Source organism: Candidatus Nitronereus thalassa, assembly GCF_032191465.1.
Lineage (GTDB): Bacteria > Nitrospirota > Nitrospiria > Nitrospirales > UBA8639 > Nitronereus > Nitronereus thalassa.
Window position 1 is genome coordinate 1,318,390 of sequence record NZ_JAQOUE010000001.1, and the last position, 230,686, is coordinate 1,549,075.

Annotated in this window: 195 protein-coding genes, 1 tRNA gene and 1 riboswitch (2 of these 197 running past the window's edge); of the genes, 50 read left to right on the top strand and 146 right to left on the bottom strand. The window is 48.5% G+C overall.

Going from position 1 to position 230,686, the window contains the following annotated elements; genetic code table 11:
* The 35 genes from PPG34_RS05985 to PPG34_RS06155 all read right to left on the bottom strand — a co-directional run.
* Positions 1-1,156, bottom strand: partial view of a methyl-accepting chemotaxis protein gene (locus tag PPG34_RS05985; RefSeq protein ID WP_313832239.1) — the 5' portion only. Its footprint begins 1,076 nt before the window's first position; only the first 1,156 of its 2,232 coding nucleotides appear in the window; it begins with the start codon at positions 1,154-1,156; its stop codon lies off the left edge, out of view.
* Between the two features lie 83 nt (positions 1,157-1,239).
* Positions 1,240-1,755, bottom strand: a complete 516-nt coding sequence (locus PPG34_RS05990; RefSeq protein WP_313832240.1) for a chemotaxis protein CheW — start codon at positions 1,753-1,755, stop codon at positions 1,240-1,242.
* A 128-nt stretch (positions 1,756-1,883) separates the two neighbouring features.
* Positions 1,884-3,992 carry a chemotaxis protein CheA gene (locus PPG34_RS05995; protein WP_313832241.1) on the bottom strand — a complete coding sequence of 703 codons (2,109 nt, stop codon included), beginning with the start codon at positions 3,990-3,992 and terminating at the stop codon, positions 1,884-1,886.
* 75 nt (positions 3,993-4,067) lie between these two features.
* Positions 4,068-4,439: a response regulator gene (locus PPG34_RS06000; protein ID WP_313832242.1), complete on the bottom strand. Its 372-nt coding sequence runs from the start codon at positions 4,437-4,439 to the stop codon at positions 4,068-4,070.
* A gap of 70 nt (positions 4,440-4,509) precedes the next feature.
* Positions 4,510-5,640 carry a methyl-accepting chemotaxis protein gene (locus tag PPG34_RS06005; protein ID WP_313832243.1) on the bottom strand — a complete coding sequence of 377 codons (1,131 nt, stop codon included), beginning with the start codon at positions 5,638-5,640 and terminating at the stop codon, positions 4,510-4,512.
* 31 nt (positions 5,641-5,671) lie between these two features.
* Entirely contained in the window at positions 5,672-5,974 is a 303-nt protein-coding gene (locus PPG34_RS06010) for an STAS domain-containing protein (protein WP_313832244.1), read from the bottom strand.
* Positions 5,975-6,705: 731 nt separating this feature from the next.
* Positions 6,706-7,932 carry a PP2C family protein-serine/threonine phosphatase gene (locus PPG34_RS06015; protein WP_313832245.1) on the bottom strand — a complete coding sequence of 409 codons (1,227 nt, stop codon included), beginning with the start codon at positions 7,930-7,932 and terminating at the stop codon, positions 6,706-6,708.
* Between the two features lie 427 nt (positions 7,933-8,359).
* Entirely contained in the window at positions 8,360-9,157 is a 798-nt protein-coding gene (locus tag PPG34_RS06020) for a FliA/WhiG family RNA polymerase sigma factor (RefSeq protein ID WP_313832246.1), read from the bottom strand.
* A 6-nt stretch (positions 9,158-9,163) separates the two neighbouring features.
* Positions 9,164-10,045: a MinD/ParA family protein gene (locus tag PPG34_RS06025; RefSeq protein ID WP_313832247.1), complete on the bottom strand. Its 882-nt coding sequence runs from the start codon at positions 10,043-10,045 to the stop codon at positions 9,164-9,166.
* Positions 10,046-10,195: 150 nt separating this feature from the next.
* Entirely contained in the window at positions 10,196-11,554 is a 1,359-nt protein-coding gene (gene flhF, locus PPG34_RS06030; protein WP_313832248.1) for a flagellar biosynthesis GTPase FlhF, read from the bottom strand.
* Positions 11,544-13,643 (bottom strand): flagellar biosynthesis protein FlhA, encoded by a 2,100-nt coding sequence (flhA, locus tag PPG34_RS06035; RefSeq protein WP_313832249.1) that lies wholly within the window; start codon positions 13,641-13,643, stop codon positions 11,544-11,546. The genes flhF and flhA overlap by 11 nt, the downstream gene beginning before the upstream one ends.
* 6 nt (positions 13,644-13,649) lie before the next feature.
* Positions 13,650-14,732, bottom strand: coding sequence for a flagellar biosynthesis protein FlhB (gene flhB / locus PPG34_RS06040; RefSeq protein ID WP_313832250.1), 1,083 nt, complete (start codon positions 14,730-14,732; stop codon positions 13,650-13,652).
* Complete coding sequence (gene fliR, locus PPG34_RS06045; protein ID WP_313832251.1) at positions 14,725-15,510, bottom strand: flagellar biosynthetic protein FliR; 786 nt, start codon at positions 15,508-15,510, stop codon at positions 14,725-14,727. The genes flhB and fliR overlap by 8 nt, the downstream gene beginning before the upstream one ends.
* Positions 15,511-15,516: 6 nt before the next feature.
* Entirely contained in the window at positions 15,517-15,786 is a 270-nt protein-coding gene (gene fliQ / locus PPG34_RS06050; protein ID WP_313832252.1) for a flagellar biosynthesis protein FliQ, read from the bottom strand.
* A 130-nt stretch (positions 15,787-15,916) separates the two neighbouring features.
* A complete protein-coding gene (gene fliP, locus PPG34_RS06055) occupies positions 15,917-16,675 on the bottom strand; it encodes a flagellar type III secretion system pore protein FliP (RefSeq protein WP_313832253.1) in 759 nt (252 codons plus the stop codon).
* Between the two features lie 34 nt (positions 16,676-16,709).
* A complete protein-coding gene (fliO, locus tag PPG34_RS06060; RefSeq protein WP_313832254.1) occupies positions 16,710-17,081 on the bottom strand; it encodes a flagellar biosynthetic protein FliO in 372 nt (123 codons plus the stop codon).
* A 56-nt stretch (positions 17,082-17,137) separates the two neighbouring features.
* Positions 17,138-17,560, bottom strand: coding sequence for a flagellar motor switch protein FliN (fliN, locus tag PPG34_RS06065; RefSeq protein WP_313832255.1), 423 nt, complete (start codon positions 17,558-17,560; stop codon positions 17,138-17,140).
* 92 nt (positions 17,561-17,652) lie between these two features.
* Positions 17,653-18,633, bottom strand: a complete 981-nt coding sequence (gene fliM, locus PPG34_RS06070; protein ID WP_313832256.1) for a flagellar motor switch protein FliM — start codon at positions 18,631-18,633, stop codon at positions 17,653-17,655.
* A 108-nt stretch (positions 18,634-18,741) separates the two neighbouring features.
* Positions 18,742-19,251, bottom strand: a complete 510-nt coding sequence (locus PPG34_RS06075) for a flagellar basal body-associated FliL family protein (RefSeq protein WP_313832257.1) — start codon at positions 19,249-19,251, stop codon at positions 18,742-18,744.
* A 405-nt stretch (positions 19,252-19,656) separates the two neighbouring features.
* Entirely contained in the window at positions 19,657-20,994 is a 1,338-nt protein-coding gene (locus PPG34_RS06080) for a flagellar hook protein FlgE (RefSeq protein WP_313832258.1), read from the bottom strand.
* A gap of 39 nt (positions 20,995-21,033) precedes the next feature.
* Positions 21,034-21,699 (bottom strand): flagellar hook assembly protein FlgD, encoded by a 666-nt coding sequence (locus PPG34_RS06085; protein ID WP_313832259.1) that lies wholly within the window; start codon positions 21,697-21,699, stop codon positions 21,034-21,036.
* 64 nt (positions 21,700-21,763) lie between these two features.
* Positions 21,764-23,233 carry a hypothetical protein gene (locus PPG34_RS06090; protein WP_313832260.1) on the bottom strand — a complete coding sequence of 490 codons (1,470 nt, stop codon included), beginning with the start codon at positions 23,231-23,233 and terminating at the stop codon, positions 21,764-21,766.
* Between the two features lie 42 nt (positions 23,234-23,275).
* A complete protein-coding gene (locus PPG34_RS06095) occupies positions 23,276-23,902 on the bottom strand; it encodes a MotE family protein (RefSeq protein WP_313832261.1) in 627 nt (208 codons plus the stop codon).
* A gap of 3 nt (positions 23,903-23,905) precedes the next feature.
* Entirely contained in the window at positions 23,906-24,346 is a 441-nt protein-coding gene (locus PPG34_RS06100) for a flagellar export protein FliJ (RefSeq protein WP_313832262.1), read from the bottom strand.
* Between the two features lie 151 nt (positions 24,347-24,497).
* The gene (locus tag PPG34_RS06105) at positions 24,498-25,829 is read right to left on the bottom strand and encodes a FliI/YscN family ATPase (RefSeq protein WP_313832263.1); all 1,332 of its coding nucleotides are present in this window, start codon (positions 25,827-25,829) and stop codon (positions 24,498-24,500) included.
* The gene (locus PPG34_RS06110; protein WP_313832264.1) at positions 25,798-26,463 is read right to left on the bottom strand and encodes a FliH/SctL family protein; all 666 of its coding nucleotides are present in this window, start codon (positions 26,461-26,463) and stop codon (positions 25,798-25,800) included. Before PPG34_RS06110 ends, PPG34_RS06105 begins: the two co-directional genes overlap by 32 nt.
* The gene (gene fliG, locus PPG34_RS06115) at positions 26,444-27,439 is read right to left on the bottom strand and encodes a flagellar motor switch protein FliG (RefSeq protein WP_313832265.1); all 996 of its coding nucleotides are present in this window, start codon (positions 27,437-27,439) and stop codon (positions 26,444-26,446) included. Before fliG ends, PPG34_RS06110 begins: the two co-directional genes overlap by 20 nt.
* Positions 27,439-29,079 (bottom strand): flagellar basal-body MS-ring/collar protein FliF, encoded by a 1,641-nt coding sequence (gene fliF, locus PPG34_RS06120; protein WP_313832266.1) that lies wholly within the window; start codon positions 29,077-29,079, stop codon positions 27,439-27,441. Before fliF ends, fliG begins: the two co-directional genes overlap by 1 nt.
* A gap of 119 nt (positions 29,080-29,198) precedes the next feature.
* On the bottom strand, positions 29,199-29,504 hold the full coding sequence (fliE, locus tag PPG34_RS06125; RefSeq protein ID WP_313832267.1) for a flagellar hook-basal body complex protein FliE: 306 nt from the start codon (positions 29,502-29,504) through the stop codon (positions 29,199-29,201).
* A 106-nt stretch (positions 29,505-29,610) separates the two neighbouring features.
* Entirely contained in the window at positions 29,611-30,054 is a 444-nt protein-coding gene (flgC, locus tag PPG34_RS06130; RefSeq protein WP_313832268.1) for a flagellar basal body rod protein FlgC, read from the bottom strand.
* Between the two features lie 96 nt (positions 30,055-30,150).
* Entirely contained in the window at positions 30,151-30,558 is a 408-nt protein-coding gene (gene flgB / locus PPG34_RS06135; RefSeq protein ID WP_313832269.1) for a flagellar basal body rod protein FlgB, read from the bottom strand.
* A 175-nt stretch (positions 30,559-30,733) separates the two neighbouring features.
* The gene (locus PPG34_RS06140; protein WP_313832270.1) at positions 30,734-32,098 is read right to left on the bottom strand and encodes a sigma-54-dependent transcriptional regulator; all 1,365 of its coding nucleotides are present in this window, start codon (positions 32,096-32,098) and stop codon (positions 30,734-30,736) included.
* Positions 32,095-33,306, bottom strand: coding sequence for a two-component system sensor histidine kinase NtrB (locus PPG34_RS06145; RefSeq protein ID WP_313832271.1), 1,212 nt, complete (start codon positions 33,304-33,306; stop codon positions 32,095-32,097). The genes PPG34_RS06140 and PPG34_RS06145 overlap by 4 nt, the downstream gene beginning before the upstream one ends.
* The gene (locus PPG34_RS06150; RefSeq protein WP_313832272.1) at positions 33,287-35,359 is read right to left on the bottom strand and encodes a tetratricopeptide repeat protein; all 2,073 of its coding nucleotides are present in this window, start codon (positions 35,357-35,359) and stop codon (positions 33,287-33,289) included. Before PPG34_RS06150 ends, PPG34_RS06145 begins: the two co-directional genes overlap by 20 nt.
* A 202-nt stretch (positions 35,360-35,561) precedes the next feature.
* Positions 35,562-37,016, bottom strand: a complete 1,455-nt coding sequence (locus PPG34_RS06155) for a sigma-54-dependent transcriptional regulator (RefSeq protein WP_313832273.1) — start codon at positions 37,014-37,016, stop codon at positions 35,562-35,564.
* A 212-nt stretch (positions 37,017-37,228) separates the two neighbouring features.
* Between PPG34_RS06155 and PPG34_RS06160 the strand changes: the two genes are divergently transcribed.
* A complete protein-coding gene (locus PPG34_RS06160) occupies positions 37,229-37,444 on the top strand; it encodes a hypothetical protein (RefSeq protein WP_313832274.1) in 216 nt (71 codons plus the stop codon).
* An 87-nt stretch (positions 37,445-37,531) separates the two neighbouring features.
* Here PPG34_RS06160 and PPG34_RS06165 read toward each other — a convergent pair whose 3' ends face one another.
* From PPG34_RS06165 to moaC, 6 genes are all read right to left on the bottom strand, one after another.
* Positions 37,532-39,739, bottom strand: a complete 2,208-nt coding sequence (locus PPG34_RS06165) for an LPS-assembly protein LptD (RefSeq protein WP_313834272.1) — start codon at positions 39,737-39,739, stop codon at positions 37,532-37,534.
* Between the two features lie 70 nt (positions 39,740-39,809).
* Positions 39,810-41,111, bottom strand: a complete 1,302-nt coding sequence (locus PPG34_RS06170; protein ID WP_313832275.1) for a bifunctional folylpolyglutamate synthase/dihydrofolate synthase — start codon at positions 41,109-41,111, stop codon at positions 39,810-39,812.
* Between the two features lie 112 nt (positions 41,112-41,223).
* A complete protein-coding gene (gene accD / locus PPG34_RS06175) occupies positions 41,224-42,069 on the bottom strand; it encodes an acetyl-CoA carboxylase, carboxyltransferase subunit beta (protein WP_313832276.1) in 846 nt (281 codons plus the stop codon).
* A gap of 252 nt (positions 42,070-42,321) precedes the next feature.
* Complete coding sequence (gene moaA, locus PPG34_RS06180; RefSeq protein ID WP_313832277.1) at positions 42,322-43,380, bottom strand: GTP 3',8-cyclase MoaA; 1,059 nt, start codon at positions 43,378-43,380, stop codon at positions 42,322-42,324.
* Positions 43,377-44,099, bottom strand: coding sequence for a molybdenum cofactor biosynthesis protein (locus PPG34_RS06185; protein ID WP_313832278.1), 723 nt, complete (start codon positions 44,097-44,099; stop codon positions 43,377-43,379). Before PPG34_RS06185 ends, moaA begins: the two co-directional genes overlap by 4 nt.
* Positions 44,096-44,626, bottom strand: coding sequence for a cyclic pyranopterin monophosphate synthase MoaC (gene moaC / locus PPG34_RS06190; RefSeq protein ID WP_313832279.1), 531 nt, complete (start codon positions 44,624-44,626; stop codon positions 44,096-44,098). The genes PPG34_RS06185 and moaC overlap by 4 nt, the downstream gene beginning before the upstream one ends.
* 150 nt (positions 44,627-44,776) lie before the next feature.
* On the opposite strand from moaC, the gene folB reads away from it, so the two are divergent.
* A complete protein-coding gene (gene folB / locus PPG34_RS06195) occupies positions 44,777-45,703 on the top strand; it encodes a dihydroneopterin aldolase (RefSeq protein WP_313832280.1) in 927 nt (308 codons plus the stop codon).
* Positions 45,704-45,719: 16 nt separating this feature from the next.
* Positions 45,720-46,565, top strand: coding sequence for a PHP domain-containing protein (locus PPG34_RS06200; RefSeq protein WP_313832281.1), 846 nt, complete (start codon positions 45,720-45,722; stop codon positions 46,563-46,565).
* 46 nt (positions 46,566-46,611) lie between these two features.
* Here PPG34_RS06200 and PPG34_RS06205 read toward each other — a convergent pair whose 3' ends face one another.
* Positions 46,612-47,625, bottom strand: coding sequence for a hypothetical protein (locus PPG34_RS06205; protein ID WP_313832282.1), 1,014 nt, complete (start codon positions 47,623-47,625; stop codon positions 46,612-46,614).
* Between the two features lie 98 nt (positions 47,626-47,723).
* Positions 47,724-48,137 (bottom strand): secondary thiamine-phosphate synthase enzyme YjbQ, encoded by a 414-nt coding sequence (locus PPG34_RS06210; RefSeq protein ID WP_313832283.1) that lies wholly within the window; start codon positions 48,135-48,137, stop codon positions 47,724-47,726.
* 449 nt (positions 48,138-48,586) lie between these two features.
* On the opposite strand from PPG34_RS06210, the gene PPG34_RS06215 reads away from it, so the two are divergent.
* The 4 genes from PPG34_RS06215 to PPG34_RS06230 all read left to right on the top strand — a co-directional run bounded on the left by PPG34_RS06215 (position 48,587) and on the right by PPG34_RS06230 (position 52,188).
* On the top strand, positions 48,587-49,156 hold the full coding sequence (locus PPG34_RS06215) for a hypothetical protein (protein ID WP_313832284.1): 570 nt from the start codon (positions 48,587-48,589) through the stop codon (positions 49,154-49,156).
* A gap of 173 nt (positions 49,157-49,329) precedes the next feature.
* Positions 49,330-50,223, top strand: coding sequence for a presqualene diphosphate synthase HpnD (gene hpnD, locus PPG34_RS06220; protein ID WP_313832285.1), 894 nt, complete (start codon positions 49,330-49,332; stop codon positions 50,221-50,223).
* A complete protein-coding gene (locus tag PPG34_RS06225; protein WP_313832286.1) occupies positions 50,220-51,542 on the top strand; it encodes an FAD-dependent oxidoreductase in 1,323 nt (440 codons plus the stop codon). Before hpnD ends, PPG34_RS06225 begins: the two co-directional genes overlap by 4 nt.
* A gap of 34 nt (positions 51,543-51,576) precedes the next feature.
* A complete protein-coding gene (locus PPG34_RS06230; RefSeq protein WP_313832287.1) occupies positions 51,577-52,188 on the top strand; it encodes a uracil-DNA glycosylase in 612 nt (203 codons plus the stop codon).
* A gap of 19 nt (positions 52,189-52,207) precedes the next feature.
* Here PPG34_RS06230 and PPG34_RS06235 read toward each other — a convergent pair whose 3' ends face one another.
* The 5 genes from PPG34_RS06235 to tldD form a co-directional block, all read right to left on the bottom strand.
* Positions 52,208-52,840, bottom strand: coding sequence for a lysophospholipid acyltransferase family protein (locus PPG34_RS06235; protein WP_313832288.1), 633 nt, complete (start codon positions 52,838-52,840; stop codon positions 52,208-52,210).
* 170 nt (positions 52,841-53,010) lie between these two features.
* Complete coding sequence (locus PPG34_RS06240) at positions 53,011-53,493, bottom strand: hypothetical protein (protein WP_313832289.1); 483 nt, start codon at positions 53,491-53,493, stop codon at positions 53,011-53,013.
* Positions 53,494-53,517: 24 nt separating this feature from the next.
* Complete coding sequence (locus PPG34_RS06245; protein ID WP_313832290.1) at positions 53,518-53,787, bottom strand: hypothetical protein; 270 nt, start codon at positions 53,785-53,787, stop codon at positions 53,518-53,520.
* A 79-nt stretch (positions 53,788-53,866) separates the two neighbouring features.
* Positions 53,867-55,228 carry a TldD/PmbA family protein gene (locus PPG34_RS06250; RefSeq protein ID WP_313832291.1) on the bottom strand — a complete coding sequence of 454 codons (1,362 nt, stop codon included), beginning with the start codon at positions 55,226-55,228 and terminating at the stop codon, positions 53,867-53,869.
* Positions 55,229-55,314: 86 nt separating this feature from the next.
* Entirely contained in the window at positions 55,315-56,748 is a 1,434-nt protein-coding gene (gene tldD / locus PPG34_RS06255; protein ID WP_313832292.1) for a metalloprotease TldD, read from the bottom strand.
* A 472-nt stretch (positions 56,749-57,220) separates the two neighbouring features.
* Here tldD and uppS point away from each other — a divergent pair, with 472 nt between their 5' ends.
* The 19 genes from uppS (at position 57,221) to PPG34_RS06350 (ending at position 85,819) form a co-directional block, all read left to right on the top strand.
* Positions 57,221-58,018: a polyprenyl diphosphate synthase gene (uppS, locus tag PPG34_RS06260; protein WP_313832293.1), complete on the top strand. Its 798-nt coding sequence runs from the start codon at positions 57,221-57,223 to the stop codon at positions 58,016-58,018.
* A gap of 8 nt (positions 58,019-58,026) precedes the next feature.
* Complete coding sequence (locus PPG34_RS06265; protein WP_313832294.1) at positions 58,027-58,902, top strand: phosphatidate cytidylyltransferase; 876 nt, start codon at positions 58,027-58,029, stop codon at positions 58,900-58,902.
* A gap of 17 nt (positions 58,903-58,919) precedes the next feature.
* The gene (locus PPG34_RS06270) at positions 58,920-60,080 is read left to right on the top strand and encodes a 1-deoxy-D-xylulose-5-phosphate reductoisomerase (RefSeq protein WP_313832295.1); all 1,161 of its coding nucleotides are present in this window, start codon (positions 58,920-58,922) and stop codon (positions 60,078-60,080) included.
* A gap of 34 nt (positions 60,081-60,114) precedes the next feature.
* Complete coding sequence (gene rseP / locus PPG34_RS06275; RefSeq protein WP_313832296.1) at positions 60,115-61,479, top strand: RIP metalloprotease RseP; 1,365 nt, start codon at positions 60,115-60,117, stop codon at positions 61,477-61,479.
* Positions 61,480-61,598: 119 nt separating this feature from the next.
* Positions 61,599-63,320: a proline--tRNA ligase gene (locus PPG34_RS06280; RefSeq protein ID WP_313832297.1), complete on the top strand. Its 1,722-nt coding sequence runs from the start codon at positions 61,599-61,601 to the stop codon at positions 63,318-63,320.
* Positions 63,321-63,487: 167 nt separating this feature from the next.
* Positions 63,488-63,943 carry a bifunctional nuclease family protein gene (locus PPG34_RS06285; RefSeq protein WP_313832298.1) on the top strand — a complete coding sequence of 152 codons (456 nt, stop codon included), beginning with the start codon at positions 63,488-63,490 and terminating at the stop codon, positions 63,941-63,943.
* A complete protein-coding gene (locus PPG34_RS06290; RefSeq protein WP_313832299.1) occupies positions 63,943-64,419 on the top strand; it encodes a bifunctional nuclease family protein in 477 nt (158 codons plus the stop codon). Before PPG34_RS06285 ends, PPG34_RS06290 begins: the two co-directional genes overlap by 1 nt.
* Before the next feature lie 35 nt (positions 64,420-64,454).
* Positions 64,455-64,880 (top strand): 50S ribosomal protein L13, encoded by a 426-nt coding sequence (gene rplM, locus PPG34_RS06295; protein ID WP_313832300.1) that lies wholly within the window; start codon positions 64,455-64,457, stop codon positions 64,878-64,880.
* A 56-nt stretch (positions 64,881-64,936) separates the two neighbouring features.
* On the top strand, positions 64,937-65,329 hold the full coding sequence (gene rpsI, locus PPG34_RS06300) for a 30S ribosomal protein S9 (RefSeq protein WP_313832301.1): 393 nt from the start codon (positions 64,937-64,939) through the stop codon (positions 65,327-65,329).
* Between the two features lie 95 nt (positions 65,330-65,424).
* The gene (gene argC / locus PPG34_RS06305) at positions 65,425-66,507 is read left to right on the top strand and encodes an N-acetyl-gamma-glutamyl-phosphate reductase (protein WP_313832302.1); all 1,083 of its coding nucleotides are present in this window, start codon (positions 65,425-65,427) and stop codon (positions 66,505-66,507) included.
* A 48-nt stretch (positions 66,508-66,555) separates the two neighbouring features.
* A complete protein-coding gene (gene argJ / locus PPG34_RS06310) occupies positions 66,556-67,779 on the top strand; it encodes a bifunctional glutamate N-acetyltransferase/amino-acid acetyltransferase ArgJ (protein ID WP_313832303.1) in 1,224 nt (407 codons plus the stop codon).
* A 209-nt stretch (positions 67,780-67,988) separates the two neighbouring features.
* Positions 67,989-69,497 (top strand): sensor histidine kinase, encoded by a 1,509-nt coding sequence (locus PPG34_RS06315; protein WP_313832305.1) that lies wholly within the window; start codon positions 67,989-67,991, stop codon positions 69,495-69,497.
* A complete protein-coding gene (locus PPG34_RS06320) occupies positions 69,487-70,281 on the top strand; it encodes a hypothetical protein (RefSeq protein ID WP_313832306.1) in 795 nt (264 codons plus the stop codon). The genes PPG34_RS06315 and PPG34_RS06320 overlap by 11 nt, the downstream gene beginning before the upstream one ends.
* A complete protein-coding gene (locus PPG34_RS06325) occupies positions 70,268-71,650 on the top strand; it encodes a sigma-54-dependent transcriptional regulator (protein ID WP_313832307.1) in 1,383 nt (460 codons plus the stop codon). The genes PPG34_RS06320 and PPG34_RS06325 overlap by 14 nt, the downstream gene beginning before the upstream one ends.
* 368 nt (positions 71,651-72,018) lie before the next feature.
* Positions 72,019-72,909 carry an exosortase A gene (xrtA, locus tag PPG34_RS06330; protein ID WP_313832308.1) on the top strand — a complete coding sequence of 297 codons (891 nt, stop codon included), beginning with the start codon at positions 72,019-72,021 and terminating at the stop codon, positions 72,907-72,909.
* Between the two features lie 82 nt (positions 72,910-72,991).
* On the top strand, positions 72,992-73,666 hold the full coding sequence (locus PPG34_RS06335) for an exosortase C-terminal domain/associated protein EpsI (protein ID WP_313832309.1): 675 nt from the start codon (positions 72,992-72,994) through the stop codon (positions 73,664-73,666).
* A gap of 10 nt (positions 73,667-73,676) precedes the next feature.
* Positions 73,677-75,746, top strand: a complete 2,070-nt coding sequence (gene prsK, locus PPG34_RS06340; RefSeq protein ID WP_313832311.1) for an XrtA/PEP-CTERM system histidine kinase PrsK — start codon at positions 73,677-73,679, stop codon at positions 75,744-75,746.
* A gap of 36 nt (positions 75,747-75,782) precedes the next feature.
* Positions 75,783-77,201 carry a PEP-CTERM-box response regulator transcription factor gene (gene prsR / locus PPG34_RS06345; RefSeq protein WP_313832312.1) on the top strand — a complete coding sequence of 473 codons (1,419 nt, stop codon included), beginning with the start codon at positions 75,783-75,785 and terminating at the stop codon, positions 77,199-77,201.
* 533 nt (positions 77,202-77,734) lie between these two features.
* A riboswitch (cyclic di-GMP riboswitch) is annotated at positions 77,735-77,816 on the top strand.
* A gap of 62 nt (positions 77,817-77,878) precedes the next feature.
* Positions 77,879-85,819, top strand: coding sequence for a fibronectin type III domain-containing protein (locus PPG34_RS06350; RefSeq protein WP_313832313.1), 7,941 nt, complete (start codon positions 77,879-77,881; stop codon positions 85,817-85,819).
* 600 nt (positions 85,820-86,419) lie between these two features.
* Here the strand turns inward: PPG34_RS06350 and PPG34_RS06355 are convergent.
* The 5 genes from PPG34_RS06355 to PPG34_RS06375 form a co-directional block, all read right to left on the bottom strand.
* On the bottom strand, positions 86,420-87,859 hold the full coding sequence (locus PPG34_RS06355; RefSeq protein ID WP_313832314.1) for a hypothetical protein: 1,440 nt from the start codon (positions 87,857-87,859) through the stop codon (positions 86,420-86,422).
* 618 nt (positions 87,860-88,477) lie between these two features.
* Positions 88,478-89,731: a hypothetical protein gene (locus tag PPG34_RS06360; protein WP_313832315.1), complete on the bottom strand. Its 1,254-nt coding sequence runs from the start codon at positions 89,729-89,731 to the stop codon at positions 88,478-88,480.
* A 998-nt stretch (positions 89,732-90,729) separates the two neighbouring features.
* The gene (locus PPG34_RS06365) at positions 90,730-91,392 is read right to left on the bottom strand and encodes a class I SAM-dependent methyltransferase (RefSeq protein ID WP_313832317.1); all 663 of its coding nucleotides are present in this window, start codon (positions 91,390-91,392) and stop codon (positions 90,730-90,732) included.
* A gap of 266 nt (positions 91,393-91,658) precedes the next feature.
* Complete coding sequence (locus PPG34_RS06370; RefSeq protein ID WP_313832318.1) at positions 91,659-92,444, bottom strand: glycosyltransferase family 4 protein; 786 nt, start codon at positions 92,442-92,444, stop codon at positions 91,659-91,661.
* A gap of 484 nt (positions 92,445-92,928) precedes the next feature.
* Positions 92,929-93,969 carry a UbiA prenyltransferase family protein gene (locus tag PPG34_RS06375; RefSeq protein ID WP_313832319.1) on the bottom strand — a complete coding sequence of 347 codons (1,041 nt, stop codon included), beginning with the start codon at positions 93,967-93,969 and terminating at the stop codon, positions 92,929-92,931.
* A gap of 289 nt (positions 93,970-94,258) precedes the next feature.
* Between PPG34_RS06375 and PPG34_RS06380 the strand changes: the two genes are divergently transcribed.
* A complete protein-coding gene (locus PPG34_RS06380; RefSeq protein ID WP_313832320.1) occupies positions 94,259-95,731 on the top strand; it encodes an oligosaccharide flippase family protein in 1,473 nt (490 codons plus the stop codon).
* Positions 95,732-95,847: 116 nt separating this feature from the next.
* On the opposite strand, the gene PPG34_RS06385 is transcribed toward PPG34_RS06380, so the two are convergent.
* The 14 genes from PPG34_RS06385 to carA all read right to left on the bottom strand — a co-directional run bounded on the left by PPG34_RS06385 (position 95,848) and on the right by carA (position 116,734).
* Positions 95,848-96,672 (bottom strand): glycosyltransferase family 2 protein, encoded by an 825-nt coding sequence (locus tag PPG34_RS06385; protein WP_313832322.1) that lies wholly within the window; start codon positions 96,670-96,672, stop codon positions 95,848-95,850.
* Between the two features lie 91 nt (positions 96,673-96,763).
* Positions 96,764-97,477 carry an HAD family hydrolase gene (locus PPG34_RS06390; protein WP_313832323.1) on the bottom strand — a complete coding sequence of 238 codons (714 nt, stop codon included), beginning with the start codon at positions 97,475-97,477 and terminating at the stop codon, positions 96,764-96,766.
* Between the two features lie 89 nt (positions 97,478-97,566).
* A complete protein-coding gene (locus PPG34_RS06395; RefSeq protein ID WP_313832324.1) occupies positions 97,567-98,718 on the bottom strand; it encodes a glycosyltransferase in 1,152 nt (383 codons plus the stop codon).
* A gap of 113 nt (positions 98,719-98,831) precedes the next feature.
* Positions 98,832-99,938 carry a FemAB family XrtA/PEP-CTERM system-associated protein gene (locus tag PPG34_RS06400; protein ID WP_313832325.1) on the bottom strand — a complete coding sequence of 369 codons (1,107 nt, stop codon included), beginning with the start codon at positions 99,936-99,938 and terminating at the stop codon, positions 98,832-98,834.
* Positions 99,928-100,989, bottom strand: a complete 1,062-nt coding sequence (locus PPG34_RS06405) for a glycosyltransferase family 2 protein (protein WP_313832326.1) — start codon at positions 100,987-100,989, stop codon at positions 99,928-99,930. The genes PPG34_RS06400 and PPG34_RS06405 overlap by 11 nt, the downstream gene beginning before the upstream one ends.
* A gap of 314 nt (positions 100,990-101,303) precedes the next feature.
* Complete coding sequence (locus PPG34_RS06410; protein ID WP_313832327.1) at positions 101,304-102,623, bottom strand: O-antigen ligase family protein; 1,320 nt, start codon at positions 102,621-102,623, stop codon at positions 101,304-101,306.
* Between the two features lie 222 nt (positions 102,624-102,845).
* Positions 102,846-104,750, bottom strand: a complete 1,905-nt coding sequence (asnB, locus tag PPG34_RS06415; RefSeq protein WP_313832328.1) for an asparagine synthase (glutamine-hydrolyzing) — start codon at positions 104,748-104,750, stop codon at positions 102,846-102,848.
* A gap of 63 nt (positions 104,751-104,813) precedes the next feature.
* Entirely contained in the window at positions 104,814-106,013 is a 1,200-nt protein-coding gene (pelF, locus tag PPG34_RS06420; RefSeq protein ID WP_313832329.1) for a GT4 family glycosyltransferase PelF, read from the bottom strand.
* A gap of 16 nt (positions 106,014-106,029) precedes the next feature.
* Entirely contained in the window at positions 106,030-108,666 is a 2,637-nt protein-coding gene (locus tag PPG34_RS06425) for an RIFT barrel domain-containing protein (RefSeq protein ID WP_313832330.1), read from the bottom strand.
* 126 nt (positions 108,667-108,792) lie between these two features.
* Positions 108,793-109,965: a glycosyltransferase family 4 protein gene (locus tag PPG34_RS06430; RefSeq protein ID WP_313832331.1), complete on the bottom strand. Its 1,173-nt coding sequence runs from the start codon at positions 109,963-109,965 to the stop codon at positions 108,793-108,795.
* Entirely contained in the window at positions 109,962-110,546 is a 585-nt protein-coding gene (locus PPG34_RS06435; protein ID WP_313832333.1) for a serine O-acetyltransferase, read from the bottom strand. The genes PPG34_RS06430 and PPG34_RS06435 overlap by 4 nt, the downstream gene beginning before the upstream one ends.
* A gap of 264 nt (positions 110,547-110,810) precedes the next feature.
* The gene (locus PPG34_RS06440) at positions 110,811-112,151 is read right to left on the bottom strand and encodes a hypothetical protein (protein ID WP_313832334.1); all 1,341 of its coding nucleotides are present in this window, start codon (positions 112,149-112,151) and stop codon (positions 110,811-110,813) included.
* Positions 112,152-112,397: 246 nt separating this feature from the next.
* Positions 112,398-115,595, bottom strand: a complete 3,198-nt coding sequence (gene carB, locus PPG34_RS06445; protein WP_313832336.1) for a carbamoyl-phosphate synthase (glutamine-hydrolyzing) large subunit — start codon at positions 115,593-115,595, stop codon at positions 112,398-112,400.
* A gap of 68 nt (positions 115,596-115,663) precedes the next feature.
* Positions 115,664-116,734, bottom strand: a complete 1,071-nt coding sequence (gene carA / locus PPG34_RS06450) for a glutamine-hydrolyzing carbamoyl-phosphate synthase small subunit (protein WP_313832337.1) — start codon at positions 116,732-116,734, stop codon at positions 115,664-115,666.
* A 266-nt stretch (positions 116,735-117,000) separates the two neighbouring features.
* On the opposite strand from carA, the gene PPG34_RS06455 reads away from it, so the two are divergent.
* A complete protein-coding gene (locus tag PPG34_RS06455) occupies positions 117,001-117,966 on the top strand; it encodes a UDP-glucuronic acid decarboxylase family protein (protein WP_313832338.1) in 966 nt (321 codons plus the stop codon).
* A gap of 466 nt (positions 117,967-118,432) precedes the next feature.
* Here PPG34_RS06455 and nusG read toward each other — a convergent pair whose 3' ends face one another.
* The 6 genes from nusG to PPG34_RS06485 form a co-directional block, all read right to left on the bottom strand.
* Positions 118,433-119,005, bottom strand: a complete 573-nt coding sequence (nusG, locus tag PPG34_RS06460) for a transcription termination/antitermination protein NusG (protein WP_313832339.1) — start codon at positions 119,003-119,005, stop codon at positions 118,433-118,435.
* Between the two features lie 25 nt (positions 119,006-119,030).
* Positions 119,031-119,948: an XrtA system polysaccharide deacetylase gene (locus PPG34_RS06465; protein WP_313832340.1), complete on the bottom strand. Its 918-nt coding sequence runs from the start codon at positions 119,946-119,948 to the stop codon at positions 119,031-119,033.
* A 2-nt stretch (positions 119,949-119,950) separates the two neighbouring features.
* A complete protein-coding gene (locus PPG34_RS06470; RefSeq protein WP_313832342.1) occupies positions 119,951-121,009 on the bottom strand; it encodes a sugar transferase in 1,059 nt (352 codons plus the stop codon).
* The gene (locus tag PPG34_RS06475) at positions 121,006-123,351 is read right to left on the bottom strand and encodes a GumC family protein (protein WP_313832343.1); all 2,346 of its coding nucleotides are present in this window, start codon (positions 123,349-123,351) and stop codon (positions 121,006-121,008) included. Before PPG34_RS06475 ends, PPG34_RS06470 begins: the two co-directional genes overlap by 4 nt.
* Before the next feature lie 180 nt (positions 123,352-123,531).
* Positions 123,532-124,146: a polysaccharide biosynthesis/export family protein gene (locus PPG34_RS06480; protein WP_313832344.1), complete on the bottom strand. Its 615-nt coding sequence runs from the start codon at positions 124,144-124,146 to the stop codon at positions 123,532-123,534.
* A gap of 36 nt (positions 124,147-124,182) precedes the next feature.
* A complete protein-coding gene (locus PPG34_RS06485; RefSeq protein ID WP_313832345.1) occupies positions 124,183-124,809 on the bottom strand; it encodes a polysaccharide biosynthesis/export family protein in 627 nt (208 codons plus the stop codon).
* A gap of 902 nt (positions 124,810-125,711) precedes the next feature.
* Between PPG34_RS06485 and PPG34_RS06490 the strand changes: the two genes are divergently transcribed.
* Complete coding sequence (locus tag PPG34_RS06490; RefSeq protein ID WP_313832347.1) at positions 125,712-126,248, top strand: bactofilin family protein; 537 nt, start codon at positions 125,712-125,714, stop codon at positions 126,246-126,248.
* A gap of 84 nt (positions 126,249-126,332) precedes the next feature.
* Positions 126,333-126,827 carry a bactofilin family protein gene (locus PPG34_RS06495; protein WP_313832348.1) on the top strand — a complete coding sequence of 165 codons (495 nt, stop codon included), beginning with the start codon at positions 126,333-126,335 and terminating at the stop codon, positions 126,825-126,827.
* A gap of 126 nt (positions 126,828-126,953) precedes the next feature.
* Here PPG34_RS06495 and PPG34_RS06500 read toward each other — a convergent pair whose 3' ends face one another.
* Both PPG34_RS06500 and PPG34_RS06505 read right to left on the bottom strand, forming a co-directional pair.
* On the bottom strand, positions 126,954-127,727 hold the full coding sequence (locus tag PPG34_RS06500; RefSeq protein ID WP_313832349.1) for an ElyC/SanA/YdcF family protein: 774 nt from the start codon (positions 127,725-127,727) through the stop codon (positions 126,954-126,956).
* A gap of 288 nt (positions 127,728-128,015) precedes the next feature.
* Positions 128,016-128,651: an FMN-dependent NADH-azoreductase gene (locus tag PPG34_RS06505; protein ID WP_313832350.1), complete on the bottom strand. Its 636-nt coding sequence runs from the start codon at positions 128,649-128,651 to the stop codon at positions 128,016-128,018.
* A 246-nt stretch (positions 128,652-128,897) separates the two neighbouring features.
* On the opposite strand from PPG34_RS06505, the gene PPG34_RS06510 reads away from it, so the two are divergent.
* A complete protein-coding gene (locus tag PPG34_RS06510; protein ID WP_313832351.1) occupies positions 128,898-129,605 on the top strand; it encodes a hypothetical protein in 708 nt (235 codons plus the stop codon).
* 94 nt (positions 129,606-129,699) lie between these two features.
* Here the strand turns inward: PPG34_RS06510 and PPG34_RS06515 are convergent, their stop codons facing one another.
* From PPG34_RS06515 to PPG34_RS06530, 4 genes are all read right to left on the bottom strand, one after another.
* Complete coding sequence (locus tag PPG34_RS06515) at positions 129,700-130,011, bottom strand: hypothetical protein (RefSeq protein WP_313832352.1); 312 nt, start codon at positions 130,009-130,011, stop codon at positions 129,700-129,702.
* 114 nt (positions 130,012-130,125) lie between these two features.
* Positions 130,126-131,919, bottom strand: coding sequence for an aminopeptidase P family protein (locus tag PPG34_RS06520; protein ID WP_313832353.1), 1,794 nt, complete (start codon positions 131,917-131,919; stop codon positions 130,126-130,128).
* Between the two features lie 249 nt (positions 131,920-132,168).
* Complete coding sequence (locus tag PPG34_RS06525; RefSeq protein ID WP_313832354.1) at positions 132,169-132,807, bottom strand: hypothetical protein; 639 nt, start codon at positions 132,805-132,807, stop codon at positions 132,169-132,171.
* A gap of 315 nt (positions 132,808-133,122) precedes the next feature.
* Entirely contained in the window at positions 133,123-133,464 is a 342-nt protein-coding gene (locus PPG34_RS06530; protein ID WP_313832355.1) for an STAS domain-containing protein, read from the bottom strand.
* A gap of 360 nt (positions 133,465-133,824) precedes the next feature.
* Between PPG34_RS06530 and recQ the strand changes: the two genes are divergently transcribed.
* From recQ to PPG34_RS06545, 3 genes are all read left to right on the top strand, one after another.
* Positions 133,825-136,035: a DNA helicase RecQ gene (gene recQ, locus PPG34_RS06535; RefSeq protein WP_313832356.1), complete on the top strand. Its 2,211-nt coding sequence runs from the start codon at positions 133,825-133,827 to the stop codon at positions 136,033-136,035.
* Positions 136,036-136,194: 159 nt separating this feature from the next.
* On the top strand, positions 136,195-137,949 hold the full coding sequence (locus PPG34_RS06540) for a DEAD/DEAH box helicase (RefSeq protein WP_313832358.1): 1,755 nt from the start codon (positions 136,195-136,197) through the stop codon (positions 137,947-137,949).
* Between the two features lie 472 nt (positions 137,950-138,421).
* Positions 138,422-140,446 carry an FAD-binding protein gene (locus PPG34_RS06545; protein ID WP_313832359.1) on the top strand — a complete coding sequence of 675 codons (2,025 nt, stop codon included), beginning with the start codon at positions 138,422-138,424 and terminating at the stop codon, positions 140,444-140,446.
* Here the strand turns inward: PPG34_RS06545 and PPG34_RS06550 are convergent.
* The 16 genes from PPG34_RS06550 to PPG34_RS06625 all read right to left on the bottom strand — a co-directional run bounded on the left by PPG34_RS06550 (position 140,421) and on the right by PPG34_RS06625 (position 157,067).
* Positions 140,421-140,603 carry a hypothetical protein gene (locus PPG34_RS06550; RefSeq protein WP_313832360.1) on the bottom strand — a complete coding sequence of 61 codons (183 nt, stop codon included), beginning with the start codon at positions 140,601-140,603 and terminating at the stop codon, positions 140,421-140,423. The two genes, PPG34_RS06545 and PPG34_RS06550, sit on opposite strands and share 26 nt — an antisense overlap.
* A 146-nt stretch (positions 140,604-140,749) precedes the next feature.
* Positions 140,750-141,625 carry a hypothetical protein gene (locus tag PPG34_RS06555; RefSeq protein ID WP_313832361.1) on the bottom strand — a complete coding sequence of 292 codons (876 nt, stop codon included), beginning with the start codon at positions 141,623-141,625 and terminating at the stop codon, positions 140,750-140,752.
* Positions 141,626-141,751: 126 nt separating this feature from the next.
* Positions 141,752-142,276: an ester cyclase gene (locus PPG34_RS06560; protein WP_313832362.1), complete on the bottom strand. Its 525-nt coding sequence runs from the start codon at positions 142,274-142,276 to the stop codon at positions 141,752-141,754.
* An 87-nt stretch (positions 142,277-142,363) separates the two neighbouring features.
* Positions 142,364-142,852: an FKBP-type peptidyl-prolyl cis-trans isomerase gene (locus tag PPG34_RS06565; RefSeq protein WP_313832363.1), complete on the bottom strand. Its 489-nt coding sequence runs from the start codon at positions 142,850-142,852 to the stop codon at positions 142,364-142,366.
* Positions 142,853-143,121: 269 nt separating this feature from the next.
* The gene (gene sucD / locus PPG34_RS06570; RefSeq protein WP_313832364.1) at positions 143,122-143,991 is read right to left on the bottom strand and encodes a succinate--CoA ligase subunit alpha; all 870 of its coding nucleotides are present in this window, start codon (positions 143,989-143,991) and stop codon (positions 143,122-143,124) included.
* 118 nt (positions 143,992-144,109) lie between these two features.
* Entirely contained in the window at positions 144,110-145,294 is a 1,185-nt protein-coding gene (sucC, locus tag PPG34_RS06575; RefSeq protein ID WP_313832365.1) for an ADP-forming succinate--CoA ligase subunit beta, read from the bottom strand.
* A 107-nt stretch (positions 145,295-145,401) separates the two neighbouring features.
* Positions 145,402-146,988: an FAD-dependent oxidoreductase gene (locus tag PPG34_RS06580; protein ID WP_313832366.1), complete on the bottom strand. Its 1,587-nt coding sequence runs from the start codon at positions 146,986-146,988 to the stop codon at positions 145,402-145,404.
* A gap of 20 nt (positions 146,989-147,008) precedes the next feature.
* The gene (locus tag PPG34_RS06585) at positions 147,009-147,752 is read right to left on the bottom strand and encodes a 4Fe-4S dicluster domain-containing protein (RefSeq protein ID WP_313832367.1); all 744 of its coding nucleotides are present in this window, start codon (positions 147,750-147,752) and stop codon (positions 147,009-147,011) included.
* A 13-nt stretch (positions 147,753-147,765) separates the two neighbouring features.
* On the bottom strand, positions 147,766-150,012 hold the full coding sequence (locus tag PPG34_RS06590; protein ID WP_313832368.1) for an aconitate hydratase: 2,247 nt from the start codon (positions 150,010-150,012) through the stop codon (positions 147,766-147,768).
* Between the two features lie 85 nt (positions 150,013-150,097).
* Positions 150,098-151,924 carry a citrate/2-methylcitrate synthase gene (locus PPG34_RS06595; protein WP_313832369.1) on the bottom strand — a complete coding sequence of 609 codons (1,827 nt, stop codon included), beginning with the start codon at positions 151,922-151,924 and terminating at the stop codon, positions 150,098-150,100.
* A 37-nt stretch (positions 151,925-151,961) separates the two neighbouring features.
* The gene (locus PPG34_RS06600; protein ID WP_313832370.1) at positions 151,962-153,155 is read right to left on the bottom strand and encodes an ATP citrate lyase citrate-binding domain-containing protein; all 1,194 of its coding nucleotides are present in this window, start codon (positions 153,153-153,155) and stop codon (positions 151,962-151,964) included.
* A gap of 213 nt (positions 153,156-153,368) precedes the next feature.
* A complete protein-coding gene (locus PPG34_RS06605; protein WP_313832371.1) occupies positions 153,369-154,709 on the bottom strand; it encodes a pilus assembly PilX family protein in 1,341 nt (446 codons plus the stop codon).
* A complete protein-coding gene (locus PPG34_RS06610; protein WP_313832372.1) occupies positions 154,706-155,320 on the bottom strand; it encodes a PilW family protein in 615 nt (204 codons plus the stop codon). The genes PPG34_RS06605 and PPG34_RS06610 overlap by 4 nt, the downstream gene beginning before the upstream one ends.
* Positions 155,321-155,322: 2 nt before the next feature.
* Positions 155,323-155,697, bottom strand: a complete 375-nt coding sequence (locus PPG34_RS06615; RefSeq protein WP_313832373.1) for a type IV pilus modification PilV family protein — start codon at positions 155,695-155,697, stop codon at positions 155,323-155,325.
* A gap of 47 nt (positions 155,698-155,744) precedes the next feature.
* The gene (locus PPG34_RS06620; RefSeq protein ID WP_313832374.1) at positions 155,745-156,227 is read right to left on the bottom strand and encodes a GspH/FimT family pseudopilin; all 483 of its coding nucleotides are present in this window, start codon (positions 156,225-156,227) and stop codon (positions 155,745-155,747) included.
* A gap of 63 nt (positions 156,228-156,290) precedes the next feature.
* On the bottom strand, positions 156,291-157,067 hold the full coding sequence (locus PPG34_RS06625; RefSeq protein ID WP_313832375.1) for a prepilin peptidase: 777 nt from the start codon (positions 157,065-157,067) through the stop codon (positions 156,291-156,293).
* Positions 157,068-157,198: 131 nt separating this feature from the next.
* On the opposite strand from PPG34_RS06625, the gene PPG34_RS06630 reads away from it, so the two are divergent.
* Complete coding sequence (locus PPG34_RS06630) at positions 157,199-157,459, top strand: LuxR C-terminal-related transcriptional regulator (RefSeq protein ID WP_313832376.1); 261 nt, start codon at positions 157,199-157,201, stop codon at positions 157,457-157,459.
* Here the strand turns inward: PPG34_RS06630 and rlmB are convergent.
* From rlmB to PPG34_RS06705, 15 genes are all read right to left on the bottom strand, one after another.
* Positions 157,443-158,312 (bottom strand): 23S rRNA (guanosine(2251)-2'-O)-methyltransferase RlmB, encoded by an 870-nt coding sequence (gene rlmB / locus PPG34_RS06635; protein WP_313832377.1) that lies wholly within the window; start codon positions 158,310-158,312, stop codon positions 157,443-157,445. The two genes, PPG34_RS06630 and rlmB, sit on opposite strands and share 17 nt — an antisense overlap.
* Positions 158,206-159,687, bottom strand: coding sequence for a cysteine--tRNA ligase (gene cysS, locus PPG34_RS06640; RefSeq protein WP_420888064.1), 1,482 nt, complete (start codon positions 159,685-159,687; stop codon positions 158,206-158,208). Before cysS ends, rlmB begins: the two co-directional genes overlap by 107 nt.
* An 11-nt stretch (positions 159,688-159,698) precedes the next feature.
* Positions 159,699-160,304 carry a YqaA family protein gene (locus PPG34_RS06645; protein WP_313832379.1) on the bottom strand — a complete coding sequence of 202 codons (606 nt, stop codon included), beginning with the start codon at positions 160,302-160,304 and terminating at the stop codon, positions 159,699-159,701.
* A 13-nt stretch (positions 160,305-160,317) separates the two neighbouring features.
* The gene (surE, locus tag PPG34_RS06650; protein ID WP_313832380.1) at positions 160,318-161,100 is read right to left on the bottom strand and encodes a 5'/3'-nucleotidase SurE; all 783 of its coding nucleotides are present in this window, start codon (positions 161,098-161,100) and stop codon (positions 160,318-160,320) included.
* Positions 161,101-161,340: 240 nt separating this feature from the next.
* Entirely contained in the window at positions 161,341-162,687 is a 1,347-nt protein-coding gene (locus PPG34_RS06655) for a transketolase C-terminal domain-containing protein (protein WP_313832381.1), read from the bottom strand.
* Between the two features lie 70 nt (positions 162,688-162,757).
* Positions 162,758-163,507 carry a carbon monoxide dehydrogenase beta subunit family protein gene (locus PPG34_RS06660; protein WP_313832382.1) on the bottom strand — a complete coding sequence of 250 codons (750 nt, stop codon included), beginning with the start codon at positions 163,505-163,507 and terminating at the stop codon, positions 162,758-162,760.
* Between the two features lie 54 nt (positions 163,508-163,561).
* On the bottom strand, positions 163,562-163,891 hold the full coding sequence (locus tag PPG34_RS06665) for a 4Fe-4S dicluster domain-containing protein (protein ID WP_313832383.1): 330 nt from the start codon (positions 163,889-163,891) through the stop codon (positions 163,562-163,564).
* A gap of 23 nt (positions 163,892-163,914) precedes the next feature.
* Entirely contained in the window at positions 163,915-164,619 is a 705-nt protein-coding gene (locus PPG34_RS06670) for a 2-oxoacid:acceptor oxidoreductase family protein (RefSeq protein ID WP_313832384.1), read from the bottom strand.
* Positions 164,620-164,677: 58 nt separating this feature from the next.
* Entirely contained in the window at positions 164,678-165,568 is an 891-nt protein-coding gene (locus tag PPG34_RS06675) for a thiamine pyrophosphate-dependent enzyme (protein WP_313832385.1), read from the bottom strand.
* A gap of 456 nt (positions 165,569-166,024) precedes the next feature.
* Positions 166,025-166,999, bottom strand: a complete 975-nt coding sequence (locus tag PPG34_RS06680) for a M23 family metallopeptidase (RefSeq protein ID WP_313832386.1) — start codon at positions 166,997-166,999, stop codon at positions 166,025-166,027.
* Positions 167,000-167,127: 128 nt separating this feature from the next.
* Positions 167,128-167,457: a divalent-cation tolerance protein CutA gene (gene cutA / locus PPG34_RS06685; RefSeq protein WP_313832387.1), complete on the bottom strand. Its 330-nt coding sequence runs from the start codon at positions 167,455-167,457 to the stop codon at positions 167,128-167,130.
* A 290-nt stretch (positions 167,458-167,747) separates the two neighbouring features.
* Positions 167,748-168,491: a hypothetical protein gene (locus PPG34_RS06690; protein ID WP_313832388.1), complete on the bottom strand. Its 744-nt coding sequence runs from the start codon at positions 168,489-168,491 to the stop codon at positions 167,748-167,750.
* Positions 168,492-168,736: 245 nt separating this feature from the next.
* Positions 168,737-169,360 carry a bifunctional phosphoserine phosphatase/homoserine phosphotransferase ThrH gene (gene thrH / locus PPG34_RS06695; protein WP_313832389.1) on the bottom strand — a complete coding sequence of 208 codons (624 nt, stop codon included), beginning with the start codon at positions 169,358-169,360 and terminating at the stop codon, positions 168,737-168,739.
* A 101-nt stretch (positions 169,361-169,461) separates the two neighbouring features.
* Positions 169,462-170,445, bottom strand: a complete 984-nt coding sequence (locus PPG34_RS06700; RefSeq protein WP_313832390.1) for a 2-hydroxyacid dehydrogenase — start codon at positions 170,443-170,445, stop codon at positions 169,462-169,464.
* 23 nt (positions 170,446-170,468) lie between these two features.
* Positions 170,469-171,473: a sodium:calcium antiporter gene (locus PPG34_RS06705; RefSeq protein WP_313832392.1), complete on the bottom strand. Its 1,005-nt coding sequence runs from the start codon at positions 171,471-171,473 to the stop codon at positions 170,469-170,471.
* 115 nt (positions 171,474-171,588) lie between these two features.
* Between PPG34_RS06705 and PPG34_RS06710 the strand changes: the two genes are divergently transcribed.
* On the top strand, positions 171,589-171,741 hold the full coding sequence (locus tag PPG34_RS06710) for a hypothetical protein (RefSeq protein WP_313832393.1): 153 nt from the start codon (positions 171,589-171,591) through the stop codon (positions 171,739-171,741).
* A gap of 114 nt (positions 171,742-171,855) precedes the next feature.
* Entirely contained in the window at positions 171,856-172,674 is an 819-nt protein-coding gene (locus tag PPG34_RS06715) for a tetratricopeptide repeat protein (protein ID WP_313832395.1), read from the top strand.
* Here PPG34_RS06715 and PPG34_RS06720 read toward each other — a convergent pair.
* A complete protein-coding gene (locus tag PPG34_RS06720) occupies positions 172,649-173,320 on the bottom strand; it encodes a SprT family zinc-dependent metalloprotease (RefSeq protein ID WP_313834273.1) in 672 nt (223 codons plus the stop codon). The two genes, PPG34_RS06715 and PPG34_RS06720, sit on opposite strands and share 26 nt — an antisense overlap.
* A 130-nt stretch (positions 173,321-173,450) precedes the next feature.
* Here PPG34_RS06720 and tadA point away from each other — a divergent pair, with 130 nt between their 5' ends.
* Positions 173,451-173,930: a tRNA adenosine(34) deaminase TadA gene (gene tadA, locus PPG34_RS06725; protein ID WP_313832396.1), complete on the top strand. Its 480-nt coding sequence runs from the start codon at positions 173,451-173,453 to the stop codon at positions 173,928-173,930.
* A 19-nt stretch (positions 173,931-173,949) separates the two neighbouring features.
* A tRNA-Ser gene (locus tag PPG34_RS06730) sits at positions 173,950-174,037 on the top strand.
* A 776-nt stretch (positions 174,038-174,813) separates the two neighbouring features.
* Here PPG34_RS06730 and coaBC read toward each other — a convergent pair.
* From coaBC to PPG34_RS06770, 8 genes are all read right to left on the bottom strand, one after another.
* The gene (gene coaBC / locus PPG34_RS06735; RefSeq protein WP_313832398.1) at positions 174,814-176,055 is read right to left on the bottom strand and encodes a bifunctional phosphopantothenoylcysteine decarboxylase/phosphopantothenate--cysteine ligase CoaBC; all 1,242 of its coding nucleotides are present in this window, start codon (positions 176,053-176,055) and stop codon (positions 174,814-174,816) included.
* Between the two features lie 23 nt (positions 176,056-176,078).
* The gene (gene rpoZ / locus PPG34_RS06740) at positions 176,079-176,471 is read right to left on the bottom strand and encodes a DNA-directed RNA polymerase subunit omega (protein ID WP_313832399.1); all 393 of its coding nucleotides are present in this window, start codon (positions 176,469-176,471) and stop codon (positions 176,079-176,081) included.
* A gap of 25 nt (positions 176,472-176,496) precedes the next feature.
* Complete coding sequence (gene gmk, locus PPG34_RS06745) at positions 176,497-177,144, bottom strand: guanylate kinase (protein WP_420888086.1); 648 nt, start codon at positions 177,142-177,144, stop codon at positions 176,497-176,499.
* 39 nt (positions 177,145-177,183) lie between these two features.
* Positions 177,184-178,062 carry a YicC/YloC family endoribonuclease gene (locus tag PPG34_RS06750; RefSeq protein ID WP_313832401.1) on the bottom strand — a complete coding sequence of 293 codons (879 nt, stop codon included), beginning with the start codon at positions 178,060-178,062 and terminating at the stop codon, positions 177,184-177,186.
* The gene (nth, locus tag PPG34_RS06755; protein ID WP_313832402.1) at positions 178,059-178,733 is read right to left on the bottom strand and encodes an endonuclease III; all 675 of its coding nucleotides are present in this window, start codon (positions 178,731-178,733) and stop codon (positions 178,059-178,061) included. The genes PPG34_RS06750 and nth overlap by 4 nt, the downstream gene beginning before the upstream one ends.
* A gap of 12 nt (positions 178,734-178,745) precedes the next feature.
* A complete protein-coding gene (gene hflX / locus PPG34_RS06760; protein WP_313832403.1) occupies positions 178,746-180,404 on the bottom strand; it encodes a GTPase HflX in 1,659 nt (552 codons plus the stop codon).
* Between the two features lie 63 nt (positions 180,405-180,467).
* A complete protein-coding gene (gene tsaD, locus PPG34_RS06765) occupies positions 180,468-181,541 on the bottom strand; it encodes a tRNA (adenosine(37)-N6)-threonylcarbamoyltransferase complex transferase subunit TsaD (RefSeq protein ID WP_313832405.1) in 1,074 nt (357 codons plus the stop codon).
* Between the two features lie 140 nt (positions 181,542-181,681).
* Positions 181,682-184,111, bottom strand: coding sequence for an ATP-dependent Clp protease ATP-binding subunit (locus PPG34_RS06770; RefSeq protein WP_313832406.1), 2,430 nt, complete (start codon positions 184,109-184,111; stop codon positions 181,682-181,684).
* Between the two features lie 303 nt (positions 184,112-184,414).
* Between PPG34_RS06770 and PPG34_RS06775 the strand changes: the two genes are divergently transcribed.
* A complete protein-coding gene (locus tag PPG34_RS06775; protein ID WP_313832407.1) occupies positions 184,415-185,266 on the top strand; it encodes an NAD(+)/NADH kinase in 852 nt (283 codons plus the stop codon).
* A 70-nt stretch (positions 185,267-185,336) separates the two neighbouring features.
* Here PPG34_RS06775 and PPG34_RS06780 read toward each other — a convergent pair whose 3' ends face one another.
* Positions 185,337-185,702: a hypothetical protein gene (locus PPG34_RS06780; RefSeq protein WP_313832408.1), complete on the bottom strand. Its 366-nt coding sequence runs from the start codon at positions 185,700-185,702 to the stop codon at positions 185,337-185,339.
* A 138-nt stretch (positions 185,703-185,840) separates the two neighbouring features.
* Between PPG34_RS06780 and PPG34_RS06785 the strand changes: the two genes are divergently transcribed.
* A complete protein-coding gene (locus PPG34_RS06785; protein ID WP_313832409.1) occupies positions 185,841-186,191 on the top strand; it encodes an arsenate reductase family protein in 351 nt (116 codons plus the stop codon).
* A 126-nt stretch (positions 186,192-186,317) separates the two neighbouring features.
* Here PPG34_RS06785 and PPG34_RS06790 read toward each other — a convergent pair whose 3' ends face one another.
* Positions 186,318-186,956: a DnaJ domain-containing protein gene (locus tag PPG34_RS06790; RefSeq protein WP_313832410.1), complete on the bottom strand. Its 639-nt coding sequence runs from the start codon at positions 186,954-186,956 to the stop codon at positions 186,318-186,320.
* Positions 186,957-187,179: 223 nt separating this feature from the next.
* Here PPG34_RS06790 and PPG34_RS06795 point away from each other — a divergent pair, with 223 nt between their 5' ends.
* The 4 genes from PPG34_RS06795 (at position 187,180) to PPG34_RS06810 (ending at position 192,608) form a co-directional block, all read left to right on the top strand.
* The gene (locus tag PPG34_RS06795) at positions 187,180-187,677 is read left to right on the top strand and encodes a c-type cytochrome (RefSeq protein ID WP_313832411.1); all 498 of its coding nucleotides are present in this window, start codon (positions 187,180-187,182) and stop codon (positions 187,675-187,677) included.
* Between the two features lie 269 nt (positions 187,678-187,946).
* Positions 187,947-191,429 carry a DNA polymerase III subunit alpha gene (gene dnaE, locus PPG34_RS06800; RefSeq protein ID WP_313832412.1) on the top strand — a complete coding sequence of 1,161 codons (3,483 nt, stop codon included), beginning with the start codon at positions 187,947-187,949 and terminating at the stop codon, positions 191,427-191,429.
* A 15-nt stretch (positions 191,430-191,444) separates the two neighbouring features.
* Positions 191,445-192,398, top strand: coding sequence for an acetyl-CoA carboxylase carboxyltransferase subunit alpha (locus tag PPG34_RS06805; RefSeq protein WP_313832413.1), 954 nt, complete (start codon positions 191,445-191,447; stop codon positions 192,396-192,398).
* 36 nt (positions 192,399-192,434) lie between these two features.
* On the top strand, positions 192,435-192,608 hold the full coding sequence (locus PPG34_RS06810) for a ribbon-helix-helix domain-containing protein (protein WP_313832414.1): 174 nt from the start codon (positions 192,435-192,437) through the stop codon (positions 192,606-192,608).
* Between the two features lie 346 nt (positions 192,609-192,954).
* On the opposite strand, the gene PPG34_RS06815 is transcribed toward PPG34_RS06810, so the two are convergent.
* The 8 genes from PPG34_RS06815 to PPG34_RS06850 all read right to left on the bottom strand — a co-directional run bounded on the left by PPG34_RS06815 (position 192,955) and on the right by PPG34_RS06850 (position 201,707).
* Complete coding sequence (locus PPG34_RS06815; protein WP_313832415.1) at positions 192,955-193,275, bottom strand: hypothetical protein; 321 nt, start codon at positions 193,273-193,275, stop codon at positions 192,955-192,957.
* A gap of 382 nt (positions 193,276-193,657) precedes the next feature.
* The gene (locus PPG34_RS06820) at positions 193,658-193,936 is read right to left on the bottom strand and encodes a MoaD/ThiS family protein (protein ID WP_313832416.1); all 279 of its coding nucleotides are present in this window, start codon (positions 193,934-193,936) and stop codon (positions 193,658-193,660) included.
* 174 nt (positions 193,937-194,110) lie between these two features.
* Positions 194,111-196,924, bottom strand: a complete 2,814-nt coding sequence (locus PPG34_RS06825) for an FAD-binding and (Fe-S)-binding domain-containing protein (RefSeq protein ID WP_313832417.1) — start codon at positions 196,922-196,924, stop codon at positions 194,111-194,113.
* A 153-nt stretch (positions 196,925-197,077) separates the two neighbouring features.
* Entirely contained in the window at positions 197,078-197,878 is an 801-nt protein-coding gene (gene scpB / locus PPG34_RS06830; RefSeq protein WP_313832418.1) for an SMC-Scp complex subunit ScpB, read from the bottom strand.
* Positions 197,865-198,686 carry a segregation and condensation protein A gene (locus PPG34_RS06835; RefSeq protein WP_313832419.1) on the bottom strand — a complete coding sequence of 274 codons (822 nt, stop codon included), beginning with the start codon at positions 198,684-198,686 and terminating at the stop codon, positions 197,865-197,867. Before PPG34_RS06835 ends, scpB begins: the two co-directional genes overlap by 14 nt.
* A 116-nt stretch (positions 198,687-198,802) precedes the next feature.
* Positions 198,803-199,783 (bottom strand): pentapeptide repeat-containing protein, encoded by a 981-nt coding sequence (locus tag PPG34_RS06840; RefSeq protein ID WP_313832420.1) that lies wholly within the window; start codon positions 199,781-199,783, stop codon positions 198,803-198,805.
* A 320-nt stretch (positions 199,784-200,103) separates the two neighbouring features.
* Complete coding sequence (locus PPG34_RS06845; RefSeq protein ID WP_313832421.1) at positions 200,104-200,757, bottom strand: peroxiredoxin; 654 nt, start codon at positions 200,755-200,757, stop codon at positions 200,104-200,106.
* Positions 200,758-200,918: 161 nt separating this feature from the next.
* The gene (locus PPG34_RS06850) at positions 200,919-201,707 is read right to left on the bottom strand and encodes a hypothetical protein (RefSeq protein WP_313832422.1); all 789 of its coding nucleotides are present in this window, start codon (positions 201,705-201,707) and stop codon (positions 200,919-200,921) included.
* A 146-nt stretch (positions 201,708-201,853) separates the two neighbouring features.
* Between PPG34_RS06850 and PPG34_RS06855 the strand changes: the two genes are divergently transcribed.
* Positions 201,854-203,188, top strand: coding sequence for an MFS transporter (locus tag PPG34_RS06855; protein WP_313832423.1), 1,335 nt, complete (start codon positions 201,854-201,856; stop codon positions 203,186-203,188).
* Between the two features lie 218 nt (positions 203,189-203,406).
* Complete coding sequence (locus PPG34_RS06860) at positions 203,407-203,937, top strand: peptidylprolyl isomerase (protein ID WP_313832424.1); 531 nt, start codon at positions 203,407-203,409, stop codon at positions 203,935-203,937.
* 85 nt (positions 203,938-204,022) lie between these two features.
* Here PPG34_RS06860 and amrB read toward each other — a convergent pair whose 3' ends face one another.
* The 7 genes from amrB to lipA all read right to left on the bottom strand — a co-directional run bounded on the left by amrB (position 204,023) and on the right by lipA (position 212,579).
* On the bottom strand, positions 204,023-205,273 hold the full coding sequence (amrB, locus tag PPG34_RS06865; protein WP_313832425.1) for an AmmeMemoRadiSam system protein B: 1,251 nt from the start codon (positions 205,271-205,273) through the stop codon (positions 204,023-204,025).
* 149 nt (positions 205,274-205,422) lie between these two features.
* Entirely contained in the window at positions 205,423-206,418 is a 996-nt protein-coding gene (locus PPG34_RS06870; protein ID WP_313834274.1) for an ABC transporter ATP-binding protein, read from the bottom strand.
* Complete coding sequence (locus tag PPG34_RS06875; RefSeq protein WP_313832426.1) at positions 206,418-207,416, bottom strand: ABC transporter ATP-binding protein; 999 nt, start codon at positions 207,414-207,416, stop codon at positions 206,418-206,420. Before PPG34_RS06875 ends, PPG34_RS06870 begins: the two co-directional genes overlap by 1 nt.
* Before the next feature lie 3 nt (positions 207,417-207,419).
* Complete coding sequence (locus tag PPG34_RS06880) at positions 207,420-208,394, bottom strand: ABC transporter permease (protein ID WP_420888087.1); 975 nt, start codon at positions 208,392-208,394, stop codon at positions 207,420-207,422.
* Between the two features lie 28 nt (positions 208,395-208,422).
* Positions 208,423-209,400: an ABC transporter permease gene (locus PPG34_RS06885; protein ID WP_313832429.1), complete on the bottom strand. Its 978-nt coding sequence runs from the start codon at positions 209,398-209,400 to the stop codon at positions 208,423-208,425.
* A gap of 36 nt (positions 209,401-209,436) precedes the next feature.
* Positions 209,437-211,569 (bottom strand): ABC transporter substrate-binding protein, encoded by a 2,133-nt coding sequence (locus PPG34_RS06890; RefSeq protein ID WP_313832430.1) that lies wholly within the window; start codon positions 211,567-211,569, stop codon positions 209,437-209,439.
* A 95-nt stretch (positions 211,570-211,664) separates the two neighbouring features.
* The gene (gene lipA, locus PPG34_RS06895; protein ID WP_313832431.1) at positions 211,665-212,579 is read right to left on the bottom strand and encodes a lipoyl synthase; all 915 of its coding nucleotides are present in this window, start codon (positions 212,577-212,579) and stop codon (positions 211,665-211,667) included.
* A 350-nt stretch (positions 212,580-212,929) separates the two neighbouring features.
* Between lipA and PPG34_RS06900 the strand changes: the two genes are divergently transcribed.
* Positions 212,930-213,382 carry a response regulator gene (locus PPG34_RS06900; protein ID WP_313832432.1) on the top strand — a complete coding sequence of 151 codons (453 nt, stop codon included), beginning with the start codon at positions 212,930-212,932 and terminating at the stop codon, positions 213,380-213,382.
* Positions 213,383-213,417: 35 nt separating this feature from the next.
* Complete coding sequence (locus tag PPG34_RS06905; RefSeq protein WP_313832433.1) at positions 213,418-215,376, top strand: hybrid sensor histidine kinase/response regulator; 1,959 nt, start codon at positions 213,418-213,420, stop codon at positions 215,374-215,376.
* Between the two features lie 105 nt (positions 215,377-215,481).
* On the opposite strand, the gene PPG34_RS06910 is transcribed toward PPG34_RS06905, so the two are convergent.
* The 7 genes from PPG34_RS06910 to PPG34_RS06940 all read right to left on the bottom strand — a co-directional run bounded on the left by PPG34_RS06910 (position 215,482) and on the right by PPG34_RS06940 (position 224,226).
* Complete coding sequence (locus tag PPG34_RS06910) at positions 215,482-215,787, bottom strand: Rieske (2Fe-2S) protein (RefSeq protein ID WP_313832434.1); 306 nt, start codon at positions 215,785-215,787, stop codon at positions 215,482-215,484.
* A 48-nt stretch (positions 215,788-215,835) separates the two neighbouring features.
* Positions 215,836-216,723 (bottom strand): Mrp/NBP35 family ATP-binding protein, encoded by an 888-nt coding sequence (locus tag PPG34_RS06915; RefSeq protein ID WP_313832435.1) that lies wholly within the window; start codon positions 216,721-216,723, stop codon positions 215,836-215,838.
* A 773-nt stretch (positions 216,724-217,496) separates the two neighbouring features.
* The gene (locus tag PPG34_RS06920; RefSeq protein ID WP_313832437.1) at positions 217,497-218,540 is read right to left on the bottom strand and encodes a hypothetical protein; all 1,044 of its coding nucleotides are present in this window, start codon (positions 218,538-218,540) and stop codon (positions 217,497-217,499) included.
* A 93-nt stretch (positions 218,541-218,633) separates the two neighbouring features.
* A complete protein-coding gene (locus PPG34_RS06925) occupies positions 218,634-218,933 on the bottom strand; it encodes a hypothetical protein (RefSeq protein WP_313832438.1) in 300 nt (99 codons plus the stop codon).
* Positions 218,934-219,602: 669 nt separating this feature from the next.
* Positions 219,603-219,860: a DUF2442 domain-containing protein gene (locus tag PPG34_RS06930; RefSeq protein ID WP_313832440.1), complete on the bottom strand. Its 258-nt coding sequence runs from the start codon at positions 219,858-219,860 to the stop codon at positions 219,603-219,605.
* Entirely contained in the window at positions 219,857-220,129 is a 273-nt protein-coding gene (locus tag PPG34_RS06935) for a DUF4160 domain-containing protein (protein WP_313832441.1), read from the bottom strand. Before PPG34_RS06935 ends, PPG34_RS06930 begins: the two co-directional genes overlap by 4 nt.
* Positions 220,130-220,677: 548 nt before the next feature.
* Positions 220,678-224,226, bottom strand: a complete 3,549-nt coding sequence (locus PPG34_RS06940) for a DEAD/DEAH box helicase (RefSeq protein WP_313832442.1) — start codon at positions 224,224-224,226, stop codon at positions 220,678-220,680.
* 335 nt (positions 224,227-224,561) lie between these two features.
* Here PPG34_RS06940 and lgt point away from each other — a divergent pair, with 335 nt between their 5' ends.
* Complete coding sequence (gene lgt / locus PPG34_RS06945; RefSeq protein WP_420888088.1) at positions 224,562-225,350, top strand: prolipoprotein diacylglyceryl transferase; 789 nt, start codon at positions 224,562-224,564, stop codon at positions 225,348-225,350.
* 6 nt (positions 225,351-225,356) lie between these two features.
* On the opposite strand, the gene PPG34_RS06950 is transcribed toward lgt, so the two are convergent.
* The 3 genes from PPG34_RS06950 to PPG34_RS06960 form a co-directional block, all read right to left on the bottom strand.
* Complete coding sequence (locus tag PPG34_RS06950) at positions 225,357-225,839, bottom strand: tetratricopeptide repeat protein (RefSeq protein ID WP_313832444.1); 483 nt, start codon at positions 225,837-225,839, stop codon at positions 225,357-225,359.
* A 114-nt stretch (positions 225,840-225,953) separates the two neighbouring features.
* Positions 225,954-229,424 (bottom strand): UvrD-helicase domain-containing protein, encoded by a 3,471-nt coding sequence (locus PPG34_RS06955; RefSeq protein WP_313832446.1) that lies wholly within the window; start codon positions 229,422-229,424, stop codon positions 225,954-225,956.
* On the bottom strand, positions 229,421-230,686 hold the final stretch of the coding sequence (locus tag PPG34_RS06960) for a PD-(D/E)XK nuclease family protein (protein ID WP_313832447.1). 2,154 nt of this gene lie beyond the right edge of the window; 1,266 of the gene's 3,420 nt are visible here — the last part of the coding sequence; the start codon falls outside the window, past its right edge; its stop codon occupies positions 229,421-229,423. Before PPG34_RS06960 ends, PPG34_RS06955 begins: the two co-directional genes overlap by 4 nt.

Here is a 230,686-nt window from a genome sequence, read left to right on the forward strand (position 1 = left end):
CGTTCACCCTTGTTAATCCTTGAGCCGCCTTACGACCAACGAACCACCCTATCGGGATAATAAAGGCTAAACATACCAGGGCCGTCATGAGAACTTTTTGCTGAATACCCAAGGCTTCAGCAATGGCTTCGGTTTCCGGGACTCTGACCAATACAGACCAATTCATTCCTGGGTAGCCTAACGCACCATCTAAATGTGTGAACCCCCCGGTCTGTGAAATCTGTTTCCGGGCATGTATCGCCGTAAGATACCCTGATTCTCCGGCAACCGCGCGTTGAGCAAACGGCACACCTTTGTCCGCCAAGTTCATGACGAAAAGTGTGTTGGCTAAATCGTGAGTAATTACTTCTTTTCCCTGCCGCACGGGATCAAAGTCGATTAACACTTGTCCCTTATCTCCAAGTAAGGTTAATTCTGCCCCCGGAAAACCAGCACCTTTCAACTCCTGATACGTTTTCTGGAATATTTCTTCCACAACAGAAAACTTGGCTCGGTTGGTCCAATATCCCACCAGCTGTCCATCTCCATCGTATACCCGAGCCGAAAATCCCATGGTCAACCCATCATTTCCTGGATAGGCAGCTTTCACCATCGGATCCACATGGACATCCTCAATAAAGGTTCCGGTGGATTGATCGTTTCCCGGAGCGGTAAACGGCATTTTGGTGGTATACTGATCCGCTTCTAGGGCTTTAAACCAGGGGGTCTCTTTAAAATTTTTTGTCCATAAAGAACTCACATCAATAGGATTTCCCAAGGCATCCTTATAGTTAACGGCAATCAACTGCCCATTAGTATCCACCATCATAGTCAAATAATAGATTCCATAGGCCGCCACATATTTATTCATCACCTTGCTAATGGCATTCGTATCACTTCGATCCCCCCAATTGGATAAGCGGGTCACCACGTCATTGTATGTAAACGCCTGCACATCCCCATATCGCTCAAACAGGTTCCGATCAATTTGTTCGGATACCGCCACGGCCAGGTCCTGAAAACGAAGACCGACTTTTTCTGTCATGCCCGTCGTCGCTTGAAAAGCAATCAATCCGATGGCAGCCATAGGAATAATCCCGAACACCGCGAACAGTGCGATCAACTTCCCCGTCACACTCCAATTTTTAAACGAAACCCATTTGGTCCACATATCCATGCCCCCTTTTTCCTTCTCCCTTTCCTAAAGAAAGGTCGTGATATCGAGAAATACCATTACTATTAATACAATCATTTTTCTATTTACTCGTTTTCCTTCGAGGCTACGGCTTCCACCTGTTCGATTTCCCGGTCTGACAGCACTCGATCAATATCCAGCAGCGTGACCAGTCGATCTCCAGTTGTCGCGATTCCATCGATGAAACTGGTATCTACTTTTACGCCCAAGGCTGGCGCTGGTTTCATGTCCTGCGCTTTCATCGTCAGAACATCGGACACCGAGTCGACAATCATACCCATTACACGACCCTGTACCACTACCACGACAATGACCGTGAAGCTGGTAAAGTCAATCTGCTCCATTCCAAATTTCATCCGCAAATTGATGATCGGCACAATGGTCCCACGAAGATTGAGGACACCCTTCATATAGGGAGGAGTATTGGGAATTCTTGTGACATCGGTATACCCTTTGATTTCTTGTACGGTGAGTATATTCACTCCATATTGTTCATCTCCCAGAACGAAGGTCAGATATTGCTTTTCCTCCTCGTCCCCGGTTATTCGTGATTCTTCACGCTCAACAACTGCCGTTGACATACCCTACCTCCTCCATCAGATTTGGAATGGCCCTTGATGAACAGGGTCACTACGTTTCATACAATTCGGCTCATCATGTTCCCAACACTTTCGCCAATGGAGCAGTTTGTTCGCACAACCCCTGACACCTACGCGGCCACACTTTGTCCATTGAGGGAATGACTGACTAACCCTTGCACATCAACAATCAACGCGACATGACCATCTCCCAGAATCGTCGCGCCGGCAATGCCACCCACTTTTTGATAATTTTGTTCCAGGCTTTTAATGACGACTTGTTGTTGCCCGACGAGTTCATCCACTAACACGGCCACCCGTTTTCCTTCTGACTCCACAATAACTAATAATGCCTGGCAAGGATCGGTGACTACCGGTGTTACCTGAAACGCTTCATACAAACGGAGAACCGGAAGCCATTCCCCGCGCAGACCGACTACCTCTCCACGTCCCGCCATGGTTTGTAATTCCGACCGCTTAGGTTGAATGGTCTCGGTGACAGACAATAGCGGAATAATGTATTGCTCCTCCCCAACGCGAACGGTCATTCCATCCATAATCGCTAAGGTGAGAGGAAGTTTGAGCATCAGTCGTGACCCCTTGCCTTCTTGAGTCTGGATGGTCACGGCTCCACCCAACGCTTCAATGTTTCGTTTCACGACATCCATACCCACTCCACGACCTGACACATCCGTAATTTTCTCTGCGGTGGAAAAACCCGGCCGGAAGATCAGTTGCCAGACTTGGTCATCGGGCAAGGTCTCCCCCTCGGAAATCACGCCATTGGCAACGGCTTTTTTCAGGATTTTTTCCCGATTCAAACCTCGCCCGTCATCTTCCACCGTAATGCAGATACTTCCACCTTCTTGATAGGCATTCAGCCGGATAGTGCCCAACTCACTTTTTCCCTCGGCCTTGCGATCTTCTGGTAACTCCAATCCATGGTCAGCAGAGTTACGCACTAAATGAGTCAAAGGATCTCCGATAGCCTCAATGACCGTCTTATCGAGTTCCGTTTCCTCACCTGACATGACAAGCTGAATTTGCTTGCCACTTTTTGACGCCAAATCTCTCACCAAACGTGGGAACCGTTGAAATGCTGTCCCGATGGGTAACATCCGGATAGACATCACCCGTTCTTGCAATTCTCGTGTATTCCGCTCCAATTGAAGGACTCGCTCTTGAAGAATGGGGAGTTGATCCAAAGTAAATCGTTCTCCTAAATCCGTAATCATGGATTGCGTAATAACTAACTCACCGACCAAATTAATGAGCTTGTCGATTTTTTCCGTATCCACACGAATCGAGGCCGCTTCACTCTTTTTGACACGAGAGACAGAGTCTTGCTGTTTTTGAAGCGCTTGCGCGACCTGTTGAGGAGCGACCACCTTGTCCTCGACCAAGATTTCCCCGATTCGCCTTTGTTTATTTAAACTCTCCTCGAGTTGCGCTTGAGTTAATGCGCCTTCGTCTACCAGGATTTCGCCCACACGTTTGGTTTCTTGGCTGACAAATGTGGAGACCGGCTGCTCCGTAATCACTAATTCACTTCCATCACGCACAAAATCAAACACAGCATCGAGTTCTCTCACCGACTTATCCGTCTCCATACGGATCTGCCAGGCCAAGTAGCAGACCTCGGGATCCATCACGGCTAAGGCAGGCACGCGATTAGTTTTTACTCCCACCTCTAACACTTCCCCGAGTTCGGCGAGATCTTTAATGATGCGAGAAGGATCCAAACCACGCTGAAACAATTCAGACAACGGCACCCAATCCACACAGAGATGCGTTGGACCGGAAGGTCGAGAAGGAGCGGACGACGTGGCTTGAGGCGAAGAATCCGCTTGTTCTCCCATTTGACAGGCCACAAGTTCGTCCTCGATGGGTTTTATTATCTCGGGGTCGAAACTGGCTCCACCTTGTGCCGCATCGAGTAATGACTTCAATGCATCCAAGCTTCGCAACAACACGTCGATCGTCCCCTGGGTAGCGACCATTTCTTGATTTCGAAGACGATCCAGCACATTCTCCATCTTGTGGGTCAGTTCTCCGATGGCCGTAAACCCAAACATACCCGCGTTCCCTTTAATGGAATGCGCAGCTCGAAATATTCGATTTAACAGGTCGAGATCATCGGCCCGCTGTTCTAAATCCAGCAAGCCGGTCTCCATGGTTTCGACATGCTCCGCAGACTCTACAAAAAAAGTTTCCTGAAATCTTGAAAAATCAATGCTCATAGCATGCCCTTTTCACCATCCCTGAAAATGTCATTGTAGTACCGTGGCTTTGCACCATCAGAGACTTCCCTTGACTCACCCTGGCAAAACCTTTTTGATGACTTGCAACATTTGATCGGGGTTAAAGGGCTTCACAATCCAGCCCGTGGCTCCGGCTGATTGGCCTTCTTTTTTCTTGTCATCCGCCGACTCAGTGGTCAACATGAGTACCGGGGTAAATTTGTGAGCCGCCATCCCTCGAATTTCCTTAATAAGAGAAATGCCATCCATATTCGGCATATTGAGATCGGTGATCACCAGGTTAGGTTTTGCACCGCCATTGAGTTTGGCAACGGCTTCTTTTCCATCTCCAGCTTCCACGACCTCGAACCCCGCCCCCTTGAGCGTAAACGTTACCATTTGTCGCATGGAGACCGAATCATCCACGACTAAAATTGTCTTGCTCATACACCTCCCCCTATACTTCCCAACACGTATTTGGCTTATTGGTTTTTGTGAACGTAAATCTGCTCACAGTTCAAAACAACGTTACGTTATCCTCCGATTCGTTCTTCGCCGACACCGTCGTGAGATCTGCGCCTTCTGCAATTGCGTTCATCACGGCTCGCTCAGACTCCATGGTATAACTCTCGCCCAGTCCACGAAAAATAGAAGCTGCTTCCAACGCGACTTCCTGCGAGTACCCCTCTTTCTCCATTTTTTTAATGGTCTCCCGAATGGTCTCAAGAGGCTCATATACATGCTCAATTTTTTGGCGAGTGATATCTTGAAATTGCAATGAGACGACAATGCCCGCGATATCTTGTGCCAACACGTTGGCTTGGTCTGCACCCCGCGTGACTTTTTCTTCTAATTCCCTGTTGGTTTCCAAAATTGTTTTCGTAAAACCTTTTACTCTTTCCTGGGATTCCAACGTCACCGTCATATCAACAGAGGCTAATTCTTCTAATCCATTCATGGCCCCCCGAGTGCATTCGGCAACGCCTTCACACATTTCCCGAATCTGGTTAGCCGCATGTCGTGATCGATTCGCTAACTTCGTGACCTCCTCAGCCACAACTGCAAACCCACGACCATGCTCACCAGCCCTTGCAGCCTCAATCGCGGCATTGAGTGCTAACAGCCGGGTTTGATCTGCAATGAATTCCACCTCTTCAACCATCTGAGAAATCGACGCGGTACTCGTCACGGCTCCCTCCATGACTTGAACCGCTTGCATGGTGATTTTTGAAGTTCGGAAGACATCTTGAACAAATCGATCCATGGTCTTGCTCGTTTCTTCCAATATATGTTTCACCGAGTGGATTTCACCAACCTCTTCAGATTCCTCTGTGTCAGCGACTAATAGCGAGTTCTCTTCCGCCTGTGTTCGTGCGCGTTGTGCAATATCCTGAAAACTCACGATCAATCCATCTGCCGCCCGACCCGTTTCCTCCACCACCATCTTGAGCTGAGCCACGAGGACCGGGGTCAATTCACTAAGACAAGCTGAAAAATCCTTCCAACTTTGTCGATACGCCTGATTCTCCTCACATTGTTGCTGACAACAAGCAAGTTGCTCCTCCAGCCAAGCTTGTTTTCTCTTGGCCACCACTCCCCAAGCCACTCCAAGCAGGCCAATAAATATTCCGATTATGAGAGGCATCATGTTTAGCCTTTTTCTGGAAGATTATTCATCTTCACGATTTCATTACTGAGGAGATCGCAGGACCCTCCAAAAATTTTCCACAGCCAATAACCTCAAACTGCTCTTTGACGGCGGAGGGGACATTGGTAACCTCTAGAATCATTTCCTGGCAGGCAGAGACAACCAATTGGACCCCTGATGAATCCATGCGTGAAACGTTGGCCAAATTCAGCTCCAAGTCTCCCGGCTTTTCACTCAAACCCAGGAGAGCCTGACGAAAATCCGCGGCTTCAAAAATCGTTAATTCACCCTCGGGCTGTAAAATTATGCGGCCGTTCTGTTCTTGAATCGTCATTTCTTTGTTCTCCAAGCCTAGACTTCCGAATTCACAACGTCACTAACCTGCGGACATTCGGCTCTTCTATCATGAGAAAAACTTTCCCATTCATCCTTTCACTAATATTGGGAAAGCGTCCTGGTTCATCAAAATTGACCCTTTTCTATCGGAGTTGACCTATTTCAGCTTAAGACTATTTCCAAAACGTTCGGCATCTAGATAAATATATTTCATTTCACGGTATATGAAACCCACGATCAGCATTCTGGTGTTCTTTCAGAATCAGGCCGAAACTCACGTACGGTACTGCCTCTTCAAGGCGCATCGCTCGCCTTCATGGCGACAGGCCACGACTTCGATAGATAGGAATTTGGTTTTCTAGAGAACTGGAGACAAGAGAGGAGTAGGGTCCATGCCAGGCATCAAACCGTGGGGGCCTAATATGCCGAGGACATGTCGCGCACCCAACATCCGAAATATTCCAGATTCGTTCAATCAACGGATTGGGACCTCCAACTTGCAGGCCGTATTCTCCTGCCCGTTTAGGTGTTTAGGGCTAGCAACAGAACGAGTTAACGTCTTTTATGTTGCCTCATATCTTCTTGAGATGTCTTCGGAGCAAGAAGTATTTACCTTTAGTAGATCATCGTTCAAATACTTGCCATACCAAACCTAGGTGCAGTGAATATTGATCACTCGTCTTTCCAACAAAAACATCTATATTGGTGTCATCGCCAGGCAGTCTCTACTCAGGAGAGTATTTCCAAACCCACTAACGCGACATCATCGAAAAAGGTGTCTTGATGTTGCCAATCTTTGGCTTGTTGGACGATCCATTGCAATCCTTGCTTTAATGGTGTGGTATGAACAGCCTGACACGCGTTCTCAAATCCGGTACGATCCCACAACTCTTCAGCAGGAGAAAAAACCTCATAGATCCCGTCACTAAATAAATACAATCGATCACCCGACTGCAAAGACACTTCCTCACTTTGGTAGACTTCTTCGATACCAAATCCTATCGGCCACGTTTTAGCGCCAATAGGTTGAAGGGGTTGGTCATTTCGCGTCAGAACGACTGCCGGATGGCCAGCGGTAGCGTACCGCAAACGACGGGTGGGCAAATGAAGGGCCCCAACCCAAATCGTAAAATATTCGCCCTCATCCGTCAGTGGATTTTCCTTATTGAGGCTGGCAATAATTTCTCCAGGATCATACGTTGGATGACTTTGGGCCATGTGGTCTGCCCGGAACTTTAATGCCAAGGACACGGCCCGCAAGGCAGGACCAATCCCATGCCCTGACATATCCAGAATGGCCAATCCAAGATATTCATCACTCCACCGAGTCACCTGAAATAGATCTCCTCCAAGGCCCAGCGACGGAATAAATTCCCAGTCTAATCGAATACCAGGGACAATTTCTCCCGCTTTCGGAAACAGTGAGGTCACAAAATTCGCAGCAGATTTTAGCTCGGCATCCATTTCACTTTGTTTTTGAGCTATGACTTCATACGATCGTTCCAGGTTGTCAATTAATCGTTGGGTTCGAAGGCCGGCATTCACTCGAGCGGTAACTTCCTGATCGGATGCGGACTTGGTTAAGAAATCATCTGCCCCACGCTGTAACCCCTCAGCAATTTGGGCTGGCTGATCCAATGCGGTCATCAAGATAATTGGTGTTGATCGAAGTTTTTCATGAGCCTTCACGGCTTCGCACAGGGTCGGACCATCCATTTCCGGCATCATCCAATCAGAAATGATGAGATCCGCACCGTGTTCCTCCAAGATGGCCATGGCCTGTTTCCCATCTTCAGCTTCAATAATTTTATGGCCTAAACGTTCCAGGCGTCGCCGGGTAACCATTCGAGCCAGCTTCTCATCATCAACCAACAAAATGGTAGAAGGCGAAGACGAACCGGAAATCGCCTTCTCAAAACCAGGTTCTTCTGTCATCAAATTTATGCGCTCAGTCATTGCAGCTCCTTCGGCAGCCTCGTGCTCCCGTATTAAGTGAAATCGAGGATGATCCACCCCCAATATCGCCATCCACAGAACCAGATAGAGATGAATAGTTTGACTGAACTTTCGGGATTTTATGAGTCGAACTTAATGAAGGGAAAATGAGGTTTGGCACCCAATGACGCGTAACAACTTTGAAACTCAAAGATTGAAAACTGAAATCACATTAATTGGCAACATTACACCATCAAAGACGCACAAATACTTTCCGATCTGACCTGGAACGTGAAGGTAGAAAACGTCAATACTCAAACGTTCACCTAAAACATGTGAACTTTGCCTATTCGATGGGTTTTCGAATGTTGGTAGGTATGTGATCGATAAATAGAAAAGCGGAGTCCTGAGGAAGGACAGGGCCTCGAAAACTAAAGATGAGCGATCTCTACCGCGACAGTTTAGTGCTGAGTTGCGCTTTTAACCGAACCATTGCCTGCGCATGTAATTGGCAAATCCTTGATTCCGTCACGCTCAGCAACGTCCCGATTTCTTTCATAGTGAGTTCTTCGAAATAATATAAGGTCAACACCAACCGTTGTCGTTCAGGCAATCGGTCGATCGCCTCGGCCAGCACTTTCCGAGTATCTTCGGATAATAAGGACTCCAAGGGATTCGGCTGTTCGGTATCAGCCAACACATCTAATATTGAATGGGCATCATCATCCGACGTTCCCAAATCATCGAGACTTAGGACCACCGTTCCTTTTGCCTGCAGGAGGGTTTCATCGACTTCTTGGGCATCGACTCCAAGTTCTGCGGCCAATTCCTGCTCGGAAGGCGTTCGACCTTTTCTCTTGGTAAATTCATTCGCGGCATGTTGAATGCGGCCAATCCGTTCACGTACGGATCGTGGCACCCAATCCATGGATCGCATTTCATCGAGCATGGCCCCGCGAATACGGAACTCGGCATAGGTGCGAAACTTCACTTCTCGCGAAGAATCGAATTTACTGAGGGCATCCAAAAGACCGACGGTGCCAGCACTCATGAGGTCTTCCACATTCAAACCCGCGGGAACACGCATGGCAAGCCGTAGCGCCATATATTTAATGACCGGCACAAATTCCTTGATCAATACTTCCCGTTCTTCTCCTCGTATCCCAACGGACTTCGCAGCCTCCGTCGTCTTAAACCGAGCTTGTACTTTCCGCTTGGCTTGGGCCTCTGAGAGGGTCGATTTCATAATACCTTACGCTCCTTCCTGTCCAGGTGCCCACAGAACCGAAGGGCCAAAGAGTTGCAGCCCGCCATCCATCGATTGTTCTGCTCGCCATTCATTGATCGTCGCGACCAGTTCGACCAAGGCCCGACTCGACGGAGCCTTAGGATAGGCTTCCACCACGGCCTTTTGCTGACAAACGGCCATAGACAGGTGGTCATCCAAGGGAACCCATCCAGCAAAATCCAGAGAGACGCTCAGAAATCGGTCCGACACCTTACTTAATTTCCGAAAGACGTCTTTGGCCTCTCGAACATGTTTCGCCATGTTGATTAAAATTCTAAAACGTTTTTGTCGGTAGCGAGTTGATAAAACCTTAATGAGCGCATAGGCATCCGTCAGTGAGGTCGGTTCCGGAGTCACCACCACCAGGACTTCGTTCGCGACCAAGCTAAAGTAGAGCACATTGGCCGCGATACCAGCCGCACAGTCGATCAAGAGTAATTCCGGGGGTTTCGTCAATTGTGAAAATTGTGATTGCAGATGAATTTGCTGGTCATGACTCAAGCTGGTGAGATCTTGCACGCCCGAGGTGGCTGGGAGAATTCGTACCCCCGATGGCCCGTCAATCACGACATCCTCTAACGATTGACGCCCAGCAATCACATCTTCCAAGGTATAGGTCGGATTGAGGCCTAACAGGACATCCAGGTTCCCCAGCGCCAAATCGGCATCCATAATCATGACGTGAGATCCCTGTTTCGCTCCAGCCACGGCTAAGTTCGCCACGATATTGGTTTTCCCCACTCCGCCTTTCCCTGAACTCACGGCAATCACTTGAACGGGGGAATGGGTTTGGCCGGCACTGGCTCTTGCTCGTAGTCCGCTCGCTTGATCAATCTGGGTGACCATAGGGTATTTCCTTATAAACCAAAAGTTGATATGACCATTGCTTCAACTCCGGCAAAAGCCGGCTTGCCAAAAGATACGGGACCTCGGCAAAACCATCCCGTTGTAGTGTGATGGTTGGCATTAACCATTATCGGCATCTCGTGTGACGCGTTACGCCACTTCCACCCCAGCATGTTGACTTGATACCTGTTCCCAGGCAGCAGCCAGGTCGATGCGATCCAAAATGGACTTCTTCGTCGCTTGCTCCAAATCTTCAGGTACGCGCTGCCCCATGGAAAGGTAGGAAAGCGGAAGCCCCGTTTGATGGATGAGGTTGAACAATCTTCCTAATTGAGGCATTTCATCCAATTTGGTCAGTAGTAGACGATGCACTGGAATACGGCTATACCGACGAACAATTTCTTCCTGGACGGTGAGGTCCGTCGGAGCCGACAACACCAAATGAGTTTCCAGTGCCAATTTTTGTTCGGCAATGGCTGCAAGCTCGCGTGCACCAGCTGGATCTTGTGGGCTACGCCCAGCGGTATCCACCAGCACCAAGCCCGCATCCGGATGCTTCGCAATACACATCGGCAATTCCGCTGGAGTGACCGCTACTTCAACAGGTACTTTGAGGATTCGCGCATAGACCCGAAGTTGCTCAACAGCCGCCACTCGATACGTATCAAGGGTCACGATCACGGTTTTAATCCGCGTGGGGCTTTGCATGAAATGACTGGCCAGTTTTGCGATGGTGGTGGTTTTCCCGACTCCCGTCGGTCCCACCAGCATCACAACTTTTTGCAGTCCTCCAGGAGTCACCAATGGTCCTGATGTGGAAACGACTTGCTCCATTTGGTCTCGCAATAACTCCGCGATAGTTTCGTCGCTGACCGTTCCCCCGGAGCCCACCGTTTCTCCCACCGTCCGAACAAGATTCGCCGCCAACGACGAATGAATGCCGGCAGCCACAAGGGCTTCATGATACATGGTCATATCTTTGGGAAGCGTCGCGAGCCGATGAGCCGATCGATCGGCCAATACCTCTCCCATCAGGGCGCGAAACGATTCGAGTTCCCGGCGAATCGGCCCAATGACGGTATCTGGATCGGATCCCCCACTTCGCAACTCTTTCATTTCTTCCCGAAGATCGGCGATCTGCTGATTCACGGGATCAAGCAAAGCGGCAACCTTGAGGTGTTCCCCGAACGAAGGATTGGCTAGCGGTTCCGCTTCGGTTGAACTTTCATACCAATGCCTCTCCGCGACAAATTCAGGTTCCGCTTTTGGCTTTACCGGCATCGATACTCGGCGATTTTGATCATCGACGGTTTTCTTAGATTCCTTGGGGCTTGCCCCTCGATCGACCGCCGCCGTCACTTCAATCATGGGCTGACTGAGCAACCCGAGAAATCGCCCGCCTTTATTAATACGCCGAGTCGACACGATGACGGCATCAGAACCGAGTTCCGCCTTGACCGCGCCTAAGGCTTCCTGAAGAGTTAATGCTTCAAATCGTTTAAGCTTCATCTGGCATCCTCACCACTTCAATGGCTTGAATTTTGGCTTTGACATCAATTTCATTTGGAGAAAGCACTGTCAACGCCTGCACACTGGGCGCCACCAGGCGATACACATGGGATCGGATCACATGCGAACACAGCAACACAGGCTGATAGCCTCGCGTAATGACTCGTTCAATGGATCGACGCACATTTTCCAAAAATGTGTTCACAAAGGTTGGGCTCATGGATTGCACTTCCCCTGTCGGACTTGGCCGCAGTGCGTCAACTAACCGTCGGTCCAGCCCAGGGTCTAAACTAATCACCGGCAGCAACCCATCAGGCGTGATGAATTGACTCGTAATCGTTCGACCCAAGCTTTGCCGCGCATAATCCGTTAACACGTCAGGATCTTTCACCTGTGTGGCATAGTCTGCCACGCTTTCAAGAATCGTTCGCAAATCGCGAATAGACACGCGTTCTTTCAGAAGATTTTTCAAAATTCTTACAACCGTTCCTAGGGGCAACAACGTGGGAATTAAGTCATCCACGACCTTCGGATGCGTTTTGGCAATATTCTCCAACAAACTCTGGACCTCTTGGCGACCAATCAGTTCATACCCATTCGCTCGAATGATCTCGGTCAGATGCGTTGCAATCACCGAGCCACAATCCACGACCGTGTATCCCTCAACTTGAGCCTTCTCTTTGGTTTGAGAAGAAATCCATACCGCCGGCAATCCAAAACATGGATCTTGCGCTGGTTTGCCCTCTAATTCTCCCGTGGCCTGACCTGGATTAATCGCCAATAAATGCCTCGGGACCACCTCTCCTTTGGCCACCTGTACGCCCTTTAACATGATGCTGTATTCATTGGGACGCAGTTGAAGATTATCCCGTATATGCACAGGCGGAACGACCAAACCTAGCTCCTGGCCAGTCTGTTTTCGAATGCCACGGATACGTTCCAGGAGCTCCCCCCCTTGCGCCACATCCACCAAGGGCACCAATCCATACCCAACGTGAAGCTCAAGTAAATCAGGAGGGGTTACGACATCGGGAGCATCTCCCTTGGCCCCTTCTTCACCCTTTTTTGGTGCAGCGGCCTTCTCTTTGACTGCCGCTGTTTTCTGGTGCTCTTTGAGAGCATAGGCCAATCCTGCCACCATGGCCCCCAACAACAGGAAGGCAAAATGTGGTAGGCCAGGAGTGAGCCCTAGTAGGAAAAGAATGCCGGCCACCATCCCAATCAAATCGGGATTAACAAATATTTGTTTGGTGATTTGTTCTCCCAAATTAGTGGAGGAGGCCGCCCGCGTAATGATGATACCGGCAGCGGTGGAAATAATGAGGGCCGGAATTTGAGCAACCAAGGCATCTCCCACCGTCAGTAGCGTAAAGGTATGTGCGGCTTCCACTAAAGGCATGCCATACTCCAGCACCCCGATGGCCAATCCACCGACAATATTTATGAGAATAATAATAATGGAAGCAATGGCATCCCCACGGACAAACTTACTGGCACCGTCCATGGACCCATAAAAATCAGCTTCTTCGGCAATGTCTTCACGACGACGACGCGCCGTCGCTTCATCGATCAAGCCAGCATTGAGATCCGCATCAATACTCATTTGCTTTCCCGGCATGGCGTCCAATGTGAACCGCGCCGCAACTTCCGCAATACGACCCGCGCCTTTGGTAATCACGACGAAGTTAATGATAACCAAGATGGAAAAAACCACGATCCCTACGGCAAAATTCCCACCCACAACGAAGGAACCGAATGATTTGATGACCTCGCCAGCCGCAGACATCCCTTCGCTGCCATTCAAAAGAATGACTCGCGTGGAGGCGATATTCAGAGCCAACCGAAAGAGCGTCACCAGAAGCAGAACGGAAGGAAATACGGAAAAATCAATTGGTCGTTTCGCATTCATGGTTACAAACAACACCAGAATGGCCAGCGTAATGCTAAAGGACAGAAACAGGTCGAGCAGCAACGGCGGCAACGGGACCAGCATCAACATCAATAAGCCAATGACGCCCATCGGCAACAGGAAATCGTTATACGACCCGAACATGGCACCCGGTTTTTCTATGGTCGAAGACACTGCCATCGTGTGTTACCCTGCCATCCCTTCAGGCCCCTGTTTTAATCGATAGACATAGGCCAAAATTTCTGCCACGGCTTTATATAAGTCCGCGGGAATCGTTCGTCCAACTTCCACAAGTTTATACAAGCCTTGCGCCACCGGTTTGTTTTCCACGATCGGAATGCCTGCCGATCGAGCTACCTGTTTAATTTGTTCGGCCACATACCCTGCGCCTTTCGCCAGTACCATCGGCGCATCCGATTGGTCGGGATTATATTTTAAGGCGACGGCAAGATGAGTCGGGTTGGTAATCACCACATCCGCATTGGGGACGGTTTGCATCATTCGTTGCCGCGCACGGTCCCGTTGCAAACTCATGCGACGGGAGCGAATCAAAGGATTCCCTTCTACGTCTTTCATTTCATCTTTGACTTCCTGTTTTGTCATGCGTTGGTCTTTGGTGAATTGCCACCGCTGATAGGCAAAATCGGCCACAGCCAACACCAATAAGACCAATCCAATCGACAGGGCCAATTGAAATAAGATTCGCCCGACCCGTTGAAAAATTTCTCCTACGGACAACCCAGGCAATTCGATAATTTCCTCAAAATGCGCCACAATAATGAAATAGGAAATCCCACACAGAATGGCCAACTTCATGAGCGATTTCACCAACTCAACTACGCCTCGAAGAGAAAGAATTCTCTTGAGACCCGCCACCGGATTGAGTTTGGAAATTTTTGGCTGAAGCCCATCCTCGATCCATAGCGGTCCAGTTTGAAGAAGCGTCGCCAACACTCCCAACGTCATCGATACCACCGCAAAGGGCAGAACAATAACCATCCCGTTTTCCACCATGTTGACAATTAGGGCATAAAAAGTATCCGTCGTGATGGCCCGGACACCAGCCGTAGCAAACCAATCCGTACTCGTCCGTTGAATATGCTGCCAAGCCAAGGGCGCCCACATCGCTATCATGCCCATGGCGCCAAAGAGCACGACAACAGGACTAAATTCTTTGGTCGAAGGCACCTGGCCTTTTTCACGTGCTTTTTCCAGCCGCCGCGAACTTGGCTGTTCAGATTTCTCCATCCCATCTTCATTCTCAGCCACGACCCATCTCCTGTAACAACCCCGTCAACACTCCTTGTAATTCTAAGATGGTGTGCTGAAACAAGGAGGAAAAGAGGGGCAACCCAAATCCCAACACGAGAAGCCCTACGCTGATGGTCAATGGAAATCCCAAAAACAGGACATTCATCTGAGGCATGATTCTCCCAAGAATACCCAGCACCAGGTAAATGAATAGGGTAACAGCGATCAATGGAATCGCCAGCTTGACCCCAAAATTAAAGGTCCGCTGCATGAGATCCACTGCATCCACCAATAACGGCGGATGAAACTGCGCCCCAAGGGGAGGAATCAAGGCAAAACTCGAACCCAACGCGAGCAGCAACAAATGGTGCCCATCCACCACAAAATAGAGAAGCGAGGCAATCATGACTAAAAAACTTCCCAGCACCGGAACTTCCACTTGCGTCACAGGATCTAATTGAACCGCCATACCAAATCCCAATTGAAACCCCATGATGCTCCCGGCCACTTCCACTGCGGCTAATAACAATCGTGTCGCAAATCCCAAGAACACCCCAATAAATAATTCCGACGCTAACCCCAAACTTAACTTCAAGGGTTCCAACCAATCAGGCTGCAACGTGGGGGCGACGAGAGGACCAAAGGCAAGGGTCACCGCCAACACCATGCCCGCCCGAACTCTCATGGGCACCATCTGGGAAGATATGATGGGAAACGCCGACAATATGCCCCCCGTTCGGACTAACACCAACACGAACCCCCAAAACTCTTGAAGACCAATTTCAAACTTTGCCACGGTACATTACCTAATATAGCTAGGGATATTTCCCCACAACCCTGTCATGAATCCCAGAAACACCTTCATAAACCATGGGAAGCCGATTAACAGGACGAGAAAGATCATGACAATTTTTGGAACAAACGTAAGGGTGGCTTCATTGATTTGCGTCATCGCCTGGAATGCACCTACGAACAGGCCGACGACTAAGCTTAAAATCAGCATAGGACCAGCCACCAACATGGTGGTCTCAATCGCTAATTGCGCCACATCTAAAACCGTTTCCGGTGTCAACGTTTAACCCCGTCAAGCGTGAGACGTGAGGCGTGAAGTGGTAAACGTGAAACACATCTCATCATGGCCTTTGGAGTGCCATCGCGGCTATTCATCTTCCCTACCTTCATGTATTTTCGCTTCACGATCTTCAGTTAAAACTCTCCATGAGCGAACCGACAATCAGAAACCATCCATCTGCCAAGACAAACAAAATCAATTTAAATGGCAAAGAAATCATGATCGGAGGCAACAACATCATGCCCATGGACATCAAAATGCTGGCGACGATCATATCGATCACCAAGAACGGAATATAAATCAGAAATCCAATTTGGAATGCCGTGCGTAATTCACTCGTGACAAATGCCGGGATAAGCACGCGCAGGGGTATTTGCTCTGGACCTTCGGGAACACTTACCCCTGACAAATTCACAAATAATTCCAAGTCTTTTTCGCGCACCTGCTTCAACATGAATGTCCGAATCGGATCCATGGCCTGGAGCAGAGCATCTTCTTGTGAAAGTTGGTCTTGCATGTACGGGTCTAAGGCACGAACCTGAATTTGCTCCCACACGGGAGTCATAATAAATAAGGTCAAAAATAGGGCCAGCCCCACCACCACCTGATTGGGAGGGGAATGCAACGTACCCATCGCCTGACGAACCAAGGCCAGCACGATCACAACGCGAGTGAACGACGTCATCATCATGATAAATGCCGGTGCCAAAGTCAGGGCAGTCAGCAGCAGCATGATTCTGATGCCGACTGTATATGACTGAGGCCCCTCCGGCCCTATCACATCGACATTAAAGGCCGTGCTCTGGGAACTTTGCGCCCATACCTCCACTCCCACCAACCCGAGAACCAGACACAGACTCGCACTAACAATGAATGGTGTTTTTGACATAGACAATTTTTTAAATAACAACCTCATAAATTGTTTAGGTTTCTGTCCTCTGCCCCACGACTCGAAATTTTTCTTTTGCAAACACTGCCGGCCATGATAACGATGGAAGTCCCAACCCCGTTCCTGGTCGAAGTTGTTCAATGCGGCGTGGATCGTCCACTCGAGTGAGAAGCGTCAGTTCTTTGGCCGTGCTCCCTAAAACCAACACTTCCCCGGCAAGCTCAACAAGGACAACTGATTTTCCCGGTCCTAATCGTAGCCCGCCCATCAAACGTAACGCCGGCCCTCCGCCTATGGCTCGTTGATCCCCGAGAAATCGTTTTACGACTAAGGCTGCTCCAGCCATGAGCAATAATACGGCTATCAGAGCCCCGGCCATTTTTATTGCCTCAGTCGCAAAATCCATACTCCCCCTTGTTCGCACCTCATGGTACGAAATTCAAAATACGCCTCACGTCTTTCCTACCGTAACTTTTGGACTCGCTCTGTTGGGCTCACCACATCCGTCAACCGAACGCCAAACTTGTCATTCACCATCACCACTTCTCCTCGCGCCACCAATTTATCATTCACCAATACTTCCAGGGGCTCACCGGCCAATTTATCTAACTCCACGACCGACCCTGGTCCCAGCTGAAGCAATTCCTTGACCAGCATTCGCGAAGAACCTAGTTGAGCGGACAACACCAAAGGAATATCTAGAATACGATCCATTTTTTCCGAATCCGCACTCGACAACTTCGATCCTCCTTTTCCGGTTTTCGTCGGTTTCGTCGTGGTGACCTTGGTGAGTTTTTCATCCTCACCATCATCGGCCTCTATCACGGCATTGGCTCCTGCTGCTTCGGTGGACCCTGTTTCCACTTCTTCGACATCATCACTCATAGCCATTCCTCACCAATCAGGATTGAGACAGTAATTAATTTCTTTTCGATTCTCCGGTTGTATATTCACCACCAACTTCATACTGGGATAACCTATTCGGGAGGCAGCAATATTTTTTCCACCCGAAATTGCTGAACGCCATTTTGTTTCACCCCAAATCCTAAAAATTTTGGAGTCCCTTCAATGCTCGCAAGTAATGGTTGGCTCGCGGCCTGTTCCAAGACCACCACGTCACCGGCGGAAAAATTCAACAAGTCTTCAATCGCGATTGTGGTTGAACCCAATTCAATATTCATGGTGACGGTGGCTTCTTGAACTCGTGAGCAAAACCGAGCAACCCATCCTTGATCCACTTCATACATATCGCTCTGGAAGCTGGTTTGCAGCTTTTCCCGAAGCGGCTCTAACATCGCATACGGAATACACAGATGCATGTCCCCTACGGCATCGCCTAACTCAATACCCACTGTGATGACGATTACGATTTCTGAGGGTATGACGATTGCAGCCAATTGCGGATTCATCTCAGAACGGACCGCCTTAATATCCACTTGATGCACCGGCTCCCAGGCTTTCGCCAGATTCCCCAGAGCCATCGCCGTCACCCGGGTCATCACTCGCTGTTCGATCAGAGTAAAATCCTGACCCTCAGGTTTCACATGCGTCTGCCCTGATCCTCCAAAAAAGTGATCAACCAACAAATAGACCGTTTGAGCATCCGTGGCCATGAGAGCAAATCCTCGAAGGGGCTCCATAGACAGAATGGTTAAAAACGCCGGCAAAGGCAGCCGTTTTATAAAATCACCAAACTTCATGACCGCCTGGTTGGTGACAGTGACTTCAACGGGTTTCCGTAGCGCATCACCCAACCCCATCCGAAACAACCGCGCGAACTGTTGGTGGATAATGTCCAGGGTTGGCATTCGCCCCCGAACAATCCATTCTTGGTTGCCAAGATCATACGGGACCGGACCATCGGTAGGTTCTTCCGGGTCGGGGGTCGTATCAACTTCTCCCCCGGTGACTCCTCGAAGTAGGGCATCAACTTCGTCTTGTGAAAGAATTTTTTCCATGGATGTCTAAAAATCCTGAGGTGTTATCCTTGAAGAATGATACGTGAAAGAAACCGCGTGACAGGTTATTCCAACACTTCACGCATAACGCGTTACCCGCCGCGCCACTTATTGAATTATGAAGTCTGTGAAGAAGACTTGCTTGACCTTTCCTTTTTTCATGATCGTATTTACCCGCCCTCCAATTTCATCACGCACCAACATCTTTCCATCCACGGTGCGTAAGGCTCTTGACTCCTTACTCGTCAGAAGCACAAGCAGGGCATCACGAATGGCAGGCTGTTTTGCCGTAAAATCCGTTTGTTCTTCTGGCCGATCCAATTGCACTTTAATGGAAACCTTGAGATACCGGAGCTGATCTCTATCGGCTAAATTCAACACAAACGGTTCTAAGTCTATCACCGGCCCAACAAAGCCAGGCTCCGAGTCCGCTGTCGCTTCAACCTCACCATCCTCATCATTATGGGCCTTGGCTGTTTTTTCCGGCTCTCCTCCAGACATAAAAAAGAACCCGGCTCCTCCCCCAACAACGAGCACACCCAATAAGATTAGTAGTAACAGCTTCTTGTTTATGCCACCGGAAACTGCCTCTTCACCTTTTTCTGCATCATCTGCCATAGCATGTCCTCACTCTTACACGTTCAATGGTCCCACTTAGCCTTACTTCAAATAGAGCAACCTTCATGCCAAAGACATTCTCAATTTCTTGACAGGGAGATACGTTCTCAATGCAGAAAACCCTTGGAAAAGTGCGTGAAAATCTCAAGGAACCGTACTGAAGTTTTTCAGGTAGTGGGGAATATGTGTCAGAATTCTCGTCACACGAGTGGAAACTCTGACACCTCAATACAGAGTTACCGAAACACGCCTTCTCTTGAAGATCATTCAGGCCCAATTCACCAACTTGAGAAACGATACCTGTGAGGTTGATGATTCCTGTTCGGCATTCAAAAATTGAAAAGGGGACTTTTCTTCTCACGAAGAAAAGTCCCCTTCATCAACTGATAGTATCTGCGAAAGGAGTTATCGAGAAAGATTTACGAGTTCTCCCAAGAGATCATTCGTGGTGGTAATGATTCGCGAATTGGCTTGAAACGATCGTTGCATTCGAATCATGTTGACGAGTTCGTCTCCTAAATCTACATTTGAGGACTCCAACGTATTCGCCACCACGTTTCCAAAAGCTCCTGACCCTGGCCCCCCGGTCAGAGGAGCCCCAGAATCGGCAGACTCAATGAATAAGTTTCCTCCAACCGCATCAAGCCCATTGGGATTGGTAAATCGGGCGAGCGCGACCTGTCCAAGGTTCCGAGTGGTCCCATTCGAAAATCGACCAACAATAATACCGGTATCACTGATGGACGTACCGGTGAGCGTTCCGCTGGTTTGCCCATCTTGGGACAAGGTAAGCAAACTGGATGTTGCTCCGAACTGAGTCGTACCATCTAAGCCTGCAGTCGACCCACCACTATCGGTTGTAATGCTCGTTCCAAAATCGAATGTGATGGTTTGATCTGCAGCCGCACCACCGGTAAAATCTATTCCCCCTGCAGATGCTGAAGAAGCATCATAATAGGCCACAGACGTTTCCGTATCCAATGCTCCGGATGTCGTGAAAGTTAAGGACCCTGTAAAAATCAAGGCATTCGTCCCGGATAACGCCGAGGCATCGACTGTCACCGAACTTGATGGCGCCACGACATTATAATTCCAGGTTAAATTGGCGGTCTTCGTAAAGTAAACGGTTAAATCATGGGCCGTTCCCAGCGAATCAAACACCGTAATTCCTGTACTAAATTGTGAGGTTCCTGTTGGGTTGGCAATAGAGAATGTTGTTGCAGTCGACGACGCGTCCAAATTGGCCCCAACATCAACCGTGGTGGTAGGGGAAGCCGGCTCTTGTGTGGTCGACAGGACTAGACTGCCCGTCGTTCCAAGAATAGTTCCACTCGAATCTGCCTGAAACCCCTGTAAGATAAATCCTTTGGAATTGACAATTTGTCCAGCCGTGTTAACACTAAACTGCCCGTCACGAGTATAGAAATTACTTCCGTTAGCATCCTGGACATGGAAAAATCCATCACCATCGACGGCCAAGTCCAAAGAGTTGGAAGTGCTTTCCAAGGAACCCTGAGAGAAAAGGGCATCGACCCCGATAACACTGACACCCCGTCCCTCTGTCACTGCGGTGGAGGTTCCACCACCACCAATCGTCGCCCCAAAGAGATCACCGAACGATACCCGTCTGGCTTTGTACCCCGAGGTTTCGGCGTTGGCGATATTATTGCCAATTTCGCCTAGCGCGCGACCCGTGGCACTAATTCCACTGATCGCGGTAAAAAATGCTGACTGGAGTCCCATGATTCACCTCTCTTTAAAAAGACTTTTACGCCTATTAGATTAAAATACTGATATCACATCATCCGTGGATAATGACCGCCCACTGGCCAAAACTAGTTCACTTTGTCCACCTACCCAGGTGGCACTCTTCACCGATTCCCTCAGAAAGGTTGTGACTCCAACACTTTTCCCGTCGGCATTGATCGAATTCACAATGTATTGATATACCCCGGGCGGAACCGGCTCCTCTTGATTGTTCAAACCATCCCATTTCACAGTTTGTTGGCCAGCGCCTTGGGCTTCAAGGTTTATTGTCCTGACTAAATTTCCTCCCAAGTCCATAATCGCGAGGGTTCCAGAGGCGCTCTCTCCCGTTAATTGATACACCACATTTCCTTCGCCATCACTATCAATTTCCACGGTATTCCCCGTCGCCAACACCTCATGGCCTATGAGACTGACGGATTCCAAACGCCCTCGCTCATTCCCTTGGGCAATTAGTTGTTCAAGAAGCGATGTGGTTTGGGTTGCCTGTTCCAGAGAACTAAATTGGGCCAACTGAGCCACAAATTCTTCATTCGCGGTAGGATCGAGGGGATCTTGATTTTCCAACTGAGTGATAAACAACCGCAGGAACGTATTTTGGTCAAGCTCCTGTGAAGCCGTGGTTGGTTCATTTAAATTGCGAGTGAGTCCCAGATTTTCAATGACACTATTGACTTCCATGTTGCCCTCGCCTGGTTATGTGTTTCTCATCAACCTTTCATGCACACCAATGGACAAAAAAGGATCACGCCACAAAATGCACACGGCCATCGGCCTCCACCCCTGCACCGACTGGGATATCTGAATTTGGCAATTCCTCAGCTTCGCTCCCTCCTCCGCCTGAAAACTCTGGGGAAGAGGAATCGGACAGGTGCTGCCCAAACAACCCATGTTCACTCACTTCGGCGCCAAACTGCTTGAGTTCCAGACCCGCAGATGCCAGTTGCGCATCTAATTGCGGTTCATGTTGAAGCGCCAGATTCCTGAGCATCAATTGATCCGTCACTAACTGGGCCGACACTTGGTGTTGCGTGACTGCCACATCCACTTGCACTTTGGTTTCATCCGCAAGCATCACTTCCATTTGCATGCGCTGAGGGGAAAGTACGTTCATCATACGGGAACGATCTACCATCGTATCAGTTCGGCCAGAAGATACCGATTCCCCGATACGAAAATCACTTCCCGACTCTGTCGCAATCGAAAAGCCACCGAAGATCTGCTTGGAAGCTTGGTGTTTATTGGCAAAAGCTCCTGCATTTTCCCGGTGATCTCCCGCACCAAATTCATTTTCAGCGGTCTCTCCCTCACCGAGCCCTCCGCCGGATAAATGAGAATTGGCAATGGCTTCCTGAACGGTCACTGGGGAAGTGGAAGACACGGGAGTGAACGAGCCTTGAAGAGGTTGTTGAATTGCCGGAGAAAACTGGCCCGTATTCACAGGGTCAATGATCGCCTGCCCCTGCTGAAATCCTCCATTCACAAATGATAGCGGGACATTGGGGATTGGAGCCCTGCTGCCTGATTGGAGAGGCAAGGACTGCTCTCGGGGAAAGACCAGTGACGGCTCTTCAGGCCCATTCGACCTTCCGGTAAATACCTCCGGTCGGATTTGCCCAGTTGAGGGCACTGTAGACTGCGTAGAATGTTGCGAGGAATTTGGAAGAACCTGGGAGGTAGGTTCTCCTCCCTTAATATTTTTCGCAGAAGGAAGGGAAGTTGACTGAAATTCTTGAGGCGTCGTCTCCACACTTTCAAGTCCACTCTCAAGCAAGGCAGAGGCTGTTGGAGCCGCTACTACCGATGAAGAATTTACGTCCGTCGAACTAATCTGAGAATTCAATGTTGTTGCGAGAGTTCCTGCATTCCCATTAAGCGGCAATTGCGGAATTCCTTTACCCTCACCAACGTGCTGATTAATGGGAACCAGAAGTGTCACCAGTGACCCCTCGCCCTCCCCATGTTGAGGATATGCCCTCCCGCCTTCTTCAGTTGTTTCTAGAGATGGCAATGTGGATTTTTCTGACTGGATTTTCCCATTAGGTAGGACCTTGGATGCTGGCGCCTGTTGATTTGCTTGGGCCAGGGCTGCTGGGAAAGAGGTTCCTGCGGACTGATCCACAGCCCCACTTTTCGTCAACAGCGCCCCTCCTCCCACTGGCTGAGAGTTCGCTACTGACACTTTTGGCACAACTGGTGTGGGAATGAGATTCATATCACGTTACGCGTATGCGACAAGTCCAAGTATTCTTTTTAATTATGGAGTCGTTGCTTCCCGCTTCCTCTTATGATAGTGCCGCAACCCTTGCGTTAACTTTGCAGCTTTCACGGGTTCAATACTCGCCAACATTCCAGCCGCCTTTTTATCTTTAATGCCCGCTAAAATATCTAACGCTAAAGGTTCATTCATCTCACTGATGCGAAGGGCGGCTTCTTCCGGATCCATGGCCTCATACACTTTAATCAAGTGCTTCAATGATTCTTGGGATTGATCAGTTTTCTCTGTAGATTTTTGCGATTCGCGAATCGCCATTGCCTCAGCGATGGCCTTTTCTTGCCGTGTTGCCAAGGCTTCTAAATCTCGACGCAGCGCCGCAAGCCGCTGCTCATCATCTTGAATACGTTCTTCCCGTTTTTCGATTTGCTGCAGCCGCGTTTGGAGTTTTTCAACTAAGGTCAACTCCGTTGACTTTTCATTCGAATCATTTTCCTCAGATGATTCTGAAGGAGGATCCGTGGCTTCGACTGCCGAGGAGCTCTTGGCTTCAGGATCAGTTGGCGAGGTCACTTCCTCGCTTCCTGTTCCGTATACCGGCACCACCACTGATACCAACAAGGCCAACCCCAATCCCATCCAAATTTTCATGATACGTGAAAGAGCCACGGGTTAAGCACCCTCCCGAACGGCAAGGACCCGCAAAGCTGCAAGGTCATCTTGTTCTTTTTGCTCGTGCCTCATGATTCGTTGTTGTCGGTCTGCATGTTTCTTGGTCATAATCATTTCAATAATCCGCCGTGAGTGATAGGCATCCTTCAACTTGTCTTGCAATTCCGAAATTTTTTTCTCTTGGACTCCAAGCACCAAGGCCTGCCGTTCTAAGCGTTGACTGGTTTCTTCTAACCATCGATACCGTTCCTCTGTAAACGAACCTGCAATGCCATGAGGCAAGTTTCGTTCCAATTCCGAAGAAATGGTTTCAAGATCTTCCCGAAGAATCTCTTGTTTCGTAATTTCTTGGCTTTTTTCCCATTCTGCCAAGGCTAATTCTTCTTTGATCATGTCTTCCACCTGCTTCCGAAATCGAACAATCGTGCCCCAATTCATCATTGACCTATGAATTTATTTCCTACTCGGAAAGAATTGACCTGCTGAAACTGCCCTGTGTCTTCGTTGCCAATTTTTACATAAACGATTCTGTGCGACGTGATGCATTCCGGGAAAAATGGTTTTCAGTACTTTTCACTTCACCCATGACTTTTCACGTTTTTTGTCCCACATGCTCCTGGGCCTGTGCTACTAATTGCTCTACTTCCTGCAAACTTGTTGCCAAATCGGCGTTTTCAGAGATGCCTTGCCGAAGAAATTGTGTAATGGGATCCATCATTGAAACCGCCAAGTCCAGACGAGGATTCGACCCACTTCGGTACGCGCCCAAGTTAATCAGATCTTCTGCATTGCGGTAGAGTGACATGAGTTCCATCAAGGCACGTGCCGAGGTGAGATGTGAAGACTCGGAGATATCAGGCATGACGCGACTCACGCTTTGTAGCACGTCAATAGCAGGGAAATGTCCTCGTGAGGCCAACTCACGGCTCAACACAATATGGCCATCAAGAATGGCTCGAACAAAGTCAGCGACAGGGTCGGACAAATCATCTCCCTCCACCAGCACCGTGTATAAACCCGTTAACGAACCCGTCATGGTCGGCCCCACCCGTTCCAATAAACGTGGAAGTACAGTAAAAACCGACGGTGGATAGCCTTTGGAGGTGGGCGGTTCACCCACGGCTAACCCCACTTCTCGTTGCGCATGTCCGACCCGGGTGAGGGAATCCATGAGCAACAGGACATCACGCCCCTGATCACGAAAATATTCGGCAATCGCCGTGGCAATAAAGGCTCCGCGCAATCGAACCAAGGGCGGTTGGTCTGAAGTCGCCGCGATCACGACGGTCCGCTTCAATCCTTCCTCTCCTAACTCCTTCTCAATGAATTCTTTGACTTCACGCCCGCGCTCACCGATTAGCGCCAATACCGTCACATCTGCGGCCGTTTGTCGGCACATCATGCCGAGGAGGACACTTTTTCCTACCCCGCTCCCTGCAAAAATGCCGACCTTTTGTCCACGACCACAGGTGAGTAGCCCATTGATGGCACGAACACCAAGATCTAAAGGTTGCGTAATACGAGCGCGGTCTAAAGGATTGAGGGAAGGAGAATAAAGAGGATAAGAGTCCGTCGTGGGCACCGGACCTTTGCCATCCAAGGGATTTCCTAAGCCATCAAGGACTCGCCCCAATAAACCTGATCCGACCCGGACCTGTGGATTGTCGGGTTGATACACGAGTCGACTGCCTGGGCCAATTCCGCGCACTTCCCCCAACGGCATAACCAGCACACGATCATCTCGGAACCCAACGACTTCGGCTTCCACGCAATGACCGGCAGGAGATACTATTTGGCAACATTGCCCCACAGAAGAGACCGGCCCTGTTCCTTCAATCGTGAGCCCAACCGCTCGGCAGACCCGACCATGAATTTTGATGGGACGGATATCTTCAAGTCGTTGAAGGAGAGTCGTTCTCGGCATCAGACACAAGCATTTCCTGCCAGATGGCTTCGAGTTGTGTTTCGATGGTAGCGTTGATGAAATATTGACTGGACTCAATGATACATCCGCCGGCTTGAATCGTTTCATCCGCTTCAATACTTAGTTGAGCGGGCTTTCCATCAGCGCCGGGCAATGAGTCACGAAAAGATAGGAGATGCTCCACTTCATTGGGATGTACCAAGACTCGAATCAATCCTTTCTCGGCAATACTGGAGATTATTTCTCGAACTTGGGTCACAAGGATATCCGGATCGAGACTAGTCTCACGATGAATGACCTTGCGGGCCATGGCCAAGGCAAGTTCCACGATATCGGCCTCGGCCTGTTTCGCTGACTGTACGCGCAAGTGCTCAACTTGGCTGATAAGGCTCAATGCCCTCGCCATTTCAGCCTCAGCAGGACCTTGGACCTCGGCTCGTCCTTGAGTACGCCCCGCTTCTACCCCGGATTCGTAGGCTTCCTGTTGCAGTTGCGAGCAATCATGGGGAGGTTCCTTCTCCTGTTCTGCCCGTTCTCGAGCCAGCCGTTCTTCGTCTAAATCCAGCGCTTCCCAACTTTCGATAGCCAAGGAGCCTTTAACTTCTTTAATGACTTTAGACCATCTGCTCGGCATCCTTACCTCCCAGCGCGATTCGTCCTTCAGCCGCAAGTTTTTGTGCGACTTTCAATATCGTCCGTTGGCTGGCTTCGACATCGCTCAACTTCGCCGGACCTTTGGCTTCCATATCATCTTTTAACGCATCGGCGGCCCGGCTCGACATATTCTTGAAGAATTTATCGCGTAAAACATCGTCTGCAGCCCGCAAGGCAATCATCAGGTCTTCTTTACTCACTTCGCGTAACAGTTCTTGCATGCCACGATCATCAACAAATTCCAGATCCTCGAAGACGAACATCTTGGCACGTATTTCTTCGGTCAGTTTTTCATTACGAGATTCCAGTGATGACAGGATCGTATCCTTGACTTCCTTTCCAACCGTATTCAACACTTCCGCCACCATACCGGCACCACCAACGGGGACTGCATTTCGCCCCACCCCCACACGCAATTCTTCTTCGATAACGGTGTTCAATTCCTCTAGCACACTGGGCAACACATCTTCTGTACATGCCATGCGGTACATCACTTCTTCACGTTTTTTCGCATTCAACAAACCAAGGACTTGTCCGGCCTGGTCTGCATCAAGATTGGCCATGATGAGAGCACCGGTTTGAGGATGTTCATGTGTCAGCATATTGGCAATCGATGCCGCATCAAGAACTTTGAGTGCTTCAAATCCTGCATTATCAGACGTACTTAATGAAGCCAAGATTCGTCGAGCCTTATCTCGACCCAACGCTTTATTCAACACCTTTGTAAGGAAGGTCTTCCCCTCAACCGATAGCCCTGAGGTCGCGGCTAATTTGGTGAATTCCGCCATCACCAGGGAATGATCTTCGCTGGCCACACTGGCGATCCCCCCAATTTCCTGTCCGACTTGTCGAATATCCTTGGGATCTAACATCTTCATGACTTCGATTGCAGCCTGTTCACCCATGGCTAAAAGTAAGATCGCTGCTTTTTCCGAACCTGTTAATTTCCCGGCCATTATTTCGCCTCGATTGCCGACATAGCCGTCTCGGTTTCGTCTTTGATCCATTCTCGAATCACGAATGCCGCGGCTTGTGGATTTTCTATGGCCATGGTTACGGCCTGTTGCTCCGGAGAGATCACTTTCGCTTTCACCTCTTCCTGAGCCTCTAACTCACCAACTGTAGCCGGCAACCCTTTTGGCAAGGGTTGGTCCGATAGAGCCATCGGCGGTGTCACCAAATTCTTGACGAGCGGCTTGACCACGAGTAGCAGCACCGATAGCCCCAACAACAAGAACACAAGCGGCTTCAGATATCCACCCCAAGTGATCAAGAAATCTTCTACGGCATGGATAGTTGTTTGGTCTTCCACATCAAGAGTGGCACTCTTGAATTGATGATTGACCACCTCGATTTGATCTCCACGTTTTTCAGAAAAACCCACGGCTTTTTTGATACTTTCCACCAACTTCGCCATGTCTTCTTCGCTTCGCGGCACATATTCCGACGTCGTCTCCCCAGATTCTTCATTCACCACGTCCTTATACGTGCCGTCCACCAAAACGGCGACGGAAAGGCGTTGAAGAGTGCCACTTGGCTCGATGACTTTGCTGACTTTTCGATTCACTTCGTAATTGACCGTCTCAGATTTGCGTTTCGCCTCTTTGCCACCGAGTCTGCCATCAGCCGGTTCTTCGTTTGGTACATTAGACCGCGTCCCAGGAACCCCGCTGGGGCCATCATCCCCAGTCACTTTTTCTTGGCTTCGCTGCTCACTGCGAACCACCTGCGTATCAGGATCGAACTGTTCCTCCGTCACTTCAACTTGCCGAAAGTCCAACATTGCCGACACGCGAACGACCGACATATCCGGTCCTAAGACCTGGTCCAACATGGTTTGCACGCGGCGTTCGAAATCTGTTTCGAGTGACCGCTGCATTTCCAATTGCGATCCGCTTAATTCAACTTGGCCGTCCTGTTCCGGCTGACTGAGCACTTGCCCACGGCTATCCACCACGGTGACTTGGGCAGGATCAAGACCCTCCACACTACTAGCCACTAAATGCACGACGCCCTGCACCTGGGATTCGTTTAGCGTCCCTCCACGTTTTGGTGTGATCACGACTGCCGCACGAGAGGGCTCACGGTCACTGGTAAAGAGTCGACGCTCGGGAATCACGAGATGCACACGAGCACGTTGGACACCGGGCATTTGACCTATCGTCCTCGATAATTCTCCTTGTAAGGCACGACGGAAATTGATTTTTTGCGCATATTCCCCGACTCCCAAGTTTGAGCGATCAAAAATCTCAAATCCCACGCCACTGGCCTCAGGAAGCCCTTCACCAGCCATTTGAATGCGCAGTTCATGAACACGATCATTGGGCACCATAATGGTATTCCCATTACCCACCATAGAATAGGGAACTTGTTGCGCTTCTAAACGGCCTGCGATCGCCTGAACATCTCCATCCTCTAAATTCGAGAATAAGACCGACATGTCGGGTTCACGCCCCATGAGCATCAACACGGGAATTGCCGCAATACCCAACGCCAATAACGCCAGCAACCCCATCCGTTGTATGGACGTTAATCGCTGGAAATTCTCCTTGGCGATATCCAGAATCGTTTTGGTCGTTTCTTCGATTTCAGCCATGTACGAAACTTACCTTGCGCCCCCTTTCACAGGAGCCGTTGTCCCACATCGTCGCGAAACTCTTCCCACGAGTCTCATCCTTTTTGGTATTCTGCCCTTGATGTTATGTTGCTCAGACGTTAGATCTGCATTCGTGATACTTCTTGATACGCGTCAAGCAATTTGTTTCGCACTTGCATCATTAACTGAAAGGACAATCCCGCCTTTTCACCAGCGATGACCGCCTGGTGAATATTCATATTTTCTCCGCGAGCCACGGCATCTTCCAATCTTCCGGCCTCATGCCCAATCCGGTTAACATTGTCAATCGCGCCTTTGAGCAATTCGACAAAGCCTTCGGATTCCACTTGCCGGCCAGGGGTCACGACCCCCCGTTCATTAATCTTTGCAAGCGATTCAAACCCTCGAATAGTCAGATCATCCATCAGAGCTCCTTATCCTTTTTGTCAAAGAATCGTGATGCATAATGGGTACAATATGGAATACGCCTTGTCCTCTGCTTCATGGATCACGTTTCACGTATGACGATGTTTACCGTGCCAAGTCCAGTACTCGTAGAGCCATACTTTTCCCAGCATCCAATACCGCAAGATTCGCTTCGTAGGCACGTGAGGTGGATAACAAATTCGTCATTTCTTCCACTGAATTCACATTCGGCAACGACACAAACCCTTTCGAGTCGGCATCAGGATGTTTGGGGTCGTACACTTGTCGGGGTGGACGTGGATCAGAAATTACCTGAGAGATCCGGACCCCGCTTGGCTCGGCCGCTCCACCAAACGCTGCTGAAAACACTTGCTTGAAGGGCGATCCTTGCTGCACCGATTGAAACACGACATCCCTTCGCGTATACGGGCCTCCGTCCGGAGAACGCGTCGAACCTGCATTTGCCAAATTCCCGGCAATAATATTCAGCCGCTGACGTTGTGCCCCGAGGGCTGACCCTACTACTGAAAATAATCGATCAATATTCATAATACCTCCTTGTTTCGTTGCCAGTTACTCGTCGCTTGTTGCTCGTATTTCATTTTTACGAGATATGACTCACCAACAACGAGCGACTATAAATGGTTATCGGCCTTCATTAATGGCACTCCGCCACCCATCGAATCGTCCTGCTAGGAACTGGGCCACGGCCATATACATAAGATTGTTTTCGGCCATCTGCGTGAGTTCTTCCTCAAGGTTGACGGTATTTTGATCAGGCCCACCTCCCTGAAGGGGAGTCGTCACGGATAAAAATTGACGCTCGCTCTCAGCAATGACCGGCAAATGATAGGGATGCGTTTTCATGGGTTGGAGCGGACCACCGCCATTCACGGCCGTTTGCAAGGCTTCTTTAAACGGCAGACGCATGGCGCGGTACCCAGGGGTCTCTTCATTTGCAATATTGGCCGCGACGGTTTCATGAATCGCCCCTCGCACATCGAGCGAGTTTTCATACAGTTTGGTTCCCCCATCCCAGGGTGTGATGACCATGTTCGTTTCCTCCTTCTGAGAAAATTAGCAACCTCAATGCCAGTTCGCGGCCCGACGTCTTTCTTGCCCACTTGGCTCCTTAAGGCGTCGTTGGTTGCCCTGTCACCTCGTTGACTGGGAACAATCGGCTAGATCGTTCTTGCCGATCTGCAATCCTTGCCTATTCACTGTTTCGCTACACCTCAATCCCCAATTGACGGTATTCCCGTAACTTATTTCGCATCGTCCGAATACTAATGCCTAACTCTTTGGCCGCATGCGTACGGTTTCCTCCATGACGCTCCAAGGTTCGCAAAATGAGATCCCGTTCCATTTCCCAAATGGAACCCGTGGGTTCCACTGTAGTCACGACCTGTGGGGAAGCCGCATCAAACGCAAAATGTTCGATCCGCAAAGGACCACTGTCAGCCAGCAAGACGGCACGTTCAATCGCATTTTCCAATTCGCGAACATTCCCCCGCCAAGAACGAGACTTCAAGCAGCCGAGAGCTTCGGGCGTAATCCCCACACCTGGACGATGATTTCTTTTAAATGATCGTTCCGCCAAATATTCTGCGAGCAATGGAATATCCTCTGGACGCTCGCGGAGAGGAGGAAGCGTGACCGGCATGACGCTTAATCGATAATAGAGATCTTCCCGAAAATTCCCAGCTTGTACTTCTTGCAACAAATTCCGATTCGTGGTGACTAAGACGCGGATATCCACGGAAATCGGCTGACGGGCACCAAGACGATCGACTTCACGTTCCTGAAGTACCCGAAGAAGTTTCGCCTGTAATCCGAGGCTCATTTCTCCAATTTCGTCCAATAATAGGGTGCCTTGATGAGCCAATTCGAATTTTCCACTACGTCGAGCCAGCGCCCCTGTAAAGGCACCCTTCTCATATCCGAATAATTCACTCTCCAATAACCCGTCAGGTAACGCTGCGCAATTGACCGCGACAAAGGGGCGATTGGTTCTTGGGCTAATACTATGAATGTAGCGGGCTAAGATCTCCTTCCCAGTTCCACTCTCTCCCTGAATCAATACCGTGGCATTGCTAGATGCCACGGCTTCCACCATCTTCAAAATTTGCCGGACTCGTTCATTGCCGGTGAGGAACCCCACGGAAGAATTTTCTTCTACTGGAGAGGATATTTCCTCATTTAACCCGCAAGATTCTTGATGGATTCGTGAGATCATGCTTTCTAATTGCTGAAGCGGAAACGGCTTTTGTAGATAATCCGCCGCTCCAAGTTTCAAAGCTTGGACGGCCGTGTCGACCGTACTGTAGGCTGTCATCAACACTACGGGAATCGGATTCCCCGCGGCCCTGATATCTCTCAACATCTCGATACCGCCTTTTCCGGGCATATTGACATCCGCAATCACCAACCACGTAGGCTGTTTTTCCAAATATTCCAACGCCTCATACCCGTCATGAGCCAGAACAACGGGATAGCCTTGTCCCCCGAGAGACTTGGATAAGGCCAATCGCATGTTCGAATCATCTTCGACCACAAGAATGACCGACTCTTCATATTCACACATTTCCTTCATGACCCCTCCCTTCCTTGGGGAACCCATAAGGCGATGGTCGTTCCTTCTCCCGGTGCACTCTCACATTCCACCCATCCTTGATGGACATCCATAATCTGACGCACAATGGCCAATCCCAATCCAGTACCTCCCCGACGTTTCGAGAAAAACGGTTCAAACATGCGTTCCTGATCTTCCTTTTGTATTCCACACCCATTATCTCGGACACTGATCACCATCGCTTCGCGAGCGTGATTCCCTGCCAAACCCTCTCTCGATGTATCAATTGATACCCATCGACTCGAAATCTCGATCACTCCATTTTCCGTGGACGATTGGATGGCATTGAGAAGGAGATTCAGCAACGCCTGTTTAAACAATGGTTCATCCACGCAGATCAATCTTGGAGAGTGCCGAAGATTTTCTGATACCGAGACCGATCGTTCCCGAATGGCGTGCATCCCCATCATGATGACATCATGCACAATCGTATCGAGAGGGACTGGATGAAAATTTGGTGCCACGTTCTTCGTCATGAGCAATAAATTCGACAACACGTGATCAAGACTTCGGACCACCCTGGCAATTTGCTTGGCCAACGTTTGTCGTTCGGCATCATCTTGAATCGAGGTACCCAGCAATGAGGCGAATAGCTCAATGCTCGCTAGTGGGTTGCGGATTTCATGGGCAATCGTCCCAATCATTTCCCCCATGACCGCCAACCGTTGCTGATTTGCCAGTTGGCCTTGAAGAGTGGTCAACATGGTGACATCTTTAAGGATTCGGATTCCTCCGTGCCCCCGAGGCCCGATCGCAGGCTGCATTTGATCGTAACCAGTCAGGAAACGGTCGCCATGCCGAATTGAAGAAAATGGCACTTCAGGCAATCCACATGCCTTCCAGACTTGGAAGAGTGAATGTCCCATCATGTGTTGGCGAGTAGTTCCTAACAATTTCTCCGCCATCGCATTGACGGATATCACGCGACCCGTCGAATTCGTGGCCACCACCCCCAGCTCAAGCGTGCCAAGCAAGGAATCATGCTGCTGCCTCAAGCTGGCAATTTCCTGAAGCTTAGAGTCCAGGGCCAACGTATGTGCCCGGAGTTCCGATTCCAATTGATGCGGGGCAAGATGAGAAAGTTCACGAGTCCCAGCATTGGCCGCAACAACATCACGGCTCAGACTAGGCACCGTCAATGATGACGTTCTACTTTTTGTTTTTCTCACGACGCTCCTCTGCTACGACCAATCGCAATTCCGTTTTCTGTGCAACCGCAGCGGCTCGGACGGCTGAAGCAAATTCGCCTGCAATATCATTTGACTTGGTTAATTTCGCTAGGATTTTTGTTGACTCATCGATTTTTCCAAGCTCCCGGTAGGTCACCGCCAATCGGTATTGCGCCCACACCTGAAGGTCGGAGGGTTCCAAAGCCTCAACCAACTGAGCATACTCCTGGTTCGCCTCTTGGATTTTTCCTCCGTCAAACAACACATCCGCATACATGAGGCGATCCTCATTCGTCGCCACTTTGTCGCGAATGAGAGCTTGATAGCCTTGAATCGCCTTTTCAATTTCTCCGGCCTGATGTTGGATACGAATAAGGCGTCGACGGATGTTGACCCGGTCTTCTTCTTCCGTCACATGAGCCAACACCGTGGAGTAATGGCTTTGAGCCGATGAAAAGTGTTTTTGTTCAAGTGCCAGCTCTCCCAATTTTGACGACACGTCGACAATCCATCGCCCTTCCGGAAAATCTTTGACATAACGCTGACCGGCCTCCTGAATCGCTGTATCATCGTGCAATTGCGCCCCTACCAGCACTTTCTGGGCCAACGCGTCCTCTCGAATGGATGCCGAGGGATGTTTGGTTAACAGGCGGTCATACCACTCGATGGCCTGTTCGGGAAGTTGTAAATGACGGTACGCTTCTCCCATGACAAACATTAATTGGGGACCAGGAGTTAAAACGGCAAACATTTTCGGGTACACGTCAAAAAATGATGCCAGGCGGACCCAATCCTGCTGCCCCGCATATTGCAAAAGAATATTTTTAATGGAGTCACTTGCTTTCGTTCCCCACGTGGTCTCGCTACTTGTCCCCAATAGGTGAATGTACCGTCTCATGGCCTCATCATGATTACCTTCGGCTTCGTAACTTTCCGCCATCCATAGCGACACTTCATTGGCAATATCCCCGCCGGCCACCATGGCCAATCGTGCAGCTCGTTCTCGAAATTCGTTCCAAGTAATGGGAAGAGGAATACCTAACTCCGCTAACCGTGGTCGCACCTCGCCATTAAATACTGCATCTGGCCCTTTCTTCAGATCAGCATGGACCCATCGAAGAATGGCGGCCTCGCCTGCATAGGCTTGCTCCTGACCAGGAAAACGTTTCATCGCTAAATGGGCAAACCACAAAGAGGGCACACTATCCCCTTGCGCCCCAAGCAATTCCGCCAACCGTGACATGGATCGCCCAGCATCTTTGTGATAGGGATGCAAATTGAATGCACTGAGAAATTGTTGAATGGCTTCCTCGGTGTGCCCTAAGGCCAATTCCGTTAAGCCTCGCCGATACAGAGAACCAGCCGAGGCTCGAAGCAATTCAGGTTTTTCTAACTCCACGGTTTCATACCAATACCGCGCTTGTTCCCAGGCCTGGGATGCAGCCGCTCCATCCGCTAAGCCCAGGGCAGCTTCAAGATGAAAGTCTTGCCATTCAGGATGATCAAGCACGCGTCGAAAAATTAAGGCTGCTTCAAGATTTTGTTCGTGGTTCAGGAAGTTAGTGGCTGCACCAATTAACACTCCCGGAGTTAAGGGATGGTCAGGATAGGCATCCAAAAATTGCTCAAACGAACCCTTTGCCTCAACGAACCATCCTCCCTGTACATAAAGATTTCCAATCTCACACAAGGCCCATGCACTGAATTTACTCTCTGGGTAGCGGCGTCGCACGGCTTGTAGATGACCAATCGTTTCCAAAAATTCTTCGTTAGGATCATTTTTTAAAGCTAAAACGGTCGCAAGTGCGAACCGTGCTTCAATACTTTTCTCCCCTTCAGGATGCTCACGAATAAATGTCTGCAGCGCGCGGGAGGCTTCTTTGTGAAATCCGTCTTCCATAGCCTTCCGTCCCTCCAAGAAGGCGGGTGGGAGTTCACCTGTATCTGACAGTTCGCTCCAGGGGAAGGTATGGCAAGACGATGCCTCACCAGTTTGTGAGAACCCAAGTGTCAGCATTAAGACCATTCCATAGATCGTCAGAAGACGGGTCACACCACTACATCCTTTTCTGTCCATACGAACATTCAGCAATTTTTGGACCATTTTTCCTTGGGACTCATCGGGACCATGACAACCGAGGAATAAAGGAAATTCCAGAAAATTGCAGATTAGGAGAAATGGACGGAAGGGAAAATGCTGTCAGTAGGTTGACACGAGAGTCAAAACACCGGGCACTGGGATAAGAACGCAGAGGTCAGGAAGGAGTGGAGGCTGTCCCTTGTCGTTGGGACACTGCAGAGGCCAATGATCGTTTTTTGAGTTTTTCAATGAGAGTGGTACGATTGATTTGGAGTAACTGTGCAGCGCGGCTCTTCACCCAATTGGTCCGCTCCAACGCTTCCAGTATTAATCTGTTCTCAAATTCTTCTACCACTTGGCTCAAATTGATACCGGCCCCCGGAATTGAAGTAGATGCCGAAAGCGCAGGCACCACACTTGGTTGTTTGATTTTTTCTGGAAGATCTGAGATCTCAATTTGACCTTTTCGTTTTAAAATTGCCACTCGCTCAATTAGATTTGCCAATTCCCGAACGTTGCCTGGCCATTGATAATCCGACAGTAAGGCCATGGCTTCTTCTGAGCAACCGGTCAGCTCGGCTTTTCGGCGTTGATTCAGTTGTTCCATAAAATGAGCTACCAAATGTGGAACATCCCCACTCCGTTGTCGAAGCGGGGGCACCATGATGGGCACGACATTGAGGCGATAATACAGGTCCTCGCGAAAACGTTTGGTATTGACCAATTCCTCAAGATCTTGATTAGTGGCGGCCACAACCCGAGCATCAGTTTTCAAGGTCCGCGTACCGCCCACCCGCTCAAATGTACGTTCCTGCAGAACACGTAAAATTTTCACCTGGAGTGGCGGACTCAGGTCTCCAATTTCATCTAAAAAAATAGTGCCGCCTTCAGCCAGCTCAAACCGGCCAACTTTCGTGGCCACGGCGCCAGTAAAGGCACCCTTTTCGTGACCGAATAACTCGCTTTCCAATAAGGACTCAGGGATAGCGCCGCAATTCACCGGAACCAGAGGCCCTTTTCGCCGAGAACTATTATAATGAATTGTTTGGGCAAGTAACTCTTTTCCTGTTCCGCTTTCTCCAAGAAGCAACACGGTACCTTCCGAGTCCGCCACACATTCAATGAGGCGGAACACTTCCTTCATGACATCGCTTTGGCTAACGAGTTTCCCTAACCCATATTGCCCCTGTACCGTTCGACGCAATTCAACATTTTCATCTCGCAGCCGTTTCATGCGAAGCGCACTGGCGACGGTGGCGAGCAAAATTTCTCCTCCGAAGGGTTTTTCCAAGAAATCATGAGCCCCGGCTTTCATGGCTTCGATACCCAAAGAGACAGAGCCATACCCGGTCATGACGATGGTTGCGGGAGCAGATGGCAAAGGGGCTATTCTTTTTAACAGTTCAATACCATTCAATCCTGGCATTTGAACATCCGTCAGCACGACATCAAAAGACTGTTGCGCTACTAATTCGAGCGCATCACTTCCCGATCTCGCCTCGACGACTTGATACCCTTCCATCAAAAGCTGAGCCTGCAAAGCATCGCGTACATCCCCTTCATCCTCAACAATCAAAATATGTGCGGAGGCAGTAGTCATGTCAGGGCCTTGTCCTTCCATGGAAGCCATCAGTCGCTCCTTTTCTCAAAGTGGGCATCGTTCATTGCGTGAAGAACCGTCACATTCATCAGACATTATGCTTGTTGATATCGAATGGTCTCCAGTTAAATCTAAAGATTTTTTCAAAGTCTCCGATCAATATAGTAATAGGCCGTTCACATGTCCACGAATGGTCAAAACCACATCTTTCAACATTTATGTTCCCAGTAAGGATCATCCCAATGCATCCTGAAAAATCCCCCATGCCCCTTTTTATTCTATTTGATAGCAAAACAGGCTATCTCTATGGGCACCTGATGGCTTCCGGGCCTGAAGATCCTTTTCTTAATGATATGCTGGAATGGTGGAGCTCCCATTGCTCTGCCGTCCCCATTGGATTGGACTATCCAGGATTGACTGGCACGGCGCAAGCACAAAATACACTATCCTCGAATTAGTCTTTCGTTACTCTTCTCAACACATTTTTCAATTTTCTAAGTCTTATCAAACTCCACTGACGCGAAAGTCATTTCAAGCCTTCGCCATTAGTTCGGTGACCAAGGCACTCCCACCTCGCCCCCCAACAAAGGACCTAAGATTGACTGGAGAAGGGCTGTACCATTTCCTTGTGTTGCCCCGATACCGCGAAGGGTTAAAACAAAATTAAATTGGTTTCTTTCGGGCAATCCATCGGCACCACCCAGTCGAATATAGTAAAGCCCCAGGGACCAACACCGACAGGGATTTTGGTACAGCCCCACCACATCCCATTCAGGCGTTTGTCCTTTGGCAAAATCATGATACACCTTTGACCCTGCGGTCCAGCCAAAAGGGGTCCGAACGGCTCCTCCTAATGTGAGAAAATTAATTTCCGATTGAGGAGCTAGGACTTCATTGAACGAAAGAGGATTCCAAATATCCCCACGCTGGGAAATAGTTCCCGCTCGTGTATGTCGATGTCCAACCTCTATATACGCAGTCTGAGAAGCTTGCAACAAAATATTGGTATTGAACTGGCTAAATTCAACGTCCCCGGGATTAAAAAACGCATCGAATGAGACTGACGCATTACTCAATGACGGAGGCAGTTGGTCCCTGGGCAGGCCTACGATAGCACGTCCCCACATATCTGAAAAGTTACTTGCTTGGCCCGGAGCCCCTCCTAAGTGGTAACTTTGGGCAAAAAATAGATCTAACAATGTCGTGGACCCACTGCCTGAACGCTCATCCTTCAGACGAGTATTCACAGAATAGGTCACCAAATTTTTCTTAATGAGATTATCTACAGCATCAATCTGCAATAAATCGGATTGCTTCGTGTCCGGCACAAATTCGTAAAAAAGTCTAGGCTCGACGGTATGACGGAGCCGATGCCCTTGGCCCAGAGGAAACCGCCGGGACAAGTTGGAAAAGGCTTCAAATCCCAACCAGAACGTTCCACGATCTCGCGAATCATCCTGCAGTGAAGTACGACCATGTGAATACACCACCTCACGTAATTTCATTTGCGGGCGAAGGCCCACGACATTTCCAAGATGCAGCCCTTGCGTTGATATTCCTGGCATCACATCTAAGCGGCTGACATGAAATCCCTGCTCCCGCCAAAAGTGAACAAAATTAGAATTCATATCCACCACCAGTATCTCATTGGCAAACGCAGGACTGGTATACCCATGCCCAATCTCCGGTAACCGTTGAAAAGTATTACGCCCACCAGAGTTCAAGGGTTGCAAATACTGGGCTTTTAAATAGGCGCTTCCTCCCGGCAAACGCTGGGTAACATTGAAAATGGATTCTTGGCTCGGCAAGGAACGGAACACGCCGGAACTGGTCAAATCCTGCAATAAGGTACGATCCGTGGCATAGTTCACGTTCATTTGAACAAAAAGGTCCTCATTCACCTGTTGTACATGGGCGCCGGTAATTTGCGCCCGGCCTTTATCCAAATCGGTATCGTAGAGCGAACTTAATAACCAATTGCCCTTTGAACGGCGATTGATAATATATCGATAGGCCAGATCTCCACCAAAACCGCGGTCAGTTAAAATTTGTGGCGTCACAAGTAGGTCTTGGCTCGGAGAAATTGCCCAAAAGAAGTCCTGTCGATATTGGAACCCCAAAACATTATCGAACCCGGCAGTGGGAAGAAGAAAACCGGTTTTGCGAGCCCCGGGCATGGGATATTTGATCATTGGCAAGGGCAGAATGCGTTGGTTTCTGATTTGAAACCACACATTTTTGGCAAAAAGGCTATCGCCTTGCTCAAGATCTATGTCGGCAAAGGCAAAACTCCAATCAGGAATTTGCCCATCGTCCGCATCACAATTCGTAAAGGTCCCGTCTTTGGCTCGAAAGTGTGTTTCGGAAAACCGTTGAAGCAAACGGCCGCGAACCCAGGTATTCGTTTCTTGTAACAAAATCTTTCCATTGGTAATCACTCCAGCTTCGGTATACACATTAATTTCCATCTCATCAGCCCAAACCTCAGTGACTTGATCGTTCAAATGCACCGCCCCCTTGGCTTGTAGGGCTCCAGAGAGTTTGTGAATCGTGGCCTCGTCTGCCGTTAATCGAAGTGGACCTTGAGTCACTATTACCGAACCCACGGCGCGAAAGACTTCTGTCACGCGATCAAATTCAACTCGTTCCGCGGTAACGTCCAAAGGAGGGCGGGAAGTGGAATCTGTGCTTTCGGCAACTGGCAACGTCGGCTGGGCAGATGCAGAGATTGGAGAACCCCATCCCAATATCATTAATAGCACGCATACAAGAGCTCCCGCCCAACGACACCAAGGGTAGGAAAGAAAAAACTTCTTCGGTGGATTACCCGACAAGGGGAGCATATGTGGATCCAGAGAACACACTTTTCACAGCACCGACGAGATATAAAGATCCCGTCACACAAACCAGGTCATGCGAGTTGGCTATTCGATGGGCCAAAGCCACGGCTTTCTCGGGTGTGGAGGCTTGATGTATAGGAACACTTCCCGTCAAAAGTCTGTCCTTCAATTCGTCCCCTGTCGCTAAACGAAAATGGTCAATCTGGGTACAAATAATGACATCGGCTAATGGCAGAAGTTCGGCAAAAAACGCCGCAATATTTTTATCCCGCATCATGGCCACAATCATAATAAGCTTTCGACTAGGAACGTTTTCGATCATACCCTGCAAATGATGCGCCAACTTCCTGGCCGCCGCGGGATTATGTGCCCCATCGCAGACCCAGGTCGGATTGGTCATCAGCGTTTCCAAACGACCTTCCCACGACACAGAACTCAACCCTCGTACAATAGCCTCTCGTGAAATCACTCGACTGGCCATGACACTCTTCTCTAGAAGGGCCACGGCGCAAGCCGCATTTACAAGTTGATGGGCCCCCTGAAGGGCACAGGAAAGCCCTGAAAAATGTTGCGTGGGTCCTTGATATTCAAAGACCCCTTCACCTTGAACATTGAGAGTAAAGTCCCTTCCATATTCACAGAGTGGAGCACCCTGCTCTTTGGCCTTTTGGGAAATCACGTCCCTAGCCGATTCATCCATTGTCCCTATAACTACGGGAACACCATTTTTGATGATCCCCGCTTTTTCAAAGGCAATGGCCTCAAGGGTATGTCCCAGATAGGCTTCATGGTCATATGAGACATTGGTAATCAAAACTCCACTGGGGTCACACACATTGGTCGCATCAAACCGCCCACCCATTCCGACCTCCAAGACCGCCACCTCCACCTCTTCCTCGGCAAAATACTGAAACGCCATCGCCGTCGCGGTCTCAAAAAAAGTAGGGGTGCAGCTCGAATGAGACCCCACGCGAAATCTTTGCACAAGATCCACCACCCGAGATTCTGGAATCTTGACGCCTTGGACTTGAATGCGTTCGCGAAAGTCGATGAGATGGGGAGACGTATAGAGCCCCACACGGATATTCGCCGCTTGGAGAATGGCGGCCGTCATCGCTGCCGATGACCCTTTTCCATTGGTTCCACCAATATGTAAAACCGAATACTTTCGCTCGGGATGATCGCATTGAGCTAACAACGTTCGGATGGTATCAAGCCCAAGTTTGATGCCATGTTTTTGAAGGCCATAAAGGTAGGTAAGGCTGGCGTGGTACGACTCAGACATTTCTTGCTTTGGCCATTTCCGCCAACTCTTGCCGATCTTTCCACAATATCAACGGTCGCCCGGGTGTTGACGAAAATGTGCGCAACACGGTTTTCCGTAAACAGCAAACCACTTAATGGGAATGCGAGAGATGTCTCAACACCACATGAACCGTGTCACGGAGATTGGGCCGGTTAACGATCGAATCGATCATCCCATGTTCTAAGAGAAATTCAGCACGCTGAAATCCATCCGGCAAGCGTTGCTTGATCGTCTGTTCAATCACCCGAGGCCCAGCAAACCCAATGAGCGCTTTAGGCTCAGCTAGAATGATATCACCCAACATGGCAATACTGGCCGTCACTCCCCCAAATGTCGGATCGGTTAATAAGGAGATAAAGGGCAGGCGTGCCTCATGAAGACGAGCCACAGCTGCAGCGGTTTTGGCCATCTGCATGAGGGACAAAGCCCCTTCTTGCATCCGAGCACCACCAGATGTCGCCACCAGTAAAAAAGGATGTTTCGATTTCAAGGCCCGATCAACAGCTCGACAGATTTTCTCTCCCACAACCGAGCCCATACTCCCGCCCATAAACCGAAAATCAAACAGCCCGATAACAAGAGGTTTCCCTTGAATCAATCCTCCTCCGATCACCATCCCGTCTTTTCTCCCAGTTTTTTCTTGATACGTTTTTAACCGATCCACATAGGGCTGAGTATCAACAAAACCTAACGGGTCGGCCGGGGCGAGATCGGCTTCCCATTCTTGAAAAGTGTCTGGGTCCAGAAGAAGGTCGATACGTTCGTTCACGGAAAGCGGGAAATGATATTCACATTTGGGACAGAGTTTGAAATTTTTCTCGACTTCCTTTTGATACACAATGGCTCGACAAAAGGGACACTTTACCCACATCCCTTCAACGATATTCAATTTCCCTTTTTCGGATTTATGTTTAGGGCCTTTTTTAAACCATGCCATTATTAAGGAATCTCCATTAAGCCAAAAACCTCAGGACACAGGAGAGAAAATGTAACACAGCATCTACCTTCCATCAAGAAAATGAAATGAGTAGAGATCTGGCGACTATTAAGCAAAGGGGGTTAACAATCGGGAAATTCTTCAGATTTGCAGTCAAGGCATTGAGGAACGCACTAGCAAATATATTCCGAGAAAAAATAACCTGGAGACGGGATAAGCCAAAAGAAGGATCACGCGAACTGGGGAAGAGACTCATCCTCCCCGAGCATGCATTTCGAGTCGAGGATCTTGCCGAAGCTTCTCAATTTCAATAAACCGGCCACGCATACTGGATTGTTCAAGATTCTTACGGTCTTCAGCGCCACGATCCGTTCGAGATCCCCAGCCAGATCGGATTCGGCTGCGAACCTCTTCAAGATCTTTCAGGCGAAGAGGCTCCCGCAAATCAATGCCTTGTTTGGCATATAAGCAGAGGTACCAAAACCCATCGGCGGTCAAACGGCTACGATCACAGGTCGCACAAAATGGCGTGGTGGTGGAAGGAATAATTCCAAACGTTGTCCCGTCAGAGAGCAGAAAACGTTGGGCTGGGGCTGAACTATTTTCGATCAGCGGCTCGATGGGGCCATAGGTTTGTCGAAGTTGCAGCAAGATTTCGGCACGAGAGAGGACCTTGGTCAGGGACCAATCATTCGCGCCCCCCACATCCATATACTCAATGAATCGAACTTCGGCATTGACGGATTTCCCATATTCAATAAGGGCCACGAGTTCATCATCGTTAAAACCCTTGATGGCTACCGTATCAATCTTAAGCCCAGTAAACCCAACTTTTTCAACAATGGCAATTCCTTCCAGGACACGATCAAAAGTTTCACGACGCGTTAATGTCTTGAATCGATCTGGCTTAAGAGTATCGAGACTCACGGTCACACGATGCAATCCGGCATCGAACAACGCCTGGGCCTGTTCATTCAAAAGTATGCCATTGGTGGTGAGCGCAATATCCTGAATGCGGGCATGTTGCCCGATCATGCGAATGAGGGTCGGCAGGTCGCGCCGAAGCAGGGGCTCGCCCCCAGTTAATCGGATCCGATCCACGCCGAACTCAGCGAAAATGCTGACAAGGACATTGATTTCTTCAAAGGTGAGCAGGGTATCCCGAGGCAACCAGGCATATTCTTCTTCGGGCATGCAATACTGGCAACGGAGATTACAGCGATCCGTGACCGACAACCGTAAGCTCCGCAAAGGACGATCAAACGTATCCAACAATTCAGAGGTCATGGGTTGTCCTGACGCAAGGCTCATGGATGTTGCTCCACCCAGACCTCCCCTTCCGGAGTCTGTTCCAACTTCCAAATAGGGGTAATTTGTTTGAGTTCATCGATACACCATTTACAGGCTTTGAAGGCATCGGCTCGATGCTCGGCACCGATCACAATCAACACGATATTTTCGCCAATATCGATGGCCCCATAACGATGAAGGATCAAGGCTTCGATAATGTCAAAGTCTTGGAGCGCCCGTTCGCGAATTTCCCGCAACTTTTTTTGCGCCATCCCTTCATAATGTTCAAAGGTAATACTACTCACATCTCGTCCCTGCGACCGGTCACGGGCCGTCCCCAGGAACGTAGCAATGCCCCCAATCCGTTTGGATCGCTGCTTCACTCGTTCAATTTCTTCATCGATGGAGAAATTTTCCCTTTGGACGCGAACCAACATGGCTTCTTCAGCATCAACCGTAGACATGGTTTCGCTCTCCCTATTAGTGGCCCCGCCAGCAAAGGGCGGCAGCAAGGCAATTTCATCGGTGGGCGTCAATACGGTCTCTCCATGAGCAATATCATGGTTCACCGACACCAAGACTTTTTTCTTGAGCAGCAACTCTCCCAACTCGGGATTCAGAGCCTGAATCTTTTCGATAAGATCACTTACCTGGCCCTCCGCTGAAAGCTCGACGGTCAAGTCGGCATCTTGCTTCAACAAAGTCTTCAACATCCCAAAAAGTTTGACGGTCAGAGTCATGACTGCACACCATTTCCTGAAGACAGGACTTCACACCCCGGACGCACGTAGGTGCCAGACTTCCCCCCCTCTTTAGAAACCAAAAACATGTCGCCAAAACTTATGCCTTTATCTACGGCCTTACACATATCATAAACGGTTAAGGCCGCGACCGATACTGCAGTCATGGCTTCCATCTCCACCCCAGTCTGCCCCGCCGTTTTTACGGCGGCTTGAATGGTCAACGAGCACAGTCCGACACTGTCGGGTTCGGTATTTTCTTGGAAATCAATGTTCACACTGGTCACCATAAGCGGGTGACACATTGGGATAAGGTTGGGTGTTTGTTTCGCACCCATGACCCCAGCCACCTGCGCCACGGCCAAGACATCGCCCTTGGCAATTTTTCCCTCTTGGATGCGGCGTAAGGTTTCTGGCTGCATGAACACCCGCGCTTGGGCCACAGCCATCCGTTCGGTCGAGGCCTTTGCCGAGACATCCACCATTCTCGCCCGTCCTGAGTCATTGAAATGCGTGAAATCAGCCATAAAAGTACGGTGTAGTCCTAAGATTCCTAAATACTTTTTTCCCACAGCAAGGCGTGTGACATTATAGGAGTCGAGTGAAAAGCAGGTCAAGCAAGCCGGGGCCTTTCCCTTCGCCTTGACACCCTCCCTCGGCTCTTTGACAATGCCGTTATGGATCAAGGGTTAATAATAGAAGGCATTAGTTTCCAGGGCCATTGTGGGGTCACCCCTGAGGAACGATCGAGCCCCCAGCCCTTGCTTGTTGACTTGGAATTTTCCTGCTCTTCGGAAGATGCCATACAAACTGACATGCTCGCCAAAACCATTGATTACGCCCAAGTTTCCGATCGAGTGGTGGACATTGGGCGGTCCGAAGAATGCGCGTTAATTGAAACATTAGCAGATCGAATAAGTCGAGTGCTCTTAGCAGAGTTCCCCATTGACACCCTGCGCATATGGGTGCGGAAAGCCAAGCCCCCCCTGACTCATGTCTTAGGATCTGTAGGAGTCAGGCTGACCTACCGCCGATCTCAATTATCTCAAATCGTGGAAATGGGAGGCTCACGTCCCTCCTCATTTCTTGTGAAATATGCCTCGCAAATCCCACCAGGCCGAGTGCTTGATCTTGCCTGTGGAACAGGGAGGCATGCTCTGTACTTGGCGAAGCAAGGATATGAAGTGGTTGGTCTTGATCGGAACACTGAGGCACTCGCAGCGCTTTCCAAAGCCGCGCAGGAACGACACCTTCCCAATGTGAAAGGGTGGGAACTTGATCTTGAGGTTGACTCAGAAAATCCTCCTTCTTTGGGGAACAATGAATTTTCAGGAGTACTCGTTTTCAATTATTTATATCGCCCGATTTTTTCGAGCCTTCTCAAGGCGCTGAAGCCGAAGGGGATTTTAATTTACGAAACATTTATTATCGACAACCATCACCAATACCAACATCCACGACGCAAAGAATTTTGCTTGGAACACAATGAACTGCTTCAACTAGCCACCGGAATGCGCGTGCTCCACTATGAAGAAGGACAGCATCCTGACCCGATAGGCACTTCTCCCCCTTACACAGCCAGACTCGTCGCCCAAAAAGTTTAGGAACCAAAGGATCTACATGCCACGCATAGATTTACATCTTCACACCACCTATTCGGATGGGAGTCATTCCCCCGCCGAGGTCATTCAATTCGCTCATGAGGCGGGGGTCACGGCTTTGGCCATCACGGATCATGACACTGTAGACGGTCTTCCCGAAGCGATAACCGCTGCATTGGACAAGGGAATCAAGGTGATTCCCGGAATCGAATTGAGTTCCCGATTCGAAGGACAAGATACGCATATCCTGGGATATTTCTTCGATTGGCAGGATGGCACATTTCAAACCCGCCTCACTGAACAGCAAGAAAATCGCGAACAACGAAACCCGCGTGTCGTCGACAAACTCAATCAACTTGGCTTGGAGCTGACGTATGAAGAAGTGAAAGCCATGGCAGGGACAGGCTCGATTGGTCGGCCTCACATCGCCAACGTCTTAGTCGCCAAAGGATATGTCAGTTCAACCAAGGAAGCCTTTGATCGCTACCTCGCCGATGGCGCGTCAGCGTATGTTGAACGTGAATCACCGGACACGCGCGAAGCCATAGCCTGGATTCGCGAAGCAGGAGGCGTGCCGGTGTTGGCCCATCCCCATTGGACGAAACGTAAAGGACCGGAACTGATCGAAATGTGTCGCACCCTCAAGGAAGCCGGGCTCATGGGCATCGAGGTGTTTTACAGCACCCACAGCAAGCGGCAAACCTCAGAATTTCTCGAACTGGCAAGAAAGCTAGACCTACTCATGACCGGAGGCAGTGATTTTCACGGCACCGCCAAACCAGGCATTTACGTTGGAAGAGGAAAAGGGGATTTAAAAGTTACTGAAAAATTATTGGAACCCCTGAGGAAGAAAGTCAGAACCTGAACTAAAAGGTTGCCATAGAAAAATCTTGGAATTTTTTGAAAATGAATTAATTGTCCGGCGCTTCGACGATGTGGTTTTCGAATCGGGTGCAGCCTTCAGCTAATAAGCGATTCGTCAGCATTTCACCGGGCCATTCAATGGGTAAGTCGGCGGTAAAGACCCAGACATCGGGCGATGTCCAGATAGGTCCATGGTCATCAGGAAGTTCGGGGTCGAACAAATCTGTCCACACCGGCATATACACCCCGTTTCCACATTGCGTATGCAAATGCACGATCGTCCGACTCCGAACCGGTGGGTCGAGATCGTGCCAGACGGCTGCGGTTTCATCGGCAAGGCGATGAAGACGTACGGCATTTTGTGCATCGAACATGGCATAGGCGGCATAGACCGGAACTTCCAGGGAATTGGGCGCTAAAGCGATTTCCGGACATTGAGCCACGAGACCTTGAATCAACGTTTCCCGATCGTCTTCTTCCATGGTTTCCGGCAACGAAGAATCTCCGGCGCCGATGAGTTCGAAAAATAAAAAGGCGGTGGACTCGACTGGCGGATGCAATCGGGCCGCCACGGGTTGACGGCGATGTGAACTCGCCATCGCAGACACATGATCGTGTATTTTTTGAAGAGTTAGAAAATCGAGCGTGGTGTCGGTTAACAATCGACGTTCAACCGTAATCACCGTTCCCGGCTGAATGTGCAGGCAATTCCGCAATAATTCCGCTGTGCGTTCGGGGTCCAATTTTAATTGCAGGGGATTAGGCAAATTCGCCTGAAGCGGCAACTCAATGGCCCCAAGTACGGCATAGGCCGGTTTATCCTCCGGATCCCCGTCAATCATCACCGAACACGACGCTTCGGCAAGGAGATCAAATAACCATTCCGCCATTTCCTCATCCAGAGCGGCAAGTACGGTCAACACATCATACTCACGGTCCTGCTCTAACAAGGCTTGCAGGACTTCAATCGCAAGTTCGGAGTCACCATGGTCATGACGCCGGGCGTTGATGAGATGAATCAGGTCGCGCGTTAACGGATCCGGGCGATACCAACTCGACATGCTATCTTCCTCGCAAGGGCTGGGGATTTTGTAACTGCATCAACTTAGACTGCAAGATTTCCTTCTTCTTCGGCATTTGGCACAAAAATCACAAGTGTTTACTCGCCAATCATTTTGATCAAAATACGTTTGCGACGACGCCCGTCAAACTCGCCGTAAAAAATTTGTTCCCAAGGTCCGAAATCTAACTGCCCATTGGTAATGGCCACGGTAACTTCTCGACCCATGATCTGCCGCTTGATATGGGCATCGCCATTATCCTCGCCAGTCTCGTTGTGTCGGTAAGAGGCCTCATGCGGAGCGAGTTTTTCCAGAAACTCGTCGTAATCTTTTAGGAGACCCGACTCATCATCATTGATATACACGCTGGCCGTGATATGCATGGCATTCACTAACACGAGGCCTTCTTGGATTCCACTCTTTCGGATGGCCGCCTCAACTTGAGGGGTAATGTTTATGTAGGCACGACGGCTCTTCGTTTCCACCCACAACTCTTCTCGGTACGACTTCATGATTTCTGCCACGATCACCGTGTGTAAAGTGCATTCTGCATAACGATACCAGGATATGCAAGCAATTTAGCCACAGGTTTTCCCGAGCGGATTTGTCACAGTGCTTGATCCTTTATGTGTCCGGGTTAGTAGGCCACACTTTTGTCATGCGAACACTGTCGTGTGTGATTGATTAAGAACAACGATCAAACTATTTTTACGGTATTCTCCATACACATCACAATTAACGTTACCGTCCATTATTCCTCACAAAAATTTCACATTACCCTCTCCCAAATATTACGCACCAATAACCATAGCCATTAATTGACATGCCCTAGGATGAGTGGTATGAATAGGTGGTACTGCTTAGGCTTTCATCTAATGATGACACAAGATAATATTCCCAAGAACGAAACAATTCATCCCCGCAACGGCTTCCCCTCAAACCAAGACGGAGGGTTCTACTCATGAATCCAGCCTTCACCTTGCCAGGATCTTCGGGCACCTTTCATCCGTGGGCATTACTTTTCGCCCAAAACGCAGAGAAAGACCTGGATTTTGATGATGGATTGGATGATATGGATGACCTCGATCCCAAGCCGCCAAGCCGACGTCCGCTCGTATTAATTCTCCTGCTTCTCATCATTGCGGGGGTCGGGTATTTCCTGATGGACCCTGGCGCCCTCTCATCCTTGACAAGCATGATCACGGCCCCAGCATCTAAAACCCAAGATCAGGCAGTCGACTCCAATACTCCAACTCGCAGTGAAGGGAAAGCCGCGTCAACTTCACACCCACCGACTCCCTCATACCGAGAGGGCCAGTTGGTCGCCGTAGTCACTCCGCATGACGGCCCAAGCACCATAAAACTGTCAGGAGATGCTGAGGGCAAACAACCAGGCCCCTTGGTTAAAACGGGAGAACTCCTCACCATCTTAGATGGAGCCATCGTAGAAAATACGTGGATTTATCTCGTCCATACTAAGTCAGGAGCCTCGGGGTGGGTCAGTGAGCACCAACTCAAAGCCCAGTCCTAGCATCCCTTTGTTCCACCCAAATCATCCCCTACCATTCAAGCATTTCATTCGGGGTTGTTGTAAAAACACGCAAACTCCGTCAAAACCTTTTTTCACCTAGAAACTTTCGTTACAATCCCTACACTGTTTGGTGAAAGAAATCTTTCCACCTCGTGTAATCATCGATAACATTCATGACACCCACCATGACCCCAGATGAAGCCCAGGCCTATTGCACGGCAAAAACCAAAGCCAGCGGAAGCAACTTCTATTATTCCTTTTTTTTCCTTCCACGCTTTCGCCGAGAGGCGATGTATACGGTGTACACTTTTTGTCATGAAGTGGATGATGCTGTCGATCACCCACCTACAGGTACCAACCCCCAGGAACAGCTTTCACAGTGGCGTCAGGAGATCAAAGCAATTTACCAAGGAACGCCGCGCCACCCTGTCACGATTAGTCTGGCTGAACACGTCAAGCGATTAGGCATTCCTGAAGAATACCTCCAAGAACTCGTCACCGGCATGGAGATGGATTTAACCCAAACACGATATACCACCTTTGAGAACCTTTATCCCTATTGTTACCGCGTCGCCTCCATAGTTGGATTAATCTGTCTCAAAGTGTTTGGCACACAAGACCCTCGGGCTCAAGAATATGCCATCAATCTTGGGGTCGCGTTTCAACTCACGAATATATTGCGGGACGTCGGCGCTGATTCCGACCGCCAGCGCATCTATTTACCCCAAGAAGACTTGGCCAGATTCAAATATTCCGAACAGGAGCTATTGACGAAAACACGCTCAGCCCAATTTCTCGAACTCATGAAATTCGAAGCGAATCGGGCGCACGAGTTTTACCAGAAGGCCCAAGCCGTCTATGACACACTCCCCAAAAGCGATCGCAAATCGCTCCTTCCTGCCGAAATTATGCGTGGCGTTTATTTCAAAATATTGACTCGTATACAATCTTCAAACTACGCGGTCTTTGAATCCCGAATCCGAATATCCCCCCCCTTGCGTATTCTTATCGCCCTCAAGAGTTGGCTGCAGACTTCCTTCAACAATGGTTTTAGCGTCAGACCATGAACCCCCGTGTACTCATCCTTGGCAATACCCTAGCAGGATTAGTTACGGCTTGGAGATTAGGTATGGCAGGATTTCAGGTCACCATTCTCTATGCCTCCGAAAGTGCCGAGGAAGAACAGGTTGCTCGGTCTATGCCATTTGTAGGGTACGGTCCACACAAACATACCGACTCGCTAAGACAGGAATTAGAAATTCCAACGAGTCATTCACGCTGGGATCCCTTAGGATTGGAATTCATGACGGCCACTACCCAAACTGCGAAATTCCCGAATCCCCCACTTCCAACTCCATGGCGCACTCTTTTGGGAATCGCAAAGTTTTCGGCTTTGCCCGTAAGTCGTCGATGGAATCTTCTGAATTACATTGAAAAGGTCTGGGAAAAGAAAGAGGCCTTACCCAATTCTTTGGACCTGCGAAGCGCTGAGTCTTGGCTAACCTCTATTGGGCAACCCCTCCCCGTTCAAAATGCCGTTTGGAATCCTTTGTGTCGATTTCTCTTGGGTGCCAGCCTGTCTCACACTCGCGCGGGAAGTTTCACCAACATTGTCACCCGAGTTTTTTTTCAATCCAGCTATGACAGGCCGCACATCCCTGAATATCCGGATTTCATTTCCTCCCTCACGCAAGCGCTCCATAAACAACTTGAGCAACTGGGGGTAACAAAGCATCCAGTTCCAGCCATCGAACATTTGCAGGTATCCTCCGAAAGGATCAGCGGCGTCTGTTTATCCGATGGCACCATCCGCACCGCAGACTGGTACGTGAGCGCACTACCTCCAAAGATGCTGACTTCCTTGCTTTCTGAACGACTGCTCGCCCGGTATGCAATGTTTCATCAGATGAGTCAGCAAACATTTGCTCCGATTATAGCCTTTAATGTTTTTGCAGACGGTAATATCAAGACACCCCGCTTTCTCCTGCATCCAGGCCCATTCGCCTGGACTTTGTGCCGCGGGACTTTTTTTGCGGGGGAACCGGCAACCTTGGTATCGTGCGTTTCCCTGGGTGCCCAAGACCTTTTCTCACAGACGGACGACCACCTGACGACCTTGGCATTACAACACCTCGACGGCATGGCGGCATATATTCCCCATTTACATGTCCCGAGTGTTCGAGGACATTCTTTGGTACGACAATCATTGGGATTTACCCCGCAGACTCCTGGGGTAAGCCCTTCTCGCCCCTCAAATCACACTCCGCTTTCCAATCTGTTTCTTACAGGAAGCTGGACGGATACGAATGCGACGAGTGAATTGGAAAGCGCAATTTGTAGTGGAGATTTGTGTGCACAAGCCGTGACTCAACTCGCGAGTCATTGACAATCAGGAATTCTGCTCCCTATGATTCGGCTCCATGAAACTCGCTGACCTCCATGACTCTTTACGAGATTGCCAAGCTTGCCGTCTGGCATCTTCTGGACGGACGCAAGTGGTCTTTGGCACAGGCAATCCTCATGCGTCCATCATGTTTGTCGGTGAAGCGCCAGGATTCCATGAAGACAAACAGGGGGTGCCATTTGTTGGCGCGGCAGGAAAACTCTTGACGGGATTATTAGAATCCGTTGGGCTCTCGCGGGAGGAAATTTACATTGCCAATGTGATTAAGTGTCGGCCTCCCAATAACCGCAATCCGCAACCCGACGAGATCGAAACTTGCAAGCCTTTTCTCCTCCAGCAAATTCAACTCATTAATCCCAAGCTCGTATGCTCGCTCGGGAACTTTGCCATGCAAACCTTGTTGGAAAAGAAAATTGGAATTACGAAAGTTCGCGGGCAAGTGTTTCGGCTACCGGAGTTTATCCTCTTTCCACTTCTCCACCCTGCCGCCGCTCTTCACCAGGGAAATCTCATGACCCCACTTCGAGAAGACTTTCAAAAGCTCAAGAAAGTTCTCGATGAAATGACCACAGCACCGGAAACATCTCCCCCTGCGCCAAACACACCTGTTCAAATGGATTTATTTTAATCTGCCTTGAATTTTGGTTTTATTCCACGTCCGCAGCCTCACCTAAACGCTTAATGTTTTGCATAATTTTTGCGGTCATTGCTTCTAGCTGATCGCGTTGAGGTGTAGGATTTCGAGCAAAACTGAGAGGTTCTCCATAGCGCACCACTACTGAACCTGGAGTGCAAATCGTTCCCCACATTGACTCGGGCCGCTTCTCCTTCCATCGGAGCGAGACTGGAATCACCGGCACGCCGGTTTTCGCCGACAGATACGCCACGCCGAGATGTCCGGATTCATCTCGAAAATTATCGATGCCCCCTTCCGGAAATAACGCCACCACGTGTCCACGATCAAGTACGCGCATCATGGCACGGATCGACCCAACGTCCCGCGCCCCACGGCGCACCGGAATTACCTGAAACGCTCGAAACACCCATCGAGTCCCCCACCGCTCATAAATTTCATGGGCCATGAGAAATTGCAGGGGCCGTCCGGCAGTCGCCAGCAATACCAATGGATCGCCCATAGTTGAATGGTCTGAGACTAAAATGGCTGGGCCATGGGAAGGGAGAGGGCTTGGAGATCTGGGCTTGACCCCGTACATGATTCGGCAAACAAGGGAATTCAGATGTTTGAGGAATGGATACACCCAGGTGGCTGAGATCATCATGACGCGACCTCTATGCTCATCTCGCGGTGCGTGGAATTGTTGAAAGGATGAAACTTGCCAGAAGGCCTTTCCCAACACACTACTTTAGCCTGAGGAAAATCACGGCCAAGTGTTCGGAGCAAGAGCCCTTCCCCCCACCGATGGTGAGGGAAAACGACTAACACTATAAATTACAAAGATTTCTTTGCTGACTCAGATGGCGCGGAATCTGCCGTCGCAGCCTCCGCCGCATCTTCGCCCTCTTCATTCGGGGGAGGTAATTCCTCCAGTTCCTCCTCAGAACCTTCAAACCATTTCACCAACATGTCTTCCCACCAGACTTGATCCACATCCGCCCCAGGATCAACCCCGAGAAAAGCCACTTGTTCTGTCGTGAAAGTTGGATCAATTTCATCGGGACGATGCTTGGCGCGATCAATAACTTCTTTGGTCGCATACCCACCAACGATCCATGAAGGTGCATCGGCACGTCGAGATTTATAGGCCTGCAACGCCCGTTTGAGATGCAGAAAGATTTTTCGCTGTATGTCATCCTCTATTCCACTCTGCGGCAAACTTAAAGTTTTTTCGATTTTCTTCCGCCATTCTCTGGCATCATAGCGCGAGGTAATTAATTGTAAGGCCTTAGCTCCATCTTCAGTATCAAGCGGCATTCGTCACTCCTCTAAAAATCGGTTTCAAGATTCCGGAATAATAGTATCGGTGAACCCCTGCGTCTGCAGACATTCCCGACTTCGTTGGGCATCACCTTCCCGTACATAAAAAAATACACCGGGATAGGTCCCCCCTAAGAACGACTGGTTTTGGTAAGTTTCAATATTCATGGCATAATCAATGTTCTGTTCACTCAATGCCGTTTCCGCGTGTTCGGCATCCACCACATTACCCGCGATATACACCAATTCCGGGTTTCGTTCTGAAAACTCTTCTAACGTAAATCGTGCCACGGGTGTCAATCAATGGTGGGATACTAGGCTACAGGAGGCTGCGGTTCCGCGCAATCTACTTTGTCGATCTTGACTTGACCTAATTGCCGGCCACTGTCATCTCGGCAATTTTTACGGTAGGGCTTGCCATGCGGCCACGAAATTCCAAATCATTACCGATCACTTCAATCTGTTCGAAAATCCGCTTCAAATTCCCTGCGATGGTCACCTCTTCCACCGGATAGGCAAGTTCGCCATTTTCAATCCAAAAACCCGAAGCTCCACGCGAGTAATCCCCGGTCACCATGTTCACGCCGAACCCGATTAATTCCGTCACATACAATCCCTGCTTTACAGACCCGATAATTTCTTTGGGAGTCGTCGTGCCCGGTTGTAAAAAGAAGTTCGTGGTGGAAACAGAAGGATTTTCCCCGATACTCCGTGCGGCATTGCCTGTGGAAGGCATTCCCAACTTTTTCCCGGAATAGGTATCCAAGAGATAGCTGGACAACACGCCACGATCCAACACCACATTTTTTCGAGTGGCCAACCCTTCGCCATCAAACGGTCTCGATCCCAATCCCCCAACCATCCGTCCGTCATCGATCACCGAAACAAACTCCGGGGCAATCCGTTGGCCCAATTGTCCTAAGAGAAAGGACGCGCCTTTATAGAGTGAATATCCGGAGACCGCCGTTGCTAAATGGCCTAACAAACTCTCAGCCATTTCTGGATCAAATATGACCGGTACCCGTTGGGTACTTACTTTTTTTGCGCCCAAGCGTCGGACGGTTCGCTGCGCGGCTATTTGCCCGATGGTCTCTGGTGAATCGAGCAATGAATACTTGCGCTGAACCGTGTACCATGAGTCCCGCTGCATTCCACCGCCATTTTTTTCATCCACCGCAATGGGCGTCACGGATAAGGAAAATCGTGAACTGCGATGGGAATCAAGAAATCCATGAGTATTGGCCAGCACGACTAACCCGTTCCCATACGCGCAATCCGCCCCTTCTGAATTGGTGATCCGAGCATCAGCAGCCATGGCCGCATCTTCCGCGCGTCTGGCCAACGAAATTTCTTCATCCATAGACAAGGTTGTTGGGTCAAATAAGTCCAATTCGGGATGATCGCTGGCCATCGCCGCCGCATCCGGCAGGCCCGAGGTCTCATCTTCGGCCACGGCCTTAGCAAGGGTGCAGGTATCGGCCACCAACTGATCCAAAGATTTCGGAGTGAAATCCGAGGTCGAGGAACTCGCCGACCGTTTGCCAAAAAAAACCCGAATGCCGAGACTTTTTTCCCTGGCCTTACTCAGCCGATCCACCGACGACAGCCGAACTTGAACCGACACGGAATCCCCTTCGGCCACCAGCACGTCGGCACTCGTCACCCCATGGGTTTTGGCTCTTTCAATTAAATCAGCAGCCACATGGCGAAGATGGTCTGAGGAATCTGTCATAATCGTAGGTCCTTGGTAAGAAAATAGGAGGTGAGGATGAACAAAAAATCTACATCTCGCATGGGGTTATTTTTAAACAACGGAAACTAAGCGGAAGTTCCCCCCACGGTTATTTCGTCAATCCGAATGGTTGGCAATCCTACACCTACAGGCACGGATTGGCCCTCTTTTCCGCAAGTGCCGATTCCAGAATCTAACTTCAGGTCATGGCCGACCATGGAAACCTGCTTCAGAATTTCCGGGCCGCTACCGATGAGAGTCGCGCCTTTCACAGGCTTCGTGACCTTTCCATCTTCGATCAAGTAGGCTTCGCTCGCGGAAAACACAAACTTCCCATTCGTAATATCCACTTGCCCGCCCCCAAATGATGTCGCGTACAGACCGTTCTTAACGGAACCAATAATTTCCTCTGGATCAGATTTTCCCGCGAGCATGAACGTATTCGTCATGCGAGGCAACACGATGCTGCGAAAATCTTCACGTCGGCCATTGCCTGTCAGGGGAATGCCCAAGAGCCGCGCATTGAGCCGATCCGTAATATAGCCACGCAAAATGCCATCTTCGATAAGCACCGTCCGCGTCGTGGGCGTTCCTTCGTCATCGATATTCAAGGACCCCCTGCGCGACGGCAAGGTCCCATCATCGACAATAGTGCACACATCAGAAGCTACCCGTTGCCTTAGAAGATTGCTAAACGCCGAGGTTTTCCTGCGATTAAAATCGGCTTCGAGTCCATGCCCAATGGCTTCATGCAATAAGATGCCTGGCCAGCCTCCCGCTAAAACGACAGGCATTACACCAGCAGGAGCATCTACCGCGCTCAAGTTTAAAATTGCTTGGCGGGCCGCTTCTCGCGCATAATCTCGAGCCCGATCTTCTTCGTGATAAAACGAAAACCCAATGCGCCCCCCGCCGCCATACGATCCCACCTGCCGATTGGAACCCTCTTCAGCAATACAGGTGACTTGCAATCTTGAAAGTGGTTGCACGTCACCCACCATGAGGCCATCGCTGGTAGCCACCATCATCACTTTTTGCTCAGAGTTAAAAGACGCCATGACCTTCGTGATCCGTGGATCATATTTCCGGGCCTCTGCATCAATCATATTCAAAAGATCCACCCGGTCTTTGGTGGCAATCTCGGTATTAGGCTTGTCGATAGGATACAGGTTTTGAGCAAGTTGGGGATTGTGTGTGACCGGCACTGGGGAATCACCCTGAGGGGAATTCGCGATATACCGAGCGGTATCGGCCGCGATTTCTAAATCGCGTTTCGATAGTTCATCGGAATAGGCAAATCCGGTTTTTTCACCGGCCGTGGCACGAACCCCCGCGCCTTGGGAAATGCTTTTCACAGCCCGCTTGACGATCCCCTCTTCCATGGAGACTGATTCGGCGATGGTCGATTCAATGTAGATATCCGCATAATCGACATCCTGGACCTTCATTCGGCCCAGCGCATGTTGAATTTCATTTTCCTGAAGCGAGAAATGGGCAAGGTCAACAACTTGTGGTTCCACGAGTGCTCCAAATAAGGTTTGGGGGAGTGTTTAGAACTTTGAAGGCTCAGGATGGAGTATAGCCGATGGGTTTTGGCTGCGCAATTTTCAAAAGGATTAATACTTTTATGGGGTTTCATCACCATTCGACGATGTCCTTTTGTTTCGCAAATGAAGGAAGTCGATTGCAGGGGCGAAGTCCTGTCAAATCATAATTCCTCCCCTCTACGAATAATCACCAAAAGAATTATAAAATCCTCACGATTTTGATCTGACGCGAGGAAGATAGATCCTTCGCAAAAACCTCCAGGATGACAAAACGAGACGAAGTGCTAGAGATCACAGCCCACACGCCTTAGATATTTTTAAAAGGACGAAAGAAAATGCCGATGCGAAACAATTGACAATACCCAACTTCACGATTAGACTATTTTTTTAGGCGACATCCTCCGCTTGAGGGGATCGTTTCTACGTAAGGTCTTTCCAGGACGGAATGGATATTACTTCTTCAGCCGACATCCAATCAGAACTCACCGAGCAAGAACTCCTGTTGGGGCTTGACGCTGATCAACTGCCCCGCCATGTGGCGATTATTATGGATGGGAATGGGCGCTGGGCTTCCGGTCGGGGACTTCCTCGCATTGCCGGACACCGTGAAGGGCTCGCGGCTCTCCGTGAAGTCATCAATGTGTTCGATGAGCTGCATATTCCCATGCTCACCATTTACGCGTTTTCCCACGAAAACTGGAACCGACCCAAAGCCGAAATTACGCTCTTGATGTCTCTCCTGGATCAATTTCTGCAGAAGGAACGACAAACGTTTCAAGATCGAAAAATGCGGTTTTTGCCAATCGGCCGTTTGCATTTGTTACCGGATGCGGTTCAAGCTCTCGTCCATGAAGTTGCCAACGAGACGGCCCATTATACGGATCGGATCCTTACCGTCGCTCTCAGTTACGGAGGCCGGTCGGAAATTCTTGATGCCGTCAATGACCTGCTAGATGACTCTAGGACCGGCAAGATTTCTGGGCCCATCACGGAAAGCCAATTTGAACACTATCTCACGACCGCAGACCTCCCTGATCCTGATCTTCTGATTCGCACCAGCGGCGAAGCTCGAATCAGCAACTTCCTACTCTGGCAAATTGCCTACACCGAATTGTATTTTACAAAAGTCCTCTGGCCAGACTTTCGTCGACGCGAGGTGCTCATTGCCCTCCTGGACTATCAAAAACGAGAGCGTCGGTTTGGGCGTGTCACCCAAGCCGTTTCCCCCCAAAGCACCTTGTGAAACCCGATGTGGGCTCCTCACCTATCACACCTGAGACTCCACCGCTAACGCCGAAAGCCCTACCACCTCGATTTGATCCCAAACGTATTTACTCCGCCCTGGTGTTTATTCCTTTGTTCTATGTCCTCACCCGACACCTTCCTCCCATCTTTTTCTTTTTTCTTATTGCCGCAGTGTCGTGTTTGGCGATGTGGGAATTTTTTGGGCTCACCTTGTCGCCTCAGGATCGCCAGCAAGCTTCGATCATTGGGTTGTTCGGTGGCGGCATCATGTTGCTCTCTCTACAATGGCCAAATCTTCTAGGATTTCACACCGCCTTGATTGCGATTCTTGCTGTGCTGATTGCCTTCCAAGTAGGGATCGCGCCATCACCTTCCTACGGCAATATCCCCATGCTCTTATTCGGGGTGTTTTATATCAGTTTCACGTTGGGTCATTTTCTGACGATTCGCACACTTTCGGACGGCCCATTTTTAATATTTTTTGTCTTACTGGTGACGTGGGGCGGAGATGCTGCAGCCTATTTTGTGGGAAAAAGTTTCGGGTCTCGCCCGTTGGCCCAAATTCTGAGCCCCAAAAAGACGATCGAAGGGTTGGTGGGTGGTGTGATTGGAGCGATCCTGATAGCATGGCTGGCGAGTCTTTGGTTTTTACCGATATTTACCCTAGCAGATGGTCTCATATTAGGCATAGTCTTGACCCTTCTTGGCACCGTTGGAGACCTTTCGGAATCCGCATTTAAACGCCAGGCCGGAGCCAAAGACTCGGGGAGCTTAATCCCCGGGCATGGTGGATTTTTAGACCGCATTGACAGCCTGCTTCTCACTGTGCCTACATTTTATTATTATATGGTTCTCGTGAAAGGCTCCGAAGCCTTCTCCTAATCCAAAAGGCATTATTCATGAAACAGATCATTATCCTGGGTTCTACCGGCTCCATTGGAGCCAGCACGTTGGACATTATTCAACGGTTTCCCGACCAGTTTTCGGTCTTGGGTTTGGTCGCCGGAAAAAGTGACGACAAACTCGAACAACAGATCCGCATGTTCAAGCCAAAAATCGTCGCTCTCTCTGATGCTCCCGCCGCGAAAAGATTACGTGACCGCCTGGATGATCCGACCGTTCAGGTCTTGGAGGGCCCGGAGGGCATCAAAGAAGTCGCCTGCCACCCGGAAAGTGATTTGGTAATATCCGCGATTGTGGGTGCTGCCGGTTTAGTCCCCACCCTCGCTGCCATTCAAGCCGGACGACGGGTGGCTCTGGCAAATAAGGAGCCCATGGTGATGGCCGGTCAGCTGATGCAGGAGGAGGCCCACCGGCAAGGGCAGCCCATTTTTCCCATCGACAGTGAGCACAGCGCGATTTTCCAATCCTTGGTAGGTCATCGCCGGGAAGATGTGCGGCGTATCATTCTGACAGCTTCGGGGGGCCCTTTTTGGGACTTCACCTACGAACAGATGAAGGACGCCACTCTGGAAAAGGCCCTCAAGCATCCCAACTGGGATATGGGTGCTAAAATCACCATTGATTCAGCCACACTCATGAATAAAGGGCTCGAAGTCATCGAAGCGCGTTGGCTTTTCGATTGCCCTCCTTCTCAACTTGATATTGTCGTGCACCGAGAAAGTATTATCCATTCTTTGGTAGAATATTGTGATGGGTCCGTGATGGCCCAACTTGGATTACCAGACATGCGCACTCCCATTTCCTATGCCATGAATTTTCCAGAAAGAGTGCTGTTAGATCCTCCGCCCTTAAACCTTTGGAACTATGGGAAATTGACGTTTTATCAACCAGACACGAAACGCTTTCCCTGCCTCCGTTTGGCGTACGAAGCCCTTGAAGGTGGAGGCACGCTACCAGCGGTTTTAAATGCGGCCAATGAGATCGCCGTCGATGCTTTTCTGAACAATGGCATCACGTTTATCGACATTGCCCATGTGATTGAAAAAACCTTGGATGCAGCAAACCCTCAGACCTTGACTTCTCTGGACGACGCCCTTGAAGCAGACCGATGGGCGCGAGAGAAGGCGGAATCGTGCATCCACAGCCTGGCTTCATGAAAGTCCTCGACTAACCGGATTTCCCTGTAACGCTATGTCCCCTGATTTTATCTACGTCATTGCACAAAAACTGTGGTGGTTTTTGGTCGTCCTCGGCGTCCTTGTAACCTTTCACGAATATGGACACTTCATTGTCGCCCGATGGGCCGGCGTCAAGGTGTTAAAGTTTTCACTGGGTTTTGGCCCAAAGTTACTAAGTCGTCAGATTGGTGATACAGAATATTTGGTTTCGCTCATTCCACTTGGCGGATACGTCAAAATGTTTGGAGAAGACCTTGGCGAATCCATCTCAGCTGAAGAGCAAGCACAATCGTTTGTCCACAAGCCATTATGGAAGCGTTCGCTCATTGTCGCAGCAGGGCCAGGATTTAATTTTTTGTTGAGCTATCTAATTTTTTGCGTCTGGTTGGCAACCGGGGCTCCCCTTCCCATCCCAACCTTCGAAGAGCTTTCTCCCACCATTGAGGCGATACGTGCCGAATCCCCGGCCAGTGTGGCCGGGCTCCAGGTCGGCGATAAAGTCACACTGATCAACGAGCAAGAAATCTCCACCAAACATGATGTTTTGGGTCTAATAGCTGACAGTCATGGACGTCCTCTCACAATGGAAGTGCTACGAAGTGGGCAACACAAAACATTTGTGGTCACACCCGAACCCCTAGACCCCAACCCTACGGATGAACCCATTTATGTGATCGGCATAGAAGAAGCCGAACCCGTGGTCACTTCGGTAATGCCAGATATGCCTGCCATGGTGGGGGGGTTATTAGAAAATGACCGCATCATCAAGATTGACGAGACTCCCATCCATACCTGGTCCCAAATGACCCAAATCGTTCGAGGAAGCCCAAATTTACCCTTGCTTTTTACTGTGGACCGAGATGGTGCCATTGTAACGGTCACGATTACTCCAGAGGCCCAACAGACCACCGAGGATGATCTGCCGGTGGAAGTTGGAAAAATTGGCATCACCGGACCAGGACGTTCTGTCGTTCGTGCGGAATCTCCCCTCACCGCTTTGTTCCAGGGGATTCGGGCCACATGGGGTTGGTCGGAACTCACAGTGGTGGGCATTTATAAAATGTTCACGGGAGAAATTTCTTCCAAACATTTGGGTGGCCCCATCATGATTGCGAGCGCCTCGGGAACGGCTGCGGAACACGGCATTGCCGATGTGGCGTTTCTGGTCGCGATCTTGAGCATTAATCTCGGGATCCTCAACCTTCTCCCAATTCCAATCTTGGATGGTGGTCACCTCTTTTTCTTTGCCTGCGAAGCCATTTTACGTCGCCCGCTGGGAGAACGTCAGCGTGAGTTTGCTCAGCAAGTGGGATTGGTGTTGCTGTTTAGCATTATGATTTTTGCCTTTTTCAATGATATCCAACGACTTCTTCAATAATCCCCTTCTATCTTTTCCCTGCTTGACAACAGCCCTCTCTTCTCACGATAACAGAAAAACTCACGACGCTGAGCACCATCTTTATTATCCACTTTCATTGACATAAGGTCCTCCTCATTATGCGCACCTCACAAGTCCTCATTCCGACACTTCGCGAAGACCCTGGTGAGGCCGAAGTTGTCAGCCATCGACTCATGCTCAGAGCAGGGATGATTCGAAAAGTCGCCGCAGGGATTTACACTTATTTACCCTTGGGGCTTCGTGTCCTTAAAAAAATTGAAAATATTATTCGGGAAGAAATGAACCGTGCCGGGGCTCAAGAAATTCTCATGCCAATTCTCTCTCCCGCAGAACTTTGGCGCGAAACCGGCCGATGGGAATTTTATGGAAAAGAATTGCTCCGCTGTCAGGATCGCCATGAACGAGACTTTTGTTTTGGCCCCACGCACGAAGAAGTCATCACCGACCTCTTTAGGCGAGAGGTCAACTCATATCGACAGTTGCCAATGAACTGCTACCAAATCCAAACCAAATTCCGTGACGAAATTCGTCCACGGTTTGGCCTCATGCGCGGACGGGAATTCATCATGAAAGATGCTTACAGCTTTGACCGCGATGAGGAGAGCGCCCGCGTGAGCTATCAAAAAATGTATGAGGCTTACGAACGAATTTTCACTCGATGCGGGCTTAACTTTCGCCCAGTCGAAGCAGACAATGGAATGATTGGCGGTACCATGTCGCATGAATTTATGGTTCTCGCAGAAACTGGTGAAGAAACAATTTTGTATGAGGAAGAGGGCACCTACGCTGCCAATGTGGAACGCGCGGAAGTCCTCCCGCCGGCCAGCCCTTCAACGGAGAACCCGTTACCACTCGAAACCAAACACACTCCTGAGATGAAAACCGTTTTGGATGTCTGCCAGTTTTTACAAGTGACTCCTGCCAAATTAGTCAAAACTCTTCTTTATCAGACGAGGGAAGGGGAGATCGTCGCCGTGTTGGTGCGAGGTGATCACGAAGGCAATGATATTAAAATCTCTCGTTTGTTGAACACGGCAGCGGTGACACTTGCCGATGCTGAAACCGTGACCAAAGCCACTTCCGCCCCCGTAGGATTTGCTGGTCCGGTAGGACTGAAGGGTGTAAAGATTGTGGCGGATCATGCCATTCGGGCAATGAAAAATTTTATCGTCGGTGGAAATGCACAAGATACTCACCTCCTGAATGCCAATTGGGATCGTGATTTTACCGTGGATACTTTCGCCGATCTACGACAGGCCCAAGCTGGCGACCCTTCCCCTCGAAGTCAGGCTCCTTTAGTGGCTGCAAAAGGCATTGAGGTTGGACATGTGTTCCTCCTCGGCACCAAATATAGCCAAGCCATGGACGCGACATTTCTGGACGACCAAGGAAAAGACACTCTAGCCATTATGGGATGCTATGGCATTGGCGTCAGTCGAACCGCAGCGGCCTCTATTGAACAAGGCCACGACGCCAAAGGGATGATCTGGCCCGTTCAAATTGCTCCGTTTCACGTACATTTACTTCCTGTTACTAATTCAGAAATGGTGCAGGAAACTACCAAATCTCTGTATCACTCCTTTACCGATGCCGGAATTGAGGTGTTATGGGATGATCGGGACGAACGGGCAGGAGTTAAATTTAATGATGCCGACTTGATCGGGGCTCCCTATCACGTCACTATTGGTGATAAGGGGTTAAAAAATGGTACGATTGAGATCAAACATCGGCGAACAGGAGAAGTCGTAAAAATCGAACCGTCCAGGGTTCTGGCCTACATGAATGAACAACTTGCCCAGTTTCAACTCCCGAGGGTGTAGCTATACGTCTGCGATCCAAGTCCCTTTGTTCTTTGATCGGGGTTGGGTCAAAAAAAATGACGCCAGTAATTCCTTTAGAATCTCGGACTTACGTTGACAAAAGAAATAATGGGATGCTAGCTTACGAAATTTAAAGGGAAAGTGTGTAAACCTATGGGCGACGTTGAATGATTACGCAAATGAATGTGCGGGGTCTATTATTTGACCCTTATAATAATGCCTACATCGTGATACTTCGTGATGAACAAAATTCTGATATGCTACCAATTTGGGTCGGAAAGTCAGAAGCCAGCGCCATTAGCTTTGCCCTAGAAAGCATCGCTCCCCCAAGACCAATGACTCATGACCTCATGAAAGCGATTCTCGACAACATCGACGCCAAGGTATTAAGCGCCGTCGTCACCGACTTAAAAGACAATACCTATTTTGCCAAAATCCATCTTTGGTACGGCGACTCTGAGTATTCCATCGATTCCCGTCCAAGTGATGCCATCGCCCTTGCCCTTCGTGCGGAAGCGCCAATTTTCACCACGGAAGAGGTCCTCCGGAAACAAAATTCCGAAGAACTTGAACGGTGGCTTGAAAATCTCAAACCCGAAGATTTTGGAAAATCCGAAACATAATGAGCGTTGAACAAAATACTGATCTTGTCCCGCTGAAGGTTCATGGGGTCTTGGTTGATCCCAACACTGATACTCAAATCGTGGTATTGCGCGATGAGACGAATGCCGATGTATTGCCGATTTGGGTGGGAACAGCAGAAGGAACGTCAATTCGATTGGCCCTGGAAGGGATTGTTCCGCCACGTCCCATGAGTCACGATCTTATCACCAGCCTGACAGATCATCTCGGAATGACCATAAGCCATATTGTGGTCACCGATGTGAAAAATAACACCTATTTTGCCACTGTACATTTGCTATCCAATGGGTTAGAAAGAACGGTAGACGCGAGGCCGAGTGATGCCATCGCTATTGCATTACGGGCCAAAAGTCCGATTTACGTCACCCAGGATGTATTAAAACGCCGGGGTGGAGACAATCTAGATGCCTGGCTTGCCAAACTAGACCCTCAACAATTTGGGCAGACTGAAGTTTAGATGATTTTTTCAAGCACTCGAATGGAGAAGCACTAATGCGTACCTTTCAAGCGAAGCCTCTCGAAGTCACTCGGCGGTGGCATATTCTGGATGCCAAAGGCGCCACCCTTGGACGATTGGCTACCCAGGCAGCCACGCTGCTCCGAGGCAAACACAAACCCACTTTCACTCCCAATGTTGATACGGGTGATCATGTGATAGTCGTCAATGCCAAGGAAGTCCGGTTAACTGGGAAAAAAATGAAAACCAAGACCTACTATAATCATTCAGGCTACCCGGGAGGACTAAAGTCCATTTCGGCTGAACGCCTCATGGTTAAAAAACCTACTGAAGTCGTTAATAAAGCCATTCGGGGGATGCTTCCTAAAACACCCTTAGGCAAGCAGATGGCCAGAAAACTCCGTATCTACGCTGGATCCGACCATCCCCATTCGGCACAAAACCCTGAGCCGTGGTCTTGATTCAGAACCCGCAAAACCTGCAAACCGAGATTCATCAACTTTAGAAAGGCAGATGCATGGCAAGTCAGCGTCAATATGCAACGGGAAAACGAAAGTATGCAATTGCTCGAGCTTGGCTAGAACCAGGTCAGGGCGGAATTACGGTCAATGGTCGAAGTCTGGAACATTACTTCACGCTTGGCCCCCATCGTGTTCGGGTTGAATCACCCCTAGAAAAAACCCATACGCTTGGGCAGTTTCAAATCCGTGCCTCGGTTCGTGGCGGTGGCGTTTCTGGACAAGCTGGAGCGTTGCGTCATGCTATTGCAAAAGCCCTCATTCAGGCCAACCCCGAATTTCGGACTCCCCTAAAGAAAGAGGGTATGCTGACTCGCGATCCTAGAGTCAAGGAGAGAAAGAAATACGGGCAAAAAGGCGCACGAGCCCTATTCCAATATTCCAAACGCTAAGTTTGCTCAGGCTGTACACTTTTCACAAAAAGGGAAGGCCATATGGTCTTCCCTTTTTTCATTCACCAGTTTCCCAGGGATAACGTTCCACGCTTATGGCAAAATCACGAATTAACATCGCCGTTCTCGGAGGTAGTGGGTATACCGGGGGGGAACTTCTTCGACTACTGGCGCAACATCCATACGTTAAGGTCAAAATTGTCACGGGAGACAAAGCCGTAGGGCTCCCCGTTTCTTCCCACTTTCCCAACCTTGAAACCTTTTGTTCACTCGTGTTTCAGCCTATGGATCTGCCAAAGGTTACACAATCCGCCGATCTCGTGTTCATGGCCTTACCTCACACGAAATCGATTGAACCCGTCGCGCATTGTATCAAGGCCAAAAAGCGAGTCATTGATTTAAGCGCAGATTATCGATTATGCGAGCAGAAAACGTATGAAAAATGGTACGGGGTCTCTCATTCTTCGCCCCATCTCTTGCGACAATCCGTCTATGGTATGCCAGAACTCCATCGCACCAAAATATCACGCACCAAGCTTGTGGCCGTTCCCGGATGCTACCCCACAGCAGCCATTCTTCAATTGGCACCTCTTCTGTCAAAACGAATCCTTAAACCGGATTCCATTGTCATCGATGCCAAATCAGGGATCTCGGGAGCTGGCCGGAGTCCAGCCCTACCTTATCATTTTCCGGAAGCCCACGATTCCATGACCGCTTATAAAATTGGGCAACATCGCCACACCCCGGAAATCGAACAAGAGCTCAATAATGTCTATGGAAAAACATCTGTTCGAGCCAAAGGGCGAGCCAAACCATTAACCGTTATGTTCACTCCCCACCTCACGCCTATGAATCGAGGAATCCTCAGCACCGCCTATGGAAAAATGACCAAACCCATCACCACCAAAGCACTCCAGGATTTGTATCGCCGATTCTATCGAAATGAACGATTTATTCGAATTCGAGAGGAATCCACCCAAGTCAGTCCAAACCAGGTGCGTGGATCAAACTTTTGCGACATCGCGATTTTGGCAGACTCCCGCACCGGCAATATTATTACCGTAGCGGCAATAGACAATCTCGTAAAAGGCGCTGCAGGCCAAGCGATTCAATCGATGAATCTTATGATGGGATATCCTGAAGACACCGGGTTGACTTCACCAGGGATTTTCCCGTAGCACATTCTCCCATTCCCCGAACATCAGACAATCAGGGCTTGTAAAAAAATGCAAAAAACCTTATCGATCAAAAACATTAAAGGCGGGGTCACCGCACCAAAGGGCTTTACCGCGGTAGGTATCCATGCAGGGATAAAACCACGTTCCGCCTTAGACCTTGCATTAGTTCTATCGGAACGAGCAGGCCCAATCGCAGGGGTGTTTACGAAAAATCAAATCTTGGCCGCTTCGGTTGTCGTCAACAAACAGCTTCTTAAAAAGCGTATGGGGCAGGCCATCGTCGTCAATAGCGGCAATGCAAACGCTTGTACAGGCACACAAGGAATGACCAATGCCAAAGAAGTTCAAACCTTAACGGCACGACATCTTGGGATCCCGAAATCAACAGTTTTTATTGGTTCAACCGGTGTGATTGGACGAGCACTTCCCATGCCAATATTACGCAACGCGATTCCCCATCTGGTAAAACAAGTCCGACGCTCCGGACATACGAAGGCGGCCAAAGCCATTATGACCACCGACACAAAATCCAAAGAATTTGCCTGCCAAGCAAAAATTGGCAAGCATGTAATTACCGTCGGCGGAATGGCGAAAGGGTCGGGGATGATTCATCCCAATATGGCCACCATGTTAGCCTACCTCACAACCGATGCCGCGATCACGCCGCAGGCCCTCCAGCGTGGACTCACCGAAGCCGTAGATCTTTCGTTTAATGCCATTTCTGTGGATGGCGATAGCAGCACCAATGATACCGTGCTTTGTCTCGCTAATGGCCTTGCCAACAACCCCGTGATTACCCATGGAACCTCCGAGTGGCACGCTTTCGCCAGCCTAATCCAGCGTGCCTGCGAATCCTTAGCCCTTCAAATTTGCCGGGATGGCGAAGGAGCCACGAAACTGGTCACCATTATTGTGGAAGGCACGCAATCCAACCCCCAAGCTAAACAAATTGCTCAGACCATTGCGACTTCCATGCTCGTCAAAACCGCATTGTTTGGCGAAGACCCGAATTGGGGCCGTATCATTGCGGCCATTGGTCGGGCCGGCGTCCCTCTGGACCCTAACAATATTACTCTAATGTTTGATGAAATCATTGTTGTTCAGGGAGGACAACGGGTCAGCGACCAAGCCGATGCACGTGCCCAAAAGGTCATGCGTAAAAAAGAATTGACACTTTGGGTCTCGATTGGAAAGGGAGCGGGCCGTCATCGCCTGTGGACCACCGACCTTTCCTACGAATATGTCAAAATTAACGCCTCTTACACTACTTAAGTATTTTTTCTCACCAAAGACTTTTCCCCTCAAAATTTCACCTGAGACCTGAGGATAAACGGGCCAGACCGATACGCCTACCTCGTACCCTATTTCTGCCACGCCTCGACCTGGAAAAATCTTAAAAAGTATGACTTGGATCACATCAATTTTGACAGTCTACGAATAGAATCGTGCACTTTCGCTGAAGTGCAATCCTTGGAAACATTATGTTGCGAGTGTGGAACCAGATTGCAAAACTCTCGATTTTTGTTCGTCTCACCCTGGGATACCTGACCATCATGACTTTGGTAATTGGAGTCAACTGGTTCATATTAAGCCAACTGCGCACATTATCGGAATTAGGCACGGAATTAGTCTCCTACCACTATCCAACGGTAGAGACAGCCAAACGCCTGATTACGAGTTTGCTCGTTCAACTGAAAAGCGACAAGCAATACCTCGTATTGCGAGATACGAGTCTTTTAAAAGAATTTCTACAGGAAGCCGGCCAATTTAAAAAAACCTTAATTTCCCTGGTCGAACAGGATCCTTCCAAAGAAGGCCAAGCCCTGCTTCAACAAATCCAACTGGCCCATGACCAATTCCAGACCTTATTTCTGAGCGAGGGAGTAGAGCGCGGGGGCCGATTCACTAAAAACTTGGCCCAATATGAAAGAAACCGAGACGCCCTCATCGATTCTATGACGGCTTCCACCCAATCCTACATCGCGCTACATGAACAGCAGATCAGCACAGTACTCAGCGACTCTCATAAACGAGCCAAGCAGGCAGAAAACATTACGCGTCAATTAATGGTCACCGGCGTGCTGTTTGGAATGGGCTTAGCGGGAATTGCCACCTTCAGTATTTTACGACCCTTACGACGAGTCCAAAGACAAATTCGCGAAATTGGACGAGGTGATTTTTCGGCCTCCGTTCAGGGAGAAGTCCCTCAAGAACTGAGAGAGTTAGTCGGTACAGTGAATTGGATGGGAACCCAATTGCAGGAACTTGATCAGATGAAAACGGAATTTCTGGCGAATATTTCTCATGAACTGCGTACTCCGCTCACGTCAATCAGAGAAGGAACTCAGCTTCTCTTGGACCAGGTCCCCGGCCCTTTGACTCCAGAACAGCATCAAACGCTCTCCATCCTGCTCGATAGCACTCAACGCCTAAACCAACTGATCGCCACGTTGCTGGATCTTTCTAAAATGGAAGCCAATATGATGGCATATTCATTTACCCCAACATTGTTGACCCAACTCGTTCAGCAAACCGTAGACAAAGTACAATTTCTCGCCGAGCGAAAACAAATTTCCCTCAGTATTGATAACCAGCTCCCTCCCAATCATAGCTTGTCACTCGACAGCATTCGGATTGAACAGGCGTTGGAAAACTTACTGTCTAATGCCTTGAAATTTAGCCCAAACGGATCACCTATACTGGTTACACTTCGGCATGAGTCTGCCTCACATCTCACCGCTATTAGCGTTCAAGACAAGGGACCCGGGATTCCTCCGGAAGATCTCCCTCATATTTTTGAACGGTTTTACCAAGGAAGAACCCCTGATGGAGGAGCCAGATTTGGAAGTGGAATTGGCCTCGCTTTGGCGAAAAAAGTCGTCGAAGCCCATCAGGGAGAAATTTGGATTGATAGTGCCCTAGGAAAAGGCACCATCGTGCAAATCACGCTTCCAGCTGAAACAGTGGAGGAAAAGGTTCATGCCTCATAAACTTTCCCCCATCCCTTTTACGATTCAAGAGGTCTTCCTGACCATTATAATCTTGATAGGAGGAACCGGGTGTCAAGAATTTCCACCCTATACGCTCAACACAGATTCTTTTGGCAACCAGGCATCTCTGTCTTCAGCCACCATGCTGACTCCAAACCCCCAAGATACTACATTCCTCCATGGGCTTGAGTCACGCGCGGATAAACAATTGTCCCAATGTCGAAAACCCGAAGATTGCAACCAAGCCCATTTTTTGAAAGCATTAACCACCCTGCATACGAATCAAGAAGCCGCCAGTTACCACTTTCAAAAAGTGGTGGAATCCTCGCCACAACATCGCCTCAGTCAGGCAAGTCGAGTTTGGCTTTGGCTATTAGATGAGATTCGTGCCGCTAAATCTCAGCCAACATCCGCACAAGAGATCAACCGAGAACTCATCCAAGCCTTACTCCAACGAGACCTTGGCCTCCTCGAAAGTCCCTCTCCAGACACATTGATGCCTCCAGACCTGAAAAGTCTCCTCATGGCGAATGATGCCAAAATACAATCCCTAAGTGAGCAAGTTCACGCACTCTCTCAAGAAGTGGCGACCCTTAAATCTGAATCTGCCTCGATACAATCGCTTCAAAAACAATTACAGCAACGCAATAAAAAAGTGACCGAGCTCACCAGCCAACTTGATGCTCTCCGACGGATCGATCAAGAACTCAAAGAAAAAGCACCTCCCACGACTCCATCTGAAACAATTTTGCCTCCAAAGGAGGAACCTCGTGACCACCCCTAAATCCACCTTGGAACGCATTCTTGTCGTAGATGATGATGAAGGTCTCTTGACATTGCTTCGCATGCGCTTGACCTCGTTTGGCTTCGATGTCACCACTTGTTCAAACGGCAAAGCCGCCATTACCCATTTTCAGGATGCACCCTTTGACTTTGCGATTCTAGATGTTCGAATGCCGGACATGAGTGGGCTCACCGTTATGGAAGAATTGCTGCAGCTCCACCCCGCCCTTCCTGTTTTGATCCTCACCGCCCACGGCTGCATTCCTGATGCTGTGGAAGCTATGAAAAAGGGAGCCTATTCATATCTGACCAAACCGTTCGATGATAAGGAACTCCATGCCTGTATTGATAAAGCTTTATCACAAAAGCGCATGACGCAAGAAATTCATCGATTAAAAATGCTGGTAAATGAACTGTATGGCATGGAAAATGTCGTAGCTCGGAGCCCACAAATGCAGGCCATTCTTCAACAAGTCAGCCGGGTTGCCGATACCAATGCCTCAGTCTGCATTGTCGGAGAAACCGGGACCGGCAAAGAAGTCATTGCTCGTGTCCTACACTGCAATAGTTCTCGCGCTTCCGGCCCCTTCGTGGGTGTCAATTGCGCTGCCATCCCGGACTCTTTATTTGAAAGTGAATTGTTTGGGCATACGAAAGGATCTTTTACCGGAGCGTATCAATCCAAGACCGGACTCTTCGAAACTGGACATCGTGGCACCTTATTCCTGGATGAGATTGGGGAAATGCCTCTCGCGCTTCAGGGAAAACTTCTTCGAGCCATTCAGGAACGGGAAGTATTACCCATTGGCGCCCGTCACCCCACGAAAATTGACGTCCGGTTAATTACAGCTACCAATCAAGATTTGAATGTGGCGGTTCAGGAAGGCCGGTTTCGAGAGGACTTATTTTACCGCATCCAGGTGGTCCCTATTGCCTTGCCTCCACTCCGCGAACGAAGGCAAGATATTCCTTCCTTAGCTCAACACTTTCTGAAAAAAAGTGCAGCCCGCGCAAATAAAGCCATTAGAGGATTCGTCCCCGATGCCTTGCAAAAATTAACGGTCTACTCCTGGCCGGGTAATATTCGAGAGCTAGAAAATGTTGTTGAACACGCGGTCATTATGGCCTCACAGGATATGATTACCCCAGACCTGCTACCCATTGTCCGCCATTCTGGTAAAGGGACGCTTGTGCCACTTACAGAAGCAAAGGAATCATTTGAACGAGACTACCTGAAATCATTACTGGAGATTACCGAGGGAAATATCTCACGCGCCTCTCAAATTGCTGGAAGATACCGTTCAGACTTTTACAAACTTTTAAAAAAGTATCACTTGTATCCTGCCAACCAATCTGATTCATCCTCATAATAACGTGAAATAAACAATTTCCTCCCTTGGCCCGTCGATCATTTTCCTGCCCCTAGTAGTACCACAAATAATTTAGCTATATCTCACCACTCCCTTTCTGGGCTTCTGTTGGGTCTCCCACAACTCAGCTTCGTCATTAACCTCTGAGAACCAAGTTCACACTTTACGAACAAGACCAAAAAAAGATAAATCTCTAAAATTAAAAAAAATCCTTACCCCTCTTCCGCAATGGCCGTTTGATACTGTAAAGAATTTCGTCACCCCATCCGACTAATTCCCTATAAAGTAGAAATATTCCGAATAAGACGCACTGCCATTGGGCCCTTGCCCCTAAAGAATTTTTTACCCCACAAAGGCTGTCAAAACATATGAACGTAGGAATTCATCACCAAAAAGGCGGGAAATTAGGGATATTATTAGGAACGGTCCTTTCCACAATTCTCCTCGGTTTGGTCACCGCTTTATATTATGAGATCTTTGTTGGCTTATGGTACGACTGGGACCATGACCCTAACTATTCACATGGGTTTATTGTTCCATTTATGTCCGTATATTTTGTTTATGAACGATGGGGACAACTGCAAAAACTTCCACATCAGCCTCATCTGCTAGGAATTCCCGTCCTGATATTGGGAGTCGCCATGTTAGTGATTGGATCTGTTGGGGCAGAATTATTTGCCCAGCGAGTCTCCTTCATTGTGGTTATTTCAGGGCTGGTCCTACTGATATTCGGAAAACGTATACTCCTGACCCTAAGCCTTCCCCTGGTGTTTCTCCTATTTATGATTCCGCTTCCTGCCATTGTCGTGAATACTATTGCTTTCCCCCTGCAAATTTTTGCCGCTCAAACAGCATCTTTTTGCTTGTTTAACCTGGGAATTCCGGTTCTCCGGGAAGGCAACCTCATTTCTTTAGCTGGGTCGACTCTAGAAGTCGCCGAGGCCTGCAGTGGTCTTCGATCTTTGGTTGCCTTACTCGCATTGGGAACGGTGTATGCCTATTTTTCACAACGACAAATGTGGAAACGTTGGACGCTGGTCTTGCTGTCAATCCCGATCGCAATTTTAGCCAATGCGTTTCGTGTCACGGGAACAGGGATTTTAGCCAATTATTGGGGAACGGAAGCTGCTGAAGGGTTTTATCATACGTTTGAAGGCTGGATCGTGTTTGTGGTGGCCTTCATTCTATTGTTGGCATGCGGTACGCTCATTGGGAAAATCGGCAAACACTCACGAAGACAGTCGACAATGTCGGTCTAACCAACAATTCCATAGAAGAAAGTGGTCTGGCCGAAGGACACTGAGAAAATAAGAACCACATGCTTTTTCAAACGGAGTAATTATGAAACCCTGGCCATTCGTCGTAGCCTCCTTAATATTGGTCGGAACTATTGGTCTCATCCAATCGCTTTCCCGAGGTGAGACCCCACTGACCAAGAAATCATTTTCCGAATTTCCCATGATCCTTGCTGATCGTTGGGAAGGGAAAGAACTCCCACTTGATCAAGAGATTCTGGATATCCTGAAGGTGAGCGAATATTTGATGAGAATTTATACCCCCAAACCATCCTTGGACTCGACTGATATCGCTCCGGTCCCAGTTTCACTTTACATCGGTTACTACGAGAGCCAACGCACAGGCGCCACCTATCATTCTCCGAAAAACTGCTTACCGGGCGCCGGCTGGAGTTTTGCGGAAACGAAAATGACTTGGGTTCCTATTGGCAATAGCGGACAATCAATACTTATCAACGAAGTCCTAATTCAAAAGGGTGTTGACAAACAACTGGTCCTATACTGGTACCATGATCGCGGGCGAGTTATCGCCAGCGAATACTGGGCAAAAGCCTATATGATTTGGGATTCCATGACCCAAAATCGCACGGATGGTTCATTGGTCAGAATCATTGTCCCGGTCTCCGGCACCACGAAAGAGGCATTCAAACTGGGGACGACCTTTCTCAATGATATGTGGCCATCTCTGTTATCTTATATGCCTTCTTCCTCCATGACGTGAGGTCTCAGTCATGGACCTTATCTGGCTCGTCCCACTATTTCTCAGTTCTCTCGCTTGCTTGTTTCTTATAGGGGGCATCCTTCTCAAACGGTCACGGGGGCCCGTGGAACAGGCTTTAGTAGCAGTCATTGCGACTACGGGGTGGATTCAAGCTAACACCGCTTTAGGTCTTCTAAACGGCGAGGGACGAATCCTATGGCAACAATTGGTTATGGCAGGAGAAATTGTGTTTCCCATCGCACTCTATAAAGTCGGCGCATCGTTTATTAGTGAACATTACGCAGAAAACATCTCCGAAACCACTTGGAGGTTTCGGGCCCTCTGCCTCTTGGGAATACTATGTACAGGGCTCCTCATTGCGCCAGCCTTCCTTTCTTCCATTGGACCTTTCGAACTTCACTCTATACAGGGCAAGGTCATTAGCTTGTATTTTTTAGTCGCATTGGTGGTGGGATTAGCCCAATTGGAACAAGTCCTTCGAGCCTCACGCGACCCCCTTCGCTATCAAATCAAATTCGTGATTATAGGTTTAGGAAGTTTGGCAGGATTTGCCATCATTCAATCAAGCCAATGGGACCTTTTTCTCCAGGAGAACCAGGGATTTGTTTTTGCAGATGGCCTTATTACCTTTTTCTCTCTTATTCTAATTGGCTTTGGTCTGGGTCGATGGCATTTTCACGATATGAGTCATGCCGTCTCCATATCTCCACAGGCCTTATACACCTCAATGACCCTCCTCATTGTGGGGGGATATTTCATTATCGTAGGAGGACTCGGAGAACTGATTAGACGATCGAATTGGGCCATGGCGGAATCGGTTGGAGTATTGGTGGTTTTTACCGCCTGTATCGCTCTCATCGTGGTGCTCTCATCGCGCCAAGTCAAAGCAGAACTTCGACTTCTCCTCGCCAGACATTTTCTAGGCTCAAAATATGATTATCGCCTTAAATGGATCGAGGTCACGGAATCATTCCGAGCATGTGATTCGGTCGACAGCATTTTAGATATTTGCCTGGATCTGCTAATTCGAACATTTGGGGCCCAACACGTCACAACTTGGTTGCTTTATGAAGCGGATGGACGGTTTCATCAGGTTCGATCTGCGAACATCGAGCCGCCGCCGCCGCCATTACCGATCCATCACCAGATGCACCAACTGATTCAGTCCCAGGAAGAAATTATCGATCTCTCTCGTCTTGAGATAGCACATTCTCCGGAATGGAAATCCTTTTTGCAATCGACCGACGCACACCTATGTATTCCTTTACGTTCCTCAGAGACGCTACACGGCTTCATTACCCTCAGCCGCCAATTTGGCGACCGTCACTATCGCCAAGACGATTTTGACTTAATGACATCTATCACTCATTACGTCTCCGTGCAATTAACGCAAGCGCGACTTTCCGAAGAGCGAACAGCCACCGCGAAATGGGAAGCTGTAAGCCGTTTTTCCGCCTTTTACCTTCACGACTTAAAAACTCTGATTGCTGGGCTCTCCATGGTAGCCCAAAACGCCAAGACACATGGCAACGATCCTGCCTTTCAAGAATCGGCTATGCGCACCGTCACGAATACGGTGACAAAACTTACCGGCCTCATCAATAAACTATCCGTCCAATCAAAATCCGTCACTGTTGAGCAGGCCGAATCCTTTCATACCGTCAACATCAATGACATTATTCTTGAAGCCATTCGTTCATTGTCTTCCAGCATGGAAGAACCCGCATTATCCATGACACCAACTTTACCACCGGTTTCTATCGTGCCTGACCAATTCAAACAATTATTTATGAATCTCATGATGAATGCGAAACAATCCGCAGGAGAAGCTGGAAAAGTTAGGGTATCGACTGTACCTAAGCCTGGAGCCGTTGCCATTACCATTGCCGACTCCGGACCAGGGATTCCCGAATCGCAATTACGAACCCTCTTCCAGCCATTCAAAACAACCAAGAAGGATGGATTCGGAATTGGGTTGTATCAATGTAAATCCATTGTCGAACAATCAAAGGGCTCCATACGAATTGAGAGTCAAGAAGGACAGGGAACGCACGTCCATATCGTCTTGCCAGCAGCATGAGCGCACTATCCCTATCACGGACGAAGGAGAGATACTATGAAACCATCAGCGACCAAGACGAAGACTGAAGTGGAAGAACAGGAATTAGAATCTTCCAAGAAAAAGAGGCCTCATCCCACACTCCTGCTTATCGAGGATGACGAAGACCTTCGACAACAAATGAAATGGGCCCTTAGCTCCAACTACGAACTCCGAGAAGCAGTTGATAGGGCCTCCGCGGTGGAGATCGTGCAAAACGAGCCGGTCCATTTTGCTATTTTAGATCTGGGGTTGCCGCCACATGCCAACGACGCAATTGAAGGCTTAGCTGCCCTCGAAGATATGTTGTCAGTCAACCGTGATTTAAAAATTATCATGGCCACTGGCAACACCGATCGACGACATGCGCTTAAAGCCATTGAACTTGGGGCCTACGATTTTTTGGAAAAACCAGTAGATCTGGAGGTGCTCAAAGTCGTCCTCCAACGAGCCGACTACATTCTTCGTCTTGAACGAGAAAACCGCTCTTTAAGGAAACAAGAAGATCAAACTGATTTTGAAGCCATTATCGGCACCAGCACACCGATGCAAAAAGTATTCGAAGTCGTCAGACGAGTTGCCAAATCCGACATTTCGGTACTTGTGATCGGAGAAAGCGGCACCGGGAAGGAACTCATTGCCCGGGCGCTCCATCATCAGAGTGACCGCGCCAGGGGTCCGTTCATCGCGATCAACTGCGGCGCCATCCCAGAGAATTTGCTGGAAAGCGAATTATTCGGTCACGAAAAAGGCGCCTTTACCGGTGCCCATGCCCGCCGCAAAGGCCGCATCGAATCCGCAGACAAAGGCACATTGTTTTTAGACGAAATTGGGGAACTGCCAACAGCCTTGCAAGTAAAACTCCTCCGGGTGCTACAAGAACGATGCATCGAGCGAGTGGGAGGTCGGGAATCTATCGAAATCGATTCAAGAATTGTCGCAGCCACCAATATTGACCTCGAAAAAGCCATGGCTCAAGGGCAATTTCGCGAAGACCTTTACTATCGGTTGAATACCGTAACGATTCCGATCCCTCCCTTAAAAGATCGAGGGGGGGATATTATCCTACTCGCGGAACGATTTCTCCAACGCATTGCCGATGGCGCAGGGAAAAAATTTGCAGGGTTTACCAAGGAAGCCAAGATCAGTATCGAACGATATCACTGGCCCGGAAATGTCCGAGAATTGGAAAATCGCATTAAACGGGCCGTAGCCATGGCCGATGGGAACCGGATTACTCCTGAAGACGTTCAGTTGGATTCACCAACGGTTGGATATTCAGGGTATACCCTCAAAAATGCTCGAGAAGCGGTTGAACGTGAACTCATTCAACGCACCCTGGAGAAAACCGGTGGCAATATCACACGTGCGGCTTCTGAGCTTGGTGTCAGTCGGCCAACACTACATGAATTAATTACTCGATATTCACTTCGATAGTTCAATTCACACTCTACGGCCAAAAAGGAAAGGCAACAAATAGTAATCTGCACTTATTCGAAAAGAATGAGATTACGAAACGGGACGATCATTCGTAAATCCTAATTTTTCGTTCATCCCAGTTATTATTAGATACTAGTTGAGGGTACCTTGTTATAAACAATAAGTGGATTTGAAATATTAGAAAAAACAACAATGCCTCACTAACAATCCATCGGTTTTGTCACTATCGGCCTTTTGTTATCATCAAAACTCATTCTCCTTCTTTCCCTCTTCCAGAATTTCTAACAATTTCTTCAGCTGACCAAATCTATTGATTTATTAGCGAAATTCCTTCTTCATTTTCCTTGAACTTGGCACAAAAGAAACAGCCTAAAAAAATAGTGCTTAAACAACCTACAAGTTCTTTCATTAAAGTCTTTACCTTTCCCTCCGATAAAGGATGGAGCAACAGTTAGAATGATTTAATCGAGAGACAATAAACCTATTCATGCCTATGAACGATTGTTGAAACACATAGTTTTTCGGCCCCTTCTCGATAACGGCAAACCCATTGTGAAATGGGGACGCAAAGCCACGGGTCAGTGAATAAACACTGATAGCCGGGTTACCGAAGGAAGGGAAGAGCATACGCTCTCCGAGAGGATGGGGCCATCCGACTTATAAGGAGGAGTCCCATGTCGCACCGGAGCGTCGTTTGTACGTTTTACGCCTTTATCATTTTTACTCTTCTCACCCTATTCCCCTTCCAAGTTTTTGGTGCGAATGATGGAGAAGTTAGCCTCACATGGAATTTAAATGGTGAGTCGGATATTTTTTCCTACAACCTCTACTTTGGAACTCAGTCGGGAAATTATAATGCCCCAGGCTCTCCCATCTCCATAACGCACCCGCAAAATTCTACCACTGTAACCAGACTTCAAACTGGACAAGAATACTTTTTCGCCCTAACGGCTATTGATCAAGCTGGACTTCAGAGTCCACCCAGTGATGAAATTAGTACCGTCGTACCCGGTAGCATTGCCGACACCACGCCCCCAAGCACCCCGGTCCTGCAATCGGCGGTAGCGAATTCTTCCACGCAAGCCACGCTGACCTGGGCGGCCGCTACTGATAATGTCGGGGTCACGGGCTATACCCTCTATCGCGACAATAATCCGATCACTACCACGTCGAACCTGACGTTTGTCGATACCACGCTCTCCCCCGACACCACCTATGACTACTTCGTGATGGCTCATGACGCGGCAAACAATTCGTCAGGCGCGTCTGCTCCCATGGCAGTAACTACCACCAGTGCTGGTGATAGCTCACCGGTCGTCGCGTGGAAAGCCCCTGATCAAAATCCGGGGGGCGCGTGGATAAACTCGGGCTGGGATAATCGTACCTTCCGCATCTTGCTCGATGGCGACTCCATCACCCGCTCGGGCTCCACGATCCAGCTTACCCTTCAAGGACGCTCCTCCGGCAGTTATACACTTCAACGCGTTTCGCTCGTACAACGAGATGGCAATACCCTCAATGGAGTGGATACGAGTTCCCGGCAGGTGACCTTTGGTGGGTCATGGAACTCCGGCGTCACGGTCCCCGCCGGCCAGACCGTCACCAGCGATCCTATTGCCTTTGATTTGGTCGCGGGCCAGGATGTGTTTCTCACCTTCTGGGCACCAGCGGGACAGCCTACAGCCTATTACACCATTTACACCACAGGCACGAACACCTCCGCATGGGTCATTCAGGGTGCGGACCAGAGCTCAGCGATTGATTGGGAAAGTTTCAACATCCCCTCTGGGCAGACAAGACCATATATCTATACGGCCGCAACCCTGGAAGTGCTCAGCTCTGGGGGAACTCCCGCGGATACCACGCCGCCGAGTGTGACATCGATTACGTCTGCGGTAGCGGACTCCGCCACGCAAGCCACCCTCACGTGGGCTCCAGCTACCGATAACGTGGGGGTCACCGGCTATACCCTCTATCGCAACAATAATCCCATCACCACCACGGCGAACTTGTCCTACGTGGATGCGCAACTTTCTCCCTCGACCACCTATGCCTATACCGTGGTGGCTCATGATGCTGAGGAGAATACCTCTGCCTCGTCGGCGGCGGCCTCCGTCACAACACCCGCACTGCCCGATACCACCCCACCGAGCACTCCGATCATGCAATCAGCGGTGGCTAACTCCTCAACGCAAGCCACACTTACGTGGTCGGCGGCCACGGATAACGTCGGCGTCACTGGCTATACCCTCTATCGCGACAACAACCCGGTCACCACCACGGCGAACTTATCCTACGTGGATTCTCAGCTTTCACCTTCGACCACCTATGCCTATACCGTGGTGGCTCACGATGCTGAAAACAACGATTCCGCTCCCTCGACTGCAGCCTCTGTAACTACTGCGGCTCCTGCCGACACCACGCCCCCAAGCACCCCGGTCCTGCAATCGGCGGTAGCGAATTCTTCCACGCAAGCCACGCTGACCTGGGCGGCCGCTACTGATAATGTCGGGGTCACGGGCTATACCCTCTATCGCGACAATAATCCGATCACTACCACGTCGAACCTGACGTTTGTCGATACCACGCTCTCCCCCGACACCACCTATGACTACTTCGTGATGGCTCATGACGCGGCAAACAATTCGTCAGGCGCGTCTGCTCCCATGGCAGTAACTACCACCAGTGCTGGTGATAGCTCACCGGTCGTCGCGTGGAAAGCCCCTGATCAAAATCCGGGGGGCGCGTGGATAAACTCGGGCTGGGATAATCGTACCTTCCGCATCTTGCTCGATGGCGACTCCATCACCCGCTCGGGCTCCACGATCCAGCTTACCCTTCAAGGACGCTCCTCCGGCAGTTATACACTTCAACGCGTTTCGCTCGTACAACGAGATGGCAATACCCTCAATGGAGTGGATACGAGTTCCCGGCAGGTGACCTTTGGTGGGTCATGGAACTCCGGCGTCACGGTCCCCGCCGGCCAGACCGTCACCAGCGATCCTATTGCCTTTGATTTGGTCGCGGGCCAGGATGTGTTTCTCACCTTCTGGGCACCAGCGGGACAGCCTACAGCCTATTACACCATTTACACCACAGGCACGAACACCTCCGCATGGGTCATTCAGGGTGCGGACCAGAGCTCAGCGATTGATTGGGAAAGTTTCAACATCCCCTCTGGGCAGACAAGACCATATATCTATACGGCCGCAACCCTGGAAGTGCTCAGCTCTGGGGGAACTCCCGCGGATACCACGCCGCCGAGTGTGACATCGATTACGTCTGCGGTAGCGGACTCCGCCACGCAAGCCACCCTCACGTGGGCTCCAGCTACCGATAACGTGGGGGTCACCGGCTATACCCTCTATCGCAACAATAATCCCATCACCACCACGGCGAACTTGTCCTACGTGGATGCGCAACTTTCTCCCTCGACCACCTATGCCTATACCGTGGTGGCTCATGATGCTGAGGAGAATACCTCTGCCTCGTCGGCGGCGGCCTCCGTCACAACACCCGCACTGCCCGATACCACCCCACCGAGCACTCCGATCATGCAATCAGCGGTGGCTAACTCCTCAACGCAAGCCACACTTACGTGGTCGGCGGCCACGGATAACGTCGGCGTCACTGGCTATACCCTCTATCGCGACAACAACCCGGTCACCACCACGGCGAACTTATCCTACGTGGATTCTCAGCTTTCACCTTCGACCACCTATGCCTATACCGTGGTGGCTCACGATGCTGAAAACAACGATTCCGCTCCCTCGACTGCAGCCTCTGTAACTACTGCGGCTCCTGCCGACACCACGCCCCCAAGCACCCCGGTCCTGCAATCGGCGGTAGCGAATTCTTCCACGCAAGCCACGCTGACCTGGGCGGCCGCTACTGATAATGTCGGGGTCACGGGCTATACCCTCTATCGCGACAATAATCCGATCACTACCACGTCGAACCTGACGTTTGTCGATACCACGCTCTCCCCCGACACCACCTATGACTACTTCGTGATGGCTCATGACGCGGCAAACAATTCGTCAGGCGCGTCTGCTCCCATGGCAGTAACTACCACCAGTGCTGGTGATAGCTCACCGGTCGTCGCGTGGAAAGCCCCTGATCAAAATCCGGGGGGCGCGTGGATAAACTCGGGCTGGGATAATCGTACCTTCCGCATCTTGCTCGATGGCGACTCCATCACCCGCTCGGGCTCCACGATCCAGCTTACCCTTCAAGGACGCTCCTCCGGCAGTTATACACTTCAACGCGTTTCGCTCGTACAACGAGATGGCAATACCCTCAATGGAGTGGATACGAGTTCCCGGCAGGTGACCTTTGGTGGGTCATGGAACTCCGGCGTCACGGTCCCCGCCGGCCAGACCGTCACCAGCGATCCTATTGCCTTTGATTTGGTCGCGGGCCAGGATGTGTTTCTCACCTTCTGGGCACCAGCGGGACAGCCTACAGCCTATTACACCATTTACACCACAGGCACGAACACCTCCGCATGGGTCATTCAGGGTGCGGACCAGAGCTCAGCGATTGATTGGGAAAGTTTCAACATCCCCTCTGGGCAGACAAGACCATATATCTATACGGCCGCAACCCTGGAAGTGCTCAGCTCTGGGGGAACTCCCGCGGATACCACGCCGCCGAGTGTGACATCGATTACGTCTGCGGTAGCGGACTCCGCCACGCAAGCCACCCTCACGTGGGCTCCAGCTACCGATAACGTGGGGGTCACCGGCTATACCCTCTATCGCAACAATAATCCCATCACCACCACGGCGAACTTGTCCTACGTGGATGCGCAACTTTCTCCCTCGACCACCTATGCCTATACCGTGGTGGCTCATGATGCTGAGGAGAATACCTCTGCCTCGTCGGCGGCGGCCTCCGTCACAACACCCGCACTGCCCGATACCACCCCACCGACGGTCAGCATCACCGCCCCAACTTCAGGGGCCACCGTGCAAGGCACGGTGACGGTGACGGCCACGGCCTCCGATAATGTTGGCGTCCTCGGCGTCCAGTTCCAACTAGATGGCCAGAACCTCGGGAATGAAGATACAACCAATACCTATAGTGCCGCGTGGGATACTTCGGCCACCTCGGCCGGCCCCCACACCCTCACAGCCATCGTCCGTGATGCCGCCGGCAATTCCACTACCTCGTCTCCTGTGATAATCACCATTGATAACGGAGGAAATTCCACAAACCCCGGTCCTTTGGCCATCACCAATCTCCAGGCACAAAGCGGAAAATCCTATCTTATTGGCCAGGCGCCAATCGCCAACAACCAAATTGTCTACATCGATCGTTGGTATACGTTCGACGTGATTCCCTCTGTCCTCACGGGTGCCACCTATATCCAAACCGCCAATGATGATAATGGTTCAACCACGGACACCTTCCTAAGCTTTGATGTCAATCAACCCGTCACCGTCTACGTCGCTCACGACGACCGAATGACCACCAAACCTGCCTGGCTGAACACCTACACAGAGACCGGACAATCTTTACAGTTGCCGTACACGACATTGCACATCTATAGGCGCACCTTCCCCGCTGGCACCGTCACGTTAGGCGGCAATAGAATCGGTCCAGGGGAATTCACCATGTACACCGTCGCCGTGAAACCCGAAACGGCACAGGTCCAAGACACCACGCCGCCCAGTGTGCCGTCAATTACTTCCGCCGTAGCCAACTCTGCCAACCAAGCCACCCTCTCCTGGGCGGCCGCCACGGATAACGTCGGCGTCACCGGGTATACGCTGTATCGCGACAACAATCCGATCACCACCACGTCAAATTTGTCCTATGTCGATAGCAACTTAGCTCCGGCCTCCACCTATGCCTATACGGTCAGTGCGCAGGATGCGCAGAATAATGTTTCGGCTAAAAGTCCAAGCCTTTCGGTCACAACACACCCAGATTCACCTTCAGAACCGCCAGGAGCCCCTATTATTCAAGCAGTCCAACCGAATTCTGATTCACAGATGACTATTACCTGGACGCCAGCTATAAATGAGGTTTTAGCGGGGGTTGAAGGTTCGGTTAACCTTGGATCGCAAGCCTATTGCCCGACTCTAGACCCACCGAACACAAGTCAACCTATTTTATCCATTGCCAGCGGTGATGTCAGTGACCTTCTCTCGAAAGTCTCATCAGCCCAACCTGGATCTACGATTCTACTTGCCGATGGAGTATATGCTCTACAGTCAAATCAATCCCTATCAATCAATACACCCGGCTTGACCATACGAAGCGCTTCAGGAAATCGTGAAGGGGTGAAAATTAGTGGGGGATACAACAACATTACAGTTAAGGTGGATGACATTACCATTGCGGATGTAACATTGGATCAACCCACCAACCACAATATTCAAGTTCAGGGAGAATTGGGAATCACGGGAACTAAGATTTACAATGTTCATATGCTGGATGCCGGCCAACAGTTTGTAAAAATAAGTGCGGGTGATGGCACTAACGGAAAGTTTGCAGACAACGGTCTTGTGGCCTGTTCATTGATCGAGTATTCGACCTTCTCCAAAGGGACAAGCATATCCCCTCCCAGTTACACGAACGGAGTCGATTTACTCGCAGGAAAAGGATGGGTAGTTCGAGACAATGAATTTCGTCGAATTCGAAGTGAAGCCGGCCCAGCCGGCCCAGCAATCCTCGTATGGAAGAACTCTATAGATACTATCATTCGGAGAAATTTAATTGTCGATAGTTGGAGGGGCATTGCTTTGGGATTAAGTGCTCCCAATTACCTATCCCGTGGTGGGGCCGGTGTCATCTACGATCACCAAAATGGGCTTGTGGAAAATAACGTGATACTAGCCCTGAATGAACCTGCGGATGCCGCCATTGAGAATAATTACGCCCTAAATTCTCAAGTTCGACATAACACAGTTTATTATAGTCCGGCTCTTTCTCATTCCGTGAGTTGGTCTATTGAATATCGTTTTGAGCCAACGACCGTGTCCCTGATTTCCAATTTAACCAACCTTCCTATTCTTGCTCGCAGTCCTCAACCTACCCAAGAAGGTATGTTGCAGGGAAATATCACCGATGCTCAAGCCAACTGGTTCATCGACATCGGAACTGAACAATATCATCTTGCTCAAAATTCTCAAGCAGCCGCAGCCGTGACCTTTACTCTATATCGCGATGGTATACCGGTGGGAAGCACCACCTCGTGGAGTTACCAAGATTCATACTTGTCACCCTCGACCCTCTATAACTATACAGTGACAGCCCTCAGCGCCGGAGGCGAAGAATCTTCTCCCTCTAGCCCGGTTTCTGGGACTACTCTCGCACCGCAGGATTCTACCTACCCGCAGGTGGCAATTACCTCACCAGGGGCAGGAGAAATAGTTTCGGGAATTGTCACGGTATCTGCCACCGCCTCAGACAACATTAGCGTCCTCGGCGTCCAATTCCAACTAGATGGCCAGAACCTCGGGAATGAAGATACAACCAATACCTATAGTGCCGCGTGGGATACTTCGGCCACCTCGGCCGGCCCCCACACCCTCACAGCCATCGTCCGTGATGCCGCCGGCAATTCCACTACCTCGTCTCCTGTGATAATCACCATTGATAACGGAGGAAATTCCACAAACCCCGGTCCTTTGGCCATCACCAATCTCCAGGCACAAAGCGGAAAATCCTATCTTATTGGCCAGGCGCCAATCGCCAACAACCAAATTGTCTACATCGATCGTTGGTATACGTTCGACGTGATTCCCTCTGTCCTCACGGGTGCCACCTATATCCAAACCGCCAATGATGATAATGGTTCAACCACGGACACCTTCCTAAGCTTTGATGTCAATCAACCCGTCACCGTCTACGTCGCTCACGACGACCGAATGACCACCAAACCTGCCTGGCTGAACACCTACACAGAGACCGGACAATCTTTACAGTTGCCGTACACGACATTGCACATCTATAGGCGCACCTTCCCCGCTGGCACCGTCACGTTAGGCGGCAATAGAATCGGTCCAGGGGAATTCACCATGTACACCGTCGCCGTAAAACCGGACGCGGCCCAGGTGCAAGACACCACGCCGCCGAGTGTCACCTCGATTAGCTCGCTGGTGGCCAATTCCGCCACCCAAGCCACCCTCTCCTGGGCCGCCGCCACTGATAATGTCGGTGTCGCAGGGTATAACATCTATCGCAATGGAATATTACTCTCTACCACACCGGCATTAAACTATGTCGATTCGGGGTTAAACCCCTCGACGACTTATGACTATTCAGTTCAAGCCCTGGATGCTGCGGGAAATATTGCCGCCTTGTCATCTCCTAGCTCGGTGACCACCCCCAACCAGGGTTCGACCGGTAATGGAGGAACCGCCACATTATCTTGGCAGAAAAACACTGAAAATGACTTGATGCTTTATATGGTGTATTACGGTACGGTTTCTCAGGTCTATGATCAATCCATTAATGTCGGCCTTACAACTACGCCCAATACCCCAAGTTATACAATTACGGGATTAGCAGCAGGAACTTATTACTTTACCGTGCGAGCTGTGGATACTGCTGGGAATGCCGGACCAGCGGCTGCAGAAGCTGTAAAGGTCATAATCAATTAAATTGGGAGAAGAGGCTAATCTCCAGCCCTTTTTCTCGACATACCAAGTCAGTATATGAATGGGAGTATTTGGGTAAGAGGATCTGGGCCACATGGCTAGCTTCGTAGTTGCTGTTTTGAAAGCGCTGGATTGTTGTAGCAATCCAGCGCCTTCAATTTCAGATCATATATTCTTCATTGGCGACACAACCGACCAAGTTTATGGCAAACCATTTTGACGGGACATTTTCAGCACACTGATAGCTGGTGCCTCCCTGAGCGCAGGATAGAAATTGGAATAGAATGACCACCACCCAACGAAGTTGGATTCAACGATAAATGACTAGCTCTTATGGATTTAGCAATAGACCCCTGTTTGGAATTCCAAAGCGGCATACAAGGAGAGTTAGTTGTTGCAAAATGAATTCCTAGAATTAATGAGCTCATCACATCTTGACCTTACTCCTTATCCTCCAAACTTTTCGATAATTTTAATGTTGACTAGGATGATTTTTTTCTCCTTCAAGTCTTCCCCCTAAATTTGACAAAAACCCATCCAACCAAAACAGGATACAAAGCTATTTTTAAGTCGCTGGTTGGACGACGAGGTCATTTCACACGATCAGACGGAAAAGCCTTGTGCTTTTACCAAAGGTTTGGGGTCGGCAAAACCAATGGCGAGCAATAGCAATCCAGAGACATAATGGTAGGGGTAAACAAAGGGATTAAAACCAATGAGGAGCAAGTACACCACACCGCAAAGCCGAAGGAAACGACCAGTGTCCATTGAACGATCCCGAATGATAAACCCAAAGAAAGCAAGCAATATCATTATTTGGATTGGTCTGGAAATTTCATAGAGTCCGAGATGATACAACAGCCCCGCAAAGGAAATTTGATTCAGGGGATTTCCCATCTCCTTAATATGGGCAAGGCCTTTTGACTCAAAACCAAGGTACGTTTCGGTCAGAAAGTCAGGAGAAAACGCCCAGAATGGTCCAATAATCCCTAAGAAAATAACTACAGCAATTGTGCCGAAGCGAAGACTTTCGGAGAATTTTATCCTTAAGAGAAGATACACCGCCACTGGTGCGGCAATAAAAAGGGCCATTTGGCGAGTCGCCAATAATAAACCAAGAAGAATTGCGGCACCTATGAGACGCCCCTTCAAGAACACAACGCCAAAAGCTGCGGTGGCAAGCCAAAACGGCCAAATGTGTCCATGGGCCACAAGGGGCACCACTACAGGAGAAAAAATAACGGGTAACAATGTGAGTCCAAGCACACGATGATCATACGTTCTGTGGAATCCTAAAAAGAGGAGGCCCACCAACCCACCAAGAGCCAACAAATTATACAATCGCATATCTAGGTCAAGCGCCACAGTGGGGAGATAACTAAGCCAAAGCCCTGGAAGATAATGAAACTCTAAGATAAACGTGCCAATGCTTTCACTTCTTTGCGCATAGGGGGTGGCCCCGTCCAAAAAGGATTCAATGCCCATGCGTACAAGGGGAAGCATATCAGCCTTTTCAATATTAATCGGCTCTACCACAACGATCGTTGTAAAATATAAGGCACCTACTAGGCCAAGAAATCTCCAAGCGCTATCCCAGGATTTCTTCAGGCCAACGGTACAGCCCCCACCAAGAACAAGTATAGCAAGTATTGTCCACGGCACCGGAGCTAGCCAATCCGAAAAAATATAGAAATCCATTAACAAAACAACAGCCATGACCCCAAAGACCCATTCGGACCGAAGAGAATCTTCATGATGGTCAATCTGCTCTTTTTCTTTCTGCCTTACATGGTCATATCGGAGGCATACGAACACTGATGCAATGAGAAGCAGCAGAAATAAGGATGAAATAATCCCAAAATATAAAAAGGACTCTTCAAACCGCCAAGACAACCGGTAGAAAAATCCAATGAACAAACCTAAAGCAGCAACCACAGAGGCCAGAATCTCTGTCTGAAATGAACGGACTCGTCTCCCGACACTAATTGCCTTTTCCAACATTGACTTTGAATGCGTCTTTTCTTCCAACGCGCTGTGCATCATAGGTAAGGCCTCTTTAGCACAAGTTTTTATCTACCTCAAAACCATATACTTTTCGCTAATTCTGAAAAGTCATCGCTCAAAGGCAACAATGCTTTTCCTTTCTATCGGTTGCCGATAATCCCAACTTCACTGACATTGTTCATCCCAGCAATGGTTTGATGCCACCAACTCCCTATCTACCTTTCAGGATTATCATTGGTAGAAGTGGGAGGCCCTTACCAACCAAGAAGTCTTCAGGTCGAGTTGTTTAAGGAAATTAATGTGGGAAATCTAAAAAAGGACGGTAAAAAAACCCACTGGGAGGTATGTCATGGAAAGCCACAAGAGAAACGGTGGTTCCCCAGATCGAAAAATGAAAGTGGTGAGTTTTGATTCACATCAAGGGCGCACCAAAACTCCGCAACCTACAAGCTGCATGTCAATAGGGATCAATTAGGATAGTGAAGAGGAAGGACTTTGGGTAGGGAGGGAGAATTAAAGAAAGGTAAAAGAGGCGGGACTCAGAACATTTCACCATTTTTAAAGTGGAAGTTCCCGCTCTCGCTAGAGAGGGAAATACAAGCATTCAGGATAAATACCTTTGTAGAGGAAGGATCGAACAAAATACCACAGAAAATATTAATTCACAGTTAAACCCTGAACAGCAACGGGTGGAGTAGTATCAGATAATCCTCCGCCATCATGAGTCAAAGTAAATACATGGACCATGAGGGGACTCCCCTCTCGATGTTCTGTCACAAAAACACGTTGTGTCGCAGGATCATAAGCACCCCCAATCTTTGATTTATATGTTGTGGGGGCAAAAGGAAGTAGCAGCCGCCAAATCTCGTAAGGAGTAACATCCCAAGGTTCCACTTCACCATTCTTTGCTTTAAGTAAGTCTAGTGCATCATAGGCCCAAATTTGCGTCACATAAGGATACGCATGATTCCCTTTATAATCCCCTATCGGATCATTGCATTCCGTAGGAGTTCCATAACAAAAAGGGCCAACCCCTTGCTGACCGAAAAATAATACCGTCCGGCTGTTGCGGGGAAATACCACTCCTTTAACTTCGGATGTTCCATTAAAAATTGTACTTTCTTCTCCCCACTCATCAAGAGGATGTGTAGCGGGATAATACACAAGCGGTGTAGCAGGGACAGGATCTTGTTGCCCGAGATCAGCAGGATTAAAAACAAATGCCGCAGGGCCATAAGAACTACGACTAATGATTGAAATGCAGCAATTCCCCGTGAGGGCAGGACCACCAAAAGCCATTTGCCATTCGAGGGGAATATGCCCCATATATCCTGAAACGGTTCCTGCCATTTCCACATCTAACTTATACATTCCTTGAGCGTCACCTTGCTCAGACATATTTAAAGAGGAGGAAAAATGAGAAAACACTTGACTCCTATCTGCATCATAGTAGTCATAGGCTGTGCCATAGAGCTTATTGTTTAATACTAGTAGTCCACCAACATTAATTTTTCCATCATCCACAGTATACATTTTCCCTTCAGATGGATCGACAAAAGGCTGTAGGACAGAAGCAATAGGAAGGTTACTTTCTTCCGTTGTGATCACAGGATTCGGAATGCTTACTTCTGCGACCATTTGATGGTGATCATGCCCAACAAGAAAAAGCGAATCATTTCCAGGGTTATATGTTGCCACAGTCATAGCATAGCCAAAATTTGATCCTCCAATCGGACCAGGTGGCATTCGGAAGGACCCTTCAAATTTAAGGTGTCCTTGGTTCAACAAAACAGCAGATTCCGGCACAGCAGCATATACTTTATTAATATTTAAATGCCCCCCCCATAGAGCCAAAGCAAGAAACCCCAGGATTCTCAAAGCCCTACCAAAGTTATATTTGGGTGTCATCATTATGGAACCTCCAAAATTTTCATCTTCCCTTTCCCAAAACACAATACGTCTGCTCCGCACAACTAAAATTCCATCTCACTGCCTAACCCATGACTCGAGAGTGATGTATCCAAACAAACCATTCTGACTTTTGACTACCTTTGCATTGGGTTTTGGTTCTGGCAATCAACAAACCGCGAACATAACATTGGGTGAGGTATACAGACTCAAAGGACGCCCTATTATCCTTAGTTTTTTGACTCTCAATTAACTTCTGTCAAAACTGAATAGACCTCAACGGCCTAAAGACCCTTCCTGAAATTCCTTCACACATTCAGCATTCGACTAGTTACATAATATCTTCGGCAAATTTTTGGGAAAAGCGAAGAGGGCAATGCCCCTCTCAAAACCAACCTGAATCAATAGAGCTTTACCCTCTCTGAACTCCGCCAAACTACAGAATTTTAAAGCAAGATCCTTGGGATGGCAGGCCTTTTTCTACTTCAGCGGTCATTATTTGGGGTCGGCTGGAACAAATTGCCCAAGTGTGAACCCTCTTCGTTTACAGTTAAAGACCTCTTTAGTATCCTACGATAGCCCAATTTTAGTCCTTTTTTAGTCCTTTTCAGTCGGCGAACACATAAAGGGTTTCACGAGGAGGATATGATTCTTCAGGTAGGCCTAAAAGGTATTGAAGATTGTTGGGTACTTTAGCCAGAATTGGGGGTTACCCTCTCAATCCTGCAAGACTTATTTGGAAGGATTAGCCCGTGGCGCTCCAAACTCTGGGTGTCCGAATAGCGTGAATGAACCCCAACATTAAGGACTAACTAAAGAGAGCACACAAAATAAGAATGCTGCTCATAATTTTCAGCAAAGCACTCAAACTTTTCAAAACACCAATTGTTACCAGCTTGAAACACGCTAAGGCTGCAATCAATGGTCAAAGGGATGATTGCCTGCGTTCTTCCCGTGACAACCATCCAGCCAGATAGGCAATAGATACCCTCACCAGAAAACTAAATATCAAAACAATTGCGATCCCGATAAAATATTGTAGAACGGTCCAACAAATTCCCTGTTGCCTTTAAACCTTCGAATTCAATAAATCGGAGTCCCTTTTGCTTAAGAAAAGCATACGCTTCTTCATATTCTTCTCGTTGTGAATCGTCAAGCAAAATCACTCCTCGTTCTGACAAATAGGGCACAGATTGCTTTACACAATTCACTCGATCAAAACCATCCACAATGATCACATCATATTTTTGATTGGACAAGGAAATAGCCCGGCAATACTCCCCATCAATATCTTGTTTTCGATAAATGAGTTTGGCGTTATTTGGCAGCTGACCTTCAACAACCTTAAACCAGGCCTCATCGTATTCAACAGACGTTACAGAATGAACCAACTTGGCATAGAAAGAAGTCGAGAACCCACTCCCATATTCAAAGAGGTGTATATCCGTTTTCAGTCGATCTTTTAAGAACTTGATAATAGGATAATTCATCCAAGGAACCGGGTCACCTACAACATCTTGTGGGGCCCAATCATGGAGGCTATCCATCCACCCTGAAGTATGAAGATAAGAATTCTTATCTCTTATCAGATAATTGTAGGCTCGAAGATTACGTGAGCCCGTCGGGAACGTTTTTTTAATGATTTCCTTAAGGGTTGGATTCATATTTTCCCTCCATTTTCTATGATTAGCCAGAGTCAAAGAGTCTAGACAGCGGAACACGACCACATGTCCAAGATTTTCACTAAATATTGTAATACTTCAATATTTTTTCTATAACGCCACTCCATTTAAGCAATGCCGGAACCTAACAAAAGCCTTGAATCGGAAAGCCATTTTTTTTTCAGGGCAGGTTCCATACTGGCAACCCTTGGACCGCCTATTTTATTAAGGAAAAAAGGCATTTAGGAGTCATCAGATTTCCCGTCTGACTAACACAAGATTTTTTGATAAATTTCTTTCATCTTTGCATTCCTTGCCGCCATTGAGAACTTCGTCCGTACCAACTCTAACGAATGCAGGCCAAACTTTTTTCGAAGAGAAATGCTTTCAATCAATTGTTTAGTGTACATATAAACCTGATCTGTCATGTATTCCATGAATTCCCGAGGGATCTCGTCGATCACATAGCTTTTCGCATCCCGAATGAAATCAAATTGTTCAGTTTCTATAAGAAATCCATTTTCTCCATGTTCAATCATCTCAGGAATAGCAAAATGATTGGTTGCCACGACCGGGATGCCATATGCCATGGCCTCCTCAATTGAGTATCCCCACGTTTCTTGGTATGTCGGGCACAAATAAATATCTGTATTAGGCATTACTTCGTTCATCAATGTTTCTCGTTCTACAAATCCGAATGTAATACGATCGCTATTGTGGATTTTTTCGAGATACTCGTTCTGCAAAGCCTGATTGCGAGTTTGGAATTTTTCGAACGAGCAAACTCTCAAATATATATGACTATATTCTTTTGCTAATTTTAGAAAGGCATCTACCGTGTTGGCACCCCCCTTGCGAAGAAACTCTCCGACAAAAAGGATGTTAATCTGGTGATCTTGAAACCGAATTTTTGATTTTTCAACTTCACGTACAGCTGGATATACCACGTCTGTCTTATTCCAAATTTCAGGATCTGTTATCCCACCGTAGGATTTCAGAGTCTCTTTCCCAACCTGACTTTTGAATAGAAGTTTTTTGAAGTTTTCTTGCAACATCAGACGATTGATTATTGCAAGCCGAATTGATCTTGGAGTAGGACATCCCAGCAAATTAAACCCCACCGCGGAGGCAAAATTACCCGGGGTATAAATCCAAGGTTGATTGGTGAGAATAGGGAAAAGTGGAGCCTCAAGAATATCATGCTCCTTGGAATCGAAATAACTGAGAACCCCCTTCGCGGCGCTTCTAAAAATTCGATCAGTAAATTTTGGTTGTGGATGGACGGGAGAATATTCCACACCTTCGGCAGGGAACATGGAATACTCATGGGCAATGCCATGCATTTCCGTAATGCCAACTTTAATCATTTCCGACGACCTCACAAGAACCACAAGCAATAGCTAATGCTCAAAGAATATCACAGTCCTATTCGGCAAAATGAAATAACCGCTTCAGCAGTGGAAACTACCAATGAACAGATGCACCTCTGACTCGCCGGCTTTCCCAAGCCACAAAACATATTCTAGGGAAATTAAGTATTTACTTGGTTAAAGGGAGTGAAGGGTGAAAGGTCTCATACAAAAAAGGAATATCAATGAACATTAAAATTGCCATTGTCAACGTACAGGTAATCACAGCAGTCATCAATGCAGGCTCTCGATATAAACCCTCTGGATTTTGAACAGCGCTATTTTCTTTAAAAGCTAAACTCAAGTAGGTTGCCATAACAAAGGCTAGGATGGGAAAGGCCAGAATGAGTTCAAATCGATAGCGAATCAAAAAGCTCCCAAAAAATAACATCGCCGCTGACCCATAAAACATTACCGATACTAAAAGACGAGGTTCGGTATAAAAGGAGAATGACTTTCGATAGGCGGCGGCCCGAACTGGATCGTCAATGTGGCGATATTCTGAAAATCGTTTCATGGCCATAAAATAACATCCAATCATCCAATAGCTAATGAGCAAAGACGCGGGGGGTAAAATATGAGCTCCGGCGATATACCAACCAGCCATCATCCTGAGAGGGTTATTTACCGCTTCAGAAAGGACATCTAAATAGGGAAGGTCCTTGCTTCGCACAGGGGGAATATTGTAGATGCACCCCATTATCCATAACACTAACATCGTCATTGCAAAGGGAAAAGATACCTGTAACGCAATTCCCAAGCCTACGACCATTAAGAAAATCCACTGGACATAAGCCAGTGGGATGCTAACCTTGCCAGATGGGACCGGTCGATTGCATTTTGTAGGATGTAGCCGGTCATTTGGAGCATCAAGGACCTCATTAACTACATAGTTACTTGATGCGACCAAGCATACAGCTAGCAAACCAAAGAACAGTTGAATCGGGAGTCCAGGAGTAGAAAGTAAAGAGGGGTCCAACCCAAGAGCCACCACTATGCCGGGAAACACAAACACATTTTTAAACCAATGGTCGATACGGGCAATCTGAACATGGCCCCAAAATGTAGGTCGTGAAGGCGGTAGCTTCCCACTTTTTTCACGTGTTCCATTTTCACCCTGAGGTTTTACTGGAATGGGCATTTCTGCATGGCTGGTTGGCGCAGAATTCATGATCTATTCTCCTTTGTTCAAAACAAAACCCATGTAGGTTGAGACCATTAGTCCAAAGATTGGATTAATAGGAAATAATTAAATCTCAAGTTTTCTTGGTGATAATTGAGAAGATCAAGCGAGACTTTCTCGTTTTTTAATCGCAGGAAGCAACACTTTACAAATGAAAGAGTATCGCTTAAGAGAAGTGAAGGATTGGTTCACGATGGGCAAAACCCTTCATGACTTCATGAATCGGAAGATTATCTTTTTTACTCATCATTAGTTGACTAGACAAGGAAGCAAGGCATTGACCACGCTTAGTCAAAAGGTCCTCACGAGTTCCTTATTACTATTGAGTGCTAGAATGATTCAACGTGGGCTCGGGCTCGTCAGCACACTTGTCCTCGCTCGGTTGCTAACACCAAATGATTTTGGAATTGTCGCGATTGTTGCACTCACCATTGCGTTATTTGAAATTTTATCCAATACGGGAAGCATTCTCTATCTCACACAAAAACAAGACGTTTCGGATATGGATCTCAACACGGCATGGACTATTGATCTTTTGCTTAAGTCGGCATTGTGGTTACTTTTAATCGGTGCAACACCCTACATCGCTGACTTCTATGACAATCCCACATTGATTGACGCCTTTTTTGTGGTGTCATTTGTCTTGATATTTAAGGCAGGAGCTAACCCTGGCATCATCCTTTATCGAAGAGCCCTGGAATATAAAAAATTATTTTTGCTCACTCTGATTGAAAAAGTAGTGTCGTTTTGTGTGGTGATGATTATTGTTTTTGTCACCCCATCATTCTGGGCGATTATTTGGGGCGATCTGGCGGCAGCCATATCCATGTTGATCGGCTCATATTTACTTCATCCCTTTAGGCCCAGACTCAACCTCAGCCGGTTTCAAGAGCAATGGAGCTTTTCGCAATGGATATTGTTTAAGGGGCTACTTGGGTTTTTCAGATCGCAAATCGATACGATACTAGTTTCGAAATTCTTTAACGCGGGCGATCTTGGAAGATACCACTTAGTAAGAGGCGTAGCCGTCTTGCCGAGTACGGATATTATTTTGCCAGCCGTTCAGCCATTACTTGCAGCATTTTCTCAATCAAAACATAATCTTGCCGCACTTGCATATAAAGTACGCCTAACTCTCCTCATGATTGTCGTCACCATCAGTCCAATTTGTTTTTTTATGTGGAACCATCCCGGCCCGATTGTCGATGTGTTATTGGGTAGTCAATGGCAAAATACTTATACCCTCATGATGTATTTTTCCATATTATTGTTTGCCTTTGTTTTCGAACAGCCTCTAAGCGATTGCTTTATTGCTCTGGGAAAGGTCAAACCACTGTTTTACTATGATTTAATTTCGGTAGTCGGCATCACTGGATTACTTGTGGTTTTTCCTGGGGATACCCTGGAAGAGTTTGCTCTACGTCGAGGTCTACTCGGTCTAGGCTTTACCTCATTATTCTTTATTTACACAGAAAGGATGGTTAATCTATCCTACATTTACACCTTTTCTCTCTTACTTCCTTTGCTTGGGTGCGCATATCTGGCCGAAATGGTGTTAAAACTGTTATCACTCCCGAGCATTGAAAATCCCTTAATATCGTTGTGTTCCCTGACATTACTTTATTTTGTCGCTTACGGCATGTTTTTATTAATATCGTATTACGCTTTTTATCAAAAAACGGAAGAAGGGCGACAAATTAAAGGCCTCATCTTTTCAAATATCAAGACTTTATCGGCCAAAATTCGTTAGGGGGGATTTTTAGATCATTGATTCTTGGCCACTCTCCTACATCATACAGATTCCCCCATTAAATCCACTAAAAAAATGATGACAAAATTCTAAAATTCTTACCAACCTCATTTTCCCTAGGACCCAACGGCACGGCCAATACGATGGTATAAGCCCTGCAATCCAAAGATATATCGATGCTTCAAGAACAGATAGAGCAAGCCCTTTAAGTGGCTAAGAGTAAACAAATTAATTTTTATACCTCTGGCCCGTGAAATTTCTTGGGCATCATGAATCACTGATACCTCTGGGAAGTACTTAATATAGTACCCTGCCTTCCAAATCCTGATAGAGAAATCTACATCTTCAGGAGAATAAAAAATGCGTTCATCCAATAATCCCACCTTCTCCAGAACATCGCGACGAAACATCCAAAAGGCCGAAATGGCATAATCCACCACACGACTTTCGCCAAGTCCTGGCCGTTGGTCCATTTGGTTTTCCATCCTCTTCAACATAAAGAATCGTTTTGCTTTATGTATTAAGGTTGGGAAAGAATCTACACTTATTTGAAAGCGCCCGTCAGGATACGTAAGAGCCGGCACAGCCATGCCACAATAAGGTTCTTGATCCAACCGCTTCATTAAAAATTGAATCGCTTCAACATTGACATACGTATCCGAATCAATAATCAATATGTACTTCCCTCCTGCTCTGGACAACGCAGCATTTCGGGAAACCGTGGTTCCCGTGTTGGTCTCAAAATAAATCCCTTTCACTACCTCGGGAAATTCGGCTTCCAGTTTCCTCAGAATGTCGGCGCTACCATCTGAAGAGCCATTATCGCAGACAAAAATTTCATGTGGCCCTTCACACTGGTCCAGTGCAGTGACAAGTTGACGGATGCAATGCTCTAGGTATCTTTGAGAATTAAATGACAAAATAACGGTTGACAGTTTCATAGATAAAAATTTCCCAAAAAGACACGGACACGAATTCATTAATTCCTAGGCTGTTCGGGTTTCCTAATTTTTCAGATTGAAGACACACTAATTAACTAGACAGTAATTGTTGCAGCCCACGAAATGAGGAAATATTTTCTTCAGAAACGGAGCCTTGGGACGGCCGCTGAAAGGTTCCACCAACCATCATGCATGGCATACCTGCGGCCAATGCACCTTTCCCATCAACCTCTGGACGATCTCCAACATACAACACCTCTTGGGGTGGCAGCCCCCAACATTCACATGCTCGAAGAAAACCCCGTGGGTGTGGCTTAAAGGCATTAATTTCTTTATCTGTGGCACATAACACCAGCTGCACAAATGATTCGAGCTCTAGGGCTTCAAGTTTCTCTTGTGCTGGATAATCAGAAAACACGCCAATTTTTATTCCCCTACGTTGGGCTTCTGTAAAAAATGAGATGGCGCCCATTCGTCGACACCATTTGAGATATTTTAAGGGGCGATGATACATCCATTCCTCAACGATACGCTTCACTTCCTCGGCCTTTACTCCAACCACCTTGGATGCTTGTTGGTATTGTATCTCCTTTAGACACTCCGACGGATTTCCAAGATGGCGAAGTTCTTCCCGAATAGTCCGAAACTGTTTAATGACTTCCAGGACAGAACGAGTTTTGGCCAAGGACCCCATGGTCAATGGCAAAGTGCTCAGCTCAAAGCCCATTAACATACGAAGTGGTGGCTGGTAATAGAGGGTACCGTCCAAATCAAAGAGAATGGCTCGTACTTTTGAAATATCCATGAAGGGTAACCTTCGCCTGCCTGGGCATTCCAGGGCTCAAATCCTAGAGAACTCGAATTTCATCCCGTCCATCTGCAAAAATCTTGGTTTTAAGCACATTCCGTCGAACAAATAAGTGGATCATGAAACACTCCCAACGTACGAAGAGTTTCATGGTACTCCTGAATCATCGCCTGCTGACGAAATCGTTGAACCACAAGACTCCTTCCTGCCTGGCCCATCTGCGATCGTACCTGTGGATCTCTAAGCTGTAACAATGCTTCGGCTAATTGTTTCGACGCGTGGTCAATCTCACTGACGAACCCAGCTTCCTGCCCTTGAAGAATAGCGGGAATCTCTCCCACCGCCGTAGCCACTATAGGGAGACCGACAGACATAGCCTCCAACATGCTCATGGGCATTTGTTCGCGCAAAGACGTGAGGATAAAGACATCCATGGCTCGGAGATAGGCCACAACATTTTCTTGCTGTCCTACGCAGAGAATTCGACCTCGGAACATTGGACGAGTACATGCCTGTTCGATAAGACCCCGATCGGGACCATCACCAATAAACAATAGTTTAAAATTCTGTTCCTGTTCAAGACTGTTCTCAAAAACTTTGAGAAGCAACGAAAGGTTTTTCACGGGATCCAGCCTTCCCACAAATCCGACAACAATATCCTGGGTGGATAAACCTAACATCTGCCTCATCTGTTCGCGCTCAAACCTATCCCCTGAGAAATACTCCGTATTGATCCCATTAGGGATAAAGAGCACTCGTGCAGACGCCAATCCCAATTGATCCTCCATCATCTTTTGAAGATCAGTGGAGACCACGACGAGCCTTGAAGCCAATCGGTAAACTACAAATCGAATGACATTCCGCTTCCAGAGGGTGGAGGTCGCCTCATCAACGTTAAACCCATGTTCACTATGAATGATATGAGGGATGCCCGCCAAGCGACCTAACCAGATAGCGTCAGTCGCACCCCAATTATAAGTCATGAGCACTGTCGGATGAGATTGCCGAAGTGCTTGAAACAGTGAGCGAAAAAATGGAAAATTTTCTTGAGGCTTCGTGAAGTTCACGAATCTGATATGCTTTCTACGAATCCATTTCTCCGCGCCTCGATCTTCTGTCAAGGACAAGATTTCCTGGTCGATATGATCAGGGAGTGAATTCATGACTGAGCAAAGCACCTTTTCCATCCCCCCCATTCCAAAGGATGGAACGACATGCAATATCTTCACACTCATCATCTTCTCTCAGTTATATCTCAAAGTAACGATCTATCTAGTGAGGCAAAGCGGCCCAATCAACAACTCTCCCCCCACAAGGACCGCAAGTAGTGAGAATTGTTCCGGTCATGGATTTAAGGTAGATGCCGAGCAATTGATGGCCCTACCCAGCGGGTCAAGGTAAGAGGTAAGTGTTGCCACATGGATATAGCCAGACGAAATTTCGGATTATCAGGGTTGAGTTGTGGCAATTCATTGTGGCCATCCAAATAATAATGCCAATAATGTGGTACGGGTTTGGAGCCCCATTGCTCTTTAAATTTGAAAGTTGATGCTCCAATAGTGGACCGCCCAAAATCAAAGACTCGGTAACCCTGATCGCAGGCATATCGCAAACAATTCCAATACAGGAACATATTGGATTGCAGATGATTGTACTCCCGCAAAGAAGATGCCCAAGGTATTTCGAGGCGATCTCGAAACCCCAGCAAAAATCCAGCAGCAATCGGTTTCGCTTGAGGATCACGGACTAGGATGATACGCGCCACTTTGGGGAATGCCTCAAGGACCAAACCAAAGATTTCTTTTCCATAGACTGGAGTTCCCAGAGCTCGCATATTGTGGGCAAACACAGAGTAAAAAGCATCGAGCAACTCCCCTCCACCATCTTGAACCGTCAATCCGTTCTTTTCCCCTTTCCGAACCTGTGAACGCAGTTTCGGCTTAAAACTGTTGAAAAGGTCCTCGGAAGTTTGTGGAAGAGAGAGCCACATCGACACTTTGTCCGTGCGAGCAGGCAATTCTGGAAAATAGTTTCTAAGGTGCCGCATTTCAATATGTTTCACGTTGAGTGCTTGACCGAGTTTTATAGCCGCATTCATAATCGGCTGGGCAAGAGATTCGTCCTCGATCAGCAGGCCACCATAATTCGCATAAGGCATGGAAACGAGAAAATTACCAAACAATGGACTTTTCATATGAATAAGCGGGATTCCTCCCAAGACTTTTCCTTGATGCTCAACGCCCACCAAATACCAGGGTTTCCCAAAGGCCCTATGCACAATATGACGCCAGCTCGAGAAATGGTACACACTAGCATCTGGATGCTCAGCAACATAGTGGTCCCAAGCCGGCAGAAGGCCATCACTTAACACACAAGCCTCAAAGCTTTGAGTAGCGTGCCCTACCGCCATGGCCACCCCGTGTTCCTCCTGAACTCCCATGAGACTTTCAATCTGCATCCATATCCCCTTTGACCGCGGTTTGGGGAGAACGTGACGATGGAAGCCCTTCCAACAACGTTTGAACGGCTGAATTGGCTCGTGCCAATCCATACACCAAATACAGGACAAACAATGGGAGAACCTTGCCCCCGTTGTTTGAGCACCAAGTCGTTCTCATTGCGAGCAGACCTGCGGGAAAAACTAACAATGCCAAGCAAATTGGACCGACCAACATCTGGCCCTGGACCAAGTCCCAAATACTCCCCACGGCCAGTGCCACGCAGAGACCAAGAATATACAGCGGATACCCTAAGCTTGGGAGCTCATCCCAACGGAATCCATGGGAACGAAGTCCACTGAAACTTCCTTTCCCTCGCCAAACTTCTTTCTTCCAAAATGTAGATAGATCGGGGGCTTCTCCCCAATGTATGGCTTCCATAGCCGGATTGCCCAAAATTGCTCCCTTGGCCCCTAGCCGATAGCACAAGTCCACGTCTTCTGCCGTCACAAGTCGCTCGTTAAACCCACCCACTGCCAGGAAGGCTTCCCGTCGAACGACGAGATTCATGGAAGGTAGCCACCTGACTGGGGCCAAAACGTTTTTCATCTCACGACCTTTTTGATGAATCTCCCATGCTCGTTGAACCCATGTGGAATCTAAGGGCACATGAGGAAAGCATCCCGCTCCCACAACACGAGGATCAGAAAGGGCGGCCAGACTTGGCCCTAGCCAAGAGGGTGACAACTCCACATCAGAATCAACAAAGGCTAAATATTCGCCTTGAGCTATGGCCGCGCCACGATTGCGCAAGGCGCTCACATGAACCTTCTCAATGATCTTGAATGCAAATCCCATGTCTTCCATAATCCTATGGGTATTATCTGTGGAACCATTATCCAGGATTATGACTTCGTACTGATGCTGAGAGAAGTCGAGATTGCGAATGGAACGAAGGCATCGAGCAATATTTTTTTCATCATTCCAGACGGGGATAATGAAAGAAATCGTTGGTTGTCCACTACCGCGGAACAATTCTTCTTGGACACATGTTGCTTCAAGATTAGACATTATTGCGTATCTATGCTTTTACTCAATATTCCTGCCTATTCGGCACTAGACAAAAAGGCCATCACTTCTTTTCCATGTGAAGAATAGAGCAATTGCGAAATGCTTATCCCGCCAAAGACACTGAGACATTGGCAGAGCTTCTCATTCTGGAGAAATAGCGTTTTGGCGAAATTTCGAATGAAGATGTGAGAAATTTTGGTGTTTTTCAATGATACGGAAAAGGCGAAATCGATATCGAGGGTTTCTCCAGGATGCGAGAAAGAAGCCTTTATGGGTTTCTCATCTAACAAACATTTCGCCTACGTAGTGCACACCTAATGGACATTTTGCATCGCAGAAACTGACTGGAAGCCAGCTGTCGCGGGGCTCAACCTAGCCTGCCGCTCCAAAGCCGGCGCCATATCGGCACTGTACGCCAGTTTGAGGGCCCCAGCACCAAGCAATATCACGTAATACGGGATTTCCAATCCCTCCACACTCACAAATTGCGCTGACACAATAAAACCAACACTGGATGATATCACCATTCGCCCTACATCCCGTACCCATGGATCTACTACATGCTCACTTCTGTGCCTCGCAAGGGGCCAGAGACGAATAATGGTCAGCCCATAAAACAGTGCCAAGAAACCCAAGCCTGGAAGCCCTAATTCAGCCCCTGTCTGCAACCATAAACTATGCCCTTCTTTTCCTGGCTCCCATCCGTATTGATGAGCAATCAACGGCCAATGATCTGGCCCTATGCCAAGCAAGGGATTCTTTGTCATCACATCGATGTTATCAACCCAAAGATCCAAGCGACTTTGGGCTGCTCCATCTCGCTCTTGTGGATCCACAAAAATTGTCATGAAACGATCCTGAACCTGAGGTCCTGCCAATCGAAACCCAAGAAGTACAATCATGACAAAAGCAAAAAGGTGTATAGGTTTCTTTGGAGGCAACAAGAGAAACCCAATCGCCATGCTGACGATAAGGGCCAACATTCCCCCGCGAGAAAAAGCGAGCATGACACTATGTCCCATCAAGACAGCACCACCCCAGGCGATGAAACGCTGCCACCATTTGGTCACGCCACTGCCAAGAAAAAATGCCAATCCGACTCCACACACCATAGCAATGGCCTGACTATTGTTATCCATGTTTGCAAAATCTTGTTCGTAGATTCGGTTGAACCCCTGGAAATAGCTCAAATTCATTTCGTAAGCCACAAAACTTTGACTAAGCATAATAACCCAAGCCAATTGTTTTAACTTCGACACAGAGTCTATGAGCGTAAGACCAATGAGAACGGGAATAAAAATTTTCGCAATTCGAGTGACATAGTACCAAGCAATATCATGATTAGCTGAATTCATGGTGGACAATAAGGCCCAGACAAAAAAACTGCTTAAAGCCAATATCACTCCGGTGGATTTGGAAAAATTCCATTTTCCAAATCCATGGATGGCCCACCCCACAAGCATCGCCACAGCAATAATTCGACTATAATGGTATTGCGGCACAGACCAAAACCACATTAAATCTGGCTGAATGATGGCAAAACACACATACGTTAGAACTCCAATGAACGGATTGAAAAGAGAACCCACGACTCCGAACGCCGTTGCACAATAAGTAAAAATTAATCCCAACATGAGAATGAGTTCCTCTCCGTCCTTTGGTGGGGTTCCCCAGAAAAATAGAGACCTGCAACCATGGAGAACATCCTATACAACCTTACCCTCAATAATATTGAAGGTTTAGAACCGATTCCGATTCTTGTGCCAGGTTACTCTTAAGGTTTCCTCACTCAATACTCGGACAATCCTGGCCCTAACATAAGTCAATACCGGGTCACGAGCGCTATCGCGTTGAAATTACGACAAGTGGTTTGGGAGGCCATCAATGAAAGTTTGGTGCCATAATTCCAGAACCAACAAGTCCCAGAGTTGCGCCCCATGGTCATCCCCTTCCGCACAATGTTTGTGCAATAAGCCTTCAACCCTATCCTGCTGGAAGTATCCACGTTGTTTCGCCCGTGATGACAAAAGAACATCGTGAACCATCTCGCGCAATTCAGTACGAAACCAGCCTTCCAAAGGGGCACAAAACCCCATTTTGGGACGATCGAGTAAAAGGTCTGGGACTTGGCCTCGAATGCTTTCTTTGAGAAGAAACTTTTTTGTGCCCCCAGACAATTTCATATGGGAAGGCAACGTCGCCACAAACTCCATCAAGACATGATCTAACAATGGGGAGCGTGTCTCCAAAGAATGTGCCATCGTGGCTCGATCCATTTTGACCAAAAGATCATCGGTCAGATACAAATTCACGTCGGCAGCTAAGGCTTCATCCGTACAATCCTTAGTGTCCGACTCTTCAAAGACTCGTTCAAATAATCCCTCCGGATCACTGTGAGTCACGGTACCCTGAAAATCCGACGTGTATAGCCACGTTCGATCTTCGGCCTGAAAATGGGCTCCCCATCGGGCATAACGACGCCCAGGCCGCTGTGCCAACACATGCACCCATCGCGCGAGTTTCCTGAAAGGTTGAGCTCGCTGCCAGGAATCGGGTAATGCATGAACCGCCTTGTCCGCGATACGTCGAATGCTCAGCGGAAGCACATCGAGGTTTCGCACGAACCGATCCGTCACATACCGGTCATATCCCGCGAAATTTTCATCTCCGCCATCCCCATTCAACACCACCGTCACATGCTCGCGGGTCAGTTGAGCAATGGCAAAGCTGGGAACTGCCGATGAATCCCCAAACGGTTCATCATAATGCCAAACCAGGCGAGGAAGAATATCATGGACTGGTGCTTTCACCAGCAGTTCTGTGTGTTCCAAGCCATAGCGTTGTGCGACGATTTTCGCGAATTCTCGCTCATCAAATGCACCATCATCAAAACCCGCACAAAACGTTTTGACAGCTGACGTAGCTTCTTTGGCCATGGCAATCACCACAGCCGTAGAATCCACCCCGCCACTCAGAAATGCGCCTAAGGGGACATCACTGATCATTCGCAACCTAACAGCTTCGGCCATCTGACTTTGCAGCTCTTCCAAGGCATCTGGAATGGATATCATCCGCTTAGGAACATATCGAAGCTTCCAATATTGCCCCATCTCAAGACGCCCGCGATGTAGTTCAAGCCAATGAGCAGCCGGCAGCTTGTATATGCCCCGAAAGGCCGTGAGGGGCGCAGGAATATATTGCAAGCCTAGAAAATGGTCGATTGCCACGGGGTCAGGCTCTCGAGGAATATCAGGATCAGCCAACAGGGCCTTAATTTCAGATCCGAACACAAACCGATCAGGACCGACATGATAATACAAAGGCTTTTTCCCGACTCGGTCTCTCGCCAGAAACAATTTTCGTTGGCGGCGATCCCAAATGGCAAACGCAAACATGCCTCGAAAGTGCTCAACGCAAGCTCGACCATATTCCTCATACGCATGGACAATGACTTCCGTGTCACTGGTCGTTCGAAAGCGATGGCCCTTTTGCTGAAGCACCTGCCGCAGTTCTTGAAAATTGTAGATCTCCCCATTAAACGTGACCCAAACTGATCCATCCTCATTACTCATAGGTTGATTGGCATGCTCGCGCAAATCGATGATCGCCAGGCGTCGATGCGCCAACCCGACGTTGTTATCGATCCAAACCCCACTCCCATCAGGACCACGATGGAACAAGGTATCGGACATCCTAATGAGGTCCTTCTCCCTCACCTGACGATGTTCATCGAAATAGACTGTTCCACAAATTCCACACACAGGAAATCCTCTTTTGGCTTGGAGAATGTCAGAGCGACAATCGTAGAAAGGTAATTCAGAGGCTCAGTTACGCCCACACAGCGCAACCGCTGGGATCGGAGAAGTCTTCTCTGGAAGCTTAACGCCTAAAATCTTCGCGTAAAGCTTTTCAATTCTGTCGAGACGCTTGGCAAACGAAAACTCTGTTTCAATACGATGCCGACTTGCCTGTTGCATCCGACGCAGAGTCTCAGGATTGTCCAAGAGCTCTAGCACTCGGTTAGCAAGTTGAACAGGAGATTGTTGAGGGACGACAAATCCCGCCTCACCATCCACCACCAACTCTTTTGCGCCAGCGACATCAGTCGTCACTACGGGAACGCCTAAGGCCATAGCCTCCAAGATACTATTCGGCAGACCTTCACGCAGCGAACTCAAAACGAAAATGTCAAAAGCGCCATAGACAGAAATTAAGTCTCGCCGATACCCCGGGAACAAGACATTTTCGGAGATTCCTACCGACTCGGCTAACTCTTGCAGCTTCGTAAGAAAGGTCCCATCTCTACCCTCACCCACTAGGACAAAACGAGCCTGAGGGTACTGCTTGGCCACCAAGGAAGCCGCCTGCAACCATGTTTCCAAATCTTTCTCTGGCATGATCCTCCCGACATATCCAATCAGTGGGGCATCCGCAGAAATGCCCAATTCTCTCCTAAAGTCAAAAGTCACTTGGTCTGAAGACCACACGTGAGGCTCTATCCCATTATGAATAACACTGATTTTTGATTCTGGAATTCCGACCGCGACCATTTCCTGTTTGGTGGATTCGGATACGGCAATGGTATGATCAAATCGCGACAGAATAAATTGATCAAGCCTTTGATACAGAGAACCCATCGCATCGGTCATGACCCAGGCATGTTGAGTCGAAAGGAATGTCAGGCCTCTTTTCCTAAGCCACCATTTGAGCAAGTAGCCAAAAAAATCAGTCTTGTAGTCATGAGCATGAATAAGGTTAATGTCATGTTCCACAATAATATCGCGAAGCTTCAAAAGAACTTTGAGATCGAATTTCCCGTTCTCCAAAATTTCGTAATACGTTAATCCTCGCTTTCTCGCCATATCAGTAATTTGAAACTCGTGATCGTTGACATCCCGAAGATATGCCACCACTACCGTCACTCTAGCAGGATCATGCTGTTGAGCCGACAGCAATATGGTTTTGTCTGGCCCTCCTCCCCACTTGTAGGTACTCCGCAACTCTAAGAGACGAATGTCAGCCATTGTTTTCCTACCTCCATTACACCTTTCCAAAAGGCATCAATCGTTTCACGTCCCCCACAACCGAGATGGCCCACTCTCTGAGTGTATAGAGCTCATGCAATTGGGGAGCAAAGGACCTCGGACGTCCATAGGTCACGGTTTTCGATGAAACTGGTGCGGATTCATCAGGGTTCGCTTGAAAATAGGCATGCAGATACCCGTTTACCAACAACAACACTAGAGGACGAGTTAACCGACATGTCTTAAACGAAAGAAGGTCAGACACTGAGGCCGAAAAGAAAAATTCTGATTTTTGAAGAAACATCGACCGTTTTGTGTTATCCGCATGCTTGGCTGCAAATTTGTACACGTTACTTTTTCGAATATCCTGGGCGGACCACGTTTCTGTCGGAATCTGAACTCGATCTAGCACTTGCTTATACGGAACCTCATGCTTCACCATCCACTCGGCATAGTGCAGAAGGCTGGCTTTCGCATATCCGTACATTTCATCAAGCGCATCACATTCGATTTTAAAATCAAGATAGGTTCCCAGAACCTGTAAAAACACCAGGTAGGACCATCGATATTCAATGTCAGTCAGATTCCGCTCTTCAATACGATCATGTGGATGAATGCATCGGCGAATCAGTTCTTCGGCTTTGCTAAGATACTTGATGTTTTGAGTCAATCGATAGCCATCAATTAAGGCATTAATCGAGTTGCCTCCTCCCCGACCAGGTCCATGGTAATCACGATGAGTGGAGGCACTTGCCAAGCCGCGAGGTCTCCGGTCAATGAACCCAAGAACACCCGAGCGTCGCTGGTCCATCTCAATAACCCAATCCGCCAAACCTTCAACCGTATCAGACGCCAGAGAGTCCCCGGTCAAAAAATAATACAGGAGCAGTCCGCTCGTATAGTTATGCTCATTCGAAGGTCCCCCACCATAGTCCTGTACTCCATCAGGATCTTTGTTCGCGCGAGAAAATGCACGATGGGTCCCCGTCGAAGCATCAAAGTAATGATCGGTATGCCAAAACATTCCTCCGTTATACGCTGGACGATCTTCTTTCGTATGGTAAATATCGATGTCAATTACATGGCGAGCGAGATCCTGGGCTAACTCATACCAACGATGTTCCCCGGTCCGTAAGAACTCAACTAACAGGCCATTGATCACATCATATTGATTGTTGTAGTGAGAGATGCGTGGAAATGGTCCCCGGTGGCCAACGGCTTCATGATCCGCATACACTTCGCCAAAATTTCTCCAACCATATTCGTCGATAATTTCCCGCCGATCAAAGAAGGTGTGCTCTCCAATAATGATGCAGTCAATCAGCCGCAAATACGCATCATTCTTATCGTGGTTTCGAGGGAGAAGATAATTGACAGCTTTTGATTTCGCATACCACTCGGGATCATTTCTGACCATCAAGGGGGCATGAATCCAACCTAAACTTTCCCTCTCTTGGGCAACGTGATCGAAACACAAATACAGCTTATGAGTTTTTTGCTCACCACCCTGAAGTTCGAATACGTCGTGATATTGATGCGGAAATAATCGAAGAGTGATCTGGTCACGATTACCCTCGAGAGCCTTCGGAAAGTTTTGCCAAAAGCCGTCAATCGTTGCCGACACGCACTGATGTTCATTTTCCCATTGAATGACAGGAGTTGCACGACTCCCCTCCTCTACCACAGAATCAGCAACCGTCACTCTATACCCTGGAAAGGTATTCATGACCTGTCCCAGACGGTTGACATGATTCGTGCTCTTCCAGTTCTCTCCTCCACTTGAATCCTGATACACTTGCACTCTTGAGCCTTCATGAAGTTGCGAAGACAAGGAAGGTCGGGCTTGGCATGTCACGCTGCTCCCATTCGTCGAAGAAAGGGCTAATTGAAGAGAAAGATCTCGAAAAAAAATCGACCCGTCATCCCCCAAATCCCACATACCTCCAGGATGACACGCCGCCCTTGGGTTTCGGAGGGTAAACGCCAGCGCCACCAGTCCACTGTCTCGGAAGAAGCTTAGCCTGGCAATAAAATCGGCCATTGCTGTCAAGTCCGTTGAAAACGAACCTTCCACCCGTAAAGTCACGCGAACCGGCCCGGAGGCTTCGACTTCGACCGTGGAAATTCTTGGGTCCCACACCTTGCCAGAGTCATCCGTGAGGACAAAAGCACTTTTCCCCTGATCAAGGAAAGAAAGGCCATTCATTACCACTTGTTCAAAAGGCTGAAACATTGTGGGATTGAGAGCAAAGCACACCTTCCCGGTATCCACTGTCAAGGCATCTCCTTCCCGATGGATCATCGAGAATTCCGATGGCGCCCCCCCGTGACTTTCATGACTACGCCCCACGGTATACTCCACGGTCTGATGTGGGCCTACTGTGGAAAAAAAATCAAACAATGCCCATTTCACACTCCCATCCGGCCACCGAGCAAGGACCTGCATTTGAAAAAGACAAGAGTGACCCTCCTGATCCAAAAGAACGAGCTGCGTCGAATCCACCACTATTCCTATGGGAAAAGGAAGGCCGATGGTGACCGGTTCGTGAATACGATCCACCCCCAATGTCTCTCGGAGTATAATGGGACAGACATTCTCCACGGAAGTCTTCACCAACGACAGTTTTCCCGATGGCGCAACACTAGTTTTCATACTTCACCCTCATGGAGCCACTTGATCAATAGAATCATGTTTCTAGGATATTCGATTTGTTAAACGAATGAAAAAGCGGAAGGATGAAAGACCCTGAAAATCGTTCTTGTAAGTTTCGAGAGGAAATTAACCACAACGATCCACCACCGATCGAGTCTTTTGAAAAATCTGCTCCCAAGTGAATTCCGTTAGAACACGTTGACGACCATTGTCACCCAAAGCTTTTGCCCTTGTTGGATCTGACAGCAACGTCCTCACGGCATCACAAATTGCTTCAATCTGAGTCCCATCAACTCGGAAACCCGTCACGCCTTCTACAATGGCATCCTCCGTCCCACCACTTGTCCCGCCGATGACAGGCTTTCCCATAGCCGACGCCTCAAGAAACACAATCCCAAAGCCCTCGATATCTTCTCCGATCTGACGATTGGGCATGACAAAGATATCGCCCGCAGCATAATAGCCGGAAAGTTCATCATCAGGAACTTCCCCAGCAAAGACGACATGATCAACCACCCCATACTCATACACGAGATTTTGAAGATACGCGCCATCACCACCAATCCCAACAATAAGGTATTTCACCGTTGGAAATTCATCCAGAATTTTTGGCAACGCTTTAATGACCATATCTTGTCCTTTTCGGCAATTCAATCGTCCGACGGTTAACAAGACGGGATCTTGGCGCAGCTTATGGCGCTCACGAATCGCCTCTCCAGAAGTGTTGGAATTATTGAATAACTCACCGCTCACCCCAGGGTTAATAATATGTATGTTATGAGCATGCGTCCCGATATTTTCCAATATGTGTTTGGTGTTTGTTGAATTGGCAATTACGGCTGCCGCTCCGTTGTAGATCTTTGGCATGAGCCACGAAAATTTTTTGGATGTGAGGTGCGTCTGTATTTCTTCGCCATGCGCATACAGGAGGTAGGGAACTCGAGTGACCCACCGCACGAATAAGGCAACGAGGCCTTCCGGCAATACCCTTGCCACATGAATTTGCTTGATCCCATACTGACGAGAAATCTTGCAGACGTTGATGACGGCATGGACGTAGCCACGCAACGCCCTAACATTAGTTGGATCCCAATCGGCAAAGTTCATGGAAATTCGCTCAACGGGAAATGAAAGAGTTTTGTCAACCTTAGCGCCTTGCTCACATTCCTCGGTCACAACAACAACTTCACCGGACTGATATCGTCCATACGTATTAAGCATCCACGTGATAGTGCCGCCTTTGGCCGGCAAGAAGTTTTGCGTCAGCACCAATGTAGGGATAAAGTGTTTTGTATTCATACAGCATCCAATTGAGTAATCGTTTTCCTGATTTTCACCACAGCTGGCACACCCACAGCTACGCATCCCGGTGGCACAGAGGCCAGGACGACCGCATTAGCTCCAATTTGGCAATCATCTCCAATTTCAATAGGGCCAATGAGTTTTGCTCCGGCCCCCATATATACCCGATTACCAATACTAGGCACGCCACCTCTTCCCCACCGATCACCGATAGTCACTCCCTGATACATTGTGCAATCCTCACCGATAACCGCATCGGGATGTATCATGATTCCCCCAAAATGATGGATCCGCATCCCTTTGCCGATGCAAGCCTGAGCAGGGATGGAAATACCCGTCGTTATTTCAATGAGCCTCTCCACAACAAATCGAAAAGGCTGGGTTGGGATACCCTGTTCGAAAAACCACCGAAAAACTCGATACCCGAAAAGGGCAATAAATCCTTGAGAAAGTAGCCCTCGAGTTAATGTCCAAAGACTCCCATCTTCCTCACGAAGCCGGCATATATCACCTTGGACTGTGGACCAAAATCCTAAGGCTTTTTCTTTTTGGCAATCACTGTCGTGGGAGAAGGCCATTGTTGTGAAAGAACCTTATTTTCGATAATTTTTTATTAGGGGGATCTCGAACCCAAGCAGAATATTGTCCGGGAGAGTTTAACCCTTAGAGGGCAAAGAGGTGAGACAAGCCACCTCCATGGTGATAATTGTGATCCTGTGAAACTAGCGGCACAGGAAAGAAAAAGCTGCTATTGGAAGAAAATAACAATGCCCACACCATCTGACCCTAAATTCGGTTTTAGAGATGTGTGGTAGAGGAAAACAGAAAACGATGAAAGGGAACTATTTAAAGAAGGTGAAGGTTTCTGGGATAGCGGTAAGCCCCAAAAAAATCTGATTGGTTTGGGCCGTCGCTCCAAATTGGCCCCCAGACTCTTGATTAACATACGAGTAGGTAATCCCTGCGTTGAGCCATCTCAACAGAGCTAAATTCAGCCCACTCCGTACCTGATAAGAATCCAAGTCAATGAGAGGACCGGCTAATGATCGATTCCGACTATACCCCAAATGGAGAAAACCACCCACTAGACGAGTAAAAGATTTTTGAAAAGTCAAAACCGCATTTTGATTGAGCGTGGAAGAAGCGGCCACCCCGCCACCGGCGGCAATTTGTTGATTGACACGAAGACCAATGCTTCCATCTGGAAAGTTTTTTGTAATTTCCGCATTGCCATCAAAATTTATCCGTGTCGTGTCCACCTCTGTATTTGTCACCGAGACACCAGCATTCGCAATAATTGGAATGGTTGGAGTCAACTGATAATTGGTTCCCATAAACACGCCATGGCTTGTAGCGGTTCCATTGGCCCCTGGGGCTGTTGTCGCCCCACCTGAACTAAATTCAATACTCTGAAAATTATAACCCCCACTAATTTTCAATTTTTCAGAAACTCTATAGGACAAAGTTATTGGAGATTCATGGGTGAGAGAATCTTGAAGGCCCCCTCGAAAAATATTGGTATATTGAACATTTGCATTCCAACGGGGAGCAAGAGCATAACCGACAAAAATTCTGGCTTGATTTTGAAATGTTGTCGTTGTCCGCTGAGTAAAGACCCCCTGATTATCCAAGGAATTACCAGCTAATCCTCCAATACCCCCAAGTCCACCGACACCAGCGCCACCGACCCCAGCCGCCCCGACACCAGCCACTCCCGCACCTCCCGCAGGTCCTGCTCCTCCAGCAATTTCAGTGGCACTCGAGAATATGTTACTATTTCCTGAAAACGCAGGTTGATCGGGTGCAAAATTAAAAGATTCGTTGACTCTCACCTCTAATTTTTTGGAAATTCTATTGAGAAAAGGAAGATCGATAATAAGATTCATCCCCTGGGAAACGGTATTGGCCTGAGAATTATTGACATAAAACTGGGCACTAGCGGTATACGTTCCACCTAACTTGACGTGTTTATTTTCAAAAATCAGCGTCAATCTAGGAGTGACAAACGTCCCAAAATCATCCTTCTTATTTGCAAAGGTGAAAAAGAGGTTATCTGTATATTGCTCAGATACCGAAAGGGAGGTATCTAAAGTCAACTTGGCATGAGAAGGGGAAATAAATAATCCAAGAAAAAGAATCCCAAAGAGAAGACTTAGTAATGTTTTCTCTTTACTTGGGATCATAACCTGCCCGTGGTACTCATAATGACATTATTGACTTAGATTGGCGTATTGTATGGGTGAATTAAAGAGTTGGGTTTGATGCAGTAAAGAATTAATCTACTGAAATACTAAATTTCCCCTTAAAAGTCAATGAGTTCCTTAAAATAATTTTTAAGGTTTTTTTAACCTATTCATCTAAATTTAGAAAAATATACGGAAAAAATTTTGTTTACAACACGGCTTTTGGCTACCTTTTCATCCCACTAATTAATATTCCGCCCAACTTTTAATGTATAAATCGTCAATCGTCTTCCGGCTGAGAGCTTCGATAAACCGCTCGGCTAATTGCAAATTGGTGATAAGCGGGATGTTCATATCCACCGCTTTACGGCGAATTTGATAATCATTGGTCAATTCGGCAGCCTGAAAATTTTTAGGGATATTAATGACCAAATCGATTTTTCCTTCGCTCATGTAGTCCAGGACATTGGGCGTTTCCCGCTCCATGGGCCAATGCAGTATTGTTACATCCATGTCATGCGATGCCAAGAATTCGGCTGTTCCCTGAGTGGCAAATAATCTCATGCCCATCTGAATCAAAAGACGAGACCATTGGAGGAACGCTGCCTTTGATTCGACCGGGCCTGTTGACAGGAGAACATTCTTTACTGGTATCCGATAGCCGACGGACAATAAGGCCTTTAAAAAAGCCTCCTCAAAATCATCCCCAAGACAACCCACTTCACCAGTAGAAGCCATTTCCACTCCTAGGGCAGGATCAGCCCCATCCAACCGCGTGAAAGAAAACTGCGGGGCTTTGACTCCAACCACTTCCAACTCCGAATGCCTCCCTTCGTGCAACGGAACGATTTCACCCATAATGACTCGCGTCGCGCAATCAATATAATTTACCTTGGAGACCTTTGACACAAATGGAAAACTTCTCGATGCACGGAGATTACATTCGATGACCATCACTTCATTATCTTTGGCCATAAATTGAATATTCACGGGGCCATTAATTTTCAGGGTTTCTATAATCTTTGCACTGACTTTTTTAATACGCCTGACAGTTTCCAAATACGTGCGTTGGGCCGGAAACACCAAGGTCGCATCCCCTGAATGCACGCCGGCATTTTCAACATGTTCTGAGATCGCCGACAACACAAGCTTGCCATGACAAGCCACCCCATCCATTTCCAATTCCTTAGCGTTTTCCACAAATTTGCTAAGGACAATGGGAAACTCTTTGGAAACTTTGGCAGACCGCGCAATAAATTTCTCGAGTTCTTCATGATTAGAGGCCACTCCCATTGCGGCCCCACTCAGGACATAAGAAGGCCGTATGAGCACAGGATAGCCAACCTTCGAGGCAAAGTTTTTTGCCTCCTCAACTCCAACCAACTCACCCCACGGCGGTTGTTTGATATGCAAATGGTCCAGCAGCTGAGAAAACTTGTGCCGATTCTCCGCCTGATCAATAGAGACGGGTGACGTCCCCAGCACCCGAACTCCGGCTTGATCCAACGCCATCACGAGATTATTTGGCGTTTGTCCGCCCATCGACACAATCACCCCAATTGGCGATTCCTTTCTGCAAATTTCCAACACCGCCTCTAAACTTATTTCCTCGAAATATAGGGCATCGCATTCGTTATAATCTGTACTCACCGTCTCTGGATTGTAATTCACCATGATTGTCCGGTAATTGAGCGCGCGTAGCGTGTTAACCGTATTCACACAACACCAATCAAACTCCACCGAACTCCCAATTCGATATGAGCCAGACCCCAACACAATCACGGAATCTCGCTTTTCGACCTGCAAATCATCTTCATCCCCATGATAGGTCAAATACAGGTAATTGGATTGGGCAGGATACTCTGCCGCCAAGGTATCGATTTGCTTCACACTGGGATGAATGCCATGACGTTCGCGGGCCTGTCGAACTTGAAATTCTTCGATGCCACAGAGCTGTCCGATTTGACGATCGCTAAATCCAGTTTGCTTCGCACCTCTAAGCAGTTGACTGGATTCCAGGGGATGCGAATTTTCTCCCAACTGCTTCGCGATCTGAACAATATGCTGAATTTTATAGAGGAACCACTTTTCAATATGCGTGAGTTCATGAATTCGATCGAGAGACATCCCCTGCTGCATTGCTTCCGCTACAATGAAAATTCGTTCCGGCGTGGGTTCGCTCAATTCCAGTTCAAGGCCAGATACCTTTGAACGTTCTTTATTCCCCACTAATCCCTGAACCCCAATTTCCAACATGCGAAGTGCTTTTTGCAGAGCCTCTTCAAAAGTCCGACCGATGGCCATCACTTCGCCCACTGATTTCATTCCGGAACCGAGTTTCTTTGACACCTGGTGAAATTTTTTCAAATCCCATCGAGGCATCTTGATAACAAGATAATCCAGTGCCGGCTCAAAACACGACTTGGTCACCCCCGTCATGGAATTGGGTAAATCGGCAAGGTTGTACCCCAGTCCTAATTTCGCCGCGACATAGGCCAGCGGATACCCCGTAGCCTTCGAAGCCAAGGCTGAACTTCGCGAGAGTCTCGCATTCATTTCAATCACGCGATAATCGCCTGAGGCTGGATCCATGGCAAACTGCACATTACATTCCCCAACAATCCCCACATGCCTCGCAATGCGAATCGAGACATTCCGCAACCGATGATACTCTTCATTATTAAGAGTTTGGCTTGGAGCCACCACAATACTTTCACCGGTGTGAATTCCCATGGGATCCAAGTTTTCCATGTTACACACCGTCACGCAGTTATCGTATTGGTCCCGAACCACCTCATATTCAACTTCTTTCCACCCTGTCAGATACTCTTCAATTAACACCTGACCCGTATAGGAAAAGGCCTTTACCGCTCGTTCTTTTAACTCCTCTTCCGTCTGGCATATACCGGATCCTAATCCACCCAAGGCAAACGCAATTCGCAACATGAGAGGATAGCCAATGTTCTGTCCAATTCGTAGGGCATCCTCAACCGACTCTGCGACAGCACTTTTGGGAACATGTACGTCGATCTCACCTAATCGCTTAACAAATAATCCGCGATCTTCAGTTTCACGAATGGTTTGTACCGTCGTTCCTAAGACTTCTACAGAAAATTCTTTCAAGACCCCCGTCTCCTCGAGGGCTAATCCACAATTCAACGCCGTTTGACCGCCAAACCCCAGCAAGATGCCATCGGGGTGTTCTTTGGCAATCACTTTTTTGACAAACTCTGGCTTCACCGGCAGAAAATAGACTTCATCAGCGAGATTTTCAGAAGTTTGAATAGTGGCAATATTGGGGTTTACCAACACCGTGGTGATCCCCTCATCCTTGAGTGCCTTAATCGCCTGGCTTCCCGAATAATCAAATTCTCCAGCTTCACCGATTTTGAGCGCACCACTTCCCAGAATAAGGACTTTTTTGGGTTTCCGAATTTCAGTCATGACAAGATTTCACTTTACCGAACTCATTAATCCATTGACTCATAACATTTTCGTTAAAGAAACATTCGCTACAGCATATCGATAAACCGATCGAACAAATACGAGGTATCCGTCGGCCCTGGTGCGGCTTCCGGATGAAATTGCACACTCATAAATGGTTTTGATTGATGGCGAATACCTTCATTCGAACCATCGTTGGCATTCACAAACCACGGCATCCAATCAGAAGTTAAGCCATTCGGCTTCACAGCAAATCCATGATTTTGCGAAGTAATATAACAGCGATCGGTCCCTAACTCTCTGCAGGGTTGATTTTGACTTCGGTGTCCAAATTTCATTTTATAGGTTTCGGCTCCAGCCGCCAGTGACAGAATTTGATGACCAAGGCAAATCCCAAACACTGGGCGATTGCCCTGGAGCAAGCGTCGGACTATCCCGATTGTGGCTTCGCACATTTGAGGATCACCCGGACCATTCGAGATCATTACCCCATCAAAATCCTCGTGCAAAAAATCATAGTCCCAAGGTACTCGCTTCACCTGTAAACCACGACCAACTAAGCTGCGAATGATATTGAATTTTCCCCCGCAGTCTATTAACACTACTGTCTTTTTCCCGTTTCCATACATTAATGGCTCTTTCACACTCACAAATTCTACTAAGTTGTCACGATTGGGATCATAGAACTCTTGCTCCTGGCCAGTCATGAAGATTTTTCCTAGCATGCTCCCTCGTTGACGCAATTTTTTCGTCAACTTTCGAGTATCAACACCATAAATTCCAATCACCCCATGTTCCTGCAACCATTTATCAAGGCTTTGCTGTGCATTCCAATGAGAATACTCAAACGAATAGTCTGTCATCACCAACCCTTGAATATGGACCTGATCAGACTCGAAGACATCATTAAGTCCGTCCACCATTTGGGCCTGAGGCACGCCATAATTCCCAATGAGTGGATACGTTAAGGCTAAAATTTGCCCTCGATAGGAAGGATCAGTCAACGTTTCTGGATAACCCACCATTCCGGTGTTAAAAACCACCTCCCCGGATATTGGTTCAGTACGACCAATTAATTTACCATCAAAGGAAGTTCCGTCCTCTAACATTAATATTCCGTTTTCTTGATTATCTCGCATCGGATTACCTTGCCTCATATGGGCATAATGAATGAAGTTATTACTCTCTCAACCACTGGGCCAAACTTGTAGATGAAGACTTCGTTGAAAGCAAGAGGCTAATACGGGCGTCTCAAAAACATTGGAAAAATCAAGAAAGGCAAAGGGCCAACACGGCACTACAATTGCTGAGCTCCATGGTGTTTGTTATAGTACTTCGGGCATTTTACTGGTCGCAATATCACTTTTCGTAACAATTATATCTTGAACACCCTTAATGTGATGCCATGAATCAATTCAAACGAAAACGAATTCTGGTGACAGGTGGCGCTGGATTTCTAGGCTCTCACTTGTGTCGAACTCTGCTCGATCAAGGAAATGAAGTTATCTGTGCTGATAATTTTTATACCGGCACCAAGGATAATATCATTCCTATGCTATACCATCCGCAATTTGAAGTCATCCGGCATGACATCACGATTCCCCTCTATGTGGAAGTCGATGAAATTTACAACCTGGCCTGCCCAGCCTCTCCCATCCACTACCAATTCGACCCGGTACAAACCACAAAAACAAGCGTGCACGGGGCCATAAATATGCTCGGCCTAACGAGGAGGCTTAAAGCGAAAATCTTTCAAGCCTCGACAAGTGAAGTGTACGGCGACCCCCACGTTCATCCCCAAACTGAAGAATATTGCGGAAACGTCAATCCCGTAGGCTTGCGCGCTTGCTATGACGAAGGAAAGCGTTGCGCAGAAACGTTATTCTTTGATTACTACCGGCAATTTCAACTTCCCATCAAGGTCGCCAGAATTTTTAATACCTATGGCCCACATATGCACCCTAATGATGGGCGAGTCATTTCCAACTTTATTATTCAAGCCCTCTTAAACCGCCCCATTACTATATTTGGTGATGGTTCACAAACTCGGTCGTTCTGCTACGTTGACGATCTTATTCGGGCATTCGTGGACTTCATGGCCAGCCCCAACGATTTTCCTGGCCCCGTAAACCTTGGAAATCCTGAAGAGTTCACTATTGCGGAATTAGCCCATCTTATCATTGAACTAACAGGAACAAAGTCAATGATAGAGTATCAACCCTTGCCTTCTGATGACCCTACGCAACGCTGTCCTGATATTCGTTTGGCAAAAGAAAAATTAGGATGGGAACCACAGGTCCCACTTCGAAGCGGATTACTCAAAACTATCGAATATTTTGAGGAGCGGATTCGTCATGCGGCTCTAACATAAGTAGCAGGAGCCATCGAATCTTTTACATCAAGGCCTAACTGTTTTTCAATTTAAGTATTGGCCAAAGACGTCATTGGGGGCAGCAATCACACAAAACGAAAAGTTTTCTTAGAGATTTGCGCAGGCTGCCGCCGTTCCGGTGCATGTCCGGCCAGAGTATGGCTTAAATTCTTCCAACCACTTCTGAGTGATACTTTTCCTCAGCGAAAGCCGGTCAAATCCTAAAACCCAAAACTGATTTGGCCCGGTCCTTGGAAAATACTACGAGATCCCTAGACTTACACCTTGTATCTTCGGGTTCCGTGTCGTCATTCTTAACAAGTTTGATTATCAGGTTTTCGGATAAGATCCCTGCCTCTGATTAAGTGCCCTCACCCATACAACAAACGGTAAAACGCCAAGACGCAACTCACCTTCCAGGCCTAACGCCCTCATCCAACAGACCTGATATCAAGTGGGGTTGTTGTTACAGATTGGTGATTTGATCAACCGGCATGACGACTCGAGCTTGATAAGCCACAGTCTTTAATAGCAGAGTCACTCGTTGGCGATCACTCATTTCACTCTCAAATACCGCCTCTAAACCCCGCAATGGCCCATCCTGAATTCGAACCTTTTGCCCTGGTTGGAAAGGAGTACAATTTGACATGTCTACCCACCCCTGGGTCATCCTGTCGCGCATTGCTTCAATAATCGATGAATCCACCCGCGCGAGGGTGTCTCCAAAGGTGACGACTCTGAGGACGCCAGTACAAAATTGCACTGCCCGGAATTGCACAGCAGGGTCAAATTTGACAAACAGATACCCTGGAAATAATGGCAGGATGACCTCTCGTCGAACACGTCGAATGATTTTTTCCTGTTTCCGATGGGGACAAAATGATTCAAGGCCCAACTGATCCAAGTTCTGACCTGATGCTTTTTCCGCTCGATTTTTCACATGCACAAGAAACCAGTGTGATCTCGGTACATCCGCCGACTTTCCTGTTTCGCTTGCAGAAAAAGATTGAGTTTCAAGAAGGGAAGTAGAAGCAATCATATGTATTGTGTAAGAACCTATTCGATCAAGCCAACGTTGGCAAAGTGCAAAACACACCGCTCGGGTCATGCGCCGGATGCTGATATAACCGTCCAATCATAGGAAGAGACTCTCGGATAGGAGCAAAAGAAAATTCTCCCAACAACCGACGGAATCGGTCTTCCGTTTTATTCAAATTGAAGTAATGGCGAAGTCGGGACCGAAAAGGCCCGGTCATGCGAGGCTGATCCTGATCAAATTCCCATGGATGCAAGTAAAACACGAGGGATTCCCCTTCCCGTTCAACTTTTCGCATCAAACTGACAAGAAGCCAAAATGGGAAAAATCGGAAATAACCACCACCAGCGACAGGAAGTCGAGTCCATCCCAGCTTACAGGTCGAAGGAGGGACCTCCCATAAGGTTCCCGAATGCGTGGAGAGCAAGTGGGGAGAAGGGTTGGCACCTGGGATCCCATATTGGTCGTGATAGACCGGAAAAACACTGGAATCATAGGCATACCCTTCTTCTAAGAGAATTGGAAGGGCCCATAGGGTTTCCTGAGTAATGGTAAACGTTGGTGCACGATAACCAAGCACTGGCATGCCAGTCACATCTTCTAACACCGCTTTGGCTCGTTTGATATCTTCTCGAAATTGCTCTTTTGTCAGAACCGTAATCAGATCGTGTCCATATCCATGGGAGGCTATTTCATGTCCGGCCTCAGCCATGCGTCGAACTAATTGTGGGCATTTTTCTGCCACCCACCCCAGGACAAACATAGTTGCTCGTACTTGATGCGCCTCTAAACATTCCAATATTTTTTCGGTATTACGCTCAACACGACTTTCCAGCAATGGCCACTGACGACGTCTTGCGGGACTATCAAAGGCCGCCACCTGAAAATGCTCCTCGATATCAAAACTCAAGCAATGCGTTCGGCGAAGACCCGTTGCATTTTCCATGGTCACCGTGCTCCGGACCCCATTAAAATGACTCGAATGGTTCGAAAGAGAATGGATAAATCGAACCACACAGATAAATGCTTAACGTAATAAAGATCATATTGGAGTTTCATATGCGAATCTTCGACGGATGCGGCATAGTTAAACCGAATTTGGGCCCATCCCGTGAGACCGGGACGAATGGTATGACGCAAATCGTAATAAGGAATCTGGCGTCGCAAGTTCTGGACAAAAACAGGACGTTCTGGTCGAGGGCCAACGAGGCTCATCTCCCCTTTGAGCACATTAAAAAACTGGGGCAATTCATCGATGCGAAGCAATCGAATCCAGCGACCAATCCTGGTGATTCGTTGATCACCCAATTGAGCCCATTGGGCGGTGTCACCTTCAGAATCTGGGCGCATGGATCGAAATTTCCACAGCACGTAGGGACACCCCCGCAATCCAACACGAGTTTGCTTATAAAGCGCCGGTCCTGACGAATCGAGCTTGATCAACAAGGCAACTAATCCCATCAGCGGTGCCAGGATCATTAATCCTAATGAAGCTCCGATAATGTCCTCGAGGCGCTTCATCAGCAACATACCCGGCCGACGCTGAAAGCCTGACGAGAAAATGAGAGCACTCGGCTTCAATTCATCGATGGAAAGCCGTCCGCACTCACTTTCATACAACTGATGACCATCGATGACTTCCAGCCCCATGGATTTCAAATCCAAGAGCGTATCCAAGGGCATACTTCCTCGCCGATCCGTCACGCAGATCGCAATCGTTTGGACTCGGAATCGTTCGACAATCTCAAACAGTTCGTCTACGGTCCCCAATATGGGTTTTCCATCACTAGACTGCCCCACACGGGCCGTTTCTGTGGTCAACACTCCGACCACGTCGTACCAATGTCGACGCTTGGAGGTTAGAACCCGAATCAAGTCTCCCATCAACTCGCTTTCCCCAAAAATCAGGACTCGTTTTCGAGTATCCAGGGAGCGGAGAACTTGATCAAAAATTGACGGTGCTGGTTGATTGTGAATCTTCGGGGCCAGCATAGACCCAGTACTCATACGGATTCTCTAGTAACCGCCGTATAAGGTGCTCCATATGTTTCTTGTGACATAAAATATGGCATGCCGTGGGAGGAGGCATCGGTCAATAGAATACGGGCTTGCACGGTGGGTCGAAGCATATCCATGGCTTTGACCACGATCTCTTGCGGAGTGACTCCCGCTCGTACCACTAAAATTAGCAAGTCCGCCAACCCGGCCAATACATTCATATCCGCCAACGGCAGAATGGGAGGAGCATCGACAAGAATATAATCGAAGCGAGATCGCAGATTTCCAATCAAAGCTGCCAGTTGTGGGAGGCGGGAAAGAGACACGGCATGATCTTCCACCGCGCCTGCGGGAAGGACCCACATGGGAACATCGTCCATACGATGAATACAATTTTCCAGTCCCACATCGCCATGGAAGTAATCCGCAAGCCCAGGTGCTGCGGGCATTCCAACAGCTTCATGTAAGCGTGGGGCCTTAAAATCGCACCCGATCAACAACACTTGCTTTTCTAAATCACGCGCCAGGGTATACCCGAGATTGACTACTGAGGATGTTTTTCCTTCACCCTTCATGGCACTGGTCGCAAGGACAACGGTATTGGCTTGTTCGGTATTCATCAATACCAATCGCGTCGCCGCAACTCGATATTGTTCAGCAACAATGGAAGAAGGCCTCCATCGGCTGACCAAAGAAGGATTTGGGGTCAAACCTCCGCGCCATTTACCTCCGTCTGATACATTGGCAACCAATTCTCTATTCCCATTGGCTGAAGCCTCATCCCCTGAGCCAAAAGTCCCACCACCAAGAAGGAGCCCATCCGAGGACTTTCCATAGGCTGACTGAAAGCTAGGGATCGTGGCCAAAATTGGAAATCCAAGAGAAATTTCCGCATCTTCAGAACGACGGAACGTGGGATTCCATTGTTCAATCACAAAGGCGACACCATACCCTAATACACACCCAAGGAGCAGACCGGCGAGTACAATAACCGCTCGAAGAGGACCATCAGGGGTCTTTGGCAAATTGGCTGGATCCAAAATTCTAAAGCGCTCACCTTTTTGACGCTTTTCAAGATTTTCTGAAATTCGCGCATTGAGCCGTTTCTCAAGAATATTTTGGTAATTTTCCTGCATGTTGGCGTAATCGCGCTCCAAGGCCAACATCTCCTGTTCCCGTGCAGCCGTCCGATCCACTTGGCCTTGTAATTTCTCCATGGACTCCGCCAATGTTGCGAGACGACTTTTTTGAGACTCTACTTGGAGTCTTAATTCGTTTCGATCCTTGAGCAATCCTTTTAAGTAAGGGTCAAATACTTTAATTGGCTCTTGCGTTGGAGGCTCTTCCTGCTCCACGACCGGCCTGCCTGCTATTTCATCTTTCAAGAGGGCAATTTGTTGCTTGAGTGAAATCACGTCGGGATATGCACTCTTATATTCGGCTTGAAGTTTGACAAGATCCTGCTCAAGCTTTTTCAATAAGGCCACCTGAGAATCAACAGGAGTTCGAGCTGAAGAGTCTTGCTGATTGTATCCAAATTGATTCAATTTAATTTTTGAATCTGTACTGATCGCTCCGGACGCCTCATATTCACGAATGGCCTGCTCCACCAACAGCAAACGGTTCGTCGACGCATTGAGTGATTCCTGAATAGAGTTTCGCTCATTTTCTTTACGATCAAGGGTACTGATATTAGATTCCAATTGGCTCGGCAATTCTCCCATATACCGATTCTTAAATTGGCTCAGGGCCCGCTCCTTTGTTTCTAATTCTTGCCGGGCCGCCCGAAGTTCTGTCTCGAGAAAGTCTGAAGCCCCTTCAACAAATTGTTCGCGAAGTTTCAAGTTTTCCTCAATGTACTGGGAAGCCAAACGAGACGTGACTTTCATCGCGGTGGTAGGATCTTCATGGGCGAATGAGATCGTAAAAGCTTCAATGCGGTTCCGCCCCTTTGTCTCCACTTGAATGTTTTTCCTCATGCTAAGAATGGCCATTTCATAGCCTTCTTCCTGAATGACGTCTTGAAACAATCCAAACTCTTCAATGACCTTGACCAAACTGGTTCGGCTGAGTACTTGTTGTGTAATGGTCGACACACGACTGGCCACATCATCAAGCACTGAGGTTACGTATTGTTCAGGAATAGTCTGCTGCTCTACCAGAATGACGGTGCTCGAACGATAGACGTCTTTTTTAAACCAGGCTAACGTGCCGGCCACTCCGACCGAAATCATGACGATCGAAAGAATGAGCCATTTCCGGCGGATCGCGATCTCAACATAGTCTTTCACCTTGCCCTGCAGGGAGGGAGAGGCACCGCGTCCCATATACTCAAGGCTTTTTCGTTCCATGTCATGCTGTTCCATAGGATTTCGCTCCATCGTTCGAAAAATTTTTTATCAACCCCAACCTGTTGTCATCCATTTTGGCCTATTTATCTGACACGCCATTTCTCAAATTTGTGTCACTGACATTTGAGTCCCCCTGATGGCCTGTCAGACCATCAGGGACCCAATCGCACTATGTACCCATCAAGGAACTACAATGGTATCGCCAGATCGCAAAATAAAATTATATTCAGCCCCTGACTCCGACAGGAGAGAATCGTAGTTCACTGGAATTCTAATTTCCTTGCTTTTGCCATCCTCTGTTTTCACACGCCGAACAACTTGAATTGAATTCTCTGAGGCAAACTCGGTAAAACCACCAGCTAACGAGATCGCCTGTAAGACCGTGGCATAAGATTGTAATGGATATTTTCCTGGAGTCTTCACTTCACCAAGCACATACACCTTATAACTATTGACAGCTTTCACACTGACCGACACGGCCGGGTTATCTTTGTATTCCCGATAACGCTCGGTGATATTCTTGGCTAATTGGTCCGCCGTGAGCCCATCAGCCTCCACGTCCCCAATCAACGGCAACGACACCTTGCCATCTGGCCGGATCACGATATCAGTCCGAGTTAGATCGGGATTACGCCACACGACGACATCGATCACGTCCTCGGCTCCCAAGCGAAAGCCTTCCTCGGGTGGACCTGGCGCCACCACGACTTGAGGGCTGTTATAGGCGCAACCAGACATTCCCAAACCTGCAGAAACCACCACGGACACTAATATTTGAGTGAAACGCGTTTTCATAAGCCACCTTCCATGCATTGCTTGACTCCCTTTCATTTACGGTAACAACACCATCGTTTCGGATGGCACCACAATAGTATCGCCGGGTTGAAGCTCAAAGTTTTCAGCGCCACGCAACACGATATCGTCATAATTCACCATAATCCGTTGTGGTTCACTGCCTTCGCCACTCATTCGAAATACAACCACCCGGCTTCGAACCGCATCGGGAGCCAGACCTCCAGCAAGCGTTAGCGCTTGAATCAAAGACGTTTTGGTCAGCAACGGGTAACGCCCCTGACTTCCGACAGCGCCTTGGACATAAATGAAATAACTATTCACCTGTTGAACCACAATCGCTACAGTGGGATTTTCTTTGTACTCTTTAAGTTTTTCCGTAATCGCATCTTTCAATTGTCCAGTAGTCCCACCCACGGCTTTGACATCCCCAATCAACGGCAATGAAATCCGACCATCGGGTCGGACCGTTACTTGACGTGAGAGATCAGGATTTCTCCACACGCTGATTTCCAACACATCTTGCGGCCCAATAATGTAATCATTGGTGACAATAAACTGGGAAACACCTGCGGCCCCCATCTGTCCAGAATTGGCCCAACTTGCCCCCACTCCCGAACATCCACAGATCGCCAACCCCACACACAGTACCTTCAGCATTTTCATAACAGCCCTCCTGTAACCAAAAGACAACCGATGAGTTGATAGATTAGATCTCCTGACCTTATGGAAATTCCAAACATTGGAGGCAGGGTCCATTCCTTGGTATTTGCTACCTAATTCGGAGAAATATCTTACGGACTTAACAGTCATATGTTTTTTTTTGAAATTAGAGAATGTCCCTTCTGCCCTATGTAGATTTCACGCTCTCCTTATTGGGCAATGGACACTGACCTTTGACACCAATCGGTCGCCTTTACCTCAGACTTAATGAGGATTCTCTTTTCACAAACAACTGCACATTTGACCTTCAATAGCACGCTCCTCAGAGAGGTCAATTTTCTTCTCTGAGCCTGCCAACATGCATGAATTGTTTTTCTTGAGAACCTATCCGGGGAGGACTATTTAAACTACCTCTTAACTATCCAGAAAAAGGTATGAAAAATACCGCAAAGAAAAATTCCTCTAATATTTTTATTCCACATCGAGACAAAGCCCCAAATACATATCCACCATTTTTCACGGCCAATATTATTAATGACTTTCCAAATCAGCAATGGAATCCACATTGAAAAGGTCTACCAGGCCACCAGAGGAGGATGACGAAAGACCAATACATCTTTAGGTCGGGGAATACAGTAGAATATTTCTTAATCTTCCAAGTGACCCTAAGGTGACAATTCAGGGGTCAGACTCGGCTTTCATTAGAGATAATGGCTGCTTTGCCTTCCTAAGGTCCGAGGGAAAATTTTGAGCGCTAACACCATGTAATGGAAAAAATGGTTAAGTTATCTTCAGCAACTTCCGAAAAGGGCTAGGGACAGGAGAAAACAACACCAGAAGGGAACAAGAATCATAAAATTTCTAAAATGTCACCTTGCTGAAATCCTAAAGGAGGGACGCATCGAATGAATTCGACAACTGATTTGGAAAAGGAATCCACAACATTCATGTCATCAATGAAACCAGATAACTTTTCCCGCCACAGCAACCAGGGAGGAACAGGAATGGACCAGACTAATGTCGCAGCATTTATAGGGCACGGGGTCGAATTTAAAGGAGTCATTCGATACGAAGGCAATGTTCGTATTGATGGACAACTGGATGGAGAAGTTCATGCTAATGGAACGCTCTACCTAGGAGAACAAGCCGTCTTAACAGCAAAGATTAGTGCTCAGGCCGTCATTAGCAAAGGTCAGATTACCGGTGATATTACCGCTCGAGAAAAAGTGCAATTGCTGGCACCCGCCGTCGTTGATGGATCCGTCTTGACTCCCTCTCTTCTCATGGAAGAAGGGGTCACTTTCAATGGGACATTAGAAATGATGTCTTCGACAGCTGAGTATAAAAAGCCCAAGATTTCATATCCCTCAACCACAGACCGGGAATCTTCCAATTCACAAAAGGACAACCGGACAGGCAAAGAGATGGCTCTTCAGGGATAAATATTCGGGCAATCACACCAGAAGACCTGCAAGCCCATTACTCAACAATAATGAGCTTCACAGCACGAGGAGAAGGAGCACTTCATGTGGGGTGAAAAAGTCAAAAAACGCGAAACGATTTTTGATGAACAGCATTATACTTTTCTTGGAAAAGGGGTGGACTTTAAAGGCACTGCTCAATTCGAAGGTACCGTCCGGGTCGATGGTCGTTTCGAAGGAGAAATGCATACCGATGACACCCTCATCATCGGTGAACATGCTGTGATTAAGGGAAATATTTCCGGCAACGTGGTGGTGAGTGGAGGGAAAGTTCAAGGGAATATCACTGCTCACCAACGAGTCCAGCTCTTTAACCCCGCCGTAGTCATTGGAGACATTCGCACACCCAATTTCTCCATGGAAGAAGGAGTCAGCTTTCAGGGCTTATGTGATATGGGACTCACAAACCTCGATCAATTTGACCTGAAGCGCCAAGAAACCATCAGTAACTCAAACGGAACAACTGGCAAAAAATATGAGAAAAATGGGAAAAATTCTGATGAAAAAGAGTGGGAAGCGAAGCATCTTGCCCATTTGTGATTCACACCCAACATCCAGCTAATACCATTAGAAATTTTACTAAGAATTTTTTGCGTCAATCACTCTAGGCAATCCTTGCCTATCACCCGCCGATGGGAATACTTTGAATGGACCTTTAATTTCTACCTATATCTGACCCCGCAAAGCTGCCCATCCCAAGCCCAAGTATTCATAGAACGCTCGCTCCGCGACTTTTAATGACTCCGCGCTAGGAACAAGATCCCACCACTGGAATTCAGTACTTTGACCAATCCTGTGGCCAACTGGAGCCGCAATTGGCGAAAGACCCTGCTTGCGAAACAAGGCCATTGACCGTGGCATATGTGAGGCTTCGGTCACCAATACCAGTGCTTCTTTTTCCACAATGTCGGCAATAAAACGTGACTGATCTTTGGTATCACGAGAATTAGATTCTACAACAACATCTTCTCTCGGCACACCAAAAGTCAGCACAAACTGATGCATCAAAACGGCTTCCCCCGTAGACCCTGAAATGAGCATTTTTACTCCTGGAAGCTTTTGATAAAGGGCAATCCCTTCAACAAGACGAAGTACCGTAGCACTCGAGAGTTGGCTCGCCAGAGGGTAACCAGGCCTTTCTGCTCCACCACCAGACAAGACAACAACCCATTTAACATGTCGTGTTTCCACAATGGATTCACCTGCATTTGGTGATTGTACCTTCAAAGGAAGGTATTGGGACTCCAAAGGTTCAAGCAGGGCATTGGATATGGGATGAAAACTCAATAGAGTGAAGATCACAACTCCACCGCTAAGAATCCATTTTCCCATCTGGCGCTGTGGGCGTAACCAAACCAGAATGAGCCCAACCCAAATCAATTCAAGACTCAGCGGAACAGGAAAAAACAACCGAGAGAAGATTTTTTTGAACAGATACATAGCCCCCTCATAGGCAATTATTACATTTAGTTTGCGTTATCAAAGGATTCAGTGAATCCAACTGCAATTGGTACACGAGTTTATAAAAAATGAAATCCTTGAGTAAGGCCTTGAATGCTTACGGAATGAGAGAAATAGCAGAAACTTGAAAAGAAAGCGATTCATTAATTCCCATCCAGCGGGAAGGACCGAATAAAAAGCGGACGGATTTACCCGTTAAATGTTTCGACTGACTGTTAAGTAGAAAAAGAGAGAGGCGTGAAAGGTTAAAGCAACCCCGAGTAAAAGCTAGAAACTTGTGGCCATTCGGATGGCAAGATCTTTGGCTCGAGAATTCTCAGGGTCAGAACATTGATGGGCGCCGGGCATGGGCTCAACAACCACAATAGAATGAATCTTCGTAAACCCAATGAGACTCAAAGCTTTTTCCATGAACCGCTTTTGTGATTTATAATTTTCAAATCCCGAACCATTTTGATATCCGTCAAACCGTGAATAAATCACCGCTGCGGGTTTCCCCGTAATCAGCCCTTGAGGATTTTCTCCAAGCAAAAATTGAAATGTCTGGCCAGGATGAAGCAACAAGTCCAGATAATGTTTGAGTCGGTAAGGGATTCCTAAATGCCACATCGGGACAGCAAATAAATACTTATCTGCTGACTTAAACTGACTGACCATTTTCACAATACTTTCCCACGCAGCCGCCTGCGCAGGCGTATGATTCATGCGATGAATGATGGCATAGCTAGCATCTAACGTAATCTCATCCAGAGGCTCTAGGTTGGCATCCCACACATTGATTTTTTCAAGTTGATCATTCAGGTGTGTTTCTTGATAGGCATCTAAAAACACTTTTCCCACATCCAACATCGGTGCTGAACGTTCTTTTCCAATCGAAGAATCAATGTAGAGTAATTTGGCCATAGGTCAGAAGCAGGATACCGACTAGGACTTTTTTGGAATCCACAACGATCGATAAGATCTGAATTAAATCCTCACTCCATATTGTTTTGTTGTCATTTCGCTAACGGCTTCATTAATTCTATCGCAGAATAGCGGGCATGAAATCTATACGCTATTCGACGTATTCGCCTATACCCCTCCAAGCATGTACCCTGGTGAGACCTGCTCACTTACAAACGATAGACAAAAATACCAATTAGGATCCTCGTGAAACCAACCACACCCATCCAATATTCCTCCAATTCTTTCGAATGGAAAACGCCACCCTACTTGAACAAAGGCCATGGCTGGATCTCTAGAAAAGTAACGAAATGGACTGGATTGAGTCTGTGTATATTTCTTCTCATTTCCACTACCGTTTTTGGCTCCATTCCCGATTTCTTGGAATGGAAATGGGGGCTTCAGCTTGCTGAATTTAGGCAACTAGAAATAGAAATAGCTGAAGAATGGCCAATTTGGAAACGAGCGACGGCAGTACGACTAGGCCAACGGGCACAAGAATTGGCCAATGCCGGCTCGTTAATATTAGTCTTCGATAATGAATTGGGGTTGGTGAAAACTCATTGGGCCAGCAAACCGATCGAACGGGATGCGAACGGCAACAAAGGCATGCAATTATTTAAGGAACTGAAAACAAAATTTACCAACCGGTATGGCACACCTCAAGAAACTCATGAAGAAGCCTCAGTGAAACTACAGGGATTTATTGGGGATCTCTACCAATGCTTGCAGGAAAAAACTTGTGGTCCGTGGGAGTCCATATGGGAGACACCTGAAGGCGGCGTCCTCGTCCTCGAACTTGTCGGGCTTGACGAAAGTGTCGGTTTTGTCCAAATGACCCATCAGGGCCCTAATCTTGGAGACGCCTTACAACAAGCTCACCCCGGCTTACATTTAAAGGAACAAGAAATATAGTTTTGGAACATCGGCACATTCTCAGAGAACCAAAGACTGAGAAAACTCCAATAGATACGATATAATAGGTAGCTCCACCCTGGAGCCAAGAGGCTCACAGGTCATACCGATAGGTAACATTATCGCCCCCCCATCGCTTGGTTTTGGCCTCGATCATCTTATCCTTTTCACAATACACGCAAGCAGTCACTTCATCTCTCCCCGTGAGGGACTTCATTTGCTGCATCAACCCCAACATTATTTTCCTGCCTCGCTCACGATCAATCGCTAGACGTTCGTAAAATTCTTTGGTGACATGTAATTGTAAAAGGTCGCCCTTCACAATAATGTCTTCCACCTGTGGATGGTTTCCAAGTTGAGCCCGAATTTTCTCGGAAATCTGGCATTCTTGTTCTTCCGTTTCCATTACAAACACGCCCCCAAAAGGTTAAGGTCAACAACACGGGATTTCACTGATAAGATTGTGTCATATCGGGAGGGGGGCAACGCAAGGAAGACAAAACGACTAGGCATTCAGGCCCTATAACAATCCCTTCGTGGCATCATCCAACCAAGTTTTTGTCCGGGACTGAACAAGGGGGGAAAGAGTGACTCGAACTCGGTCATGATAGGTGTTCACCCAATCTATTTCCTTGGAGGTAAGTAAGGAACAATTGATCAGAGTGCGATCAAACGGAACCACAGTCAGGGTCTCGAAAGCTAACCATTCGCGGTCCGATTGACCAAAAGAAGGGGTCGATACCGCCAGAACCAGATTTTCCAAGCGAATTCCAAATTCTCCAGCTTTATAATAACCCGGCTCATTGGAAACAATCATCCCCTTCTCTAGTGCCACTGTGCTGGGGGCTTTGGCAATTCTTTGGGGTCCTTCATGAACCCCCAGATAACTCCCGACCCCATGGCCAGTTCCGTGATCATAATCCAATCCGACTTCCCATAGGGGTTGTCGGGCTAAGGTATCAAGTTGAGTGCCGGTCGTACCTTTGGGAAAGACGGCAGTCGCTAGAGCTATATGGCCTTTCAAGACCCTTGTGTAGCAATCCCGCTGCTCCTGTGTCGGAGTTCCAATAGCCACGGTGCGGGTAATATCCGTTGTCCCATCCAAGTATTGCCCACCAGAGTCCACCAGATATAAGCAACCTGGTGCGAGCGCTCGATTAGAAGCCTCTGTAGCCCGATAATGCACAATGGCACCGTTGGACCCTGCCGCAGAAATAGTGGGAAAACTCTGATCTTTCCATAGCGCTTGCTGTTCACGACATGCGTCGAGATAATCTTGAACAGCCACCTCAGTCAATTTTCCCAGGGGAGCCTCCGCCGCCAGCCAAGCCAGAAAGTCACACACCGCGGCACCATCACGAATATGCGCCTCTCTGGAACCCTCTACTTCAACCGAATTTTTTCTGGCCTTTGGTAAAATACATGGATCTTTGCCCTCGACAATCTCGGCACCATATTTTTCTAGTTGATCAAAAATGAAACTGGCCGTTCGTTGTGGATCACACAACACTCGGCAGCGATCTCGTCCCAGATGTTCCAAAGTGTGTCTGAATTCTTCCCCAGGAACCACGTGAACGCCAGGCCCAAGATGATCTCGTAATTCTGCAGAGACCTTTTGACTGTCAAGAAACAGCATGGCCGATTCATCACTTCGCAAGCACGCAAAACTCAGTGGCAGGGGGGTGTGCGAGACATCCCCCCCTCGAATATTAAAAAGCCAAGCAATGGAATCCGGAGCGGTCAATACCGCCACATCAATCCGATCCTCCTTAAGTCCTTTGGCTAGATCCCTCCGTTTCTCCTCAGAGGACTGGCCTGCATAACGAATCGAATGGGGAATCACTCGAGCCCGGGGGCTCTCAGGCCGATCAGACCAGATGATATCAATCGGGTTGGGCTGGCAAGGGACCAGTTCAGCCTTGATGCGGGCACACCCTTCCCGGAGCGACTTAAGATCCTTCGGCGTGTGTAGCCAAGGATCATACCCAAGTTTGTCTCCACGCTTCAGGACGGAGTGCAACCATTCCTTGATGGAAATTTCTGAGATATGTTGAGGATCAAAAATCTCCAGGTCTATTTGATTTCGCACCTGTAAAACATAACGGCCATCCACAAACACTACGGCCTGGTCTACCAACACCACCGCCGTGCCTGCCGACCCGGTAAATCCCGTGAGCCAGGCTAACCGTTCAGCACATGCGGGAAGATATTCATTTTGATACTCATCCGCATGCGGAACGATGAATCCGGACAAGCCCTGCTTAGCCAATTCCGAACGTAATTTCTGAACACGAATCTTCGACTCAGTACTCATGGATCACCGTCAATTCCCACTCTTTTTCGCTCCACTTCCTTTTGTAATACAACCATCATAGCACGATCATCCCTGTGAGGGCAGTTCAGCTTCTTGTTTCTACCCGCTAAGCCATGCAGACCAATTTCGAATTTCATAGCGAAGCTCACCACCGAAGGCTACTGCAATCCGAAAGCCTCCAGCCATTAAGCATAATCCCTTGGCAGTTCTTATAATAAGTTAGGTAACATGGATAAAAAGATCCCGTTCCTATGAATTCTCGATTGGCCTCGAATTTAGGGCTTTGATTTCTGTTCGCTTTCCTTTCAACTGGACGTAGGTATTGGCATAAATATTCCAACTCATCAAGTCCTCCGGCGTTACTTCCGACGCATTCACTTTTTTGGGAACGACTCCTCCAGCCTTTAAGGCTCCCACAACCAATTCCGAGCAAAACAACTTTTCATAATCTTCTTGCGTTTTGGTTAAAGGACCTAGAAAATCCAGAGCACAGGGAATGAGCTGCCCCATATCATATTTTTTTCCTTCCTGTGCTTCTAACCAATCGAAATACTTGTCCAAATTGAGCTTTGCTCGAACCTTCTCATGTAAAGGAAGCCACCAAATTTCTCCAGTGTAATGCTGCAACGCACGCGACAACCGGGAAACGATGACCCCGCTTTTGTCTTCCTTTACGGTGGATTCAATAATTTGGTTGTAATACCCATCTTTTTTAGCTTCCGGTCGCTGCGTTTTCAACAAAATGGCCACATGGCTCACCGGAGACCCCGTAAACCATTTGATGACCTGGCTAAATTGTGTTTTGCCCCCAAACGCAATAATGTCTCCGGGTTGCATTTGGTCACGGAGCTTCGATGAGTAAGATTTCAAAGACAGGGACACAGGCATAACCCAACCTCCTTTTGGTGAAATGTCTGATGTAATTTCCGAATCATGGACGGCGAAAAAATCGCATACTAACCTTTGCGTACCATTGTGGCTAGAATTTTTTCTACTCGAACCACGTCATCACCCCTACCAATTATTTCAAATTAAACAGAAGATTCCCGCACGATCGAATGAACATACTCATATCATCGCGAGACGACATCGATGGTAATACACCTATAAACAAAATAAATGTTAGGGAAGTAAAAAACGGGAAATCATGAAGCGATAACTAGACCGAGGAGAATAACTGAGGAAAAGGACTAGGAAAGGAAATTAAGCGGAAACTGGAAGGCCTATGGCCTCGGCTTCGGTTTTATAGACAGGGATGAGTTTAGGAATATTCGCCACATCCAGGATCTTTTTCACTGCGGGTCGAGGTCCAACAAGGCTCATCACCATGCCCTGCAATGCCAATCGGGCTTGGGAAAGTGCTAATAACCCAATACCCACGCTATCGACGAAATCGACTTGGGAAAGATCAATGATCACATGATCCGTGGAACCACGTTCGGCGTTGCGCATCACAGCCTGGAACGTCTTACGGGAATAGAAATTCAAACGTCCCGAAACTTTCAGAATCCAAACACCATCATGAATATGTTCAGTAATGTGCATAAAGAAAACCCCTAACTCTTCTTCTTCGGCCGTTTGGCCAAGGATCTTGGGGATTTTTTACCAGATCTCTCCGCATCATTCCGATCAATTCCCATGAAGAGAGAAGAAAACAGCCATTTTCCCTAAAATATCTGTATTTTTTAAGGAAAAAATGAACGAATTTAGAGAGGAGGCGTCACGCTGATTGGGGATTCCCCTTCTGATTTAAATAGACTTCCCGCAACCCGCTATAGTTTAAAAAATCCATAAATTGTTGATGAGCGCCCTTCAGCTCATGCAAAATGGACTCGAACCAATGAATCTCCCTCACGCCTGAAGGCAAAACCCAACACACCCGGAAGTATTACCCAATTTCTCACCATGGAATCCAAAGACGCCAGTGCTTTAAATCAAACTCCTCTCCTCCGCCTCCTCAAGGAACATTTTGGCTTCCTATCGTTTCGCCCTCTTCAAGAAGAAATCATCCGCGATGCTCTCGCCGGACGAGATGTGGTTGCCTTATTACCAACAGGCGGAGGAAAGTCCCTCTGCTTCCAATTGCCGGCACTGGCCCGATCCGGGCTCACGGTGGTGGTTTCCCCGCTTATTGCTCTTATGAAAGATCAAGTTGATGCACTTCAAGCCAATGGCATTGCCGCCACCTGTTTGAATTCCTCACTGACCATGGAGGAGACACGAACTCGGCTGCAGGGTTTGCAACAGGGTACTTTCCAATTGCTCTACATCGCCCCGGAACGGCTCATGCTTCCAGGGTTTTTAAATGATCTACAGGGATGGAACGTGAATCTTCTCACCATTGATGAAGCTCATTGTATTAGTGAATGGGGGCATGACTTCCGACCGGAATATCGCAGGCTCGTAGAACTTCGTGAACGTTTCCCTTCGATCCCCATGATGGCACTCACTGCCACAGCCACGGAACGGGTTCACCAAGACATCTTGGCCCTTCTGAAACTTCGTGACTCAGCATCCTACGTAGCCAGCTTCAATCGACCAAACCTCACATATCGTGTCCTGGCCAAAATCAATCCCACAGAACAAGTTCTGTCCTTTCTCCGAACACAAGATCAGGAAAGCGGAATCATTTATTGTCAGAGCCGGAAAACTACGGAATTATTGGCGGAACGGTTACAGGCAAACAGCATCAAAGCCCAACCTTATCATGCAGGTTTGACGGCCAAGGAACGAACACGCCATCAAGAATTATTCCTTCGGGATGAAGTACAGGTCATTTGTGCCACCATTGCCTTCGGGATGGGAATCAACAAACCCAATGTGCGGTTTGTCATTCATTATGATCTGCCCAAAAACCTCGAAAGCTATTATCAAGAAACCGGCCGTGCGGGCCGCGATGGCTTACCCAGCGAATGCCTCCTACTCTTCAGTGCGGGGGATGCCGTCAAGCAGCAACATTTTATTAATGAAAAGCCGAGTCTTGAGGAACAACAGATTGCACGCACCCAACTCCAACAGATGGTACAGTATGCCGAAGGCACGACATGCCGACGAGCCCAACTATTATCGTACTTTGGGGAGAACTGGCCTCAAGAACATTGTGACAGCTGTGATAACTGCCTCTCGCCTAGGGAAACAGTTGACGGTACGGAAGATGCCTGCACCGTGCTGTCTTGCATCGCGCAGATACGGGGAAAAAGCGGTTTTGGTGTGGGACTCAATCATGTCATCGAAGTGCTCACAGGAGCGAACACCGAGAAAATTCGTCGATGGGGTCATGAACGACTCGCCGCATATGGGAGTGGGAAAAATATTCACAGCCGCCCTGAATGGGCCGCCATCTGCCGAGAACTCATCCGCCTGGGTTACCTTGAACAAACAACGGAGCCCTTTACGATTTTGGAGCTCTCTGCCCAAGGCCGAGGCTTTCTTCGTGAACGTCCGCAAATTATATTAACAAAACCTATGAGTGCGCCCGAGAGGAAAAAATCGTCCGTGGGAGACCTTGCCCATGACGAAACGCTCTTCAAGCACCTGCGCCAACTGCGAAAAAGGTTGGCCGATGAACGGGATGTTCCAGCCTATGTCGTCTTTTCTGATGTGGCGCTACGCCAGATGGCACGAGACTATCCAACCAGCGAACGAGATTTCCTTCAGATTAGCGGCGTAGGAAATAGGAAATTACAAGAATTTGGGAAAGAGTTTCTCACAACAATTACGGAATATGTGGCCAAGCACCCGCGCCAGGATTTTCCCAAAGAACCCCTTTCCTCTTCGGCGCCTCCACCTGTCTCATCGCGGAAGAAACCACTAGGGCTTACCGTTCAAGAAACTCTGAAACGGTTTCGGCTTGGAGATTCGGTTGAACACATTGCTCAACAGCGCGGACTGGTCCCGAGCACTATTTATGGGCATTTGGAACAAGCCCTCCAAGCCGGAGAATTGATAGAGGTTGATCGACTTCTCCCGCACGAGCTAAAGGCCCGAATGAGGGAAGCCTTTGCCCAAACCGGTTTCAGCAATCTCACGGGAGCCAAAGAAATCCTCGGCAACCTATGTGATTACGGCCAACTTCGCCTATTTCGGGCTATTCACGGAAAAACATCGCAGGGATAAAGATCGCTGTGATACACTAATCTGTCAAACGGTCAAACCAAATCATCATTGAAACACGTACGAATTTAACATCCCCGCCTTCAACTTCCTTTTCGGGTACATTTCCGATCAGACGAGTTTGTACCAAGGCCCAATCCAGAAAGGTTTTTGAGACTCTCAATGAATAAGCACGACATCACCCACCATCAAAGCACGCTATCCCCAAAGGACGCATCTCCTGGCTTCAGCACACTTGGACTCGAGTCCCCATTGTTAACCACACTGGGTACGTTAGGCTATGAAGAGCCCACGCCAATCCAACAAGAAGCAATTCCTCCCTTATTGGCCAAACGTGATCTTATCGGACGGGCCGCAACAGGAACCGGCAAGACGGCTGCCTTTACGCTACCACTGCTGCAACGCCTCGCACATTCGACACGGCAAAAAAATCCGTTTGCCCTCATTCTCGTACCAACCCGCGAACTGGCCATCCAAGTCAGCGAGGCTGTCCATCGTTATGGGAAGGCACAAGGAATTGGGATCCTTGCAATTTATGGTGGCCAGGCGATCCGCCCCCAACTCGTCGCACTGAAACGTGGCGTCGATGTCGTAGTGGCCACGCCAGGGCGTGCACTGGATCATATCCGCCGCAAGACCCTTCAGCTGAAGGATCTACAAATCGTGGTCCTCGACGAGGCGGATGAGATGCTCAATATGGGATTCGCGGAGGATCTGGATGCCATACTTCAGCAAACTCCCAAGACCAGGCAGACCGCCTTGTTTTCAGCGACCATGCCCCCACGGATTGCCTCCATCGCACGCCGACATTTGCAAGACCCGGTGGAAATCCAAATTATCAAAGAACCCATCAAAGCTGGAGTAGCGCCTCGCGTGAACCAAATAGGATACCTTGTGACCAGACCTCACAAAGTGGCGGCTCTGGCTCGTATCCTGGATATGGCCACCCCAAAATCGACACTCGTATTCTGTCGAACTCGCCTGGAAGTCGATGAGTTGACCTCTGCGCTCAACACCCGCGGTTACCGAAGTGAAGGCCTGCATGGCGGCCTCAACCAGGCCCAACGCGATCGCGTCATGGCCTCATTCCGGTCAGGCAAGACCGAATTATTGGTGGCCACGGACGTCGCCGCCCGAGGGCTGGATATCTCTCACGTCTCGCATGTCATGAATTACGATGTGCCATCGTCTCCTGAAGCTTACGTCCATCGTATTGGACGGACTGGCCGCGCCGGACGCACGGGTGAGGCCATCACGCTCGTCGAACCACGCGAACAATGGCTGCTGAAAAACATCGAACGACTCACGAAATCTAAAATCGAAATGGCCACGCTTCCCACCGTCGCCGATCTCCAAGCCAAGCGACTGACAGGCATAGGAACTTCTATTCAAGAAATCTTAACGGCCAACAAGTTTGAACAGTTTAGAAACGTCGTCAACACGCTTATTGAAAAATTTGACCCTGTCGATGTGGCAGCGGCTGCAATTCAACTCGCGTATGGATCGAAATCGGGAGAACGCAAGGAAGAAGAAATTCCTGTCATTCGGGGCCACGAAATGGAAAAGTCTCGGAGACCTCAAGGATCAAAACAGGCACCACAGGAAAGATCGCGCGGGGCAAAAATACGAGGTGAGACTGGCAGACCAGCTGGCCCTCGCGATCGTGGTGGACCTAGCATAAAAATGGCAACTCTAAGTTTCAGTGCTGGAAGAAATGCGGGCATCGGCCCAAGGGATCTCGTCGGTGCGATTGCGAATGAAGCCGGGCTGCCATCGAAAATGATCGGGCCTATTAAAATAGACGATCAATTCTCGCTTGTGAAAGTTCCGGCAGAACTAGCGAGAGACATTATGAAAGCGATTGGGAGGACGAGGTTGAAAGGGAAGAAGGTAAGTATTCGGCTGGAGAGGGACTAGGAAGGTGGGAATTAAGATATTTCGTGTCTAGTAGACGAGAAATCTGTCTGGACAATCTACCCATTGCCGACGCACAACCGTGTCATTCCCGACATCCTTAATCGGAAAACAAGATTTTTCTTTTCTTTGCCATCCTGAACGGAGTGAAGGATCTTTTTTTTATAACTAGAAGAACAACGCGAAAAATCTCAAACCGGCGATTAGTAAGGTTTAGAAAGGAATTCGTTCAATGGTACCTGTAAGTCCCTGGTTAAACTAACCCTGCCCGGGGACCTTCCCCGACCGCACCTACGGCTCTATTTTCCCCCCACATATTTTCACCTAGTGTTTTTTTTGGTTTTTTCGTCTATGATTCCGGGTCTTCTCGGGATCAACCAAACGACAACTCGGTCAAAACGCATGGCCTAGGAGAGGGTTCATTCGCCATAGGACTTATTAGGTTTTTATTTTTTTGTTTTAAAGGAGAGTAATCATGGGGCTTTTTAAGAAAAAATCCGCAGCTGAGAAACAACGTAAAGCAGAAATAAAAAAGGCCAAGAAAGATGCTCGCGCCGACAAAAAAGACGCTCGCCAAGATTCCAGGGAGGTAAAGAAAACCGCCCGCAAAGACGCAAAAGCAGAAAAAAAAGACCTACGCCAGGAAACCAAGGCCGTGAAGAAGGATGCGCGACAAGATAAACGTGAGGGGCTAAAGGATGTTCGCCAATCCGATCTAACCGGCAAGGCCAAGCGGGATGCGAAAAAAGATGTTCGCAAGGGAAAAAAGGATACGGTTAAAGTTGCGAAACAAGAGAAGAAAGATAAGAGGCATGATATTCGGAACGAGAAAAAGGATCGTGTGCAGGATGCCAAGGTGGAGAAGAAGGAGACAATTCAGCAGATCCGCGAGAGAAAGCGTGCGATCCTCAAAAACCTACGGGTACCGAAGGCATTGGATCGAAAATGGAATAGCTACCTGAAATTTCAGCATGTGGATGCCTTGGAAATTTACAAGCCGAATACCCTGAGTCATTTGCAAACCATCTGCCGAATTGCGACCGACAATGGGTTAAAAGTACGCGCCATCGGCTCCGGCCATTCTTTTTCTGAAATCGGCGTCACGGAGGATATTTTTGTGGAGACGAAAAATCTCAACAAAATGTTGCCGATGAACAATACCCGCAAAAATAAACTCAAAAACAATGTCCGGCGGCGGCGAATGGCAGAATTACAAGTTGGGCGCACGATCATTGAAATTTCCAAAGAGTTGGAGAAGTCCGGTGAGGCCTTGATAAATCAAGGCACCTACGATGGACAAACCTTTTGGGGCGCAGTGTCGACTTCTACGCATGGATCAGGCCTCAAGCGAGGGCCGTTCCCAGCCATGATACTCAGCCTAGTATTGGTAGGCGAGGGTGGACGGACGTACCGCATTGAACCTCGGGATGGGATTACCGAGGCGCGCAATTGGCGTGAAAACGGCATTGATGAGCTCATTCAAAATGATGATGTGTTCAATTCAGTCATTTGTTCGTTTGGCTGTATGGGAATTGTCTATTCCGCCGTCATCTCGACTCGTGAATTCTATTGGATGAATGAGTGGACCTATATTTCCACCTGGTCAGCCTTTAAAGAAAGTTTTTCTCGCTATTCTGACATGCGAGCCTTTGTTGAACGCTGGGACACCATTTCACTCTTGATTGGCCCGACCAAAGCCAAATCGGGCGGCAAAGATGGCGTAAGTTTCAAGGGTGAAAACCCCATGGCCATGAACCTGCGATTGGAAACCAACGAGACCCGCACCATTGGCGGAACATTCATGGATAGTTTGACCAAGTTTTTCGAGCGAATTGGGGTCATCGACTGGATCAAGGCTCCAGCAGAAGGCCGAGGCTTTACAGTGGCGGATATCTTTCCCGGTGATGCTTGGATTGCGAAGAAAGGCGTTCGTGCTTCCGGCAAGATCGGCTGGATGGGTGAAGAGATCAAGCCTAAAGAAACACCCATAAAGCGGCGCAATAAATGCTACAAGATTTTCCCCAAAGGCGGAAAATTGTTTGGGGGCTATGGGTTGGAGGTCGCCTTTCCCATTGAACGCACCATCGAAATCATGGATCGGATTATCGAGTTGGCCGAAGAGAATAAATCCAACAAGTTATTCCACACTGCGCCGGTGGCAGTCCGTTTCGTCGCACCGACGACGGCCTATGCCTCGCCCCAATATGCAGATCCGAACGACAATGTGTCAGCATTTGACCAAGGCACGGTCATGTTCGAAGTTCTGATGGCCAAAGGGACGGAAGGCGGCATGCAAGCCTTGCAATTGATTGAGGAAGCGATGCTAGATGAGCGCGATGTCCGTGTGCATTGGGGGCTTCATTTTGATCGAATCAACAGCCGCAATACGAATTTTGAGCGGATGTATCCCAAATGGCCCCAATTCCGCGCAACGTTCCAACGATTCAATCGCCAAGGCACGTTTAAGAATGTCTTTACCGATCGAATCGGCTTGCGCTGACAAACTGTTGTTCAGAGGAAAACTGTTCAGGACTTAATTGAATGAGGGCTTTCGCGCCCGCGCAACGAGGCCTCCTTCGACTCCGCTCAGGACAGGCTTTTGTTTCGGCAAAAGGACCCAAAACCATTTCCGCCCGAGCACGAAGGCGGGAAAGCACAATTAGGTTTCCATTCTGAAGAATTGGTGGGCAAATTGAACAATCACTCAATTCGCATGTCATCTCCCAATTCTCAGCCAAGTCAACCGAGTCTGACTCTTCTCATACATTTGGGAAATGTTCAGAAGATGTTTTGTTAAGCAGGATTAGGAGTGCAATGGGTACGCCTGCCACTTTGAATTGTCGTGACAGCAAATCGTCCAAATTTCATTTATATGTTTTAAGTATCCCAGGGGAAGTGGGTTTCGTGCCTTTGGATTGTGGATAATCATTGATCCAGCCAATAAGTCAAAGGCCAGTGAGAAAAATGAGCAGTCGGAATACAACACCGCTGAGATTAAACTATTCTCCCCAGATAAAAAAAACCTTGTATCAATTTCCTCCCCACTGGCTTTCGGAATACTCTCACAATACCTAATGCCCTCATTGGCATCAGAGGTACCAGGACCAAATATCACATAAGGGGCTCCCAAACCGTGAGTGGCTCTCATAATTGCCGGTGGACTTAAACAAGCTCTCGGACTAAGCTTCGATGAGCTAATAGCAATTACACAAATGTCGCTTCTCGATATAATTCCGCATTTGAGATATTCCTTATATTTTTTCTTTTTTTCATCGAGGGCACTACAAATACGTAAAACAATCTGATCGACCGGGACTCTCTCAGCTACCGAAGCGCCATACTTTATCGGCGAAACTGAATTGGGGTTACCTTCTTCTCCTGGTCCTGGACAAATAGCCTCTACAAATATCTTTTTACCATCTTTCTCCATGACAAAGTCTGGCCCATGTTCAGTGCTCGTTGGTTTATACTTTTCACTCTTCAAGATCTTCGCGACCATCATCTCCCATAGTCGTGCTAATGGATCTTGGTCAAGTTGGCTTTCAAAATGGGAATCTTCTAACCCGTCAAAACAACAAAAAAGATCAATTATTCTTTCACGAAGACAAAAAATGCCTGAATCCTCTGGAAGGGTTTTAAGAAATTTGCTCTTCGGATATTTTTCAAAAATGTTCATCATAAGCCTTAGAAAGGAAAGGTAGGATCAAGTCTTGCAATGCCACTCTGCTCTTCCCCACCCACGAAAAAGCAATACTCTCCCAGTAGCCTAATGAGTTACATTTTTTGGCGACGACGGGTCACAAGTTTACATTTCTCGTGCTGAGAGCTTTGGGTCGAGGAGCTTTTGTGCACTGTCGCTGCTGCTTACTGGTAGGCCGGATGGGTCTAGGAGGCCGAGTTGCACAAGTACGGAGGCTTGATCCCAATAGATATGTTCGTGGGCGACTTTGCCATTTTCAAATTTGACGATCACTACCACCGCGACTTCCACACGTCGGCCAGTGGGAGGGACTCCTGGAAGCATCCAATCGATTGGCATGGTGTGCGTAAACTTGATCACGTTTTCTTCCACCAGTTGCTCTTCCCCAATGGTAGTTGACACGTTGATGAATTCGACATCGGGCGGAAAGAATTTTCCAATCAGGTGGTTGGCATAAAATTGACGCACTCCTTCCCGGCCTACGCCACCCATCTTCACGGGTATGTTATGGAGATGAGGGGCGTCCGTCATCGTGGCCATAGTAGCTTCGAGATCGCCGTCCATTTCAGCATTCATATGTTGCTGAAAGACATCCACCATCACTTGCTGATTTGAGGATAGGTTACCCATCACACCTCCATTGAGCTCATGGTTCTTTATTACATGGGTACAACACACATAGCGTCAGTCAATTTCTGCCTTTCCCTAAGCAGTTCACTAATGCGCATGACCGCCTTCGTGAGTATGGCCGTGGTCGAGTTCTTCTTGAGTAGCTTCCCGGACATTGACAATTTGGATGTCAAAATTTAACGTCACGCCAGCTAAGGGATGGTTTAGATCGATGGTGACTTCGTCACCCTCGACTTTGGTTACGACAATGTGCTGGGCAGTCCCATCCGGAGCCTTGGCTTCGAATGCCATCCCTGCTTCCACGACATCGACACCTTCGAATGCTGCACGTTCGATGACCTTTATGCCATTGGGGTCAACCTCTCCATAGCCCTCTGCAGGCGCCACTTTCACGGTCAGAGAATCTCCGGCACTTTTCCCCACTAGGGCTTTTTCCAATCCTGAGACGATATTCCCCGCTCCGTGTAGATACGCCAACGGCTCCCCACCCTCTGAACTATCCAATACCTTTCCTGCTTCATCCATGAGCTTATAATGCATGCTAACGACCGATTTTTCGCCAATAAGTAACGCCATTGATTTTCCTTTCTGTGAGTCGAAAGTCCTTTCTTAACCAGAAGAAAGGCTTGCGAAATAATAGCGGGCTGCCACGAAGAAACTCGCAGATTTCTCTACCCGTTTTTGAGTCTAATGACCTTGCTTGTACGTTGCAAGGCCGGTGTGCTTGGTGGAAATTCTAGAACTGGGAAATGGCCTGGGAGATTTTATCACCAGGCCGAATAGAAGCTGATGAATAGCAATACATACAGAGGAGGTCTTGTCGCTTGATTAAAAAGCTAGAACCATCAACCCAAAGCTTCTTTGACTGTCTCGCCAATTTCCGCTGGATTTTTGACCACTCGAACCCCAGCAGATTCCAAGGCGGCCATTTTTTCTTTGGCAGTGCCTTTTCCGCCAGTGATGATGGCTCCAGCATGGCCCATGCGTCGCCCAGGAGGAGCCGTGATCCCCGCGATAAAACCGATAACCGGTTTGGTCATTTCTTTTTTGATAAAGGACGCGGCTTTTTCTTCAGCATCACCACCGATCTCGCCGATCATGACGACCGCTTCGGTCTCGTCGTCTTGCTCGAACATTTGAAGCAGATCAATGTATCCGGTTCCAATGATGGGATCGCCGCCAATGCCGACACACGTCGTTTCGCCAAGCCCCAAATTCGTGAGTTGGTTGACGGCTTCATAGGTAAGGGTACCGCTACGGGAGATCACCCCCACTTTGCCTTTTTTATGAATGAAGCCCGGCATGATACCGATTTTACATTCGTCTGCTGTAATGATCCCTGGACAATTGGGGCCGATGAACCGGGTCTGGGTGCTCTGGAGCGCACGTTTCACACGCACCATTTCATTGACCGGAATGCCTTCGGTGATACAGACCACTAACCAAATGCCCGCATCTGCAGCTTCGAGAATGGCATCTGCCGCGAAGGGAGGCGGTACAAAAATCAACGACGTGGTGGCTTCGGTCTTTTTAACAGCTTCGCGAACGGTGTTAAATACCGGAATGCCCTCAACTTCTTGCCCCGCTTTTCCAGGAGTCACCCCTGCCACAATCTGTGTTCCATAGGCCTTACACTGCGTGGCATGAAAGGAACCTTCTTTTCCAGTAATACCCTGGACCACGACTTTCGTTGATTTATTCACTAAGATACTCATTCTCCGTTCCTTCCTTTTTCTTCTTTCACTTTTTCGTGAGGAAGTTGAGTTCTCACTGCGGCCGTCGAGCGATCACCTTCTGAGGTGAGCGCTCCGGGAGCACAGGAATTTAACATCCTCACCCCTTTTTCTTTTTGCCTTTCATGGCCACAATCTTTTGCGCGGCTTCCCAGAGGTCGGTGGCCACATCTACCTTTAAGCCTGACTCGAGGAGAAGCTTTCGGCCTTCCTCGGCATTGGTTCCTTGGAGACGAACCACCACGGGCAATTTAATGCCGACCTCTTTTGATGCTTCGATCACGCCGTTGGCAATACGTTCGCATCTCACGATTCCACCAAAGATATTGATGAAAATGCCTTTGACTTTTTTGTCCTTGAGGAGAATGCGAAATCCGGCGGCTACGGTCTCTTTCGTCGCTCCGCCGCCAACATCTAAGAAATTCGCGGGTTCGGCACCGGCTAGCTTAATGACATCCATTGTCGCCATAGCGAGCCCTGCGCCATTCACCATACAGCCGATATCCCCGTCGAGTTTCACGTAGTTGAGATTATGCTTTCCTGCTTCAATTTCCATCGGCTCTTCCTCGTGCAAATCGCGGAGGGCCTGGATATCCGTATGTTTGAACAACGCGCAATCATCGAAAGAAACTTTGCCATCCAAGGCAATCAGCGTTTTTTCCGTGGTAATGACCAGCGGATTAATCTCCACCATGGACGCGTTCTTTTCCATAAACAAGCGATACAAATTCCCCAGCATTTGAATGAACGGATTGACCACCGCCTTTTCAATCGCAGGCAAGCCTAGGGCAAAGGCCAGATTGCGCCCGTTGTAGGCTTGAAACCCAACGGCCGGATCAATGGTTTCCCTGATGACTTTTTCCGGGGTCTTTTCCGCCACTTCTTCGATCTCCATTCCACCTTCGGTACTAGCAATGAAGACCGGACGCCCAGTATCCCGATCGACGAGTAAACTAAGGTAGAGTTCCTTGTCGATTCCTGCGCCTTCTTCAATGAGCAATCGGCGAACTTTTCTGCCCTTTGGACCCGTTTGATGCGTCACGAGGGTTTTTCCCATGAGCTCTTGCGCCAACCCCGGAACCTCGTCACGATTTTTTGTGATCTTCACGCCACCAGCTTTGCCTCGTCCTCCTGCATGGATTTGCGCTTTGACCACATACACTGGGGTGTCAAGCGCCGCCGCCCATTTTTCGGCAGCCCGGGCACTTTTAATTTCTTTGCCCTTGGGCACAGGCACTCCAAATTGAGCAAATAACTGTTTCGCTTGAAATTCGTGAATGTTCATACAGATCCCTTTTTTCGTTAAAATTGCTCTTGGGGCCAGCCCTGCTCGACCACTTGATTGTATGTTGTCATTCCTAGTTTGCCAAAGGGGAAATGACGAGATACGTCTTATGTATTCTGCGTTCGCGTATACGCGGGCAACACCATCGGGGAGATGACTTGACTGGTGACACCATGTTTCTTGCTTTCGGCCCGGAAGCGTTGCAAATGGGTTAACGTTAATTTCCCCTGAGAAGCGGTTTTCACTCTCGATGCTGCGGTGAGTCCCGAACGTTTTCCAAATACCATGAGATCTAACAGCGAGTTCCCCATTAACCGATTACGCCCATGCAACCCCCCAGAGGTTTCCCCAGCCACGAATAGATTCTTCACTGATGTTTCACTATTGGAATCGATCTTCACGCCACCGTTTTGATAATGCAGTGTCGGATAGATCAACACGGGGTCTTTTCGAATATCCACGCCATACCGTTCATATTGCCGAACCATGGCCGGGAAATGTTTATCCAACGTCCCCTCTCCTTGTTCAGCTTCGAGCAGCGGAGTATCCAACCAGACACCAACCCGACCTGTGGCGGTACGTATGCCGCGCCCTTCTTCACATTCTCGTATAATCGATGACGACACCACATCGCGTGTATCCAACTCATTCACAAACCGTTCACCTTTTGAATTGACCAAATGTCCGCCTTCTGACCGAATGCCCTCGGTCACGAGCTGGCCGACCAATTGTTCGGGATATACGCCACCCGACGGGTGATATTGGAAAGTATCGATTTGAACAAGTGGAGCGCCCATTCGATACGCCAGTGCGAGACCATCGCCCGTAGCCCCATAATGGTTACTCGTGGGAAATCCTTGAATGTGCAGACGTCCGATTCCACCCGTGGCCAAAATCACGGCTTTGGCCGCCACGACGACAAACCGCTTGTTATCCAAATCTTGGAGTACGGCCCCGGTGCATGTCCCCTGTTCATCACTCAACAATTCGATCGCAGCGGCGAATTCAAGCAGCTGAATCTTTTGGTTCAGGACTTCATCCTTCAGCACCCGCATGATTTCCAGCCCGGTATAATCGGAACAGGTCAACAAGCGTTCTTTTGTACTGCCACCCCCTTTTTTCACATGCAAGTTGCCATCGGGGTCTCGATCAAACAACACACCCAATTCTAATAACCACTTCGCAATCGAAGGACCCTCTTCCACCATAGTTTTCAGGAGGTCATGGTCATTTTTCATATGACCACCCTTGAGGGTATCCAGGAAATGCTGAACCGGGGAATCATTAGGAGCGACCGCGATTTGCATGCCACCTTGAGCCATGACGGAATTCGAATCGGCTAGGCGCAACTTGGTCGCCAGCAGGACTTTTGCTCCTTCGGCATGGGCATGCAGTGCTGCGGCACAACCAGCACCGCCGCCGCCAACCACCAACACATCAACTGTATAATCTGGGGTCAGGGTCAACTCTGTAGGAACGGGACTATCCCCTTCCAATACCGAAGCCAATTCTCGAACCGTCAGATCGCCCGCATTTGGACCGAAAGCCACGGGACGATACGCCGCCTCGCGATGATCGGGATGGTATTTTTTTATGAGCGTATCACGCTCGGCAGGACTCAGTTTGGGTAAGGCTTGAGCACGACGGGAATCGCGAGAATTGTGGACCACTTGATGAAGTGCATGAATATCCATAAATGAAAAAGTCACTCCCCCTATTTAATATTCGCGGAGGCTTGCTGCAATTCGTCATCGGACATTTTCAAGACGCGGTCCCAATCTTCTTTGTATTGTCCCTCTTCTATGGCCTTAATTCGATCAGCAAGGCCCGCGGGCTTTTCCATTTCTCGCACACCATAGGCTCGACTGGCATAGACGCCGACCAAGCTCGGCGCAATATCGGCAATACAGACCGGCGCGCACAGGCCGCACATCACACAATCCATAAACGTTTCCGACACCGCCTTAAAATCACCAAAAACGGCTTTCCACACGCCTTCTCTCACATCGATGCCTTGCGGACAAGCCTCTGTGCAGGCATTACAATTCCGGCATAAAGGCGCCTCGGGATACAACTCAAACAAATCTTGTTTAGGATTTTCGAGGGTATTGAGATCGTAAACGGCCTTCCGCGCGGGAAACGGCGGAGCAAACGAAAAAGACATGCCATCTTCCACGGCATGGGAACAGGCGAGGCAGGTTTTGACTTTCGGGTCATCCTTGGTTCGATAGTAAGTTCCACATGCGCCACAAAAACCACCTAGGCATCCTGCGCCACGAGTGACCTCATGGCCCGCATACCACAGCGCCTTCATCAGCGTAATCCCTGCGGGAACTTGATGGGCCTTCCCATCGATTTCCACAGTCACCATCTTCGGTTCTTGGGCATGCTCTTGATCGACCGTATTTTCGTTTTCAGTGGTCATAGGCAATTGGGTGACTTCCAAGTAGGAAGCCACCCATCCTTCTTGGTTAATTCAAGGCATTTAAAGCCGAACCCGCTTTAAACCAGGTTATTTGGGGCTCGGTCATGCTGTGATTGGCTTGTATGGTAATTTCCTTGCCATCCTTCTTATGAATCACCACGGACACGGGTTTTCCAGGAGCCAGAGAGGCCAGACCTGTGACACTGATCCGATCTTCTTGCTCAATCTGATCATAGTCCGAAGGATTGGCGAACGTCATGGGAAGAATGCCTTGCTTCTTCAAATTGGTTTCATGAATACGCGCAAAACTCTTCACCAACACGGCAAGGACACCAAGGAACCGTGGCGACATCGCGGCATGTTCACGGCTGCTGCCTTCGCCATAATTTTCATCACCAACGACGAACGACCCAATGCCCTTCGATTTATAATCACGGGCAACTTGCGCCGGCGTCAGTCCTGATTCCCCAGTTAACACATTGTTGGCTTTGCCAGCCTCGCTCGCAAAAGCATTGTTGGCGCCAAGGAACATGTTGTCGCTAATTTTATCCAAGTGCCCACGGAACTTGAGCCAAGGCCCGGCAGGAGAAATGTGATCAGTCGTCGTCTTCCCTTTGGTTTTAATCAACAATGGAAGTTTCACAAAGTCTTTGCCATCCCACTTTGGAAATGGTTGCAGCAATTGAAGCCGTTCACTGGTAGGAGGCAGATCCACTTCCAGACCCTCGCCATTTTCCGCTGGAGCGACAAAGCCTTCCTCGCCTTTGGCAAACCCTTTGGCTGGCAATTCTTCCCCCTGAGGAGGATCGAGCTTAATGTCCTTGCCATCCGCAGTTTTGATGGTGTCGTGAATGGGATCGAATCCTAAATTCCCAGTCAGCGCATAAGCAGCCACTAATTCCGGACTCGCCAAAAATGACAAGGTTTCAGCAATCCCGTCATTCCGACCAGGAAAATTCCGGTTAAACGTGCTGACAATGGAATCGGCTTTCCCCTTGACTCCATCCGCGCGCTTCCATTGACCGATACATGGGCCACAAGCATTCGCCAACACCGTAGCACCTAAATCTTCAAACGTCTTCATGAAACCATCGCGTTTCATAGTATGGAAAATACGTTCGGAACCTGGTGAAATTAAAAATGCAGTTTTGGCTTTCAAGCCCGCTTTCAAACCTTGCTGAGCAATATGGGCGGCCCGGCCAATATCTTCATAGGAAGAATTCGTACAGCTTCCGAGAAGCGTGGCTTTTAGCTCAACGGGATAGCCTTTTTCCTTCGCTTCGGCGGCTAATTTGGAAATGGGTCGCGCTAAATCCGGAGAATGCGGACCGACCACATGCGGCTCCAACGCCGACAGGTCAATTTCCACGATTTCGTCGAAATACTTTTCGGGATTTGCATAGACTTCAGGATCAGCCACTAACAATTCTTTATTGGCCTGAGCCAACTTCGCAATATCCTCACGCTCGGTAATCTTGAGATAGTCCACCATTTTTTGATCAAAGGGGAAGACCGACGTGGTCGCGCCCAACTCCGCGCCCATATTGGTAATCGTGCCTTTGCCGGTGGCGCTAATCGTTTCAGCGCCTGGACCGAAGTATTCGACGATTTTGTTTGTGCCACCTTTTACCGTGAGTTTTCCGCAGATATACAAAATCACATCCTTGGGAGATGCCCAACCACTGAGTTTACCCGTAAGTTTTACACCGATCAGTTTGGGATGCAGCACTTCCCAGGGAAGTCCGGCCATCACTTCGCCAGCGTCGGCTCCACCGACGCCAATGGCCAACATACCTAACCCACCGCCATTGGGTGTATGAGAGTCTGTTCCGATTATGAGCCCACCAGGGAATGCATAATTTTCCAGAACCACTTGATGAATAATGCCTGCGCCAGGTTTCCAAAAACCAATGCCATACTTTTTCGCGGCGGACGCCAGAAAGTTATAGACTTCCCGATTTTCTTGGTTGGCAATCATGAGATCTTTTTCAGAACCCATTTCCGCCCGAATGAGGTGATCGCAATGAATCGTACTCGGCACAGCGGCCTTCTTTTTGCCGGCTTGAATGAACTGCAACATAGCCATTTGGGCCGTAGCATCTTGCATGGCCACGCGATCAGGCCGAAGGGCCAACATGGCCTTGCCTCGGTCCCAGGCTTGAGTATTCAAATCATCAGCATGGGACACCAGGATTTTTTCAGCGAGCGTTAAACCTCGACCAAATTTTTTCCGAGCGGCGTCAATGGCCGCTGGCATTTTTGCGTATAAATTTTTGACTAAATCAATCGACATAATATTTTCTCCGCATTCATCCGAGGTGGCTTAGGCCGAAGGGGCTCAGGCCATCCATCGGAGTCTATTGTTAGAAACCACCTGACTATTTCAGTGGTGGCACTTCCCGACGACTAGGGGCTGCATAATTCACTAAATAATTAAACAATCGAATCAATCGGCTGCCTTGCCGCTTTTGATCCGTCCAATGGCCGATCAGTCCAATGGTTCTGGACAGAACAAAGAACCCGTTGAGACTATCCACCGGGAAGCCAATATCGACTAAGACTGCCGCCATGGTACCGTCGACGTTTAGGATTAGGTTATCTTTTTTGGCTGCCGTAATTTTTTCCACCTCTAGCGCAAAATCTAGATGCGGTGTGGGAATACCTAAACTTTTCACGTACCCGACAAGTTCTTTGACCCGCTTGTCCGGGTTTCGAAGGCTTTTCACCCTATGGCCAATTCCCGGAACTGGTCCGACATTTTGCTTCATGTAACCCAAGAATTCATTAACGGCCATCTTGTTATCGATGGCGTATTTGAAGTAGCGTCCGGCATCCGTAACGGCTCCACCAAAGCGTGGGCCAATCATGATCAGCCCAGCCGCGACTGCCTGAGACATTCCAATCCCCGCACAAGCTCCAATGATGGTCGTTAACGCACCACTGACACAAGGGCCATGGTCCGCGGAAAGAATAATGATCCGCCGCATAATTTCGGCTTCTTGCTTGGACACCAATCGGCCATCCCAGAGCAAGCCAATCACATGCGTAATGTCATACCCTTTATTAATAAGCTCAGAAGCGGGATACCCTTGATAATAAGGCTCATCCCCCCGATCATCACTGATGGTCGATTTAATAAGTGGAGTAACGAGAATATCGCCATCGGCCATGCCTTGCTCCACACTCCGAGGCAACGCAGGCTTCTCGGTTTCCGTCAACTCAGGAATGGCTTTAACCTGTCCCAATTTCAACAGCTCTTCATAAGTGGCTTTAATCGCAGGTCCCAACGCGCCAAAAGTATCAGGCACTGTCGCTCCAGATTTCTTCAAGGCTTCGGATTTCGCTCGGGCTGACCCTTCACCTTTCAGTCCTTCCTTGGCTCCCGCATGGCCAAACTTCATCCCTTTCGGTAGGCTTTCCTGGCAGAAACCGGAAACCACTGCGAGCAATTTAATCCGGCGTTTCTTCGCGCCATACCATTCAGCTGCACGTTCTTCCAAATCTCCACCCATTTCTCCAACGATCACAACGGCTTTGGTTTGGGGATCGTTTTCAAACATTTCCAAATAGCTGACATAATCCGTGCCCGGATACGCATCCCCCCCGATGCCAATGGCCGTAGTAATCCCATCAGCGAACTGCGAACAAATCCAAATAATTTCGTTAGACAGGCCACCCGACTTCGTGATGACCCCGAATGAACCTGGGCGATATAGTTTGCAAGCTACTAAATTATCAAACGCTCCGCCGATAACGCCCAGACGGCATTCGCCAGCAGACATCACGCCAATTGAGGAAGGCCCGTTAAACGTCTTTTTTAAACCCCGAGCATGTTTTCCCAAAAGCTTGGCGTCTTTTTCAGGAAGGCCCTCAGTAATCATAGACACTGTTTTGATGTGGGAATCATCCAAAGCTTCTTTGGCGCTAGCATAGGCACGATCGGCGCCGACATACACTAAGCTGGTATTGATCTCCGGGTGATTCGCCGTGGCTTCCGCAATGGTTTTGTAAATAGGAATCATCACTATTTGATTCCCGCAAATCACTTCATTGAATTTACCGGCATCAGGCGGATAGACAAAGGCGGATACATTCAATGGCTGTTTGATCATATATCGGAACTCGGCCATCCGTTTAGCCGCGTTCACGCCGGCCACACCGCCCTGAATTACTACGTGGGTATCTTTCGTTGCCAAAATACTCATCGAACTCTCTCCTCAGGTCGTAGTCTTAGTTAGAAAATTATTTAGACAAAGCCATATCCACAATATCAGTCAACGGCAGTGTGCGATCGAAGACTTCAATTTTGAAGCCTTCTTTTTGCAGCTCTTTCATTGCAGCCAATCCTTGCTTTTCATTCGGGCCGCCTCGACGCACCCAAATGCGAACATTGTCCATCTTGCCTTCGGCCTTAGCCTTTCGAAACGCATTGATGATTCCACCAAAGGTCTTTTTGACGTCAGTAAAATTCGCAATGGCGCCACCAACAATAATGTTAGTAATACCTGGCAGCGAACAAACCTTCTCCGTTAACACTTCCACCGCCCAATCCGGAGGATCACCAGAGTATTCGGCATAATTAGCCAATTTTCCTCCGCGGGCCACGACGGCATCGGAGTAATACACGCTCGCGCCTCCACCAGCGGGCAGCATGGCAATATTGCCTCCGGGAATCTCGATGAGCTTGACCGACCCTTTGACCTTGGCATCGACCGCCATGACTTCTTCTTCATTCTTGGTATAGGCACGACCAAATTCCGCAGCAAAAGGAAACGTCCAATCCTTGTGACGGAATTTGGCATCGCCATCGAGGAGGGTGACCGCATCGAGAGCAACCAAATCACCGGCGGAATTTTGCACCACCGGATTAATTTCTAAATATTGCGCATCTTCGTTATCAAAACAGATGAACAGCTTTTTGAGGAATTCCGCCACCTTTTTGGCCGTGTCACCAGAAAATCCAGCATCTTTTACCAGACCAGAAAGCGCCGCATCGGTCGGCTCTTCGCCAATATCCACTAAAATCCGTTTCACCTTCTCCCAATTGGATTCAACTTCGATCCCGCCACAATTCGCCACCATGATCTCGACACCTTCGCGCACCGATTTGGCAGCGGCATAATATTCGTCGGTGTGATCAATGGCTTCCGAAACAATCACTTCACGGATGGTCACTGATTCCACCTTTTTGCCTAACATCTCCTTGACTGCCGCTTTGGTGCCCTTGAGATCCAACCCAACTTTGACCAGGCCCAATTTAAATCGAGACCCCAACGCCTCATGGGCCTTGGCAACCAATTTACTCTTTTGTAGCCAGTCATTGGTTTGTGCAAGTTGGTCAAATTCCTCTGACGAACTCACGACCACGTAATTCGGGGTTTGCAGCCCCCACTTCTTCAACAAGCCCATTCCCGGGCCTTCAAGTACCTTAGCCATAACGAAACCTTTGTTAAGGTGGGTGATATATAGAAATTTCAGAACTCAGAACACCGAACGGTGGATTTTAATGAGATTTTTTTCTTGTCGCAACCAACCAGAAGACCCAGAACAAACGAGAGACGAAAGGCCCAGAAAATGATACCGTTTAACCACCATCTGCACATCTCATGAAGTTTTTCTTTTAAATTCAACAACTTGATGTTGGTGGTTTCAAAATCCTGAAGAAACTTCTTTCCACGTCCGCACTTTCACGGGTTGCGAGAGTAATGCGGATTTTATGAAGCAACTATTATATTGGACGCTAAGCTGGCCTCCCATTTGTTTGAGGGCACTCACCCATAGCCCACCCTGTAGGGTAATCGCGGCCCCATCCCCCTGGATAATGAGTTCGCCGTTGACAATGATCATGCCCTCCCAAGAGACTTCCCCCTCCAATATTGCCGACCCATTCACCAATAACATGCCTCGCCCCTGGAAGTTGCGTATCACAGTCGGACTCTGATTTGTCCCTTGAATAAAATAGGTTGCGGAATCAGGCGAAGATCCTGATTCTTGATTCGAGAGACCTGACTGAACAGAGATAGCACCTGACTTGAGTCCCGTCAGGGCTTGGGACAAATCTAGCTCTACTCCCCCTTGGTAAGGGGTCGTCGGACCCCCATCAAATTGCATCGCCTCACCTGAAGTCACCAGACTGCCTGAATACACCGGAGGAAGGCTAGGAGCCCCTCCACAAGCATCATGACCATAAATTGCCCCACCCTGTCCAGCAAAAGTCACAGCCCCCGCTGCATATACAGCCCCGAGATGATTGGGCCCAGGAGGGTGAAACAACTCAGCCTCAAGAAGTACTCCACTTGCACCGTTCCCTCCATGAACCGTGACCATTTTCACAGGTAACCAGGGGGTGGGGCCTTGAATGGTTAACGGTTGGGGAATGATCGAATCCTTATTCGAATAACCGTAAAAAATCACGTTTCCGACATTTGCCACCTGATGCTTTTTATTCGTGCCGTCCAAATCAAGGTAGTGGGGAGTTTCCGCCTTATGCCCCGTCTGCTCGGCATCATATTCAGTTTTGTGTCGAACCTTAATCCAGTAGGGAAGCAGCGATTGCATACTGTTCGGCTGAATCGCGCTACTTGTAGGATTTCCGGGTTGAGGAAAGTAATTTAACAACTGAGATGAAAAACTCTGGTCATCGTTGGGGGTCCACGAGGTTGAGGTCACAATATACGCAGACCATATGGGGTTGGCATTTTGCCCGAGATCAGCAATAAAAAATTGTTCAGTTCCTGGTCGGTTTCTCAACCGCGCTTTCGCTTCTGCCAACCCTGCCTCAGCAGCATAAAAATCTTGTACTGCCTGTCGCTGGTTTCCACTAATCTTGATTTCCGTCGAAGTCGTTTGGAGCACAGTGACCGCCACAATTCCCACCACAACCACTAATAATAGCGCAGAGACTAAGGCGAAACCTTGGCATTGTTTGGTTACAATCATTTGAGGAGTAATTGATTTTCCTACACGTCCAATTTCCACCCGTAATTTCATGGCAAGTTCCTGGGGACCACTCGAGAGCGTAGGGTAAAAGTTCGATGGCCATCGTTTTTTGGATAATTGGCATCAGGATGTTCGGTTTGCGCGGTAAGCATGAGTTCAACCATTCGAATCTGCGTAGCATCTCCAGTCACGTTCCCTTGTCCATCAAAATATCGAATGACTAAAGATTGAATGTGCCCCGCCACAGGTTGTCGCCCACCCCTTCCTACTTTTCGTTTCAGAGTCATCGTGGAGGCGTCATGAAGAAACACGATGGATTCATTGGAATCGGTGAGGACCCCATTTCCATTAAGGTCCGACCTGATGTGCAGCTCCTTTGGATGATAGTCGACTCCAAGAAAATCATTTGAGCTGTTTTTATCTCGATTTACTCCCATGGGATCGTAGCCAGCCATTCGAACTTCACGCGTCATCAGATCCATAGCGGCACGGGCATTTTGTTGCATCCCCATTACATCTTCTTGCACGACTCGTTGTTTCACCTGAATAAGGTGAATACTATATACCGCTGCCACCGTGGCTAAACCCATCACCAGGGCCACCATAAGTTCGGTTAATGTCACTCCCCGCTGATCAAAGATTTTTGTCGAGGAATGGGCCATATTTATTCAGCCACGATGGTAGACAAGGATACGGAATGCCGATCCTCTGCCCAAGATACGGTGACGGTGATGGTGTGCAAGCCTACGTTCGGAGTATTGGGACTAATCGCTATAACGCGTCTATAGAGGGGAAAATCAAGCAGGGATTCATATGGCTCATCGGTTACAATCTGACCGAGAATTGCAGGGTTGTATCCAATCAGTGTTAGCTGTTCGATTTTCTCTTGCGCTAAAAAGGTGGCAGTGGAGAGATGCTTGCCTGTGGCCGCCCCCTTCCATGACACCGTGGCCAGCCCAGAAAGAGCGAGGAGCGCCACAAACACCAATCCCATGGCAATGATGATTTCGACCAGGGTTAAGCCACGCCGATTGCCCATGGCTCCTCCTTCGACGAGACAGTTTACTGATGGCTTCAGCGGTATTTTTATTGAGGAGGTTTGACCTTGACCTGGCCGGTTATGCTCACAGTGACCAACATCTCTCCAGCCTGATTGGCGATCGTCACCGTTCCCAAACTCGAGGCCGTTCCTCTCGGATGAAATATGGGGTTGCGGTTAGAACGAATCGTGACCCCAGGATAGTCATCTTGAATCGATCGACTTTCAAGAAACTCTCCTACATCGGCCTTCCCGTTATTATTATCATCATCCAAGATGTCATACTGATGCGCCTCCGAGAAAAGGACTCTAAATTCATTGCCCTGACTCACGGCCTGCATTCTCGCCGCCAATAGATCCGCCCGAACCTGTCGAACTGCACCATTGAGATGATAATGAGGAATCTGCGTTGACAGCCAAGATCCACCGATGAGGGCTACCACGGACAATATGCCGAGCACTATCAGCAACTCGGTCAAGGTAAATCCCTGCTGACGAGTAAAAGGAGAGCGAGGGACATCGACCATCATTCTGCATACTCCCGTTCACAGCAAAATGGAGTGAAACTGTGTCACGGCCTCTTTCTTCCGCAACTACCACATGGTTCGAATATACCATTGCACTAGATCTGCCTTGAAAAAGAGCGACGCCAAGGCACCGAACACTAGAAACGGCCCAAATGGGATGTAATGTCCTCGCTCCATCACTTTACAGACCAGGAGCCCAATTCCCACCACAGCCCCCATCACCGAAGCCAGCATCAACGTTAGTAGCGCTGATTGCCACCCTAAAAAAGCCCCAATCATGGCGAGGAGTTTAATATCTCCCCCCCCCAAACCTTCCTTACCGAACATATAGGGGCTGAGAATGGCGAGCCCCCAAAGAATTCCCCCACCCAACACCACGCCTACAACTGCATTGAGGAACCCAATGGGCAGGATGGTGGCCGCCGCCAACAGGCCCAGGACAATCCCTGGCAAGGAGATCACATCAGGGATGATCAGATGATCCAGATCAATCCAGGCGACAACGAGGAGGGCCGAAAAAAATATGGCATACACGGCAGCTACCCAAGTCCAACCAAACGTCGCCACGATCCCAACATAGCCTAGGCCATTCATCAGCTCCATAATCGGATATCGTAACGAAATGGAGCCCTGGCAATTCCGACAACGACGCCCAAGACAAATGTAACTAATGAGGGGAATATTGTCGAACCAGGCGATGGGTTGTTGACAATGAGGACACCGCGAACGAGGTGAGACCACCGACTGGCCCTCGGGCAATCGAACTACACAGACATTCAGGAAACTCCCTACGACCAATCCGATCGGAAACACCCATAGATAGAGCCACCAAGGGTCTGTCATACCTGCATCTTGTGTTAGTCAGAAAATCCGCTCGTATGGCGTAAAATACGTAATTTATGCACTTTACTTTCAAACAAACAGACTGCTAGTATTCCCTACATAATTCATCTTGAGGAAAAGTTCGGTGATTCATGACCACGCAACTCAGAGCCAAAAAAAGAGAAATGATTCCCTTGAAACGAAAACGTCCTGAAGCCTTAACCGAGCGCGAGCAAGAAATTCTTCAGCTGATTTGGTCAGGACTGAAGAACAAAGAAATCGCGCAAAGACTTAAAATCAGTGTCAAAACCGTGGAGGCCCATCGGGCCAATATGATGAAAAAGGTCCGCGTGTCTAACGCAGCCCAACTCCTTAATGCCGCAATTCAAGAGGGCCTCATCCAGATTCGTTAAGGCCGACTTTCGCCGCCATTCTCTGCCTGACAACCTCATACACCACCACGGCCACACTCGCCGAAACATTGAGCGAATCCACTTTCCCCCGCATTGGAATTTTAGCTTGCCCAGCACATTTCTGGAGGACTCCTGGCCGAACCCCTTTCCCTTCCCCACCAAACACTAGAATAATAGGGCCATTCATATCCATTTCATGGTACGATTGTTTCGCATCTGGATGCAATGCAATCGACGAAATATCTTGCGCCTCAAATCGTTCGATCAGTTTTCCGATATTGGAGCACCGCGCTACAGCCATATACTCCAAAGCCCCAGCGGATGTACGAGCGACGGTTGAGGTGAGCCCAACTGAACGCCGGTCGGGAATGAATATTCCATTGACACCGGCCGCTTCCGCCGTTCTGATAATGGCCCCAAGATTTTGCGGGTCTTCAACTCCATCCAAGGCCAAGAATAAGGGAGCCTCCTGTTGACAAAGGGCCCTTTCTAGAATTTCGTCTTCGGTAGTATACGATTTGGCCGCCACAAACCCGACGACGCCTTGATGATGCTCTCCCCGAAGGACCAATCGATCCAGGTGATGACGCGGCTCCACCACAAGGGGAACCCCTTGGGCTTTTGCCATTTGAATGATCTTGTAAAATTGGCGATCCCGGTGAGTCAATGCGATCTTCACGAAACTTCGAGCCCCTGCCCGAAGGGCTTCGGTTACCGCATGGATACCACAGATTCGTTCGCCGAAATTATCGCTTCCATCTCGTGGAACCGTCGGGACGGTCTTCGAGGATAATGCCTTTGGAGGCCAGGTCTTTTCGGATTTGATCTGCTGTTTGAAAGTTTTTTTCCTCACGGGCCTTGCGTCGACTTTCGATTTGATGATTTATCCATTCATCTGTTGCCCCCTCTATAACGACTGGGGCGACACCAGAAATCCCCAATGCACCAGCAGGAGGTGTAATTACAATTGGACTAAATTGCCAGTCTTTAGGTTGAACCTGGAAAAGACCTATTGGAGTTCCCCATTTTCGGAAACTTTTTAGGATCTTGCGCTTTCCTTGATCTGAATATTTTCCTTCAAATTTATTCAAAATACCACGAAGTCTATGGAACTCGCCTAATACTTTTGGGGTATTAAAATCATCATCCATGGCCTTCTCAAAATTTTGTTCGGTTTCAACAAGTATACCTGCTAGTTCTATGTCAGAAAGCTCTTTGCTTTCTACCGCAGGTTCTTCTAGTCTTTGGAAAAGTCCGTAAAAATTGTCTAATGCAGATTTTGCCTCAGAAAGAGCCTGATCAGAAAAATTAATGTCACTTCGATAATGCGTTGACAGTAGAAGATACCTGAGAGATTCCGAAGTCACTGATTCTTTCCACTGTGATTTTTCAAATATTTCCCTAATAGTAAAAAAATTTCCCAGTGATTTAGACATCTTTTCTTCGTCAATTGTGACGAATCCGTTGTGCACCCAATACCGAGCGAACTCTTGTCCAGTCGCAGCACACGATTGTGCAATTTCGTTTTCATGATGGGGAAAAATAAGATCCTTGCCCCCACCATGGATATCGAATATGTCCCCAAGATGATGCACGGACATAGCCGAACACTCAATATGCCACCCAGGGCGCCCAGCGCCCCAAGGACTGTCCCAGGCCGGTTCTCCAGTCTTCGCGCCTTTCCACAATGCGAAATCCATGGGGTCTCGTTTGCGGGAATCGACCTCAACCCGCGCCCCTGCTTGCATATCCTCCAACTTCCTTCGTCCCAACCGTCCATAGGTCGCGAACGTAGAAACCTCGTAAAAAACATCATGGTCGACCTGATAGGCATGCCCTTTATCTACCAAGGCCTTGATCATCTCGATGATTTCAGTCATATGCTCTGTGGCTCTCGGCTCGATATTGGGGTTTAGGATTCCTAACCGATTCATGTCCCGGTAATAGGCGTGCACATATTTTTCGGTGACTTGATTCCAGGGTCTGGATTCTTCCACCGCCCGATTGAGAATTTTATCATCAATATCCGTGAAATTTTTTACGTAGTTGACCTCGTACCCTCGGTAGGTGAGATAACGTCGGATAAGGTCAAAGACGATGGCACTCCGGGCATGGCCTAGGTGACATTCATCGTACACCGTTACTCCACACACATACATGCCAACCTGATGTGGAATGCGCGACACGAATTCTTCTTTTTTACTGGTCAGGGAGTTGAATATCTTCACGGCGTACTGGCTTAATCACTTGGGGATGGTGAAGCCTTCATGGCTTTCTTGGCATGGTGTTTGACCACCCAAAATCCAATGGCAATGAGCGCCACAAGCAGAATCGTTAAGAGATTAAAGTATTGTTCAATCACTTCCTTCACCCATGGGCCAAAGAGTTGCAGTGTTCCGGCTACAAGAAAAAAACGAGCCCCACGGCTGAGGAGGGACGCAATCACGAAGACCCGAAAATTGACATAGAAGGCCCCCGCGCCGATGGTGAACACTTTATACGGAATTGGCGTCAGCCCTGCAATCAGAATGGCCCAACCTTCATACCGTTCAAAGGTTTGATGCACCATGGTCATTCGTTCAATTCCCATGAACCGCAGAAGCAACGGCCTACCGCCCCACCATCCTATGGCATAACCAAAAATTCCTCCCAACACTGACCCGACGGTCGTCACCGCAGCATAGTACATGCCCCATGATGGATTGCCTAAGGTCAGGGCCATCAGTAGCACGTCCGGAGGCAAAGGAAAAAATGAAGATTCGGCAAAAGACAGGATAAAGAGCGCCGGCACTGCATACGGCGATTCCGACCAAGATAACATCCAATCATAAAGCTCGTGAATCATAGAGCAGGACTAGTTAGGACGACTGATGAAGAGTACGGACTCGTTTATTTAATGTGGGCTCCCAAGCCCGCAACTTTGTCAACGCGCTATACTGTGTCATATCGAAGTGAAGAGGAGTCAATGAGACAAAACCATTGGTAATAGCATCCACATCTGAATGTTTTTTTCGATTCCATGACACCTGTTCCCCAGCAATCCAGTAATACTTTCCACCCCGTGGATCCATTTTTTCAACCACTGGATTATCATATCGACGCCGACTTAATGAAGTGAATTGCATTCCCTGAATTTTACTTGTAGGCAGATCCGGCACGTTCACGTTCAACAGGGTATCGGCTGGGAGGCCATGCTGCATGACCATTCTCGCAATTTCGAAAGCCACTTTGGCGCCCACAGAAAATCGAAATTGCTTTTGCCCATCCATAGACACCGCCACCGAGGGTATCTCACGAATGGCTCCTTCTAATGCAGCCGACACCGTACCAGAATTGGTGACATCATCACCAAGATTTAACCCCTTGTTTATTCCAGAAACCACAAGATCAAGTTTCTTTCCTTTCAGAAGCTGACCGACAGCCAAGGTAATACAATCGGAAGGCGTCCCATTAACGGAATACATTTGGCGCCCGACTTGTGTCAGCCTAAGAGGTTTGTGCAAGGTGATAGCACGTCCCATTGCATTTTGCACGCGGTCTGGGGCCACAACCCAAACATCCCCAAGGGCCGATAAGGCCTTGGCTAAAGCTCGAATGCCAGTGGAACCAATCCCATCATCATTGGCCACGAGGATGGTCATAAGAAAAAAAACCTATTCTTCTCCCCTGACTCAATCAATGAAATTTTCCTAGTCCAAGGTGAAACAGACGTTATGCTCTTCATACTGTGAATGAATGTCGGTAATTTTTTTGCTTAAGTTAGGGTAATATCCAGGACAATCAGGTCATCATATGGTTCTAACGAAAAAGAGCCCGCCTCAATGAATGAGGCGGGCTCTTTTTCATTTTTACTCTCAAATTATTCTTGCTTCAACAGCCCATCAAATATTTTGCATAAAATGAGCAACTTCATCTGGATCGACCGTACCCATAATGGCGGATGATGGAACGGTTGCAGATTTTTTACCGGTAAGTCCACATTCAATTTCTTCGTAAATCATTTCAACTGGCATGGACATACCACCATACACATGTGGACCCGCCACAATTTTGGCTTTGGAATACCCATAAACCGCCGTGGCCACATCTTTGGCTAACCACCCAACATAATTAAATTCAGGCACCACGATGAGTTTGGCCTTTGCGCAAAGTTTACGAAGTTCTTTTGTGGGAAATGGCCTCAATGACCTAATTTTTATCAGCCCAGCTTGTATGCCATTCTCTGTACACATACGAATGGCTTCACGACATTGGCCAGCCATACTACCTGAAGCAATCAAAATTACCTCGGCACCCTCAACATCTTGAGCTTCCAGCAGTCCATCCATGTATAAATCGATATATTTTCGTGATCGTTCAACCGCGGCCCACACCTCTTGCTGCCACACCGCATGAATGTTATAGGCCATGAAGTTTGATTTCTGGACCGGAGCATCACGAGACAATCGAGCTGGTGGATTTTCTGCATCCAACACCGGCACCGCCCCACGCCAGGCTTGACGGGCAGGTAATTTCAGACCTTTATCCTGCATGGCACAATACCCACGCGCATGAGTCACAAAAAATCCATCACAACACACCCCCACAGGAAGAGTTACATCATTCATTTCACTAATGATGAAACCTTTCATGATAAAATCAAACAAATCTTGTTGATTCTCCGCATGGAAGACGATCATTCCACAATTCAGCAGGTAGGCGATTTCAATATTGTCCGGTTGAATGGCTAAAGGCGCGTTGACGACGCGGCAGGTAAACATCGCCACAGCTGGCAATCGATGCCCTGGCCATGAAGCAATGGGCTCAATCCCGCGAAGCGTACCTGGGCCGGCAGTTGCGGTAAAGCAACGCACACCGGCGCGTGATCCACCGGCGATGGCAGACATCACGCCATATTCTTCCTCGCCACGGTAATACTCTTTCACATAGCCTTCTCCATACAATACCCCAATGAGCTGCATGGTTTCACTTTGGGGGGTAATGGGATAGGCAATAGAAAGATCCACGTTTGATCGGCGAACCGCTTCCTTGGCGGCCTCACTCCCGGTAATAAACTCTCGCTCCCGAGGAGCTTCGTTAAACATATATTGTGGAGTCACTTCTTTTTGTCTTTTTGCCTCGGCATGGGGATCTTTTCTCCCGCTCTGTGATGAAGGTGCCGGTGCGGCACTCGTAATTGGGTCGCCTTGTGGATTGGTTTTGACTTCTGGCTCTAATGTATCACTCATGGCTTAACCCCTTTATGGGTGGTGGCGAAGTCCCTTCAATTTGAAAGGACACCATTAATGTATGTTTTCTTTACCCTTCTCGTTGCATATCTTCCGGCTTATGGCCAAAGGCTGCAGCACTAGCCGCTCCTTCATTCCCGATTGGAATATCCAATGGGTTGGTATGACTTTTCCCTCCATGCACCAGAGATTGAAAGCCGGTATATCGAACATTTTCCCCATTCTCCGGCAACTTTAACCCCATCTCTTCACGCACTCGTTTGAAGACTTGGGCCGCCTTCCGAATTTTTGTGGCATCGGAATCTCTTACGGTATACATAGCGTCTTCATGGCCTTGCTCTGCACAAATCGCCGAAGTCCAGCAGTTCGTCCCGGCCCGAATCATTTTTAGGGTCAAATTGGCATAATGACAATGGACGCCAATGAAAATACAGACCTCAATTTTATTCCCCCAAATGGTTAAATTTGGATGATTAGGGTTAATCATTTCTTCAGGTTCAATTTTTGGATATTTGGGACGATAATCTGGCATGGGAATAATCAAGACATCAGGTATTTGTGCGGCAAGTTCCAAAACGGCCTTGGCTTTATCCGCTGCATGATCATTCCAATTCCACAAGACGAGGGGTCCTGGGAAAATTGTGGCATTTTTTCTAGTAAACATGGCCTTGGCCATTTCTTCCAATGCCTTTTCCTCAGCAACTTCATGCCCAAAAGTTAGCCCATTTCCTGGCTTTGGAGGAAGCACACCCAACTCGGCAGCAGATGGAGGATGAAACCCCGCCGGTCCCGGCTCAACAATTCTTTCTAACTCTGTCACTCCCACTTTCTGACTCCAATCATTGGGTTGTAAATGATACAAAAATGGTCGGTTTTACATTTGTCCACGAACCGGATTGGCTAACACCGCGCTACTATTTTTTTCCGCATAGGTGATATTTTCAGTGAGTGCCTGGTCACCAATCTGATCAATCATTTCCATTTTAATGGCATTATGTTTCGCCATATTGTCACAAACCCAGACACATTGGGCGCAGCCCTTACAACGATCCACGGCGACATAGGCGGCTCCATACTTCAGACCTTTTTCTTTGCCCGCGTCATTATTGTAATTAATGGTATTAGCTTCGGGACAATATTGGGTACATAATTTACAACTAGTGGCAGCACAAATTTCTGTATCAATATGAGCAACTAAATACATAGTATCCCCTCTTCAAAGATGAGCTAGGCCGTTGCCGCAGAAGTCGCGCCTTCTTTTACTTTAGCCCACCCATTATCAACGGCATAGTCCCAAGCAGCTTTTACAACAGCAAGATTTTTATCAATGAGCTCCTGCTTTTTCTTAAACTTTCTTTCTACCACGCTATCTAAAGCCGCTGTCCCCCCGGAAACCACGAAGCCTTTTCCAAGGAATCGATCCTTCACCGCTTGAGCCAAGGCATCCATATTCGTCAAACCGGTGATGGCCCCCATAGCACCAATCATCGCCATATTTGTGGCGAGGTCAATCCCAGCCACATCAAGCGACAACGTGGTCGCAGGCAAATAGAATAATCTGGCATTAATTTCTTTTAGCTCACGTTCCTGATCCGGCTCTAACCTCATGGGCCCATCATGGTTGATTAAGGCGACCCCTTCCTTTTTCAACCCGTAGTAAAAGGGGTTTGTGTAACTTTTTCCATGAGTAATGACCTGAGGATGAAAAATCATAATAATGTGAGGAAAGGTAATCTCGCCAATTTCATAAATTGGCTCATCGGAGACCCGAACATAACTTTCCACTGGCGCCATCCGTTTTTCAGAACCATAGAAAGGAACAATCGTGCTTTCTCCACCGGCATTAATTACTCCAGTGCTAAAAATATGAGAGCCCGTGACAACACCCTGTCCTCCTACTCCTGCCATACGAATATTAAAACGAATCGCCATGACCCAAACCCTCCTCTATCTTCAATACCTTCATGAACCTGACATCTGTAGATAACTCTTACTTCTGTTCGACAGCCTTCGCAGGTTTTGGCAAATATTCTTTATAACCGTATAACTGGGCCAAGCACTCCTTGGCTTCATCCGTAATATATTCAGAAAACTTATACCGATCGTTTTCAACATCCTTGGCATCTTCCATCACCTTATCCGTGGGAATGGCATATTCGATGTTGCAGGAGGTATAGGCCTGAATGTAGGTCGGGCCAATTTCACGAGCAACCAATACAGCCTTCTTTATCACGCTTTCCACACGTCTCGGGTTATTCGGAACGACGGTGGCCACATACGCGCAACCAGCCACTTTCGCCATTCCTAACATATCCATCTTTTCAAACTTTTTCCCTAACGGGGCCATCTTCAGAACTTGGTTTTTATTAGTCATCCCACTTTCCTGTCCACCGGTGTTTCCATACACCTCATTATCAAGCATGATGGTGGTAAACTTTTCTTTTCTAAACCATGAATGGAGTGTCTGAGCAAATCCGATATCTGCCATTCCACCGTCCCCTGCCATAACAACTACATCTTTTGGTTTATCCCCGAACCGGAGCCGTAGACCACGAACCAGCCCACTGGCAACCCCATTTTGATCACCATAGTTTCCATAGACAAAAGGAATCGCCGCTTGTGAAATAGCAAGACGACCACACCCTGCCGTTCCCACCGTGATCGTATCTTCGGGGTTAGGAAATGCAATCATTGCTAAACGAATAAACAAAGTCATGGCACATCCCGCACACATTGGATGCTCTTCCAAAATTTCTTTGAAAGTGCCAACTTGAGAAACAGAAGTTTTCTTCCCAAATGGACCAAAATCCACCATATCTCGATATTCTTTGGGCATGAACTTGCCAAATCCAGGCGTGAATTTCACGTAATCGAGGCTCATCGTAGACCCTCCTTTTTGTATGGTTTCCTAAAAGTTAAGACAGACTAAACAGCATGGTTTCTTAAAAACAAAAGACTACCCTGAACTAATTGACTCTTTAGGGTTAAGGTTAAGAAAAAAACCTTATTTCCAAAAAGAAAATACTAGGCCTATTACCGTAGCAAAGCATTGAAAATAATGTCAATCTAGAAACATTTCAATCATTCTTATAAATCTAGACGAGAACCTTGTTGACCTTTGGTAATCCTAAAGGTGAACCAACCAAGAAGGCAACACAAAAGAAGACCCAACACGAAAAAAAGAAGGCCTACCCCCTTCGGGTGCCTAGGGCTTTGGCCCCATACAGATCACTTTCTGAAGTTGTACGAACCACAGGAATTAGAAAAATGATGATGCAAAACTTAGCCAACAGAAGGAAAAGAGCTTCCGGAAGGGGAAAAAATCGAAAACAGAAAATTAATCTAAAATATACTGAACCGGGTTCACAACCTTATCATTGATCGCCACCTGGTAGTGAAGATGAGGCCCGGTAGAAAATTTCCCTGTACTGCCAACCAACCCAATCACATCACCACGCTGCACTTGATGCCCATATTTCACCAGCACTTTGGAAAGGTGCCCATAAGTTGTTTCAATGCCATACCCATGATTAATACGGATAAAGTTTCCCATCCTAGTATCATAGGCTGCCACGACAACTTTTCCAGAAGCAGGCGCTTTAACTTCTCTTCCCCTGGGTGACCCAATGTCCAATCCTGAATGAAAGGCTTTCTTCCCGGTGAAGGGGGAAATTCTTGGCCCAAACTTTGAGGTAATATGGCCTTTTACCGGCCAAATGGAGGGTGTTGCTGCCCAACGGCCCACCCGTTCTCCAGCGGTTTCTGATAAATTATCAAGGATTTGCTGCTCCCTGGAGGCCTGGCGGTCCAACCAAACTAATCCTTGCTCAATATTGACAACCAATGAGGCTTGGCTTGTGTCCTTGTTAGTCACGGCCTGATCTTCCAAATTTGAAGGATCGAGAGATTGCCCCGGCTCCCCATAGGCAGCATTTTCATAGGGAAATTCCTCTCCACCTTGACCGTTCACTTCTATGCCTTCAACACTGTCGGGCTCCAAACCGAACATAGTTTGAAGCTTCCGATTCAGTTCTTGCATCACGAGCATCCGCTGTTTCATATCATCGATCGTCGAGGAAAACGTTCTGGTCTGCCCTCGAGTTTCCACGATCTCGGTACGCAACGCATTCAATTCCGAAACCTGGCTGGTTTGGACAACATAGTGAGCCATTATTCCCAACTGCACTACGATAAGGACTGCTGCGGTCACTAAAGCCCGCTGCATGGTCACTTTGCGCAATCTCATCCGGAGAGGATTGGTCGTCGCTCCTCGAAAGATCATGATGGTATAGGCTTCATCAGAGGTTTTCATAGTCCGTCCTCTTAATGGCAACTTCTAAGTAGTTGATATACTGTACTGGAGTTGCTCCCTAAGGGTCAACGCCAAATTTTAAAGGCTTAATGGTCTTTTGATAAGAAACACGTTCTTCAATAATAAATTCACGAGTTATTGGATTTATTCGTCATATCCTGGATCCAGGACAAATAAGATTCGGAGCCTTGAACAATAGGCAGTGCAATAATTTCTGGAACATCATAACTATGTTGAGCCGTAATGGCTTTTTTCAATGTATTAAAGAGCGGCATCCTCGTTTTGAGAATCATCAGATACTCTTCTTCCTCGGATATTTTGCCTTCCCACTGAAAAAACGATTTCACCTTGGGAAGTACATTAACGCAAGCTACCAAATGCTGTGCGACAAGTAGCTTGGCTAAAGCCGCTGCTTCTTCTTCGGAAGAAGTTGTGACGAACACAACTATTGCATCCACGGTCAGCCATCCTGGCAAATCCCAATTCTCAAAAATGTCGATCCAAATCCTTAGGCAAAAAATAACTGGGTGTTACTTAAGGCTGGTTTCCACTTCCTAATCGCAGTAACCACACCTTTGTTAAATATTATCGGCAGTTCCTGCTCAAACTTAAAGACATAAAAAACAAATATAAATAAGATTTAACACCTAGATATTCCCACATAAAATATTGCATTCCCAATCACTGCTCATTTCTCCAGCCCACTCATTGTTTCTGGGGTTTAGATTAAAAAGCCCCTTTTAGTAGATTATTTTCCAGGGATTCGGGTTTTTGATTTTTCAGCTAGATCGATAATAGCTGGACGAAACGAATCCTGAAGTGCCACTGGATAACTCTGGACCGATTCCTCTAACCCATAATACACACCATCATTGACAGCCCCCTGAAATTTCATAGCAAAACTCCATAAGACTTGGGATGGGTCCCCGGTTGGCGTTAACCGAAGATCCATTTCCACCTCGGTCGTCGTTTCTCCCATAGGCAACCCAATCATCCAAAACACGGTGCCAAGCGGACCCAAGAGATAGGTGGTCAACCGACGTTCCCACTTGGTTGAATGGAGGCGTCCTCGCAAGACGTAATCACTGGAGGGAGGAGACTCCCCACCCGCAAAGGTCACTGAAGAAAAGATTTTAGCTTCTCGAATCTCATCAGCCAATGCTCTCGCAAAATCCTTTGAAGGATCAAAAAAGAGTTCATCAACTTCTTCAGGGTCAACCACGGTCTCGGGACGATCATACGAGGCTACCCCATGAGGCACCAAAGGAATCGCCACTTTCCAATACTCATCCTGGACCTTATTCCCTCGAAGATCTTCAAGAGGAAGTACGACAAGTCGTGCCGAAATAGGGTCCTGGGGTGGAACATCCAAATAGGTTTTGTCGGGAAGGGGTGGATACGTCCACTCTCTGTTCCCTAAACAGCCAGACACGCTCAAAGCCCCAATCATGAGAACACACAAAACTTTCCACACTGATGTCACCCGAACCATATCATGTCTCCTTGATAACAAACCCATTCAGCATAAAAAAGAGTGTAGCACATCTGACAGAAAATTTTCCGCTTTTCCTTGATCCCCAGGCCCAAAGGACTGAGGAGCCTCAGCACTCAATAATCACCTAGGAAAATGTAGAAGACAATCCAGGCTTCCCATCAAAATTAAGAGAGAACTGTCATCTCCCCAAGATAACGAAGGGGGGACCTCAAACACAAGAAGCAGACAATATCGAAAGTTTCCTAGGAATTGACAAGACCACCTAGTCGAGACAATGAACCCTGAAGTTCTTGATATGACCTGGCGACAGGAATTTGAGGAAATTCTGCTTTGATCGAATCCGGAGGACAAAAAAACACCCCCACATTGGCTTCTTTTAACATAGAAATATCGTTGTAGGAGTCACCAGCAGCCAGCACACGAAAATTTAAATTCTTCAGGGCGGCCACCGCATGACGTTTTTGATCAGCTTGACGAAGATGGTAGTTTCGAATAAATCCTTCTTCATCAATTTCCAAGGTGTGACAAAAAATTGAGGGGTACTGAAGCTGTTGCATGAGGGGCGCCACAAGATCGTAAAAAGTATCAGAAAGAATGATCACCTGGCATCGCGCACGTAACCAATCTAAGAACTCGGCGGCACCCTCAAGTGGCTTCAATGTAGCAACCACATTTCTTATATCCGCAATCCGCACCCGATGATCAGCCAAAATTTTAAGGCGAAGTCGCATTAATTCGTCATAGTCGGGTATATCACGAGTGGTCACTTTCAAATCCGCAATACCCGTTTTATCAGCGACCGCCAGCCAAATTTCTGGAGTCAACACTCCTTCCATATCAAGACAGGTCAATACTGGCTGTGTCATAAGATCTTCATCTTTCCTCTTTCTCTCACGAGGAATTGATCGGCCAAACCTAGAGCTTACGCATCTTACTAAGAAACAACCCCCAGGACAATCATTACGCTTTATTTCTTAAACACTTCAGGATTCACGCAATACGGTAAGTCTTCGCCCGCTAAACCTGCACGAAGATTTTCTGCAGCCATCAAAGCCATTTTTCTACGAGTAGCCACCGAGGCACTCGCAATATGCGGCACCACCAAGCAGTTGGGCAAGGTTAACAGAGGATCATCCACCGAGATCGGTTCGGGGTCAGTAACATCCAAGGCTGCATAGGCAATGTTTTGATTTCTGAGGGCATCATATAAGGCCTTCGAATCCACAACCCTACCCCGTGACGTATTAATCAGAATAGCCGTGCGCTTCATACGATTGAGAACCTTCTTATCAATCAATTGTTGGGTTTCAGATGTCAGGGGAACATGCAAACTGAGAAAGTCGGATTCTGCAATTACTCGATCAAATGAAACTTGTTCCACGTTAGCCTGGGCAAGTAGTTCGCTGGGAATGGGCCGCGAATGGTTGACTAATACCCGCATACCAAACCCATGCGCCCGCTTCGCCACAGCCTGACCAATTCGCCCAAATCCAATAATCCCTGCCGTCGCACCATTAACATCTTGACCGACAAACAGGGCGGGATCCCAAGCCCCCCAACGCCCGGCCTTCACAAATTCCGCTGCCTCACCAATTCGCCGACCAGCAGCCATGAGCAAGGCGAAGGCAAAATCTGCTGTAGTTTCGGTCAAAACCCCAGGGGTGTTCCCAACAGGAATTTTCCGTTTCGTGCAGGCCTGTATATCGATATGATCAAATCCAACAGCCATCGTACTGACCACACGAAGCCGTGGAGCCAGCGATAACAATGCTTCATCAATCGTATCTGTCAGTAAGCAATACAGGCCATCCACCTCTGAAACTTTTTCACACAACTCATTTCGCGGGATTGGCTCTTCTCCAGACCAGAGCTCAACATCGGCAAAGCTTTTAATCGCTTCTAAGCCTGCTTCGGGAATCCGTCGGGTTACCAGAACGCGAGTCTTTGCCATGAACAAGGGATTACCTTTTATCTCTATATGACCGTCACCAAGACCACGAAAGCCAGATAGCATAAACCATTTAGAATCACGTGGTGCGGTTGCAGGCTCTGACGCCTAGCCAACACCAACAGATAGGTCGTCGCCAAAAAGGTCAGCCCCATTCCTAGCAGAACTTCTTTCCGGGGAACCCAGGGCGTTAACATCACGCCAAGTGCCGGAAGGAGACTCCCTTGGAACACCATCGCACCGGTGATATTCCCGAATGCCAGAGTATCGCGGCCACGCCGTATCCACAAAATACTATTTACTTTCTCTGGCAACTCAGTCGCTACCGGCACGATTAACAACGACAAGGCTAATGTCGAAATTCCCAACCACGCGGCCAAATGCTCCACGCCAAAAACAAATCCCTTGGCTCCTCCTACAATAAGCGCGAGCCCCAACAATAGTTGGATTATAATCGTGACGAGATTTTCCGGCAGCTTGATTTTGCTAAGAAACAGGGGATGATCGGCCTCTGTCCCATGACCCTGTTCGACCAATCCACGTGACGCACGAATAGTCAGCATGAGATAAATCATATAACTGAGAGTTAAGCCAAACGCGATCGTCACCCGAGTGACCCGCCATTCCACGGGAATAAACACCGCAATGGTGGCTAACAAAAAGGCAAATAAAAACCAATGCAGATCCCGGAGTAACCCTGTCGGTTCTGGGCGAAAATAGCTGTTCCAGCCCCGACGATGCGCCGCAAACATTCCCATGAGAAACAAGGTCAAGGTTGAAAGCATTAGCGGTGCACCCAGGATCGCCCCGACTCCGACCTCATGGCGTGTTTCCAGACTGGCAGAACTCGCCACTACCGCCACGATTGGCACCATGGCCTCGGGTAATGCCGTGCCCACGGCTGCAAAAATCGACCCAGTCACCCCCTCGGATATACCTAACCGTTCGCCGAGATGCTCTAGGGCATTGGTAAAGACTTCGGCCCCGATCAATATTAAAAAAAGCGCCAGTAGTAGAATCCAAAGTTCCATTGTCGTCTCACTTTATCCATCGAACCTCATTTGTCAGCAGAAGCCAATACCCTCCGTCTTTTGCCGTATACCAAGCCTCTTGCTCCCCGAACAAAATATACAATAGACTATGCCTATGGACGATTGGATGTGGATTGCCGCGTTGACTGTTGGTGCCGTGATGGTCTATCGGTACGCCTTTCGTTGGTGGCGCATTCGACGGACTGGCAAACAGGCAGATGAATTGCTGGCCTCTATTGTCAAGGGCAAGGATTCATTTCGTCGTTAAAAACTTCATCCAGTTCTTCAGCCTAATTCAATCGGATTTTTCTGCAAATGTGACCCACATCTTTTCCCTTCCCCCCAGGCCAAACAATGCCTGGTCAACGCACTATTGTCGCCAATGACGACACATGCCGCACAACAAGCTCAGATCTACCTTCATCGAGGCAATCTCACGCAAGCGCAATATTGGTGTGCTCAAGCAGTAGATGAAGCCCGATCACAGGGCACCTGGGACACGCTGGCTTCAGCATTAGGCAACCTGGGCAATGTGTATGCCTTATTGGAAGATTTTCAACAAGCCGAGGCCTGTTATCAAGAAGTCCTTACCATCCAACGCAGCCAAGAAAACCCCAACACCATCGGGGAGACGCTGGCTAATATAGGAAACGTCAAGGCCGATGCAGGAGACTACACCAAAGCCCGCGCGTATTACTTGGAAGCCATCGACGTGTTGACCGCCACCGAGAACCACCGCGCCCTGGGAATCTTATATGGCAATTTGGCTCTGCAGGAAATTGCCACCAACCAGCTCGAAAACGCCATTGGCCATTTTACGTACGCGCTCGACTTTCATCGAATGGTTGGGGACGAAGTCAGCCTGGCCAATACCTATAGCCAACTGGGTCAAGTTTTTCTCACGCAGGGAAAGTTTCGTCAAGCAGAGGGTTGTCTTAATAACGCGAGTGAACACTTCATTAAACTGGGCAATGAACCCAGCGAAGCGGCAGTCTTACGAGTCTTAGCGGATTTGTACAATAAGAAGGGCGACACCATTTCAGCAGTGCGATGTCTAGAACGAACGATTCAGATCGATATTCGTTATCAACTTCCGGAACGGACCAACGATTTTTCTCAACTTTCCGAGTTTCGGAAGAAAAACCCCGCCCCACAAGCCGGAATCCCCCCAAAACTTAAAAAGAAGACGAATCCGCCATAAAGTCAAAAACCAATTGAACGGGTGGTTGCAAACCCATCCTCTGATCGCCCAAGGGCTTTGATTTTGCCTCACCATGCAGACGGCTCCAGCTCATGCCTGAACTCACTTCCTGCAACTCGCCCCAACAGGAACCACAACGATGGGTTTTGGAAGAGAGGCTCTTTCGTTGGCGGTGATAGGCACGACCACATTTCTGACATTGCCAAGTATATTTTGATAGAGCGGCCACTTCATTGAGCAACGTATGATAAACGGTAATTCCTAGTCCGTCGTGATTCATAAGTTTCATCATTCGCCGAAATTCCCGACCATGCGAGGGATGACATTTTTTCACATCAAACTGCCACTGGTGAATCATCTCATGAGCTAACGTTCCGCGGATTTCGGCTAGGGACTGTGCACGAAGAAGCGGAAGAGATAATCGAATGACCCGTCCGACCCCATGACGAATATCCGGAGAGACATGTTGGGTTCGTGGCCCAGTCTCACTCACAAACAGACCAACTGACGATGTCAACCGGGAACTCCACTGAATCTCAATGGTAGGAAGACGGGAATCAAAGTATGTCGCATTCAGAGAACTCCACATGCGTTGAAGCTCATGAGTTTCCAAGGGAGCGAGATTTTTTTCCGGAACACCGTTCATTTTCTTCAAATTTAATCACCTGGAGTATATTTGGGATGGGTGCTATGGTACCATGTCTTTTTGTTCACCCCAACCCCTACAGTGAATAGAACTTGAGCAAACCAAATTAACATCACCATACAGCCAGACAATGACACAACCAAAGGATCACGATTTTATGCAAGCAGCACTCGAAGAAGCCAAAAAGGCCTTTGCCTTTGGTGAAGTACCGGTTGGTGCTGTTCTTGTCTGTGAGGATGCTATTGTCGCTCGTGGGCACAATCAGCGTGAAGGCCAACATGATCCCACAGCACATGCCGAACTTCTGGTCATCCAACAAGCAGCGGAAACACTCCAGTCTTGGCGGCTTATCGGCACGACACTATATGTAACCCTTGAACCCTGCCTGATGTGTGCCGGGGCCATCCTCCAGGCAAGAATTCCTCGGCTCGTGTTTGGCACTTTTGATCCCAAAGCGGGAGCCTGTGGTTCATTGTTTACCGTTCACCAAGATTCACGACTCAATCATCAAATCAATGTGACTCATGGAATTGAAGAACCTTCTTGCCGGAATATTTTGAAGGAATTTTTCCAACAACTCCGGCAGAACCAACCCTTACCCATGTCTTGACCCACCACATAGGTAGCGCGGAGAGGTGCGAGAGTGGCCGAATCGGGCGGTCTCGAAAACCGTTGACCCGAAAGGGTCCGTGGGTTCGAATCCCACCCTCTCCGCCAGCCCTCACTTGTCAAGTGGTGCTTGCCAGCCAAAGCCCTGGCGAAAGGGGGCATTCCAACCATATTTTTCGGCCAATAAACACTACAACCAACACTTCCGCTTTTTATCTTTTTGAGCTCATACCCTGAGGATCATTTCCCCCTTACGTATCCCTACTGTAGACAACTCCCTTCATAGGAACCCTTGGTATACTCTTCCAAAATTTTGCTAACTTCTTAATTATCCAGCAAAATATTTTTTAATTAGCCATGGCCTCGATTTTGCTTGTATTTGTGTTGGTTCAAATGACTTTCCAGCGGAGGCCTGAATGCAAGAACAATCCAACATTTCCAAAGATCCCCGAATCATGAATCCACTTGCTGAATTGCTCAAAAAAATTCACGATATATTGAACCCATCACCGTCACACACCAAGTCTCAAGAATCTCCTCCATCCCAAGACCTCTCATCCCCAGACACAGCATCCAACCAATAAATATTGAATATTTTTCCTGTTTCTATTTAGCCAAAGAAAGAGCCCTTGGCCAGGCATGTAAGAACAATCCCATCTCAAAAAAATACGTCATCCCTCGCATAGACGGAATGCGGACAATCTTGGATAGTGAATTCAGGTCGTTCCTCCTTGGGTAAAAGGCCTGCTCAGTCAGTTTGAGCAGGCCTTTTTTAATTTTGCCGTCTCTATTCCATCCATACCATTTGGCACTATCTAGACCACGCCAAAAATCTATACGGCAACAGAAAACATGAAGGATTTTTCCGGAAAGGGAATAAAATGCTATAGGCTTCGTAGATTGGAAATGCGAGGTGTGTCCAATGCACGGTGCAGGGCAAGAGGCAAGATGACATCCAAGAGTCGATGAGCAATAAGGGGCTTTGCCGCTCGATCTAGGTGCAGGATCTCTCCTGCCTTGGTAAGAATGGTCAGTTCATTCATATCGTTGCCAAAAGCCGAATCTGGACCGCTGATATGATTGACAGCCACAAGATCAAGGGTTTTTTGATGCAGCTTTTTTCTTCCGTTTTCGACATGATTTTCGGTTTCAGCCGCAAAACCAACAAGGATTTGATGCGTTTTCTGCTTGGAAAGGCTGGCGAGAATATCGGGAGTCCGCTCAAGATCTAGGGATTCTCCGGCCCACTCATCCTTTTTGAGTTTCTGAGGCGCCACCACACGGGAACGAAAATCTCCTACCGCCGCTGTCATGATAAGCACCGTGGCCCAAGAAAATTTATCTTCCAAGGCTTGTTGCATTTCCTCTGCTGTCACGACTGAAGTCGATTCACAATTGGCGGGTGACGGAAGGTTCGTTGGCCCACTGACAAGTAAGACTTGGGCTCCCCGGTGTGCCGCAGCTTGGGCAATGGCATAGCCCATTTTTCCAGACGAGCCATTAGTGATGAATCGAATCGCGTCAATTGGTTCCCTGGTAGGCCCAGCCGACACCAAGACCCGTTGCCCAGCCCAATCGTGTTGACGAGACAGGCAAGCAGCCACCGTATTTAAAATTGCCTCTTCAGAAGGAAGTCGCCCCCTCCCCACCTGACCTGAAGCTAATGGGCCATCTTCCGGCTCCATAACCGTCACACCACGCCCACGTAAGACTTGGGTATGCTCCATCACTGACGGATGATCCCACATTTCGCCATCCATGGCCGGCGCAAAAATCAGAGGACATCGAGCCGCTAAAATCATCGTGCTCAAGAGGTCATCAGCCAGGCCCAATGCACTTTTTGCTAACGTATTCGCCGTGGCCGGAGCAACCAGCACAAGATCCGCCGATTCCGTTAACCGCAGATGCGGCATAGTCTCCGACTCGGAAAATAGGTCCGTAGATACTGACCGCTTTGACAACACTTCAAACGTGAGCGGGGTGACAAACTGCTTCGCCGCCAGCGTCATGACTACCGAGACTTCCGCCCCTTCCTCTACTAAAGTTCGAAGAAGTGACACGGCCTTATAGGCGGCAATACTCCCGGCGACGCCCAACACAATCCGTTTATTGTCGAATTTACCCATGACCCACGCCAGCGCAAGAAAACCTATTCGACAGTTTCAGCCACTTCTGTCGAGTCACCGCCATCTTCCGGCTCGGCCACCTTTGGCGAATCATCAATATAGACACTCAATTGTTGCTGAATCTCCTTCGCATCTTCATCGCCTCCCGCCAGGACCGCTTGGTCAAAACCGCGCTCCGTTTGACGTTTGGATTCTCGAATCGCCTGCCGGGCTTCTTTTCCTACCAAATATTTCACATCGCCTCGCAAGACCTCTTCCAGAGCCACGGAAGTTTCCTTTGCAAATTTACTCGTCTGCGAGGGTTGCCCACTTCGCATGATTTGCTTTGCCCGTTGGGCGGCGACAAGCACCACCCGATATCGGGAATCAAATTTTCCACTACTACTATCATGTAACAACGGAAGAGTATCAGTCATTCTTCAAGCTCCTTATGAACATGGTTTATACGATAGTCGAATTTTCTTTGAGGGCCTTATCTTCGATTAATCCCTTATCTTTTAGCCATTCCGTATCCAGCCGCGCGGTCTTCACTCTCTCGGCGCAAATGATGGATTCCAGATCTTTGGTGGCCTGAATAAGATCTTCATTGCGAATCAAATAATGATAAGACCGAAAATTAGCAATTTCCTCTCTGGCCAATTCAAGACGGCGTTGAATTTCCTCGGTGGAATCCGACGCCCGACGATACAGCCTCGTCCGCAACACTTCCAACGACGGAGGCGTGACAAACACATACACGGCCCCGGAAAACTGCTTCATGATTTGGCGAGCCCCTTGGGCATCAATATCAAGCAAGACGTCGATACCTTCGCTCATTGACTCTTCGAGCTGGCGCTTAGGGGTACCATATAATTTTCCATAGACCTCTGCCCATTCCACGAATTCATTACGGTCAATCATACCACGGAATTGTGGTTCATCAATAAAACAATAATCCACCCCATGTTGTTCGCCAGGCCGAGGATTTCTAGTCGTACAAGAAACCGAAAGGGCGGTCTGCGGCACCTGCGCAACCATATTTTTGCACAACGTGCTTTTTCCTGCCCCAGAGGGTCCTGATACAACAAAGAGTACACCGCTTCGTTTCATCATTCTGACAAGGCACCTAAGTTCAACATTGGAAATGGATTATTCGACATTTTGCACTTGTTCGCGAACCTTTTCCAGTTCCCCTTTGAGTTGGACCACACATTTGGAAATTTCAGCATCATTCGCCTTGGAGCCAATCGTATTGACTTCTCGCCCCATTTCCTGCAACAAAAAGTCCAATTGCCGTCCCACTGGATCCTTCGCTTTCACCAGGGCATCGAATTGCTGACAATGACTATCCAGACGAATGAGTTCTTCGGTCACGTCGCACCGATCCGCAAAGATCGCTAATTCTTGTTTAAGGCGTGTATCGTCCAAAGCACTATCGCCTATCAGCCCATTGAGACGATCCTTCATACGATCATAGTAGTCTTTGGTCACCTTGGGCAACCGCCGACGAATCTGCCCCTGAACCTGCCTGACCACCTGCACGCGTTTGACCATATCACTTTGCAGAGCCTTCCCTTCTCGACGACGCATACGATCAAGGTCTTCCACCGCGCCGACGACCAATCGCTTGACAGCGCGGTCAAAGGCCTGGGAATCCACGGTGGGCTCCCCCACAGAAAAAATTTCCCGGAACGATCCTAAAAATGAGACGTCGATACTGCCCCCCAATTTTAGCTCTCGCTGCAGTTCTTGGAGAACTTGATGGTATTGGCGAGCCAAGGTCCGATCGAGTTTCAACGTCTTGGAGCTTTCTTTCCCTCCAACATAGGCCACGGAGACCTCAATGCGTCCTCGGCTGCATTGTTGGGCGATCACCTGTTTCAACTCTTCTTCCAACTCGTTCTTGCCTTTGGGAAGACGCATCATGATTTCCCGAAAGCGATGATTGACAGATCGAATTTCCGCGGAAATGCTCACTCCCTGAACGGTGCTTTCACGTTTTCCAAACCCGGTCATGCTCTTCATCATGATTTCATCAACTTTCCATCCCAGTCACAGTCCGCCGAAATAACACAAGATCCACATTTGGGCTTTCGGGCCAAGCAGACATAGCGCCCGTGAAGTAAGAACCGTTGCGATCCACCAGTCCAATCTTGTTGAGGAAGCAAAGCTTGAAGATCGTATTCAATAGTGGTGGGATCATGGCTCGTCGTCAAATGAAGGCGGTTCGCAACACGTTTCACGTGAGTATCCACAATGATCCCAGGCTTTTGAAAACAGGCGCCCAAAATCACGTTCGCGGTTTTTCTTCCGATGCCCGGCAAAGAGGTCAACTCTTCCATTGTGTCCGGAACTTTCCCATTGAAAAGTTCAACCAACCCCTGGCTGCAGTGAATGACGCTTTTAGCTTTACTTCGGAAAAACCCCGTCGAACGAATGATGGCTTCGACATCTGCAGGATTGGCCTTGGCCAGGTGTTGCGGTCCTGGATACTTTGCAAATAAGGCCGGGGTCACGCTATTGACTCGTTCATCTGTGCATTGCGCTGATAAAATCGTGGCAACCAACAACTCGAAGGGTGTGCGATGTTGAAGTTCGACTATCGCCTCAGGAAGAGCCCGTTTGAGCGTGGCAATAATTCGGCATGCCCGTGCTTTGGCATCTGGTTTCACGGAGGTTCCCGATTTCCCTGCACTCATTCACAACCACGATTATGCGATGGGGACGTGAGGGTCGTCCCATAATGGATTCTCACGCTTATCACTAACCATCTCAAGATTGCTTTCCAATTCAATACGACGCAAGCGATCCACAATTCCCGAGTAAATGGGATGGAGGGTCTCTTTATGAAGGGCCGATACTCCGACACCATGATGACGGTAGCAAAGCGCTTCCGCGAGTTCAGGCTGTAACCGATCACACTTATTCAGGACAAAAATTCTCGGGACCTTGTCTAATTCCAATTCCAATAAGATATGCTCAACAACTTGGATCTGTTGATCAAAGTCCGAGGCGCTGGCATCAATGACATGCAACAATAAGTCAGCGTCATGCAACTCCTCAAGAGTCGTTCGAAAAGCTTTCAAGAGCCCTTGGGGAAGATCTCGGATAAAACCGACGGTATCCGTCAGAATGACTTCCTGGCCCGTGGGCAAATGGAGACGGCGACTTACGGTGTCCAAGGTCTCAAACGGTCGATTGTCCGCGGGGACATGGCTATCGGTGAGGGCATTGAGCAACGTCGATTTTCCGGCATTGGTATATCCCACAATCGACACGACGGGAACTTGATTCCGTGTTCGCTTGGCTCGTTGCTGGATACGATGTTTCGTCAACGACTCCAGGTCACTTTCAAGATGGGTAATTCGGTCCCTTACTCGCCGAAGGTCGGTCTCGAGTTTGGTTTCTCCTGGACCTCGACCACCAATTCCCCCGCCCAATCGAGAGAGCGCGGTACTTGATTGCGACAATCGCGGCAACACATATTTCATTTGCGCTAATTCGACTTGGATCTTCCCAGAACGGGAATGCGCACGTTTCGCAAATATATCCAGGATTAACTGAGTGCGGTCCAGCACTTTCATTTCCGTCTTTTCCGAAATAGAGCGGATCTGTGTGGGAGTCAGGTCTCGATCAAAAATTAACATTTCGGCGCCACTCTGAAGCGCGTGAATAATCACATCCGTCAGCTTCCCCGACCCCATGACATACTTTGGATTCATAGCCACGAGCCGCTGCTCGACAACATCCAACACTTCGATTCCTTGAGAGACAATGAGTTCTTTTGTTTCCGCAAGGCGTTCTTCCTGTTCGGCTCGACTCCTGGCATACACACTCACGAGTATGGCGCCTGGTCGACCGTTGGTCGTTTTGAGGGCAGGAGTTTCTCGACCGATTTCGGACTCTAAAGACTGTACGAATTCCTGGCATTCCATTTGAAACGAATGGAATGCCGTAGGGGCTAATTCCACGTATGCTTTTCTTTCAGCACTTGTTGGAAGCAAATGGGCCACGAAAATCCTTCCTGGCTCTCCTTGCTCTCCAACCCCAATGGCAACCATCATATCCAAACGCAATAAGGCAAGGTCCGTTAAATCATCCTTTGTTAAAGGCTGATCTTTGAGGTGTGTATGGACAAATCGGACTCCGCGTAATAAACGGGAACCCGATCGACTTCTGGCGAGCAAAGGAAGAACGAGTTGCCGATCAGTTCCAACGATAATGTTTTCGATCTCTCCCCGGCGATTGATCAAAAATCCAATTTGTCGACGGATTTCATGTGAGAGTTCTGTTGATGCCTTCGCCAATTCCGGCGTAATCACACGCTCGACTGGAATACGTCGCCGATAGAAACGTTCGAGTCGTGCCAATTGGCTAGCTTTAAGACCGTTTAAATATCCAGTAGGTGTGGGAATGGACTTCTCCTCCTGAAATTATTGATTCACAGCTTTTTGGTGGTTTGGCTTCATGGTATGGAGGATTTGGGTTTGAAGATTCGCCTTGGCGTCAGCATCCCAGGAAGCGAACTCTCCTTGGTGAAAAGCCCATAACCCAGCCGCGGCAATCATGGCCGCATTGTCCGTGCACAACTCGATCCTGGGAATGGTCAATTGAACGCCAGATTCCGCACCACGCTCTGCGAGCCTTACTCGCAAGCGGCTATTCGCGGATACGCCACCAACAATGGCAACGGCCCCCACCTTATAACGACGAACCGCCCGAAATGTTTTTTCCACCAAGACCTCGACAATAGCTTCTTGATAACCCGCAGCCACGTCGGCTAGAACACATTCCTGAGCATTCTTTTTTATATCCCTCATGTAATACAACAAAGAAGTTTTGAGCCCACTAAAACTAAAATTGAGCCCCCCTCGATTCAAGTATGGCCGAGGGAAACGAACGGCTTGAGGATTACCGGATTGTGCGAGTCGATCAAGGGCAGGGCCACCGGGGAAATCTAACCCGAGCATTTTGGCTCCTTTATCGAACGCCTCTCCTGCCGCATCATCAAGGGTTCGACCAACGAGGCGGTATTCCTGGAACCGCGGAACAAAATACAAATGGGTATGTCCACCCGACACGACGAGAATCACACAAGGAGTTTGGAGATTTGGCTGCTGCAACCAAGCCGAAGCCACGTGCCCTTCAAGATGATTCACCGCTATCCAAGGGATATTTTGTGCATACGCTAAGGCTTTCCCAAAACTTACTCCAACAAGGAGAGCGCCGGCTAACCCAGGTCCCTGGGTGACGGCAATGCCTTTCACATCAGACAGGGTGATCTGTGCAAGACGGATAGCTTCCTGCACAATCTCCTCGATTTTCTCCGTATGTTTTCGGGATGCCAGCTCTGGCACCACCCCCCCAAATCGTCGATGCACATCATGTTGGGAAGACACGACATTGGCCAGGACCTCTCCCTTCTCCGAAACCACCGCCGCTGCCGTTTCGTCGCAGGAGGTTTCGATTCCTAAAATGTAACCAGGCTCTGCTGATGAGAAGTTCAAGGTGGTAGAATGGCTTTGTTAAATTAAGAGGTTGAAGGGAAATTTTCGATCATAAAAACACGACGACCCTCACCGCCCGAAAGCCATGAGGGTCGCTATATTCATTCACTCAATCTCGGGATCATCCGATCGTCTCACGATCAGACACTAGCCATGGCTTCTTCCTCAACAAAGAAGGGAGCATTATCCCGCAACATGACTTTGATCTTTCGAACATCTTTGAATCGACCTTTGATCAATTCCTCTGATAGGGGATCGCCTAACAGTTTTTGAATGGTTCGCCGCATAGGCCTGGCCCCATATTGCGGTTGATACCCTTCATCAATTAACCATTGTTTGACCTCTTCCCCGATATCCAATTGAACGTCGCGCTCTGCAAGCCGATCATTCAACTCTTTGATCAGAATATCTATGATTTGGAAGAGATGAACTTTTTCCAATGGGTGGAAGACCACAAATTCGTCGACGCGATTCAAAAATTCGGGGCTGAAATTCCGCTTGAGTTCATCAAGCACTTCACCCGTCATGCGCTTACGATCACCGGTAGCTTCTTCTTTTTGAAATCCCAGTGATACGCCTTTTTGAATCATTTTAGTGCCCAGATTCGAGGTCATGACAATAATCGTATTTTTGAAATCAACTTTTCGACCCAAACTATCTGTCAGGACACCATCATCCAAAACTTGGAGTAACACGTTAAAGATATCCGGATGGGCTTTTTCGATTTCATCGAACAGCACCACAGAGTAGGGTCGACGTCGAACTTTTTCGGTTAATTGTCCACCCTCTTCATAACCCACGTACCCTGGAGGTGCCCCGAACAACCGAGAACTCGTAAATTTCTCTTGGTACTCAGACATATCGATTCGGATTAAAGAATCCTCGGTGTTGAAAAGGAATTCCGCCAAGGCTCTGGCCAATTCGGTTTTCCCCACACCGGTCGGGCCTAAGTAGATGAACGACCCGATGGGCTTGCGAGCTTCCTTCAACCCAGCGCGAGAACGGCGAATGGCTCGACAAACTGCGGAGATGGCCTCTTCTTGACCAACAATCCGTTTGTGCAAAAATTCCTCCATATGGAGAAGCTTTTCCGATTCTTCTTCTTCCAGTTTGAACAAAGGAATTCCCGTGATTTTCGAGATGACAAAACTCACATCCTCACCAGTGATCACTGGTTTATCTTGTTCTTGTTTCTTTTTCCAATCACGCTTGGCATCTTCCAATAACTTACGAAGCCGTTCTTCTTCCTCACGATACTTGACCGCTTCTTCAAAGCTTTGCAAGCCAATAGCCACTTCTTTTTCCCGAGCCACCCGCTTCAATTCCTGCTCGAGAGATTTCAACTCAGGAGGCAATGCATAAGATTGAAGCTTAGCACGCGAGCCGGTCTCATCAATGAGATCAATGGCTTTATCGGGAAGGAACCGATCTGTAATATATCGATCCGTCAACTTAACAGCTTCAATCACAGCTTCGTCAGTAATTTCTACGCCGTGATGTTCTTCATACCGGTCACGCAAACCTTGAATAATTTTAATCGTTTCCTCGACTGAAGGCGGATTGACGTGGATCGGCTGGAACCGTCGCTTCAATGCCCCGTCTTTTTCAATGTGCTTTCGGTATTCATCTAAGGTTGTTGCACCAATACATTGAATTTCGCCACGTGAAAGTGCAGGCTTCAGCATGTTGGCGGCATCAATAGAACCCTCTGCTGCCCCAGCCCCAACCAATGTGTGAAGTTCATCGATAAATAAAATGATATTTCCCGCCTGAGCAATTTCTTTCATTACCACCTTCAGGCGCTCTTCAAATTGTCCACGGTATTTGGTGCCTGCCACTAATGATCCAAGATCAAGAGCAATCACGCGCCGATTTAACAAATTATCTGGGACATCCATAGATACTATGCGTTGAGCGAGCCCTTCCACGATCGCCGTCTTGCCTACACCAGACTCTCCGATCAACGCAGGATTGTTCTTGGAACGACGACTGAGGATTTGTAAAACTCTCTCTATTTCATCACCGCGGCCAATCACCGGGTCCAACATGGATTCTTGCGCGAGTTGGGTCAGGTCCCGCCCAAATTCATCAAGGGCTGGGGTGCTGCTTTTCTTGTCACGTTCACGGGTTCCGGACTTCCGGAGAAAGGTTACCGTTAACTGCCTGGCCGTCAACAAGTTGCCTCCCAGACTTCTTAAGACCTTCCCCCCGATGCCTTCCTCTTCTCGGAGAAGGCCAAGAAGCAGATGCTCGCTGCCAATATGATTATGGCCTAGGAGTCGAGCCTCCTCTACGCCATATTCGATCACTTTCTTTACACGCGGGCTAAAAGGGATTTCTCCAAATGTGACTGTGGTGCCACCACTGGGCAAGTTTCGCTCAATCTCCAAACGAATTTGTTCAGGAGATAAACCCATCTTTTTAATGATCATCAGCGCAATCCCATCCGACTCGCGAAGAATGGCAAGTACGAGATGTTCAGTCCCTAGATAATCATTCTGGTGGCGTTCAGCTTCTTCGCGGGCCAAAATAATGATCTTTCGGCCTCTGTCCGTAAATCGTTCGAACATTTTCCCTCCTCAGGGCAAGGTATTTTCTCGCATCCTTACGATTAACCCGAGAGTAACACGCTCAAAGTCTATCCACCATCTCTTTTCACTGTCAAGGTGTTAGAACCTTAGTAACCATAGGTTTCCATAATCATTCAGTCCCGTCAAGAGCTTAAGATTTCGGACGCCTATTTTGATTGACTCAAGCATCCGCACCCTATACAATTTTTTTCCCGATTTCGAATATAGGACGGCTCAGGAAATATCATTCCATGTCGGTCAGCCCCACCGTATAAACACTTTTCGTAATTAGACGAGTCGATCTTGACCATAATCGGTATTCTCACTAAACCGCAGTTCCCAGAATTGGAGTCCGTTTTACAGGATTTGGTCCAATGGCTCCGGGAAAAAAATAAGAAAGTCGTATTGGGTTCCTCAGCCGCTGCTTTGCTCAATGAAGAAATTTCTCATGGAGATCAAGCACTTGCATCGCAAGCGGAACTGGTGATTGTTCTCGGGGGCGATGGAACCATGCTGAATGCGGCCCGGTTAGTGGAGCCACGTTCGACCCCGATCCTAGGTGTAAATATGGGGGGCCTCGGGTTTTTGACCGAGGTAAACGTGGAAGAAATGTTTGAATCCTTGGAAAAGGTGTTTGCCCAACAGTTTCAACTCGATACCCGCCTACGGCTGGAAGCTCGAATCGCCCACCTAAAGGGAGAGGATGAACAATGCACCGCTCTTAACGATATTGTGGTTAGTAAAGGTGACATTGGGCGGATGATCAAAACCCACATCCAAATTGACAAACAGTTTGTCACCCATCTCCGAGGCGATGGGGTGATCGTGGCATCACCCACAGGCTCCACGGCGTATAGCATGTCCTCCGGGGGGCCAATACTTGATCCATCATTAGAAACCTTACTACTCACCCCCATTAGCCCGCATACCTTAACTCATCGCCCACTTCTCGTGCCGAGTCATGTCTCGCTGGAAATCACGCTCACCAGCGATGATGAGGTTCGCGTCCTCTTTGATGGACAAATTGCCTTTACCATGAACCACGGCGATTCCATTATCATCAGCGCGTCCCCCCATCGCACTCGTCTTATCCGATTCCCAGACCGTACGTACTACGACGTGTTGCGTAACAAACTCAAATGGGGAAATGGGTAAAGTACTTTTCTCGAGGATGGAAACCATTCCGAGGATTAGGCGCCATTGAACAGTCTTTGACCCTATTTATTTAAGGTTGGCACTCAGGACATTCCGTGCGTTCAACAAGCGCACGAAACTCTTCGGAAGTAAGGGGGAAAATTTGCTGGCAGGTTTCGCATTGGCGAATTTCAAAATAAGCTTCGCCATCATCGTGAATTTCACAGGGCAATAGGAGATCCAAAGGATCATAGCCTAAGGTTTGGCCATCGGAAAATTTCACCACAGCTAGTCGAATATTAAACTGTTGAAATGTCCCTTCCTTGCCTTGAAGGTCATTTACCCCTCCAATAGCACACACGGGTTGACCGGACTTCCGGATTTTTAGATCCTTAAGCGTCCGCTGGGAAGCCGTGGCCACTTCATACTCCACGGTATCTTTTGAATCAGTTGTCATTATCATCAATTGCTCAAAGCATAGCGATCTTGATAAGAAATTCTGCCCTTTCAGCTTGTAACATGCGGCGAAAAACAGCGTCAAGATAACCACCAGCCTTTACTGGCCATCATGCAAAGAAGGAGCAACCCCTCACCCATGGCACACATTACCATTTATCAAAAACCAACATGTTCCACTTGTAGAAAAGTCATTAAACTGGTTGAAGAAAGCGGACAACCTTTTACCGCCATCAATTATTACGAGAAGCCCTTGACCAAAACGAGACTTAAGGAGTTACTTAAAAAAGGTGGGTTGACAGCCAAAGACGTGATGAGGGCCAAGGAAGATATTTATAAATCACTCAACCTGGCCAAGACGGACAAATCCGAAGACGAACTCATTGATCTTATGATCAAGCATCCAGACCTCCTCCAACGCCCATTAGTGGAAAAAGGTAATAAGGTCATCATGGCCCGTCCACCAGAGACCATTGAAGAAATTCTGTAAACCACTTGCTCCCTCTAATGTTCTTAGTCCTATTTGGAATGACACTGAGAATCACAGACTCAATGGGGTGGGGTAGGGTTTTGCCAGGCCAATACTGGGAATAAGGAAAGATCCTTCCAAAGACCGTCACTCATTCATCCCGGACCAATTTTGAGATTCGGTGCCCTGGGCTTCGGTTCTGGGAATAGTCGAGTCGGCGCGAAGGTATTGATAGGCTTCGATGATACGACGTAACTCTGGTTCATCGCTACGGTCGCCCTTATTAAAATCAGGATGGAGCTTTTTCGCTCGTAGCCGAAAAGCTCGGGTGATCGCAGCCATGGAAGCTCCAAATTCCAACCCCAGCGCCTGATAAGCCTGTTCGTGCGAATTAATTTCACCGTGAGAAGCCGTGGGATCGCCTCCCATCCCGCCTGTGGCCTTCTTAAAAAAATCAAACAGATTTATTTTTCGACGACGGCGCTTGGGGCGCTGATAAATTTCGCTGTCGAATTCCTCGAAGCGGTCTTCCACAAATTCCAGCCTCGCCTCTAACCGTTGGGCATGATTGAGCTCCACCACCTCATCCAATTCCTCCTCAATGATCCCAATCATCCGCTCAACTTCCTCGAGTCCCTTCTCCACCACAAAATAGCTTTCCTCGCGCTCCAACATCATCGTGTCAATCGCAAAGTCCATGCTTGTTTCAAACTTTGACTTCAACTCAATGATTCGCCGACGCATCCCTCGAAAGTAGCGGGCCTTGGCACGCTCATCAAATGCCATTCCATCTCCCTACAGTCGTGACTCAGATCCCAAATCCATAAGTAATTGGAGAAAAAAACGCATTGTAGCACAAAGTCTTTTCCAAACACCCAGGATCTCTGACTTTGTGATCCCGTGAATTTCACGCGTGATTGCCCGTCTGTTTCATTGAATGCTACAGTGCTGAGGCCTTTTTTAGGAATTCATTATTTTTCACGATTATTTTTCACAGGGAGGAAAAGCCGTGAACAGGTTGTTGGGAATTTTGATCAGTTTTGGGTTGGTGATGGGCTTCGCAACCATAGGATGGGCAGGAAATCCCACGGGATACGGGCAAGCAGGAGGCGAATTTGACATTACCATTTCGAGGGTACCTGCCGGTGAAAAAGCCAAAGCCCGAAAAATGAAACCACCCTTCGAGGCAACGCCTGAAATTCTGGCCGAAGGGAAAAAAATATTTTTAGGAGTCGGAGGCTGCGTGAGCTGTCACGGACCGGAGGGCAAAGGCGATGGCCAAGCCGCGAGCAATCTCCCAATCCAACCAAGAAATTTCACGAACCCAAAATTCAAAAAACTGCGTAAGCCCGGCGAACTCATGTGGGTACTGAAAAACGGTAGCATGGGCCAAACCGGCAAAGTGCCTGGCACTGGTATGCTCCCAGTGGTGCAACCCAAAGGATTCATCACCGAAGAGCAAGGGTGGAAAGCGCTGTTATACGAACTCAGTTTGGGGGGCAAATAGCGTCACTTTTACTATTTGTCTAGGGGTCTATCAATACGACTAATTGTTGATATTCATTTAGTTACCATTCTCAATAGTTTTACCTTCGTCATCCTGGGCCAGCGGCGAGGTATCGCGCTTTGGAACAAGAGATGCTTCGTTGCACTCAGCATGACGAAAGGTCTTTGCGAATAATTTCAGAGTCCTTCATTAGGCCAGAGCCAAACGGCCTTCATTGACATGCCCTAGGTCCAAGGTTACACTTTTTCATTTTTTAGGACACACCCATCGTGCCCACCAAATCTGAATTCGTTCATCTTCATCTGCATACTCATTACAGCCTGTTGGATGGTGCCAATCAGCTGACCCCTTTATTGAATCAGGTCAACCATTTTGGGCAATCCGCCGTGGCGATGACCGATCATGGGAATTTATTCGGGGCGATTGAATTCTATCAAAAAGCCAAAGCCCAAGGGGTCAAACCCATTGTGGGCTGCGAAGCCTACCTTGCTCCCGGTCATCGCGGGCAACGCGAGGGACTCCTGGCCCATAACGACTACTACCACCTGATTCTCCTCGCGACAAACCTGAAGGGTTACCACAACCTCATCAAGCTTTCGAGCAAAGCCTACCTCGAAGGATTCTATTACAAACCACGCATGGACAAGGAACTCCTTCAGGAACATCATGAAGGCATTATTGCCTTATCAGGGTGCCTGAGTGGTGAAGTCCCTCAACTCATTAGCAAAGAAGACATGGAGGCCGCCAGCCGGACGGCCGGCGAATATCAGGAAATTTTTGGAAAGGATCATTATTACCTCGAGGTCCAAGCCAACGGTTTGGAGCAGCAACTCATTGCCAATCGGGGACTCATCGAGATTCACAAAAAACTCGGCATCCCCATGGCCGGCACCAACGATTGCCACTATCTCAATAAAGAGGATGCCAGGCCACACGAAATTATGCTGTGTTTGCAAACCGGCAAGACCTTAAAAGATACCAACCGCATGAAGTTCGACACGGACCAACTCTATGTGAAGTCCACAGAAGAAATGGTGGCCGAATTCGCCGAACTGCCCGAAGCCGTGCTCAACACCAGTCGGATCGCGGAACTGTGTAACCTCGATTTATCCTTTGGCACGACCTACCTTCCTCACTATCATCCGCCGGAAGGCATGAATCGGGAACAATATCTGCAAAAACTTGCCGAAGAAGGCCTAGCCGAACGCCTGAATACGCGTCCGTCGAGCATCCCTCGGGAAGCCTATCACCTTCGACTTCAGGAGGAATTGGCCGTGCTCTCCACCATGGGCTACGCGGGATACTTCCTTATCGTCTGGGACATTATCAAATTCGCTCGGTCACGCGGAATCCCCGTTGGCCCGGGCCGCGGATCGGCTGCCGGTAGTCTCATTGCCTATGCGTTGCGCATCACAGATCTCGACCCCCTAGCTTACAATCTCCTCTTTGAACGATTCCTAAATCCGGAACGGGTGAGCATGCCTGATATCGACATGGACTTTTGCCAAGACCGGCGAGGAGAAGTTATCAACTACGTCATCGATAAATACGGCGACGACCATGTCTGCCAGATCATCACTTTTGGAACCCTTGGCGCCAAAGCCGCAATTCGCGATGTGGGTCGGGTGCTGGACATTCCCTATTCCGAAGTGGATAAAGTCGCCAAACTCGTGCCCACGCAGTTGAATATCACCTTGAAAGATGCGTTAGCCCAGGAACCCAAACTACAAGAGATGATAGATAGCGATCCGCGCATGACGGAATTGATGGCCACCGCACAATCACTTGAAGGGCTGGCGCGACATGCGTCCACCCATGCGGCAGGCGTAGTAATTTCCCAAGAACCGCTGATGGAACATGTGCCGCTGTACAAAACGGCCAATGACGAAATCGTGACACAGTATTCCATGACCGACATCGAAAAGGTCGGGCTCGTCAAATTCGACTTCCTCGGACTCAAGACGCTCACCATGATTCAACATGCCGTGGCCATGGTGAACCAGAAACGTCCGGCCGACCAAGCCCTTAATTTGGATACCCTGCTCCCCAATGACGATGCCACCTATGCGTTACTGGCTTCTGGAAAAACTACCGGCATTTTTCAGTTGGAAAGTTCAGGGATGCGCAATTTATTGGTGCGCATTAAACCGGAATGCTTTGAAGACCTCATCGCCATCCTGGCTCTCTATCGACCTGGACCTTTGGAAAGCGGCATGGTCGAGGATTTCATCAAACGCAAACGCGATCCCTCAAAAATTGAATATGACCCGCCGGAGCTTGAGCCCCTCCTCAAAGAAACCTACGGAGTCATCGTATACCAAGAACAGGTCATGGCCATCGCCAACCGCATGGCTGGATTCAGCTTGGGACAAGCCGATTTGCTTCGCCGCGCCATGGGAAAGAAAAAACATGAGGAGATGGCCAAGCAAAAAGAACTGTTTATTGAAGGGTCCACCAAGAATGGGTTTACCGCCAAGAAGGCCGAAAAGATTTTCGATCAAATGGCCTACTTTGCAGGCTACGGCTTTAATAAATCCCATTCCGCCGCTTATGCGCTAGTGACATTTCAAACGGCTTACCTCAAAGCCAATTATCCCGTGGAATTTATGGCCGCTCTGCTCACCATCGAAATGGGCAACACAGATAAAATGGTGGGCTATTTCACCGAATGCAGGGAACTCGGCATCCCGATTCTTCCACCCGACGTCAACGAAAGCCAAAAGAATTTCACCGTCGTGGGGAACAGTATCCGGTTTGGACTTGCCGCGATCAAAAACGTCGGGGCAGGCGCGGTAGAATCGATTATTACCACCCGTGATGCGGGTGGGCCCTTCTCCTCATTTTTTGATTTTTGTAGCCGCATCGACTCACAAAAGGTCAACAAACGGGTATCGGAAGGACTCATCAAAGTCGGAGCCTTCGATTCGACCAAAGCCGTTCGCGCGCAACTCATGGCGGGAATGGATCAAATTCTAGACGAAGCCGCAGCCATTCAGCGGGAACGCGCGCTAGGGCAAACCAGTTTATTCGCCGCCTTCGATGAAGCGACCACCTCTACTACCTCGCCCGGCAACACCTGGTCGCGCCCGTTACCCCAAGTCGCGGAATGGTCGCAAGAACAACTCCTCCAATACGAACGACAGCTCACAGGGTTTTACATTACCGCCCACCCACTGGCTCAGCATGCGGAAGCCATTCGGCTTCTATCCACGCATCATACAGGCACCCTTCACGAAGCGCCGGAAGGCAAAGACATCAAACTCTGTGGCGTCATTGCCAGCATCAAGGGCACCACCACCAAAAAAGGCGACCGCATGGCCTACCTGCAAATTGAAGACTTGCAGGGGCTGGTCGAAGTCATCGTCTTTCCGCAACTCTTTAAAGATTCCGAACAATTCATCGTCACCGACACGGTGATTCATATCACCGGGACGGTAGATAAAATGGATAACGGCGCCCGCATCAAAGCCACCAAACTAGAACCACTCAGTGAGTTGCAGGCTAAATCCGTGAAACGGGTCACCGTGCGCATCAAGGAACATGAAGATACCTGGGGACATCTTCCCAAACTCCAAGAAGTCCTTCGTAAACATCCCGGTGGGGCTCCCATTTCTTTTCAATTTCTATTACACTCGAATGTGGAGGCCGAGAGTACCTCCATTCCTGATCTGATGGTCATGCCCAGCGAACACTTGGTCAATGACGTGGAACAAATTTTAGGAAAAGAATCCGTGACCTTTCACCACGCCTAAAGGGTACATCCACACATGCGCGATTTCTTGGATTTCGAAAAACCTCTCAAGGAACTGGAAGAACGGATTGAAAAAGTCAGTAAGTCCAGTTCCGAAAAAAAAGGCGTGCCGCGCCTGCTCCGCATGCTGCAAGGGCAACTTGCCAAAAAAGAAACGGAAATTTTTGGAAATCTGACACCCTGGCAACAAGCGCAACTCGCCCGTCATCCCCAACGCCCTTCCGCACTCAAATATATCGAGACCTTTTGCCAGGACTTTGTGGAACTGCATGGAGATCGAACTTTTGGAGACGATCAAGCCATTGTAGGCGGACTTGCCACATTTGGAGATCGCACCATCTGCGTCATCGGCCAAGAAAAAGGCCAAGGCGTCAAAGCCCGGGTGAAACGAAATTTTGGCATGCCCAACCCCGAAGGGTATCGAAAGGCTCTGCGCATCATGAAACTCGCAGAAAAGTTCGACCGGCCCATTGTCACCTTCATCGATACTCCAGGGGCGTATCCCGGTGTAGGGGCAGAAGAACGCGGACAAGCCGAAGCCATTGCGCGCAATCTTTTTGTGATGGCCAGGCTCCAAGTCCCGATTGTCGCGGTGATTACTGGTGAAGGAGGAAGCGGGGGCGCATTAGCACTCGGTGTCGCAGACCGTGTCCTGATTTTAGAAAACTCGATTTACTCCGTGATTTCTCCGGAAGGCTGTGCGGCCATTTTGTGGAACGACCCAGCCAAAACCGCCGAAGCCGCCGCCGCGCTCAAGATGAACGGAGCGGAACTCTTAAAACTTGGTATTGTCGATGAAGTGATTCCCGAACCTATCGGCGGTGCCCATCGAGATCCAGACCTAACGGCCCAGCATTTGTCCAAATCCATCCAAACCCATCTCAAGCAGTTAGAAAGCCTCAAAAAGGACAAGCTCGTCGCAGCGCGCGAAGAAAAGTTCCGGCGCATGTCAGCGTTGGCCGACTCTTGAAATCCTTTTTCCTCACATACAAGCAAGGAAATGATTGTGCGAGACATCATTCGCCAAGATCAACGAGATCAAGAAAAATTCAACGCATTGGGGGATGCCATAACCAAGGGAATGGAAAGCGGCATCAGCAATCGAACCATGCAGGACATCTTGAAAGAGGCCCGGCTCAAGGCCAAATCGGCAGGTCTAAAGTTGAATTACCGCCCTTAAACAAAATTGTTCATAGAATTATTATGTGGGGTGTCGCCCCCACACGACGAGTCCCTTTTGTTTCGGCAAAAGGGACCAAAACCATTTCCGCCTGTGTGCGGCCCTCCGGGTCCCTCCGCTTCTGGCCCGAATAAAATGGTTCGGGAACTCACTCCAAGGTGCAAAGCCACCTTTCCGCTCAAACAGCCCGAACCAAAAAGTCGATTCGGGCCAGAAGCTCCGCCGCACCAAAAGGCGGGAAGACACTGAACAAACAAAACCCATTTTCAAACTTAGGATTTGATAATGTAAACCCCACCGAGTTCTCATAATCATGCCTACCTAAAAGTTCTTTTTGGTTATGCCCTTACCCCTTCACGGGTTCAACAAGAACACCTAAGGCACCACAAAAGCAACCAAAAAAATACAAAAGCGTAAACCATCGGGAATTAAATGCCTCAGGAGCAGTTTGGCCTTTAATCGTTTGAATCTCCCAGCCTGATCTTCCAAGCACTCCCCAGGCAACTATGCCGAGCGCAACTAGACGAAACCATTTCAATTGGTCTGGATAAAGTTGCAAACTCTCACTGAGAAATGGTGCTAGTAAAATCGCAGAAAAGATCGCCACCGCAACTATTAGAAAAGCTTTTCCAATTTTCGACAGAACCTTTTTCCATCCATCATCCATAAATTTTTCCTCTACAAAATGTTAGATTGCGATTTCCCAGTATTATACAGGTCATCAGGCACTCTCTCTGATGCACCATATCGCACCAATGCCAAATCAGTTTAACCACAATACCACCATTGTTTTGCATGAACTAAAAAGGATCGGCTGAAGCCTTGGGCGCGGCTTTCCCGCGGGACCAAATTCGACTTTTCTGGCTAGGGCTGTTTGAGCGGAGCGAGTTTCCGAGCCATTATGATTCGGGGCGGTGGATCAGGCACTCCGGAGAGCTTGCTTCATAGCAAGGTCGGAGGGGACGCGCACGGGCAGAAATGGTTTTGGGTCCTTTTGCCGAAACAAAAGGACCTCGTCGCGCGGGCGCGAAAGCCCGCATAAAATTAATTTATGGATTTTGCCACATCGCGCCTTCCAACGTCGGATTAAACTGATGCGTCAACTTCAACACATCCCCGTCCTTTAGCTTTGTCTCCAGAGTTGAAATTTTTTGGTTCAGGGTCACCATCAACTCGCCTTTTTTCAGAAACTCCAGCAAGCCGCCAAATTTCTCGGGATCGCCTTCTAAAAATTCACGGACCGTTGGGGTCCCTGTGAGTTCACATTCCATTTCAGGATCTTCCACGCAGGGCAGCAAGTTTTGTCCAAAAACTCTTACCGTGACCATATTTCGACTCCTTCTTTGTCAGTTTTTGCTCTAAATTCCCCTCCTTTGTAAGGAGGGATAAGGGGAAGTAGAGATTTCCTTTTAGAAATTACAGTTTACTCAAAAGACACATTCCATTTGTAAAGAAAACTCTACCCACCTTTGCCTCCCCTTACAAAGGGGAGGAAAAGGAATTTATCCCGATTCGGTTTCGTCCATGTTTTCCAACAGCACTTGAGCAATATGCTTCACGGCGGTCTTTGCAGGCAAGCCGTTTTTGAGTTGAATCATGCAGGCCGGGCAACTCGTGGCCACCACCTCGGCTTGGCTCTGATGAATGGCGGTTTTTTTTCGTTGAAAGATTTTTTGGGACGTCGTGTAATCCTTCACAATATAGGTCCCGGCACCGCCGGCACACCGGTCGGCATCCTGCATCTCCACATAGTCCACACCCGGCAAATTAGTCAGCAGCTGCCTCGGCTGCTTCGTGACACCTGCCGCGCGAAGATGACAGGAAGAATGGTAGGTCACTTTTTGGGGAACGGAGCTTTTCTTGGAACTAGGCCGGACCGTTTCCTGGTCTAAGGCAAATTCCGAGATATGCTTGACCTTCTTGGCTAACCGCGTAGCCGTTTCTTCTTCGGGCTCACCCTTGAACCATTTTTCATAGTCCTTCAACGCTAAGGTACAAGAAGCGCAACCGGTCACCACCGTTTCATACCCATCGAAGTTTTTGAGGTTTTCGCGCGCGCCTTCTTTCGCCAAGGCTCGATGCCCATAAGTTTCAATCGGCGTGCCGGAACACCGCTGCGGCGGCAAATCCGGAGTGACCCCATATCGCTTCATCACCTGAATCACGGCATCGCCTACGCCATCCTCAAAATAGTTCGCCGCGCATCCGTGAAAGTAGGCGACTTTTTTCTCCTTTTGTAGAGACGAGGAGGGAGGCACCACGCACAACTCTCGATGTCGCTCACGCAGAAGTGTTTTGGCCAACCGAGGCAATTTCATATTCCAGGGGAATCGTGCATTTTCCGCCAATTGTTTGAGAAAGGGGCGCGAAAGGGCATCCATAATTCGACGAATCACGGGACGATCCCACAAGTCTTGCGTCTTCGCGGCTAATTTAATCAGCTTTTCAAACTTCGCTTGTTGGGCATGCAAACCAAAAATTTTCCCAGCCAGTTTATTAGGATGCTCGGCTCGTCGCTGAAGAATAAGTTCCGACACATCCACGTCCGCCGGACAAATGGTTCGGCATGACTTGCAATTCAAACATGCCTCGACCACACGCTTGGAATTTAAATAGCTATAGTCCGGCGCCGTGACAATTTCAAACCATCCCCGAGAACTCATGTCTTCGGATTGAAACACATCGTACACCGGACAGACCGAATTGCATTTCGCACAGGTCGCACAGGGTTTGCTTAGCCGCTCGAAGTCGATATGTTCGGTAAACGGCGTCTCGCTAATTTTCACGCCAGGGTTGAGCACCCCTGCTGGATCCAACGCCTGTTTCACCTTCACGAACAATCCGTACAACTCTTCACCGAACATGCGCTTGACCATTTCAGCCCGAATCCGACCATCTCCATGTTCACCACAAATCGACCCGCCAAATTGCTCAAGAATAGTCCGATGAACTTCGTAATAGGTGTCCACCATTCGCTGAAAATCATTCTCGTCATTGACATCGAGCAAGGGAAGAATATGGGCATTGCCATTGCCGATATGGCCAAAGATGGCCAAGGGCACATGCGCCTTTCCAAATACGTCATTCAAATAACGAATCAACTCCCCCAGCCGGTCAGCAGAGACCACGACATCATCCACATAGTTAATAGGCTTTTTCTTCGCGTTATATCGATACAAGGTAGGATAGAGGGCTTTTCGCGCTTTCCATAAATTTTGTTGGTGTTCAGGGTCGGTGGCAATGACGGGATCGGATGCCAATCGGAACCGTCGGCACACTTCTTTCAATTGCGCAATGCCTCCATGATCGCCGCCTTGGTCAAACTCAATCAACAACGTGGCGGCCGAGTCTTCGGGGATGTGGTATTGCGCCCGTCCAATCAAATCAAGCGTATTGGCATCCATCACTTCCAAGGCCAAAGGATCAAGCTTTAATAAATGGTGAACGGCTTCTCCCATCTCTTCGAGATGCTGAAAATGGATCATCCCCGTCACGGTGGCGTGAGGTCGATCGACCAGCTGAATAGTGGCTTCGCTAAACACGCCCAACGTACCTTCGCTTCCCACAAACAATTTTGGGAAGTCCACGACCCCTTGGTCTATCCCAGTAGCCACATCGAACAAGTTGTAACCCGCGCTATTTTTACTAACGCGCGGCCTCTTAGCATGAATGAGTTCACGATGATCGCGCACCAAATGGACCACAGATTCGAGCGCGGTGAACTGCTCAAAGGTCTGACGACATTGCGCACTCTCCAGTGCTTCAACCCCAGCATTGAGCCATCCGCCTGATTCGAGACACACGCGCATGGACAACACATTGTCCTTCACCGAGCCATAGCGCAGCGTATGAGGGCCTGACGAATTATTGGCCAACATGCCACCGAGCTTGCACATGTCGCCACTGGAAGGGTCCGGACCGAACATAAGACCCGCAGAAGATAATTGTTTATTGAGTTCATTGAGGATAATTCCCGGTTGAACACGCGCCCATTTTTCATCTCGATTGAGTTCCAGCACACGATTAAGGCGGGATACATCCAGAATGATGCCGGACCCAACGGCTGAGCCGGTGAGGTTGGTCCCAGCGGCGCGTGTCGTTAAAGGAATACTCCTCCGCACCGCATAATCCATGACCCGTTCGATATCCGCTTCGCCATCCGGCAACACCACAACTTGCGGCGTCATCCGATAAATACTGGCATCCACGGCATAGGCGCGCAGTGTCGGAAAATCGTCTTTTACTTTGTCATGGCCCATCAGACGCCGAAGATCAGCACCGATGGTTGATACTTTTTGGGGGATCACTAAGTCCATTGGATGACACTTCCTAATGGCATTCTAGAAAGCGGACCGGGAAAGGGCAACTGAGATGGGCACCACCTGGCGCTGCAGAACGCCGGAGGGGTTCACGCGAAATAGCAAGAACGGAAAAGACGATATTCGCTCACTCCTAAAAATCCGAAACCGCTAAGCTTCTTCTTGAACCGCAGCAGGTTCCTCAATGACATCTTGTTCCAGGAGATCTTCTTCGCCCTCCGCAGAGTCACCCTCATCCAGCATGGCCATGGTATCTTCGCTGAATAGATCAGGAGTTTCGCCTTGTCCCAAATCTTTGAACTCACGAAGCGGTGGAAGATCACGGAGATCGCGCAGACCAAACCGTTCAAGAAATACTTTACTCGTCCCGTACATAATGGGCCGACCGGGAATGTCCTTTCGTCCCACCATGCGAATCAATTTTTGATCCAATAAGGTGCGAAGCACTCCGGAAGTTTCTACACCACGGATTTGTTCGATTTCCGCGCGCACGATCGGCTGCTTATAGGCAATAATTGCCAATGTCTCCATTGCGGAACGAGATACCTTGGCGGAAGCTTTGACTTTCTGAAGTCGTGTAATCCAGGGCGAACAATCTGGACGCGTGACCATGGAAAATCCCCCAGCCACTTCGACAATGTGCAACCCTCTCCCCTCTTGACCATAATCCTGTTGCAAGGCACGTATGGCATTATGCACGACGACCTTTGGAGGCCCAGCCAACACCGTCGTAATTTTATCCACGGTTAACGGCTCATGGGAGACATAGAGCAAGGACTCAATAATGCCTTTTAATTCCTGCTCATCTAATGAAGCGGTCTCGGTGTCGCTCCCAACTGGTGAAACCTCGTCTGTGGATGACGATGATTCAGGGACTAAGCCCATGGCTTCCGTGACCACCATATCCTCGGGCACAGCTTCTATCTTGAGGTCCTGTTCAGTGGTATCCATTCCCATTATTCCCTCCATGATTCAGTGAATCCAATCCATCGGATTCTCCTGGTCCATCAGTTTTATTCCCATCCACCTCAGCCAAAAAGGTCCGAGAGATGCGAATGGCGCCAAACAAATCGCCCTGAAAGATTTTGACCAATTTCATACGCACCAATTCCAGCAGAGCCAAGAACGTCACAATGACCACCAATCGCGTGGTGGCATTATCAAATAACGAGGTAAAGGTAATCGTGGGATTGTCTTCCAACCGCTCGATAATCCCATTGATGCGATCCTGCACCGTCAACGTATCAGGTGTAATATCAACCACGACTTGGGCTTCGGTGCGAGTTAACACTTCTTGTAACGCGCCCAACAGGTCGAACATACTGACGTCATCCATAAGCACTTCGCGGATTTTGGGTACATCCATGGGTTCGCGTTGGAACATGTCTCGCCAGAATTTTTCCCGGTCGGATAACTCGCCCGCGACATCTTTAAATTGCTGGTACTCAACGAGCCGCCGCACCAGTTCGCTTCGCGGATCTTCTCCCTCTTCCTCTTCCATGGGGGTTTCTGCCTCTTGGGGCAGCAACATTCTTGACTTAATTTGAATAAGGGTCGCGGCCATGACTAAAAATTCCCCAGCGAAGGATAGATTCAGTTCTTTCATGAGCTGGAGATATTCCAAATATTGCTGGGTGATCAGCGAAACCGGAATATCATAAATATCGATTTCATGTTTCCGAATGAGGTGGAGCAACAGATCGAGGGGACCTGTAAAGGCATCGAGTTTGACCTCATACGGAATTTCCATTTGTTCCATAAATTGGCTATTCCTTTAGGGAGAATGTAGGAAAAAGAGGCGAAAAGAATGTCGAATGGTATACCACTTTTAGTGGATAGTGGCAACCTGAACTTCTATATATTGTGGCTGCACCCTCATTTCAGGACTTTCCCATTTTTGGCTTTAAACAGGTAATAGAAAACTACCAGGAAGAGGCCTCCTAGGACAAATAGACCCGCTTGGATTTGAGGGTCCATGAGTGCAGGCTGGGAACGAAATTTGCGCGCCAGGGCCTCATCTGTGAATTGGGGAGGCTCTTGAAAATTCACATGCGAAAAGTTCGAATCCCCCCCAAAACCTACCTCAGTAAAATCCGCGATCATGCGGAAGGTCCCGCTTCGAAAATTGGCGCCTTGTTTAAATTGTGCAAACCTGAAAAAGGTTTCTCGTTCAAACGTTGCGTTGGAAAAATCCGGAACCTCTTCAAACTGGCTACCGGAAAATCCCGTGCCGTGCTGAAATTTTGCATGTGAAAAATCGGCCTTCTTCTGCCACCCCACTTCTAAAAATTCTGCGAGTCCAAGAAAGGTCGCGCCAGAAAACAGCGCCTGGTCCGCAAACACAGCTTTATGAAAGCGTGAATGGGTCCCAAACTGTGTGTGGGTAAAGTTGGCCAGATTCAGGAACATGGCTTGAATAAAAAATCCTTCAAATTCAATTGTGGTTCCCGAAAAATCGACGGACTCTTGAAATACGGACCGCGAGAAATCTACTGACCGACGAAACGTGCTTCCCGTAATAGAAACCGGACTTTGCACGATCAGAAATCCACGGTCGATTAAATTTGTCGCGAGAATCCCCCGTACCTCCACATCACGAAAAATGAGGGGCCCACGAAGGATACGAACAGCCTCCAACTTTTCACGTGCAAATCGATCTTTGACCAGTGAAGATTTCTCAAAATGGTTGGGAAGAGGCTCAAGAGGCAGAGCATCCAACATCAGGTCACCTTTGAGCACGACACCTTCCAACTCTACCCCCTGCCCTTTCAAAAGGGCAGTCAACACATCGTGCGCTAAAACCGCTAAGGCTTCACGTTCCTCTGGAGAACAATCGCCAACCAAGATTCGCACCATCCTTGGCGAACTCCCCTCGAAGGTCTGTTCAACGCGACATGCAACACCTTCCATTGCTGTGGTCAAAGTCCACAGTAGGCACACACACACGACCCGCCAAGAAGCCCACTCTTTGTTAACGAAGGATGTCCGACCGCTAAATTGCATGAAGTGATGCCACCTAACACATGAAGCTTTGTGGAGGTCTAAAAACCAATCTGTAGATACAACTAAACGGATGACGGGAAGAAAACTAACCCACGCACCACGCCCCAGATGAGCCGAGGATATGCCGTTCCAACGCTCACCAAAATGATTCCCCCACAGGGATGTGAATGAGATCAGGCTTTGGGATCCTTCAGGGTCAGGTAGAAATCTTTGACTTCCCGTTCGGGATGGCTGAGCCGTTCAGCGACTTCCTCGACCGTCTTGGGTGGCGGGGCAACAACCTTGTCGCCTTCCTTCCAATTTACCGGAGTGGCGCAGGAATATTGATCTGCTGTTTGTAGCGCAGTCACCAATCGCAACACTTCTTCCACATTGCGACCGGCATTCATGGGATAGTAAATCAGCGCACGGATAACGCGCTTGGGGTCAATAATAAACAAGGCTCGAACTGTGGCTGTCGTACTGGCACCAGGATGAATCATGCCATACAGCTGTGAAATTCGCATATCTGGGTCGGCCACCATCGGGTAGGGAATGGTCACGCCCATTTTTTCCTTCATATTTTCCAGCCACGCCAAATGGGAATGGATGCTATCGACACTGATTCCGATGAGTTTAATTTTCTTTTTTTTGAACTCATCGTACCGCCGGGCAAATTCCATTAGTTCGGTGCTACACACCGGGGTAAAATCCGCAGGATGAGAAAACAACACTACCCAGTGCTGCTCTTGCCACACGCTAAAACCTAAATTATTATCCAACGTGGTCACGGCTTGAAAATCCGGGGCTTGATCCCCTATCCGTGGCAAACTTCCTGGTTCAGACATCTATACCTCCTTCATCACACACAGCAAATTCCATAATGATCACAATTAAAACAATTCGCTACCTCGTAGCCATCATGAAGATTGTATTTCGTATCTAGTATCTCGTAATCATTCATTTTGCGAAATACGAACGACGAGATACAAGGTACGTTTGTTTCTTCCTACCATCCACGAATAATGCCGTCATCATCATCGATGCCGACATCGGAATCGCGGAAGTATTTTTCCGTCCCTAATTCTTCGGCTAAATCTTCGGTTAAATCATCGTCTAACTCATCGCTGACGCCAGACAAATCTTCATCATCCTCAAGATCGACCACCAAATCATCGTCTGGCGTCAGATCCTCGGCCAAATCATCAATGCCAGCAACTAAATCATCTTCCAGCGTGCCTGGATCTACGGGGTTTGGCATCCCGGGTTTCTTCTGAGGAACAGGTTCATCCAGGACACCCGGCTTCATTTTGGAAATGCCCGCACCTTTGGAGACCTCTTTGGGCAATCCCACCTTTTTGGACTTGGGGGATTTCTTTTGGTTCTCCTTGGCGGACGTCTTCCCCTTCGCGGGCTTGATCTCTTTCCCCGATCGTTGCGCTGGCCGGCCCTTTGAAGGCTTTGTTGTCTTTGCTGGATTCTTTCCTTTGGCTAATTTGGAAGTGGTCTTCTTTTTTCCCGATGATTTCTTGGCAGCCGTGGACTTTTTCGCACTACTCCCTTTGGCCTTCGCGGACTTGGCGGCTCCGGTTTTCGCCACTTTTTTCTTTCCCTTGCCTTTAGGTTTGGACACGGTTGCTTTGGATTTTGGCTTGGCTAATTTTGATTTTGTCTTTCCGGCCTTCGCTTTAGTTGACTTGGAAACCGATTTCACACCTTTGCTGACCTTGGCTTTTGCCCCAACCTTTTTTGGCTTTTTGGCCTTGGCCTTCGGTTTCTTTTTAGCTATCGCTGCCATCGCTCTCCCTCCTCAATAGATTTTTTCTTAGGAAAAATCACCTACACATAGGCTGGCGAGTGGGTCCCATCTATCATGGACCGGCCTAGAGTTGCAACAGGAGACTCCTTTTTCATCCGACGGGCGGAAGAATCTAGCATTTCTAGATGAACCTCTTTACAGTCCTCGCACAGATCATGCGTGAACCGATTCCCACCTCACAATCCCCGACCAATGCTCGTTGGATCATCTTAGCGCTTCTCCTCCTAATAAGCATTATTACGTATATCGATCGTGTCAATATTTCTATCACCGCCCGACAAATGATGCCTGCACTGGGTTTGACCAATGTTCAAATGGGTCAAATTTTTTCGGCCTTCGTATTTGGATATGCCTTGTTTCAAATTCCCGGCGGATGGATGGGTGATCGATGGGGAGCACGAAAAATTCTCACCCTGGCCGTTATCTGGTGGTCAATCTTTACAGCACTTACTGCTTTAGCACCAGCTTCATTTCTCTCGGCAGTCTTGGGGATTTGGGGATCGTTGATCGTCGTCCGGTTTTTGATTGGCATGGGCGAAGCCGCCGCTTTGCCAAATTTTACCCGAGCGGTGGCGAATTGGTGTGGCCCCCATGAACGGGGAATCGGGATGGCTATCACCATTAGTGGTATTGGAATCGGCTCCGCGCTCACCCCACCGATCACCGCATGGATCATGGTGAACTACGGTTGGCAGACCGCCTTTTATCTCGCCGGTGCCATAGGCATCGTCATTGCCCTCATCTGGTATTGGTTTGCCACAGATTTCCCCCAAGACCATCCATGGGTCAATGCCCAGGAAGCCGCACTCATCCAAGGCAAAGAGCCCTCGCACCCCACGCCTTCTCCCTCTCAAGCCATCCCGTGGAAAATCTTTGCCAAAACTCCCACCGTATGGTGGCTGGTCTTGAGCTACACCTGCTTTGGATACGTGGCCTATGTATACATGTCGTGGTTTTACTTGTACTTGGTGGAGGCACGAGGCTTTAGCGTGTTGCGGGGTGCGGTTTTCGCCTCGAGCCCGTTCATTGCCATGACCATCTTTTGCCCACTTGGCGGATGGTTCACAGATCAACTGTCTCAGCGATTTGGATTAAATAAAGGACGGTCATGGATTGGAATCACCGGCATGACTCTAGCGGCGCTTTCAATTATTCTTGGAGCGCTCATTGATACACCGTTCATCGCTATCGCCTTTTTATCACTCGGTGCGGGTTGGCTCTATTTCACTATTGGCGCGTTCTGGAGCACCCCCGTCGACCTCTCCAAGTCACATGCCGGGACTTTATCCGGACTCATGAACACTGGAGCTAATCTCGGCGGGACTCTTTCCCCTACATTCACGCCATGGATCGCCAATCAATATGGCTGGACTGTTTCCCTCGGCGTTGCCGCAGCTTTGGCCCTCATCGGTGCATTGGCATGGCTAAAGATTCGGCCGGGGGATGGGTTGAGAGAATAAATGGCAATAAAATTTGTAGGGAAATTATTTATCTAACCAGGGTTTTGCCCCCGCCGAGGAGGTTCCTTCGTGGCTGGCTCGGGATATGCTCTTTTGTTTTGCCAAAAAGACCCAAAACCATTTTTACCTGTGCGCGACCCTCAAGGTCCCTGGGACTTCATTGTATAGTGGGACAAGGTAGTTGATGGCCTCAGGTCTCGCTTGCTACATTCGCTCGGATGAGCGAAACCATTGCCTTCAAGAAAAAAAATCCAAAAGTCGTCATCTCGACCAAGTTCGGAGACATCACCATCCGTTTTTTTACGGATGTGGCCCCGCGCCATGTCGAAAACTTTCTGAACCTTGCCAAAATCGGATTTTATGATGGCACGACCTTTCACCGTGTGATTCCTGGGTTCATCATTCAAGGGGGCGATCCCCTTAGCAAAGAAACCGACCGCAGCCTGCATGGCCAGGGCGGACCAGGATTTAGTTTGAACCCCGAGCCCAGCGATCAACCCCACCGGCGCGGCACGGTCTCCATGGCTAAGATGCCTCGAAATGAGGACCGGACACGAGACGTCACGGATAACGGTTCACAATTTTTCATTTGCGTGCAGGATAACAGCAGCCTTGACCGAACTTATTCGGCATTCGGTAAGGTCATGAAAGGCATGGATGTAGTGGACAAAATCGTAGCCATACCCTGCGATGAACGGGATAACCCCCTTGAGCCCGTCGTGATGAAGATCAAAGAGGTCGCAGAATAAAGTCCCGAGAAAATGGTAAGAATTATTCCCGCCTACTCAACCGTTGAGTAAAAGCACCCCAAATTCCAACTTCCAGAAAGTCTACTCAAAAGAACGCGGCGCTGGCATACGTGATAGTAGAGTTGAATTGATCGACGATTTCTCGGTCGTAGCGGAGGACTTCGCCTTTTTCGGCTTCAATGAGTTTCAACAAGAGATAGATGGCTGAAAAGCCCAGAACGTGGCGCTTGTCCTGTTCGGTGATGAGAAATTGGGCAAAGCTTTGGGCATCAATATTTTCGACATGCTTGAGCATTTCAAGGTCGGTTTGCATACACCGATGGAAGGAGAAGTCGGTGGGGGCCGTATTATCGCCATAGCGTAAACCGATATGTGCGAGATTTGCGCTGGCGATGATGCAGACGTTTTGTCCAGAAGACACAATTGCCTCTTTTAACAGCGACACAAATTGATTGATTTTCGCAACGAAGTCTTTCAATTCCGGGTCAAGAAAGGTAATGGGAGGAAAAGACGATAAGATCGGTACAATGGAGATGGACTTTTCTTTTCCTACCGTCTCTTGAAGAAACGGTAATTGAAATTCGATGCTTTGTTCCTGTTGATGCCGAATTTCCTCGGCAAAGAGTTCAGGCCCGCCTTTGGATTTAAGATGATCCAATATGGGACGATTCACCGGCACAACTCCCAATGGAGTCTCAAACGCTTTATCCGTAACGGCCACGGGCTCATCCAATCCCGCGTGGCCGATGCCGATGACAACAAAGACATCAGGTGATTCCGCTTCCTTCAGTTCTTTGTAGGCCCAGGCATAAAGAGGGCCGGCCTTTTTTAATTCAAAATTCGGGGCGACTAATCCTTTAATGAGCTTTCCCTGATTTTCCGACGGCTTGGAACCCGGCCCTTCTTTCGAGGCAAAGAATTCAGCAATTTGTTCGCGCAACTTTTCCGGGTCTTCTTCATAGCTCTTGCCTGCAAACTGGGGAGTTCGGGTCGGCGCTTCGCGATAGGCTTTGAGCGCAGCGGCCTTGGCGGCCTCATAGCGCTCCCCTTCAAGAAAGAGTTTTTGATCGAGGTCGGCAATCAGTTGATCCAGTTTATCCGGCATCAAAAAGTCACCGTATTTTTTTAGGTATTCGACACCAACCTGTTCCAGAGAATGTTCACCATCCAAGAATTGAAAGAGAAAAAATAAATTGAGCGGAATGATAAGTTTTTCCGAACTCAGCCCCGAGGGGTCCCAAAGCACGATGTATTGCTCTTCGCCCTGCTTCATTGGCGAATATTGAATATTGCGAAGGGCTGGATACATTTTCGGATCTTTCACTGGTTCGGCCATGAATACCCCTGCTTCTAAAGGAATCGATTACGTAGAATTGATGATCTCTGTTTTGGAGAAATTGATTATACGAATCGCGGTATTGAGGCTGCAAGGAAGAGGTAGAGACGTGAGGCGCTGGGAAAGGGGTATATTTTACGGATCGCACTTCACGAATAGAGGTGGCACCAGACCTTATGACCATCTTCCGGCTTCCCAATATGAATGAGGGGTGGTTCCATGGTTTTGCAATGCTCCATGACTTGGGGGCATCTCGTGTGAAACCGACATCCAGATGGAGGATTAAGCGGAGTTGGCACATCTCCAGGCAGCAAGATACGCTCGTGTTTTTGAGTGGGATCTGGCAAGGGATTCGCGGAAAGCAAGGCCTGCGTATAGGGATGTTTGGCATTCGCAAACAAAGTTTCAGAAGGCGCCACTTCCGCCAGCTTTCCCAAATACATGACAGCAATACGGCTCGCGATGTATTGCACCACGTTCAAATCGTGCGTGATGAATAAATAGGAGAGATGAAATTCCTCCTGCAAATCTTTCAACAAATTAATTATCTGCGCTTGAATCGACACATCCAATGCTGAAACCGCTTCATCACACACAATAAATTTTGGATTCAACGCCAAGGCTCTGGCAATCCCTATGCGCTGCCGCTGCCCTCCGGAAAATTCGTGCGGATACCTGGCGTAATGGTCCGGCCTCAATCCAACACGGGTTAACAATTGATGCACCCGATCGGTAAGCTCTTGGCCCTTGGCCAATTTATGCACCAACAGGGGTTCACCCACAATCGATCCTACCGTCATCCGAGGGTTCAATGAGCTATAGGGATCTTGGAAAATGATCTGCATTCGACGGCGCGTGGCCCGCAGGGTTTTCGAGTCCATCGCGAAAATATTGTCCCCTTCGAAAATCGCTTCACCGTCTGATGGCTCCATCAGTCTCAAAATGGTCCGGCCTACCGTGGTTTTGCCACAGCCTGATTCCCCAACCAAACCAAAAGTTTCCCCCGGCATGATGTCAAAGGTGACATCATCCACGGCCTTCACCGAGGCTGTCACCTTGGAGAAAAGACCGCTCCGCACGGGAAAATACTTTTTGAGGTGATTGACCTCCAAAAGAGGTGTGCCCTTGGAAACTCCAGAATCCATCACAAGGGTTTTCCAGCTCGTTCAGGTTGATGGAGCCAACACACCGATTCGTGACCCGGTTCGATTTCAATGAGCGGCGGTTCTTCATCTGCGCAACAATCTAAAACTTCCGGACATCGTGTTGAGAAGTGACACCCCTTTGGATACACCAAGGGCGACGGCACGGTTCCCGGAATCGATTCGAGACGCGTTTCTCGCAAGCCAGGTTTCGGCAAGGATCGCAGCAACGCCCGTGTATACGGATGCGAGGGATTGGCAAACAGCTTTTCCACACTCGCCCGTTCGACGATACGGCTGGCGTACATCACAATAATGTCTTGCGCGAACTGCGCGACCACACCCAAATTATGCGTGATGAGTAAAATCGCCATGCCCATTTCTTTTTGCAATTCTTTCAACAGCTCCAAGATTTGCGCCTGAATTGTCACGTCCAGCGCCGTGGTCGGCTCATCGGCAATCAGAAGATCAGGCTTGCAGGCTAAGGCCATGGCAATCATCACCCGCTGTTTCATGCCGCCGGACATTTCATGCGGATATTGATCGATCCGTTTTTCCGGGGAAGGAATATGCACTTTTTCCAATAGCCGAATAACCTCTTTCCTGACTTCTTGTTTCGACAACGTGGTATGAATTTCCAGCACTTCTCCGATTTGATCGCCGACGGTGAATACGGGATTCAACGACGTCATAGGTTCCTGAAACACCATGCCGATTTGGTTGCCGCGAACTTTGCGCATTTCACTATTTGGCAAAGGCAAGAGGTCCCGCCCTTTAAACACAATCTTTCCGCTAACCACTCTTCCCGGGTAATCCAACAACTGCATGATGGACAAGGCGGTTACAGATTTCCCGCACCCCGACTCACCAACCAAGGCCAACGTTTGTCCAGGATTAATCACAAAATTCACATCCTCCACCGCTTGAATTTCACCCTTATCCGAAAAGAAGGAAGTATAGAGGTTGGACACATCAAGAAGATGATGGTTCGGCGAGTTCACGTGCTATCGTCTCCGCAATTTCGGGTTAAGTGCTTCTCGAAGGCCTTCGCCAACTAGATTAAAGGCCAGCACCACGATCAAGATCGCTAAACCGGGAATAAAGAACAACCATGGTGCATCGAAGATAAACCCTTTTCCATCCGCTAGGATATTCCCCCACGTGGCATAAGGTGGTTGCACCCCGAATCCAAGAAAACTTAAGCCTGACTCCGTGAGGATCGCCGTAGCCACGCCTATGGTCGCCGAGACCAGCACCGGCGCAATGGCGTTGGGGACCATGTGCAGAAAAATCACGCGGTTTTCTGGAGCGCCGATAGAGGTGGCCGCCACCACAAAATCTTGTTTTCTTAAAGAAAGAAATTCAGCGCGGACAAAGCGCGCCATGCCCATCCAACTGGTTAGCCCAATCACGATCATGATGTTGTAGATACTTGGCGGTAACAGGGCCACCACCGTCAGGATCAAGAAAAACGTCGGAAAGCATAACATCACATCCGTGAAGCGCATGATCAGCGTATCCACGGTAACCATGCCTAACTTCAGATTTCCATAAAACCCGGAAAGTCCTCCTAAGGCAATGCCGATAACCAAGGAAATTCCCACGGCAATAAAGCCGATGGACAAGGAGACGAACGATCCTTGCAACATTCGCGCGAAGACGTCACGACCCAATTCATCAGTACCTAACAAATAGATGCTACCCAGGGGCCGATCTTGTGTTGGGACTTCTTCGGCAGTAGAGAAAGACAACGGCGGCAAGAATTTCTCTGGGAGCCGAACGACTTCCGGATCAAACACCACCACCCATTCGGTGAGGGCTTTGCCTAAAAAAGCCGTGATGAGCAGCAATCCCAAGACATAGGCTCCCATCACCGCAAGCCGATCTTTCTTGAATATCCGGAGGGATTCTTGCCATGGCGTTTCGGACTCAGGAAGTTCTTCGCCACGAAACTTAGTTGGGTCAGCTATGGTTTGCACGTTAGCCATTCGAACGTTTTTACCTAATCTAGGCGTCTCCTTGAAGCCCAGTTCTAATTCTGGGATCAACGACCGCATATAAAATATCCGAAAGTAACGTTCCAGCCAGCGTTAACACAGCCGCGATAAAGTTCAAGGTGAGAATGACGGGAAAATCTCTCGCTAATATCGCCTCATAACCCAATCGCCCCAAACCAGGCCAGGCGAAAATCTGTTCAAATATCACTGAACCACCAATCAGACCTGGAAGCAAAAATCCAAACATCGTCACAAACGGCAGCAAGGCATTTCGCAAGGCATGGTGATAAATCACGGTGTCTTCTTCCGCGCCTTTTGCCCGAGCTGTTCGCACGTAGTCCTGTCCAATCACTTCCAGCATTTGAGACCGGACATATCGAGAAAGAATGGCCATACCTCCGATGGCAGACATGAGCGAGGGAATCACCAAGTGCCAAATGCGATCCATGGATTGAAATAACGGTTCAGCATTCTCCATACCAAAGGTTTTCAATCCAATGACCGGCACACCAAACATATCCACGACCCACAGGATCACAATGTAGGATAAAAAGAAGCCCGGCACGGAAATCAGCGTGTAGGCGATAAAGGTGGTCGAGCGGTCGAACACCGCCCCGCGATAAACGGCAGCCTGGATTCCCGTGGGAAAAGCTAGCGTCCAGACTAACAACGTGGCACAAATAAACAATGGAAGAGAATTCAGAAACCTTCGCCAAATTTTTCCTAAGACGGGTTGGCTATCCTTGAAAGATTTCAGTTCCCCGGAAAATAAATCCCGTATCCAATAGGCATATTGCACATGCAACGGATCATCGAGATGAAACGCCGCTCGAATTTTGGCGATATCTTCTGGCTTCATCCTGGGATTGGCTGGATCCACTTCGCTGGGTTCGCCAGGAGCAAGATGAATCACAGAATGCGCCAGTACGGAAACAATAAACACCAAAAGAAGCCGCTGAAGAATATTCCGAATGATAAAGGCTTGCATGACCTAACCTGGACCTTGGCTAAAAACCCCTTCCCATTAAAAATCCGGAGTGAACTCAAGCTTTCGCCATTGATGAAAATAAAATCCAATTTCCCCGCTCGCCGTGGGATAGATTTTTTCATATCGCTCAGACCCATCTTTTTCTCTATGCACCAATACGATCTTCTTATCCAACACCCGTGTCCCTAATGGCGCATAGAGAAACGTGTACGGTTGCTCCTTGGCAATAAGTCGATGGAGGCGATGTGCCAGTTTACGTTGGACCTCGACGTCATATTCTTGGCGAATGCGGACAATGAGATTGTCCGCCTTGCGGTTCTTATATCCGATAAAATTGAGTTGCTGGGGCCCAGCCTGACTGGAGTGCCAGAGTTGATACAAATCCGGATCGATGCCCATGCTCCACCCCAAGACGACCGCATCGAAAGCCCCGGCATTCACAAAATCTTTCAAAAAAACGGCCCATTCAAAATATTGCGTGTTGCACTTCACGCCGATTTTTTTCCAGGCATTCTGTGCAATGGTCATCACGTTCTTTCGAATCGGATTACCGCTGTTGGTAATGAGATTAAACTCAAAAATTTTTCCATCCTTTTCCAACCACCCATCAGCATTGAGACGCCAACCCTTTTCTTCAAGCAACTTCTTGGCACCTTCGGGATCATAGGGCAAGGGAGCAATGGTGTGGTCATACCACTGCGTATTTTTGGGATAAGGACCTGTAATTTGTTCGCCTTCGCCATACAAGAGGTACTTGATAAAATCTTCAACATTTATGGCCATACCCAGGGCCCGGCGAACGACCGGATCGGCAAACAAAGGACGACGATTGTTATAGCCAATATAGGTATAGCCAAATCCTAGACTGGAAAATGATTGATAGGTTGAGTCTTCCTTGTACCGCGCGACTTGATGCGGTTGCGCGCCATAATAATCAACCGCTCCGGCTCGGAATTCCATTTCCTGGGTCAAGAGATCCGGAATAATTCTCATGTAGTAATCATGATATTCCGCAGGACCTTCCCAATAATCTTCATTTCGCGTCAGATGGATAAATTCATCACCCTGCCATTCGACGAATCGAAATCGCCCGCTACCGATTGGGGCGCGGTTAAATTGGCTGGCACGCATTCCGAATGTCTTTCGAGCAGCCTCGGAAAGGTTTCGTCGCTCCATTTCCACATTCATCGCTTCTTGATTAAGCAAGTGCTCCGGAAGGACCCCCATAGTCCACGCATTAATCGCCGGAGAAAAAAGTCGCTTATACACCACGCGTACAGTCTGGGGATTGAGCACCTGCACCATCTTTATGGGTTCAAAATCCGAAGTACGAGGTGAAAGGTTTTTGGGGTTCATGATGGACTCATAGGTAAACTTCACATCACCCGCATCAAACTCATGACCATCATGAAACCTGACGCCTTTTCGCAAGCGAAAATCGATAATGGGATTGTGCTCGGCCACGGGAAAGAAGACAGGTAACTGATCAAAGACCTGTGTTCTCGCATCAGGAGATGTCCCATCAGGAACCTCGATAAACTGCTCATAGGGAAAGTTCTCCAAATAGCGATCCCCAATGACTGGCACCAGCTTCTTGAAAAAGTCTTGATCCACCTCTCGCAAGGAAAAAGCCACACGTTCCGGAACACGGAATGTCACCTCAACTTCCCCACGTTTGGATTTTCCATCTTCTCCGGTTTCTTGAATGGATACCATTTGAGTTCGAATGGTTGGCGTTAGCACTTCTAGGGATTTGATATTGCGGGCGAGTCCGGAAAAGGATTTCTGATTGAGGGCGGCTTGAATGCGTGTCAATAACTCACTACCCGTGACTTCGGTACCGTCCGGGAATCGGTTTGAGGGACTGACCAATAAATAAGCTTTTTCGGAGATCGTCCAATCTGTGGCCAAACGACCGCGCAAGTTCAAATTTTCATCTAAATCCAGTAGGCCCTCAAATACGTATCCGACGATTGTGGAACTCGACGAATCGGCGTTTAAGATGGGATTGAGGATTTTAGCATCCCCGGAAGACCCTTCAATGTAGGTCACGAGACGCTTGGGGTTGCCAGTCGCCTGATTTTCGTACGTGGGTACCCAAAAATAGGATTGCAGCAGGAAAATCGTTAAGAGAAGTGGGGCAAGAAGGAGCCAGCGTTTAAGGCGCATGAGGACGGCAGAGAAAAACTTTTTGTCGAGAAAATGTTTGGCTGCTTAATTATAGGCTTTATGCACGATTAAGTCGAACCATGAAAGGCCCTCCCTTACAAGGCCATGCCTTCGACTTGTTGCTCTGCATGGTAGGAACTACGCACCAGTGGCCCGGATTCGACATGTCGGAACCCCAAACGGAGTCCCACTTGTTTCCATTCATCGAACTCTTGGGGGGTGTAATACCGATCAACTGCTCTGTGGTCTTTGGTGGGCTGAAGGTACTGACCAATGGACACGATATCACACTCCACCGACCGCAAATCCCGGAGTACTCCGTGAATTTCCTCCGGCGTTTCTCCCATGCCGACCATCAATCCAGACTTCGTCTTACCCCCATAAGCTTTGGCTCGATGGAGTAACTCTAGGGAACGGGGGTATTTCCCTTGAGGCCGTACTGAAGGAAATAGTCGAGGTACCGTTTCGACATTATGATTCAAAATATCTGGCGCCGCCTCCATCATGCGAGCGAGGGCCCCTTCACTTCCTTGAAAATCCGGGATTAAGACTTCGACCTTACAGGTTGGAATAACATGACGAATGGCATAAACCGTCTCTGCAAAAATCGATGCCCCACCATCTTCCAGGTCGTCCCGATTCACTGATGTTAGCACGGCATGACGCAACTGTAGCGCCTGCACGGCTTTGGCCACCCGATCGGGTTCCTGGGTATCGACCGCACCCGGCTTTCCTGTTTCCACAGAACAGTAATGACAGCGGCGCGTACAGATATCGCCTAGCAATAAAAAGGTAGCCGTCCGATGATTCCAACATTCCCAGATATTGGGACATCGCGCTTCCTCACAAATCGTGTGAAGTCCATGAGCCTCCACCAGACGCCGCATTTCCTGATAATGCCTTCCCGGCTGAAGCTTCACTTTAAACCAGGAGGGCAATCGTTTCTTGGCTCCATCGAGAGGCCCTTGGTCGTTTCGATGTTTAATCGTTGCAATGGGGACTAGATTCATATTCGTAATCCTAGTTAAGAAAAATGACTCCATTGTTACCGAACGGAACCCTTGGCATTATGCTAAAGGTGAAAAAGAACCACAACACCGGAAAAAAACGGTCGTTACTCAAAAATCACCGTGATTTTCCTATTAATCCGACTCAGAAGAAATTTGCTTTAAAGAATTCTTTATTGGCGGGTTTAAATATACCGATTTACATTTTTTAGAACCTCTGCTACCGTTCACCTGCACAGAGAAACCACTAGGTGGAACTTCGCTGAATTTATTCTCACGTTCAATAATAAAATCAAAAGCATGGCTTTTTTTATTTTCATGAAGGTAGCGGCCTAGAGGTGCTCACACAGAACATGAAATCCGCCCCCCCTCAACAGGATCAATCCGCACTATCCCTGGTGGTTCTGATTGCAGAAGACGACGATGGACATGCATCGTTAATCGAACGAAATTTACAACGATGCGAGATTGCGGAGACGTGCCACCGATTTCGAGATGGACAAGAAACCCTGGACTTTTTGCTGAAAGTGAGTAAAAGTATCACCTCGGTACCACAAAATCCCCACATTCTGTTTTTAGATGGTCGCATGCCAAAGATGAGTGGACAGGAAGTCCTGAGGCAAATACAAAATCATCGTATTTTAAAGGCACTACCCCTGACTATCGTCTCGACCACCGATGATTCACACGAGCTCGAATCCTTCCAAGCCCTAGGATGTACGCACCATCTGAAAAAGCCTGTGGAGATCAATGATTTGCGGCACGTATTACGCCAATTGCATCCTGACAATTATTTATATTCCTAATTGGGAACATTTTCGTCCATTCATTGTCCCTTCGCATGCTTGCCATGAAGGCATCAGGCTCTAGCCATACAATCCTCATCGTTGACGATGATCCTGCGTTATGCCGTCTTATTCAACGCTATTTACACCGTGACGGTTTTGATTCACTGGTCGCGACAACGGGGGCAGAAGCACTTCAACAATTGTCCACCCAGCGCGTCACGTTGATGCTCCTCGACCTGCATCTTCCGGATATGCAAGGCGACGAGTTGATCCAGGCAGTCAAAACACAACATCCAGCCATACCGTTCATCGTCGTCACGGGGTATGGGGATGAGCTTCTTGCGGTCAAAATGCTCAAAAGCGGAGCTCGGGACTACATTACCAAAGACGATAAAGCACTCGAACTCCTTCCGTCAGTCGTCCTCCACAATATTCAGAAACTTGAACAAGAGCAACGACTCACCCAAGCTGAGGAGGCCCTGGCGGCAGAACAAGAACGATCCTTGGTCACCCTCGCCTGCATTGCGGACGGTGTCATCACGACCGACATCCACGGGATCGTCTACTCGATCAATCCTGTAGCCCTTCATCTCGTCGGCCATGATTTGACCCAGGTCCTGGGCCGTCCGATTGACGAGGTCTTTGAATTAGTCCACCCCGATCACCCAGAACAGGAAGATCCTCTTGTCAAAACGGTACTCGCCCACGGGCAAGTGATGAAACCCCTATACTATCGTCGCCTGATCAGTAGAAATGGCACGGAAACTATGGTCATGTGTAGTGCCTCGCCCATCTGTCATCAGAATGGAGCCGTGTTAGGCGCGGTCGTGGTCATCCGTGACATGTCCGAACGCATTAAAATTGAACATGAACTCCAGAAGGCCAGCAAGCTAGAATCTGTGGGCACCTTGGCCGGTGGGATCGCCCACGACTTCAACAATCTCCTCATGTCAATTTTGGGAAATATTTCGCTGGCGAAATTATCCCTTTCCCCTGAAACAAGAGCCTTTTCGCAATTACTCGAAGCGGAAAAAGCGTCCTTGCTCGCCAAAGGCCTCACTCAACAACTCCTGACGTTTGCCAAGGGTGGGCAACCGGTCAAAAAGCCTGTCCGCCTGGTTCCCATTCTGGAAAATGCAACACAACTCATTTTGCGGGGAGGCCGCATTCAAAGTGCGTTTCGGTTTCCCAATGATCTCTGGGACCTCTTTGCCGATGAAAGCCAACTCAATCAGGCGTTTCACAATTTGATTTTGAACGCACAGCAAGCCATGCCCCAAGGCGGAACCTTGGAAATTGAAGCAGCAAATTTCCCCACCACTGAACGACAGAATACTCCAGGCCTGCCATTAGAAAACCATCCTCATGTCCGAATTCGGATCAAAGATTCAGGATGCGGAATTCCTCATGAAAATCTTTCACGCATTTTTGATCCCTATTTTACGACCAAGTCTTATGGAAGTGGATTGGGATTGGCGACGACCTACTCCATCTTTACGAGTCACAATGGTCACATGGAGGTTGCATCTACGGTAGGCCAGGGAACCGCATTCACGATTTATCTACCAGCCTCATCGGTACGCGCCACAACACCGTCCCCACCCACCTCTGCCCTCCGCCTAGGACAAGGAAAAATCTTGGTTATGGACGACGAAGAAGCCATCCGCTTGCTTCTTGAACAAATGCTGATGCACTTAGGATATACAGTGGAAGTCACGCAAAATGGCGAAGAAGCCGTTGAGCGCTACGTGAAAGCCCAAGAGTTGGGGCAACCATTTCTAGCCGTGATTCTTGATTTGACGATACCCGGAGGACTGGGCGGAAAAGATACGATCCAACGACTGCGGCTTCTCGACCCACAGGTAAAGGCCATTGTCTCCAGTGGATACTCCAATGACCCCGTTCTCTCCCATTTTCATTCCTATGGGTTTCAAGGCATGGTGGCCAAACCGTTTCGTTTGGACGAATTAAGTGAAAGCCTGTATCAAGTGTTGTCCAAACGTGAAGAGTGATCAGTAATCCGTTGGAAAAACTTTTTTCTTCGAAGAGGGACCCTTATCCCACATTGGCTCCTCTCTCAAGTCACCCTTCACACATGAGGATTTCCCCTCACACCCCTACAAAGAAACTTTCACTTCAGTCCCCTCGATAACCACCGGATAAGTCGCCACACAAGCAGAAGGATTATTGACCGACACACCGGTCTTCACATTGAATTCCCAATTATGCCAGGGGCAGGTTACTACCTCCCCTTCAAGATCACCCTCACCTAACGGCCCCCCTCGATGGACACATGTATTATCGATGACATGAAAGGTGCCATCGACATTGAACACCGCCAGACTTTTTCCGTTTACTTCAGCCACAATTCCCGTCCCCGGGGCGACTTCATTGGTGTTCGCCACAGTTACCTGTTCCGACATCTGAACCTCCTCGTATCAGAGTATTGGCAATGATAATTTCCAAAATAACTAATTGAGCCCCATCGGCTCCTTCAACTTTTTCAGCATGTCCCCAATGGAAGCACCGGACTTCGCCCCACCTTCCCCCTCAATTTGCTTACGTAACGCTTCCGCAATTTCTGCAAAGGCTTTGGACTGCGGAGACTCAGGATTGGCCACCACAATCGGCGTCCCAGCATCTCCACATTCACGAATCGCAGGATCCAAGGGCACCCGGCCAAGGAAAGGAATCTCAAATTTTTTCGCAGCCTGTTCCCCACCACCATGTGAGAAAATATCTGTCTGATGACCACAATGCCCACAGATGAAGCTACTCATGTTTTCAATCACGCCCAAGAGTGGCACATTCACCTTTTGAAACATGCGTAAGCCCTTCCGCACATCATAGAGCGAGACTTCTTGCGGGGTCGTCACTGCAATCGCCCCGGTCATTGGGACCAATTGCGACAAACTCAGCTGCGCATCGCCGGTACCCGGGGGCAAATCAATTAACAAGTAATCGAGGTCACCCCACAACACATCCCGGAAAAACTGCGTGACAGCCGTATGCACCATCGGCCCCCGCCACACCACTGCGGTTTCCTCCGGCACAAAAAAGGCCATGGAAATCACCTTCACTCCGTGAGCCTCACCCGGCAAAATCTTTTCCCCCTCCTTACCTCCAGGACCGGAGACGCCCATCATCATGGGGATATTGGGGCCATAAATGTCCGCATCCATCAACCCAACTTTTGCACCAGATTGCGCCAACGCCACAGCCAAATTCGTCGACACCGTGGACTTCCCGACTCCACCCTTTCCACTACTGATCGCGACAATATATTTTACCCCCGGCAGCAACTTCTCGGGTTCGGGTTGCGGGGGTGGAGCAGGTTGTTGTGCTTGTTCATCACTCATAAAAATTGTCCTTTCTATAGTCAGAGGTATCACCTTATACCTCTGTTTTTTTCGGATAACACTGTTGAATTGATTTACAAAAAAACTTAAAAAAACCAAAGGCCTTTGACTGAAATCAATGCAAGGCATTCGGCTTCACCTGTTAAACTCTACCTTGCAAGAAAGAAGCTAAGCAAATGCTCCGATAGATTTATCACCATAAACCAGAAAAATCTTTTGCCAAGAGAACTATTAATGAGTTTTTGTAGGTCGAATTGACTATAGAAATTATAGAAAGATGAAAGGAGTTAATTTTGATGAAGATTTTTATGCGGGGTTTCAGCCCCACACGACGAGTCACGTGCGATTACCCGCGGCTCAAATTCCCCATGCAGTCATCCCCGACATCCTTTATCGGGGATCCAAGTTTATTTTATGCGGGTTGTCGTCCCCGCGCGACGAGGTCCTTTTGTTTCGGCAAAAGGACCCAAAACCACTTTCGCCCGTGCGCGTCCCCTCCGATCTTGCTCAGAAGCAAGCTCTCCGGGGGGCCTCCGCCTACGCACAACGCGAATACCCAATAATTAAATCAATTTTCCAAACTGAAGATGGGGAAGACAAACCCTACCAAAATTCGACACTCAGGCCTAATCTCAATTCATACGTTTTAAAAAAGTGAACCGCCCCCTTTCCCAACTAGCCGGTCCTCTTCGAAACCTCACATTTTGCTTATTGGGCAGCACTTAATTTTGTGCTAACCATGTTGAGGCATTTGCTAGATCTATATATGCACGTTAAACAAGTGAATCCATCCATAAAGTAAATTCCTCTGCTGCCCTTACGAGTTCGCCAACTTGATCCCTTTTGTTGATATTTACTGTTTTGCCGGAATTATCTTTATAATAGCAGTCTCCCTCGTGCATAGAATTTCTTGCTCTGTATAGGTAAAGTAGTTTTTGGCTATTAGCGGGATCCAGTTTCTTGAATGAAGGTTTAGATGCCTCCTGCAGGACTTTTTCTATCTTATCGTGGAACTGTAATCCTTGGGCGGGAAATACAGCTCCCCAGATAACGCAATAATAACGAAGAATTGCATCGATAGACGATGCAGCTGCTCTAATTGCAGATCTTAATTCCCCATTAGACAGGAGACGTCGAGCATCATTTAACTCATTATAGGTGTTATAGTGCTTTCGGATCTCATTAAGTTTTTCACGTATTCTCGGCAAATCCGTTGCTACATCAGTTGGGTTTTCAATTGGCATTATCTGGCTCCATACAAACTCATTTAATTGACCAAATGGTGTATGACCAACTATGGATGCCACACCAGGGCCTATATATTCACCTATATCTGTTAAGCAAAATTTTTCGCTAGCACTAGGTCGTCTATTTCCATCAAAATCGAACATTTGGTGGCCAAGATATTCTCTCCTGTACGCTTTTTGGGTAGAAAATTGGTCCTTATCTTTCTTTAGATCTGCTACATGTTCTTTTAGGTGCCAACATGCAAATCTCAAATAAGGAAGGACCATTTTCAAAATTTCGTTATCTAATTGTTCACTGCTTGCTATATTTAAATTGGCCTTCCCCTTGATACATTTAGGCCATCGTTCTTTCATATACACATCCACATATGGATCAATATATTCATATGCTCCTGCACTTGGGGAACTTGGGATAAGCTGAGCAAAGTTAACTTCAAATGATTTATCAATAATTTCAAACTGGATTTGGAATTTTAAATCTGGCCGTTGCTTTGGACTCGTGTTTATTCCCCCAAGAGATCTATTTTCAACATTCTTCCTAGATATAAATTGATAGACCTCCAATTCCAATTTAATTCCTCCTACATAAATATACTATTGCCTTAAACTCAGGTCCATCTGGTTCAGGTCGTTGTTTTGCAATCGTTGCTTTGCAATCGTCGTCTAATTGATCTGCCTCTGGTAGTACTTCACCAAACAACCTGATTCATAATAGAATAGAAACAACTGCCCAAAGCTAAGCAGGCCATGAGACACGGGATAGGGCTCTGCATGCGCGATAGTAGTGTTCCGTTCATCTTCGACCAGCTTTGCCCGCCAAGGAAGGTTCTCGAACGACTCATCTGTGTCAGGCCAGCCTTTGTCAGGTCGGTTCAGGCTAAGCTCACGCTGAAATCCGTACGATTCGATTGTCTCGTCAGCCTGCTCCCTGGTCATTCCCTTGGATAAAGCATCTACAACCATGAAGTCATTTGTTACGTATCCGACAACAACGAAAGCACAGCTCAAACTAAGGACCACCGACTTCAGGGACCTCACGCACATTGCCTACCTTAGATATGCATAACAATGTTTAGATGGATCCGAGTATGAGAAGGATCCCCGGGTTTCTGTCAGGATTTCACGCCTTCGTTATTTCTAAAGAAGAATACGCCGAGGTCGTCGGCTTTTCAATTGGAGTACTTTTAGCTTCATTTATCACGGAGTCTCCTGCGTTGGGCGCGGCTGGGCGAGCACCCCGAATCCTACTTCTCTGGCGAAGATTGTCTGAGCGCAGCGAGTTTCTGAGACTTCTTGATTCGGGGTGGTGGACCAGGCACCCCGGAGAACCTGCTTCTGAGTAGGATCGGAGGGGCCGCGCACGGGCAGAAATGGTTTTGGTCCCTTTTGCCGAAACAAAAGGGACTCGTCGTGTGGGGGCGAAACCCCACTATAATAATTCTGCAAAGATTAGGTTGTCAGAAATCGTTTCTTATACACATAGAAACCTAGATATTCCCGCGAATACTTCGGCCCAAAAATGACGAAAGGGTCATGTTTACTTTTCTCCCCCTAACGCACCAATCTTGGATTTTTACTACCAACTGCGAGGTTTCAGGGGAAAGAATTAGCGGAATTCGCAAGAACGATTTGCTAGGCGGTTTTCTGGCTGGCTGTATTTCCAACAACCTGCCATCCTGCCTCAATGGTGTCGGTTGACAAATCAGCACCACAATCCCATTCGACAAAGTACCCGCCATTGATAACCTTCACAAATTCTTTCTGGTCTCGAAGGGCCTCGAATGCCTCATATTGAAGATACGGGCTGACATCAAATTGGCCAACGCGACCATCATCCGCAACGATAGATAAAACCCAGTTTGATTGTGCCTGAAGTTCTGTAATTCTCATTGGTCAAGTCCTTTGATTGGAAATGGTTTCTTACCATTGACAGCCAAATCCCAGTCCGCCAGTAAATCTTCTTGATGAATTTCGATCCATGCGACAACCAATTTGTGCTTATTCGGAGGAAGATTTCCGGCCAGAAGTGTTCCGTCAGGGATTGAATATACGGCCACATCGCCTTGGTAATCGGCATGAATATGGGGTACGTGATGTTTCTCAATATCTCGAAAAAACATCCTGATCAGAATCCCGTAAAACATGGAAATTGTTGGCATACTCTTTTTGCCCTTTAATCTGCAGTCCTGCTCCCACGACGTTGGGAGACATCTTTTTCAATTTCTTTTGCTCCCGAATCCACACCTCTTCTCAACCTCTGGACAAGAGAAGGATTTTCGGTTTTCTTTCTGGATAACACCGTATCGTCATTTCTAAAGAATACGCCGGAACCGTGGTCTTTTCAATCGGTACTGTCCGTGGCTTTGTTTAACACAGCGACCCCTGCGTTGGGCGCGGCGGAGCTGGAGTCTCGAATCGGCTTTTCGGCTCAGGCTGTTTGAGTGGAGAGGTGGCTTTGCACCTCGTAGCGAGTTTCTGAGCCATCTTGATTCGGGGTGGTGGACCAGGCACCCATAGTTCCGCGCACAGGCAAAAATGGTTTTAGTCCCTTTTGCCGAAACAAAAGTGCCTCGCCGTGCGGGGACGACACCCCACAAAGATAAAAGCAGATCCTTCACTCGGATCAGGATGACAAAGTAAAATACTAGTTTCCCGCTTGCTACTGCGGGAATGAAGAGATTTTTTTTCAACAGGCCACGAACGCACACTATGTCAACAGAAAATCAAAATCTTCTTTGGTAATCGACGCCCCTGTGCCTCGATGGGTGGTGCCTTCGAGGACGGCTTGATAAAGGGCCGATTTTTGGTCTTTCAGTGCCATCATTTTTTCTTCCACCGAATGGCGCATGAGAATCCGCAAAATCGAAACCTTTTGGGTTTGGCCAATGCGGTGGGCACGATCAGAGGCTTGATTTTCCACGGCAGGATTCCACCACGGGTCCAGGTGAAACACATAAGAAGCCTTAGTAAGATTCAGCCCTTGCCCGCCAGCTTTTAAGCTGAGCAAGAACACCGAAGCCCCCTCTCCTTCTTGAAATTTTTTCACAAGCGTTCGGCGTTTCGCGGTCGGCGTGGATCCATCTAAGCGAGCATACGGAATATGATGACTCACCAAGCTGGCTTCGACTAAATCCAGAAACGACGTAAACTGCGAAAATACCAGCGCACTATGACCAGCTTCCATGAGTTCGGCTAATCGCTCAATGATAAACGTAATCTTGGGCGATGAGTCATGCGAGTCATCTTGAAGCAACCTTGGGGACAAACAGAGTTGACGGAGCTTCAAAATGGCGGTGAGCGCAATGATGCGTGCCTGCGCCTGCGTTTTCGACCGGTAGGCATCGTCAATCGTCGGACGAATTTGGGCAATGGTGTGTTGATAGAGTGACTTCTGTTTCTCTGTCAGATCCAAATAGACATCGGTTTCAGTTTTCGGCGGCAGCTCTTTGAGAATTTGCTCTTTGGTTCGACGTAATACGAATGGCTTGGTGCGCTGTGTGAGCACGCCAAGGACGGATGATGATGCGGAAGTAATTTTTGATTTCATTTTGTCATAGTCGCCTAACAACCCTGGGACACTCAAATCGATCAGTGAAAAATATTCACCAATATGATTTTCCAAGGGCGTGCCCGTCATCACCATTTTAAACGCCCCTTGTAATCGGCGAACGGCGCTCGTGGTCTCGGCATAAATATTTTTGACCGTTTGGGCTTCATCAAACACAATCAAATGGAAGGGAATGGTTTCCAACATGGTAATATCCCGCCGAACCACCCCGTACGTCGTGAGCACGACATCGCAAGCTGTAAAGTTTGGTGAACGATCAGGACCGGCGTACATGTGGACCCGCAACGAGGGATAAAACTTTTGTATCTCTTGTTCCCAATTAAACAACAGGCTTGGAGGCAGCACGACCAAATGTGGCGCTGGCTGATTCGTGATGGCCGGGATAATGCCTTCCTTGATTCCCCCAAATAAGCTGATGGCTTGAACGGTTTTCCCCAGGCCCATGTCATCCGCCAAACACGCGCCAAAACGATGTTGATAGAGAAACGCCAACCATCCATAGCCATTTTTTTGATAAGCCCTGAGTGTCGCATTCAACCGTTGAGGCAATGGAGGCATCTCAATATGCTCTAAATGCATCAAACGATCGATCATCGCTTCATCCTCAGGTGGCAAGGAAATCTTCACCCCTTGTTTCCGAAGCGCGATCCAATCAAAAATCTGCAACCGGGGTACGCGCACCCATTCTCGTTTCTTTCCCTGAGCAGCTTGCTCCTGTTGATAAAACGATGAAAACGCCTGAATGGCCTCCTGCGTCTGCACAGGAAAAATGTGCACCACGTCGTCCTTTTCAATAATGCCATTTCCTTGCATGACTTCCTTGACTGCGGCTTCGGTCATCGATTGGCCGTCACACCGGATTTCCGGGCGGAGCTCAAACCAATCAATTCCCGCTGGACGTTGCGCCTCCAGAGACAGTTCCCACTGCGGGAGGGCTACCGGCTTCGTATGGTAAAACAGTTCAATGCCCGCCGCTCGGCACAGGTCATATAGATGGGGCAGGCCTTGATGCAGGACATTGAGCGGCAACCGCATTTCATCGTGCCGCCCCATGGATTCAAACACCTTCATACCAAACTGCTGGTAGGGCAACAGATACATCAAGGCCTCTTTGGATTTTTCAATCGACAGGAGTTTCCACTGTCCTTGATGAAATTGAAGCCGAACCTCGGGGTCACGATACGCGGAGAAAAACTGCTTGAGTAGGTGCTTGCCTGCCCGCTTCGTATCCAAGCGCTGAAAATCTGAACCCGAAAGTTCAGTGCGGAGAAGACTCTCAACTTCGGACGGCTGAGACAGGGTCAGGAGTTTTAAAAACGTTTCCCGGAGAATCTTTTTCCGTCGTTGAGTTCGAAGGGGCACCGGCAAACTGCGGTATCGTTCCAGATAGGTGAAAAAACTAAATGTCGCCGCATGAGGAGGCGCATAACATTCCCCCCACCAACATTCCGCCCGAAGCGCTGCCACGGAAGGCATACCATCTGTGGATCCCGAAGCGTCTTTAATGGGATACGCCACTAACCGAAATCGCGGCTTTTCACAAACCGGCTCACCAGTTTCGTGGGGGAGCCTGGTCACAAGGCCATTGACTTTTAGCACGAGCCGTTGCTGCGTGGCTTCAAGATGGGGACGAGGAATCTGCATGGGCATGGCCTGCACACGGCGCAACGGCAGCGTCATGGGGCGACGCTCGAAAATGGCCGATTTCCTTGGAGTATACGACTGTTCTGTCCGATTCATGAGCCGTTCCCACCCTCGATATTCCCGAGAGAGGGAAAACACCTGGTCATCATCCAACGCTTCGAGACCATACATCCATTCGTCATAGAGCATGGCTTGCGGATCCCATTCGTTGGGTTCTTCGACCCTGACCAAGACTTGCCGGTCGAGATCCACCGCATAATCCCAAAACAACTTCACGCGAGGTTTCACCGCACGATCCAAGACGTACAACGGCTTGAGGGTGACTTCCCCATCCACCACATTCAACTCGGTATGGGTCTCACAGCGGTGAAACGGTTCCCATTTAAGCGTCATCTGTTCGCCATCTGCTTCAAAAAGGATGGGATAGTTGTTTCCCTCGGCTTGTAAATGCTGTGCGAATCGATCGCGATGCACGGGAAACGAATGGTAAAAATCGCCAATAAAATACGCCAATGTCTCGGGCACGCCACGAAGCGTGTACAGCCGTTGTCCGTGGTTGCGGACGGACAGCTCGGGTTGGCGATCTCGAAGATGGATCACCAGTTCAAAATTATCAGGTTGCGCGGGGGTGGCAGGTTTGAGGGGCAAGGACCCGCGTAGTTTTTGAAACGTGCCACTTTTATCGAACAACAACGCCGCCCTGAGTTTCTCCAACCGACGAGGTTGATGCCGCGCCACTTTAAAGTGAATAGGAGCCAGAAGATTAATGATCGTGAGCAGCGCGCAAATGACGTGTTTACATTGCCTCGCCGGAGTCCAGACGGGACAATTGCACACATAATTCAGATCATTATCCACAATCGAAATACTGACCCCATATCGCTTGGTACCCCGCACCACTGCGGTAAGCAGAGTCCGATCATGCTCCCATCTCAACGACTCCAGTCGTTCCTGATGGAAATAGTCATACCCCCGCACCACATAGTCCTTGGGCGCCAAGGTATAGACAATATTCGGCGGCAGTGCCTTCAGGTAATTCAGCATATGGACCCAAGCCTCACCCCGGAATTCCGGGAACAACCCAAATTAAAAAAAAGCCCAAACAGTCATTTATAACACATTGTGATGATGATGGAAGGGGGGAAAGGGAGAAGCCGAGTTTTATTTGGACCTTTTTGAAGTCATTCCCGATGGTAGTGATCGCCAAAGACCAATTTATTTCTAAAGAGCAGATTTTCTCTCCCTTGAAAAACTACTGACTCATCCCTAGGATGCACGGGCTTCCAAAACTGCAGGAGACTAAAACTTCAGCAACATTTTGAATTCTAACTGGAAAAATTTTAATGTTATTTCCCTTTGACCTTTTCCTTCTCGCCGCCCTGCCTTTCCCTGAAATAGATCCGGTTTTTTTTAGTCTCGGGCCTTTGAAGTTTCGCTGGTATGGGCTCATGTATTTGTTGGGCCTCTCAGGGGCCTATTTTCTGATTCGATCCCGTGCAAGGGCCAAAAACATTTCACTGAGCCAGGAACAGCTTTATGACCTGATTGTCTATGCCGCCTTGGGCGTGTTTCTCGGCGGGCGAATCGGCTACACACTGTTTTACAATGCGGCCTATTACGTCGAGCATCCCTTAAGCATCTTGGCGGTATGGGAAGGTGGTATGTCCTTCCACGGCGGACTGATCGGAACATGTATCGCTTTATGGATCTTTTGCCGACGAAAAGGATTTGCTCCCTATACCATCGCCGACCTGGCCGCGCAGGCGGTGCCGATAGGACTAGGATTTGGAAGGATTGGCAATTTTATTAATGGAGAACTCTATGGCCGACCCACGGATGTCGATTGGTGCATGGTTTTTCCGCGAGGCGGAGATGCCTGCCGTCACCCCTCGCAATTGTATGAGGCTGGACTCGAAGGGGTGGCTTTATTTCTTTTACTTTGGATCATCGGACGGCGCGACACACCGCCCGGGACCGTCTTTTGGACCTTTATTTGCGGTTATGGGATATTCCGAAGTTTTGTAGAATTGTTTCGGGAACCCGATGCCCACCTCGGGTTGCTCCTTGGTCCGCTAACCATGGGACAACTGTTAAGCTTTCCCATGGTCCTTCTTGGTCTTTTGATGATCCTGATCGGATACCGAAACCGTGCCCTGAAAACTCGGTAGCCCCCCTTAGTAACCTCCAGGAGCACCACCGCCCCCACCACCCAACAAACCTCCGGCACCACCTAATGACGGAAGAACTGGCGCGGAAGCATTGCCTTTCTTACTATCAACCGGGACATCTCCATATCGACGCAACACCGGAGAATTCCAAATCACCTGATGCCCTGGGGCCAAATTTGCGGCTTCCATATAATGAGCACGAGCCTCTTCCCGGTTCCCCATTTGATCCAGGGTTAACGCTAAATTGTAATGCGCCTCGGCTACGGTGTGCTGAACGGCTATAGCCTTTTCATATTGTTCTCTGGCCGCCTGCCACCGCCCCGACGCAAAGAGTTCGTTACCTTCGCTGATGGCCGAACTGGCCATCGGATTTGCATTAGTCGGCGCATGCAATGTTGGTTGCTTGACCTCTTTCGGCGCAGTGGTGCAAGCACCTAATACGATGATCCACAAAAAGACACCGCTCAAAAACCATCTCCCAAGGCCCATCACCCCTCTCCTTTCTCTGACTTTTAGAAATCCGTGTTTCTATGCTGTCGCAATATCCTATACTGCTCCACATGAGGAACGCCATAAGACGGCGCAGCTACGAAAAAATTTTTCTTACACCTCAACAGAAGAACCACTTCGCAAAAAAATGAGGTGCGCTCGTACTGGCATCTCACCAAAAACCCCCTGAAGCGCCTCTCGATAGGCTATCGCTTGGCCACGATAATTGGCAACTATCCGATTCATCGAGTCCACGCTCATCGCCGTGGTTTTATAATCTCCCACCCACACTTGATTCTGCCACCGATACACCACATCAATCACGCCATGCAGCACCCTTGGAGACCCGTTTCCCGGTGTTGCTTCGGAAAAATCGGTTCGTGACCAGGGAACAGTGATCGGCACCTCCCGTCCAAGAATCTCTGCTTGACGAAGAATAACGTAGGGTGCCGTACAGACAAAGGCATTGAAAAGGTCACGCAATTCTTTGGTTACACCCTGCACATCATGTTGCCAATTTTCTGGTACGCCTAGGGTACAGATGTTGCTAATCCAACCAGGAAGTTTTTCTGGGTCATCCTGAAAGTTCCAGGTTTGCAACACTCTATGCGCCAATGTCCCCACCAGTGCTTGGCGATCTCGAAAAAAGGGACCAGCCGGCCCATGCGAAGGCGGCGCAGAGACATGGACCGGCTCCGGTTCAAACTCACTCATTGGCTCACCCTTTCTTTCTCCCAACCGTGTGGGAGTGACGATCAGGTGTCGCCCATATCCCTCGGCCATTTGCGCATATCGTTCAAACCATGGCGAAGGATCTTGGATGTCTTCAGCATGAAGTTTTCGCCATGGGTAAGAATTTTGTTGACGACCAAACTTTATCTCTTTTGAGGCCGTCACCACCTCGAGCATCACGGATGCCGTTCCAACCTTCAGGGTGCATTGAGCAGAATCCTGTTGGGGTGAATTGAAGACCTCCACATCAATTCCCAGACCCTTCACAATCATGCCCAGCATCCCCCGAGAACTTGCGCCCGAGGTCGTGGGCAACCCGGCAGACAGCACCAAACGGCGTTGCGCGCGGGTCATGGCCACATATAATAATCGAATCTGTTCCGCCCGTTGCCGCGCTTCCATTTTGGTTTCAAGAAATACTCCTCCCAAGGAATAATACGAGCCTAGGCGCATGCCCAGACAATCAGAGAGCCAGTCGTGGTTAACCCAAATCGATTTCCCTTTGGGATCAGCCCCTCGATGCAAGCCGGCGAGAATGACCATGGGAAATTCCAACCCCTTGGCCTTATGAATACTCATGAGCCGAACGGCACCAGTGGATGGGAGAGAATGGGCATCGTCATCCACCAAGGAACTTTCCGCTTCAGGCGGAGGGTCATGAATCCATTGCGTAAGCGTTTCAACTACCTGTCGAAATCCCCCACCGGATCGCTGAGCATATTCATTGGCAATGGCTTCCAGTTTTCTCACGTTTGCGACAGCTTGCTCTCCATCCATGGACGCAGCCGTCAATTCGATCAATGGGGTGCTTCTGATTATTAAATCCAGAGCATCGGCTACGGGCCTTCGCAATATCTCACTACGCAAATCTTGTAGACAATGAAAAATCAACGGCAAATCCGAGCTCACAGGTTTTCGGTGCCAATCATCAAGGTGCCCCTTACTCAACAGTGTTGCGACCACATCATCAGAACACCCCCCTATGGGCGAACGGAGCACACCCACAAGGGCGAGACGATCATGGGGATCGGCCAATACCCGTAGCAGATGGATACAATCCACAATTTCTTGACGTTCATAAAAATGCTTCTCCCCTTCGGTTACATAGGGAATGCCATACTGCCTGAGCGCATCGACATACGTACGCAGATGAGTTAACGTACGAAACAAAATCGCCACATGTCGTGGTTGAATAGAGACAGAAACTTGTTTGATATGTAGCTGCTGACGATCGAACACCTCCTCGGCAAGCCACCTGGCTAACTCCTGAGCCTCGGCACGAGTAGCCGCATCGGCATCAACCACCTCCTCACAAGACCGCACGATTCGTACCTGAACGCCTTCCTCCGCCGAGGCAGCCAACTCCGAGTCCACCGGCAACAGGTCTTCATATTGAGGCTGCACTCCTTTGACGGCCACATGAGGAAACCACTCACGACAACAGGCGTTGACTGGAACCAATACATTCGAATGCGAACGAAAATTACTGCGCAAAGTCAGCTGCTCTCCCCCAGAACCTGAGCCCAGCACAAAATCTTGGATCACAGAATCATAGGCTTCGATATCCGCGCGGCGAAACGCATAAATCGATTGTTTGGGGTCGCCCACGATGAATAATTTTCCTGGTTCCAACCGCACATGAGACCATTCCCGCACCTCTCGATGAATTTCTTCCGCCAGGTATAAAATAAGTTCGTATTGCACAGGATCAGTATCTTGAAACTCATCCACCAGGATCGCGTGAAATTGGGATTTGATCTCCCGTCGAACCTTCGGCGAATCGCGAAGAAGGTTTCGCACTTTCGCCAACAACCCGTTGAAGGAAACCCAGCCTTCCTTAACAAAACTCTGTTGGCACTTTTCGGCAAACGGAAGCACCAAGCCCAAAAATTCTCCCAGCTCTTTTGGCATAAGACGCCGACTGGCCTTCGCCACTTTGATGATGCATTGGGCTTTTTCATAATCCTCATCAGACCAGGACTTGGTTTGCGGGGGAATTGACCGATGCGTGAGAATTTCTTCACTATCGGCGGCACATCCCCGAGACAATGCTTCAAGTTGTCGAATGGCCTCGTCCAGCAACGTCTCGAGTTTTTGATCTTTGGCATACACCGTTCGTAAAGCCCGGCCTGTCGTGACCAACCCCACAAGCCAATGTTGGATCGAATCTGAAAGACCATTCACCGCCTCGAAGTGGGAGAGACCCACGAGAGGCACCAATTCATCCATCAATGCGTGCGTAAACACACGCAACTCATCCAGACTCACCAATTGTAAAATGGTTCGCCATTGAGCCCGATGGATACTCCCCTTTCCCAATTCCCGATCCAACCATTGAGTCCATTTTTGATGAAAATGCGCCTCGAATTGTGTTCCGTCATCCTCTTGGAACGAAGGATCGACACCCGCCTCTATCGGAAACAACCGAAGTACATATGCGGCAAAACTATGAATGGTTTCCATGCGAGCCCGCTCTAAATCATGAAGGGTTTGTTCAGCGATTTCCGCCACATGCTGATCCGGCACGCCATACAAGGCCTGAAGATCTCGCAGGACCCTGGCTTCGTAACTAGACGGATCAACCTGACTCGACGCGCCACGAGCCAAATCTTGCATGACGAGTAGGCGTTGCCGGAGCCGCAACTTCATTTCACTGGCTGCCTTGTTGGTAAAGGTGAGCGCCACAATCTGATTGATGGTCACACGTTGGCGGGGACGCAATAAGAGATGTGTCAGGCGATCGATAAGAAGCGTGGTTTTTCCGGTTCCGGCACCCGCCGTAACCACGATATTCACATCGGCAGCTGATGCTGCTCGCTCTCGGACGGCTTGATCGGCGAGTGGTGGTCTCATGATTCTGTGGAGCCCTTCTCTAAACCCACAGAAAGATTGGGCTTACTGAAACGGATAAAACGATGATCCTTGGTCAGCCCGCGATCCATGGTCGCGCGCCACCGACTCATTTGATGTGTGCGATGGCAAATGGTACGGAACTCGCACATCGAACAATGCGATCCTGGAACGATGAAAAATTCACCACGATCAATGCCGCCAAGAATGACATTCATCGTCGCAGCGAATTGCGGCTTCAACGACTGCCATATCTCTTGGGTGAAAGGTACACGAGTGAATGAAGCAGCTGAGTCCAAAGAGTCGGGTGAAATGCAATACAACCACATGCCAGCACAAAAGAGGTTTTCGTCGGAATCAGGTGTGATCTTCCGCCGAAATTCCCCATTTCCACTTTCTGCCAACATTAAATACAATGGCGGTTGTAGCTGCGTTCCTCGGATCACCTCTCGAACCAGCTGTTGCGTGCTGGGAATTGACCGTGTCGACATCTTAAATTTGTAATCAATGATCCGAAACTGATGCTGCGAGGAAGACCAATCCACTCGATCTGTTCGCCCCAAGAGGCGGACCCGAGTTGGTGTATTCTGCAATATGACATCGATCTCCCCAGTCATGGTTTCTTCAAAAACCACTGGTATCCAATCACGATCTTCTCCGAATAGGTCTTGAATAATCACCTGACTGACGATTCGCACTAGCTGTTCTTGCTGTAGTTCCCATAGCACTGAGTATCCAGTAGGCGACCACCGCTCATAATTTCTAAAGTTTCGGTCTGCGATAGGCTTCACCAACTTGACCATGTCAGCGAACGAACATTTCCTGTCGCGTGAAATTACACCTTGCTCAATAAGCGTCTCCACACAATCCCGCAATACATGATGCAACAAATTCCCGTATTCTCGTGGCCCGATACTCGAATCCAGCTCCGGAAGCTCTTGGGATTCTAATTTGAGTACTTGTCGAGAAAAAAATTTAAACGGACAGAGCGCATAGTGTTCCAGTGCAGTTGGTGAGAGTCCTCGCTGTTGCATCCGATTCCAAAACTCAGGCAAGGCACCAGAGACTCCATCAAATCGATTCAACCGAGGGGAAGAAGATTCATGGCAGGCCAAGGAAGCTACACCTTGTTGAACCACAGACCAACCCAGAGTATCTCCGAGGAAGGGGCCACTTGGCACACATCGATCCAACATCCATTGTTCTCGAATTTCCTGTGGGGTAAGCCAGCGTTGAAAATATTGAGGCAGATCACGGCGCTTGTC

Excerpts from the sequence above, each read along its gene's own strand:
- PPG34_RS05990 (WP_313832240.1), bottom strand. The coding sequence starts at position 1,755 with ATGTCAACGGCAGTTGTTGAGCGTGAAGAATCACGAATAACCGGGGAC.
- PPG34_RS05995 (WP_313832241.1), bottom strand. The coding sequence starts at position 3,992 with ATGAGCATTGATTTTTCAAGATTTCAGGAAACTTTTTTTGTAGAGTCT.
- PPG34_RS06000 (WP_313832242.1), bottom strand. The coding sequence starts at position 4,439 with ATGAGCAAGACAATTTTAGTCGTGGATGATTCGGTCTCCATGCGACAA.
- PPG34_RS06005 (WP_313832243.1), bottom strand. The coding sequence starts at position 5,640 with ATGATGCCTCTCATAATCGGAATATTTATTGGCCTGCTTGGAGTGGCT.
- PPG34_RS06010 (WP_313832244.1), bottom strand. The coding sequence starts at position 5,974 with ATGACGATTCAAGAACAGAACGGCCGCATAATTTTACAGCCCGAGGGT.
- PPG34_RS06015 (WP_313832245.1), bottom strand. The coding sequence starts at position 7,932 with ATGACTGAGCGCATAAATTTGATGACAGAAGAACCTGGTTTTGAGAAG.
- PPG34_RS06020 (WP_313832246.1), bottom strand. The coding sequence starts at position 9,157 with ATGAAATCGACCCTCTCAGAGGCCCAAGCCAAGCGGAAAGTACAAGCT.
- PPG34_RS06025 (WP_313832247.1), bottom strand. The coding sequence starts at position 10,045 with ATGGTCACCCAGATTGATCAAGCGAGCGGACTACGAGCAAGAGCCAGT.
- flhF (WP_313832248.1), bottom strand. The coding sequence starts at position 11,554 with ATGAAGCTTAAACGATTTGAAGCATTAACTCTTCAGGAAGCCTTAGGC.
- flhA (WP_313832249.1), bottom strand. The coding sequence starts at position 13,643 with ATGGCAGTGTCTTCGACCATAGAAAAACCGGGTGCCATGTTCGGGTCG.
- fliP (WP_313832253.1), bottom strand. The coding sequence starts at position 16,675 with ATGTCAAAAACACCATTCATTGTTAGTGCGAGTCTGTGTCTGGTTCTC.
- fliO (WP_313832254.1), bottom strand. The coding sequence starts at position 17,081 with ATGGATTTTGCGACTGAGGCAATAAAAATGGCCGGGGCTCTGATAGCC.
- fliN (WP_313832255.1), bottom strand. The coding sequence starts at position 17,560 with ATGAGTGATGATGTCGAAGAAGTGGAAACAGGGTCCACCGAAGCAGCA.
- fliM (WP_313832256.1), bottom strand. The coding sequence starts at position 18,633 with ATGGAAAAAATTCTTTCACAAGACGAAGTTGATGCCCTACTTCGAGGA.
- PPG34_RS06075 (WP_313832257.1), bottom strand. The coding sequence starts at position 19,251 with ATGGCAGATGATGCAGAAAAAGGTGAAGAGGCAGTTTCCGGTGGCATA.
- PPG34_RS06080 (WP_313832258.1), bottom strand. The coding sequence starts at position 20,994 with ATGGGACTCCAGTCAGCATTTTTTACCGCGATCAGTGGAATTAGTGCC.
- PPG34_RS06085 (WP_313832259.1), bottom strand. The coding sequence starts at position 21,699 with ATGGAAGTCAATAGTGTCATTGAAAATCTGGGACTCACTCGCAATTTA.
- PPG34_RS06090 (WP_313832260.1), bottom strand. The coding sequence starts at position 23,233 with ATGAATCTCATTCCCACACCAGTTGTGCCAAAAGTGTCAGTAGCGAAC.
- PPG34_RS06100 (WP_313832262.1), bottom strand. The coding sequence starts at position 24,346 with ATGATGAATTGGGGCACGATTGTTCGATTTCGGAAGCAGGTGGAAGAC.
- PPG34_RS06105 (WP_313832263.1), bottom strand. The coding sequence starts at position 25,829 with ATGCCGAGAACGACTCTCCTTCAACGACTTGAAGATATCCGTCCCATC.
- PPG34_RS06110 (WP_313832264.1), bottom strand. The coding sequence starts at position 26,463 with ATGCCGAGCAGATGGTCTAAAGTCATTAAAGAAGTTAAAGGCTCCTTG.
- fliG (WP_313832265.1), bottom strand. The coding sequence starts at position 27,439 with ATGGCCGGGAAATTAACAGGTTCGGAAAAAGCAGCGATCTTACTTTTA.
- fliF (WP_313832266.1), bottom strand. The coding sequence starts at position 29,079 with ATGGCTGAAATCGAAGAAACGACCAAAACGATTCTGGATATCGCCAAG.
- fliE (WP_313832267.1), bottom strand. The coding sequence starts at position 29,504 with ATGGATGATCTGACTATTCGAGGGTTTGAATCGCTTGCAAAGATTAAT.
- flgC (WP_313832268.1), bottom strand. The coding sequence starts at position 30,054 with ATGAATATTGATCGATTATTTTCAGTAGTAGGGTCAGCCCTCGGGGCA.
- flgB (WP_313832269.1), bottom strand. The coding sequence starts at position 30,558 with ATGGTCATCACACCCTGGGATGGGGGAACCAAACTGTATGAAAACTCG.
- PPG34_RS06140 (WP_313832270.1), bottom strand. The coding sequence starts at position 32,098 with ATGAAGGAAATGTGTGAATATGAAGAGTCGGTCATTCTTGTGGTCGAA.
- PPG34_RS06155 (WP_313832273.1), bottom strand. The coding sequence starts at position 37,016 with ATGGCTTCCATGGAAGGACAAGGCCCTGACATGACTACTGCCTCCGCA.
- PPG34_RS06160 (WP_313832274.1), top strand. The coding sequence starts at position 37,229 with ATGCATCCTGAAAAATCCCCCATGCCCCTTTTTATTCTATTTGATAGC.
- PPG34_RS06165 (WP_313834272.1), bottom strand. The coding sequence starts at position 39,739 with ATGATATTGGGATGGGGTTCTCCAATCTCTGCATCTGCCCAGCCGACG.
- PPG34_RS06170 (WP_313832275.1), bottom strand. The coding sequence starts at position 41,111 with ATGTCTGAGTCGTACCACGCCAGCCTTACCTACCTTTATGGCCTTCAA.
- accD (WP_313832276.1), bottom strand. The coding sequence starts at position 42,069 with ATGGCATGGTTTAAAAAAGGCCCTAAACATAAATCCGAAAAAGGGAAA.
- moaA (WP_313832277.1), bottom strand. The coding sequence starts at position 43,380 with ATGAGCCTTGCGTCAGGACAACCCATGACCTCTGAATTGTTGGATACG.
- PPG34_RS06185 (WP_313832278.1), bottom strand. The coding sequence starts at position 44,099 with ATGACTCTGACCGTCAAACTTTTTGGGATGTTGAAGACTTTGTTGAAG.
- moaC (WP_313832279.1), bottom strand. The coding sequence starts at position 44,626 with ATGGCTGATTTCACGCATTTCAATGACTCAGGACGGGCGAGAATGGTG.
- folB (WP_313832280.1), top strand. The coding sequence starts at position 44,777 with ATGGATCAAGGGTTAATAATAGAAGGCATTAGTTTCCAGGGCCATTGT.
- PPG34_RS06200 (WP_313832281.1), top strand. The coding sequence starts at position 45,720 with ATGCCACGCATAGATTTACATCTTCACACCACCTATTCGGATGGGAGT.
- PPG34_RS06205 (WP_313832282.1), bottom strand. The coding sequence starts at position 47,625 with ATGTCGAGTTGGTATCGCCCGGATCCGTTAACGCGCGACCTGATTCAT.
- PPG34_RS06210 (WP_313832283.1), bottom strand. The coding sequence starts at position 48,137 with ATGAAGTCGTACCGAGAAGAGTTGTGGGTGGAAACGAAGAGCCGTCGT.
- PPG34_RS06215 (WP_313832284.1), top strand. The coding sequence starts at position 48,587 with ATGAATCCAGCCTTCACCTTGCCAGGATCTTCGGGCACCTTTCATCCG.
- hpnD (WP_313832285.1), top strand. The coding sequence starts at position 49,330 with ATGACACCCACCATGACCCCAGATGAAGCCCAGGCCTATTGCACGGCA.
- PPG34_RS06225 (WP_313832286.1), top strand. The coding sequence starts at position 50,220 with ATGAACCCCCGTGTACTCATCCTTGGCAATACCCTAGCAGGATTAGTT.
- PPG34_RS06230 (WP_313832287.1), top strand. The coding sequence starts at position 51,577 with ATGAAACTCGCTGACCTCCATGACTCTTTACGAGATTGCCAAGCTTGC.
- PPG34_RS06235 (WP_313832288.1), bottom strand. The coding sequence starts at position 52,840 with ATGATGATCTCAGCCACCTGGGTGTATCCATTCCTCAAACATCTGAAT.
- PPG34_RS06240 (WP_313832289.1), bottom strand. The coding sequence starts at position 53,493 with ATGCCGCTTGATACTGAAGATGGAGCTAAGGCCTTACAATTAATTACC.
- PPG34_RS06250 (WP_313832291.1), bottom strand. The coding sequence starts at position 55,228 with ATGACAGATTCCTCAGACCATCTTCGCCATGTGGCTGCTGATTTAATT.
- uppS (WP_313832293.1), top strand. The coding sequence starts at position 57,221 with ATGGATATTACTTCTTCAGCCGACATCCAATCAGAACTCACCGAGCAA.
- PPG34_RS06270 (WP_313832295.1), top strand. The coding sequence starts at position 58,920 with ATGAAACAGATCATTATCCTGGGTTCTACCGGCTCCATTGGAGCCAGC.
- rseP (WP_313832296.1), top strand. The coding sequence starts at position 60,115 with ATGTCCCCTGATTTTATCTACGTCATTGCACAAAAACTGTGGTGGTTT.
- PPG34_RS06280 (WP_313832297.1), top strand. The coding sequence starts at position 61,599 with ATGCGCACCTCACAAGTCCTCATTCCGACACTTCGCGAAGACCCTGGT.
- PPG34_RS06285 (WP_313832298.1), top strand. The coding sequence starts at position 63,488 with ATGATTACGCAAATGAATGTGCGGGGTCTATTATTTGACCCTTATAAT.
- PPG34_RS06290 (WP_313832299.1), top strand. The coding sequence starts at position 63,943 with ATGAGCGTTGAACAAAATACTGATCTTGTCCCGCTGAAGGTTCATGGG.
- rplM (WP_313832300.1), top strand. The coding sequence starts at position 64,455 with ATGCGTACCTTTCAAGCGAAGCCTCTCGAAGTCACTCGGCGGTGGCAT.
- rpsI (WP_313832301.1), top strand. The coding sequence starts at position 64,937 with ATGGCAAGTCAGCGTCAATATGCAACGGGAAAACGAAAGTATGCAATT.
- argC (WP_313832302.1), top strand. The coding sequence starts at position 65,425 with ATGGCAAAATCACGAATTAACATCGCCGTTCTCGGAGGTAGTGGGTAT.
- argJ (WP_313832303.1), top strand. The coding sequence starts at position 66,556 with ATGCAAAAAACCTTATCGATCAAAAACATTAAAGGCGGGGTCACCGCA.
- PPG34_RS06315 (WP_313832305.1), top strand. The coding sequence starts at position 67,989 with ATGTTGCGAGTGTGGAACCAGATTGCAAAACTCTCGATTTTTGTTCGT.
- PPG34_RS06320 (WP_313832306.1), top strand. The coding sequence starts at position 69,487 with ATGCCTCATAAACTTTCCCCCATCCCTTTTACGATTCAAGAGGTCTTC.
- xrtA (WP_313832308.1), top strand. The coding sequence starts at position 72,019 with ATGAACGTAGGAATTCATCACCAAAAAGGCGGGAAATTAGGGATATTA.
- PPG34_RS06335 (WP_313832309.1), top strand. The coding sequence starts at position 72,992 with ATGAAACCCTGGCCATTCGTCGTAGCCTCCTTAATATTGGTCGGAACT.
- prsK (WP_313832311.1), top strand. The coding sequence starts at position 73,677 with ATGGACCTTATCTGGCTCGTCCCACTATTTCTCAGTTCTCTCGCTTGC.
- prsR (WP_313832312.1), top strand. The coding sequence starts at position 75,783 with ATGAAACCATCAGCGACCAAGACGAAGACTGAAGTGGAAGAACAGGAA.
- PPG34_RS06350 (WP_313832313.1), top strand. The coding sequence starts at position 77,879 with ATGTCGCACCGGAGCGTCGTTTGTACGTTTTACGCCTTTATCATTTTT.
- PPG34_RS06355 (WP_313832314.1), bottom strand. The coding sequence starts at position 87,859 with ATGATGCACAGCGCGTTGGAAGAAAAGACGCATTCAAAGTCAATGTTG.
- PPG34_RS06360 (WP_313832315.1), bottom strand. The coding sequence starts at position 89,731 with ATGATGACACCCAAATATAACTTTGGTAGGGCTTTGAGAATCCTGGGG.
- PPG34_RS06365 (WP_313832317.1), bottom strand. The coding sequence starts at position 91,392 with ATGAATCCAACCCTTAAGGAAATCATTAAAAAAACGTTCCCGACGGGC.
- PPG34_RS06370 (WP_313832318.1), bottom strand. The coding sequence starts at position 92,444 with ATGTTGCAAGAAAACTTCAAAAAACTTCTATTCAAAAGTCAGGTTGGG.
- PPG34_RS06375 (WP_313832319.1), bottom strand. The coding sequence starts at position 93,969 with ATGAATTCTGCGCCAACCAGCCATGCAGAAATGCCCATTCCAGTAAAA.
- PPG34_RS06385 (WP_313832322.1), bottom strand. The coding sequence starts at position 96,672 with ATGAAACTGTCAACCGTTATTTTGTCATTTAATTCTCAAAGATACCTA.
- PPG34_RS06390 (WP_313832323.1), bottom strand. The coding sequence starts at position 97,477 with ATGGATATTTCAAAAGTACGAGCCATTCTCTTTGATTTGGACGGTACC.
- PPG34_RS06395 (WP_313832324.1), bottom strand. The coding sequence starts at position 98,718 with ATGATGAGTGTGAAGATATTGCATGTCGTTCCATCCTTTGGAATGGGG.
- PPG34_RS06400 (WP_313832325.1), bottom strand. The coding sequence starts at position 99,938 with ATGCAGATTGAAAGTCTCATGGGAGTTCAGGAGGAACACGGGGTGGCC.
- PPG34_RS06405 (WP_313832326.1), bottom strand. The coding sequence starts at position 100,989 with ATGTCTAATCTTGAAGCAACATGTGTCCAAGAAGAATTGTTCCGCGGT.
- PPG34_RS06410 (WP_313832327.1), bottom strand. The coding sequence starts at position 102,623 with ATGTTGGGATTAATTTTTACTTATTGTGCAACGGCGTTCGGAGTCGTG.
- pelF (WP_313832329.1), bottom strand. The coding sequence starts at position 106,013 with ATGGCTGACATTCGTCTCTTAGAGTTGCGGAGTACCTACAAGTGGGGA.
- PPG34_RS06425 (WP_313832330.1), bottom strand. The coding sequence starts at position 108,666 with ATGAAAACTAGTGTTGCGCCATCGGGAAAACTGTCGTTGGTGAAGACT.
- PPG34_RS06430 (WP_313832331.1), bottom strand. The coding sequence starts at position 109,965 with ATGAATACAAAACACTTTATCCCTACATTGGTGCTGACGCAAAACTTC.
- PPG34_RS06435 (WP_313832333.1), bottom strand. The coding sequence starts at position 110,546 with ATGGCCTTCTCCCACGACAGTGATTGCCAAAAAGAAAAAGCCTTAGGA.
- PPG34_RS06440 (WP_313832334.1), bottom strand. The coding sequence starts at position 112,151 with ATGATCCCAAGTAAAGAGAAAACATTACTAAGTCTTCTCTTTGGGATT.
- carB (WP_313832336.1), bottom strand. The coding sequence starts at position 115,595 with ATGACTGAAATTCGGAAACCCAAAAAAGTCCTTATTCTGGGAAGTGGT.
- carA (WP_313832337.1), bottom strand. The coding sequence starts at position 116,734 with ATGCGAGATAATCAAGAAAACGGAATATTAATGTTAGAGGACGGAACT.
- PPG34_RS06455 (WP_313832338.1), top strand. The coding sequence starts at position 117,001 with ATGAATCAATTCAAACGAAAACGAATTCTGGTGACAGGTGGCGCTGGA.
- nusG (WP_313832339.1), bottom strand. The coding sequence starts at position 119,005 with ATGATTGCTTCTACTTCCCTTCTTGAAACTCAATCTTTTTCTGCAAGC.
- PPG34_RS06465 (WP_313832340.1), bottom strand. The coding sequence starts at position 119,948 with ATGGAAAATGCAACGGGTCTTCGCCGAACGCATTGCTTGAGTTTTGAT.
- PPG34_RS06470 (WP_313832342.1), bottom strand. The coding sequence starts at position 121,009 with ATGAGTACTGGGTCTATGCTGGCCCCGAAGATTCACAATCAACCAGCA.
- PPG34_RS06475 (WP_313832343.1), bottom strand. The coding sequence starts at position 123,351 with ATGGAACGAAAAAGCCTTGAGTATATGGGACGCGGTGCCTCTCCCTCC.
- PPG34_RS06480 (WP_313832344.1), bottom strand. The coding sequence starts at position 124,146 with ATGAAAACGCGTTTCACTCAAATATTAGTGTCCGTGGTGGTTTCTGCA.
- PPG34_RS06485 (WP_313832345.1), bottom strand. The coding sequence starts at position 124,809 with ATGAAAATGCTGAAGGTACTGTGTGTGGGGTTGGCGATCTGTGGATGT.
- PPG34_RS06490 (WP_313832347.1), top strand. The coding sequence starts at position 125,712 with ATGAATTCGACAACTGATTTGGAAAAGGAATCCACAACATTCATGTCA.
- PPG34_RS06495 (WP_313832348.1), top strand. The coding sequence starts at position 126,333 with ATGTGGGGTGAAAAAGTCAAAAAACGCGAAACGATTTTTGATGAACAG.
- PPG34_RS06500 (WP_313832349.1), bottom strand. The coding sequence starts at position 127,727 with ATGTATCTGTTCAAAAAAATCTTCTCTCGGTTGTTTTTTCCTGTTCCG.
- PPG34_RS06505 (WP_313832350.1), bottom strand. The coding sequence starts at position 128,651 with ATGGCCAAATTACTCTACATTGATTCTTCGATTGGAAAAGAACGTTCA.
- PPG34_RS06515 (WP_313832352.1), bottom strand. The coding sequence starts at position 130,011 with ATGGAAACGGAAGAACAAGAATGCCAGATTTCCGAGAAAATTCGGGCT.
- PPG34_RS06520 (WP_313832353.1), bottom strand. The coding sequence starts at position 131,919 with ATGAGTACTGAGTCGAAGATTCGTGTTCAGAAATTACGTTCGGAATTG.
- PPG34_RS06525 (WP_313832354.1), bottom strand. The coding sequence starts at position 132,807 with ATGCCTGTGTCCCTGTCTTTGAAATCTTACTCATCGAAGCTCCGTGAC.
- PPG34_RS06530 (WP_313832355.1), bottom strand. The coding sequence starts at position 133,464 with ATGCACATTACTGAACATATTCATGATGGTGTTTGGATTCTGAAAGTT.
- recQ (WP_313832356.1), top strand. The coding sequence starts at position 133,825 with ATGGAATCCAAAGACGCCAGTGCTTTAAATCAAACTCCTCTCCTCCGC.
- PPG34_RS06540 (WP_313832358.1), top strand. The coding sequence starts at position 136,195 with ATGAATAAGCACGACATCACCCACCATCAAAGCACGCTATCCCCAAAG.
- PPG34_RS06545 (WP_313832359.1), top strand. The coding sequence starts at position 138,422 with ATGGGGCTTTTTAAGAAAAAATCCGCAGCTGAGAAACAACGTAAAGCA.
- PPG34_RS06555 (WP_313832361.1), bottom strand. The coding sequence starts at position 141,625 with ATGATGAACATTTTTGAAAAATATCCGAAGAGCAAATTTCTTAAAACC.
- PPG34_RS06560 (WP_313832362.1), bottom strand. The coding sequence starts at position 142,276 with ATGGGTAACCTATCCTCAAATCAGCAAGTGATGGTGGATGTCTTTCAG.
- PPG34_RS06565 (WP_313832363.1), bottom strand. The coding sequence starts at position 142,852 with ATGGCGTTACTTATTGGCGAAAAATCGGTCGTTAGCATGCATTATAAG.
- sucD (WP_313832364.1), bottom strand. The coding sequence starts at position 143,991 with ATGAGTATCTTAGTGAATAAATCAACGAAAGTCGTGGTCCAGGGTATT.
- sucC (WP_313832365.1), bottom strand. The coding sequence starts at position 145,294 with ATGAACATTCACGAATTTCAAGCGAAACAGTTATTTGCTCAATTTGGA.
- PPG34_RS06580 (WP_313832366.1), bottom strand. The coding sequence starts at position 146,988 with ATGGATATTCATGCACTTCATCAAGTGGTCCACAATTCTCGCGATTCC.
- PPG34_RS06590 (WP_313832368.1), bottom strand. The coding sequence starts at position 150,012 with ATGTCGATTGATTTAGTCAAAAATTTATACGCAAAAATGCCAGCGGCC.
- PPG34_RS06595 (WP_313832369.1), bottom strand. The coding sequence starts at position 151,924 with ATGAGTATTTTGGCAACGAAAGATACCCACGTAGTAATTCAGGGCGGT.
- PPG34_RS06600 (WP_313832370.1), bottom strand. The coding sequence starts at position 153,155 with ATGGCTAAGGTACTTGAAGGCCCGGGAATGGGCTTGTTGAAGAAGTGG.
- PPG34_RS06605 (WP_313832371.1), bottom strand. The coding sequence starts at position 154,709 with ATGAAATTACGGGTGGAAATTGGACGTGTAGGAAAATCAATTACTCCT.
- PPG34_RS06610 (WP_313832372.1), bottom strand. The coding sequence starts at position 155,320 with ATGGCCCATTCCTCGACAAAAATCTTTGATCAGCGGGGAGTGACATTA.
- PPG34_RS06615 (WP_313832373.1), bottom strand. The coding sequence starts at position 155,697 with ATGGGCAATCGGCGTGGCTTAACCCTGGTCGAAATCATCATTGCCATG.
- PPG34_RS06620 (WP_313832374.1), bottom strand. The coding sequence starts at position 156,227 with ATGATGGTCGATGTCCCTCGCTCTCCTTTTACTCGTCAGCAGGGATTT.
- PPG34_RS06625 (WP_313832375.1), bottom strand. The coding sequence starts at position 157,067 with ATGACAGACCCTTGGTGGCTCTATCTATGGGTGTTTCCGATCGGATTG.
- PPG34_RS06630 (WP_313832376.1), top strand. The coding sequence starts at position 157,199 with ATGACCACGCAACTCAGAGCCAAAAAAAGAGAAATGATTCCCTTGAAA.
- PPG34_RS06645 (WP_313832379.1), bottom strand. The coding sequence starts at position 160,304 with ATGATTCACGAGCTTTATGATTGGATGTTATCTTGGTCGGAATCGCCG.
- surE (WP_313832380.1), bottom strand. The coding sequence starts at position 161,100 with ATGACCATCCTCGTGGCCAATGATGATGGGATTGGTTCCACTGGCATT.
- PPG34_RS06655 (WP_313832381.1), bottom strand. The coding sequence starts at position 162,687 with ATGAGTGATACATTAGAGCCAGAAGTCAAAACCAATCCACAAGGCGAC.
- PPG34_RS06665 (WP_313832383.1), bottom strand. The coding sequence starts at position 163,891 with ATGTATTTAGTTGCTCATATTGATACAGAAATTTGTGCTGCCACTAGT.
- PPG34_RS06670 (WP_313832384.1), bottom strand. The coding sequence starts at position 164,619 with ATGGCGATTCGTTTTAATATTCGTATGGCAGGAGTAGGAGGACAGGGT.
- PPG34_RS06675 (WP_313832385.1), bottom strand. The coding sequence starts at position 165,568 with ATGAGCCTCGATTACGTGAAATTCACGCCTGGATTTGGCAAGTTCATG.
- PPG34_RS06680 (WP_313832386.1), bottom strand. The coding sequence starts at position 166,999 with ATGAAAACCTCTGATGAAGCCTATACCATCATGATCTTTCGAGGAGCG.
- PPG34_RS06690 (WP_313832388.1), bottom strand. The coding sequence starts at position 168,491 with ATGGTTCGGGTGACATCAGTGTGGAAAGTTTTGTGTGTTCTCATGATT.
- thrH (WP_313832389.1), bottom strand. The coding sequence starts at position 169,360 with ATGACACAGCCAGTATTGACCTGTCTTGATATGGAAGGAGTGTTGACT.
- PPG34_RS06700 (WP_313832390.1), bottom strand. The coding sequence starts at position 170,445 with ATGGCAAAGACTCGCGTTCTGGTAACCCGACGGATTCCCGAAGCAGGC.
- PPG34_RS06705 (WP_313832392.1), bottom strand. The coding sequence starts at position 171,473 with ATGGAACTTTGGATTCTACTACTGGCGCTTTTTTTAATATTGATCGGG.
- PPG34_RS06710 (WP_313832393.1), top strand. The coding sequence starts at position 171,589 with ATGGACGATTGGATGTGGATTGCCGCGTTGACTGTTGGTGCCGTGATG.
- PPG34_RS06715 (WP_313832395.1), top strand. The coding sequence starts at position 171,856 with ATGACGACACATGCCGCACAACAAGCTCAGATCTACCTTCATCGAGGC.
- PPG34_RS06720 (WP_313834273.1), bottom strand. The coding sequence starts at position 173,320 with ATGAACGGTGTTCCGGAAAAAAATCTCGCTCCCTTGGAAACTCATGAG.
- tadA (WP_313832396.1), top strand. The coding sequence starts at position 173,451 with ATGACACAACCAAAGGATCACGATTTTATGCAAGCAGCACTCGAAGAA.
- coaBC (WP_313832398.1), bottom strand. The coding sequence starts at position 176,055 with ATGGGTAAATTCGACAATAAACGGATTGTGTTGGGCGTCGCCGGGAGT.
- rpoZ (WP_313832399.1), bottom strand. The coding sequence starts at position 176,471 with ATGACTGATACTCTTCCGTTGTTACATGATAGTAGTAGTGGAAAATTT.
- gmk (WP_420888086.1), bottom strand. The coding sequence starts at position 177,144 with ATGAAACGAAGCGGTGTACTCTTTGTTGTATCAGGACCCTCTGGGGCA.
- PPG34_RS06750 (WP_313832401.1), bottom strand. The coding sequence starts at position 178,062 with ATGATGAAGAGCATGACCGGGTTTGGAAAACGTGAAAGCACCGTTCAG.
- nth (WP_313832402.1), bottom strand. The coding sequence starts at position 178,733 with ATGAGTGCAGGGAAATCGGGAACCTCCGTGAAACCAGATGCCAAAGCA.
- PPG34_RS06770 (WP_313832406.1), bottom strand. The coding sequence starts at position 184,111 with ATGTTCGAACGATTTACGGACAGAGGCCGAAAGATCATTATTTTGGCC.
- PPG34_RS06780 (WP_313832408.1), bottom strand. The coding sequence starts at position 185,702 with ATGACAACTGATTCAAAAGATACCGTGGAGTATGAAGTGGCCACGGCT.
- PPG34_RS06785 (WP_313832409.1), top strand. The coding sequence starts at position 185,841 with ATGGCACACATTACCATTTATCAAAAACCAACATGTTCCACTTGTAGA.
- PPG34_RS06790 (WP_313832410.1), bottom strand. The coding sequence starts at position 186,956 with ATGGCATTTGATGAGCGTGCCAAGGCCCGCTACTTTCGAGGGATGCGT.
- PPG34_RS06805 (WP_313832413.1), top strand. The coding sequence starts at position 191,445 with ATGCGCGATTTCTTGGATTTCGAAAAACCTCTCAAGGAACTGGAAGAA.
- PPG34_RS06815 (WP_313832415.1), bottom strand. The coding sequence starts at position 193,275 with ATGGATGATGGATGGAAAAAGGTTCTGTCGAAAATTGGAAAAGCTTTT.
- PPG34_RS06820 (WP_313832416.1), bottom strand. The coding sequence starts at position 193,936 with ATGGTCACGGTAAGAGTTTTTGGACAAAACTTGCTGCCCTGCGTGGAA.
- PPG34_RS06825 (WP_313832417.1), bottom strand. The coding sequence starts at position 196,924 with ATGGACTTAGTGATCCCCCAAAAAGTATCAACCATCGGTGCTGATCTT.
- scpB (WP_313832418.1), bottom strand. The coding sequence starts at position 197,878 with ATGGATACCACTGAACAGGACCTCAAGATAGAAGCTGTGCCCGAGGAT.
- PPG34_RS06835 (WP_313832419.1), bottom strand. The coding sequence starts at position 198,686 with ATGGAACAAATGGAAATTCCGTATGAGGTCAAACTCGATGCCTTTACA.
- PPG34_RS06840 (WP_313832420.1), bottom strand. The coding sequence starts at position 199,783 with ATGGTGCGAATCTTGGTTGGCGATTGTTCTCCAGAGGAACGTGAAGCC.
- PPG34_RS06845 (WP_313832421.1), bottom strand. The coding sequence starts at position 200,757 with ATGTCTGAACCAGGAAGTTTGCCACGGATAGGGGATCAAGCCCCGGAT.
- PPG34_RS06850 (WP_313832422.1), bottom strand. The coding sequence starts at position 201,707 with ATGGCAGCGATAGCTAAAAAGAAACCGAAGGCCAAGGCCAAAAAGCCA.
- PPG34_RS06855 (WP_313832423.1), top strand. The coding sequence starts at position 201,854 with ATGAACCTCTTTACAGTCCTCGCACAGATCATGCGTGAACCGATTCCC.
- PPG34_RS06860 (WP_313832424.1), top strand. The coding sequence starts at position 203,407 with ATGAGCGAAACCATTGCCTTCAAGAAAAAAAATCCAAAAGTCGTCATC.
- amrB (WP_313832425.1), bottom strand. The coding sequence starts at position 205,273 with ATGGCCGAACCAGTGAAAGATCCGAAAATGTATCCAGCCCTTCGCAAT.
- PPG34_RS06870 (WP_313834274.1), bottom strand. The coding sequence starts at position 206,418 with ATGGATTCTGGAGTTTCCAAGGGCACACCTCTTTTGGAGGTCAATCAC.
- PPG34_RS06885 (WP_313832429.1), bottom strand. The coding sequence starts at position 209,400 with ATGCAAGCCTTTATCATTCGGAATATTCTTCAGCGGCTTCTTTTGGTG.
- PPG34_RS06890 (WP_313832430.1), bottom strand. The coding sequence starts at position 211,569 with ATGCGCCTTAAACGCTGGCTCCTTCTTGCCCCACTTCTCTTAACGATT.
- lipA (WP_313832431.1), bottom strand. The coding sequence starts at position 212,579 with ATGAATCTAGTCCCCATTGCAACGATTAAACATCGAAACGACCAAGGG.
- PPG34_RS06900 (WP_313832432.1), top strand. The coding sequence starts at position 212,930 with ATGAAATCCGCCCCCCCTCAACAGGATCAATCCGCACTATCCCTGGTG.
- PPG34_RS06905 (WP_313832433.1), top strand. The coding sequence starts at position 213,418 with ATGCTTGCCATGAAGGCATCAGGCTCTAGCCATACAATCCTCATCGTT.
- PPG34_RS06910 (WP_313832434.1), bottom strand. The coding sequence starts at position 215,787 with ATGTCGGAACAGGTAACTGTGGCGAACACCAATGAAGTCGCCCCGGGG.
- PPG34_RS06915 (WP_313832435.1), bottom strand. The coding sequence starts at position 216,723 with ATGAGTGATGAACAAGCACAACAACCTGCTCCACCCCCGCAACCCGAA.
- PPG34_RS06925 (WP_313832438.1), bottom strand. The coding sequence starts at position 218,933 with ATGGTTGTAGATGCTTTATCCAAGGGAATGACCAGGGAGCAGGCTGAC.
- PPG34_RS06930 (WP_313832440.1), bottom strand. The coding sequence starts at position 219,860 with ATGAGAATTACAGAACTTCAGGCACAATCAAACTGGGTTTTATCTATC.
- PPG34_RS06935 (WP_313832441.1), bottom strand. The coding sequence starts at position 220,129 with ATGCCAACAATTTCCATGTTTTACGGGATTCTGATCAGGATGTTTTTT.
- PPG34_RS06940 (WP_313832442.1), bottom strand. The coding sequence starts at position 224,226 with ATGCTGAATTACCTGAAGGCACTGCCGCCGAATATTGTCTATACCTTG.
- PPG34_RS06950 (WP_313832444.1), bottom strand. The coding sequence starts at position 225,839 with ATGGGCCTTGGGAGATGGTTTTTGAGCGGTGTCTTTTTGTGGATCATC.
- PPG34_RS06955 (WP_313832446.1), bottom strand. The coding sequence starts at position 229,424 with ATGAGACCACCACTCGCCGATCAAGCCGTCCGAGAGCGAGCAGCATCA.